Origin of the sequence: Falsiroseomonas sp. HW251 (assembly GCF_050563545.1) — a bacterium.
Taxonomy (GTDB): domain Bacteria; phylum Pseudomonadota; class Alphaproteobacteria; order Acetobacterales; family Acetobacteraceae; genus Falsiroseomonas.
This window is the reverse complement of record NZ_JBNXUM010000004.1, coordinates 54,057-271,664: the sequence shown is the minus strand read 5'-3', so window position 1 is coordinate 271,664 and position 217,608 is coordinate 54,057. Positions and strand designations below refer to the sequence as shown.

Sequence of the window (217,608 nt, the reverse complement as noted above, 5' to 3'; positions counted from 1 at the left end):
AGGGGCCGAGCCACAGGTGTTGCAGGCTGTTTGCCGTGGTGAAGACCTCTTCCTCCATGCGGAAGGGTTCTCCGGGCGGCGGCTCGTAGGATGCCTTCGGCACCTCGGTCGGAATGCCATCCACCACGCCCGGCAGCGTGCCGTCCGTGCTGCCGCCCCAAGCGTCGCGGAAGATGCGGATCTGTGCTGCCATGTCGCGCCTCCGTCCGTGTCGGATGGAGCGCGGCGCCTTGGCCAGCGGTGCCGCGCCTCTCCCGCCGGCGATTCATCCGATCAGCGTGTCGCCCGCACCAGCCGTCGCCGACAGACCGGTCACGCCGGGCAGCCAGACCAGCTCCGCAGGGGCGTCGAGGAAGCGCACGGCGGTGCCGGCGGCGCTTTCCTCCAGTGTCACGCGATCCGGCGCGATGCCCTGCAGCACAAGCTGGTCCTGGCCTGGCGTGAAGCGCTCGATCGTGTCGACGCCGTCGCCCGGCGCGTGGATGAAGCGGTCGGGCCCGGCGCCGGCGCGCAGCACGTCGCCGCCGAGCACGCCGTAGCCCTCGCCCTTCAGCACCAGGCGGATGCCGTCGAGCAGCATGTCGTTGGAATCCGTGGATGCCTTGTCCGGCTGGAAGCCGATGATGCGGATCTCGTCGAAGGACGCGATGCCGAGCGCGGCGGCGTCGAGCGTGACATGCCCGGTGCCGGGGTTGATCGGCGCGGCGAAGAAGGGGAATTGCGCCGCCGCGCCGGTATCCTCATCCGCCGTGAAGTCGCGGCGCAGCAGGCGGTGCCCGTGGTCGTAGACCGCGATACGCACGACCTCGCCGAGGCCCGGGCCGCGCTCGTCGCTGAAGAAGGCGGAGAGGTCGATGCGCGCGGCGATCACCTCCGCGCCGAAGCGGACCGCCAGTACGTCGTGGCCGTGCACCAGGCCGGTCTCCGGCGTCCAGAGCTGGTACTCGCCGATCTCGCGGTTGCGGATGTCGCGGCTGTAGGTGATCGACGGCCCCGGCGTCTGCACGACGCCAAGCCCGTTGTACCACTGGGTCGCGTAGAAGAGGTTGATGCCGAGCAGCGGCTCGGGGAAGGGATCGCGCGGCGCACCGGCGGCGTCGCCAGAGAAGAACTGCGCGGTCGCGATGTCGTCCGGGCTGTCCACCACCGAGGATTGCGCGGCCCTGGTGCCGGCGCCGACCGTCGCCTTCAGCCGGAAGCCGTCCAGGCCGGCGGCGGCGGCATCGTCCAGCCAATCCGCCAGCAGGGCGGCCGTGCTGGCGACGGGCGTGGTGGGATCGTAGAGCCGCGCGAAGACCGGCCCGTCGCCGTAGCCGAGCGAGACGACCCGCGTGCCGGCGTAGAAGCGCCCGGCATCGGGGCCGCCCGCCACCTCGGTCGCGGCCAGGCTCGTCCCGGCGTCGAAGACGTCGTCGCCGGCGCCGAGATCGGCGGTGACCAGCGTGCCGGCGCCGTCGGTCGAGAGCGGCAGCGCGGCGTTCGTCCCGGGCGACAGCACCACGCGGTCCGCCTGCGCCGAGCCGAGCACGGCGAAGCTCGTCTGGCCCGCGCCATCGCTGGCCTGGGCCAGGTGGACATCCACGCCGCGGAAGCTGTCGCGCGCGTCCACCTCGCCGGACTCCACGTTGTCGAGATAGAGCCGGAGCGGCGCGACGATGCCCTGCGCCGCGGGACCGGCGTCGAGCCTGATCCGCAGGTCGGGGATGTTGCCGAGCAGCAGCGCGTATTCCTCAATCCCCAGATCGAGCCGCAGCTCGAGCGAGGCGAGGGCGCCCCAGTCGGCGTCGGGCAGATGCAGGTCGTAGAGATGCGACGCGTCCTCCATGCCGCCGGTGCCCGGGAAGATCGGGATGCGGGCGAGCAGGTCCGACCGGCCGCCGAGCAGCGGCAGTTCGATCGACAGCAGAGGGTTGTCGGGGCCGGGCGGCCCGGCGAGCACGACGAAGCCGCCGGTGCCCAGTGCCGCGATGCCGAGCGGCACGGGCGGTTGGGCCTGGCGCGGGATCAGGCTTTCGATCCAGAGCCGGTCGAGATTCGCGGCTGTGGTGAAGACATCTTCCGCCGTGCGGTAGGGCGTGTCGGACGGTGGCTCGTAGCTGGCCTTCGGCACCTCCGTCGCGATGCCGTCCACCAAGCCTGGCAAGGTCCCGTCCGTGCTGCCGGCCCAAGCGTCGCGGAAGACGCGGATCTGTGCGGTCATGGCGCGCCCCCTCCATCGGTGGGTGAGCGCGAGACGGTTGCGACGGTGGCGGCGCTCCCCGGCTGTTGATCAGCGCGTGGCGAGGATGCCGCGGGCGGCGGCGATGCCGGTCGCGAGGCAGGCCTGCAGGAGATAGCCGCCGGTCGGCGCTTCCCAGTCCAGCATCTCGCCGGCGGCGAAGATTCCGGGGTGGCGGTGCAGCATGAAATGCGCGTCGAGCTCGGACCAGGCGAGGCCGCCGGCCGATGAGATGGCGCGCGACAGGCCGGCCATGGCGCGCGTCGTCAGCGGTAGGGCTGTCACCAGGGTCGCGAGGTCTTCCGTCGCGCCGGCATGGCGGGCTTCCTGGACCAGCGCGATCGCGACGGGCGGCAGGTTCAGCGCCTTGCGGAGCGTGGTGGAGACGGTCTCGCCGCGGCCGCGCTGCGCGAGCCTTGCGCGGACGGCATCGGGCGTCATGTCGGGGCGCAGGTCGAGGGTCAGGTGCGCCGCCCCGTCGCGCGCGATGGCGTCGCGCACAGCGCTCGACAGCGCATAGATGGCGCCGCCCTCGAGGCCGGTGGCGGTGAGCATCGCCTCGCCGCGGATCGTGACGCCGGCGTGGCTGATCGCGATGCGCTTGAGCGGCGTGCCGGCATGAGCGGCGAGGTGTGGCGTCCACGGGATGAGGATGCCGGCATTCGACGGGGCGAAGGGCGTGACGGCGAGGTCGGGCAGCAGCCCTGTCCAGGCGCCGTCCGAGCCGAGCCGCGGCCAGGAGGCGCCGCCGCAGGCGAGAAGCAGGGCAGGGGCTTCGACGGCCTGCTTGCCGGTCGGCGTCGCGAGGACGAGGCGGCGCTCCTGCCCGTGCAGGTAAAGAAGCTGGTGCCGCGTCCTGATCTCGACGCCGAGCGATGCCAGGCGAGCCAGCCAGGCGCGCAGCAGCGGGGAGGCCTTCAGGGATCTAGGGAAGACGCGGCCCGACGAGCCCACGAAGGTCTCGATGCCGAGGCCCTCGCACCAGGCGATCAGCGCCTCGGGCGGGAAGGCGCGGATGGCGTCGAGCAGGCGCGGCTCGTTCGGGCGGTAGCGCGACAGGAAGGCGTCCAGCGGCTCGGCATGCGTGAGGTTCAGCCCGCCGCGGCCGGCCATCAGGAATTTCCGCCCGACCGAGGGCATGGCGTCGAAGACGGTCACGGGGCGGCCGGCGCGCGCCAGGGTCTCGGCGGCGGCAAGGCCGGCGGGGCCGGCGCCGATGATGGCGATGCGGGACATCGGCGGCTTCCTGCACCGGCACGCGCGCGATATCCAGGGCGGATGGACGCGATCCTCGTCACCGGCGGCGCCGGCTTCGTCGGCCTCAACGTCACGGAGGCGCTGCTGGCCCGCGGCGAGCACGTCGTGGTCTTTGGCCAGGAGGCCGCGCTGCCAGATCCCGCGCCGGCGCTCTTCGCACGGCTGCCGGGCAGGCTGACGGTGATCCAGGGCGACGTGACGGACGCCGCGACGCTGCGCGAGGTCTTCCGCGCGCAGCGCATCCGCGGCGTCCTTCCCTTCGCCGCCATCACCGCCGGGCCGGAGCGCGAGGCGCGCGACGCCCAGCGCATCCTGGACGTGAACCTCAAGGGCGTGCTGGCCACGCTGGAAGCCGCGCGCGATGCCGGGACGGTGCGGCGCGTCGTCCTGCCCTCCTCCGCGGCGGTCTATGGCGAGAGCGCCTATGCGCATCCGGTGCTCGATGAGGCGACGACGCCGCCGGTGCCAATGAGCCTCTATGGCGTCACGAAATACGCGGTGGAGCGGGCGGGGCTGCGGCTGGCGGGGCTGTGGGGGCTGGATGCGGTCGCGGCGCGGATCGGCGCGACCTTCGGCCCGTGGGAGCGGGATACCGGGCTGCGGGACACGCTCAGCCTGTTCCTCGGCATCGCGGAGGCCGCGCGCCGCGGCGAAACCGCGGTGATCCCGCCGGCGCCGCTGCCCTCCTATGACTGGGTCTATGTGCGGGACCTCGCGGCGGGGCTGCTGGCGCTGCTGGATGCGGAGGCGCCGCCGCACCGGGTCGTGAACCTCGCCAGCGGGATGGACTGGGCGCCGCATTACGGAGCGTGCCTGGACGCCTTCGCCGCAGCCTTCCCGGGTTTCGCCTGGCGCCACGCCGGGGCGGGGGAAACCCCGACAATCCGCTGGAACGAGAGCCGGTCGCGGGGCGTGATGGCGGTGGCGCGGGCCGCGGATTTCGGCTGGCGGCCGCGATTCGGCCCGGTCGAGGCGGCGGCCGACCACGCCGCCTGGCTCAAGGCGTAGGGGTTGGGGGGCGGCGCTCCTCTCCACGCGCGCCTTCCGCGATGCGGACGTCACGCGCGACAGCGCTGATCTCGGCTGGTCGCTGCTGCATCTCGAGCATCGCGTGACGCCGGGCGGCCGGGAGGGCGCGCCGATCGCCTTCCCCCGGACGTGCTGATCGTCCACCGGCGCGAAAGCCGCATGTGGCAGGAGATCGACGGCCGCGCCGCGATGGTGACCTTCCGGCCCGGCGATGCCGTGCTGGTGCCGCGCGGGGCGCCGGTGCGCTGGCGCTGGTCGGGTCCGGCCGAGACCGTGGTGCTCTGCCTCGACCCGGCCGGGCGGGCGCCGCAACCGCACCTCACGGACTGGCACCTCGCTGCCGCCGCCGGCCGACTGCTGGCGGAGGCCGCGCCGGGCGCGCGGCCGCTGCTGGCGGACGGGGTGGCGCTGCGGGTGCTGGAACGGCTGGCGGGCGCGCCGCCTGCCGCCGGCCGCGACCGCCCGCTCGACGAGCGGCGGCTGCGCGTCGTCACCGCGATCATGGCCGACGCCCCGACCGGCCTGGGCGTGGCGGACCTCTCCGCCGCCATCGGGCTCAGCCCCGCGCATTTTCGCCCGCGCCTTCCGCGCCCGCACCGGCGTGCCGCCGCATGGCTGGGCGGCGTCGCTGCGCCTGGCGCGCGCGCTCGATGCGCTGCGGCAGCCGGGCCGCAGCCTGGCGGAGATCGCGCTCGAGGTCGGCTTCGCCTACCAGGCGCACATGACGCGGGAGGTGCGCCGCGCCACCGGGCTCACGCCCGGCGCGCTGCGGCGCTGATCCGCCGCAGGATCGTTCAAGAAGCCGGCCGCGGGGGAGGCCAGATCGGGGCCTCCGACCCCTGGAGAAGCTGCATGAGCGACACCCCGCCTTCCCTCGTCGTCCTGGACGGGACGGCGCCCGAGGTCCCCTTCGCGATCCCCGGCGCGACGCCGGGCGGCATCACCGCGACGCTGATCAACGTGGACGCCGCGCGGGGGCTGGTCACGACCATCATCCGCATCGCGCCGGGCGCGCGCATCCCCGCCCATTTCCACCGCGACGGCGCCGAGGCGCATTACGTGCTGGAAGGCGACTTCATCAATGCCGGCGTCGTGCTCGGGCCGGGCTCCTTCGTGACCCATCCCGTGGGGACGGTGCACGGCCCGCATGAGAGCCGCGGCGGCTGCGCGGTGCTGACGCTGCAGACGGCCTTCGTGGATCCGGCCGCGCCCGACTTCCACATTGCGGAGCCCGCGCCCTGACCGGCCCCGGCATCCCCCGCGCCCCTGCCTCGGCCCGGACCGGAAGCCTGGGCCGGGATCACCCGCGCCAGTCGCGGAATGAGGCGGGGTGGTTGGCAAAGCGGGAGGGGCGACTAGGGTATAGGGGTTCCGACAAGGCCCCCTCCCCAGCCCTCCCCCGCAACCGCGGGGGAGGGGGAAGTCCAGGACGACGCAATGCCCGACACCAACCTGCCCTTCGATCCCACGCGCCTGAAGTTCGGCGTCGGCCAGCCCGTGCCGCGCAGCGAGGACCCGATCCTGCTGACCGGCCGCGGCCGCTACACCGACGACATCTCCCTGCCCGGCCAGGTCTGGGCCGTGATGGTGCGCAGCCCCTATGCGCACGGCATCATCAGGGGCATCGGCACGGAGGCCGCGAAGGCGATGCCCGGCGTGCTCGGCGTCTATACCGCGGCCGACCTGCCGGATTTCGAGCCGATGACCTGTGGCCTGCCGCTGAAGAACGCGGACGGCTCGCCCCTGGTCACGACCAGGCGCCTGCCGCTCGCCCATGACAAGGTCCGCCATGTCGGCGACCCCGTCGCCTTCGTCGTCGCCGAGACCCGCGACCAGGCGAAGGACGCGGCCGAGGCCGTCGAGCTCGATATCGAGCCGCTGGACGCCGTGCTGGACGCGCCGGCGGCCGCGGCGCCGGGCGCGCCGCTTCTCTACGACTACATCCCGGGCAACGTCGTGCTGGACTTCGCCGCGGGCGACGGCGCGAAGGTGGCGGAGGCCTTCGCCAGGGCCGCGCATGTCACGAAGCTCAGCCTGACGAACAATCGCATCGTCGTGGCCGCGATGGAGCCGCGCAGCGCGATCGGCACGATCGAGGACGGGCGCTACGTGCTGCGCGTGGGCTGCCAGGGCGTGCACGGCCTGCGCCATGCGCTGGCGACGCATCTGAAGGTGGATGCGAAGGATGTGCGCATCCTGACCGGCAATGTCGGCGGCAGCTTCGGCATGAAGGCCGGGCTCTATCCCGAATATGGCTGCGTGCTGCACGCCGCGAAGGCGCTCGGCCGACCCGTGAAATGGACCGACGAGCGCAGCGGATCCTTCCTGTCCGACGCGCATGGCCGCGACCACGAGGTCGAGGCGGAACTGGCGCTGGACGCCGACGGTCGCTTCCTCGCGGTGCGGCTGACGAGCTACGCGAATGTGGGGGCCTGGCTGTCGGCGGTGTCGCCGATGATGGGCACGGCGAATTTCTTCAAGAACGTGCAGTCGAACTACGCGACCCCCGCGATCGAGGTGCGGACGAAGACGCTGGTGACCAACACCGTGCCGATCTCCGCCTATCGCGGCGCGGGACGACCCGAGGGCAACTACTTCATGGAGCGGCTGATCGAGCAGGCCGCGGCCGAGATGGGCAAGGACCCCGTCGCGCTGCGCAAGCTCAACCATATCCGCCCCGATGCCTTCCCGTTCAATGCGGCCTCGGGCAGCGTCTATGACAGCGGCGATTTCGCGGCGCTGATCGAGGAAACCATCGAGTTTTCCGATCCCGGCGGCTATGCCGCGCGCGTCGCGGCGAGCAAGGCGAAGGGCCTGCTGCGGGGCCGGGGGATCGGCAACTTCCTGGAGGTGACGGCACCGCCGACCAAGGAACAGGGCGGCATCCGCTTCGAGGCGGACGGGACGGTGACGATCATCACCGGCACGCTGGACTACGGGCAGGGCCACTGGAGCCCCTTCGCCCAGGTGCTGCACCAGTCGCTCGGCGTGCCGTTCGAGAAGGTGCGGCTGCTGCAGGGCGATTCCGACGAGCTCGTCGCCGGCGGCGGGACCGGCGGGTCGAAGTCCATCATGGCCTCGGGTGCTGCGATCGTCGAAGCCAGCGAGAAGGTGATCGAGAAGGGCCGTCTCGCCGCGGCCTGGGCGCTGGAGGCCGCCGTCGGCGACATCGAGTTCGACGCGCATGGCGGCGACGCCTTCACCGGGCGCTTCGTCATCGCCGGCACCGACCGCGGCATCGGCATCATGGAGCTCGCGGCGAAGCTGCGAAGCGCGCCGGACAGGCCGGCCGACGTGCCGGCGACGCTCGACGTGACGCATGTCTTCGACCAGGCGCCGTCCGCCTATCCCAATGGCTGCCATGTCTGCGAGGTCGAGGTGGACCCCGAGACCGGCATCACGCGCGTGGACCGCTATTGGGCCGTCAACGATTTCGGTGTGCAGGTGAACCCGCTGATGGTGGCGGGCCAGGCGCATGGCGGTATCGCGCAGGGGGTAGGCCAGGCGCTGCTGGAGCGCGTGGTGTTCAGCGAGGACGGGCAGCTGCTGTCCGGCAGCTACATGGACTACGCCCTGCCGCGCGCCGGCGACCTGCCGGACATCGAGACCGGCAGCCATTCCGTGCCCTGCACGACCAACCCGCTCGGCGCCAAGGGCTGCGGCGAGGCGGGCTGCGCGGGGTCGCTGCCGGCGGTGATGAATGCCGTGGTGGACGCGCTGAAGCCGCTCGGCATCCAGCACATCGACATGCCCGCGACGCCGGAGCGGGTGTGGATGGCGATCCAGGCGGCGAAGCGGTGAGGGGACCAAAGGGCCCTCTCCCCCCTGCGGGTGGAGAGGGCTTTTTCTTCGCCGCGCCGCGCCTATAGCCAGCCCAGCCGGCGGAACTTCACGTAGAGCGTGCCGCAGGCCGCGATGATGACGCCGAGCACCAGGAAATAGCCCTGGGCCCAGCGCAGCTCCGGCATGTTGTCGAAGTTCATGCCGTAGATGCCCGCGATCGCCGTCGGCACGGCGAGGATCGCGGCCCAGGCCGCCAGCCGCCGCGTCGTCACGGTCTGCTCGGCCTGGCCGATCAGCAGGCTCGCCTCGAAGGCGAAGGCCAGCACCTCCCGCAGGGAGGTGATGTCCTCCTGCACCCGCCGGACATGGTCGGTCACGTCGCGGAACAGCAGGCGCATCGCCTCGTCCACCTCCAGCACCTCGGGGTGCTCGAGTCGGCGGCAGACCTCGACCAGCGGCACCACGGCGTTGCGGAGCTTCAGCAGGTCGCGGCGCAGCTCGTACAGCCGCTCGATGTCCGCGCGCATCAGGCCGGCGGCGAGCACCTTGTCCTCGATCGCCTCCACCTCCTCATGGATGCGGGCGATGACGGGCATGTAGTTGTCCACGATGAAGTCGAGCACGCCATGCAGGACATAGGTCTCGCCGCGGGCGAGCTGGGTCGGGCAGGATTCGTAGCGCAGCCGGACCGGCGTGTAGGAAGCCGAGGCGCCGTGGCGGACCGAGACGAGGAAGCCGCGGCCGATGAAGAGATGCGTCTCGCCGAAGGCGATGTGGCCGTCCACGATCTGCGCGGTGCGCGCGACGATGAAGAGCGTCTCGCCGTAGCGTTCGAGCTTGGGCTGCTGGTGCGCCTTGCCGGCATCCTCGATCGCCAGCGGATGGAGGTCGAACTGGCGGCGGACCTCCTCGAGATCGGAAGGGTCGGGCGCGTGCAGGCCGATCCAGACGAAATGGCCGCTCCGGTGCGCCCAGTCTCCGGCCTCGTCCAGCGCGATGTCCTTGATGCGCTGCCCGCCGGCATAGGCCGCGGAGGCGACGATGCCTCGCCGTTCACCCGGCTCGGCAGCTGCCCGCGTTGCGACCGATCCTTCCATCATCCTGTCGCCGGCAAGGCGCGTGCCGGCGCCTCCCTCCATCGGTTGGCGACAGGATAGGAGCCCGGGGCGGGACGCGCCACCGCAACCGTGGCTGCTCCCTGGTTCGGTGACGGAAGCGGGGCGCTCAGGCCGCCCGGCGTGTGTCCGCCCGGGTGGCGTCGCGCAGGTTGGCCGCCCAGCGCGGGGCGGCGGCGAGGAAGGCATCAAGCTCGGCCGGCGCGAGGTGCTCGACATGCTCGGCGGCGGTCAATGCTGCCGGATCCCAGGCGCGCGCGACGCGCAGCACCGGGGCCGCGGAGGCGCCGGTCGCGGCTTCGCGCGGCGCCACGCCCAGCAGGCGCCGGGCCGTCACGACCACCCGCGCCGCGGCGTCCAGCCGCATCCGCTCGGCCAGGCCGCCATCGGCGAATTCCGCCGCCGCCGCCAGCACGCGTTCCCGCTCGTCACCCCGCTGCGCCACGCTATCCGGCATTCCATGACCTCCCTATCCGATCGCCCTTCCGAGACGCTGGCCGGCCGCCAGTGCACGAGGCCGCGAGACCCGCACCCCCGGTACGGATGGGGACGCTGGAGGAGGGATACAAGTCGCGGGTTAACCGATTTTCAATAATCCCGCCATTTTATTTGGGATCAGCGCATCGTCTCCCAGAGGCCCGTCTCCTCGTTGAGACGAGCGTGCTGCTGGGCCCGGAAATCCCCGCGCGAGACCACGCCCACGACCAGCCCGTCCCGCAACAGGGGGACATGGCGGAAGCCGCCATCCTGCATCAGGCGCAGCGCTTCCAGCGCGCCGGCTTCCGGCGCCAGGGTATGGGGGTGGCGGGTCATCACGGCCGACAGGTGCGTCTTCGCGGGGTCGAGGCATTCGGCGCCGATCCGCTCCACCGCGTCGCGCCCGGTGAAGATGCCGACCAAGCGTTCATGGTGGTCCACCACCAGCACGCAGCCGACGCGGTGCCGGCACATCAGCCGGCAGGCGTCCTGCACGCTCGCCTCGGGCGGCAGGGTGACGGGGTCGCGGTGGTGGAGGAGTTCGGCGATCGGGTGGTCGTGCATGCCTGCCTCCTGAGTCTCGGGGGAGGGTGTCGCGCGGCGGTGCCGTTGCGCAACCCAGAAGCGCGCGAGCGCGGCGGCTGCGGCGGTTGACGCTGCGCCGGCCGCGTCCCAGCCTTTCCGCCGCTGGAGGGATGCTCTGACATGCAGGACCGGGAGGCCGCGGCGATCCATGCGGCGACGCTGACCCTCGACACCCATGTGGACATCCCCTGGCCCAACACGCCCAACCCCGAGGGCGAGACGCAGCGCCGCGTGGACTTCCAGAAGATGCGCCGCGGCGGGCTGAACGCGGTGATCTTCATCGCCTATCTCCCGCAGGGGCCGCTGAACGAGGCGGGCCATGCCGAGGCCGCGGCGCGGGCCGAAGCGATGCTGCGCCACATCCGCGGCACCGCCGGCGGCGATCGCGACTTCTGCGCCGACGCGGCGTCGCTCGAGGCGGCGAAGGCGAAGGGCCATCTCGGCGTGGTCTGCGCGGTGGAGAACGGCTACGCCATGGGCGAGGACCTGTCGCGCCTGGCGCTGTGGAAGTCGCTCGGCGCGACCTATGTCACGCTGACGCATAACGGGCACAACCTGCTGGCGGACAGCGCGATCCCGAGGCAGGACCTCGGCGACGCGGAGATGCGGCATGGCGGGCTGTCCGCGCTGGGCCGCGCGGCGATTGCGGAGATGAACCGGGTCGGGCTGCTGGTGGATGTCTCCCACGCGTCGCGCGACGCGATGCTGCAGGCGGCCGCGGCTTCCCGCACGCCGGTCGTGGCGACGCATGCGTGCTGCCGGGCGCTCTGCGACCATCCGCGCAACCTCGACGACGAACAGCTCGACGCGATCAAGGACGTGGCGGGGCTGGTGCAGATCACCGCGGTCTCGGGCTTCCTGAAGAAGGGGAGGGAGGGGGTGAACAACCCGCCGGCCTCCGTCGCGGACTACATGGACCATGTGGACCACGCCGTGCGGCGGATCGGCATCGAGCATGTCGGGATGTCGTCGGATTTCGACGGCGGGGGCTGGCTGTCGGACTGGCCCGACGCCGCGCGCAGCAAGGCGCTGACGGCGGAGCTTCTGCGCCGCGGCTACAGCGCGCGCGAGATCGGGCTGCTCTGGAGCGGGAATTTCCTGCGGCTGATGCGCAACGCCGCGCTGGCGGCGCGGGCTTGAACGCCGACGAGGTCGCGGGATGATCGTCTTCCATGGCTGGGCCACGCCCAACTCGCAGCGCGTCTCCATCATGCTGGAGGAGCTGGGCCTGGCGTATCACGCGCATGGCGTGAACATCCGCGCCGGCGAGCAGTTCGCGCCGGAGATCCTGGCGCTCAATCCCTATGGCAAGGTCCCGATCCTGCAGCTCGACGAGCTCGTGCTGTTCGAGAGCGGGGCGATCCTGCTGCACCTGGCCGAGGCGCATCACCGCTTCCTGCCGCGCGACCCGGCGGCGCGGGCCGAGGTGCTGGCCTGGTTCATGGTGGCGATGACCTCGCTCGGCCCCTTCACGGGCCAGGCGCATCACTGGACGGAGCTCGCGCCGGAGAAGCCGGAAGCGGCGCGGGCGCACAGCGTCGCGCTGGTCGCGCGGGTGTACCGTCTGCTGGACGGGCGGCTGAAGGACCGCCGCCACCTCGCGGGCGACTATTCCATCGCGGATATCGCGGCATACCCCTGGGTCGCGAAGCATGGCTGGGCGGCGATGTCGCTCGACGACCATCCGCATCTCGCGCGATGGTTCGCCGAGGTGGGTGGGCGTCCGGCGGTGCAGCGCGGCATGGCCGTGCCGGCGGGCGCGAAGCTGGAATAACCGGGAGAGAACAGATGAACAGGATCGCGACCCTCGTCGCCGCGCTGGCGCTCGGCGCGGGAAGCGCGATGGCGCAGGTGCCGGAGAGCCGCATCCTTCGCGTCGTGCCGAACGCCGACCTGCAGACGCTCGATCCCATCAACACCACCGCGGGGGTCGTGCAGTCCCACGCCCACATGGTCTACGACCAGCTCTTCGGCCGCGACGCGCAGCAGCGCCCGCAGCCCCAGATGGTCGAGGGCTTCTCGACCTCGCCCGACGGCCTGGTCTGGCGCTTCACGCTGCGCGAGGGGCTCGCCTTCCACGACGGCGCGCCGGTGACGGGCGAGGATGTCGTGGCGTCGCTGCGGCGCTGGGCCGCGCGCGACCCGCACGGGCGGCAGATCGCGGGGATCACGGTCTCGCTCGAGCCCGACGGGCGCAACGTGACCTGGACGCTGCGCCGGCCCTACGCGCTGATGCTCGACGCGCTGTCCAAGCCCGCGGGCAACATGCCGGCGATCATGCCGGCGCGCATCGCCGCGACCGATCCCTTCCAGAACATCCAGGACGCCACGGGCAGCGGGCCCTTCGTCTTCGACCGCGCAGGCTGGATCCCCGGCAGCCGCGTGGCCTATCGCCGGAACGAGGCGTATCGCCCGCGCGGCGAGCCGGCCTCCGGCACCGCGGGCGGCAAGCGCGTGCTGGTGGACCGGGTGGAGTGGCTGAACATCGCCAATGCGCAGACCGCGGCGCTGGCGCTGATGCAGGGCGAGGTGGACTTCGTGGAGACGCCGGGCGTGGATTTCCTGCCGCAGCTCCGCCGGCGGGGCATCCGGATCGAGCGGATCAACACGCTGGGCTTCCAGGGCATGATCCGCATGAATCACCTGCACCCGCCCTTCAGCGATCCCCGCGCGCGCCAGGCGCTGATCTACCTCGCCGACCAGAACGACTACCTGCAGGCCATGTTCCCCGACCCCGACCTTTACCGCGTCTGCCACGCCTTCTTCGTCTGCGGCTCCCCGCAGGAGACGAATGCCGGCGTGCCGGAGGGGATCGGCCGCAACATGGACCGCGCGCGCCAGCTGATCCGCGAGAGCGGCTATGACGGCCGCCCCATCGTCATCATGGACCCCACCGACAATCCCTTCATGCATGCCGCGACGCTGGTGCTGGCGCAGCAGCTGCAGCAGGCCGGGATGCGCGTGGACGTGCAGGCCATGGATTTCGCGACCATGGGCACGCGCCGCGCGAACCGCCGTCCGCCGGCCGAAGGCGGCTGGGATTTCGGGCTGACCTTCTGGAACGGCCTCGGCGCGTCGGATCCCGTGGGCAACGTGCCGATGCAGGCAAGCTGCGACCGCGCCTGGCCGGGCTGGCCCTGCGACGAGCGCCACCAGGCGCTGATCGACGCCTTCCCTTATGCCGCCAGCGCGGAGGAGCGCACGCGCATCCTGACGGAGCTGCACGAGAGCGCCTATCGCGTCGTGCCCTACCTGCCCTTCGGCCAGTGGTTCCTGCCGGTGGCCTACAGCCCGCGGTTGCAGGGCGTGCTGGGGATGCCGGGGATCATCGTGATGTGGAACATCGAGAAGTCCGCGCGACCGTAGGCCGCAGGCCGAAGGTCGTCGCGTCGCCGCGACCGTAGGTCCGCCGCGACCGCAGGTCGTCGGCCCTCCTCGACCGTAAGGTCGTCGGCCCGCCGCGACCGTAGGTCCGCCGCGACCGTAGGTCGTCGTCCCGCCGCGACCGTAAGGTCGTCGGCCCGCCGCGACCGCAGGCTGTCACGCCCGGAGCGAAGCCGCGCGCCTCACGTCAAAGCGCGCCGATCACGCGAACGGGAACTGGCCGGTGATGCAACCCTTACGCGATGAGGCTAATCTGCGGGTCTCGCGGGGATGCCTGACTTCGATGCACATGCCGCCGCGCGGCACGATCGGCGTCAGGTTCGGCGCCGCCTCGCCGCGCCCCACCTACCGCGTGCCGACGGACCGGTTCTGGCCGCTCGTGCTCGGCGCGCTGGTCGCGCTGCCGCTGCTGCTGATGGCGGCCGGCGCCGTCTCGGCCTGGCGGCAGGCCTGGCGGGCGGCGATCGTGGATCTCGAGCACGTCGCCGACGCCGCCGCCGAATACGGCGAGCGCGTGCTGAGCGCGCATGCGGTTGCCGCCGGCCGCGTGGACGCGATCCTCCGCGGCCTGTCGGACGACGAGATCCGCGCCCGCGGGGAAGATCTGCATGCCGAGCTGCGTGCCCTGGTCGGGGAACTGCCTCAGGCCGAGGCGTCCTTCGTCATCGACCGCCGCGGCCGCCCGCTGCTGAGCGCCAACATCCACCCCGTGCCGTCGGACACCCCGGTCGTCGCCGATCGCGACTTCTTCCTGGCGCTGCGGGCCGGCGACGCACTGCCGGTGCATGTCAGCACCGTGAGCGTCGGCCGGCTCGACAATGCGCTGTTCTTCGCGGTCAGCCGGCGGCGCACGCGGACCGGCAACACCGACGTCGCCCCCGGCGAGTTCGACGGGCTGGTCAACCTCTCGGTCTATCCCAACCGCATCGCGGAGGGGCTGCGCCGGCTCGCGGCGCGGGAAGGCGACGTGCTCGCGCTGGTGCGCAACGACGGGGAGCTGCTGGCCCGCAGCCTCGGCCAGACCGGTCCGATGCGCCTGCCCGCGGATTCCACCTTCGTCACCGCCGCGGCCGAGGGCGTGACGCGCAAGGTGTTCGAATTCGCCTCGCGGGCCGACGGCGTGCGGCGCATCACCGTGATGCGCCGGCTCGAGGGCTGGCCGGCCTATGCGCAGGCCGGCCGCGCGCGCGATACGATCATCGCGGACTGGCTGAAGGCGGTGATGGCGCAGCTCGCCATCGGCGTGCCGGCGACGCTTGCGCTGCTTGGCCTGGCGATGGTGGTGCGCCGCGACCAGAAGGCGCTGGCCGAGGCGAACGAGCGGCTCGAGGTGCGGGTGGCGGAGCGTACCGCGGCGCTGGCGGACAGCGAGGTGCGGCTGCGGCTCGCGACCTCCGGCGCGCAGGTCGGGATCTGGGAGCTCGACCTCATCACCGGCCGCGGCAGGCTCTCGCCGGAGGCGCGGCAGCTCTTCGGCACCACGGCCGATCCCACCGTCACCGACTGGCAGGCGCTGCTGCATCCCGCCGACCGCGTCCGGGTGGAGGCGGCCTTCCGGCGCTCGCTGGCCGCCGATGAGCCCTACGAGGCGGAATTCCGCACCCGCGTCCCGGCCGCGGATGGGACGGAGCGGTGGCTCGCCGCGCGCGGCCGGGCCGAACGCGACGCGGCGGGCGAACCCGCGCGGGCGGCCGGTGTGGTCTTCGACGTCTCCTCCCGCCGCAACGCGGAGGAGCGGCTGCGGCTGCTGGCGCGCGAGGTGGACCACCGCGCGAAGAACGCGCTCGCCGTGGTACAGGCGGCGGTGCGGCTCGCGCCGCGCGACGACCCCGCGGCCTTCGCGCGCGCAGTGGAAGGCCGCGTCGCGGCTCTGGCGCGGGCGCAGGTGCTGCTGTCGGATGCCGCCTGGACCGGGGCTGAACTGCGCGATCTCGCGGAGGGCGCGCTGGCCGCCTTCACGCCCGACGGCGCCGCGCGCGAGGGCCATCCGCGCGCGGAGATCGGCGGCCCGGCGCTGCGCATCGCGGCGCCCGCGGTACAGCCGCTCTCGCTCGCGCTGCATGAGCTCGCGACCAATGCGGCGAAGTACGGCGCGCTGTCGGTGCCGGAGGGCCGGTTGTCGCTGACCTGGGAACGCGACCCCGAGGCGGGAATGCTGCGGCTGCGCTGGGCGGAGCAGGGCGGCCCGGCGCCGGACGGCCCGCCGCGCCGGCGCGGCTTCGGGTCGCGGGTGATCGAGGCGACGATCCGCGACCAGCTCGGCGGCCGCGTCACGCGCCGCTGGGAACCCGACGGGCTGGTGTGCGAGATGGCGGTGCCGCTCGCGAGAGTGGTGACGGGGTAGCGCTGGTGGCCGTCGGGAGGGGCGCTGCCCCTCCCGGACCCTCCCCGGGCCGCCGACGCTACCCCCGCACCCCCGCGATCAGCGCCTTCATCCGGCGCACCGCGCCCGGCAGGCCCTCGAAGATCGCCTGGCCGACCAGGAAGTGGCCGATCGAGACTTCCGAGATTGGTCCGATGCGCGCGACGTCCTCGATCGTGTCGTAGCCGAGCCCGTGGCCGGCGTGGCAGGCGAGGCCGGCGGCGGCCGCGGCCTCCGCGCCGGCGCGCAGCTTCGCCAGATGGGCAGGGCGGTCGGCGGGCGCGGCGTCGGCATAGGCGCCGGTGTGCAGCTCGATCGCCTGCGCGCCGAGCCGCGCGGCGGCCTCGATCTGGGCGGGATCGGCCTCGACGAAGATGGAGACGCGGATGCCGGCGCCGGCCAGGCGCTTCACCGCCTCGGGCAGGAAGGGATCGGCGCGCAGCAGGTCGAGGCCGCCTTCGGTTGTGAGTTCCGCGCGCTTCTCCGGCACGATGCAGCAATCCGCGGGGCGCAGGCGCTCGGCGATCGCGACCATCTCCTCGGTCGCGGCCATCTCGAAGTTGAGCGGCGCGGCGATCGTGGCGCGCACGCGCTCGACGTCGCTGTCGCGGACGTGCCGGCGGTCCTCGCGCAGGTGCATGGTGATGCCGTCGGCGCCGGCCTCCAGCACCGCGAGGGCGGCGGCGAGGGGATCGGGATGCGTGCCGCCCCGCGCGTTCCGGATCGTCGCGACGTGGTCGATGTTGACAGACAGCCTCATCACATGCGGTCCTTCGCGCGCGCCTTCGCCATCTCGCCGGCCATGCGCAGCGCCGCGATCAGGCTGCCCGGGTCTGCGAGCCCCTTGCCCGCGATGTCGAGCGCGGTGCCGTGGTCGGGGCTGGTGCGGATGATGGAAAGCCCGAGCGTCACGTTCACGCCGCCATCCATGTCGAGCGTCTTCACGGGGATCAGCGCCTGGTCGTGATACATGCAGAGCGCGCAGTCATAGCCGGCGCGCGCGCGCGGCGTGAACAGGGTGTCGGCGGGCAGCGGGCCGCGGACGGCGAGGCCCTCGGCGCGCAAGGCGGCCACGGCCGGCGCCACGACCTCGATGTCCTCGCGGCCCATCGTGCCGTCCTCGCCGGCATGCGGGTTGAGCCCGGCGACGACCAGGCGCGGCGCGGCGATCCCGAAGTCGCGCCTCAGCGCGGCGGCGACGACGCGGCCCTGGGTGACGATGGCCTCGGTCGTGAGATCGGCCGCGGCGCGCCTGAGGGACATGTGGATCGTCACGGGCACCACGCGCAGCCCGGGGCAGGCCAGCATCATGACGGGCAGCACGCCGGCGCCGGCCAGTTCGCCGAGGAACTCGGTGTGGCCGGGATGCGGGAACCCCGCGGCGGTGAGCACGGATTTCTGGATGGGGTTCGTGACGACGGCGGCGGCGCGGCCCGCCTTCGCCAGCGCGACGGCGCGCTCGATCGCGGCGATCACAGGCTGCGCGTTGCGGGGATCGGGCCGGCCCGGGACGGCAGGCACGGCCAGCGGCAGCGGCAGGACCGGCAGCGCGTCGGGGAACGCCGCGGCCGCCTGCTCCGGGACGTCGATGACAGCGAGCGGCGCGCCGGGCAGCAGCGACGGGTCGGCGATCAGGAAAAAGGCGGGGCCGGCGGCGCGAACGGCGCGCCAGGCGGCGAGCGTGATTTCCGGGCCGATGCCGGCGGGCTCGCCCATGGTGAGGGCGAGGGGAGGGGGGGTCATGGGGACCACATGCCCCCTCCCCACCCTCCGCCGCAACTGCGGGGGAGGGCAAAAGGGGGGCGGGGTCGGGCTAAAGCGCCATGCCCCTGATGCGCTCGAGCAGCGCGTCCACCTCCTCCGCGGTGTGGTAGATGCCGAAACCGAAGCGGAGCCGCGTCCCGCGGTGATCGGTCACGATGGCGGCGCGCGCGAGCCGCTCCTGCCAGGCGCCGGCGTCGGGCAGCTCGAAGGTCAGGAAGTTGCCGCGGCGCGGCTCCTCCAGCGGCACGACCAGCGACGACGCATCGAGCCCCGTGCCGTCGACCCCCGAAGCACTATCCGCGCCGAGTCCGGCGACGAAGCGCGCCTGCAGCGCATGGGCGTGGTCGCGCACCATCGCAGTGGTCAGGCCCCGGCCCTCGAACCAGCCGAGCGCGGCGTCCAGCCGGTAGAGGCCCGAGGGATCGAAGGTCGCGCCCATGAAGCGCCAGCCATCGGCGGCGTAGCCGACCTCGTCCTGCCGTCCCGCCAGCGCGCCGAAGGCGGCGTACCAGCCGGTGCTGCGCGGGCGGCCGATCCAGCCAGGCGGGCAATGCAGGAAGCAGCAGCCCTCGCCGCCCATCGCGTATTTGTAGCCGCCCGCGACATAGAAGGCGCGCGCCGCGACGGCGGACAGGTCCACCGGCCGCGCCATGAAGGCGTGGTAGCCGTCGATCACCAGCACGGCCTCGCCCGCCGCCTCGGCCAGCGTCTCCAGGCGGTCCAGCGCGAAGCCCGAGGAGAAGAAGACCTCACTGGCCCAGACCAGGTCGAAGCCGCCGCGCGCGGCCTCGGCCAGGCGGTCGAGGCAGGTGCGATGCGGCTGCGTCGGCACGCGGACGACCTGGACCAGCCCTTCCTCCTCGAGCCGGGCGAGCTGGCGCGTCAGGGAGTGGAACTCGGCATCCGTGGTCAGCACGCGCGGCGGGCGATGCGCGGGCAGGGCGGACAGGATGCGCAGCACGAATTCATGCGTGTTGGGCGCGAAGACCAGCGTGGACGGGTCGGGCAGGCAGAGCTGCCGCGCGACCTTCGCGCGCAGCCCCTGCAGCACCGGGCCGAGCACCGTGCCCCACTTGCCGTCCTGCAGCCGCGCCGCGTCCTCCCAGGCGCGCAGCTGCGCGTCGCGGGTCGCGTCCGGCCAGGGGTGATGGCTGTGCGCGGCGAGATGCAGCCGGGACGGCTCGGCGCCGAGGAAGCGGGAGAAATGCGGGCGGAGGTCCAGCATGGCCGCGATATGGGCGGAAGCGTGCCGGCCGCCTAGATAGGCAGAAGGCGCAGGAGGCTTCGCGATGGCCGAGGAACGGACGCAGGAGGACAGGCCCGCTGGCGCGGACGACGTCGTCACCGACTTCTCGCGGCGCATGAGCTACGGCGACTACCTCGGCCTCGACGCGCTGCTCTCGGCGCAGAAGCCGCTGTCGGGGCAGCATGACGAGCTGCTCTTCATCACCATCCACCAGGTGCAGGAGCTCTGGATGAAGCTCATCCTGCAGGAGCTGGACTTCGCGATGGGGCGCATCCGCGCCGACGAGCTCGGCCCCGCCTTCAAGGCGACGGCGCGCGTCAGCCGCATCCAGAAGCAGATGGTCGAGGCGTGGGAGGTGCTGACCACCATGACGCCGCACGACTACCTCGCCTTCCGCGATTCGCTCGGCAGTTCCTCGGGCTTCCAGTCCTGGCAGTACCGGCTGCTGGAGATCCGGATGGGCGCGCGGGAGGCGCTCTATCTCAAGCCGCACCGCCACCGGCCGGAGATCCACGGGGTGCTGGAGGCGGCGTTTCGCTCGCCCTCGATCTATGACGAGGCGCTGCGGCTGCTGGCGAAGCGCGGGCTGCCGGTGCCGGCCTCGGTGCTGACGCGCGACCTGACGCAGCCCTATGCGCCCGACCCTGGCGTTGAGGCCGCCTGGGCCGAGGTCTATCGCGACGCCGGGCGCTGGTTCGACCTCTACGAGCTCGCGGAGGAGCTGGTGGACCTCGAGGACGCCTTCCAGACCTGGCGGTTCCGGCACCTGTCCACGGTGGAGCGGGTGATCGGCGGGCGGGTCGGGACGGGCGGCAGTGCTGGCGTGTCCTATCTCCGCGGCGTGCTGGACAAGCGCTTCTTCCCCGAACTCTGGAGCGTGCGGGGGAAGCTGTAGGGCTGACTGGCCGGCGGCGGCGTCGCGCGCCGCCGGCGCTCAGCGCGGCTGGTGGAGGGCGTAGAGGTCCACGGGGCGGAGCTCTACCTGGGCCAGGCCGCCATTCATGCCGATCTCGCGCGCGGCGCGCGGCGAGAGGTCGAGGATGCGGCCCGGGGTGAAGGGCCCGCGGTCGGAGATGGTGACCCGCGTGGTCTGGCCGGTGCGCAGGTTGGTCACGTCGGCCATGGTGCCAAGCGGCAGGGTGCGGTGGGCCGCGACCGGGTGCTCGGGGTGGAAGGGGACGCCGTTGGCCATGCGCCGCCCGGTGAAGCGCCTGGCGTCGTAGACCGCGGCGATGCCGCGCTGGTGGTCGGGGGATGCCTCGGCACGGGACTGCGTCACGCAGGCCAGCGCCAGGACGGCGGGCAGGAGCCCGCGTCTGGTAAGGGTCGCCGTCATGGTCCGCAACAAAACGTGAGAAAGCCGGCTTGGCAACCCCTTATTTTCGTAAGGTGCCGCAAGCAAAACCAGGCGAAGTATCGGTCGTTCCAGCCTGCTGCGACTTGCTGCGACAACTGCAATTCAAGGTCGTTGCACTGGATTGTCGATGTATTTGGTAGCGTTCGGAACTGTTCTGCGAAGAACTCGGCCGGCGCGTTTCTCGTATTGCGGCGAGAATATGGCGACTCTCGATGACTGTCGGCCGGTCCCTCCGGCTAGCCCGCGATCGGCCTGGGCGTGCTCACCGAAGGTGGGCACGCCCAGGCCGTGAATCGCCGGGCCAAGGAAAGCTGGACCCGTATCGGGCTGACAGTCGCCCGATACGGGTCCAGCCCGTGCCGGGGTCAGGCCGCCGAGGGCAGCAGCCCGTCGATCTGCGCCACCAGCGCCTCGCAGGCCGCGGGCTTGTGCAGCAGCGAGGCGGGGCCGCCCGCCTGGCAGCCGCGCAGCAGCGTCTCATCGCTGCCGGTCTCGCCGGTCAGCAGCACCGCGGGCAGGCCCGGCCGCTGCCGCCGCGCGGCGGCGATCAGCGCGACGCCGTCCAGCCCCGGCATGCCGAGGTCGGTGACCAGCGCATCCACCGCGTCCGCCTCCGCCAGAAGGACGAGCGCCGCGGCGGCGTCGCCGGCCTCGATCACCTCGATGCCGCGTTCGCGAAGCTGCTCCGCCATGGTCTCGCGCAGCAGCGGGTCGTCCTCCACCAGCAGCAGCCGCGTGCCCGTGCGGGGGTCGGCGCCCAGCGCGCGGAAGGGGCCAGCGATGGCGGCCCTGCCGGCCTCGGCCTCCGGCAGCCACAGCGAGACGGTGGTGCCGCGCCCGGGCGCGCTGTCAATCGAGAGGCCGCCGCCCGCGCCTTCCGCCATGCTCTTGGCCATGGACAGGCCGAGGCCGGTGCCCTTGCCCAGCGGCTTGGTGGTGAAGAAGGGCTCGGTCACCCGCGCCAGCGTCGCCTCGTCCATCCCCGTCCCGGTGTCGGCGACCGAGACGCGGATGTAGCGCCCGGGCCGGAGGGCGGCGGGGCCGCCGCCCGCGGGAAGCGCCTCGGCCGTCGCGGAGAGCGTCAGCCGCCCGCCCGTCGGCATGGCGTCGCGCGCATTGGTGGCGAGGTTGATCAGCGCGGTCTGCAGCTGCGCGGGATCGCCGAGCAGGGCGGGCAGGCCGGGCGCGGCCTCCACCGCGACCGGGATCCGCGCGCCGAGCGCCGGCGCCAGGATCTCCGCTGCGCCCTGCAGCAGCGCGCCGGGATCGAGCGGCTCGACCTTCGGCGCGTCGCGGCGGGCGAAGGCGAGCAGGCGGTGGGTGATCGCCGCGCCGCGCGCCACCGCGCCCCCCAGCGCCTGCATGCGCCGACGGACCGCTTCGGGGTCGGCGGCGTCGCGCTCGGCCAGCGTCGCGGTGCCGGAGACCGCCTGGAGGATGTTGTTGAAGTCGTGCGCGATGCCGCCGGCGAGCTCGCCGAGCGCCTGCATCTTCTGCGCCTGTCGCAGCTCCGCCTCCAGCCGGCGGTTCGCCGTCACGTCGCGGATGACGCCGACGACGCGGCGCGGCCGGCCCGTCACGGGGTCCGGATCCTGGGCGGCGCCGTGGTGCCAGTCCCAGCGCCAGCCGCAGGCGGGGTCGGCGCGCCGCGTCTCGAGCGACCAATGCGCGGCGCGGCCCTCCACCACCGCCTTCCACGCGGCCTCGAAGGCGGCGCGGTCGTCGGGGTGGATCGCGGCATCCAGCCGCGCCCGGTGCGGCCCGTAGAGGGGCAGCCACGTCTCGGCGGGCAGGCCGGCGCTGGCCGCGGCCTGGACGTCGAACCAGGCGCGGGCATGCACCAGGTCGATCTCGTAGGTGCCGATGCCCGCACCCTCGGTGGCGGCGCGCAGGCGCAGCTCGATCTCGCGCTTCGCCCGCGCGGCGGTCAGCTCCGCCGTGACGTCGCGGGTCAGGCCCTTGAGCCGCGCCCGCTGCCGGTCGCGCGAGAACTCGGCGCGGCCGATCGCTTCCAGCCAGAGCTCGCCGTGGCCGCCGCGGAAGCGGAAGACGACGTCGTAGTCCGGCTCCTCCGGCGTCAGCGCGCCCAGCGCGCGAAAGAGGTGCCGGGCGTCGTCGGGGTGGATGCGGGCGCGGAAGGCCTTTCCGCCCAGCCATCCCGCCGCGGCCTCGGGCAGGCCGAGGATGCCGGCCGCGCTGGCGGAGACGGTGACGAGGTCCCGCGCGGCGTCGTAGTCCGTCGCGAAGACCCGGCCCGCCTCCAGCGCGCCGTTCAGCATCGCCTCGTTCTCGGCCAGCGCGGCGGCGTGGAGCGAGACGTCGGCCTCGAGCCCGCGATTGGCGGCGAGCATCGCGGTTTCGCGGTGGCGCACCGCGCCGGCCAGCAGCAGCAGCGCGGCCGTGGCGGGCAGGCCGATGGCGAGCTGGCTGACGGTCCGACGCCGCCACGCCGCCGCGATCGCCGAGCGCGGGCGGCCGACCACGGCATAGACCGGCCAGCCCTCGATCCGGTGCACGGCAAGCAGGTGCTCCTCGCCATCCTGCGCCGCGATGGCGCGAAAGACCGCGCGCGGCGGCGTTCCGGCGATGGCCTGGAGGAAGCCGGACGCAGCGGCCGGCGCCTCCGCCGGGCCCTGGCTCTGCGCCAGGATCCCGCCGTCCAGCTGCCATAGCCCTGCGGTGTCGGCCGGGCCGGGGACGAGGCGGGCCAGGCCCTGGGCCGCCCGCGCCGGCTCGACGGAGAGGCTGACCGGCCTGCCGGAGGCGCCCGGCGGCCGATGCGCATTGCCGGTGGCGGTGGGGGGCGGGCCGAGCGGCAATGACGGTCCGGCGTCCGGCCGCGCGGCGTGCGGCCCGCCGACCCCGGCGCGCGGTTCCGCCGTGCCGGCGAGGGTGACGGAATCCTCGCGGTCGGCCGATGGCGTGTCCGCCGCGTCGCGCCCGCGCGCCTTGTGCCATTCGGCCTGGGCGGCGCGGATCTCGGCATCCCGGGCATCGAGCATGCGCTGCCCGTATTCCGCCACCGCTTCGGCGGAGCGGGCGACCTGCTGCTCCGCCTCCTGCCAGGCATCCCGCCAGCCCACCCAGGCGACGCCGGCAAGGCCGAGGGGCAGGACGATGCAGGCCGCGAGCAGCCGGTTGGCTAGCCGGTGGCGCGGCGTCGCGGCGTCGCGGCGCCACTCATCGGCCAGATCGAAGGGCGCAGTCGTCGGCGGCGTGGTCCACATCGCAGCCTCTGTCTCTCCGGGGGGCGGCCAGTCCGGCAACGGGCTGCCACGCAGGCCGCTCATGGCGGCCGCTTCGTTGCAACATGACGGATTGCATCACGGATCGCATCAGCGTGTGTCGCCACGCGCGGATTTTTGATAGGGATTTTGGATCGGGGCGATCGGCTCATCCGATCACCGGATTGCGAGGTCGGTTCGATCCGCTGGCGCCCCGACCTGATCCACCGCTCGGCTTGATCCACCGCAAGGACGCGCGGCGCTTCCGATGCTGTAAAGGCTGCATGCTGGCGGACTGCCTGAAGGACCTCGACGCGATCGGACCGGGCGGCGTGCCGGCGGTCGCGCTCGCGCTGTTCCTGGCGGGGCTGGCCGGCGGCGTCACGCATTGCGCGGGGATGTGCGCGCCCTTCGTGCTGGCACAGGCCGGGGCGCGGGCCGATCGGAGCGCCGCGGGGGGGGTGCTGGCGCGGCTCTCCGGCGCGGCGCTGGCCGAGTACCACCTCGGCCGGATGCTGGGCTACGGGCTGCTCGGCGCCCTGGCCGGCGGGACGGCGGGGCTGGTGACGCAGGTGACGGGGCTGCGCTGGCTGCTGGCGGTGCTGCTGGCCATGGCCGCGCTGCTGATGGCGGCGCAGGCCTCGGCCAGGCTGCCGGCGCGCTGGCGGCCTCCTCTGCCGCCGCTGCCGGGGCCGGGGGCCGGGCTGACGCGGGCGATCGGCGGGCTGCTGGACGCGCCGACGGGCTGGCGGGGCGTCGCGCTCGGCCTGGCGCTGTCGGCGCTGCCCTGCGGGCTGCTCTACGCCGCACTGGCCGGCGCGGCGGCGACGGGATCGGCGCTGGCGGGAGCGATCGCCATGGTCTCCTTCGTGGCGGGAACGGTGCCGGCCATGGTCGGCGTCGCGCTGCTCGGTCGGCTCTTCCTGCGCCGGGCGGGGCAGGGGCTGCGGCTTGCCGGCGCCGCGCTCTTCGCGCTGAACGCGGCGGTGCTGGCGGGGATGGCCTGGCGGCTGGTGGCCTGAGGCATCGCGCCTCCGAGCGATCCGGCTTCGCGGCGAACTGCCTTAACTCCCCGGCAAGCCGCGGCGGGGTAGCATGGGACCTCCGTCCTCCTCGGCCAGGGTCGCATGTCCGTCACGGTCTCCGGGACCGTCCCGGCCAGCATCGCAGAGAACACGAGCCCGGCTGACTGGTCGGGCACGCTGGCCTTCTCGGGCGGCGTGCTGGAGGTGGTGCTCACCGGGCCCGATGCCGGCCGCTTCGAGGCGAGCTTCGACCGCGCGCGGCAGAGCCTCGCGATCCGGCCGGCCGCCAGCCTCGACTCCGAGGCCTTCCCGCCCGGCCAGGTCCTCGCCTTCGGGCTGTCCCTGCGCACTGCGGCGGGGTGGCAGTCGCCGGCCACGATCTGGCAGGTCGCGCTGACCGGCCTCGACGACACCGCGCCCTCGGGGATCCGCTTCCTGTCGGGCGGGGTGGTGCTGGAGAACGACGTCGGCGGGGTGATCGGCGCGCTGGCCGCCGACGACCCCGACACCGCGGGGCCGCTCGCCTTCGACGTCGCCTGGCCCGACGCCGCCTTCTTCGAGGTCGTAGACGGCGTGCTGAAGCTGCGCGAGGGCGTGGACCTGGTCGGGCTCGCGGGCACGACGCGGGAGGTGCTGGTCACCGCGTCGGACGGCACCAACCCCGTGGCGGCGGGGATCGTGACCTTCGCGATCCTCGCCCCCGGCACGGCGCCGGCGCTGCAGGAGGGGACGGCCGCGGCGGAGACCCTGACCGGCGGCGCCGGGGCGGATTTCCTGCTGGGCCAGGGCGGCAACGACCGCCTGGTCGGCAATGGCGGCGACGACATCCTGGAAGGGGGTGATGGCGCGGACACGGTGGATGGCGGCAACGGCAACGACAAGGCGAACGGGGGCGCGGGCGCCGACAGCCTGTCCGGCGGCGCCGCCAACGACCTGCTGAACGGCGGCGACGGCGCCGATACGCTCCGCGGCGGAGACGGCGCTGACACGCTGCGGGGCGGGGCGGCGAGGGACATCCTGTTCGGCGCGAACAATGCCGATTTCCTCGATGGCGGAGAGGATGCTGACAGCCTCTCGGGCGGGGCGGCGGAGGACACGCTGTTCGGCGGCGAGGGCAACGATACTCTGGATGGTGGAACGGAGAACGACCTGCTCGACGGCTATCTCGGCAGCGATTCGCTGCTGGGGGGGGTCGGCGACGACACGCTGCTGGGCGGGGAGGGCGCGGACACGCTGGATGGCGGCGGGGGCGCCGATTCCCTGGCCGGCGGGGCGGGCGACGATACCTATCTGCTGGACGACCTGACCTCGGTCGTCCTGGAACTTGCAGGCGAGGGCTTCGACACGGTCCTTGTCAGCCTCGCCATGGTGATCCCGCTGAATGTCGAGGTGCTGCGCATCCGGTCGGGAACGGGTGACCTCGCGGCATTCGGGGCGGGCTTCGACGACATCCTGTTCGGCAACGAGGGCGGCAATTCGCTGACCGGCGCGGCGGGCGCGGACACGCTGGATGGCGGCGCGGGGGCGGATACGCTCGACGGCGGGGACGGGTCGGACAGCCTGTCCGGCAATGCCGGCGATGACCTGCTGCGCGGCGGCGACGCCATTGACGCGCTGTCGGGCGGCGACGGCAACGACCTCCTGTTGGGCGAGGCCGGGGCGGACAGCCTGGATGGCGGCAACGGCAATGACAGCCTGGATGGCGGGGAAGGCAACGACAGCCTGGCGGGCGGGGCGGGGGCGGACAGCCTGGTCGGCGAGCTGGGCAACGACAGCCTCGATGGCGGCATTGATGCGGACACGCTGCGCGGGGCCGAGGGAAGCGACACGCTGGCGGGCGGCGACGGCAATGACCTGCTGCTCGGCGAGGCCGGCAACGACCTGCTGCTGGGCGGCGCGAGCCTCGACACCTTATCGGGCGGCGATGGCGACGATTCGCTCGATGGCGGGACGGGCGAGGACAGCCTTGGCGGCGGCGCGGGGGCCGATTCGCTGTCCGGCGGCGACGACGCGGACACGCTGGACGGCGGTGACGGGCCTGACACGCTGGATGGCGGCGCGGGGCCGGACAGCCTCTCGGGCGCGGCGGGGGACGACTGGCTGCGCGGCGGGGCGGGCGCCGACACGCTGCTCGGCGGGGCAGGGCGGGACCTGCTGGCCGGGGAGGACGCCGAGGACAGCCTGGCCGGCGGCGAGGGCGACGACCTGCTGGCGGGCGGCGCGGGGGCGGACACGCTGGATGGCGGGGCGGCGTCCGACCTCCTGCTGGGCGGCGCGGGGGACGACCTGCTGCGGGATGGGGACGGCAACGACACGCTGGCAGGCGGCGAGGGGAACGACACGCTGGAGGCGGGCGCGGGGCGCGACCTGCTGGATGGCGGGGCCGGCAACGACCTGCTGCGCGCCGTCGCGGGCGGGGCGGAACTGCGCGGCGGGGAGGGGGCGGACACGCTGGACGGACCCGGGCTGGCCGTGGCCACGCTGCTGGCCGGAGGTCTCGGCGACGATGTCTACGTCCTGCGCGGCGGCGACCGCATCGTCGAGGCGCCGGGCGGCGGGCGCGACACCGTGCTCGTCAACGCCGGCGGCACCTTCACCCTGGCCGAGGGGCTGGAGAACGCAGTGCTGACGGCCGGCAATGGCGGGGTCATCGGCAGCGCCGCGGCGAACGCGCTGACCGGGTCGGACCTGCCGAACCTGCTGTTCGGCGCGGCGGGGCCGGACACGCTGGACGGGCGCGGCGGCAATGACACGCTGATGGGCGGGGAGGGACAGGACATCTTCGTGCAGCGCGCGGCGTCGGGCTTCGACGTGGTGCGGGACTTCGAGCCCGGCGTGGACGTGCTGATGCTGGTGGGCAGCGGCCTGGCCGAGCCCGAGGCCGCGCTCTGGTCATTGCAGTTCACGTCAAGCGGGGCCGTGATCACGATTCCGGGAGGCGGTGTCCTGCTGGAGGGGGTAGGGTCGGGAGTGTTGCGTGCCAACGATTTAGTCGTGATATGAGGCGTCTCGCTTGGCGGTCTGCTGGTCACAGTCTGACGTACGATCGCGCGAATGTGTTGACGATCCGTTAACGATGTCCCAATGTCCGTTCGTCGTCCCGTGGTTGTGCTGTCGCGCCGCCACAACCCCGGCGTGCCACGCACGCCGGGTTGGGACGCGGTTGACTGGGCCAGACTTGAACAGGAAGGGGATCAGCATGACCGACAAGGGGAAGGCGCTGCTGCGGCGCGCCAGGGAACTCGGCCTGAAGCTCGCGGGCGACCGCAAGGGCGTGACGGCGGTGGAGTATGGCGTGATCGCCGCGCTCATCATCGTGGTCTGCATCGTGGCCATCACCACGGTGGGCACGAACCTGAACTCCACCTTCACGGCGGTCGGGAACAACCTGACGCGCTGATACCGCGTGCGGCGGGCCACGCCCGCTGCCAGGGGCCGGCGCCCGGGGCAGGCGCCGGCCGCTCCTGTTCCGAGCCTCCGGTTACCTCACGAGATCGCGGTAGGCGTGCCAGGTGGCATGCCCGACCAGCGGCAGCACCAGCGCCAGGCCCAGGAAGAACGGCACCAGCGCCATCGCGGTGAAGACCACGATCAGGCCCGCCCAGAAGGCCATCGCCCGCCAGTTGTCGAGCGTGGCCTTGATGGACACCACGACCGCCTCGATCGCCGAGACGTCGCGGTCCACCAGCATCGGGATCGAGACCGCCGACACGGCGAAGGCGAGGCAGGCCAGCACGAAGCCGGCGCCTGTCCCGATGATCAGGAAGGGCAGGAGCTGGTCGGAGCGCAGCATGGCCAGCGGGATGTCCTCGATCGAGGCGCCGAAGTTCAGGCCGAAGAAGGCCATGAAGATCAGCGCGGCCATGCGCACCCAGAACAGGTTGATCAGCAGCAGCAGCGCCCCGATGAGCGCGAGCTGCTGGCCGTTGCGGCGGAAGGCGCGCAGGGCCGTGGCGAAGGACACCGCCTCTCCCTTCTCGAGCCGGCGGGAGGTGTCGTAGAGCCCGGCGCCGATGATCGGCGCGACGAGGAAGAAGCCCGCGACGGCGGGCAGCACCGCCCAGAGCGCGCCGAGCGCGATCAGCAGCAGGACCAGCGCCCAGCCCGCGGCGACGACGGCGCCGCCGTAGAAGAAGCCGATATGCGGCGTGGCCATCAGGTCGCGCCAGCCCGCTTCCAGCCAGGCCCAGGGCCGGTCGCTGGCGACGACCATGATACGGATATTCGTGCCCGCGACCGTGCCGCCTGCCTGCTCGCTCATCGGACGCCCGCTCCTCCCCGCCTCGCCGGCCTTTCGGCATGGCCTGCCGACCATAGGACGTCTTTGGCGCGGCCGAACTTGATCCTGATCAAGGACGGTTCCCCGCTGGGAGGGTTTCCTCGCGAGCACGTGCCCGGTCGGTTCGCGACCTCTGGCGCGCGGAGGGGAGATCCGACCTCATGTCAGCAACGGGCTATGCCGATGGGCTGGCCGCACCCGCGACGGGCACGCCGTCTGCGGTTCGCTCCGCAGGCTATGTGGAGGCGCCGATCCGCGCCTTCGCGATCGCCACGGTCTTCTGGGGCGTGGTCGGGTTCCTGGTGGGCGTCGTCATCGCCTCCCAGCTCGCCTGGCCGCTCCTGAACCTCGACCTGGAATGGACGACCTTCGGTCGGCTCCGCCCGGTCCACACCAGCGCGGTGATCTTCGCCTTCGGCGGGAATGCGATGTTCACGACGTCGCTCTATGTCGTGCAGCGCACCTGCCGCGCGCGGCTCTTCGGCGGCGAGCCGATGGGCTGGTTCCTGTTCTGGGGCTACCAGTTCGTCATCGTCATGGCCGCGCTAGGCTACGTGCTCGGCGTGACGCAAGGCAAGGAATACGCCGAGCCCGAATGGTACGTGGACCTCTGGCTGACGGTCGTCTGGGTGCACTACCTCGTCGCATTCGGCGGCACCATCCTCCGGCGCGAGGAGCCGCACATCTACGTCGCGAACTGGTTCTACCTGGCCTTCATCATCACCGTCGCGATGCTGCACATCGGCAACAACCTGGCGCTTCCCGTGACCTGGGGCAGCGCGAAGAGCTACGGCGCGGCGTCGGGCGTGCAGGACGCGATGATCCAGTGGTGGTACGGCCACAACGCCGTCGGCTTCTTCCTGACCGCGGGCTTCCTCGGGATGATGTACTACTTCATCCCCAAGCAGGCCGAGCGGCCGATCTACTCCTACCGGCTGTCGATCGTTCATTTCTGGTCGCTGATCTTCCTCTATATCTGGGCGGGTCCGCACCACCTCCACTACACCGCGCTGCCGGACTGGGCGCAGACGCTCGGGATGGTGTTCAGCGTCATGCTGTGGATGCCGTCCTGGGGCGGCATGATCAACGGCGTCATGACGCTGTCGGGTGCGTGGGACAAGCTGCGCACCAACCCGGCGCTGCGCTTCTCCGTCACCTCGCTCGGCTTCTACGGCATGTCCACCTTCGAGGGGCCGGTGATGTCGATCAAGGCGGTGAACAGCCTGTCGCACTACACCGACTGGACGATCGGCCACGTCCATAGCGGCGCGATGGGCTGGGTCGGCTTCGTGACCTTCGGCGCGCTCTACTGGCTGTTCCCGCGGCTGTGGAACAAGCAGGCGCTCTGGTCGGAGAAGCTGGTTTCCTGGCACTTCTGGATCGCGACGCTGGGCATCGTCCTCTACATCACCGCGATGTGGGTGTCGGGCATCCTGCAGGGCCTGATGTGGCGCGCCTACGACGAGAACGGCTTCCTGCAGTACAGCTTCATCGAGACCGTCGCCGCGATGCACCCGTACTACGTCATCCGCGTGATGGGCGGCGTGCTGTATCTCAGCGGCGCGCTGATCATGGTCTACAACCTCTGGATGACCGTCACCCGCGGCGAGACCACGGAGGCGGTCGCCGCCCCCGTGGCCGCCGGCGCCGTGCCGGCCGCCGCCGCGTGAAGGAGGGCGGTGCCATGAAGTGGTTCAACCACGCCAGGATCGAGACCAACCTGATCCTGATGGGCGTGCTCACGCTCATCACCGTCTCGATCGGCGGCCTGGTGCAGATCGTCCCCCTCTTCACCGTCAGCACGACGATCGAGCGGGTGGTGGGCGTCCGCCCCTACACCCCGCTCGAGCTGATGGGCCGGAACATCTACGTCCGGGAGGGCTGCTACCTCTGCCACAGCCAGATGATCCGCCCCTTCCGCGACGAGCTCGAGCGCTACGGCCACTACAGCCTGGCGGCGGAGAGCATGTACGACCATCCCTTCCAGTGGGGCTCGAAGCGCACGGGGCCCGACCTCGCGCGCGTCGGCGGGCGCTATTCCGACGACTGGCAGGCCGCGCATCTGCGCAGCCCGCGCGGCGTGGTGCCGGAGAGCATCATGCCGCCCTACGCCTTCCTCGACCGGCCGCTGGACTACCACGACATTGCCGATCACCTGCGGACGCAGCGCGCCGTCGGCGTGCCCTATTCCGACGAGATGATCGCCAATGCCCGCGCCGACCTCGAGGCGCAGGCGATCCCCGATCGCGACGCCGGCGCCTTCCAGGGACGATACGCCCGTGCCCGCCAGGCCGCCTTCGACGGCAATCCCGCGGGGGTGACGGAGATGGATGCGCTGGTCGCCTACCTGCAGATGCTCGGCACGCTCGTGCAGTTCCGCGACGTGACGCCCGAACAGCTCAGGCAGCAGTGAGGAGGAGCGGACAATGAGCGAGCTCTACGCCGCCCTGCAGCCGATCCTGCCGACGATCTGGGTCGTCTGGTTCTTCATCCTGTTCACGGGGATCATCCTCCATGTGATGGCCCCCTGGCGGAAGCGGTCCTACGAGCGGATGGGCGACATCCCGCTGCGTGACGACCCGCCTTCGCGGTTGCGCTGAGGAGGCGCGCGCATGCCGACGAAGATCGAGAAGGATGCCGTCACCGGCACCATGACGACCGGCCACGAATGGGACGGGCTGAAGGAGCTGAACACGCCGCTGCCGAAGTGGTGGCTCTACCTGTTCTACGTCACCATCGCCTTCGCGGTGGTGTGGATGGTGCTCTATCCCTCGCTGCCGATCCGTGGCGCCACCGGCGTCACCGGCTGGGTCGCGCGGGAGGCGGTCGGCGTCGAAGTCGCGGCGGCGAATGCCCGCATGGCGCCGATGATGAACCGCCTGCGCGAGGCGACGCCCGCCGAGATCGCGGCGAACCCCGAGATGCGCGCCTTCGCCATGGCGGGCGGGCGCATCGCCTTCGCCAACAACTGCGCTTCCTGCCACGGCGCGGGCGGCCAGGGCCAGGCCGGCGGCTATCCCTCGCTGGCCGATGACGACTGGATCTGGGGCGGCGGCTTCGACGCCATCCACCGGACCATCGCCAACGGCATCCGCGCCGGCGAGAGCGACGAGGAGCGGATCAGCATGATGCCGCGCTTCGGTGCCGACGGCGTGCTGACCACCGCGCAGATCGCTGATGTCACGCAGTTCGTGCTGTCCCTGTCGGGCCGTTCGACCGACGCGGCGGCGGCCGACCGCGGCAAGCCTCTCTATGCCGACAACTGCGCGGCCTGCCACGGCGACGGCGGCGAGGGGAACCGCGATGTCGGCGCGCTCCGGCTGAACGACCGGGTCTGGCTGCACGCCAACCCGTCCGACGCGGCTTCGGTCGCGCGCTACATCGCCAATCCGCGGATGGGCGTGATGCCGGCCTGGGGCAGACGGTTGGACCCTGCGACCGTCAACATGCTGACCGTCTATGTGCACGCGCTGGGCGGGGGCGAGAACTGAGCACGGCGTGACGTGACTTCCCCCTCCCCCGCAGTCGCGGGGGAGGGAGCAGAGTGGCGGGGTCAGGAGCCGGATCTTCATGAACGACGTGACGGCGAAGGCGAGGCTGAGGAACGCGGGGCCCGTGGCCGCCGGACAGCCGCTCTACGCCGATCGCCAGAAGGTCTATCCGCGCGCGGTCTCCGGCCCGGTGCGGCGCGCCAAATGGGCGGTGCTGATCGCCTGCCTCTTCCTCTACTACACCGTGCCGCTGATCCGCTGGGACCGAGGGCCGAACGCGCCGGACCAGGCGGTGCTGGTCGATATCGGCAACGGGCGGCTCTACTTCTTCATGGTCGAGATCTGGCCGCAGGAGGTTTACTACCTCACCGGCCTGCTGGTGCTCGGCGCCATCGCGCTCTTCGCCGCGACGTCTCTCTTCGGCCGCGTCTGGTGCGGCTTCGCCTGCCCGCAGACCGTCTGGACCGACCTCTTCATGTGGGTCGAGCGCCTGATCCAGGGCGACCGGAACGAGCGGATGAAGCTCGACCGCGCGCCCTGGACCGCGGCGAAGTGGCGCAAGAAGATCATGACCCACGCCGCCTGGCTCGCGATCGCCGCGGCCACTGGCGGCGCCTGGATCATGTACTTCAACGATGCGCCGACCATGACGGTGCAGCTGCTGACGCTGCAGGCGTCGAAGGAGGTCTACTTCTTCTTCGGCCTCTTCACCGCCACGACCTACCTGCTGGCGGGCTGGGCGCGGGAGCAGGTCTGCACCTACATGTGCCCCTGGCCACGCTTCCAGGCCGCGATGCTGGACGAGAACTCCCTCGTCGTCTCCTACCGCGCCTGGCGCGGCGAGCCCCGCGGCAAGCTGAAGGAGGAAGGCCACGGCGACTGCGTGGACTGCAATGCCTGCGTCAATGTCTGCCCCACGGGGATCGACATCCGCGACGGGCAGCAGATGGAATGCATCGGCTGCGGGCTCTGCATCGATGCCTGCGACGACGTCATGGCCAGGCTCGACAGGCCCAGGGGGCTGATCGCCTTCGAGACGCTGAAGAACATCGCGGCCTCCGACGCCGCGGCGCGCGGCATCCCGCCTTCGCCGGCGCGGACCGAGGTCGGCATGGCGGCGCGCCACGTCCCGAACTTCATCCGCGCGCGCACCGTGATCTACGCCGCGGTCATCGCGACGGTGCTGGCGGTGATGACGGGCGCCTGGCTGCTGCGGCAGGAGGTGACGCTGGCGGTGCTGCGCGACCGCGCGCCGCTCTTCGTCAGCCTGTCCGACGGCGGCATCCGCAACGCCTATACACTGAAGATCGCGAACAAGTCGCGCCAGGCCGGCGAGCTGACGCTGGTGATGGACAGCCGCGCGCCGCTGCGCCTGACGGTCCAGGAAGCGCAGGAGGTCGGGCCGAACCGCTTCACCGTGGCGACCCGCGGCGACGGCATCACGCAGTGGCGCGCGCTGATCACGCTGCCGCATGATGTGCCCACCCGCGAATCCACCGAAGTGACCTTCCGCCTGCTCGACGCTCGCGGCCGGACGGTCGTGCGCACCGACAGCGTCTTCCTCGGCCCGCATGGGCAGGAGAACCACCGATGAGCGACGCCGCCACGCGGCCCGGCCTGGACTACGATCCCCGCCGCAGCCGCTGGATCCCCTGGGCCTTCGTCGGCGCCTTCGGCGTGATCATCGCGGTGAACGCCACCCTGGTTTACGCCGCGCTGTCCACCTTCACCGGCGTCACGACGGAGCACAGCTACGACCGCGGTCGCGCCTACAACGCGGTGATCGCCGAGGCCGCGCGGCAGGACGCGCTGGGCTGGAAGCCGGCGCTGTCGCTCGCCGACGGCGTGCTGACCGTGACGGTGACGGACCGCGAGGACCGGCCCGTCGGCGGGCGCCTGGAAGGCGTGCTGCAGCGACCGATCGAGGGTGCGGCGCTGACCCTCGACTTCGCCGCGGCCGGCCCCGGCCGCTTCATCGCCTTCGCCCCGCTGCCCGGCCAGGGCCAGTGGGAGGTGCGGCTGACGCTGACGGGCGAACGCGGCGAGCGCCGCGACATCCGCGAGCGGGTCTTCGTGCGATGACAATCTCCGCCGCCCTGCCGGAAGGCTTGGCGCCGGGCCAGGCCGGCTTCTCCCGCGCGGCCTGCGCGCATTGCGGCGCGCCGCTCGCGCCGGGGCAGGGCGAGTTCTGCTGCACGGGCTGCGCGGGCGCGCATGCGCTCGTGCGCGGCCTCGGCCTCGACGCCTTCTACCGCCGGCAGGAGACCGCGGCCGGCACGCTGCGTCCGCCGGAGGCGCTGACCACGGATTTCGCGCCGCATGCGCGCGACGCCGGGAAGGGCGTGCATGAGCTGGAGCTGATGGTCAGCGGGCTCACCTGCGGTGCCTGCGTCTGGCTGGTGGAGCAGGCGCTGGCGGCCGAGCCCGACGTGATCAAGGCGCGCGCGAGCCTGACGGCGCGGCGGCTGACGATCGCCTGGCGCGGCGACGCCGATCGCGCGCGCGACCTCGCCGCACTCGTCGCGCGGCTCGGCTTCAAGGTCGCGCCCTGGTCGCCGGCCTGCCTGCGCGCGACCGAGGACGCGGAAGGCCGCGCGCTGGTCCGCGCGCTGGGGATCGCGGCCTTCGGCTCGATGAACGTGATGCTGGTCTCCGTCGCGGTCTGGGTCGGCACGGACATGGAGCCCGCGACCCGCCAGGCCATGCACTGGCTCGCCGCGCTGATCGGGCTGCCGGTCGTGCTGGTGGCGGGGATGCCCTTCTACCGATCCGCCTGGGACGCGGTCCGGGCGGGGCGCGTGAACATGGACCTCGCGGTATCCATCGGCGTGCTGGCGACGACGCTGATGTCGATCAGCGAGACCCTGCGCAATGGCGACTACACCTGGTTCGACGGCGCGACCTCGCTGCTCGCGCTGCTGCTGGCCGGGCGCGTGCTGGACCGCGGCATGCGCCGCCGCGCGCGGCAGGCCGTGGCGGAGCTGCTGGCGCTGCAGGAAGGCACGGTCGCGCTGCATCTCGCGGACGGCACGACGCGCGCCGTCCCGGCCGAGGCCGTGCAGGCCGGCGACCGCGTGCTGGTCGCCGCCGGCGACCGGCTGCGGCTGGACGGCACGGCGGGGGAGGAGGTGCTGCTCGACACCGCCGCCACCACGGGCGAATCCGTGCCGCGGCGCCTCGCGCGCGGCGAGGCGATCCCGGCCGGCGCGGTCAACATGGGCCAGCCCTTCCTGCTGACGGTGAGCGCGGCGGCGAAGGACGGCTCGCTCGCGCAGCTCGGGCGCCTGCTGGAGCGCGCGGAGCAGGGGCGCGGGCGGTTCGTCTCCGTCGCGGACAAGGCGGCGCGGCTCTACGTGCCGGTCGTGCATGTCGTCGCACTCTGCACCTTCCTGGGCTGGTGGCTGGGGGTCGGGGTCGCCTGGCAGGCGGCGCTGGTGCCGGCGGTCGCGGCGCTGATCGTGACCTGCCCCTGCGGCCTGGCGATCGCGGTGCCCGCGGTGCAGGTCGCGGCCGTCGGCGCGCTGTTCCGCCGCGGCGTGCTGGTGGCCTCGCCGACCGCGCTCGAACGGCTGGCCACCGCCGACCACGCCGTGCTCGACAAGACCGGGACGCTGACCGAGGGCCATCCCGTGCTGGTCGAGGAGGAGGGCGTGGATCCCGCGGTGCTCCGTGCCGCCGCCTCCATGGCCCGCGCCTCGCGCCATCCGCTGGCGCAGGCGCTGGTCCGCGCCCGCCACGACGCGCCGGCGCTGGAAGGCGTGCGGGAGATGCCGGGGCGGGGCCTGGTGCGCGGCAGCGCGCGGCTCGGCAGCCCGGCCTTCTGCGGGCTGGAGGACGACCACGGCTCCGGCATGACCCTGGCCTATGTCGTGGCGGGGCAGGTGCCCGTGGTGTTCCGCTTCGCCGACCGGCTGCGCGCCGACGCCGGCCGAGCGGTCGCGGAACTGCACGGCCTCGGGCTCGAGACCGAATTGCTGTCCGGGGACGGGCCGGGCGCGGTGGAGGCCGCGGCGGCCGCGATCGGGATCGGCCCCTGGGAGGCGCGTGCCACGCCCGCCGGCAAGGCGCACCGGATCGAGACGCTGAAGAAGGCGGGCAAGCATCCGCTGATGGTCGGCGACGGCATCAACGACGCCGGCGCGCTGGCGCTGGCGCATGTCTCGGTCAGCCCCGGCACGGGCACCGATCTCGCGCAGGCCGCATCCGACATCGTGCTGCGGTCGGAGGGGCTGACGGCGCTGCCGGCGGCGATCCGCGTCGCGCGCAAGGCGCAGTGCCTGGCGAAGCAGAACATCGCCTTCAGCCTGGCCTACAACCTGGTCGCGGTGCCGATGGCGGTGCTGGGCCATGTCACGCCGCTGATCGCGGCGCTGGTGATGGCGAGTTCCTCCATCATCGTGATCCTGAACGCGCTGCGCGCGGGGAAGGAGGCTGGAGCATGACAGCGATCATCGGGAGCTGGCGGCCTGCCGCGCGCCCGGCGTCTGAGGGCATGAAACAATGAACGCTCTGGTGTTCCTGGTGCCGGCGGCCCTGGCGCTCGGCCTGCTCGGCCTGGCCGGCTTTCTCTGGGCGCTGAAGGCGCGCCAGTACGACGACCTCGACGGCGCGGCGTCCCGCATCCTGTTCGACGACCTGCCCCGCAAGGAGAAGACGTGATGTACTACTTCATGGCTGTCGGCGCGCTTCTCGCGATCATCGGCCTCGCCGCGATCTCGGCCGCGCAGGACCTCGGCATGACGATCTTCGGTTACAGCCTCTTCGTCTTCGGCGTGCTCTTCGCCCTGTTCCTGCTGAAGCGGCATTTCGACCACGCGGACGGCTCGGCGAGGCACTGAACGTGCCGGCCCGCATGACGGCCGCCGCGCTGCTGGCGCTTCTGGCCAGCGGCTGCGCGCGGCCCGACCCAGCCTGCGCCCCGGCCTTCGCCGCCTTCGAACGGCAATGGCCAGGCATGACCGCCGGGCCGGGGATGATGCTGACCGGGCCAGGGCAGGCGCTGGCCGCGGATGCCTCGGGCTTTGCGCAGCAATCGGTGGCCGGCCTGCCGCCGGCCGACCGTGCGAGCTGCTACGACCTGCTGATGCGCAGCCGCGGCTTCGCGGATTTCCCGCCTTATCCGGGGTGACGGGGTGCCGTTGCGCGGGCGGGCGGGCCGGGCGAGACTTGCCGGCATACCGCAACGTCAACAGGGGATCGCCGCATGAGGATCGCCGTTCGCCTGCTGGGCGCGATCATGCTTCTGCCCGGCCTCGCCTTCGCGCAATCCGACCCGCCGCCGGCCGTCGTCTCGACCAGCGTGGAGCGGATCGCGGTGGTCGAGAGCGTGAACCTCTCCGAGCGCACGGTCCTGCTGCGCGGGGAGTCCGGCGCGCAGACCGGCGCGTTGGCGACGGTGCGCGTCGGGCCGCAGGTGCGCAACCTCAACCTGGTGAAGCCGGGCGACCGCGTGGTGATCACCGTCACGGAAGCCATCGCCGCGAGCGTCGCGCGCCCGGAGGACGGCGCCTCGCCGACCGCCAGCGTGGAGCAGGCCTTGCGCGCCGCACCCGGGGAGCGGCCGGCGGCCAGCCTGAACGAAGGCCGGCGCATCCGCGTGCGGGTGGATGCCGTGGACACCCTGCAGAACACCGTCAGCTTCACCGAGCCCGACGGCGACAGGCGCACGGTGCGGGTGCAGAACCCGCGCATGCAGCAGTTCATCCGCGGGCTGCAGCCCGGCGAGGAGGTGGACGTGGTCTACCTCGAGAATGTCAGCCTGCGCGTGGTGCCGGCGGGCGGCTGACGCGCGTCATTCCGGCACCGGCGACAGCTCGTGCTTCAGGCAGCGCAGCGCGAAGCTGGTCCGCGTGTGACGGATGCCGGGCAGGCGGTACAGCCGGTCCCTCAACAGGCGCTCGTAGCCCTGCGTGCCGCCCACCGCGGCCTTGATGACATAGTCGTATTCGCCTGTGACAAGGTGACATTCCAGCACCTCCGGCATGCCCATCACCGCGTCCTCGAAGCGCTTCAGCTGCGCCTCGTCGTGGCGCTCCATCATCACCTCGATGAAGACCGTGTCGGGCAGGCCGAGCGCGGCCTGGTCCAGCAGCGCGGCATAGCCCTTGATGACGCCCGCCTGCTCCAGCCGCTTCACGCGCGTCCAGCAGGGGGAGGCCGAGAGGCCGACTTCCTCGGCCAGCTCGGCATTGGTCAGCCGGCCCTGGCGCGATAGCGCCCGAAGGATCTTCTTGTCGATTGCGTCCATGCCAGAAGCCTATTCCGTTCTTTTGGCGGCGCACAACGAAATACGGAAACTACCTCTTCGCAATCCGGTTCATCCTTTCCATAGTCCAGGAATGAACGGAGCCGCGCCCATGGGCAGCCTGCAGCGCCCCGAAGTGAGCCTCGAAGACCGCTGGAACGCCGCCGGCGAACCCGTGGTGATGACCGGCATCCAGGCGCTGGTGCGCCTGCCGCTGCTGCGCCGGCACCTCGATGCCGCCGAAGGCTGGAACACCGCGGGCTATATCAGCGGCTATCGCGGCTCGCCGCTCGGCGGCTACGACCAACTGCTGGTCAAGGAGGCGGGCCGCCTGGCCGAGGCCAAGGTCGTCTTCAACCCCGGCCTGAACGAGGACCTCGCCGCCACCGCGGTCTGGGGCACGCAGCAGCTGCATCTGTCGCCAGGCGCGCGGCACGAGGGCGTCTTCGGCATCTGGTACGGCAAGGGGCCGGGGACCGACCGCTGCGGCGACGTGATGCGCCATGCCAACATGGCCGGCACGGCCGCGAAGGGCGGCGTGCTCGCGCTGTCGGGCGATGACCCCGCGGCGAAGTCCTCCACCGTCACCTCGGGCTGCGAGTTCACCTTCCAGGACCTCGAGATGCCGGTGCTGGACCCCGCGGAGGTCGCGGAGGTGCTGGAATTCGGCGTGAAGGGTCTGGCGCTGAGCCGCTACGCCGGCACCTGGGTCGGGCTGAAATGCGTCGCCGAGACCATGGACGCCGCCCAGACGCTCCGCGTGGATCCCGCTTCCTATGTGACGAACGCGCCGCGCTTCGACCTGCCGCCGGACGGCGTGCATCTGCGCATTCCCGACACCGCCATCGCGATGGAGAAGCGGCTCCGCACGGTGAAGATCCCGGCCGCATCCGCCTTCGCCCGCGCCAACGGTTTCGACCGCATGGTGGTGGACAGCCCGAATGCGCGCTTCGGCATCGTCGTGCGCGGCAAGGCCTTCGCGACGCTTCGCCAGGTGCTGGCCGATGCCGGCATTTCGCCGGACTTCGCGCGGCAGCAGGGCCTGCGCATCTGGAAGGTCGGCCTGGCCTGGCCGCTGGACGCGGAGGGGGCGCGCGCCTTCGCGGAGGGCCTGGAGGAAGTGCTGGTCATCGAGGACCGCCGCGCCTTCCTCGAGCCGCAGCTGCGCGACGCGCTCTATCCGCTTGACCGGCGCCCGCGGATCGTCGGCAAGAAGGACGAGCGCGGTGCGCCGCTGCTGTCGGAGCTGACGGAGCTCGACGCCGGCCAGGTGCTGCGCGCCCTGGCGATGCGCCTGCCCGAGGCGCTGCGCACGCCGCAATTGTCCGAGCGCCTGCGCGCGCTGGAGGAGCTCGATCGCGGCGCGGCGGAGCCGCTGGTCTCGCGCGATCCATTCTTCTGCCCGGGCTGCCCGCACAACACCTCGACGGCGCTCCCCGAGGGGTCGCGGGGCCTGGCCGGCATCGGCTGCCACTGGCTGGTCACCAAGATGCCGGAACGGCAGACCGTGGCCTACACGCATATGGGCGGCGAGGGGGTGCCCTGGCTCGGCATCGCGCCCTTCACGGACGAGAAGCACATCTTCGCCAATGTCGGCGACGGCACCTGGATGCATTCGGGCTCGCTCGCGCTGCGCGCGGCCGTCGCGGCGGGGCAGAACATCACCTTCAAGCTGCTGGTCAACTCCGCCGTCGCGATGACCGGCGGGCAGCCGGTGGAGGGACACCCGACGGTGCCGCGCATCGCGGCCCAGGTGCGGGCGGAGGGCGTGCAGCGCATCGCCATCGTCTCCGACGATCCCGAGCGGCATGAGGACGACCCCGAGATGCCGCGCGGCGTCACCTTCCATCACCGCAGCGCGCTCGATGCCGTGCAGCAGGAGCTCCGCGGGTTCCCCGGCGTGACGGCGCTGATCTACGACCAGGAATGCGCGACGGAGCGCCGGCGCAAGCGCAAGCGCGGCAAGGCCGCGCAGGCCGAACGCCGCGCGGTGATCAATCCCCGCGTCTGCGAGGATTGCGGGGAATGCTCGCGCGTCTCCAACTGCATCGCGGTGGAGCCGCTGGCAACCGAGTTCGGCCGCAAGCGCCGCATCGACCAATCCGCCTGCAACCAGGACCTGTCCTGCGTGACGGCCTTCTGCCCGTCCTTCGTGACGCTGGTCGGCGCCGAGCCCGCCAGGCCCGGCGCGGTCGCGATGCCGGAGGGCGTGCTGCCCGACCCCGTGCTGCCGGAGCCCGTGGATGGCCGCGCCTGGAACGTGATGATCGCGGGCGTCGGCGGGCAGGGCGTCACGGCGCTCGGCCAGATCCTGGCGATGGCGGCGCATATCGACGGGCGGCCGAGCCGGTCCGTGGACACGCTGGGCTTCGCGCAGAAGGGCGGCGGCGTCCATGTGCAGCTTCGCCTCGGCCGGCCCGGCGCGACGGAGGAGAGCATCCCCTCGCCGCGCATCGGCGCGGGCCAGGCGGATGTGCTGATCGCCTCCGACATGGTGGTGGCGCATGGCCGCAACGCGCGGCCGATGCTGGGGCCCGACCGCACGGCCGCGATCGTCAACGCCGACCTGCAGCCGACCGCGGCCTTCGTGCGCGACACCTCCACGCGCTACGACGGCGAGGCGATGCTGGCCAGCCTCCGCGCCGCGACGAAGAAAGTGCATCCGCTGCACGCGGCGGCCGAGGTCGTGGAACGGCTCGGCGATGCGATCTACCTCAACATCTGGCTGCTGGGCGGGGCGTATCAGCGCGGCCTGGTGCCGGTCTCGTGCGCCGCGATCGAGCAGGCGATCCGGCTGAACGGCGCACAGGTCGAGCGCAACCTCGCGGCCTTCGCGCTGGGCCGGCGGGCGGCGATCGAGGGAAGCGAGGCCGCGGCGCCGAAGGCCGAGACGCTGGACGAGCTGGTGGCGCGTCGCGTGGCTGATCTCACGGCGTACCAGAACGGGGCCTATGCACGCCGCTATGCCGATTTCGTCGCCAAGGTCCGCGCGGCGGAAGCGGCGATGGGCAGCGAACGGCTGTCGCGTGCCGTCGCGGCGCAGCTCCATCGGCTGATGGCCTACAAGGACGAGTACGAGGTGGCGCGGCTGCATTCCCTGCCGGAATGGCGCGCGCAGCTCGCGCACGACTTCGCGGGGAGCCCGCGGATCGAGTTCAACCTCGCGCCGCCGATGATCTCGAAGCAGGATCCGAACACGGGCATGCCGGCGAAGCGGCGCTTCGGGCCGTGGATGGCGACCGCGATGGGCCTGCTGCGCCACGGCAAGATGCTGCGCGGCACGCCGCTCGATCCCTTCGGCCGCACCGAGGAGCGGCGGATGGAGCGCGCGCTGATCGCGGAGTTCACGGGCGCGATCGAGGCGATGCTTGGGAAGCTGACGCCGGCGACGCACGCCGCTGCCTGCGAATGGGCGGAAGCCGCTGCGGGCATCAAGGGCTTCGGGCCGGTGAAGGTGCGGAACCTGGAGAAGACGCGGGCGCGCTGGCGGGAGATCGAGGCGCGGCTATAGTCGAGGGCACGCAGCCCCCACCCCGGCCCTCCCTCGCAAGCGGGGGAGGGGGAAGAGGCAGGACCCGCCCATGCCCCTCGACGACGCCGTCTTCGACCTGCCCGAGGCCACGAAGGAACTCCGCGAGACCGCGCTCGCCTTCGCGCGCGACCGCCTGGCGCCGAATGCGCAGCGCTGGGACGAGGAGAAGCACTTCCCCGTCGAAGTCATGCGGGAAGCCGCCGGGCTCGGCATGGCCGCGCTCTATGTCCGCGAGGAATCCGGCGGCGCGGGGCTGACGCGGCTCGACGCCGCGGTGGTGTTCGAGGCGCTGGCGACGGGCTGCCCGACGGTCTCGGCCTTCCTGTCCATCCACAACATGGTGGCCTGGATGATCGACCGCTTCGGCAGCGACGCGCAGCGCGCGACCTGGCTGCCGCAGCTGATCGGCATGGACAAGGTCGCGTCCTACTGCCTGACGGAACCCGGCGCCGGCAGCGACGCAGCCGCACTGTCCACGCGCGCGACGCGCGACAACCAGGGCTATGTGCTGAACGGCGTGAAGCAGTTCATCAGCGGCGCGGGCGCGTCGGACCTCTATCTCACGATGGTCCGCACGGGCGGCGCGGGCGCCAACGGCGTCTCGGCGCTGCTGATCCCGAAGGAAACGCCGGGCCTGTCCTTCGGCGCGAACGAGCGAAAGATGGGCTGGAACGCCCAGCCCACGCGCCAGGTGATCTTCGAGGCGGCGCGCGTGCCGGCCGATGCGCTGCTGGGCGAGGAAGGCCAGGGCTTCCGCTTCGCCATGGCGGGGCTGGACGGCGGGCGGCTCAACATCGGCGCCTGCAGCCTCGGCGGCGCGCAGCGCGCGCTCGCCATCGCGCTGGCCTATGTGCAGGAACGCAAGGCCTTCGGGCAGGAGGTCTCGCGCTTCCAGGCGACGCAGTTCCGGCTCGCCGACATGGCCACCGAGCTCGAGGCCGCGCGCACGCTGCTCTGGCGCGCCTGCGCGAAGCTCGATGCCAAGGCGGCGGACGCCACCGCCTTCTGCGCCATGGCCAAGCGCTTCGCCACCGACACCGGCTTCCGCGTGGCGGACGAGGCGCTGCAACTGCTCGGCGGTTACGGCTACCTCTCGGACTACGGGATCGAGAAGATCGTGCGCGACCTGCGCGTGCACCGCATCCTGGAGGGCACCAACGAGATCATGCGGCTGATCATCGCGCGCAGCCTGCTCGGGCGATAGCGCCGTGCAGCAGCAGATGTCGGTCGTGACGCTCGGCGTCGCGGACCTCGCGCGATCGCGGCGCTTCTATGCCGAGGGCTTCGGCTGGGTGCCGGTCTTCGAGAACGAGGAGATCGTCTTCTACCAGATGAACGGCTTCGTCCTCGGCACCTGGTTGCGCGATCGCCTGGAAGAGGACATGCGCCGCCCCGCAGCGGCACCGGGCTCTGTCGCGCTGGCGCACAACGTCGCGACGGCGGCCGAGGTCGCGCCGGTGATGGACAGGCTGGTCGCGGCGGGCGGGACCGTCCTGCGCCCTGCCGACGCGCCGCCGCATGGCGGGATGCGCGGCTATGTCGCGGACCCCGACGGCCATGCCTGGGAGATCGCCTGGAACCCCGCCTGGCCGATCGACGCCGAGAGGCACGTCCGCTTCGCCACCTGACCCGCGGGTCTGGACCCCGCGCGCGGGCGGAGGCAGCCTGCGCCGAGCCAGTCCCGAGGACACGACTCATGCCCAGCCGCGACGGCGCGATCTCCCGCGCGCTCTCCTTCTTCGACGATGGCGGCTATGCCGCGCTGCTCTCGCGGCTCGTCGCGATCCCCTCGACGTCGCAGGACCCGGACTACGCGCCGGCACTGACGCGCTACCTCGAGGAAGGGCTGAAGCCCTGGGTGGAAAGCCTCGGCTTCGTCACGCGGATCAGCCCCAACCCGAAGCCCGGCTTCGGCCCGATCCTCACGGCCGAACGCGTCGAGGACCCGTCGCTGCCGACCGTCCTGCTCTACGGCCATGGCGACACCGTGCGAGGCCTCGACGACCAGTGGCATGACGGTCTCAAGCCCTGGGAGGTCAAGGACGCGGGCGACCGCTGGTACGGCCGCGGCACCGCCGACAACAAGGGCCAGCACGCCATCGACATCGCCGCCCTTGAAGCGGTGATCGCGGAGCGCGGCAGGCTCGGATTCAACGTGAAGCTCGTCATCGAGACCTGCGAGGAGCGCGGCTCCACGGGCCTCAAGGACTTCGTCGCGGCGAACGCGAAGGAGCTGGCGGCGGACGTGCTGATCGCCTCCGACGGGCCGCGCGTGGAGCCCGAGTTGCCGACCATCACCACCGGCACGCGCGGCACGTGGCATTGCGACCTGGTGATCCGCTTGCGGCCAGGCGGCGTGCATTCCGGCCATTGGGGCGGGCTGACGCGCGATCCCGCGGTGCTGCTCGCGCATGCCATTACGACCATCATGGACCGCGACGGGAAGATCCTGGTGCGGGACTGGCTGCCGCCCATGCCGAATTCAGTGCGCGAGCTGCTGAAGGGCTGCCCGATCGGCGGCGGTGGGGAGGCCGCGAGCGTCGATCCCGGCTGGGGCGAGCCCGGCCTGACACCGGCCGAGAAGATCTATGGCTGGCAGAGCTTCATCGTTCTCGCGATGGTCTCCGGCCGGCCGGAGAACCCCGTGAACGCGGTCGCCCCCGACGCGCGCGCGCATTGCCAGATCCGCTACACCGTGGACGCCGACACCACGCGCTTCGAGCCCGCGCTGCGCGCGCATCTCGACGCCAACGGCTTCGACTTCGTCGCGATCGAGAACGCCTATATCCGCATGCCGGCGAGCCGCACCGATCCCGGCAATCCCTGGGTCGGCTGGACGCGATCCAGCATGGAGCGGACGCTGGGCAAGCGCGTGCAGGTCATCCCCAATTCCTCGGGCGGGCTGCCCGGGGACGTCTTCGTGGACCATCTGAACGTCCCGCTCGTCTGGATCCCGCACAGCTATTCCGGCTGCAAGCAGCACGGGCCGGACGAGCACCTGCTGAAGTCCACGGCGCGCGAGGGCATCGCGGCCTTCGCCGGCATCTGGTGGGACCTGGGCGAAGGCGGCGCGCCGGCGCGCTGAGCTCGCCCCTGGCAGCCGGATTCGAGCATCTTCGTGACACGCCTGTCATGCTTTCGCCGTGCTGTGTGACAGGTCGCGTTACGTTTCCTCACCGGCAGAGACGCGCGCCGCAATGCGCGCGTTGCATCGCGACCCCATCCTCTGACCGTCGGGCAACACCGCCGACAGAAGGAGCAACCGATGAAGACCTCCCGCCTCGCCCTCCTCGCCGGCAGCGCGCTGCTGGCCGGCGGACTGGCCCTGCCGGCGCTGGCACAGCCCGCGCCGCCCCCCGCTCCGCCCGGCCCACCGCCGGCCGGCCGCCCCGCCGCGCCCGGCTTCGCGCTTGGTGAGGCTTTCGCCCGCGCGGACACCAACAACGACGGCCGCGTCAGCCGCGACGAGGGCTGGGCCTGGGTCTCGGCCCGCTTCGCCGAGATCGACACCAACCGCGACGGCGGCGTGTCTTTCGAGGAGATGCAGGCCTATGTCACCGCGCGCATGGGGGGCCGCCAGCCGCCGCCGGAGCGCCGCGCCGAGGCCGAGCAGCGCGGCCGCGCGATGTTCCGCGCGCTCGACGTCAACGGCGACGGCAGGGTGACGCTCGAGGAGATCCGGCCCTTTGCCGAGGCGATGTTCCGCGCGCGTGACCTGGACAATGACGGCGCGCTGTCGCGCGAGGAGGTGATGCCCCGCCGCATGGCGATGGGCCCGCATCACCGTGGTCCGGGCTGGGGTCCCGGCGGCGACCGCCGCGGTCCGCCGCCGGCCGCGGCCCCGCAGGCCGAGCCGCCGAAGTCGAACTGATCCCGGTTTCAATCGAGGGGGCGCGGCAAAGGCCGCGCCCTTCCTATTTCAGCGCCGCGAGCCCTGCGCAGCCCGGCGCCTCATCCAGGCGATAGACGCGCGTCGCCGTGCCCGCGAAGAGCGCGCCGCGCTCCGCCTCCGACGCGCCCTCCGCCAGGCGCTTGAAGGCGTTCCACAGCACGGCGTAGCCGGCCATGCCCTTGTCCACGGGGTAGTTGCTCTCGAACATGCAGCGCCTGGCGCCGAAGGCCTCGACCAGCGGCGCGACATAGGGGCGCCAGCAATCCGCCATCGCCGCCGATGACGGCGGTGAGGACAGCAGGTGGAAGTCGAAGCCCGCCACTTGCATCGCCAGGCCGCCGAGCTTCACCACGACATTCGGCAGCGTCGCGAGGTCCTGCATCGCCGCGCGCCACGGCGCATAGCCCTCGTCGCGCTTGCCGGCGAAGGGCCCGACGCCGAGCGGCCCGCCGCAATGGTTCACCACCACCGTCAGGTCCGGCACCGCGCGCGCGAGCGCCGCGACATGGCCGAGCTGCGTCTGGTAGGCCCAGACGTCGAGCACCAGCCCGCGCGACGCGAGCTGCCGCGCGCCGTCCACGAAGCGCGGATCCTCGAGCGGACCCGGCGGCGGCGTGATCAGGTTCGACCGCACCTCCGGCGAGGGGTGCCAGGCCGTCCGGTTGCGCACGCCGCGGAAGCGCGCGCCGGCGGCAGCGTAATGCGCGTCGAGCACCGGCCCGACGCGATCGCCGAGCGTCAGGTCCGCGAAGCCCACGATGCCCGCGCAGGCCCGCGTCGCGCCGTAGCGGCTGCCGGCGGCCATCGCGCCGATGCCGTTGACGAACTCCGTCTCGCCGAGCGGGCGCAACGCCTCCGGCCCGTCGCTGCGGTAGAACGCCGCGCATTGCACGAAGACGGTCGCGCGGATGTCGTGGCCGCTGCCTGCGTCGCGCAGCAGCTCCTCCAGGAGGTAGCGCTCGCCGTCGCGGTCCCAGAGGTGATGGTGCGGATCGACGATGGGCAGGCCGGGCAGCAGGATCTCCTCCCGCGTCAGGGCCAGCCACGCCTCTCGCACCGCGACCTGGCCGGCGGTGGTCAGGCTGGGCGGGGGGATCGCCGCCACCTCAGAACGCCTTCAGTACCTGGTGGGTGTGCTCGACCTCCGGCGGGCCGGCGAAGCAATGGCCGACCAGGCTGCGCCATTCCTGGAAATCGGCGGAGTTGCGGAAATCCACCATATGGTTCTCGACCGTCTCCCAGGTCACGACCAGGCGGTAACGGCTGGGGAACTCGACGCTGCGCTGCAGCTCCATCGCGTGGCAGCCCTTGGCGCGTTTGAAGAGAGGGGCGGCCTTGGCGACGCCGGCCTCGAATTCGGCCTCGCTGCCGGGCTTCACCTCGATCTCGGCGATTTCCAGGAACATGGCGGTCTCCTCCTGCCGGTCCTCTCCATCCTCTCCACCCGCAGGGGGGAGAGGGCAGGATGAGGGGGCGTGCCCGAGCACGAGCGTCGTGAATATCCTGCGCGTCCCCCTCACCCAACCCTCTCCCCCCATAAGAAGTGGGGGAGAGGGCTTTTCGGCCATAAGAAGTGGGGGAGAGGGCTTTTCGGTGCGATCGCGCCTATGCCCCGCATTCCGGCGCGCGCCGGAGCAGCGCGGCGTCGAGCTCGGCGCGGCGCTCCCACAGGCTCCGGTACCAGGCGGTCCGCGCCGGCACCTGATGCGCCATCATCCGGTTCTCCCGCACCCAGCCCCGCGCTGCCTCGCCCATCGCCAGCGCACCGGCGGGATCGGCGAGCAGGGCGCGAAGCGCGGCGGCGAACTCCTCGGCGGTGCGGACGATGCGGCCGTTCGCGCCGTCCCGGATCGTGCCGGCATAGACGACGGGGCTCGCCAGGCAGGCCAGGCGATGCGCGCCGGCCTCCACGAATTTCAGGTCGGACTTGAAGCTGTTGAACCGCGTGTCGGCGAGCGGGAGGAAGGCGATCTCGCAGCGCGCCATGAGCTCGCGGTAGCGGAGATAGGGCAGCAGCGGGTGGAAGCGCTTGTGGGGCGTGGCCAGCGCGTCGAAGGTGCCGCGGTCGAAGATCACCTCCACCGCCAGGCGAGGGCCGGCCTCGGCCAGCACCGCGTTCAGCGCGGGGATGAAGGGGGCCATGTCCTCCTCCCGCCGCAGCGCGCCGAGGAAGAGCGTCAGGCGGGAGGGATCGGCAAAGTTCACGGGCAGCGGCAGTTCGGCGACCGTGTTGGGGAAGACGGCGATCTCCTCGTTGAAGGTCCTGAACAGGCTCTCCAGCCGGGCGGTGGTGGTCTGCACGCCGTGCACGCCGCGGAAGGCGAAGTGGTCGGACTGGCCGATCACCGGCCAATGCGCGGGATCGTCGTCGAATTCCTGCACGATCACCCAGCCCGCACGGCGGAAATGGTTGATGAATTGCGGCGAATCCGGCGTGGCGAGCAGGCGCCGGTGCAGCACCAGGATGCGCGGCGTGCCGGGTGGCAGCTGCGGCGTCTCCGGCCGCTCCGCCAGGCGCAGCGCGACGCCGGGATGGGTCGCCTGCTGGCCGAGCGGCAGGTCCATCCGCACGTCGTTCACCCCGCCCACGGGCTTCAGCACATGCGCGAGCAGAACCAGCGGTGCCGGCCGGCGCCGTGCCGCGCGCAGCAGCCAGCGCGGCGCCGCGGCGCGGCGGAGCCAGGCCTCGGTGTCGCCGATCGCGCCGGCGACCTTGTCCGCGAAGGCGCGCGCGGCCGCGAGGTCCGGCACCTCGGGCGGCACGTCCAACGCCTCCAGCCCGGCCTCGCGGATCGCGCCGAGCAGCCCGTCCCGCGTCATCGCGTGGGGCGGCAGCGGGACCGGGCGGGCGCCGCCGGCGAGCATCGCCTCGGCCAGGCGCCAATGCTCGGCGTTCGGGACCTCGACCAGAAGCGTGCCCTCGGGCGCGAGCAGCGCGGCGGCGGCGCGGATTGCCGCGACGGGGTCGGCGGGGGCGCCGCGCAGGATCACCAGGTCCGCGCTGCCCGGCGGGACCGGCGCGCCGGCCTCCGGCGGGGAGACCTGGACCCTTTCGTAATGCGGCGCGGCGCGCGCGGCGGCGTCCGGGTCGGCCTCCGTCGCAATGCGTCGCCCGAGCGGCTCCCGCCGCGCCAGCCAGGCGCCGAGCGCGCCGTCGCCGCAGCCGATCTCCACGACCAGGCCGAGCCCCGCCGGCACGCGCCGGCAGAGCTGCGGGTCCGGGGGCGGCGGCAGGGGATCGGCGTCGGCCATCCCGCCTGTCTAGCCCGGCAGCGTTTCGTTTCAACCGTTTCGCGAGAGCCCCGGCGCGCTTGTCGCTGCGCGCGAGAGCGTGATAGGCCCATCGGGCAACCGTTACGCCGTGCCGCGCAGCATCGCCTCCTGCGTGGCCGGTGCAGACCGCCGGAGCACCATGCCGCCGCTACCTGCCGCCCGGGCCGCCGCGGCCCCGCGCCCCGCCACCGCCGAGGATCTCGAGCGGCTCGAAGCCGCGCTGCGCGAGCGCCTCGCCGCCCAGCCCGCGAACGGCATGGCCTGGCAGCAGCTCGCGACCATCCTGTCCCAGGGCCGCCGCCCCGCCGAGGCCGCGGAGGCCTTCGCCAAGGCGGCCGAGCATGGTGTGTCCGCGGCTGCGATCGCGATCCCCTGGGCGATCGCGCTGTCCGCCACCGGCCGCCATGCCCAGGCGGTGGAGGTGCTCGCCCCGGTGCAGGCGCGGAAGCCCAAGGATTTCGCGCTCGCCAACACGCTCGGCGTCATGCTGAAGCGCGCGGGGCGGCTCGACGAGGCGGTGGCGCCGCTGCAGCTGGCGCGGCGGCTGGAACCGCGCAACGCCTCGCCCTGCCAGAACCTCGGCAACGTGCTGGAGCTGAAGGGCGATTATGCCGGCGCGGCCGAGGCGTTCGGCACCGGCACCAGGCTCGACCCCCGCAACGCGGAGCTGTGGCGGCTGCTCGGGCGCATGCAGAAGGCGCTGGGCGAGGAGGAGACGGCGATCGCGAGCTTCGAGAAGGCGCAGTCGCTCGATGCCCGCAACAAGGACGTTGCGGTCATCCTGAACGCGATCATGGTGGATCGCAGCGACTACGATCGGGCGATGGCGGTATCGGCCCGCGTCCGCGCGGCGCTGCCCGAGGACCCGCTGCCCGACGTGATGGATGGGCGCATCCTCCTCCGCCGCGGCAAGGCGGAGGCGGCGATCGAGCTGCTGGACAAGGTGGTCGCGCGGCATCCCGGCGACCGCAACGCCAACATGCTGCTCGCCCGCATCCATGGCGACGGCGACCGCCGCCGCGCCAACGAGGCGCTGGAACGCGCGCTGGCCGCCGAGCCGAACAATCCCGACGTGCTGGACGCGCTGATCGAGAGCCTGTCGCGCAGCCGCTACGACAACGAGGTCGCGCATCTCGAGCGCGCCTATGTGCTGGCGAAGCGGATGATCGACACGCTTCCTGACCGCGTGAAGCGCTATGCGCGGTCGCTGCGCACGGTCTTCCAGCGCGTGATGGACGTGGACCTGCTGGCGCGGACCGGCACGCTGGCCGAGCTCGGCCCGATGTGGATCGCGGAGAACCGCGTCTCCGCGCTGCATTACGAGCTCGGCCAGGTGGACAGCCTGGAGGACCGGCTGCAGATCGTCGAATGGCACCGGCAATGGGGACGGCGCGAGCAGGCCGGCATCAAGCCTGTGTCGCTGCCGAATCGCCCGGCGGTGCACAGCGAGCGCAAGCTGAAGGTCGGCTTCATGTCGTCCGACCTGCGCAACCACCCCGTCACCTATTTCGCGCTGCCGCTGCTGGAGAGCTACGACCACGACCGGCTGCAGGTCTTCTGCTATTCCTTCTACGAAGGCGAGCGCGACCAGGTGCAGCAGCACATTGAGTCCAAGGTGGACGCCTTCCGCTGGTGGCCGCGCAAGCCGTCGCAGCAGGTCGCCGAGGAGATCGCGCAGGACGAGCTCGACATCCTTTTCGAGCTCGGCGGCTCCACCGCGATGAACAAGCTCGACGTCATGGCGTACCGGCCCGCGCGGCTCGGCGCGAGCTGGCTCGGCTATCCGCATTCCGCGGGGCTCGAGCGCATCGACTACATCCTGACCGACAAGTACATCCGCCCCGAGGATCCGCGGCTGCTGATCGAGAAGCAGTTCGAGATGCCGGACACCTGGGTGACGCTGGGGCGGCTCGGCTTCAGCCCGCAGCTCGTGATCGAGGACGGCACGCCCGAGGACCGCCGCGGCTTCGTGACCTTCGGCACGATGAACAACCCCTACAAGTACACGGACAAGTGCCTGGATGCCTGGGCCGCGGTGCTGCGCGCCGTGCCAGGCAGCCGCTTCCTCTTCGTGAGGCCGGAGGCATCGGGCGAGAGCTTCGTGACCAATGCCAGGGCGGTGTTCGCGCGGCGCGACGTGGATCCCGACCGGATCGAGTTCGTCGGCGTGCGCGGCAAGCACATGCCCTTCTACAATCAGATGGACATCGCGCTCGACAGCTTCCCGCATGTCGGCGGCACCACGACCTGCGAGACGCTGTGGATGGGCGTGCCGACGGTGACCAAGGTCGGCATGGGCTTCCCCGAGCGGCTGTCCTATTCGAACCTGTCGAATGCGGGACTCGGCGATCTCTGCGCCTTCACGACGGAGGAGTTCGTGCAGATCGCGGTCGGGCTGGCCGCGGACAGGGAACGCCGCCGGCACCTCCGGAAGAACCTGCGGCATATGATCGCGACAAACCCGCTGGGCAACACGCGGGAATTCGTGAACAGCTTCTACGCCACCGCGGCACGGGTGTGCCGGCAATGAAGGCGGTCATCCTGGCGGGCGGGCGCGGCACGCGGCTGGCGGAGGAGACGTCGCTCCGCCCCAAGCCGATGGTGGAGATCGGCGGACGGCCGATCCTCTGGCACATCATGAAGATCTACGCGGCGCACGGCGTGAACGACTTCGTGGTCTGCCTGGGCTACAAGGGCTGGCAGATCAAGGAATACTTCCTGAACTACCGGCTGCATTCGTCGGATTTGCGCATCGAGCTCGGCACCGGCGCGGTGGAGGTGCTTCGCCCCGCCGCCGAGCCCTGGCGCATCACGCTGGTGGACACCGGCGAGGACAGCATGACGGGCGGGCGGCTGAAGCGCGTCGCGGAGCATCTGCGCGACGAGGACGCGTTCTGCATGACCTATGGCGACGGCGTCGGCGACGTTGATATCGCTGCGCTGATCGCCTTCCACCGGTCCCACGGCCGCCAGGCCACCGTCACCGCGGTGACGCCGCCCGGCCGCTTCGGCGCCCTGCAGCGCGAGGGCAGCCGCGTGGACGCCTTCATGGAGAAGCCGCCGGGCGACGGCGGCACCATCAACGGCGGCTTCTTCGTCCTCTCCCCCCGCGTGATCGAGCGCATCGAGGGCGACGAAACGGTGTGGGAGCAGGAGCCGCTGATCGGCCTGGCGCGCGACGGTGAGCTCGCGGCCTTCGACCATCGCGGCTTCTGGCAGCCCATGGACACGCTGCGCGACCGCGAGCAGCTGGAGCGGATGTGGGCCGAGGGCCGCGCGCCCTGGAGAGTGTGGTGAGGCAGCCCGATCCGGGCTTCTGGCGCGGGCGTCGGGTTCTCGTCACCGGGCACACCGGCTTCAAGGGAAGCTGGCTGGCGCGGATGCTCGCCGCGATGGGCGCGGAGGTGACAGGCATCGCGCTCGACCCGCCGCCGGGGCCGTCGGGCTTCGAGGCGATGCGCGTGCGGGAGGTGCTGGCCGCGGACCATCGCGCGGACATCAGGGATGCGAGGTCGGTGCAACGGGTGGTGGACGGGGCGCGGCCGGAGGTGGTGCTGCACCTCGCGGCACAGGCGCTGGTCGGCGCGAGCTACCGCGATCCCGCCGGGACCTTCGCGTCCAATGTGGACGGCACGATCAACGTGATGCAGGCGCTGCGCGGGAAGGGCGCGATCGCGGCCGTGATGGTCACCTCGGACAAGGTCTACCGCAACGAGGGCACGGGCCGTCCCTTCGTGGAAGGCGACGCGCTGGGCGGCGAGGATCCCTATTCCGCGTCCAAGGCGGCGGCCGAGATCGCGGTCGCGTCCTGGCGCGCGAGCTTTGCGCGGGAGATGCCGCCGACCGCGACCGCGCGCGCGGGCAACGTGATCGGTGGCGGCGACTTTTCGGAAGCGCGGATCATCCCGGACCTGGTGCGCGCGCAGATGACGAACCAGGGGCTGGTGGTGCGGCGCCCCGATGCGACGCGGCCCTTCCAGCATGTGCTGGACGTCCTGCGGGGCTACCTGCTGCTGGCCGAGGCGCTGGCCGCCGGCCGCGCCATCCCCGCGCTGAACTTCGGCCCGCGCGACGGGGAGATCCGGGTGCGGGAACTGCTGCGGCTCTGGGGTGATGTCGCCTGGGAACAGGCGCAGGGCGAGGTGATGGACGAGGCCCGAAGGCTCGCGCTGGATTCCTCGCTGGCGGAGCGCGAGCTTGGCTGGGCGCCGCTGCTGGACACGCCGGGCGCCATCGCCGCGACGGCCGACTGGTACGCCGCCTGGCGCCGCGGTGAGGACATGGCGCGCGCGACGGATGCCGAGATTGCGGCCGCGCTGGCGCCGGAGACCGCGGCATGAGTAGCTCGGCGAAACCCGTCATGGCGTGCCGCGTCTGCGGCGGCGCCTTCGGCGCGGTGTTCTGCGACCTCGGCGTGCAGCCCGTCGCCAATTCCTATGTGCCGCCCGACCGCGCCGAGGCGCCGGAGCCGCGCTTCCCGCTGCGTTGCGTCGTCTGCAAGGAATGCCGCCTGGTGCAGCTCGACACCGTGGTGGATGCCGAGGGGATCTTCTCGGACTACGCCTATTTTTCCTCGGCCTCCGCATCCTGGCTGGATCACGCGGCGCGATTCTCGCGCGAGATGATCGGGCGCCTCGGCCTCGGTCCGTCCTCCTTCGTCGTCGAGGTCGCATCGAATGACGGCTATCTCCTGCGAAACTTCGTCGCCGCCGGCATCCCCTGCCTCGGTGTCGAGCCCGCCGCGAATGTCGCGGAGGTCGCGCGGCGCAACGGCGTGCCGACCGAGACCTTCTTCCTGGGCGAGGCGACGGCGAAGAACCTGGTGGCGCGCCGCGGCCACGCCGACCTCGTCGCCGCGAACAACGTCTTCGCGCATGTGCCGGGGATCAACGACTTCACGGCGGGGCTGGCCGCGCTGGCCGGGCCGCGCGGCGTCGTTTCCATCGAGCAGCCGCACCTGGTGCGCATGGTCGATGGCGTGCAGTTCGACACGATCTACCACGAGCACTACGCCTACTGGTCGCTGCTGGCGATGGAGGTGGTCCTCGCCCGGCACGGGCTCAGGGTTTTCGACGTGGAGCGGCTGCCGACCCACGGCGGGTCAGTCCGCGTGCTGTCCAGCGCCGCCGACCGCGGCGCCAGCCCGGCGCTGGCCGAGTTGCGCGCCGAGGAGGCCGCGCGCGGGCTTGCGGGCGATGCCTTCTACGAAGGCTTCGACGCGCGGGTGCGCGACACGCTGTCGGGCTTCCGCGACTGGCTGGGCGCGGCGCGCAAGGCGGGGCGGCGGATCGGCGCCTATGGCGCGGCGGCGAAGGGCAACACCTTCCTCAACGCGGCCGGCGTAACGGCGGCGGATATCGTCGCAGTGGCGGACCGCAGCCCCGCCAAGCAGGGTCGGCTGCTGCCGGGCAGCCACATTCCCGTGGTGACGCCCGACGCCTTGCTGGCCATGCCGCTCGACGACGTGCTGATCCTGCCCTGGAACATTGCCGACGAGGTCGCGGCGCAGCTGCGCGCCGGCGGCTTCCGGGGACGCATCCTGATCGCGGTGCCCGCGATGAAGGAGATCGCGTGATCTTCCGGCCCACGCCGATCGCCGGCGTGCTGGAGATCCTGGCCGAGCGCGCACGCGACAGCCGCGGCGCCTTCTTCCGCAGCTTCTGCGTCGAGGAGTTCGCCCGCAACGGAATCGACTTTCACCCGGTGCAGGCCAGCTTCTCCGAGAACCTCGGGCGCCATACGCTGCGCGGCATGCACTGGCAGGCCGCGCCGCATGAGGAGGTCAAGCTGATCCGCTGCGTGCGCGGGGCGGTGCATGACGTGGCGCTCGACATCCGCGCGGGTTCCGCGACCTTCGGCCGGCATGTCGCGGTGGAGCTCTCGGCGGAAGCCGGCAACGCCATCCTGATCCCGGCGGGCGTCGCGCATGGCTTCCTCACGCTCACCGACGACGCGGTGCTGGAATACATGATGGACGTGCCCTTCGCCCCGGGCTTCGGGCGCGGGCTGCGCTGGAACGACCCGGCCTTCGGCATCGCCTGGCCGGCGGAGCCCGCAGTGATCTCGGACCGCGATGCGACGTGGCCTCCCTTCGGGCCCGATCATGCCTGAACGCGTGCTGCTGACCGGCGCCACGGGCTTCGTCGGGCGCGCGGTCGTCGCGCCGCTGCGCGCGGCGGGGGTCGAGCTGCACGCGGTGTCGTCCAGGGATGCCGATTTGCTGGACGAGGGCGCGGCGCGCGCGCTGCTGCGCGAGGTGAAGCCGGCGATCGTTCTCCACTGCGCCTGGTATGTCGCGCATGGGACGTTCTGGACGGCGCCGGAGAACGACACCTGGCTGGAAGCGTCCACGGCCTTCGCGCGTGCTTTCGCCGAACAGGGCGGGCGGCGCTTCGTCGGTGTCGGGACCTGCGCGGAATACGCGGATCGCGATGCCGACGACGACGCGCCGTGGAAGGAAACGCGCGCCATCGCGCCGGCGACGCCCTATGGCCGCGCGAAGGCGGCGCTGGCCGCGCGGCTGGCGGCGATGCCGGTCGCAACGGCCTGGGCGCGGCTGTTCCACATGTTCGGCGAGGGCGAGAACCCGGGGAGACTGGTCCCCTCGGTGGCGCTCGCGCTGCTGCGAGGCGAGGAGGCGCGCTGCGCCTCCGGCCGGCCGGTGCGCGACTTCGCTTCCACGCGCTTCATCGGGGAGGCGCTCGCCGCACTCGCGCTGTCCGGCGTGACAGGCGCGGCGAACATCGGATCGGGCGAGGGGCGTGCGATCGCCGATGTCGTGCGTTTCCTTGGGCAGGCCAGCGGCCGGCCGGATCTGATCCGGCTCGGCGCGCTGCCGGACCGGCCGAACGAGGTGCCGCACATGGTCGCCGACGTCTCGCGCCTCCGCCACCAGGTCGGCTTCGCCCGGCCGCCGCGCGTGGAGGCCGATCTGCGCGCGCTGCTCGCGGCGTTGCGATGATCCTCACCGCCGATCTCGGCGGGTCGAGCCTGCGCGTCGCGCTGCTCGGGCGCGACGGTGCGATCGCCGCGATGCATGCGGTGCCGCATGTGCTAGGCGCCGAGGCCGATCCCGAGGATTGGTGGCGCGGCTTCGTCGCGGGGGTGGAGGCGCTGCCGGCTGCCGATGTCGCGCGCGCCGAAGCGGTCGCCGTCACGGCCTTCACGCGCAGCCTGGTCCTGCTGGACGACGCCGGCGCGGTGCTGCGGCCGGCGATGCTGTGGACGGATGCGCGGGCCGAGAGCGTCGTGGAAGAGGTCCGCGCGATGCTGCCCGCGCATGCCGAGGCGGCGCAGGTCAACGCCTTCCACCCGCTGGCGCGGCTGTGCTGGCTGGCGCGCGCGGAACCCCTCGTCGTTGCTCGTGCCGCGGTCGCGCTGGAGCCGAAGGACGAGATCAACCGGCGGCTGACCGGCGTCGCCGTATCCGATGTCGTGTCGTCCGCGCGGCTCGCGGCGTCGCAGGATCTCTTCGCGCCGCTCGGGCTGCCGGACCTGCTGCCGCCGCTGCGGCGGCCGGGCGCGGTGATGGGCCTGGTGCGCGAGGGGCTGCCGGGGGCGCTGGCGGCGCTGGCGGGCCGGCCCGTGCTGGCGATGGCGAACGACACCTGGGCCGCGACGACCGGGCTCGGCGCGATGCGGTCGGGTATGGCGTACTGCATCTCGGGCACGACGGAGGTGCTGGGTCTGCTGCACGACGCGCCGGCGCGCGCCGAGGGGCTGCTGACGGTGGACTGGGACGGGCTGTGGCAGCTGGGCGGCCCGAGCATGCATGGCGCGGATGCGGTGGCGTGGGTGCAGGGAGTGGTCGCAAGTGAGGCACCCCCACCCTCTCCCTCCCCCGCTTGCGGGGGAGGGAACGTCTCAGCGGAGGAGGGTGGTGCAGGTGACCCTCTCCCGCTGCTCTTCCTCCCCACCCTCGCCGGCGAGCGCGTGCCGCATTGGGATCCTTCGCTGCGTGGCGCGTTCCTGGGGCTTCGGCGCGACCACACATTTGCCAACCTGGTTCGCGCCGTCATGCAGGGGGTCGCCTTGAACAACGCGACGGTGCTGTGGCGCGCGGAAGCAGCGGCGGGTCGCGTTGCGACCGAACTCCGCCTCGGGGGCGGCGGCGCGACGCCGGATTGGGCGCAGCTACGCGCCGATGTGCTCGGCCGCGACGTCGTGCTGACGGACGCGCCGGAACCGGGCCTGCTGGGCTGCGCGATTACCGCCATCGCCGCGCTGGACCGAAGGCCGCTGGCCGAAATCCAGTTCGGGCTCGCCCGCCCCACGCGCCGCTTCGCGCCCGATCCCGCGCGCCACGCCGCCTATCGCGAGCTGCACGCCATCTTCGCCCGGGCCGAGGCGGCCGTCGCGCCGATCTCCCGCGCGCTTGCTGCCCTGGGTTGAAGCGCGCGCGCGGGGCGGCGAGGATGCGGCCATGCGGGGGATCGTCGCGCGCTACGGAACGGCATTGGCGGGACTCGCGCTCTTCGCGGGCTTCGCGCTGACGGCGCCGGTCTTCCTGACCGCCGAGAACATCGCGCTGATCCTGAAGGAGACGGCGTTCCTCGGCATCCTCGCGATCGGCTTCACGCTCGCGCTGGTGACCGCCGAGATCGACCTGTCGGTGGCCGAGGTGGCGTCCCTGGCGGCCGTGGTGACCGGTGCGCTGGTGCATGGCGGCACGGCGCCCTGGATCGCGGTCTGCGCGGGGCTCGGCACCGGCATCGTCGCCGGCGCCGCGAACGGGATCGCAGTGACGGTGCTGAAGGTGCCCTCGCTGATCGCGACGCTCGGCGTCGCCGCGATCGCCAAGGGGCTCGGCTTCATGATGACGCAGGGCGTCGCCTTCGTCGGGCGCTGGCCGGTGTCCTTCACGGGCATTGCGCGCGGAACGACCTTCGGCCTGCCGAACCTGGTGCTGTGGCTGGCCGGCACGGCCTTCGCGGCCTGGCTGCTGGTGAAGTGGACCAGGCTCGGCGCGCACCTCGTCGCGACGGGCGAGGCGGACGAGGCGGCGCGGCTCGCCGGCATCCCGACTCTGCGGATGAAGCGCATCGCGCTGACGCTGGCCGGCGCCTGTGCGGGGCTGACGGCGGTGCTGCTGGCGGCATCGCTGTCATCCGCCGCGCCGGGGATGGCGAACGACCATTTCCTCTATGCGATCGCGGCCGTGCTGCTCGGGATGAGCATGTTCGAGCCGGGGCGGCCCAACATCCCGGGCACGCTCTTCGCGGCCTTCACGCTCAAGGTGCTGGGCAACGGACTGGTGCTGCTCGGTGCGGAATACTACTGGCAGGACATCGTGCTGGGCGCGATCATCCTGGCCTCGGTCGCGGTCTCCGCCACGGGGACAGGCCGCGCGCCCTTCGTGAAGAAGCTGAATTTCCGCAGGTGAGGAGTACAAGGATGATCACCCGACGCAACACGGTGCTGGCCGGCGCGGCACTGGCCGCGGTGGCCACGCCGGCCCTGGCGCAACCCGTCGAGATCGCGATCGTCGGCTTCCAGATGAGCAGCGAGACGCATGCGCGCGCCGCCAACGCCGCCGCCGCCGCCGCGCGCCAGCGCGGCTGGACGGCGAACGTGCTGAACAGCGACGGGTCCCTCCCGCGCCATGCCGAGCAGCTCGACGCGCTGGTCCAGCGGCGTCCGCGCGCCATCATCGCCTGCATGTCGCGCCCGGTGGAGGCGGAAGCGCAGTACCAGCGCGCCAAGGCCGCGGGCATTCCCGTGGTCACCATCATGTCGGGCGCGTCCACCCACAACCTCTTCGACATCCAGGTCAACGAATACAAGGTCGGCGCGGATGCCGCGCTGTGGCTGCTCGGCGAGCTCGGCTACCAGGGCAACATCCTGACCCAGCGCTTCGAGGGCAATGTCGGAACGCGCATCCGCGGCAAGGTGCTGGACGTCGTGCTCAGCGAGAACACCGGCGTGCGCGTTCTCGGCACCCACACCATGGCGCGCACCCAGTCCTGGCGCGACGACGTCCGTCAGGGCTTCCAGGCGCTGCTGCTGCGCCACGCCGCGCAGACGCAGGGCATCTGGGCGAGCTTCGACGGCCAGGCCTTCGTCATCGACGACCTCCTGAAGGCGCGCGGTGTGCGTAAGGGGCAGATCAAGTTCGTCTCGATCGACGGCGGTGCCGAGACCTATGCCCGCATCGCCGACCCCGACAGCACGCTGATGGCGACCGTCACCATCCCCTTCGAGGAGATGGGCGTGAAGGCGGTGGATGCGGTGGACCAGATCGTGCTGAAGGGCGTGCCGAAGGAGACGATCACGACCGGGCCGTATCTCTTCATGGATGCGATGCTGGTGGATGGGAACAACGTCAGGCGGTTCATGTGACGAAGCGGCCCCCTGCCAACCCTCCCGCGCAACTGCCGGGGAGGGCTCCTGCACGCTCCCCCGCAGTTGCGGGGGAGGGATGGGGAGGGGGCAAGGCGGTGCTGCGGCTGCGGGGCGTCGCCATGGCCTACGGCGCCGTGCAGGCGCTGCGGGGCGTGGATGTGGACGTCAACGCCGGCGAGGTGCTCGCGCTCTGCGGCGACAACGGGGCGGGGAAGTCGTCGCTGGTGAAGATCCTGGCCGGCGCGCAGATGCCGACCTCCGGCACGATCGAACTGGATGGCGCGCCCGTCGCCTTCCGCAGCCCGCAGGACGCGCTGCGGCGCGGGGTCGCGACGATCTACCAGGACCTCGCCGTCGCGCCGCGGCTGTCGATCTGGCAGAACGTGTTCCTCGGTTCCGAACTCACCACGCGGCTCGGGCTGCTGGACAAGCACGCGATGGCGGAAGCCAGCCGCGCATTCCTCGCGCGGCTCGCGGTCTCGATCGCGGACATGGACACCCCGGTGGAATCGCTTTCCGGCGGGCAGCGCCAAGCCGTCGCGATCTGCCGCGCGCTGCGCTGGGATGCGCGCATCATCATCATGGACGAGCCGACCGCCGCGCTCGGCGTAAAGGAGACGGCGCAGGTGCTGGACCTGATCCGCCGCCTGCATGGCGAAGGGCGCACGGTGATCCTGGTCAGCCACGCCATGCAGGACGTCGTCGCGGTGGCCGATCGCGTCGTCATCCTGAAGGCCGGCCGCAAGGTTCACGACCGGCCCCTTGCCGGCCTCTCGCCCGGCGATCTCGCGGCGCTGATCATGCGGGAGGCCGCCTGATCACTGGCCTGCGTGGTCCGTCTCGACCGCACCGCGGCGCTGCAGCCAACGCGCGACCAGCCAGCATCCCAGCGCCCAGGCCGCGCCGAGGCACCAGCCCGCCAGCACGTCGGTCGGCCAATGCACGCCGAGATAGACGCGGCTGACCCCGACCAGCAGCGTCAGGAAGACCGCGCAGGACAGGATGAAGGCCTTGTCGCGCCGTCGCGGCTCCACCCGCGCGAGCAGCACGCCGAGCGTCAGGTAGACCACCGCCGACATCATGGCGTGCCCGCTCGGGAAGCTCGCCGTCATCACGATGGAGCCATGCGGCACCAGGTCGGGCCGCGCGCGGTCGAAGGCGGCCTTCAGCAGGTTGCTCGCCACCATGCCGCCCAGCACCGAGGCCAGCAGCAACCCCGCCGCGCCCCACAGGGCGCGTAGCGCCATGAAGGCCAGCACGCCGATGGTCAGCAGCGTCAGCACCGCGATGCCGCCCAACGCCGTCATGTCGCGCCCGACCTCCCGCAGCCAGGACGGGCCAAGCGGATCGGCGGGGTTCGCGGGGTCGCGCAGCGCCAGCAGCAGGGCGCGGTCGAAGGCGAGCGTCTCGCCCTCCATCACCTCGCCCGCCAGCGCGACGAAGCCCCAGAGCGCGCCGGCGACGAGCAGCACGGCCAGCACGACGCGCAGTTCCAGCCGCTCGCCGGCGCGGGCGATCGCTTCGCGGGCCGAGATCATGGCAGCCACATGGGGAACCCGGGGATGGTGGGCGCGGTAGGGATTGAACCTACGACCCCCGCCGTGTGAAGGCGATGCTCTCCCGCTGAGCTACGCGCCCATCCCTCGGGACGCGCTGGATAGGGGGGGCGGCGGGCGGGTGTCAAGCCGGGCTTGCCCCCGCGCAAGCGGCGCCGATATGGGGGGGATGCGCGCCCTGATCGCCGCCCTGCTGCTGCTGCCTGGCCCGGCCCTGGCCGAGGCCATGCGCGCGACCTACGAGGTCCAGGCCGCGGGCATGGTGGTGATGGAGCTCGAGGCCGAGATCGAGACCAGCGGGGACCGCTACCGCGTCGAGACGCGGCTGCGCACGCGCGGCCTGGCGACGCTGGTCGCCTCGGGCGAGCAGGTCACGCGCGCCGACGGTGCCTTCGCCGGCGGCGCGGCGCGGCCGAGCGGCTTCACCTCGGAAGGCGTCTGGCGCGGGCGCATGCGGCGCATCGCGCTGGCATGGCAGGGGTTGGTGCCCCGCGTCGTGGAGCTGACGCCACCCGAGACCGATGAGCGCGAGCCGATCCCGGAGCCGCTGCGGCACGGGACGATGGACGTCCTGTCCTTCGCCCTGACGGTTGGCCGCCAGGCCGCGCAGGGCGGCTGCGGGACGGAGGCGTCGGTCTATGACGGGCGACGGCTGACGGCCTACCGGGCCAGCGGCACCAGCCGCGACCGCATTCCGCCCTGGGGCGGCGCCTGGCAGGGCGAGGCGATGCGTTGCGAGGTGGTCGGCCGCATCGTCGGCGGCTTCCGCCACGACATGGACCGCGTCCGCGCGGCGGAGCCGCAGCGCGCGACCGCCTGGATGGCCGCGCCCTATGCTGGGGCGCCGGTCGTGCCGGTGCGGATGGACATCCCGACGCGCTGGTTCGGGACCGCCAATGCCGTGCTGCTGAAGGCCGAGCCGGTGCTGCCCCGGCGCGCGGAATCAGGACAGCCGGTCGAGCGCCGCACCGAGCTCCGCCGCTAGGCCGGCCGGCGTCGCCACCACGGGCGCGCCCTCGGCCATGTGCAGCGGGCCGTAGCCCCAGCCCACGAAGACGCAGGGAATGCCGGCGCCGCGGGCCGCCATGACGTCGTTGCGGTGGTCGCCGACCATGACCGAGCCCTGCGGCATGGCGCCGGCGGCGGCGATGGTTTCCAGCAGATGGCGCGGATCGGGCTTGCGGACGGGGAAGCTGTCGCCGCCGCCGAGTGCGGCCAGGCCGTCCAGCAGGCCGAGCGCGCCGAGGAGCTCCCGCGCCGCCGCCTCGGGCTTGTTGGTGCAGACGGCGAGGCGCCAGCCCTGGCCGCGCAGCGCGTCCAGCGCCTGGCCGATGCCGTCGAAGAGTCGGGTGAGGGTGGCGGCGTTCGCCGTGTAGTCCGCGGTGAAGGCGTCGAGGGCGGCGGGATCGAAGGCCTGGCCGCGGGCGGCCAGAGCCCGTTCGACCAGCGCCCTCACCCCGTCGCCGATCATGCCGATGACCTCGGCGCGGCCGAAGGGCGCCAAGCCGCGGGCAGCGGCCAGGCGGTCGAGCGCGGCATGGATGTCCGGCGCGCTGTCCACCAGCGTCCCGTCGAGGTCGAAGACGGCAAGCCTTGTCATGACGCAGGCGTTAGGACGGCCCCGATCGCGAGGCAATCCTTCCGGCTTGCGGGGCTGGGGCGCGCGGATTACGCGTCGAGGGATGAACGCCGCCGCCATTCTCCTCGCAGCCGGGCAGGGGACGCGCATGCGCTCCGCCCTGCCCAAGACGATGCACCCGATCGCGGGGCGGCCGATGATCCGCCACCTTCTGTCGAGCGTGGAGCAGGTGTTCGAGCGCGCGGTGGTCGTGGTCGGCCCGGGCATGACGATGCTCGAGAAGGCGGCCGCGCCGCATCCGACGGTGGTGCAGGAACGGCGGCTCGGCACCGGGCACGCCGCGCTGCAGGCCGAGCCGGCGCTCGCGGGCCATGCGGGTGACGTGGCGGTGCTCTATGCCGACAATCCGCTGATCTCGGCGGAGACGCTGCGGCGGCTGCGGGCCGCCCGTGCGCGCGCCGGGCTGGTGCTGCTGGCGATGCGGCCCGCCGATCCCGCGCAATACGGGCGGGTGATCACGGATCGCCGGGGATTGGTGCAGCGCATCGTGGAGTTCGCCGACGCGACCGAGGCGGAGCGCGCGGTCGGGTTGTGCAATGCCGGCGTCGTCTGCGCCGCGGCCGACGACCTGTTCCGCTGGCTGAAGGCCGTCCGGAACGACAACCGCCAGGGCGAATACTACCTGACGGACGTCGTCGCGCTCGCCGCCGCCGAGGGTGCGCGCGTCGAAGCGGTGGAAGCGCCGGAGGCGGAGCTGCGCGGCATCAATTCCCGCGCCGAGCTCGCCGAGGCCGAGGCCGAGGTGCAGCGCCGCCTGCGCCGCGCGGCGATGGACAATGGTGCCACGCTGATCCAGCCGGAGAGCGTGATCCTCAGTCACGACACCGCGCTCGGCCGCGACGTGACGGTCGGCCCCAATGTCGTCTTCGCGCCCGGCGTGACGGTGGAGGACGAGGTCGAGATCCGCGCCTTCAGCCATCTGGAAGGCTGCGTGGTGAAGCGCGGCGCGATCATAGGCCCCTTCGCGCGGCTGCGGCCGGGCACGGTGATCGAGCGCAACGCCCATGTCGGCAATTTCGTGGAGCTGAAGGCCGCCGTGCTGGGCGAGGGCGCGAAGGCGAACCACCTGACCTATCTCGGCGATGCCGAGATCGGCGCGGGGGCGAACATCGGCGCCGGGACGATCACCTGCAACTACGACGGGGTGAACAAGCACCGCACCGTGATCGGGGAAGGCGCCTTCATCGGGTCGGACACGGCGCTGGTGGCACCGGTGAAGGTCGGCGCGCGCGCGATCACCGGCGCGGGCAGCGTGATCACGGCGGAGGTGCCGGACGATGCGCTGGCGATCGCGCGCGGGCGGCAGGTGAACCTGGCGGGGCGGGGGTTCAAGGGGAAGTAGCGCTCACCCCCACCCGCCTCGCTGCGCTCGGCACCCTCCCCCGCAAGCGGGAGAGGGCTGGGGTGGGGGGCCGCGCTCTCTCGCTATTCCGGCTGCACCCCCAAGTCCCGCAGCACCTTCCCCGTCGCCTCGTATTCGTCGTTCAGCCGGCGCTGCAGCTCCGCGCGCCCGCGAAAATCCGGGACCACGCCCCAGTTGTCGGCGACCCGGCGAAAGCTCTCGGTCTGCATGGCGGTGCGGCAGGCCGCCTCCAGCCGATCCAGCACGGCATCCGGCGTGCCGCGCGTGGCGAAGAGCGCGGCGTAGCTCGGCTGCAGCGCGTCGATGCCCTGCTCGCGCGCGGTCGGCACGTCGGGGAAGGCGGGATGGCGCGTGTCGGAGAAGACGCCGACCAGACGCATCTGTCCCGCGCGCGCCATCGGCACGCCGGAGGCCACCACGATCGCGGAGAAGTCGAGCCGCCCGGCCAGCGTCTCCGTCAGGCTCGCGGCGTCGCCGCGGAACGGGATATGCGTGTACTCTCCGCCCGCGGCGACCTGCATGCGGTGCACGCCGAGGAAGGGCGCGGAGTTCGGGCCGGGTGAACCGTAGGACAGGTTCCGCCGCTTCGCCTCCGCCACCAGGTCGTTCAGCGTGCGGATCGGGCTGTCCGCGCGCACCATCACGCCGAGGATGTTCTGCGTGACATTGCAGACCGGCGCGACGGCATCGGGCCCGAGCTCGGTGTTGCGCTGCAGATGCGGCATGAAGGCGAGCGGCACCAGCGGCGAATAGGCCAGCGTGTGGCCATCCGGCGCCGCGGCCGTCAGCGCGCGCATCCCCACGGTGCCGGACGCGCCATCGCGGCTGGTGACGACGACGGGCTGGCCGAGCTCGGCCTGGAAGGCCTCGGCCAGCGCGCGGGCGCCGGCATCGGTGGAACTGCCGGTCGCATAGGGGTTGATGATGGTGAGGGGCCTGTCGGGCCAGGCGAAAGCAGGCGCCGCGATCAGGCTCAGCGCGGCGGCGAGGGCGACACGGCGGATCATCCGCATCACTCCTCGATGATCGCGACGGCGCGCGTCCAGCCCGCGGAGCCGCGATGCACCTTCACGGGGAAGCAGGCCACCATGAAGCCGTCGGCGGGCAGGGATTCCAGGTTAGACAGTTTCTCCAGGTGGCAGTAGCCGATCTCGCGCCCCGCGCGATGGCCTTCCCAGATCAGCGAGGCGTCGCCGCCCTGCTCGATCCGGCGCTTCGTGTGGCTGAAGGGGGCGTCCCAGGACCAGCCATCGGTGCCGGTCAGCCGCACGCCGCGTTCCAGCAGCCAGAGCGTCGCGGCCTTGCCCATGCCGCAGCCGGCGTCGATGAAGTCGGCCTCGCCGTAGCGGCTGGCCGCGCGGGTGTTCACCAGCACGATCTCGAGCGGCTTGAGCTCATGCCCGATGCGCTTCAGCTCGGCTTCCACATCAGGGGGCTGGACGATGTAGCCGTCCTCGAAATGGCGGAAGTCGAGCTTCACGGCGGGCTGGAAGCACCAATCGAGCGGCACCTCGTCGATGCGCCAGGACGGCTCCCCGCCTGGGACGGTGCGTTCGTTCATGCGGGAGAAGAAGTGATACGGCGCGTCGAGATGCGTGCCGTTGTGCGTGCTGATGCGTACGTTCTCGACCGCCGCGTATTCGCCTTCCGGCAGCTGGTCCAGGCTGACGCCGAAATAGGCGGCGACCGACGGCGCGGATTGCTTGTGCGTGACGTAGTCGATCTGCGGCAGCATGTGCGGCGGGTCGGAGGCGATGCCGGCCTTCAGCGCCACGCTGATATCGACGATGCGACGCGCCATGGCCGCTTCCTTTCCCGAATGTTGCGCGGGACGCTAGGCAGCGTGCCCGGACGGGTCAATCGGCGAGGCTGACATGGGCACCCCGCGCGCCTATCTTCCGGCCCAACCCAAGGGAAGGAAGCCTGCCATGCTCGACGCCACGGCCAAGCTGCCGCTGAAGGACCCCGACCTGTTCCGCCAGGCCAACCTGGTCGGCGGCAAGTGGATCAATGCCGCGAGCGGCAAGACGCTGACGGTGAAGAACCCCGCGACCGGCGAGGCGGTGGGCACGGTGCCCTCGCTCTCGGCCGCCGAGACCCGCGCCGCGATCGAGGCCGCGCATGCCGCGCAACCCGCCTGGCGCGCCATGCTGGCGAAGGAACGCAGCGCGCTGATCCGCAAGCTGAACGACCTGATGCTGGCCAATGCCGACGACCTCGCCGTCATCATGACGGCCGAGCAGGGCAAGCCGCTGGCGGAGAGCAAGGGCGAGATCGTCTATGCCGCGAGCTTCCTCGAATGGTTCGCGGAAGAGGGCAAGCGCGTCTATGGCGACACCATCCCGCAGAACATCAAGGGCCGCCGGATCCTGGTGACGAAGGAGCCGGTCGGCGTCTTCACCGCCATCACGCCCTGGAACTTCCCTGCCGCGATGATCACGCGGAAGCTCGGGCCGGGCTGGGCCGCGGGCTGCACCGGCGTGGTGCGGCCGGCGTCGCAGACGCCCTTCTCGGCGCTGGCGATCGGCGTGCTGGCGGAACGCGCGGGCTTCCCGGCCGGCGTCTGCAACGTCGTCACCGGCGCCTCGGGCGAGATGAGCGACGAGCTCACGCAGAACCCGCTCGTGCGCAAGGTGACCTTCACGGGGTCCACGGAAGTCGGTCGCATCCTGATGCAGAAGGCGGCCGGCACGATCAAGCGGACGAGCATGGAGCTCGGCGGCAACGCGCCCTTCATCGTCTTCGACGACGCAGACCTCGATGCGGCGGTGCAGGGCGCGATGGCGTCGAAGTACCGCAATGCCGGCCAGACCTGCGTCTGCGCGAACCGCATCCTGGTGCATGAAGGCGTCTACGACGCGTTCAGCGTGAAGTTGAAGGCGGCGGTGGAGGCGATGAAGGTCGGCAACGGCATGGAGCCCGGCGTCGTCATCGGGCCGCTGATCAACCCCGACGGCGTGAAGAAGGCCGAGGAGCATGTCGCGGACGCGCTGGCCAAGGGTGCCAAGGTCCTGACCGGCGGCAAGCGTCACGAGAGGGGCGGCAATTTCTTCACGCCGACGATCCTCGTCGACGTCCCGCGCGAGGCGATCATCTTCAACGAGGAGACCTTCGCGCCCGTCGCGCCTCTGTTCAAGTTCCGGACCGAGGAGGAGGCGGTGAAGCTCGCCAACGACACACCGTTTGGGCTGGCCGCGTATTTCTACACGAAGGACCTCGGCCGCGCGTTCCGCGTCAGCGAGGCGCTGGAATACGGCATGGTCGGCGTGAACGAGGGGCTGATCTCGACCGAGGTCGCGCCCTTCGGCGGCATGAAGCAGTCCGGCGTCGGGCGCGAGGGTTCGTACTACGGCATCGAGGAGTATCTCGAGGTGAAGTACGTGGCGGTCGGCGGCATCGGGACGTGACGATCTGGCTCGATGACCTGACCCCGGGCCGGCGCTTCACCGCCGGCCCGGTGGAGGTGACGGAAGACGCGATCAGGCGCTTCGCCGCCGAGTACGACCCGCAGCCCTTCCACCTCGATGCGGCGGCGGCGGAGGCGCATCCGATCTTCCAGGGCCTGGCGGCGAGTGGCTGGCAGACCGCGGCGCTGACCATGAAGCTCGTCGTGCAGGCCATGGGCGAGCTCGGCTGGGGCGTGATCGGCACGCAGGGCGACCTGCAATGGCCGCGCCCGACACGGCCGGGCGACCTGCTGACGCTGGTCTCGGAGGTGCTGGAGGTCACGCCAAGCAAGAGCCGGCCGGACCGCGGGATGGTGCTGTTCCGCAACGCGACGCTGAACCAGCGCGGCGAGGAGGTGCAGGTCTTCACGGTGCGCGTGCTGGTGCCGCGGAAGATGGAGTAGGGGCGCCGATTGAACCCTCTCCACCCGCAGGGGGGAGAGGGCAGGGTGAGGGGGGCATGCAAGATCAGGAGCGGCTTCACCGCTTTGCGCGTCCCCCTCACCCACCGTCCGCAGCCTTTGACGTGGAACGCCCCATGAGTGGGGGAGAAGGCTTCAGGGCACGCCGTTCGCGCAGTGCTCCCGGAATCCGGGTCGGTCCTGCATCCGCGCCATCCACGCCTCCACCGCCGGCAGCGCGGCATGCGCGATCGGCGTCATGCGCCAGCGGTTTGCGGACAGGCCCAGCACGATGTCGGCGAGCGTGAAGCCGTCTCCCGCGACGAACGCCCCCGTCGCCGCCAGGCGGGCGTCCAACACCCGCATCCGCGCGTTCCACTCCGCCTCGCTCGCCGCGAACACGGCAGGATCGACCGGCTGCTTCCGCACCAGCCCCGTGAAGGCGCCGCGCCAGGCGGCGTTGAGCTCCGTCGCCTGCCAGTCCATCCAGCGCTCGACCTCCGCCCGAGCGCGCGGCGCGGTGGGCAGCAGGTCCGTCCGCCCGTGCTTCGCCGCGAGATAGCGGCAGATCGTGTTGGATTCCGTCAGCGCGCCATGCTCGTCCACGATCACCGGGACCAGCGCGTTGGGGTTCAGCGCCAGGAAGGCCGGGTCGTCCAGCGCGCGGAACCCGCTGCCCCAATCCTCGCGCGCGTAGGGCACCCCGGTCTCGGCGCAGGTCCAGAGCACCTTGCGCACATTGATCGAAGAGGCCTTGCCGAGGACGCGCAACATCGTCATCTGGACTCCCGTTTCGGGGCGCGCAGTCTCCACGCCTCCAGCGCCAGAGGGAAGCATGGCCTACGATTTCGACCTCTTCGTCATCGGCGGCGGGTCCGCCGGCGTGCGCTGCGCGCGCATCGCGGCGGGCCATGGCGCGCGCGTCGGCGTGGCGGAGGAGCGCTTCTGGGGCGGCACCTGCGTCAATGTGGGCTGCGTGCCCAAGAAGATCATGGTCAACGCCGCGGAGTACGGGCTCTGGGCCGGCGACGCCGCCGCCTTCGGCTGGGACATCGAGAATCGCGGGCATGACTGGGCGAAGCTGGCGGCCGCGCGGGACGCGGAGGTCGCGCGGCTCTCGGGCATCTACGACAAGCTGCTGAAGGGCGCGGGGGCCACCAGCTTCAACGCGCGCGCCACCTTCATCGACGCGCATACGCTGCAGGTCGGCGACCAGCGCGTGACGGCGGAGCGGATCGTCATCGCGACCGGCGGCACGGCGCAGCGGCTGGACATCCCGGGTGCCGAGCTCGGCTGCATCTCGGACGACCTCTTCACCATGAAGGCGTTGCCGAAGCGGGTCGCGGTGCTGGGCTCGGGCTACATCGCGGTCGAGTTCGCCTGCCTGCTGCGCGGCCTGGGCGCGGAGGTCGACCTGGTCTATCGCGCGCCCATGCCGCTGCGGGGCTTCGACGAGGACATCCGGACGGCGCTGACGGAGGCGCTGACCGCGCAGGGCATCCGGCTCAATCCCGATGTCTCGCCGACGCGCATCACACGCGCCGATGACGAACTGCTGCTCGGCCTGTCCACCAATTTCGTGCGGGAGGTGGACGCGGTCTTCTTCTGCACGGGCCGGCTGCCGAACACGCAGGGGCTGAACCTCGATGCCGCTGATGTGGCGACGAAGCCGAACGGTGCGGTCGTGGTGGACGAGCACCACGCCACCAGCCAGCCCCACATCTTCGCCATCGGCGACGTCATCGACCGCGTGAACCTGACGCCGATGGCGACCGCGGTCGGGCATGCGCTGGCGGACACGCTGTTCGGCGGCAGGCCCCGCCAGGCGAGCTACGAGAACGTGCCCACCGCCGTCTTCACCTCGCCCCCGATCGGCACGGTCGGGCTGACCGAGGCCGAGGCCGCGAAGCGCGGCAAGGTGGACATCTACCTCACGCGCTTCACGCCGATGCGCCACACCATCAGCAAGCGCGAGGGGCGGAAGACCGTGATGAAGCTGGTGGTGGACCAGGCGAGCCAGAAGATCGTCGGCGCCCACATGCTGGGCGAGGACGCCGCGGAGATCATGCAGGGCATCGGGATCGCGGTGGTGATGGGCGCGACGAAGCAGGATTTCGACCGGACCATCGGGATCCACCCGACGGCGGCGGAGGAGTTTGTGACGCTGAGGACAAGGGCGAGGGAGGCGGGGTAGGGCGCCCCTCCACGTCAGGACTGCCCTTCCCCGCACCTGAATCTCCGTCCCCCGCTCTTCCATTTCCCTCCCCCGCAAGCGGGGGAGGGTCAGGGTGGGGGTGCTTCGTTCAGCGCAGCCTTGATCCTCGGCACCCCCGAGATCCTCGGCACCCCCGACCCCATCCCTCCCCGCTTGCGTGGGAGGGAGCGTCTGCAGCGGGGGAGGGCGATCCACAGACCAGGACACCCCAACCCCGCGGTTTGCCTTCGCTCACCGCCCCGCTATGGTGCCCCTCCTTGACTTGGAGAGTGAGGAAATGCTTGCGCGCGCGTGGAGCCCGGAGTCCTGGCGGGCCATGCCGATCCGTCAGGTGCCCGACTATCCCGACCAGGCCCGGCTGCGGGCCATGGAAGAGAAGGTCGGCCGATTTCCTCCCTTGGTTTTTGCAGGTGAGGCGGATCGGCTGAAGGCGCATCTCGCCAAGGCCGGGGACGGCGGCACCTTCGTGCTGCAAGGCGGCGATTGCGCGGAGAGCTTCGCCGAATTCCACGCCAACACCATCCGCGACACCTACCGCGTCCTGCTGCAGATGGCCGTCGTGCTCACCTTCGGCGCGTCCATGCCCGTGGTGAAGCTCGGCCGCATGGCCGGCCAGTTCGCCAAGCCCCGCAGCAGCGACACCGAGACGCTGGACGGCGTCACGCTGCCCTCCTACCGCGGCGACATCATCAACGGCCCCGACTTCACTGCCGACGCCCGCATCCCCGATCCCTCGCGGATGGAGTTCGCCTATCTCCAATCCGCGGCCACGCTGAACCTGCTGCGCGCCTTCTCGACGGGCGGCTATGCCGACCTGCACGAGGTGCATCGCTGGAACCTCGACTTCGCCGCGCGCAGCCCGCTGGCTGGCCGCTACGAGGACCTGGCCCAGCGCATCGACGAGACGCTGCGCTTCATGGGCGCCTGCGGGATGGCCGAGGCGCCGCAGGTCAGGGAGACCGAGTTCTACACCTCCCACGAGAGCCTGCTGCTGCCCTTCGAGGAGGCGATGACCCGCCAGCCCTCGACGCATCCCGGCAGGCACTATGCGTGCTCGGCGCATTTCCTCTGGATCGGCGACCGCACCCGCCAGCCCGAGGGCGCGCATGTCGAGTTCATGCGCGGCATTGCCAACCCCATCGGCATGAAGGTCGGCCCCAGCATGGAGCCGGACGAGCTGGTGAAGCTGACCGAGATCCTGAACCCGTCCAACGAGAAGGGGCGCCTGACCCTGATCTCGCGCATGGGGGCGGAGAAGGTCGCGGCGAAGCTGCCGCCGCTGCTGCGTGCGGTGAAGGCGGCGGGCCGCAACGTGGTCTGGATCTGCGACCCCATGCATGGCAACGGCGTCAAGGCCGGCGCCTACAAGACCCGCAGCTTCGACGCGATCCTCGGCGAGGTCCGCGGCTTCTTCGACGCCCACGCCGCCGAGGGCACCATTCCCGCCGGCGTGCATGTCGAGATGACCGGGCAGAACGTCACGGAATGCCTCGGCGGCGCGCATCGCCTGGCGGAAGCCGACCTCGCGCGGAACTACGCGACGTTCTGCGACCCCCGGCTGAACGCCGAGCAGTCGCTCGAGCTCGCCTTCCTCATCGCCGAGGAGCTGAAGGCGCGCCGCCCCGGCGCGATGGTGCCGGCGCAGGCCGCGCAATGAGCGGAGAGACCGTGCGCACGGCGGTGGACGACGCGTCCATCGCCGCGCGCACGGACAGCTACTTCAACCGCACCAAGGCCGTCGTGCAGCGCTTCGGCGACTGCCGCGTGACCTATGCGGTGTTCCTCCGGCGCCCCGTGATCTCGACCCCGCGGCTTGCGGTGGACTGGCTGCGCGCCGTCGCCGCCGAGCGCGGCACGACCTTCGACATCGACCTTATGCACGAGGAAGGCGACTGGGTCGGCGCGGGCGATCCGCTTTTCTACGTCTCCGGCAGCTTCATGCGGCTCGTCGATCTGGAGACGATCATGCTGCAGAAGCTGGGTGCTGCCTGCGTCGCCGCGCATAACGCCTACCAGATGTGCTGCGAGCTGCCGAACGTCTCCTTCCTGGCAATGGAGGCGCGCCACTGCGCCGGCCAGGAGATGCAGGAGATGATGGCCTATGCGGCGTCCGTCGGCAGCGCGGCGGCGCGGCGCGAGGGTGCGAAGGGCTTCATCGGCAACGCCAATGACGAAACCGCGCATTGGTTCGGGCCCCCGGGGTCCAAGATGCGCGGGCGCGGCACCATGCCGCATGCGCTGATCGGCTATGCCGGATCGACCGTCCGCGCGGCCGAGATGTTCCACGAGGTCTTTCCCGATGCCGACCTGACTGTCCTCACCGACTACTTCGGTCAGGAGGTCACGGACGGCCTGGAAGTCTGCCGTCGCTTCCCCGACCTCGCCGCCGCGGGGCGGATGGCCGTGCGCCTCGACACCCACGGCGGCCGCTTCCTGGAAGGGCTCGATCCCGCCGAGAGCTACGCCGTGCTGGAACGCCACGCGCCCAACGCCGTGCGCCGCTATCGCAGCGAGACGGAGTTGCGCCACCTCGTCGGCACCGGCGTCTCCGCCGCCGCGATCTGGCGCATGCGCGAAGCCCTGGACGAGGCCGGCTTCCCGAAGGTGCGGATCGTCGCGTCCTCGGGCTTCGGCGTCGGCAAGTGCCGGGTGATGGCGGAGGCGAAGGCGCCGATCGACGTCGTCGGCACCGGCAGCTTCATCCCCGACGCCTGGTCCGAGACCTACGCCACGGCCGACATCGTGGATTACGACGGCCAGGCCCGGGTGAAGGTCGGCCGCGAATTCCTGCTCCGGCACAACGACGATCGCAAGCGCAACGGGCAGGCGGGCTGACGGGACGCCTGGACTATTCGACGCGCACGCCCTGCTGGCCGCGTGCGATCGCCTCGGCCTGGAGCTTGCGCTCCTGCTGCACGCCCTCGGCGTCGGTGAAGAAGGTAAAGACGGCGAAGCGCCTGCCCCGGGTCACCGGCAGCGCCTCGTGCAGCAGGTCGCAGCAGAAGACCGCCGCGCCGCCGGCCATGGGCTCGTAGAGTTCCGGCCCGAACTCCGCGAATCGCAGCTGCCCGCCCTCGTAGTCGCCGGTGTTCAGGTTCAGGCTCATCGCGAAGCGGCGATGCGCGGTGAAGGGCGTGCGGTTGTCGCGATGCGCGCCGAAGGCGCCGGCGACGGCGCCGTCGTAGCAGCCGATGCGCGGCGCCTCGAAACTCGCAGCGCGGAAGCGCCAGGCGCGCCACATCTCCGGCACCACGCGCCGTTCCACCCGCAGGCGGAAGCCTTCGTAGAGCGCGCGGTCGGTCAGCGGCACGTCGGCGCGCCGCTTGAGGGATTTCGTCGCATCCATCCCGGCGGCCGAGGACGCCACGCGGTCCATCATTTTCTCCCCGGCGTTCCAATGCGCGACCAGGGCGGCGATGAAGTCGGGCTCGAGGATGTCGGGCACCATCAGCACCGGCGCGCCGCCGCGGATCACGGGCGGGTCCTCGGCGGGCCCGGGCAGCGTGGCGACCGCGGCCTGCATCGCGCCGTCGCCGGCCTGCGCGAAGGCCAGCCGGCCGCGCGGCGAAATGACCGCCACCCCACCATCGGGAAGGCCGAAGGCGGCGAACAACCGGCGCTCCGGGTCGAAGAGGCGGGTCGGCCCTTCCTTCCGGACGGCGCCGTCGGCCTTCTGCGGCAGCACCAGCAGCACCAGGGCGCCGCGCGCCTCGGCTTCGGCCATCGCGGCGGCAGGCGCGGCGCGGCCGAGCATGAGGATGCGCGGCCGGGCCGCGATGCCCTGCTGCATCACGTCGTAGATCGCGCCCGCGGCATCGGGCAGGGCGATCGGGGGCAGGAGGTCGCTGGGCCGGAAGCTGCTGTCGGACATGGCGGCCATCCTCCCACGGCGATGGCCGGGGGGGAAACAGCGTGGTCAACTCGGCGGTGATGCAGGTCGCCCGCACCCCGGATCAGCGCGAACGCCGGCTCGGCTATGCCTGCGCGATCGCAACGCTCTGCATCTGGGTGGGCTTCCTGCTGTCGGCGCGGCTGTCGCAGAAGCAGGATTTCACGCCCTGGGACATCGCGGGGCTGCGCTATGCCGGCGCCTTCCTCGGCGCGCTCGTGCTCGCCGCTTTCCTGGGTTGGCCGCGGCTGCCGGCGGGCCGGCAGCTCGCAATCGTGCTGACCGCGGGCCTCGGCTTTCCGCTCTTCGCCTATAACGGCTTCGCGCATGCGCCGGCGGCGCATGGGGCGGTGCTGAACGCGGGCATGCTGCCCTTCTACACCGCGGGGCTCGGCCTGCTGCTGCTGGGGGAGCGCTGGACGCGGGCGCGCGGCATCTCGCTCGGCATCGTCGCGGCCGGGATCGTGCTGCTGGCCTTCGACACCTTCGGCGACCATCCCGGCGCCTGGCGCGGCGACCTGATGTTCGCCGCGGGCGGGTTGTGCTGGGCGCTCTACACCGTGCTGGTGCGGCGCTGGCAGGTGCCGGCCATCCCAGCGACGCTGGGGGCGGCGATCTGGGCCGGCCCGCCCTTCCTGCTGGCCTGGTGGCTCTTCCTGCCGTCGAACCTCGGCGCGCTGCCGCTGGGGCCGGTGGTCTTCCAGTTCCTCTACCAGGGCTTCGTCGCGGTGCTGGCGGCGGGGCTGCTCTACACCCAGGCCGTCATGCTGCTGGGGCCCCAGCGCACGACGGCGGTGACCGCCTTCCTGCCGGTGATCGCGGCGCTCGCGGCCTGGCCGCTGCTGGACGAGCCGCTCGGGCTGGCCGGCCTGGCCGGGGTGGCGATCGTCTCGGCGGGGCTGCTGTTGAGCGTGATGCTGCCCGCGCGTTGACCCCGGGCCGGTGCGGGACCAGCTTCCGCCGATGAGCGACGACGCGGACGACCCCATCTTCTCCGAGGCGATCTCGGCCCCGACGGGGCTGGCCGTGCGCATCCTGGACCTGTCGGGGGCCAACGGCTCGGACCCGCTCGAGGTCGTGCGTGGCTTCGTCTCGGTCGAGCACGCCAACGCCTTCGCCCGCCGCTATGTCCGCGACAGCGTCGAGCGCTGCCGCACGGCGGGCATGGCGCCGGACCAGGTGCTGGAGGCCTGGTTCGCCTATGGCGAGGATGCGGAGGTCGCCGGGGCCGGCGACGACGCCTGGAAGAGCGCGACCGAGCTCCACGCCTTCGCTGAGACCCGTCCCGCCGACCCCGAGGACCGCAACTGGCGCGTCCTCGATCCCCGGCGGGAGGAGGACGACGAGGAGGAGGAGTAGCCTAGCCCGCGATCGCTCTGAGTGCGCACGCCGCAGGCGGGCATACGAAGAGCGCGAATCGCCGGGCCGGAGCAAGCTGGACCCGTATTGCCCTGACCACAGTCAGGGCAATACGGGTTTAGCGCGGCACCCAGACCGGCGGGGGTGCCGGCGGCTGGTACCAGTAGCCCCGCGGCGGCGGGGGCGGCGGCGCGTAGTAGTAGGGCTGCGGCGGCGGCGCATAGACAACCGGCGGGGGCGCATAGACCACGGGCGGCGGTGGCGCGTAGTAGCGGGGCTGCGCGACGGCCGAGCCGATCACCAACCCGGCCCCGAGCCCTGCGATGGTGCCGAGCGCCACCCCGGCGCCCGGCGCGTAGTAGCGCGGGGCGGGGCCGTAATAGCCGCGGTTGTACCATTGCGCCTGCGCCGGCAGGGCGGACGCCCCGGCCAGCAGGGCGCCGGCGAGCAGGGCGGTGGCGGTCTTCCTCAAGGGGCCTCTCCTGTATCGGGCCTGACTTGTATCCATACCATCAGACGACCGGATTGCGCCGAGATGATGGCATGCCGGACCGGTGCGCCTTGCGTTCCCCTGCCATCTGGCGTTCCTGTCGCCGGGATGAAGGTCCGTTTCGCCCCCTCGCCCACGGGATTGCTGCATGTGGGCAATGCACGGATTGCACTCGCCAATTGGTGCCTGGCGCGGGCCCGGGGCGGGCGCTTCCTGCTGCGCCTGGACGACACGGACACCGAGCGGTCGAAGCCGGAATATGCGGAAGGGATCGAGGAGGATCTCCGCTGGCTCGGCCTGGATTGGGACGAGTTCCGACGCCAGACCGACCACCTCGCCGACTATGCCGCGGCGGCGGAGCGGCTGAAGGCGTCCGGCCGGCTCTACCCCTGCCTCGAGACCGAGGAAGAGCTCGCCTACAAGCGGGAGCAGCGGATCAGGCAGGGCAAGCCGCCGCTCTATGACCGCGCGGCGCTGAAGATGACGAAGGAGCAGCTCGACCGCGCGATCGCCAACGGCAAGACGCCGCATTGGCGCTTCCTGCTGTCGGGCGGGTCGGTGGAGTGGCACGACGGCGTGCTGGGGCGGCGCAGCGTGAAGCTGACCAGCCTGTCGGATCCGGTGCTGGTGCGCGGGGATGGCAGCTTCCTCTATACCTTCACCTCCGTCGTGGACGACCTCGAGACCGGCATCACCGACGTGGTGCGGGGCGAGGACCACGTGACCAACACGGGCATCCAGCTCGATATCCTGGGGGCGCTGGGCGGGAAGCCGGGTTCGATCCGCTTCGCCCACCTGCCGCTGCTGACGGATGCCGAGGGCGGGGCGCTATCCAAGCGCCTCGGCAGCATGGGGTTGCGCCAGCTGCGCCGCGACGGGATCGAGCCGGCGGCGCTGGCGGGCTACCTGGTGGCGCTGGGGTCGAGTGCCGATCCCGTGCCCGGGATGCCGGCCGAGCTCGCGAAGGGCTACGACCTCGGACGCATCAGCAAATCCGCCGCGCGCTTCGACACGAAGCAGCTTCTCGCGCTGAACCGGAGATACCTGCACGGCGTGCCCTTCGCCGCGGTGAAGGACCGGCTGCCGGAGGGTGCGGGGGAGGCGTTCTGGAACGCGGTGCGCGGCAACCTTGATCTCTTCCGCGAGGTTCGGGATTGGTGGGACGTCGTGTCCTCCGATATCCTGATCACGGCAGATCCCGCCGATGCCGACATCCTGCGCGCCGCGGCGGAGACGCTGCCCGAGGAGCCCTGGGATGAGGCGACCTGGCCGGCCTGGACGGCGGCACTTGCGGAGCGCACCGGCCGCAAGGGGAAGGCGCTGTACCTGCCGCTGCGCCGGGCGCTGACCGGCGAGGACCACGGGCCCGACCTCAAGGCCTTCCTTCCCCTGATCGGCCGCGCGCGGGCACTGAGGCGTCTGACGCAAGCGGCGGGCTGAGACACCGATGGAACTGCAGATCCACAACAGCGCGTCGCGCCGCAAGGAGCGCTTCGTCCCGCTCGATCCCGCGGATGTGCGGATGTATGTCTGCGGGCCGACGGTCTACGACCTCGCGCATCTCGGCAACGCGCGGCCCGTCGTCGTCTTCGACGTGCTGTTCCGGCTGCTGAGCCGGCTTTTTCCGCGCGTCACCTACGCCCGCAACATCACCGATGTGGACGACAAGATCATCGACCGCTCGCGCGAGAGCGGGGAGTCGATCGCGTCGGTGACCGCCCGCACCACCGCCGACTACCACCGCGACATGGCGGCCCTCGGCGCACTGCCACCCACGGTCGAGCCGCGCGCGACGGGGACCATTCCGGAGATGGTGGCGCTGATCGGGCGGCTCATCGAGCTCGGCCATGCCTATGCCGCCGAGGGGCATGTGCTGTTCTCGGTCGCGAGCTTCGCCGATTACGGCAAGCTGTCCGGCCGTTCGACAGATGAGCTGGTCGCCGGCGCGCGGGTCGAGGTCGCGCCCTACAAGCGCGACCCCGGCGACTTCGTGCTGTGGAAGCCGAGCACGCCGGACCAGCCGGGCTGGGACAGCCCCTGGGGTCGCGGCCGGCCTGGCTGGCACATCGAATGCTCCGCCATGGCGCACAAGCATCTCGGCCCCGATTTCGACATCCATGGCGGCGGCGCTGACCTGATGTTCCCGCACCACGAGAACGAGGTCGCGCAATCCGTCTGCGGTTTCCCCGGGCATCACTTCGCGCGCTACTGGATGCATAACGGGATGCTGCTGGTGGACGGCGAGAAGATGTCGAAGTCCCTCGGCAATTTCCGCACCGTGCAGGATATCCTGACGCTCGGCCCCTGGGCCGGCGAGGCGTTCCGCCTGCTGCTGCTGAAGACGCATTACCGGATGCCGCTGGACTACACCGAGGCCGGGCTGAACGAAGCGCGGAAGGAGCTGGATCGCTTCTACCGCGCGCTGTCGAAGATGGCGGCGGTCGAGGCAGGGGACGGCGATGTGCCGCACCCCGCGGAGCACCCGGCGGTGGAGGCGGCGCTGGCGGACGACCTGAACACGCCGCTTGCGCTGGCGTCCCTGCATCACCTGGTCTCGACCGCGAACACCGCGCTCGAGGAAGGCGACGATGCCGCGCTGCCGCATCTGAAGGCGCGCATCCTGTCGGCGGGCGCGCTGCTCGGCATCCTGCAGGCCGATCCCGATGCGTGGTTCCGTGGCGACGCGGCGGTGGACGAGACGGCGATCGCCGCGGCCATCGAGGCGCGTCTTGCAGCCCGAAAGGCGAAGGACTGGCCGGAGGCGGACAGGATCCGGAAGGAACTCGCGGAGAAGGGCATCCTGCTGGAGGACGGGCCGCAGGGGACGACCTGGCGGCGGGCGTGACACCGCAGGACGGCGACTCTCCCTCCCCCGCAAGCGGGGGAGGGTCGGGGAGGGGGCCAGGGCCGGTCCTGAAGGACCCGATGCTGCGCGATGCCGCCCGGCGGCTGCGACGCGATTCCACACACGCAGAACGTGTGCTGTGGCGTGCGCTGCGGGTGAACGCGCTCGGTGTGCCGTTCCGTCTTCAGCATCCGATCGCGAACTACGTCGCGGACTTCGCGGCGCCCAGCATCATGCTGGTCGTCGAGGTGGATGGTGGCCAGCACGGCGGAGACGACGACGTCCCGCGTGATGCGAAGCTGGCGTCGCTGGGCTGGCGCGTGCTGCGCTTCTGGAACAATGAGGTTATGGAGAATCGCGAAGGCGTTCTTGCACGCATACAGGATGTGGTGAGCGATGCGCTGAATGCGGGCAGTTCCGCAAACCCTCTCCCCGGCCCTCCCCCGCTTGCGGGGGAGGGATCGTCGTGACCGACCCTTGCCTTCCCACGACCGCAACCCCCCACCTCACGTCCGGACCCACGCCCGGAGCCTCCGCATGACCCGCCTTCTCCTCCTCGCCCTCGTCCTCTCGACGCCCGCTCTTGCCCAGCACGCTGGCCACGCTACCGCGTCCGCGCGCACCGACGCGCCCGCGACCCGCGAATTCCGTGCCGCCAACGACCGCATGCATCGCGACATGGCGATCCGCTACACCGGCAACCCCGACCTTGACTTCGCGGCTTCCATGATCCCGCACCACCAGGGCGCGATCGAGATGGCGCGCGTGCAGCTGCGATACGGCACCGACCCCGAGATGCGCCGCATCGCGGAGGAGATCATCCGCGCCCAGGAAGCCGAGATCGCCGAGCTTCGCGCCTTCCTCGCGCGCACCGCGCCACCTCGATGACCGGCGGGCGCGGGGAAGGCGGCGCGCCCCTCACGCCGCCGCCGGGCGAAAGCCCGATCGTCGTGCTGGTGCGGCCTCAGATGGCGGCGAATATCGGCATGACGGCGCGCGCGATGGCCAATGGCGGGCTCTTCCATCTGCGGATCGTCGCGCCCCGCGACCACTGGCCGCAGCCCAATGCCTGGGCGGCGGCCTCCGGCGCCGACGCGATCCTCGACGCCGCGCAGCTCTTTCCCGACATCCGCAGCGCGGTCGCCGACTGCCACCGCGTCTTCGGCACCTGCCCGCGCCCGCGTCACGTCGTCATCCCCATGCGCGACGCCCGCGCAGCCGCCGAGGATTTTCGGGAGATCAACGCCCGCGGGCTCCGTCTGGCCGTCCTGTTCGGACCGGAACGCGCGGGGCTCGAGGCGGACGACCTCGCGCAATGCGACACGCTGGTGCGCTATCCCCTGAACCCGCAGCACAACTCGCTGAACCTGGCGCAGGCTGTGATGATCCTGGCCTATGAGTGGTGGATGCAGGCGGAGACCACGCCGCCGCGCGAACTGCAGACGCATGAGACGCGCCCCGCGACGAAGCAGGAGCTCGACAATTTCCTCGATCGCCTGGTTGCGGAGCTCGACGCCGCCGGCTTCCTGCACAACGCGCCGAAGCGGCCGGGCATGGTGCGCAACCTCCGCCACTGGTTCGAACGCGGGGAGGTCACGGAGCAGGAGCTACGCACGCTGCACGGCGTGGTGACGGAGCTCTCGCGCGGCCGCATGGTGCGCGGCCGCTTCGCCGGCGAGGTGCCCGGCCTGCCCTGGGAAGAGACGCCATGAACCACCCCGACGGCACGACGGTCCCGCCGCTGCCCGACCTCCGCTTCGTGGAAGTCGATGCGGCAAACCTCGGCCTGGAAGGGCCGCGCATGTCCTTCATGGAAGCGGGGCAGGGTCCGGCGACGATCCTCTGCCTGCACGGCATCGGCGCCAATTCCATGGGCTGGCGCTTCACGCTGGACGCGCTGTCGAAGGATGCCCGTGTCATCGCCTGGAACGCGCCGGGCTACATGCTGACCGACAATTTCCGCGCCGTTTCGCCGAGGCCCGAGGACTACGTCGCCGTCGCGATCGCGCTGCTTGACGCGCTGCGTGTCGACGGGCCGGTCTTCGTCGCCGGGTCCTCCTTCGGCTCGATGCTGGGCGCCTGCATCGCGGCGACCCGTCCCGACCGCGTGGCGAAGCTCGCGCTGCTGGGAACGTCGCGCGGCCAGCGCTGGAAGGGGCCGGAGGGACGCGCGCAGATGCTCGCGCTGCGCGCGGCCTCGGTCGCCGAGGGCGGCGTCGCGCTGGCGCGCACGCGGTCGAACAAGCTGGTCTCGCCCTCCGCGCCGCCGCAGGTGCTGGCGATGGTCCAGGGCGTCGTCGCGGCCACGAACCCGCGCGGGCTCGTGCAGGCCGCGCGCTGCACCGATATCGCCGACGTCGTCCAGGACTACGCGCCGCGCATTGCCTGCCCCGTGCTCGCCGTCACCGGCGCCGACGACCAGGTGAACCCGCCCGACACGGTCGGCCGCTCGATCGCGGAGGCGATCCGCGGCGCGCGCTTCCTCTCGCCGCCCGGCATCGGCCACCTCCCGGAGATCGAGGCGCCGGCGCAGACCACCGCGCTCCTGCGCGACTTCTTCCTCGGAGCCTGACCATGCGCCTGCCCCGCCGCGCGCTGCTCGCGACGCTTGCCTTCCCCGCCATCGCCCGCGCGCAGGATGCCTTTCCCGGGCGCCAAGTGCGCATCGTCGTGCCCTTCCCGCCGGGCGGCGGGCTGGATGCGCTGGCGCGCGGTCTGGCGGACCGTTTGCAGCCGGTGTGGCGGCAGGCGGTCGTCGTGGACAACCGGCCCGGCGGCTCGACCGTGCCGGGGACGGACATCGTCGCCAAGGCGCCGCCGGACGGCCACACGCTGCTGGTGACGGCGGACAACTCGATCACCTCCAACCCGCACCTGATCCGGTCGATGCCGCACGACCCGATGCGCGACCTCGCGCCGGTCACGGTGCTGGTCGAGGTGCATCAGATGATCCTGGTGAACCCCTCGGTCGGCGCGGACACGATGGCCGGGCTTGTCGCCACGGCACGCGCGCAGCCCGGGAAGCTTAACTTCGGGAGCTACGGCACGGCGTCGCAGCCGCATCTCGCCTTCGCCGCGCTCGCCGCGCAGGAAAGGCTCGAGTTCGTGCACGTCCCCTATCGCGGCCTGACGCCGGCGGTGCTGGCGACGCTGTCGGGCGAGGTGCAGATGACGCTGGCCGGCATCGCCTCGGCGCAGGAGCATCTGCGCGCGGGCACGCTGAAGGCGCTTGCGGTCGGCAAGCCGGCTCGGCTGGATGCCTTTCCGCAGGTCCCGACCCTGGCCGAGACGGGCCACGGCGCGATCGACCCGCGCACCTGGTTCGGCGCCTTCGCGCCCGCCGGCACGCTGCCGGCGCTGGTGCAGCGGATCTCGCGCGACATCGCGGCCGCCATGGCCGAACCCGCGCTGCGCGACCGGCAGCTCACCCCGAACGGCTACACCGTGCATGCCTCGACGCCGGAGGCCGCGGCCGCCTTCGTGCGGGAGGATTTCGAGTACAAGCGGCGGCTGATCGCGCTGGCGGGGATGACGCCGGACTGAGTGGGCGCGCTGCCCGGCACCAGCCCCCGCGCGACCCTAGAAAATTCACTTCATCATCATATCGGGTCGTGCTGCGCTGCCAGCGATGCAGGAGGCCGGCACATGGCGAGATCCCTCAAGATCGGCACCTTCAACGTCCAGAACCTGTTCTTCCGCTACGAGATGCTCGACAAGACCAGGAACGGCATGAAGGTCGTCCCGGTCGATCCCGACAGGCTCACCATCAACGACTTCCGGCGCATCCTGGAACGCTCGGGCCCGATCGGCGAGGCCGAGCGGCTCGCCACCGCGCAGGTGATCCTCGCCAACGACCCCGATGTCGTCGCTCTGCAGGAGGTCGAGAACATCGAGATACTCGACGCCTTCAACAGGCAATACCTGAAGCGACGCTACCCCTACTCGATGGTGGTGGACGGCAACGATCCCCGGCAGATCGACGTCGGCATCCTGTCGCGGCACGACATCGTTGCCGTGCGGTCGCGTCGGTGGGAGCCGAAGGGCAGCGCCCCGACGAAGCGGATCTTCAGCCGCGACTGCCTCGCGGCGACGGTGGATGCCGGCGGCTTCCGCCTGACGATGTACGTCAATCACTTCAAGTCGAAACTGCCGACGCGCTACCCAGACGGCACGATCGATGACGGCCGCGCCAAGCGCAAACGGCAGGCCGACCGAGTCGCGGCCATCCTGGCGGAGGACTTCCCGGATGGCCGTGGCCACTACGTGGTGGCCGGCGACCTCAATGCCGGCCCCACAGAGTCGGCGCTGCGCCAGCTCGTGACCCAGGCCGGGCTTGAGAACGTGGTCGATCGCCTGCCCGCCGCGGCGCGCTGGACGCACTACTACGCCCGGGAGAAGGTCGGACCGAAGCAGAAGCAGATCGACTACCTGCTCCTCTCGCCCGATCTCTCGGCGCGGACCCAGGGCATCCTGCCGGTGATCGAACGGCGCGGGCTTGACCCGAAGATCGTGCGCAAGGTCAACACCGCCCCGAAAGCCTTTGGCGGCCCGATCGATCCGTTCGAGGGCGTCGGCACCGGCGCTTCCGACCATTGCGGCGTCTTCCTGTCCATCCCGCTGGACTGAACGGCGTCCGAACCGGCGGATCGCGGCAGGCTACCGTCGGCTCCGGAGCACCTTCTGCCGCTTGCCCATCGCCGCTTCGCCGCGCGCGCGCCGCGCTTCCATCTCGGCGGTGGAGAAATCGATGCGGCGATCGCGGCGGGGCGCCCGCATCCAGAACCAGGCGCCCGGCCCGCCGAGCAGCAGCGCGAGCAGGCCAAGCGAAGCCGGCCCCGCCCAGCCCTCGAACAGGCCGGGCAGGCCGGCCCGCTCGCCGGCCTGCAGCACCGGCACCGTCACGCCGGCGGGGTAGGCGACCAGGCCGCTGCCGAGCACCCGCCGCTCCGCCCCGCCGATGCGATAGGCGATGATCGGGCGGAGCCGGACGAAGGGGCCGAAGGGCTCGCGCAGCACGCCGGCGGCGCGGCCCTCGACGCGCTGGCCCGACCAGGCGAGACGCACGGGCTCCGCCGCGAGCCACCCCGCGGCGCCGAGCGTCGCCAGGGCCAGCACCAGCAGCGCCGCCCCGGCCCGCCGCATCGCCTCAGGCCAGCTTCTTCGCGAGCTTGCGCGCCAGCAGCCAGCCCAGCCCGCCCGAGACCGGCGCCCCGGGCAGCGCGATCAGCCAGCCGATATGGGCGCCGTTGACCACTAGGCCCATCCCGATGCCGAACATCAGCCCGCCGACCAGGCTGCCCACCACGCCGGCCGTTAGCCCCAGCACCAGGATGTCTTCGCGCGTCACCATGGGCGCGGAGTAGGGGAGGGGCCGGTCGTTTGACAAGCGGGCCGGGGGGCGCCTAGAAGCCGCCCACTTCCGGGAACGCGGACGGCGGGTGATCCGCCGCGCCCGCCCTTGGGCCAAGGCCCTCTGGGACTACCGGGACAAACCAGGACGCTTCAGCGTCCGCCATGAAGAAGGACCGGTGCCGAGAGGCCCGGCAGGTGCAGCGCATGACCAAGCGCGCGGAATCCAAGTACAAGATCAATCGCCGCCTCGGCGTGAACCTCTGGGGCCGTGCCAAGTCCCCTGTCGCCAAGCGCGAATACGGCCCCGGCCAGCACGGCCAGCGCCGCAAGCAGAAGCCGACCGACTTCGGCGTGCAGCTGATGGCGAAGCAGAAGCTCAAGGGCTACTACGGCAACATTGGCGAGAAGCAGTTCCGCAAGTACTACGAGGAAGCGGTGCGCCGGAAGGGCGACACCTCCGAGAACCTGATCGAGCTGCTCGAGCGGCGGCTCGACACCGTGATCTACCGCATGAAGCTGGCCGTGACCCCCTTCGCGGCGCGCCAGTTCGTCAACCACGGCCATGTCACGGTGAACGGCAAGCGTCTCAACGTCCCGTCCTACATCGTCAAGGACACCGACGTGATCGAGGTGAAGGAGAAGTCGAAGCAGATGACCGCGCTGCTCGACGCCGTGCAGAGCGGCGAGCGGGACGTGCCGGAGTACATCGAGGTGGACCACCGCGCGATGCGCGGCCGCATCGTCCGTGCGCCGAAGCTCTCCGACGTGCCCTACCCCGTGCAGATGGAGCCGAACCTGGTCGTCGAGTTCTACTCGCGGTAATCAGCGGGTTCTACTCGCGCTGGCCTGACGTTACTCGACGAGCCTCCCGAGGCGCCGATTCCGAATGGGATCGGCGCCTTTGCTTTGTGCGAAGCGCGCGTCGACGCGAGATTTCAGACCGGATTTCAACGCCCTGGTTTTCAACCGACAGTTTATGACGCCATAGTATTTGGCACGCCAGAGATGTATAACGTATACGTGCGGTCACGGCGCCGCGAGCGCGCGCCCGACCCCGACAGCACGGAGCCCTCATGTCTGGCACATCCAGCAGCCTCGCCGCGTCTTCCCTCTCAACCGCCAATGCAGCCGGTATTCCGGGCTATTCGACTTCCTGGACGGAGACCTTCGACGGTGGCCTCGGGCAGATCGGCCATACCTGGGGCCATGTCTGGGTGCATGACGGCATGGCGACCGTCAGCTCCTGGGCCGGGGAGGGCTGGCAGTCCTCCGGCATGATGCAGTTCCCGGGCGGCGCGACGGCGGCCCAGGGCTTCGGCCTCTACAGCGTGACCATGCAGATCAACTCGAGCGCGCCTGGCGCCTTCGCCTGCCTCTGGCCTTCGACGGACCGGTGGCCCGGGCCGGAGCTCGACTTCGTCGAGCTCGACGGAAACGGCAACCCGTACTCCACCATCCACTGGAAGGGCGCCGACGGCTCGGACCAGAGCCAGGGCTATGCGCTGACCGGCTTCGACCCGCGCGGCGTCCACACGTATTCGCTGGAATGGGCGTCCGACCACCTCTCGATGTATGTGGACGGCGCGCTGAAGTGGACGACGACCGAGCACGTCCCGCAGGACGCCGCGCATGGCGGCGAGAACGGCGCCTTCGGCGTGGGCGAGCAGCCCGCCTGGGCCGCGGCCTGGCAGAACGGCGACAACAGCGTGGACGTCTTCGAGATGTCCTACGCCGCGCCCAGCGGGGGCGCCCCGACCACGCCGCCGCCGCCCGTCGTCACGCCCCCGCCGGTCGTGACCACGCCCCCGCCGGTCGTGACCACCCCGCCGCCGGTCGTGACCACGCCGCCGCCGGTCGTGACCACGCCGCCGCCCGTCACGCCGCCGCCGTCGGCCGAAACCGGCATGCCGGCGGGCACCACGGCCTCCGACCAGGTCTGGCTTGGCACGCACGCCTATGCCGGCACGGACTACGCCACCTTCGGCGTCATGCCGGCCTGGGGCACGGTCGTCACCGCGACGGGCAGCGGCGCGGCGCCCGCGCATCTCGCCTACGACAACTTCGTCGCCGGCAGCTTCGATTTCCGCACGTCCGGCGCGCTCGACCTGATGCTGGTCAGCCTGCGCGAGGGCTCGGCCAGGACCGGCTCGGGCAACGACCACGTCACCTGGGTCGCGCACAGCGACGACGCCGCGGCGAGCAACACGATGCGCATTGACACCGGCGCCGGCGACGATGCCGTGCACGTCACGGCGGCCGGCCTCTCCTCGCTCGCCGACACCGACCGCTGGAACAACGGGCCCCTGTACAACGGCAGCTATGACGGGGGCTGGTCGGGCGCGATGGTCACGCTCGGCGCGGGGCACGACACGCTGGTGGCGGATGCCGGCCACACCGCCGTCGCCGACTTCCATGCCGGCGAGGACGTGCTGCGGATCGGCCACGCCGCGGACCAGGTCGCCCAGCGGCAGACCGCCGAGGGCCTGCTCTTCACCTGGGACCATGGCAGCGTGCTGCTCTCCGGCGTGACCGCGTTGGCGGCGCAGGACCTGGTCTTCGGCTGACGTTACACTTGCTGACGGGCGGGCGGCGGGGGCGGCGTGCTCTCCTCCGCTTCCCACACCGAGGCGAGGTCGCCCATGCCCCTGCCCGGCGACGACCTGCCCGGCGAGGATGACAGCTTCGTCTTCGGTCCTGGGGCGCCGGCCGAACCGGAGGATGCGCCACAGGACGCCGATCTCTGGTCCAGCCTCATGGCGCGCTGGATCGCCCTGATCGGACCGGAAGAGGACCGGGCGGCGCCGCCTGCCGACGATCTCTGGGTCGGCTGACCGGGGGCGCTCAGACCCTCATCGCCGCGATGTCGTCGAGCGTCGCGCCGAGGCCGAAGCCTGGCGCGTCGCTCGGCACCAGCCGCCCGTCCACGGGCACGGCCATGCCGGGGAACAGCCGCGTCTCCTCGAGCGGGATGCCGGGCGCGGAGCCCAGGAAATACTCGCCCCAGCGGCTGCAGGGCGCGGCGAGGCCGAAATGCTGGCCATAGGGCGTGTTCATGCCGGCATGCGGGATGACCTCGATCCCCGCGGCGTCGGCGATCGCCGCGACGCGCAGGCACGCCGTCAGCCCGCCGACCCAGCCGATGTCGGGCTGCAGCACGTCCACCAGCCGCCGCGATGCAGCGGTCGCGAAGGGCTGCGGCATGTACCAGTGCTCGCCGGACGCCAGCCCCATCCAGGGCAGGCGGGCGCGCAAGCTCGCCAGGCCCTCCATGTCCTCCGGCATCAGGCAATCCTCGATCCAGCGGAGGCGATAGGGGCGCAGGCGATCGGCCAGGCGCACGGCGTATTCGACGTCGAAGGCCATCCAGCAATCCAGCATGATCTCGGAATGCGGGCCTGCGGTCTCCCGCATCCGCGCCACCGCGGCCTCGTTCGCCTCGAGCCCGGCGATGCCGTCGGCGGGGCCGTGCGGGCAGGGATACTTCGTCGCGCGGAAGCCGAGCTCCATGTGCCAGTCGGTGTCGCCGCCGGTGGCGTAGCACTCGATATGCGGACGGGACGGGCCGCCGATGATCTCGTAGACCGGCCGGCTGAGGAGCTTGCCCTTGAGGTCCCACAACGCAAGGTCGATCGCACTGATGGCGTAGGCGCCGAGGCCCGGAGCGCCATACGGAGACGCCATGCGGACCATCATGTCCCACAGCTTCTCGGTGGCCATGGCGGGCTCGTCCACCAGCAGCGGGCCGAGATGGCCGTTGATGGTCTCGATCACCGGCGCGCCGTAGCGGCTGACGCCGAAGCCCCAGCTGCCGTCGCTCGCGGTGGCCAGGCAGCCCACCGCAGGCCAGCTCGGCCGCCAGGCCGCGCGCAGCTTCTTGTAGCGGGGATAGCCCGACATCGGACCCGCGACCTCGGCATCCGCCGTCCAGGGCGGTCGGCGCGCGGGCGTGCGCGGCGTGCCGCCGACGAGATCGGAGCGGATCGCGAAGGCCTGGACCTTGGCAATGGTGACGGTCATGGGCGCGGCCGGGCTGCGTGCTGCATCGCCTAGCGGTAACGCGCGGCCCGCGCGCCGGGAAGGGGCGGCTACGGACGGAGCGCCAGCACCGCCTCGCGCGCGGCCGCGGTCAGCGCGGCGCGGCCGGCGGCGTTGGCCGGGAGGTCGCCGAAGCGCAGCGGCTTCCCGATGGAGAGCGAGAGCTTGCCCGGACGCGGCCATTTCCGGTCCGGCGGCCAGGCGGCATGCGCGCCATCGAGCCAGCAGGGCACGACGGGGACGTCGCTGCCGAGGACGAGCGTCGCGAGGCCCGGCTTGAACTCGCCTGGTTCGCCGCTGCGGCTGCGCGTGCCCTCGGGGAACAGGATGTAGACCAGGCGGTCCTCGACCAGGCGCGACCGCAGCGTCTCGATCTCGCCGCGCGTGGTGCGGCCGCGCCGGACGGGCAGCGCGTTGATGGCATAGGCCGCGAAGGCGGCGGTCGCGTCGGAGCCGAAGAAGACCTCCTCCGCGGCCAGCGCGTGGGCCGCGCGCGCGGCGTCGCCGCGGAGCGCCGCGGCGAAGGTCAGTGCGTCGAGGTGGCTGGTGTGGTTGCCGATCATGCAGAAGGGCGGCGCCGGCAGGTTCTCCCGCCCCGTCACCTCCAGCCGGTGCGCGACGGCGAGGTAGAGCCGCAGCACGCGGCGCCACAGCCCGTTGGCCGCAAGCTCGAACAGGCCGCGCTCCCGCGCCAGGCTGCGCCAGCGGTCGGACGGCGCCAGGGCCAGGTCGCGGGCGGGGCTGAACTTCCACTCCGTCATCCCGTGATCACCCGCACGGGCTGCCCGCCGCCGATGCCGACGAGGTAGTGGACGAGGTGGAAGACCGCCGGCGAGACCAGCAGCAGCGAGTTGAAGCGATCCAGGATGCCGCCATGGCCCGGCAGCACCGCGCCCATGTCCTTGATCCCGATGTCGCGCTTGATCGAGGACAGCATGAGGTCGCCCATCTGCCCCGCGACGCTGACCAGCACGCCGAGCAGGATCAGCCAGTACCAGCGGTCCATCGGCGTGCCGTCGAAGATCGCGGAGGCCAGCAGCGCGACGACGGTGGCCGTGACGCAGACCGCGCCGAGCGCGCCGGAGATCGTCTTGTTCGGGCTCGTCGCTGGCAGCAGCTTCGGCCCGCCGATCAGCTTGCCGCAGGTGAAGGCCGCGCAGTCGTTCAGCGCGACGGCGGTCATCAGCAGCAGCACCAGCGGGCGGTAGTTCGCGTCGTTCGCCATGAAGCCGAGATGCGCGAAGCCCGCGCCGAACAGCATGAAGCCCAGCACCGCGAGCCCGACGCGCTGGATGTAGCCCGCGGGCCGGTCGAGCGGGATGGTCGCGACCGCCAGCACGCTGACCGACAGCGTCCAGAGTGCCACGAAGAAGCCGTACCAGTTGTCGAGCGCGGCGAGGTTCACCATCAGGATGCCGGCCGCGACGAAGGCCGAGAGCACGCGTTCGCGGAACAGCCCCGTGGCGCGGGCGTATTCGCGGTAGCAGAGCAGGCCGAGCACGGTCACGAGCAGGATGGTCGGCACGCGCCCGATCAGCACCGGGACGATCATCAGGGGCAGCAGCACGCACCAGGATCCGAATCGCAGCCAGAGCTCGCGCCGGAAGTCGGGCCTCGCGCGTCCGGTGACGGAGAGAAAGAAGATCGCGCCCGCGGCGCCGGCCAGCACCAGCGCGGTCGCGCTGACGATCCAGACGGTGACGGGATGGGCGAAGGCGGTGCTCATCGGCGCGCTTTCAGGAAGACCCAGGCGCCCGACAGGCGCCGCCAGGTCGTGTAGAGTGAGCCCAGCGTGATCGCCCAGAGTGCGATCATCGGCAAGGCAGCCGTCCAGGCGAAGGGCAGGATGGCGCAGATCACGGCGAGGCCGGTGACCAGCGCCATGCGGTGCTGTTTGGCCATCGGCCCGCGGAAATCGCTCGGCGCGCCGGCGGCCTTGCCGACCGCGCGGACATAGGCCGTCGCCATCGCCGCCAGCGCCGCGGCCAGGCCCAGCGCGACATTCCCGCAGGCCACGCCGAGACCGATGAAGACCGCGGTGTCGGACACGCGGTCCGGCACCTCGTTGAAGAGCTCCCCGGCCGGCGAGGCGATGCCGCGCCCGATCGCCACCATCCCGTCCAGCAGGTTCGCCAGGAGCCGCAACTGCACGAAGAGCGCGCCCGCGAGCCAGAGCGGCCGCGCCGCGCCCGGCCACCAGGCCGTGCCGGCCAACGCCAGCCCGGCGATGATCCCTGCGCCCATGCCGGCGAGCGAGATCCCGTCGGCCGAGGCGCCGCGCGCCACCAGCCAGGCAGCGGTCTTCTGGGTTACGCCGAGTTCGCGCGCCGCGATGGGCCGCCTGTCGCCGGACTGCATCCTGTCCTCGCTTTCGCCGGCAAGGATGGCACGGATCGCCGCAGGGCGTGTTTCGCCGGGGTTGCGCGCGTGTTTCGGCTATTGCGCGTAGCGCCGGAACGGGCCGTGCAGCCCGCCCGGGATCAGCGGCAGCAGATGCGCGGCCGCGAGGAGCAGGCCGCGCTTCGCGCCGGGCGCGGCAGCGAAGGCGCGTCGCAGCGTGGCGAGGCCCTCGTCGCGCGCGCCGTGGCGGAGGAGTTCCTTGCCCACGACCCAGCCGTTCTCGGCCTCGGCGCGCGCCTTGATCGCAGCGAATCGCGGGCCGAGCCGCACCCTCACCGCGGGGTTCCGCCAGATCGCGTCCATCGCCGGCGCGAAGGCCGCGGGATCGCGCGCCATGCGGCGATAGGCGCTGCCGGCGCGTTCTCGGACGAAGAGCAGGGGCGCCGTGCCGCCCACGCGGGCGAAGGGGCCCTGCAGCGCCAAGCGTATCCAGCACTCCCAGTCCTCGCCGTAGCGGATCGCGGGATCGAAGCCGCCGGCGGTGTCGAAGGCGCCGCGGCGGATCAGCGCGTGCCCGCCATTGACCAGCAGGTTGCGGATGAGCAGGCGCGGCAGGATGTCGCCGGCGGGAAACGGGCCGGTCTTCACGCGAAGCGGCGAATCGCCGGGATGGGCGGACTCGGCCATGGCGGCCCAGGGGCCATAGGCCGCGACGGCATCGCCCGTCAGCGCCGCGACAAGGCGCGAGACGGCATCCGGCGCCAGCCAGTCATCGGCGTCGAGGAAGAGCAGCGTGTCCCCGGTCGCAGCCGCGATGCCCGCGTTGCGCGCGGCGGAGACGCCGGCATTGGCCTGGCGGAGGATGCGGATGCGCGGGTCGTCCTCGGCGGCGGTCTCGGCCGCGCGGGCTGTGCCGTCGCGCGAGCCGTCATCGACGAGGATGAGTTCGAGGGAGGCGTGCGACTGCGCGCGCACCGAGCGGATCGCGTCGGCGACGAAAGGGGCGACGTCGAAGGCAGGGGTGACGATGGAGACGCGCACGCCCCTGGTGTGGGGCGGGCGGGGCGCGAGGCTAAATCAAGGTTACGCGGGTGCAGCACCCCCACCCGCCCTCGCTCCGCTCGGGCACCCTCCCCCGCGAGCGGGAGAGGGAAACCGAAAGGGGGAGAGTGTTACGCCCCCGCCTTCGCGGTAACGCCCTTCTCCTCGAGCAGGCCCTGCAGCTCGCCCGCCTGGAACATCTCGGTGACGATGTCGCAGCCGCCGACGAACTCGCCCTTCACATAGAGCTGCGGGATGGTCGGCCAGTTCGAGAAGGACTTGATGCCCTCGCGCAGCTCCATGTCCTCCAGCACGTTTACGCCCTTGAAGGGCACGCCGACATGGCTGAGGATCTGCACGACGCGGGCGCTGAAGCCGCATTGCGGGAAGACCGGCGTGCCCTTCATGAAGAGCACCACCGGGTTGTCGGTGATCTCGGCCTGGATGCGGTCGTGGACCTGGTCAGCCATCTCTCTCATTCCCCTCGGGATAAGCGGTTCACTCGGGCGCCTGGGTCTGCAGGGCGAGGGCATGCAGCGCGCCCCCCATCCGGCCCTGCAGCGCGGCATAGACGATCTGGTGCTGCTTGACGCGGGGCAGCCCCTTGAAGGCGGCCGAGACGACCTTGGCGGCGTAATGGTCGCCGTCGCCGGCGAGGTCCTCGATCGTGACGACGGCGTCGGGCAGGGCCGACTTGATCAGCGCCTCGATCTCGGCCGCATTCATAGCCATCAGCCAACAGCCTCCATCAGCCGGGGCAGCGTGCCCTCATGGGCGGCCCGCAACTCTGCCAGGGATATGGAGGAGCCGGGGGCGAGAACCAAGTCCCCGCCGCCCGTGCGGCCCAGCCGCGCCGCGGGCACGCCGGCGGCCTTCGCCGCGGCCAGCAGCGCCGCGCCGTCGGAAACCGCCAGGACGTAGCGGCCCTGGTCCTCGCCGAACCAGAAGGCGTGGGCGGGAAGGCCGGCCGGGGCGTCCAGCGTCGCGCCAACGCCGCCACCCATGGCCATCTCCGCGACCGCGACCAGCAGCCCGCCATCCGCGGCGTCGTGGCACGCGGCGACCTGTCCCGCCAGGATCCGCGCGCGGACGAAGTCGCCGTTGCGGCGCTCGGCCGCCAGCTCCACCGGTGGGGGGGCGCCGTCCTCTCGCCCCGCGATCTCGCGCAGCCAGAGCGACTGGCCGAGCCAGCCCGTCGTCTCCCCGATCACGACGAGGTCCAGGCCCGGCTTCAGCGCGAGCCCGACCGAGGCCGCCGCATCCTCCAGCACGCCGACGCCGCCGATCGCGGGGGTCGGCAGGATGCCCTTGCCGTTGGTCTCGTTGTAGAGCGAGACGTTGCCGCTCACGACGGGGAAGTCGAGCGCCGTGCAGGCGGCGGCCATGCCGCGCACGGCACTCGCAAACTGGCCCATGATCTCGGGCTTCTCGGGGTTGCCGAAGTTCATGTTGTCGGTGATGGCGAGCGGCGTCGCGCCGACGGCGGTCAGGTTGCGCCAGGCCTCGGCGACGGCCTGCTTGCCGCCTTCCTCCGGGTCGGCCAGGCAGTAGCGCGGCGTGCAATCCGTGGTCATGGCCAGCGCACGCTTCAGGCCCTCGAGCTTCACCACCGCCGCATCGGCGCCGCCCGGGCGCTGCACGGTCTGGCCGCCGACGGTGCTGTCGTACTGGTCCCAGATCCAGCGGCGCGAGCAGAGGTCGAGCGATCCCACGAGCTTCGCCAGCGCAGCCGGCACGCCCACGGGATCGGCGACCGAGGCCGGATCCAGCACTGGCTGCTTCGGGGTTTCCGTCGTCGGGCGGCGATACAGCGGCGCCTCGGATTCCAGCGGCGCGAGCGGGATCTCCGCCTCGACAGCGCCCTTGTGCCGGATGACGATCCGCCCGGTGTCGGTGAGGTGCCCGATCACCGCGAAATCCAGCTCCCACTTCCGGAAGATCGCCTCGGCCTCGGCCTCGCGGCCGGGCTTGAGGATCATCAGCATCCGCTCCTGGGATTCCGACAGCATCATCTCATAGGCCGTCATGCCGGTCTCGCGCTGCGGCACGTTGTCCAGCACGAGCTCGATCCCGACGCCGCCCTTGCCCGCCATTTCCACCGACGACGAGGTGAGCCCCGCCGCGCCCATGTCCTGGATCGCGACGATCATGTCGGTCGCCATGAGCTCGAGGCAGGCCTCGATGAGCAGCTTCTCCACGAAGGGGTCGCCGATCTGCACCGTCGGGCGCTTCTCCTCGGCGTCGGCGGAGAACTCCGCGCTCGCCATGGTCGCGCCGTGGATGCCGTCGCGGCCGGTCTTGGATCCGACATAGACCACGGGGTTGCCGATGCCGGCGGCCGCGCTCAGGAAGATCCGGTCCTTCGGCGCGATGCCGACCGTCATGGCGTTGACCAGCGGGTTGCCGTTGTAGGCCGCGTGGAAGTTCACCTCGCCGCCGACCGTCGGCACGCCGACGCAGTTGCCGTAGCCCCCGATGCCGCGCACCACGCCGTCGATGATGCGCGTCATCCGCGGCGCGTCGGGCATGCCGAAGCGCAGCGCGTTGAGGTTCGCGATCGGCCGCGCGCCCATGGTGAAGACGTCTCGTAAAATCCCGCCGACGCCGGTCGCCGCGCCCTGGTAGGGCTCGATGAAGCTGGGATGGTTGTGGCTCTCCATCTTGAAGATGGCGGCGAGCCCGTCGCCGATGTCGATGACGCCGGCATTCTCGCCGGGGCCATGGATCACCCAGGGCGCCTTGGTCGGCAACGTCCTCAGCCAGACCCGGCTCGACTTGTAGGAGCAGTGCTCGGACCACATGACGGAGAACAGGCCAAGCTCCGTCAGCGTCGGCACCCGGCCGAGGATCGCCAGCACCCGGTCGTATTCGTCCGCCTTCAGGCCGAACTCGGCCGAGAGCTGCTTCGCGCGCTCGGGCGCCAGCGGAGGAACGCGGGGGGTTTCGGCCATGGCGCGTTGATGGCGAAACCGCGAGGCCAAGGCAAGGACCGCCGGCGCGGGTCTGGCGCGCCGCGACGGCAACCGTCCGGCCCCGGCGCCGTTCTGCCTGCGCAAGATCGGGAGAAAGCGGATGCGCGGGCGCGTGATGCTCGGATTGGTGCTTACGCTGGCAGCGGCGCCGGCGCTGGCCCAGGCGCCGGCGCCGCTGGCCTTCGTCCAGCCGCTTTCGCCGGCGGCGACACAGGCCGTGCAGGAGAGGCTGCGGGAGGCCGGGGTCTACATGCGCGCTCCTGATGGGGTCTGGGGGCCGGAAAGCCAGGCGGCGCTGGATCGGTTCCAGCAGGCGCGCGGTCTGGCGGCGACGGGCTCGCTGAACCTGGCGACGGCCCAGGCGCTCGGCATCGCGCTGCCGCAGGTGCTGTCGGTGCCGGAGCAGGCGGCCGGCCCGGCGGCGGGCCTGTCGCCGCGTGCGGTGCGCAACGTGCAGCAAAGGCTGCGCGCGCTCGGCTTCTACCAGGGCGGGGCGGACGGCGTCTGGGGGGCGGGCACCCAGGCGGCGCTGGAGCGCTTCCAGCGCGGCCGGGGCCTGGAGGCGACGGGCCAGATCAATCCCATGACGGCGCAGGCGCTCGGCCTGAACCCAGGCAACCTGGACGCGCCGCTGCGCTGACGCCGCCGGCCTGCGCTATGCTCCGCCCCATCCCAGGCGGAGCAAGCGGCCGGTGCCGACGGAAACACCCGATCCCGGCGTTCTCGTCACCGGCGGCCGCCGCCGCGAGCCCGCGGCGTATCTCGGCCTCGGCCTGGTCGCGCTCGTCGCCGGCATCATGACCGTCGTGCTGTGGGGCTTCGCGGGGCAGGGGCCCTGGCCGGTGCCCATCGTCTGGGGCGTCGCAACCCTGATCGCGCTCAGGCTGCTGGCAACGCGGGAGGTGCGGATCGCGCCCGACGGCATCCTGCTCACCCGGCACCTCTTCCGCTGGCACTGGACCCGCCGGCTTTCCACGCAATCCGTCACCGCGGTCCGCGTCCAGGGCGATCACGTCCCGCTGAAGAACCAGCGCGGCGACGGCACGCCGGAAGGCGAGGCGCGGATGATGCTGTTCACCGTCGCGCTGCGCGGCGGCCCGCGCCTGACGCTCGGCTTCTCGCGCGACGCCGCCGCGATGGAGCGCCTGGCCGGGCAGGCCGCGCGACTTCTCGGCGTGCCAGCGGTCCGGTGCGGCTATCGCCTGCGCGGCGACGGCCTTCCGCTGCGGGAGAAGGGCGCGGAATCGCCGATCGCGTGACCGCGCCATGCGTGGCAAGCTGCCCCGGCCGGTCTGCTCGGGGGTTGTTGACGCGATGCGCTTTCCGCTGCTGATGCTTTGCCTGCTGCCTGGCCTGGCGCTGGCGCAGAAGGTCGACAAGCCCGCCGACACGCCGCAGCCACCGGCCGCCGCCGCGCCGCCCGTCGCCGGCCCGCCGCAGGCCTGCCCGGCCGATGCGACCGGGCTGGCCGCGGGGGCGGCGCTGGCCTGCGTCTGTCCGCAAACCGGCGGTGCCGGCCAGGCGGTCTGGGGCAGCGGGCCCTATACCTCGGACAGTTCCATCTGCACCGCCGCGCTGCACGCCGGCGCGGTCTCGCGACGCGGCGGCACGGTGACCCTGCGCATGCTGCCGGGCCAGCAGCGCTATGTCGGCAGCACGCGCAACGGCGTGCAGAGCATCAACTACGGCGCCTATCACGCCAGCTTCCAGTTCGACGGGGTGCAGACCGCCACGGGGCCCCAGCCCTGCCCCGACGACATGACCGCCTATGCCGGCAGCGACGAGAAGCTGACGTGCACCTGTCCGGCGGTCAGCAACCCGCGCGGCTCCGTCTGGGGCACCGACACCTACACCGCGGACAGCGCGGTCTGCGCCGCGGCGCTGCATGCCGGCGCGGTGTCGCGCCGCGGCGGCGAGGTGACGCTGCGCATGCTGCCAGGCCGCCCGCGCTACCCCGGCACGACGCGCAACGGCGTGCAGAGCATCGACTACCCCGACTACGGCGCGAGCTACGCCTTCCAGAACGTCTCGGCCGGGCCGCAGATCTGCCCCGACACCATGCTGTCCTATGCCAACACGGACGAGACGCTGACCTGCGTCTGCAGCGGAGAGGCGGTGGCCCGCGGCACGGCGATCTGGGGCAGCGGGCCCTACACCGGCGATTCGCATGTCTGCCGCGCTGCCCGCCATGCCGGGGTGGTGCCGGTGACCGGCGGCAGCGTCACGGTCCGCATGCTGCCCGGCCAGCCGCGCTACGCCGCCAGCACCCGCAACGGCGTGACGTCTACGGCATACGGCGATTACGGGTCGAGCTACCGCTTCGACGGCGCGCAGAACGTCGCCGCCGCGGCGCCGGTGCAGGCGCCGGTGGCGGATTCGTTGCGGCGGACCGGCCGCGTGTCGCTCTACGTCACCTTCCGCACCAACTCCGCCGACCTCGACATCGGCGCCGCGCCGGTGCTGCAGCAGGTGCGCGATGCCATGCAGGAGGATCCGTCGCTGCGCCTCCGCCTGATCGGCCACACCGACAACCAGGGCGGGCCGTCGGTCAACGTGCCGCTGAGCCAGCGCCGGGCCCAGTCCGTGCGGGACTGGCTGGTCCAGAACGGCATTGGGGCCGACCGGCTGCTGGCCGAGGGCCGCGGCCAGAACGAGCCGATCGCCGACAACGCCAGCGAACCCGGACGCGCGCTGAACCGACGCGTAGAGGCGGTGCGGGTGGAGTAACGCCGCTCGGCCTTCAGGCCACGGCAAGGCTCTCCACCAGCGAGGTGAACATTGGCAGCCCGTCGGTGCCGCCCATCAGCGGGTCCACCAGGTCCTCGGGGTGCGGCATGAGCCCGAGCACGCGCAGGTTGGGCGACAGGATGCCCGCGATGTAGTCGCGCGCGCCGTTGCGATTGGCCGCGTCCGTCGTCTCGCCGTCGGGCGTGCAGTAGCGGAAGGCCACGAGGTCCTCGCCCTTCAGCCGCGCCAGCGTCTCGTCATCGCCGAACCAGTTGCCGTCGCCATGGGCCATCGGCGCGCGGAACACCGCGCCCTTCTGCCAATGCGCGGTGTAGGGCGTGCCGGCGCGCTCGACGCGCATGTGGCAGTCCATGGACAGGAAGCGCAGCGACGCGTTGCGCAGCAGCGCGCCCGGCAGGAGCTGCGCCTCGCACAGGATCTGGAAGCCGTTGCACACGCCGAGGACGTGGCCGCCGCGCGCGGCGAAGGCCGAGACCTCGCGCATGATGGGCGACTGCGCGGCCATCGCGCCGCAGCGGAGGTAGTCGCCATAGCTGAAGCCCCCGGGCAGCACGACGAGGTCGGTACGCGCGGGCAGCGCGGTCTCGCGGTGGAACAGCATCGCGGGCCTGCGCCCGGTCGCGCGTTCCAGCGCGATCGCCATGTCGCGCTCGCGGTTGGTACCGGGGAAGACGACGACGACGGCCTTCATGTCGTGCTCCTGCGCATCCGATTCAGACCTCCGGTGCTCACGCGCTTCGCTGGCTGCGCCCTGCGGTCATCGGATGCGTCAGCCTCCGTTCCAGACGCGCAGCCAGTTCAGGCCACCTAGCACGACCAGCGTCACCACCACGGCCAGAGCCGCCGCGGTCACCCACCGGTCAAGCCCCTTCTTGCCGCGCGTCAGCAGGTCGAGCCGGCTCTTCTGCGCGACCTGCGGCATGCGCTTGTCGCGCCAGCGCATCCCCATGGCGATCAGCACCGTGAGGAACGCGACGATGAAGAGCGACGCCTTGACCATGCGGGGTCAGGCGACCTCGACGCGGAAGCTCTCGATGACGGTGTTCGCCAACAGGCGGCGCGCCATGTCCTCGGCCTGCGCCTTGGCCCTGGCGGGATCGGTCTCGCTGAGCTCGAGCTCGATGACCTTGCCCGCGCGCACCTCGCCGATCCCGGCAAAGCCGAGGCCTTCCAGCGCGTGGCCGATGGCCTTGCCCTGCGGGTCCAGCACGCCCGCCTTCGGCATCACATACACCCTGGCCTTCACTGAACTGTCTCCGGCCCCTTCATGTCGCGCACGCCGGCCTCCGGCAGGATGCCCAACCGACGCGCCACTTCCTGGTAGCCCTCCTCGACCTTGCCGAGGTCGCGGCGGAAGCGGTCCTTGTCCATCTTCTCCCCGGTGCGGGAATCCCAGAGGCGGCAATTGTCCGGGCTGATCTCGTCCGCCAGGACGATGCGCATCTCCTCGTTCTCCCACAGCCGGCCGAATTCCAGCTTGAAGTCCACCAGCGTGATGCCGACGCCGAGGAAGAGGCCGGAGAGGAAGTCGTTCACCCGCAGCGTGAGTGCCACGATGTCGTCGATGTCCTGCGTGGAGGCCCAGCCGAAGCAGGTGATGTGCTCCTCGCTGACCATGGGGTCGCCGAGCTGGTCGTTCTTGTAGTAGAACTCGATGATCGAGCGCGGCAGCCGCGTGCCTTCCTGGATGCCGAGCCGCGTGGACAGCGACCCCGCCGCGACGTTGCGCACGACCACTTCCAGCGGGATGATCTCGACCTCGCGGATCAGCTGCTCGCGCATGTTGAGGCGGCGGATGAAGTGGTTGGGCACGCCGATCTCGCTCAGCCGCGTCATCAGGTATTCGCTGATGCGGTTGTTCAGCACGCCCTTGCCGGTGATGGTGCCCTTCTTCGCGCCGTTGCCGGCGGTGGCGTCGTCCTTGAAGTACTGCACGAGGGTGCCGGGCTCGGGACCCTCGAAGAGGACCTTCGCCTTGCCCTCATAGACCTGACGGCGGCGCGCCATGGCGGTGAAAACTCCTGGATCTGGGCGGCCGGTCTGGCCGGCGCCGCGCGGCCACGCGGCGGGGCCGGCGGCGGCGGGGTGGCTATAGCAGTGCAGGCCCCGAACCGCCACGCCCGGCGCGTGGGGCTGCCCCGCCCCGGGCGATCGCGTGGCGGCCGGCCCGGCGTGCGTGACGACCGCTGCGCGGTCGCCCGGGCGTCAGCGCCCGAAGGCGTTGGACAGGATGGCCGCCACCACCCCGGTGGTCACCGCGACCAGCACCAGGCTCGTGCCGACGACGGCGTATTCGTAGCCGGGATAGCGTGGCAGGCCGACGAGCAGGCCGGGCGGCACGGTGCGGCGGGCGATGCCTGGCGGCAGCGGCTTGCCCTGTGCCAGGCGGTTGTACATGCCGGGCGGCAGAGGCTGGGCGACGAAGCCGGGATTGGCGCCGAGCCAGATCTGGACGGAGTTCAGCTCCGGCGTGCCGAGGCTCGGCCCGCGGCCGCGATTGCCGCCTCCTCCGTGGTTGCCTCCCCCATGGTTGCCTCCGCCCTGGTTGCCGCCCCCGTTGCCGCGACCCTGGCCGCCGCCATTGCCGTGCCCCTGGCCCTGGGCGAGGGCCGGCACCGGCAGCAGGGCGAGGCCGGCCAGCAGCAGGCGGCGTGTCAGGGTCATGTCTCCTCCAGCGTCAGGGTCGCGAATCCGCCGGGCTTCGGCGGGGTGGGGCTGAAGCGCCAGATTCTGGCGCCCCCGGCGCCGAACGCAACCAGGGATGCGCAGACCGTGCCGAAACCTTGAACCGGAGGGACGTTCAGCGCTGTCGCGATGCCCTCCTCGCCGAGGCGCGAATCCGACAGCAGCGCCTCCCAACCCCGCCAGTCGCCGGACGCCGGGTCGGGCGGCGCGGCGGCGCGGAAACGGGGGAGGTGCCGGCGCGTGCGGGGGCTGGCGAGGTCGTTGGGGTCGTGCGCCGTCACCATGGAGATCCCGGCCGGCAGGGCCTCGGCCCCGGGCGCGCCCTCGCCGAGGCTGCGGATGAAGAAGGCGTCGCGGGCATCGGCGACGACCATGTTGAAGGGCCGCCAGCACGAGCCGTCCAGCGCCGCGATCTCTGCCGCGGCACCGGCAGCGTCCTCGGCATCCAGCGCCATCAGCGGAAGCTCGCCGCGGGACCGCTTGCCCGGCGCGGGCCCGAGGCTGCCCGGGCGGTTCAGCACCGCCGCGACAACGCCGCCGCGCATCGCCATCCAGGTGCCGCCGCCGGTGCGGTCGCGCCCGCCGACCACGCCCGGCCGGTCCGTCCAATGCGCCGCCGGCGGATCCCAGGCCCGGTCCAGCCGCTCGTCGCGGTTGGCCGCGAGCAGCAGGGGCCAGGCATGACCGGGCCGGCGGAGCAGGATGACGGTGCACACCGCCCGATCCTGCCACCACCGTGCGGCCGCGCCATCCCGCGGACGATGGCGGCGGTGCCGATCGCGGCGCATGATGCCGCCAACCCCGCCAGACGGGGATCGGAGGAACGGCATGATCACGCGACGCAGCCTGGCCGCTTGCCTCGGCCTGGCCGCGCTTCCCGGCGGGGCCGGGGCGCAGAACTACCCCTCGCGGCCGGTGCGGGTGATCGTGCCCTTCGCCCCGGGGGCGGCGACGGACATCCTCTCGCGCCTCATGGCGCAGCAATACTCGGACGCGCTCGGCCAGCCCTTCGTCGCGGAGAACCGCACCGGCGCCAATGGCGGCATCGCGGCGGAGCTGGTCGCCAAGGGGCCGAAGGACGGCTCGATGATCCTGACCGGCACCTTCTCCACCCACGCCTCGAACCCGCACATCTATGCCCGCACGCCCTACGACGCCGTCGCCGATTTCGCGCCCGTCACGCTGATCGCGACGGTGCCGCAACTGCTCGTGGTGAACCCCGCGACGGGGATTGCTTCGGTCGCCGCGCTGCGTGCCGCTGCGGCCGCACGGCCGGGCAGCATCACGGCGGCGACCGGCGGACTCGGCTCGTCGCAGCATCTCTCGGCCGTGCTGTTCGAGCGCGCGGCGGGCGTGCGCTTCGACACCATCCACTACGCCCGCGGCTTCGCCACCGTGGTGCCGGACCTGCTGGAGAACCGGGTGAACCTCACCTTCGGCGATCCCCTGGCCCTGCTGCCGATGGTGCGGGAGGGCAAGCTGCGGCCGCTCGCGGTGACGTCGGAAAGCCGCAGCCACCTGCTGCCTGACGTGCCGACGCTGGCCGAGCTCGGCCTGCCTGGCGCGACATCCTTGACCTGGTACGGGCTGTTCGTCGCGGCGGGAACCGATCCCGCGATCGTCGCGCGGCTCGGCGACGCCGCGCAGGGCGCGATCCGCCGGCCGGAGGTCGCGTCGCGCATCCGCGAGCTCGGCGCCAATCCCGTCGGCAATTCGCCCGCCGAGTTCGGCGCCTTCCAGCGCGCGGAGTTCCAGCGCTGGGGCGAGGTGATCCGAGCCGAGGGGATCCGCGCGGAATGAGTGTTGGCACCGGCGGCAGCGCGATCGCGAAGGTCGAGCTGCACGAATTCACCTATCTCGCGCCGGGCTTCGCGCGGGATGCGCATGGCGCGCTCTGCCCGCATCCCACCGCGACGCAGAAGGTCGGCGCCTTCTGCCTGGTGATCGAGACCGCGGACGGCCATCGCGGCGAGTACATCCCGATGCACAGCGGCAAGAACCCGGCGATCGTCTCGCAGGTCGCGGCACTGGCACCGCGGCTGGTCGGCATGGACGCCTTCGCGCGGGAGGGGATCTGGAACGCGCTGCGCTGGTCGCAGCGGCATCTCGGCGCGGTCGGGCTCTGCGCGATCGATGTCTGCCTGTGGGACCTCGCGGGGAAGGCCGTGGGGCAGCCGATCGCGCGGCTGCTGGGCGGCTTCCGCGACCGGCTGCCGACCTATGCCAGCACCACCCACGCGGACCGCAACGGCGTGCTGTCGTCGAAGGAGGCCTTCGGCGAGTTCGCGCAGCACTGCAAGGCGCTGGGCTACAGGGGCTTCAAGATCCATGGCTGGGGCGAGGGCGATCCGGAGGCGGAATCCGCCAACCTGATCCATGTCCGCCAAGCCGTCGGCGACGGCATGGCGCTGATGATCGATCCCGCCTGCACGCTGCGCACCTTCGCCGATGCGCTGCGCGTCGGCCGCGCCTGCGACGAGGCGAACTACTACTGGCTCGAGGATCCCTTCGCCGACATGGGCACCGCGCCGGCGGCGCATCGCCGCCTGAAGGAACTGATCCGCACGCCGCTGCTGCTGACCGAGCATGTCCGCACCCTGGAAGCGAAGGTGCCCTGGATCACCGAAGGTGCCACGGATTTCCTGCGCACCGATCCCGAATACGACGGCGGCATCACTGGTGCGATGAAGACCGCGCATCTCGCCGAGGCCTTCGGCCTGGATGTCGAGATCCACGGCGCCGGCCCCGCCCAGCGCCACGTCATGGCGGCCGTCCGCAACAGCAACTTCTATGAATTGTCGCTCGTGGCGCCGGGCCGCCGGAACCCGATCCCCGAGGTCTTCGCCTGCGGCTACCGCGACGAGCTGGACTCGGTCGGCCCCGACGGCTGCTTCCCCGTGCCGGCAAGGCCCGGGCTCGGCGTGACCTATGACTGGGACCGCATCCGGCGGGACACGGTCCAGGTCAGGCGGTGGCCGGGTCAGGGCCCGTTAGACAATGCCCGCGGCTGAGGGCCGGCGAGGGATTTTCCGGCCTGGGCAGGAAGGCGGCGCAGCCGATGGTTGTTCCATCGGCAAGCCGGCTGACGAACCCAGGGCGGAAAAGACCCGCCGGACCGACCCGCGCGGCGTTGTCTAACGGGCCCTAGCGCCGGCCGTCAGAAGTTGAAGTAGAGCCCGACGCCCGGCGGCGGAGGCGGCCGGTAATAGCGGGGCTGCGGGTAGTAGTAGACCGGCGGCGGCGGCGCATAGACCACCGGCGGCGGGCCCCAATAGGGCGGCGGCGCCCGGCGCCAATGGCCCGGCGGCGGGCCATGCCAGCGCGGCGGCGGCGGGCGATAGCCATAGCCGGGCGGACCCTGGCGGTAGCCCCAGTCCACCGGGATGGCCTGAGGCTGCGCCTGCGCGACCGCCGGCAGGGCCAGCGCGGCGCCCAGCGCAACCAGGGCGGAAAGCTTCGACAGGAGCCTCATCGGACCCGACCTCCTCATCGGGTCTCGTATATAGTCGGCAGACGTGGCGGGATCCGGGCGCTTCGCGGCGGGATGATGGCGCCCCGATCACGCTTCCCCGAGAACCCGCGCGAAGATCGCATCCACCGCCCCGAAATCGCGCGCGGGGTCCATGACCTTGGCCAGTGAGCCCGCGTCGAACGTCGCCGCGACCGCGGGATCGGCCAGCAGGTTTGCCGCGAAATCCTTGGCACTTGGCGTGCCGAGCGCCTGCCAGGTCGCCATCGCCGCGCGCTGGACGGTCGCGTAGGCCTCCTCGCGGCTCATGCCCGCCTGGGTCAGCGCCAGCAGCACCTTCTGGCTGTGCACGACGCCGCCGAGCGATTCCAAATTCTGCCGCATCCGCTCGGGATGGACGGTCAGCTTCGCCATCATCCCCGCCGCGCGCACCAGCGCGAAGTCCAGCGTCACCGTCGCGTCGGGGCCGATCATGCGCTCCACGCTGGAATGGCTGATGTCGCGCTCGTGCCAGAGCGCGACGTTCTCCAGCGCCGGCACCACATAGCCCCGCACGATGCGCGCGAGCCCCGTGAGGTTCTCGCTCAGCACGGGATTTCGCTTGTGGGGCATCGCCGAGCTGCCCTTCTGGCCGGGGTGGAAGAACTCCTCGGCCTCTCGCACCTCGCTGCGCTGGAGGTGGCGCACTTCCACCGCCAGGCGCTCCAGGCCCGACGCCACCACGCCAAGCGCCGCGAAGAAGGCGGCGTGGCGGTCGCGCGGGATGACCTGCGTCGAGACCGGCTCGATGGCCAGGCCAAGCTTCTGCGCCACGAACGCCTCGACGCGGGGATCGACGCTCGCGAAGGTGCCGACCGGGCCGCTGATCGCGCAGGTCGCGACCTCGGCACGGGCCGCGACCAGCCTTGCGCGGTGGCGCACGAACTCCGCGTAGTGGTTGAGCATCTTGAGCCCGAAGGTCGTGGGCTCGGCATGGATGCCGTGGCTGCGGCCGATGGTCGGTGTCCGCTTGAACTCGATCGCACGCGCCTTCAGCGCATCCAGCAGCAGGTCCACATCCGCGATCAGCAGGTCGGCCGCGCGCGTCATCTGCACGGACAGGCAGGTGTCGAGCACGTCGGAGCTCGTCATGCCCTGGTGCATGAAGCGCGCCGCCGGCCCGATCCCCTCGCCGAGCCAGGTCAGGAAGGCGATCACGTCATGGCGCGTCTCGCGCTCGATCGCGTCGATCCGGTCCAGGTCGGCCTGGCTGATCGCGGCGACGCGCAGCGCGCCCTTTTCGCGGATCTCCTTCGCCGCGTCGGCGGGAATCGTACCGAGCTCCGCCATCGCCTCGGCGGCCGTTGCCTCGATCTCGAACCAGATGCGGAAGCGGGTCTCCGGCGACCAGATGGAGGCCATCTCCGGACGGCTGTAGCGCGGGATCATCGTGGGCGCCCTGTCATGTCGGCACCCTCTTCGCCCCCGACCCCGGCAGTTGACAAGCCCGCCCCTGGCGGAGAGACAGCGCCCAACCGACCGGGAAGGTAACCTGCCGATGGATTTCTCGTCATTCGGGCCGCAGCTTGAGGCGCTGCTCGCCGTCCTCTTCATCGACGTCGTGCTGGCCGGCGACAACGCCATCGTGGTGGGCATGGCCGCGGCGGGCCTGCCGGCCGACCAGCGCAAGAAGGCGATCTTCTGGGGCATCGTCGCGGCGACGGTGATGCGCATCGGCTTCGCCTCGGTCACGGTGCAGCTGCTGCAGGTCGTCGGCATCACCCTTGCGGGCGGCCTCCTGCTGCTCTGGGTCTGCTGGAAGATGTTCCGGGAGCTGCGCGACGGCGGCAGCCACGAGGTGCCCGAGGGCACCGAAGCCGGCGTCGGCGAGGACGGCGCGCCCAGGAAGACGCTGCGCCAGGCGATCACGCAGATCCTGGTGGCCGACATCTCGATGTCCCTCGACAACGTGCTCGCGGTGGCGGGCGCGGCGAAGGACCATCCCTACATCCTGATCATCGGGCTCGCGGTCAGCGTCGTGCTGATGGGCGTCGCCGCGACCTTCATCGCCAGGCTGCTCGACCGGCACCGCTGGATCGCCTGGCTCGGCCTGCTGATCATCCTCTATGTCGCGGGCAACATGATCTGGGAAGGCACGCACCAGGTTGCCGACGAGGTGCCCTACGCCTATGGCTACCTCTTCCTGCCGCTGGGCTGGATGGCCCTGCCGATGGGGACCTTCCCCGTGGGCCTCTGGGTCTTCGCCACGATCATGCAGGTCGTGGTCCTGACGGCTGTCGCGACGGTGGTGATGGACATGATGCACCAGATCATCAGGAAGAACCGCTAGATGCACCGGATCCTGGCGCTCGGCGCGGCTGCGCTGCTGGCCGGCTGCGCGCCGGGTGGCGGCTTCGGCAGCGCGCCGACGCTCGAAGCCGCGGCCGCCCGGCTGCCGCCGGAGGTCGCGGGCTTCAGCCGCGGCAGCGCCGTCTGGCACGAGCGCGAGCGGCCCGGCCAGGGCGTCAGCGTCGAATATGCCGGGCCGCAGCGCGCGGCGGTCGCGACGGTCAGCCTGTATGACCGCGCGCAGGCGCCGGTCGGGGCCAGCGATCCGCGGCTGGGCGCGGAGTTCTCCTCGGCCGTCGCCGAGGTCGTGTCGCTGGCCGGCACGCGCACCAGCCAGCAGATGGCCGAGGGGGCGCGGGCCGAGGTGCCGGTGCCCGGCGGCGCGCCGCTGTCCTGCGCCAGGCTCGACGGGACCTATGGGCGCCAGCCCGTGCAGACGCTGGTCTGCCTGGGCTCGGCGGCGGGGCGGTACCTGAAGATCCAGGTGACGAGCCCGCAGCGCCAGGTGCGTCCGGTGGATCCGATGCCCTTCGTGGTCGGTATCACACAGGCTGCGCGGGGGGCCTGAGAACCGGCGGGCCGCTGAAAGTCGGTCCGGCTGCCCGTCCGTGCCGTGACCGGCCGGCCCTGCGGCCCCTGGCGTCGATTGCGATCGGGATTGCCCGGGGCATGCGGCGCAGGCTGCTCCAGGCGGTGACCATCGATCGGTTGCCGATCCCGGGCAGTCACGCTCATTTCCCTGGTTTCGCTTATGTCGCGCCACATGACGACGGTTACCGTGCGGAGCCGGAACGGTGCCCGCGGACCTCTGCAGTCTCACGTGAAAGACCACGGCGTCTCAAGCCGATCCGAAAGCTCGTCACGGCCTGACCTGTCATTGATAGGCGGCCGGCAAGCGATGGTCGCTTGTCAACAAAGAGGAGCCTTCGATGTTCAATATCTCGCAGTACGCCGCCCTTCGGACCAACCCGAACTTCCGCCTCGCGAGCCGTGCGGCGGCGTTCGTCTTCGCGGGCCTGCTGGCCTTGAGTGCCGTGGCCTGCGCACCGGTGACGGTCGCCGGCAGCGGGGCCGTGCCGGGCGCCGGGTCCTACAACACCGAGAGCGGCAACGGCTGAGCCCAACAGCGGCCTGGCCGGAAGAGGGGCGCCCCGCCAGGGGCGCCCCTGTTCGCGTCAGGCGTCCACCGCCTCCTCGTCCAGCTTCGCCGCATTCTCTTGGATGAACCTGAACCGCAGCTCCGGCTTGCGGCCCATCAGCGCCTCGATCAGGTCCGATGTCCGCGCGCGTTCCTCCACGGGCAGCACGACCTTCAGCAGCGTGCGCTTCCGGGGATCCATCGTCGTCTCCTTCAGCGACGCCGGCGGCATCTCGCCGAGGCCCTTGAAGCGGGAGACGTCCACCTTCTGGTTCGCCTTGAACTCCCGCCTGATCAGCCGGTCCTTGTCGGCATCGTCGCGCGCATAGACCGTCTTGCCGCCGGCCTGCAGGCGATAGAGCGGAGGTTGGGCCAGGTGGATCCGGCCCTGGCGGACCAGCTCCGGCAGCTCCTTGTAGAAGAAGGTCATCAGCAGCGCCGCGATATGCGCGCCGTCCACGTCGGCATCCGTCATGATCACGACGCGGCCATAGCGCAGGCGCCCGATGTCGAAGCGCTCGCCGACCCCGCAGCCCAGGGCCTCGATCAGGTCCTTCAGCTCCTGGTTGGCGCGCAGCTTGTCGGCGGACGCGCTGGCGACGTTCAGGATCTTGCCGCGCAGCGGCAGCACGGCCTGGGTCTCGCGGTCGCGCGCCTGCTTGGCCGACCCGCCGGCGCTGTCGCCCTCGACCAGGAAGAGCTCCGTCCCCTCCGCGCTCTCCCGCGAGCAATCCGCGAGCTTGCCGGGCAGCCGCAGCTTGCGCGTCGCGGTCTTGCGCGGCGTGTCCTTCTGCTCGCGCCGGCGGATGCGCTCCTCCGCGCGCTCCACCGCCCAGGCCAGGAGGTTGTCGGCGGTGGTGGGATCGCCGGCGAGCCAATGGTCGAAATGGTCGCGCAACGCGGCCTCCACCAAGCGCGCGGCCTCGGGCGAGGTCAGCTTGTCCTTGGTCTGGCCCTGGAATTGCGGGTCGCGGATGAAGACCGAGAGCATCCCCGCCATGCCGCCGAGCAGGTCGTCGGCGGTGACGTTCGCCGCGCGCTTGTCGCGCTTCAACTCGCCATAGGCGCGCAGGCCCTTGGTCAGCGCGGCGCGCAGCCCCGCCTCGTGCGTGCCGCCCTGCGGCGTCGGGATGGTATTGGCGTAGGTGTTGAGGAAGCCCTCGCCCTGCTCGAGCCAGGTGAGCGCCAGCTCGCACCGTCCGGCCTTGTCCGGGAAGTCGAGCGTGCCCTCGAAGGGGACGGGCACGACCGTCGTCCGGCCCTCGATCGCCGAGGCCAGGAAGTCCACCAGGCCGCGCTCGAAATGCAGCACGGCGTCGGCCGGGGTCTCGGTGCCCTGCACCAGCGCGGCGTCGCAGCGCCAGCGGATCTCGACGCCCTTGAAGAGGTAGGCCTTGGACCGGCAAAGCCGGTAGAGCCGCGCCGGCGAGAAGACCTGCTTCCCGAAGATCTCGGGGTCTGGCCTGAAGCGGACGGTGGTCCCCCGCCGGTTGTGGACCTCGCCGAGGTTCTTCAGCTTCTGGACGGGCTTGCCGCGTTCGAAGGCGTGGGCGAAGCGCGTGCGGTCGCGGCAGACCTCGACCTCCATCCGCTCGGACAGGGCGTTGACCACCGACGACCCCACACCGTGCAGGCCGCCCGAGGTGTCATAGGCCTTGCCGCCGAACTTGCCGCCGGAATGGAGGGTGGTGAGGATCACCTCCAGCGCCGAGAGTTTCGGGAACTTGGGATGCGGGTCCACCGGGATGCCGCGCCCGTTGTCGCGCACGGTCAGGAAGTTGCCGGCCTCCAGCGAGACCTCGATGAAGTCGGCATGGCCGGCCACCGCCTCGTCCATGGCGTTGTCGAGGATCTCGGCGGCGAGGTGGTGCAGCGCGTTCTCGTCGGTGCCGCCGATATACATCCCTGGCCGGCGCCGGACCGGCTCCAGCCCCTCCAGCACCTCGATGTCCTTGGCGGAATAGCCGGAATCGAGCGGCAAGGCGGCCGGCGCCGGCTTGGCGGCGGGCTTGCGGGTGGATGTGGACGACATCGCGGGCCCCTTTCGGGCGCCCCCGGCACCGAAGAGATCGTTCATGCTGTGTTCTCGCGTTCCCGGCCACCATAGCCACCGGGTCGGGGGGACACAACCAAGGCGCGGCGAGTCGCGGGAAGCGCGCAGGCAGGGAGGGCGGGCGAGGCGCCGCCTTCCGTTACAGCCGATTTGACCTCGGAACTTCCGGGGTCAGGCGGTGCGCCGGTGCTCCGAGACCCAGACCAGCAGGATGCCGAAGAGCAGGGCGCAGACCGCCGCCGCGGCGCCCCAGCCGCTCCAGGCCGCCATCGGCAGGAGCTCCAGGTGCAGCGCCGAGAAGAGTGCGCAGCCCACGGCCAGGATCAGCATGTAGAGGACCAGCCGGTCCGAGACATGCTCGGCGCGCTGCGTGCGCTTGGCCTGGCGTTCCTGTTCGCGCGTGTCGCCCATGGCCCTCCCCTCCTTCCGCATATTACCGCTGCACGCGGGACGCTTGGCGGGGCGACGGGTTCCACGCGGCAGTGTAGAAGGGCGTATGCCCGGGACACACAGGTTGCGCCGCCGATTCCTGCTCGCCGGCATAGCGGCGGGCGCTGCCGGTCCTGCCCGGGCCCAGGTCGGTGCGGCCCTGCCGGCCGCGCCGCCCGCGCCCGCGCCCCTGCCGCCCGGGCCGCTCCCGCTCGAATCCTACGACTTCCTCGTGGAGCGGCGCGCGCGACCGACCCGGCTGATCCGCCCCCGCGCCTCGCCCCAGCCCTGGACACGCGAGCCGGTGCCCGCCGGCGCGGAGCGAATCGCCTACCGCGCTGCGGGCCGGACGCTCTGGGGGCTGCTTGGCCTGCCGGCCCGCGCGCCGGGCGCGCGGGCCGCACCCGCCCTGGTCTACGCCCATGGCGGCTTCGCCTTCGCCAATTCGGACTTCGAGTGGCTGCGCTTCCTCATCGAACGCGGCTGGGCGGTCTTTACCCCGACCTGGCGCGGCGAGAACGGCAATCCTGGCTTCTTCGAATTCATGTTCGGAGAGGTGGACGACCTGGCCAGCGCGGTGCGCCGCCTGACCGAGGAGCCGGCGGTGGACCGCAACCGCATCCATGTCTTCGGCCACAGCGTCGGCGGCGGGCTGTGCGACCTGCTGGCGCTGTTCAACGACCTGCCGATCCGCGCCAGCGGCAGCGCCGGCGGGCTGTATTTCCCCGACGACATCACGGCCGATCCCCGCAACCCGCTCTTCCCGCCGGACGACATCTGGGAGAGGCGGCTGCGCACCATGGTGCCGAGCGCGCGGCAGCTCGTCCGCCGCCATCTGGCCGTCCTGGGCAGCGAGGAGCGGCTGGCCCCGCAGGTCGAAGCGATGAACGACCAGGCCAGGGCAGCGGCGTCGCGGCTGACGGTGGCCGTGGTGCCGGGCGATCATCAGACGGCGCTGCGACCGGCGCTCGACTTCTTCCTCGCGCGGGTCGAGGCCGGCGACGTCTAGGGCCTTGCGCCCGGGCTGTGCCCGCGCGCAGCGTGCGCTTCGCAGGGAGATCGTCATGGCAAAGGCCTATTGGGTCGCGACCTACCGCTCCGTCAGCAACCCCGAGGCGCTCGCCGCCTATGCCGCGCTCGGCGGGCCGGCGCTGGTCGCCGCCGGCGGGCGCATCCTGGCGCGCGGCCTGCCTGCGCTGACCTTCGAGGGCGGGCTGATGCAACGGACCGTGCTCATCGAGTTCGACAGCGTCGAGCAGGCCCGCGCCGCCCATGACAGCCCGGCCTATCAGGCGGCGCTCGCGAAGCTTGGCGACGGCGCGGTGCGCGACATCCGCATCGTGGAGGGCGCGTAGCGCCGGAGGCTATCGCCTCGGCGCCGCCATCCTCCTCAGGATCGTCCCCGCCGGCCGCTCGGCCGGTGATGGCGGGCTTTCGTTTGGTCGACGAAGTCCGTTTAGCGCGCGCGTGAGGTTCGCGACGGGATCGCGAAGCGCGCTGTTACGTCCTTAGAAAACTCGCGCCTCCCATGGAAGCCTGGCTGCGATGCGCGGCGTCTCGCCGGGCTGTGATCGTTGGCGCCGCATCATTCTCGGCTTCGGGAACGTTCGGGCACACGGAAAAGACCGAGGGAGTACCGATATGGCCAACATCCGCGCCGGCGCGTCGGGTACCGTCAATGGCACGGGCGACAGCGACCAGTTCATCGCAGGCTTCGGCGACCACAACTTCGTGGGCAACGGTGGCTACGACATCGTGGCCTACTGGGAATCGATCGGACCGGTCGGCGTCGACCTCAACACCGGGCGGACGCTCACCGGCTACAACGGCTTTGGCGGCACCGACACCTTCCAGAACATCAGCGGTGTCTTCGGCTCCGCCTTCGACGACTACCTCACCGGCAATTCCTTCGGTTTCACGACCTTCGCGGGTCTCGACGGCAACGACGTCATCACGGGCTTCGGCAGCGGCAACACCGTTGGCTATTCGGGCAACCGCGCGGACTACAGCGTGACGGAAGTCGGCGGCGGCAACTTCATCATTCAGGACAACCGGGGCTCGCGCCCCGACCACAGCACGGACGGCCGCGATACCGTGACGGGCATTGAGCTCTTCCAGTTCGCCGACGGGACCTACACCGCGGGCAATCTCGTGAGCGGCGCGCCCAACAACCCGCCGCCGCCGCCCCAGGCCCCCAAATTCTCGGTGTTCACGGACGGGTCGGTGCAGCAGGTCGATGCCACAGCCTATTCGGGCCCGGTCGCGGGGCTTCAATGGCAGTTCCTCGGCAGTTCGAAGGGCGAGGTGGTCGGCGCGTCGGACGGCAACGACTTCCTGAACCTGCTCGGCGGCGACGACGCCGCGGATGGGCGCGGCGGCAACGACGTGCTCGATGGTGGCCTCGGCTCCAACTTCCTCACCGGCGGCGGCGGGCGGGATGTCTTCTTCCTCGACGGCCGTGCGCCCGGGACGACGACCTGGTCGACCATCACGGATTGGGAGCAGGGCGAGCAGTTGAGCCTTTTTGGCTGGCGGCCCGGTGTGAGCACGCTGAGCTGGATCGCCCGCGATGGGACGCCGGGCTTCCAGGGCGTCACGCTGCACACCGATCTCGACGGCAACGGAAGCATCGATGCGAGCGTGACCTGGGCCGGGAAGTCCCAGGCCGACCTGCCGACGCCGCTGCAGTTCGACGGGCTGCTCTGGTTCACCTGATCGGCACGGCGACGAGCCGTCCGTCCGGTTCTACCGGAAGGGCGGCTCGTCGAAGCTGCGCAGTTTCCTCGAATGCAGCGCGGCGAGTTCGCCGCGCAGGATCTCGATCGCCTCGAGCCCGATCATCAGGTGCTGCGCCACCGCCCGGCCGTAGAAGGCGCTGGCGGCGCCCGGCAGCTTGATCTCGCCGTGCAGCGGGCGGTCGGAGACGCATAGCAGCGTCCCGTAGGGCACGCGGAAGCGGTAGCCCTGCGCGGCGAGCGTGCCGGATTCCATGTCCACCGCGATCGCGCGGGAGAGGTTGATGGCACGGCGCTCGCGCGACCAGCGCAGCTCCCAGTTGCGGTCGTCATAGGTCACCACGGTGCCGGTGCGCAGCCGCCGCTTCAACGCCTCGCCGCGCTCGCCCGTGACGCGCGCCGCCGCTTCCTGCAGCGCGACCTGCACCTCGGCGAGTGCCGGGATGGGGATGTCGGGCGGCACCAGCGCGTCGAGGATGCGGTCGCGGCGGAGATAGCCATGCGCGAGCACGTAGTCGCCGATCGCCTGGCTGCCGCGCAGCCCCGCGCAGTGGCCGACCATCAGCCAGCAATGCGGGCGGAGCACCGCTAGGTGGTCGGTGATGTTCTTCGCATTCGAAGGACCGACCCCGATGTTGACCAGCGTCACCCCGCCCGCGCCGTCCGCGCGCGTCAGGTGGTAGGCCGGCATCTGGTAGCGGTGCCACGGCGACGACGCGGCCAGCGCATCGGCGCGGTCGGTCTCGCCGCGGCCGATCATCACGTTCCCCGGCAGCACCATGCCCGACCAGGGCGAGCCCTCCCGCGACAGCTGCGACACGCCCCACTGGATGAACTGGTCGACATAGCGGTGGTAGTTGGTCAGGAGGATGAAGGGCTGCACCGCGCGCCAGTCCGTGCCGGTGTAATGCACGAGACGGCGCAGCGAATAGTCCACGCGCAACCCGTCGAAGAGCGAGAGCGGCAGCGGCTCCCCGGGCATGGCGCGCCATTCGTTGTCCGCGACCTCGTCGCCGACCTCGGTCAGCAGCGGCGTCGGGAAGTGGCGCGCGAGCATCTGCGCGGTGCCGTCGCCGGCCTCCGGCGCATGGTCCAGCACATAGGGGTACGGGATCTCCTGCTGGCCGGTGCCGACCTCGACCGTCGCGCCGAATTCCGTCATTAGCGGGCGCAGCTGTTCCAGCAGATACGGACGGAAGGCGGCGGGCTGCGTGATGGTGCCGGCATAGCTTCCCGGCGCCTGGAACTTCGCCCAGGCGCGGCGCGTGCGCGGCCAGCCCGCATCGGGCATGGCGTAGTGCAGCCGCAGGAGCGGGTAGCGGAACAGCGCGCGTTCCGCCGCATCGGGCGGCGGGCCGCCGGCCAGCACGCGATCCAGCGCGCCGCGCAGCGCGGCGGTGGCCGCGTCGTGCAGCGCCTCGAGCCGGTCCACGGCGTCCTCTGGCGTGGCGCAGGGCTGCATGGTCGTGTCCCTCCCTGCGGGATGAGGTAGGCCAGGCCGGCGGCGATGTCATTCCCGCTTCCCGCCCGGGCCGGAAGGACGGCAGCATGGCGGGACGGAGGAACGACCATGACACGCCCTGCCATCGCGCGCCGCGCGCTGCTCGCTTTGCCGCTCGCGGCACCCGGACTGGCGCCGCTGGCGGCGCCCGCGCTGGCGCAGGACCGCCCGCTGCGCGTCGTGATCCCCTTCCCGCCGGGCGGGACCTCCGATCTGGTGGCGCGGCTGGTGCAGCCCGAGGTGCAGCGCCTGCTCGGCCAGGCGATGGTGGTGGACAATCGCGGAGGGGCCGCGGGGAACCTCGGGGCCGACAATGTCGCGAAGTCGCCGCCGGACGGCACGACGCTGCTGCTGACCGACCCCGGCATCCTGACGACGAGCCCGAGCCTGTTCTCCCGCCTGACCTACGACCCCGCGCGCGACCTCGATCCCGTGACGATGCTGATCTACGCGCCCTACATCCTGGCGGTGCACCCGTCCGTGCCGGCGCGGAACGGCGCGGAACTGGCCGCCTACGTGAAAGCCAATCCGGGGAAGGTGAACTTCGCGCATTCCGGCGTTGGCGCGCTCAACCACCTGACCGCGCTGGTCGTGGTGCAGCACTGGGGCGGCGAGGTGACGGAGGTGTTCTATCGCGGCGGCATGCTGGGCATCCAGGCGGCGGTCGCGAATGAGAGCCAGATGGTGGTGAACGGCGCGACGGCGACGCTGCCCTTCGTGAAGGAAGGCCAGCTGCGCGCCATCGCCGTGACGGGACCGCGGCGCCTGGCGGACCTGCCCGATGTGCCGACCTTCGCGGAGCTCGGCTGGCCGGCGGCGGAGGCCGGGATCTGGCAGGGCCTGCTCGCGCCCGCGCGCACCGCGCCGGCGACGGTCGAGCGCCAGTACCGGGCCTTCGAGGCCGCGCTGGGGGCCATACGCGGGCGCCTGGCGGAGCTCGGGGCGGAGGTGCGCGCCGAGGGGCCGGACAGCTTCCGCCGCTGGCTGGCGGCGGAGACGGCATCCTGGGGCGCGGTGATCCGGGCGCGGGGCATCAGGCTGGATTGACTTGCCCCCGCTGCCGCGCCCGGCCAGGCGCGTCGCGCGTCAGAGGAACCAGCTGCCGGTCTGGGCGAAGTTGGCCTGGACCACCGCGGCGATCGTGTTCCAATCCACCGGGGCCGCGCCATCATCGAGCGATGCGCCGACCCATTGCCCGCGGATCTCGCCGGCGGGGAAGGTGGTGGTGTGCGTGTTGAAGTAGAGCGGCAGGTCGTCGCCCGACGCCGCCGCATTCAGCGCATCGGCAAAGGCGGTGATGGACTTGCCCGCGGGATCGGCGGGGTCCCATGCGCCGCTGATAATCCAGGCGCCGTCGGGGCCCTGGGTGACATCCATCGTCTCGAGCCGGACGACGCTGAGGTCGTCATTGTCCTGCGCGGGCGTGATCTGCCCGAAGATGACCGGGCCCGCGACGCCGCGCGCGGCCTCGTGGACGTGCATGTTGGTGACGTCGTCGGCCGTAATCGCGGTGTCCGCGGGCAGGCCGCGCACCGGCCCGAAATCGAGGCCGCGGACGACGATCTCGTAGCTTGCGGTGCTGGTTTCAGGATCCCAGTGAACGATGCCGGCGCCGCTCGCCGGGCTGCCGTTCGGGGGCGTCTCCTGACTGCCCGTCATCGCGATGGTGAAGAGGGTGGCCATGGCTTGTCCTCCGCGGCCGCGGCGGGCGCGGCGCGCGGCACGCAACCACCTCCGCGTCGCGGAAGACAAGCAGCGAGGTTTGTTGAACCCTCAACAGGATGCGCGTCGCGCGCGGGAGAGGAAGACGCCGGCGTCTTTATCCCTGCGCGGTGGAGAGCGCTGCGCGGAGCCTCAGCGGTCGCCCTGCAGATGCGCCTCCAGCATCCACAGCGCCTTGTCCGTGTTCTTGCTGACCCCGGTCAGGATGTCGGCGGTGTCCGCATCCCCCGCCTCGTCCGTCGCGTCGATGCCCTCGCGCAGCGCCTTCGCGACCGTGGCGTAGCGGTCCGCCAGCTCCTTCACATGCCCCATGCCGTCCTTCAGCGCCGTCGGATAGGGCGCGAGCCGCGTGCCCTGCGCGACCGTCTGGCTGGTGCCGTTCGCGGTGCCGCCGAGCTGGACGATGCGCTCGGCCAGCAGGTCGATGTCCTCGGCGAGCGTTGTGTAGAATCCCTCGAACAGCAGGTGCAGCGAACCGAAGCTCGGCCCCTTCACGTTCCAGTGCGCCTGACGGGTCGCATTGTAGAGATCCACCCCGTCCGTCAGGCAGCCCTGCAGCACGCCGATCGAGGTCTTCTTCGCGTTGTCCGCGAGGTCGTTGCGCGTGGCCATCCCGTCCGCTCCTGCAAGGCTCCGGCCGCGAACGTCGGCGGCCGGGATGCGTTGCAGCGCATCAACGCAACATGTCCGGCATGACGTTGAGGTAGCGCACGGCCTCCGGCGGGCCTTCGGCGCGATGCAGCGAGGCGGCGCGCGCGAGGATCAAGCGGTCGAATTCCGTCAGCCGCTCCGCCTCGCGCAGATGCTCGGTCCAGCTCTCGACCAGCCAGAGCTCCACCCAGCGCTCGGGATGCGCGACGTCCTCGTACAGCCGCCAGCCCTGCGCGCCGCTGCGCTGGCGCACGCGCCGGCATTCCGCCATCGCGCGCAGGAAGGCCTCTCGGTCCTCCGGCGCGACGTGGTAGCGCACGACTTCCAGCACGCGATGATCGTCGGCAGCGAGCAGCGAGGCGAGCGAGGGATCCGCGGGCTCCGGCTTCGTCTCCGCGGCGGGCGTGGCGGGCGCGGCCGGCGCGGCGCCGGCGTCGATCCGGAGCGAGCGCGTCGCGACGCCGCCGACCGCGCAGGCCAGGCCCGCCAGCGAGAGGGCGAGCGGCAGTCCCAGCGCGTCGCCCGCCCAGCCGCCCAGCGCCGATCCTCCGGCGAGCCCCCCGAAGGTCGCGAGCTGGTAGATCCCGATCGAGCGCGCCCGCACCCAGGCCGGCGAGGCCAGCTGCGCCGAGGCCTGCAGCGTGGAGGCCCCCGACAGCCAGGCCACGCCATAGGCGAGCATCGCGAGCAGCGCCATCGACCAGTGCTTCGCGTTGCCGAGCGCGACCAGCGCCACGCCGCCCAGCAGGCAGGCCGCGGTGACGGTGGCGTTGCGGTCCAGCCGGCCGCGCAGCTGCGGCAGCACGAAGCCCGCGCCGACCGCGCCCACCCCCATCGCGCCGAGCAGCAGCCCGAACCATTCGGGCCCGAGGCGCAACTGTTCGCGCACCAGCAGCGGCAGCAGGCCCCAGATCGCCGCGCCGAAGCCGAAGAAGACGATGCCGCGCACCAGGCAGGCCCGCAGCACCGGCGAGGCGCGGACGAAGCCGACGCCCGCGCGCATCGCCGACAGGAAATGCTCCTTCGGGAGGCTGCGCGGCGGCTCGGTCCGCCTCCACGCGACCAGCGCGAAGATCGCGACGATGAAGGCGACCGCGTTCAGCGCGAAATTCACCTGCGGGCCGAGCGCGGCGACGACGAAGCCGCCCAGTGCCGGGCCGATCGCGCGGGTGATGTTGAAGCCGATGCCGTTCAGCACGATGGCCTGGGTCAGGTCGGCGCGCGGCACCGTCTCCGGCGTCGTCGCGGCCCAGGCCGGGGAGTTGATCGCGGTGCCCGCGCCGATCGCAAAGGTCAGCACCAGCAGTCCCCAGGGCCCGATCGCGCCCGTGAAGGTGAGCACCGCGAGCAGCGCGCCCGCGGCCGCGATCCAGGCCTGGCCCGCGATGAGATAGAGCCGCCGGTCCACGATGTCGGCGATCGCGCCCGCCGGCAGCGCCAGCAGGAAGACCGGCAGCAGCGCGGCCACCTGCACCATCGAGACCATCAGCGGCGAGGGCGCAAGTGAGGTCATCAGCCAACCCGCCCCGGTGTTCTGCATCCACATCCCCGTATTGGCGACGAGATTGGCGAACCAGAGCAGCCGGAATGCCGGGTGGCGCAGCGGCAGCAGGGCAGAGGGGAGGCGCATCGCCCCGGACGATGCGGGCTTCCCACGCCGGGCGAAAGCACAAAGCTTCGCTGGCGGGAACGCTCCGGACAGAGTTACAATCCGGCCATGGCCTCCCGATCCACGGGCTTCGCGAGCTATGGGGAGTTCTGGCCGCACTACCTGCGCCAGCATGCAAACCCGATGACCCGGCGCGTGCATGCCGTGGGCACGGTGACGGGGCTGCTGATCGCGGCCTTCGCGCTGCTGTTCGGCGATCCCGCCTGGCTGCTGCTCGCGCTCCTCGTCGGCTACGGCCTGGCCTGGGCGTCGCACCTGCTGGTGGAAGGCAACCGCCCCGCCACCTTCGGCCACCCCCTGTGGTCGCTGGCGTCGGACCTCCGGATGGCCTGGCTGATGCTCACCGGGCGGCTCGGGCCGGAGCTGGAGCGCGCCGGGCTGCGCTGACGCAACCGGTCAGCCGCGCGGCTCGACCACGTCGCGGTAGTCGGGATGGCGCTTCACATACGCATTGACGAAGCTGCATTCGGACGCGGCGCGCCGGCCCTGCGCCCGCAGCAGATCGAGCACGCCGCGCGCGAGGCGCGACCCGACGCCCTGCCCATTGAGCGCCTCCGGCACCTCGGTGTGCGTCAGCACGAGCGTGGCGCCGTCGCGGCGGTATTCGACGAAGGCGACTTCGTCGCCGACCGGCATCTCGAAGCGGTGGCCGGTGGCGTTGTCGGTCACGGCGTGGGCGCCGTCGATGGCTTGCATGCCGGCGAGAGCGAGCAAGGCGGCGCCGCGGTTCCGGTGGCGTCGCGCGATGGTGAGCCCGGCGCCGGTGCTTGCCTTGCCCCGCCCGGCCGCTTCACATCGCCCGGATGCGGGAGAGCATGCATGGCCTGGGCGATGCTGGTGGTGGCGGGGCTGCTCGAGATCGGCTGGGCGATCGGGCTGAAGCTCTCCGGCGGCTTCTCGAAGCTCTGGCCGAGCGTTGCCACGATCTCGGTCATGGCCGGCAGCATCTTCCTGCTGGGCCTGGCGCTGAAGACGCTGCCGGTCGGCACGGCCTATGCGGTCTGGACCGGGATCGGCGCGCTCGGCACGGCCGCGGTCGGCATGGCCTTCCTCGGCGAGCCCGTGACGGCCGGTCGGATCGCGGGGATCGCCCTGATCGCGGGCGGAATAGCGGTGCTGAAATCCGCGGGATGATCGGCTACAAGCGCACGATGCGACGCCTGGTCCTGGCCCTCGCTGCGGTCCTGATGCCTGGCATCGCCCAGGCCGCGCCCGATCCGCTGGAGGGCGTGAACCGTCGCGTCCACGCCTTCAATACCCTGGCGCAGGGCTACGCGCTCGGCCCGCTCGCGGAGTTCTGGCGCGCGCAGGTGCCGGAGCCCGCGCGGCAGGGCATCGGCAACGCCGTCGGCAATCTCGGAGAGCCGCTGACCGCGGCCTCGGCGCTCGTCGCCGGCGACACCGACCTTGCCTGGCGCGCCGTGCGGCGCTTCGGCATCAACACGACGCTGGGCTGGGCGGGCTGGCGCGACGCGGCGGCCGAACGCGGGCTCGAGCCCCAGGCGATGACGCCCGGCGAGGCGGCCTGCGTGCTCGGCGTACCGCCAGGTCCCTACCTGGTGCTGCCGCTGCTCGGGCCCACCACGCTGCGCGACGCGCTGGCAGGGTTCGCGACGAGCGCCCTGATCGCGCAGGGCCTCGGCGCGACGCCGGTCGCGGCCTGGCAGGGCGGCGACGCCTTCGTCGCCTATGACCGGCTGCATGACGAGCTGACGCGCCTGCAGGCCCGCTCGCTCGATCCCTATGCGGTGATCCGCAGCGCGCAGGGGCAGCGCCGCGCACAGCGCTGCCCCGCCGACCGCGTCGCGGAGGAAGAGGAGGAGTAGCCCTCGGCCGTCAATCCGCCGTGTCGGCCGCCATCGCGCCTTGCGGTGCCTGGCGGTCCTTGCGGACGATCATGGCGTCCAGGCTGATCGGCCCGGGCCCGGCGAAGAAGACCATCAGGAAGACGAAGCAGTAGGCGATCACCACGCTGCCGCCATTGACATAGGGCATGGCGTCGCGCGGAAAGTTCCAGAACCAGTAGATGACCGCGAGCTGCCCGGCGCAGATGAAGGCGGCGGGCCGGCTCAGCAGGCCGAGCACCAACAGGATCCCGCCGGTGAGCTCGATGCAGCCGGCGAACCAGGGTGGGCTCCATGGCTCCGGCATGCCGCCGCGGCTGACGGGAAAGCCGAGCAGCTTGGACGTGCCGTGCTGGAGGTAGAGCAGCCCCACCACGATGCGCATCAGGCTGAGCATGATGCGCTCGCCGGCGAGCGGCGCATCGGCAAGGAGCTTCGCCATGCCGGTCACTCCGCCGCGGCCGGTTGCGCATCCATCCCATCCTTCCGTCCGAAGATCAGGCGGTCGAGGCTGATCGGACCCGGGCCCATGAAGAACAGCAGCAGGAAGGTGAAGCAGTACACCACCACGAGCGTGCCGCCATTCACCGCGGGATAGATGCCGCGCGGCCAGTGCGCGATCCAGAAGGCGCAGGCGACCTCGCCGGCGGCGATGAAGGCGGCCGGGCGCGCGAGCAGCCCGAGCACCAGCAGGATGCCGCAGGTCATCTCGATCGTGCCGGCGAACCAGTACAGGCTGAGGAACTCGGGCGGACGCGCGGTGGTCGGCGGGAACTGGAAGTGCTTCTGCATCCCGTGCTGGAGGTAGCAGAGCCCGACGACGATGCGCGTGATGCTGAGCATGTAGTCGCGGCCCGGCAGCGGCCGCAGCAGCGGATGATCCATGGTGTCCTTCCCCTCCGCGCGGCGCGCCGGCTTGGCCGGTCGTCATCCGCCCTGGCAAGCTTCCCCGCGGCCGTGCCGGGCGACAAGGCGCGGAACGCGGTTGTTGCAATCCGTCACGGAACCGCCGGACAGGCGCGGCGGAGGCGTCGTCAGCCGAGCCCGGCGCGGGCGCGGCGCAGCAGGGCGATCAGCGTCGCCGCGTCCTCCGGCGCAAGGCCGCGCGTGGCCTCGGCGATCACCGCGCGGGCTTGCGGCAGCAGCGTCTCGCGCAGCGCGCGGCCGGCCGGCGTCAGGCTGACATGGACCTTGCGCCGGTCGGTCGCGCTGCGGGTGCGGGTGATCCAGCCCGCTTCCTCCATGCCGCGCAGCGCGATCACCGCGGTCGGTTCCTGCATGCCGATCCGCGCGGCGAGCTCGCGCTGGGTCAGCCCGTCCTCCTCCCACAGCACGCGCAGGAAGTACCAGGCGCCGGGGGCGACGCCATGCGGCGCGAGCCGCGCAGCCAGGGCGCGCTGCATCAGCCGGTTCAGGTCGCGGACCTGGAAGCCGAGCGATTCCTCGAGCGGAAGCGGCGGCGTGCGCCTCATCTGCGACCGGGCACCCGATTCAGACCTCCGGTGCTTGCGGCGTGCCGCCGCTGCCCCCTTCGGTCATCGACTGCCGTGGCCGGTTCGCCGCCGCGGCGACCGTCGCGACGAAATCCTGCTCCGCCGCAGCGGCCGAGGCGTAGCGCGGCGCCGTCGTGACATAGGGCTGCTCGGCCTCGGCCGGCATGTGGATCGCGAGGTAGAAGAGCCCGGTGGCGGCATCGCGGCGCGCCTCGATGCGGAGGGTCGGCATCGGTCAGTCCCTGAACCCGGCCTGGTGGTGCAGCGCGACCTCGCGCCCGCTGCGCGTGGATTCCAGCAGGGCGAGGCAGGCCTCGAGCGTGGCCATCGCCCAGGCCCCGTCATGGCGCGGCGGGACGCCCTGCAGCGCGGCGTCGCAGAGCTCGTCCAGTACCTCGCCACGCGGCACGGCCGGCAGCGGGGTGCGTTCCAGCCGCAGCCCGGTGTCGTCGTGGATCTCGACGCCGTCCGGCGTCAGGCGGAGATCCGCGTGCTCGCACTGGATGAGCACGAAGCCGAAGTGATGGTGATGGTCCGGTGGCTCGGCGCGCGGCAGGCCGGGCGGCTGGCCGGCGCCGCCGTAGCCGCGCGCGACGCGCGCCGCGATCTCCTCGGCCGGCGTCATGCTGGCAAGCCGGCCGCGCGCCGCACCCGGCCAGGACGGCGGCTTGTTCTGTCCGGTTTCGCCGATCCAGTCCATCAGCGCGTCGGAATCGTAGCGGCCATGGCCGGAATAGGTGGCGGTCGCGGCCGCGCCGTCGGCGAAGGTGGCGACCGCGGTGTAGGCGCCAGGCGTCGGCCGCGCCGCATCCAGCGCGAAGGCCTGCCCGCGGATGGCGGCCAGCAGCCCGCCGCCGAGCACGCGGATCACGTCGAGCTGGTGCGTCGCCTGGATGTGCACGACGCCGCCGCCGAGAGCGGGGTCGAACTCCTCCGGCCGGCGCGGGCGCCAGAGGAAGTCGGTGAAGTTGAGCGCATGGATCAGCCGCGGCGCGCCGAACAGGCCGCGCGCGATCAGCCGCCGTGCATGCCGCACTGGCCCGTCCTGGCCGTGGCTGTGGCCGACCATCAGCACCGTCCCGGCGCGCCGCGCGGCCTCGATCATCGCCTCGCATTCCGCGAGCGTGACGGCCATCGGCTTCTCGACCATGACGTGCCTTGCCGCGCGCGCGGCAAGGATCGCCTGCGCGGCATGGAACTGCTGCGGCGTGGCGAGATAGATCGCCTCGGCCTCGGGGTCGTCGCAGAGCGCCTCGACGCTGTCGTAGGCGCGGCTGCCCGGGAAGTCGTTGAGGAATTGCTTGCGCGCCTCTGGCCTGGGATCGGCGCAGGCGACGAGCTCGACGCGCGGATGATGCGCGAGCGTCGGCAGCATCAGCATGAAGCCGCGGCCGAGGCCGGCCACGCCGAGACGGAGGCGACGCGTCATGGATCGAGCACCAGTTCCCCACATCCCGCGGCGGCGCGGGACACGCAGGGCATGATGAAGCCTGCCTTCTCGTGCTCCATCAGCACGAGATCGCGATGCTCCGCGACTCCCGAAACGAGCGGGGTGCGGCAGGTGCCGCAGGTGCCGGTCTCGCAGGAGGAGGCGATGGCGTGGCCGGCTGCGCGCAGCGCGTCCAGGATGGTGGTGCCGGCCGGCACCTCCAGGATCTCGCCGGACCGGGCGAGCCTGACGCGGAACGCCGCGTCTTCGGCCCGCGGCTTCGCGGCCGAGCCGAAATCCTCGAAATGAACGGCCGAGCCCGGCCAGTGCCCCGTCATGTCGCGCACCGCCTGCATCAGCCCGCGCGGCCCGCAGCAATGCACATGGCGGCCCTTCGGCTGCTCCAGCACGGGCCAGAGGTCGAAGGCCTGGTCGGGATCGCCGCCGTCATGGTGGATCACGACCTTCGATCCGAAGGCGCGCAGCTCCTCGCGGAACGCCGTGTGGCCGGGCGACTGCGTGAGGTACCAGAGCTTCCAGGGCGCCCCGCCCATGCCCTCGATCTCGGCGATCATCGCCATGATGGGCGTGATGCCGATGCCGCCGGCGATGAAGACGCGCGAGACCGGGCTGCCCTTCAGCGCGAAGTCGTTGCGCGGCTCGGTGCAGGGCAGGGTATCGCCTTCCTTCACGGTGTCGCAGAGCGCCACCGATCCCCCGGCGCCGCCGGCTTCGCGCTTCACGGCGATGGAGTAAGCGCCGGTATCCAGCGGGTCCGAGCAGAGGGAGTAGCGCCGCACCAGGCCGTTCGGCGTCCTGACCTTGAGGTGCGCGCCGCCGGTGAACTCCGGCAGCGCCGCGCCGTCCGGCGAGACGAGGTCGAAGCGGTGGATGTCGGTCGCGATGCGCGCGGCACGCGCGACGCGCAGCGGCGTGAAGATGTCCTCGGCCAAGACGCCTCCCGAACCCTTGCCAAGCCATTGGGCGGCGGCATACTTAGGCTCCTAAGTATTTCCCCGCAAGCGCCGGGAGGATCCCCGTCCATGCTCACCCAGGCCGAGAACGAGCTGCTCTGCCGCGTCGAGGGCGACGCGCCGATGGGCCGCTTCATGCGCGCGCATTGGCTCCCCGTGTGCCTGTCGGAGGAAGTGGAGGAGCCCGAGGGCAAGCCGGTGCGCGTGCGCATCCTGGGCGAGGACCTCGTGGCCTACCGCGACGCCGAGGGCCGCGTCGGCCTGGTCGGCGAATTCTGCCCGCATCGCAAGGCGAGCCTGGTTTACGGCCGCAATGAGGAAGGCGGGCTGCGCTGCCTCTATCACGGCTGGAAGGTGGACGCGGACGGCAACGTCCTGGAGATGCCGTCCGAGCCGCCCGAGGCCTGCGCGGCGGCCAGGTTCCGCCACCCCGCTTATCCCACCGCCGAGGCCGGCGGCTTCGTCTGGGCCTGGATGGGCGACCGCACCGCGATGCCGGACTTCGAGCCGCCACCCTTCGCGCCGACGCCGCAGACGCGCGTCTCGATCGGCACCGCGCGGGTGGAGTGCAACTGGGCGCAGGTCGTGGAAGGCCAGATCGACAGCGCGCATTCCTCGTCGCTGCATTCGTCCGACATGGTGCCGGCCCGCGTCGGGCGGGCGAGTGCGAATGCCAAGACCTGGACGCGGCCTTCCACCGACAAGGCGCCGCGGCTGCAGGCGCAGCTGACGAGCTACGGCTTCCGCTATGCCGCGATCCGCCGTCCGATCCAGAACGCCGCGACGCATGACTACATCCGCATCACGACTTTCGTCGCGCCGCTGATCAGCCTGATCCCGCCCAATGCCAGCTACAACGTCGCGCAGGTCACGATCCCGATCGACGACACCGCCTGCATGTTCCACTTCATCGCCTGGGGCGACGGGCCGGACGTGCCGTCCACGGAGACCTGGCGGAAGTTCCTCGCGCTGGTGCCCGGCGTCGACGTGGATCCCGGGCGCGGCTGGCGGCGGCTGCGGACGCGCGACAACGACTACCTGCAGGACCGCGCGCTGATGAAGGCCGGCAACTTCACCGGCATCAGGGGCATCCCCGCGCAGGACATGGCGATGTGGGAGAGCATGGGGAAGATCGCCGACCGCACCGGCGAGCGGCTCGGCGCGTCCGACGTCGCAATCGTGCAGTGGCGCCGCCTGATGATCGAGGCGGCGAAGGCGCATGCGGAGGGTGCGGGCACGCTCGGCCGCGGGGAGCGGCGCGTGCCGCTGAAGGATATCGCGAGCTTCGAGGGCGTGGTGCCGAAGACGTTCGACTGGCGGACGCTGGGGACGACGGAGCTGGAGCGGAGCCTCTTCGTCGGCGCGCCGCCCGCGCAGGCCGCGGAGTAGGCATGTCGGACCTCTCCCTCTCCATCGCCATCGGCCCCTATGACCGCATGATGCCGCTCGTCCGCGGCGAGGTGCGGATGGACGCGGTGGACCCGCACTTCATGCTGCTGGAGCCGGAGGAGATCTTTTTCCGCGCCATGCGGCACGAGGCCTTCGACATCTGCGAACTCTCGCTCTCTTCCTACGCGCTGCGCGTCGCGCGCGGCGACAGCCCCTATGTCGCGATCCCCGTCTTCCCCTCGCGCGCCTTCCGCCACACCTGCATCGTGGTGCGCGACGACCGCGGCATCCGCACGCCGGCGGATCTGCGGGGCAAGCGGATCGGCATGCCGGAGTACCAGCTCACCGCGAATGTCTGGGCGCGCGCGATCCTCGAGGAGGAATACGGCGTCCAGCAGCGCGACATCATCTGGGTCCGCGGCGGCTACGAGACGCCGGGCCGGATCGAGAAGCTGCCGGTCACCCTGCCGGATGGCGTGCGCGTCGAGAACGCGCCGGAGGGCAGGACCATCTCCGGCATGCTGGCCGCGGGCGAGCTCGACGGCGTTATGGGCCCGCGCGCGCCCTCCTGCTTCGAGCGCGGCGATCCCGCGATACGCTGGCTCTTCGACGATCCGACGGCGGAGGCGCAGGCCTGGTTCCGCAAGACCCGCATCTTCCCCGTGATGCACGTCCTCGGCATCCGCAAGAGCCTGGTGGAACAGCATCCCTGGCTCGCGATGGCGGTCATGAAGGCCTTCGAGAGGTCGAAGGCGATCGCGCTCGATCGCCTGACCGACACCTCCGCCACCAAGGTCACGCTGCCCTTCGTCGAGGAGAGCCTGCGCCGCGCCCGGCAGCTGATGGGCGAGGATTTCTTCAGCTACGGCTTGGCGCCGAACCGCCACGTCTTCGAGTATTTCCTGCGCCACCACCATGCGCAGGGGCTGTCGGACCGCGTCCTCGCGCCCGAGGCGCTGTTCCACGCCTCGACGCTCGAGAGCCACAAGGTCTGACGCGCCGCCCCGCGGGGCGACGCCAGGTCAGGACGGCCGGCGATTGGTCGGCGCGGCGGCGGTCCGGTGCGGCGGCGCGGCGGTCACGGCCGGACGATTCGGCGCGCGCTGCGGGCGCGCGGCAGCTTGGCGGTTCGCCTGGCGGCTGGTCTGTTGCGGGGCACGGCGATCCCGCGCCGGCGCGGCAGAAGCCACGCGCGCGCCGGAGCGCGCCGTGGACGTCTCGGTGCGGCCGACCGCGGTCGCCACCGCCGCGTCTGCCGCGGCCGCCGCGGGGATTTCGGCGACGGGCGCCGGTGCGGCCGGCCCCGGGCTTGGCGCGGCTTCGGCAATCTGCACGACCGGCGCGGGAGCCTGGACGTCCGGTCCGGGCAAGGCCGGCGGCGCGGCGGCCAGCAGGGCCGGCGGCGCGGCGGGCGGCGCGAGAAGGCGCTCGACCAGTAGCGAGGTGGCAGCCGCACGGCCCATCCGGACCTGCTCGTCGACGGCGACCCAGGCGACCTGGCCCGGCTGGGCCGGCATCGCGGCGGAGGCGGTCACCATCCGCGCGCCACCCTCGAACACCGACAGGCGCACCGGGTGCGCCATGTCGCCGGCCTCGATGAGGTAACGTCCGGGCTGCACGATCTCCGCCACGCCACGAATGGTGGCGACCTGCATCATGGCCCCGGCCTCGTCCAGGATCACGGCCATGGTCCCGCGACCGAGGATCATCCGGGTCGCTCCCTCGGCGCTGATGAGGTCGAGGTTGCTGCCGGGGTCCAGGGCGAGGGCGGCGCCGGGGAGGGTCGCGGTCGCGCGTCCATCCGCGCCGGTCCGCACCGCGCTTCCGGCTGCCAGTGTCGAGCCTGGCTCCGCGGCGATCCAGATCTGCGACACGCGCGAATGGACGCTGCCTTCGACCGACTGCAACCGGACCGCAAGCGATTCCTGGGCCTGTGCCGCCGATACGCCGGCGAGAAGCAAAAGCGGCATCAAGCGCTTGGCCAGCATGTCTGATCCCCCGATCCAACTGCTGGGGGCGATTCAACACACGTAACCGTGATTGTCCACAATTTTCTTGATTTATCGGGTTGTGTCCTCTGGTGGATTCGCGTGCAGGCCGTGTGCCGCACCACCGCGTCACGACCACCTGCCGTTGCAACGGTCCAGTCAGCCAGCCCAGCTTGCCTGATGTCGCTGTGTTCGTTGAAATACAAGGAACTGCGACGTGTTCTTGCAGTGGTCGGCGGCCGTCCTCAGCGCCCGGTGATCCCGCCGCCACCGCCCCGCGACGGCAACACCGTCATCAGTGCCGGCGGGAAGTGCGGGCCCTGCGAAGGATGGGCCGGTGGCGGCGCCGGCCGGGCCGGCGGCACCGGTGGCAGGTGCGGTCGCACCGGCCGCCCCGCCCAACCGCCCAGGACAGGGTAGGCATAGGAGTAGGGCACCGTTTCCTCGATCACCACGACCGTCGGCGGGGCGGGGGGCGGCACGGGGGCGGGCGCGGGCAGGGGGATCGCCGTCTGGGGCGGCGCCGTGGCCTGGCGCGGCGTCTCGCCGGCGACCCAGGCCAGCAACGCCGGCACGCCCTCGGCCGGCGCCATCCGCGCCAGGCCCTGCGGCGGCACGAAGCCGGCCTGGCCGGGCTCGAGCGGCAGCGTCCCGGCCTCGGTCGCCAGCCGCGCCTTGCCGGCGACCACCACCAGGCGCGTGGGCTGGCCGGCATCGCCGGCTTCCAGCAGGAACCGGCCCGGGCCGTCGAATTCCGCGATGCCGCGGGGCGTCGCCGCGGCCAGCGGGCCGGCCCCGCGCAGCAGCGCCGCCATCGTCCCGCGCGCGAGCGCCAGCGGGGGACCGCCTGGCGGGCCGTCGGGTGGCAGGATCGCGACCTCGCTCTCCTCCTCCAGCGCGAGCAGCGCGCCGCCAAGGACCAGGACCGCGCGCGCTCCGGCGCCGGTGCGCAGCGTGCTGCCCGGCACAAGGGCGCTGCCGGACGCGGCCGGCGCGAAGCGGCCCTCCGCCGGCGCGAGCAAGGTGACGCCGCCGAAGGCTGCGGCGAGCCTCGCCGCGGGCTGCGCCAGCGCCGGGTTCGCCAGCAGCAGCGCCAGCAGGATCAGTCCCGTCGCGCGCATCGGTGCCTCCTCCGCGGTGGCGCCGCGGAGCATAGCACGGAAGCGCGGCGCTTCAGCTTCGCAGGGCGGCGAGCGCCCGCTCATTCGGCGGCGGGAGGAAGTCGCGGCTGAACACCTCGGACGGCGCCGGGCTGCGCGAGAGCTGGAAGACCTCCGCGACCTGCGCGATGGCGCGCGTCAGCCTGTTGTCCTCGAGGTCGCCGGCGCCGAGGCGCTGGCTTTCCTCGGTCGAGATGATCGTGCGGTGGGCGAAATCGATCCGCCGCGCCTCGAGGTCGAGATTGAAGGTCGGGTCCACCCGCTGCATCGCCTGCACGCCGGCCTGCGGCGTGCGCAGGCATTCCATCATGGCGCGGTTGATCGCGCCGACCAGGCCGCGGACCTGCTGCGGCCGGTCTCGCACCAGCCGCTGGGAGACCATCACGCCGTTGGAGTAGATGTCGATCCCATGGTCGGCGAAGAGGAAGAAGCGGTAGTCGCGGTCCGGATTCTCGTTGAGCGCGAGGAGGTTGATGTAGGCGGTCACGGTGAAGACGGCGCCGATCTCGAACTGGTTGCGGATGAGCATCGGCTCCTGCATGGCCGGCGCGATGTTCATCACCTCGTTCTGCGCGAGGTTGAGGTTGTTCAGCCGCGCGAAGATCGGGATGAGGCGCAGCGCGGGCGAGCCCGGCGAGCCGCCGATCCGCCGATCCGCCTGCCCTGGAGGTCGGCGATGCTGCGGATGCCGGTCGAGTTCTTCACCAGCAGCGCGAAGGGCGCCTTGTTGTAGATCTGGTAGACCATCACGGGCTGCTCGCCTGGCCGGCCGGCTGCCTGCTGTATGATCGCATTCATGTCGCCGAAGCCCGCGTCATAGGCATTGCCCATGATGCGCGTGATGGTGTTGGCCGAGCCGTCGCCCTGGTCGATGGTGACGTCGAGCCCGGCGTCGCGGAACCAGCCGCGTTCGCGCGCCAGGTAGTACCAGGCGTGGATGCCCTGGAAGCGCCAGTCCAGGGTGAAGCGGATCGGCGTCAGCGCCTGGGCGATCGCAGGCGCGGCGAGGAGGCTGGCGGGGGCTGTGGCGAGCAGCGCGCGACGTGAGATCGGCATGTCGAGGCCCCGTGCTTGGCGCCAAGCGGTCGCGGCATGCGGCTTGCGGCGCCCGTCCGGGAGCCTTGCAATGAGCATGCCGAGTTATTGCCGATCCTTCATGCATTGGCCGCGATGACCCCGGGCATCGGCCACAATGGCGGTCCGCCGCTGGAAGAGGATGACGACCCCGCGGGCGGGCGGCTCTTTCTCTGGAAGCGGGCGCACAAGCGCGCCTGGAAGACGCCACCGCGGGAGATCGCGCTCAGCCGGCTCAAGCGGGCCGAGGAACTCGGGATGACCTACAAGGAGTACACGCTCGAGATCCTGGAGCGGGGCAAGTATCTGTGACCCCCGCGATGCGTTACGCTTCACCCATAACGGGAGACGCCGCATGGACCAGGATGCCCTGACCGCCTGGGCGCTGTCCCAGGGATGGCAGATGATCGGTGGTCACCCCAGCCTGACGAAGCCCTCGGCGCCGAAGGAGGCGATCGTGCGGCTCGTGCTGAAGGCGACGGTCGCCAACCTCGAGGTCAGGAAGCCCGCGGGCAAGTGGGAGAAGGTGGCCGGCGCCGCCTATGCCGAGGTCGAGGCCGATCCCGAAGGCGGCTTCCCGCGCGGGCTCGGCTTCGAGAAGGTGCCGAGCCTCGGCATGCTGATGCAGGACAACCGCGACCGGCAGGTCTTCGCGCGGATGACGGGCAAAGCGTAGATCGCGGTCACGCCGGCCTGGCGCCGCGCGCCTCGCCGGGCTGGTTGTCGTTGTCGGCCGGCACGGCGTCGCGGCGGCCGAGGTCGCGCAGCGGGATGCGGTATGTCTCGCGCGCGGTGAAGGCGGCGATGGCAGCGACGGCCGTGATGCCGAAGGTCAGCGCGCCGATGGTCAGCGGGATGTTCGCCGAGCCCGGCGGCGCGACCGCGGCAAACAGCGCGGGCAGCAGCGCGGTGATGGTCGTGCCGACATTCTGCGCGATCGCCATGGCCGAGACGCGGCTGCGGGTCGGGAAGAGCTCGGGGTAGAAGCTCGGGAAGACCGCGTTGTAGCCCTGGTAGACCACGCCCCACATCAGCAGCGAGACGCCGATCGCGAGAGCGACGTTGTGCGTGCTGATGGCGTAGAGATAGAAGAAGGACAGCAGTCCCGAAGCCAGCGCGCCGACGATGATCGGCGGGCGACGCCCGATCCGGTCGGACAGCTTGCCGACGAAGGGGATCACCAGCACGGCCAGTATATTCCCGAGGATCGGGATCCAGAGATAGACGTCGGCGTGGAAGCCGACGCCGTATGCCGCCTGCACCGCATAGGCTGCGCCGAAGATCGAGGTCACGACGGGGATGACGTTCATCAGCGCCATGCAGACCACGCGCAGCATGTCGTCCCAGGAAAGCCGGAAGGCCTCGGCGATGGGGGAGCGTGCGATGGCGCCCTGCGCGCCTTCCTCGGCGAAGGCGGGCGTCTCCTCGACCTCGCGGCGGATGATCCAGCCCGCGACGATGACGACGACGCTGAGCAGGAAGGGGATGCGCCAGCCCCAGCTCATGAAGGCGTCGTGCGGCATGTAGTGCGCGAGCGGCAGGAACACCGCGGCGGCCAGGATCTGCCCGGCCTGCACGCCCTGCAGCGTGAAGCTCGCGAAGTAGCCGCGCTCGCCGAAGGGCGCGTGCTCGAGGATCATCGAACTCGCACCGGAGATCTCGCCGGCGACGGCGAAGCCCTGGATGAGGCGCAGCACGACCAGCAGGATCGGCGCGAGGATCCCGACCTGGTCATAGGTCGGCAGCAGCCCGACCGCCATGGTCGATATGCCCATCAGGAACATGCAGAGCAGCAGGACATTCTTGCGCCCATGCGTGTCGCCCCAATGGCCGAGCACGAAGGCGCCTACGGGTCGCGCGACATAGCCGACGCCATAGGTCGCCAGCGAGGCGACGATTGCGACCGTCGGGTTCGAGGAGGGGAAGAAGATCTGCGGGAAGATCAGCGACGCCGCCGTCGCGTAGATGAAGAAGTCGTAGTACTCGAGCGCCGATCCGATCCATCCGCTCGCCGCGGCCTTGCGCGACTGGTGACTGGCCGCTTTTGGGGCCGTGGCGTGGGACATGCGCGCTTCCTCCGGCGCGCGAGTCTCGGCCTGCCGCGCCAGCCGCTCAAGCGGCAAGGCGAAGCGTCACGGCATGGTGTCAGGTCGCCTTGAGCTTCGGCGCCCCGGTCAGCGTGGGCAAGGTCGGCGCCAGGCGGCCGCTGACCTCGGCCAGCAGCGACCAGACCTTGTGTGGATCCATCTGCACTTCGGGGTCGTTCAGCAGGCGGTCGAGTTCTGCCAGCTTGGCCTCGATGTCGCGCTCGGTCATGGCAGGTCCCGCTTGGAGGGCCGGGCAGCCTCCCAGGCGGGGCGGCTGCTCCGGTATCTACGCGGTGGAAACGTAAGGAAGTCGTGGCGGTTTCGTGCCACGCGCGGGGTCAATTCGAGGAGAGTATGGCGGGCGCCAGCGCCGGCGACTTCGCCGCGGCATGGCCGGGGTTGCGGAAGCGCAGCTCGCCTTCCGGCGCCGCGTCGGGCGGCGCCAGGCCGAGCAGCTCCATCCGGCTCGTGCAGGACACCGCGACGACGCGGCGGGCCGAGGCCTCGGTCATCCACCGGCGCGTCGCGCCCTCGATCTCCATGCGCTCCCGGAGCGACCGCCATTCCGTGCGGTCGATGTCGTCGAGGAAGACCGCGAGGATGCCAGGCGCCGTGCCGGACAGGCGGTTCGCGGCGGCGTCCGCCATGCGGCGGCAGAGCGCCTCGGCGATCGCGTTCTCCTGCCCCGCGCGGGCGGCCATCACGAAGACCGATCCGCTGTCGGGCGAAGCGGTGACGGCGAGATGCGCTTCCTCCCCGAACTGGGCGCGGAGCTGGCCGGTCAGCCGCGTCGCGGCCTGCGCGCCGGCCAGCACAAGCGGGTCGAGCTTCAGCACGGCGTCGGCACCGGCATCCTGGCGCCGTTGCTCGGCCAGCAGGGTGGAGATGCGGCGATGCAGGCCGGCGACCTGGTCGTCACGGACCATGCCTTCCGGAAGGGTCATCTTGAGGAGGTAGCGGCCGGGATGGGCGGCAAGCCAGGTCTGCAGCTCGGGGTTGATGCGGTCCACCAGCGCGCACCAGTCGCCGCGATGGACGCGGCGGCCTTCCTCGGCCGAGACGGTCTCGCAGACGACCTCGGCGGTATCGCCCTCGCGCGTGATGGTGAGGTCCCAGGGAGTCTCCTCCGCGAGGCCGGTGAAGGCGACCTCGAAGCCGCGGGCGCGATGCAGCGCGGCGGTGCGCAGCAGGTGGAAGAGGGGAACGAGGGTTGCCTCGCCGGAGAGGCCGGCCTCGATGCGCTCGCGCAGGCGCTTGCGGGGGCCGGCGGGGAGCGTTCCCGCCAGGGCGACGGCCTCGCCGGCATAGGACAGCACGCGACGCTCGGCCGGCGTGGCCTTGGCCAGCGCGTCGGGCGTCGCGAGGCGGGCCAGCGCGAGTTCCAGAGCGTGGCGCTGCTGCGCGGCGCGGCCGGCCAGCGAGGCTGCGGAGGCACGGCGCGCGATCTCCGCCAGGCGCGCCGTCCAGCGACGGTCGCCGCAGAGCGCGCGGAACCGCGCGAGGTGAGCCGTGTCCGGCCGATGGTCGGCGAGGTTCATGCGACGACCCGTTCATTGAACAATTGGCGACCTACCTACTCGGGAATATGGGCCGCTGACAAGCTGCCTTGACGTCGTTGGCAAGAAGGCAACGGCCTCGCGGCGGCGCGAGCGGCCGCGACATGCCGCGTCGGCAGGCAGGCGGGCGGCGGACTGCGCCGCCAGCGGGCAGGAAGCTCAGTCCAGCGTCGCGCCGGAGGCCTCCACCAGGGCGCGCCAGACCTGTTCCTGTGCCCGGAAATAGTCGGCAAAGGAGGCCGGGCTTTCGTCCGAGACCGGCGCGAAGCCCAGCGGCTCCATCCGCGCGCGGAAGGCGTCGGATTGCGCGACCTGCCGCAGCGCGCCGTGCAGCCGCGCGACACGGTCGGCCGGCGTGCCGGCGGGCGCCATCACGGCGTACCAGGATTGCGAGTCGATGCCGGAGCCCGGCAGCAGCTCCGCCATGCCGGGCACGTCGCGCAGTTCCGGCACGAAGGTCACGCGCTGTGCACTGCCGACGGCCAGAGGACGCACGCGGCCTTCCCGCACATGCGGCATCAGCGCGGGGATGACGTCGAACATCATGTCAATCTGGCCGGACAGCAGGTCCGCGATGGCCTGCGCGCCGCCGCGATAGGGCACATGCGTGATCTCGATCCCCGCGGCGCGGTTCAGCGCGGCGAGCGTGAGGTGGCTGATCGAGCCGTTGCCGGAGGATCCCATCGAGATCCGTCCCGGCGCCGCCTTCGCCGCGGCAACCAGGTCCGCGAAGCTCCGCCAGGGGCGGTTCGCGTTCACCACCAGCAGCACTGTGCCCGTCGCGACGCGGGTGACGGGGGCGAGCTCCGTCATGGGGTCGAAGGGCATGGAGCGGCGGAAGAGGAACTTGTTGGCCGCCAGGATCGTCGCCGTGCCGAGCAGCAGCGTGTAGCCGTCCTTTGGCGCCTTCGCGACGGCGTCGCCGCCGATATTGCCGCCGGCGCCGCCGCGGTTCTCGATCACGATAGACTGGCCGTTGAGCAGCGGCGGCAGCATCTCCGCCAGGACGCGCCCGGTCAGGTCCACCGCGCCGCCCGGCGTGAAGGGGACGACCAGGCGGACCGGCCGGTCGGGGAAGGCTTCCTGCGCGAGCAGCGGCGCCGGCGCGGCGAGCGCGAGCGGCGCGGCGAGCAGGCTGCGGCGTCGTGTCATGCGCGAAGTCTCCCTGCGGCCCGCATTGCATCGAGGCCCGCCCGCCACAATGCTGCGGCCATGGAACAGCGACAAGGCCGCCCGGCATGACGCGGATCGCGATCGCGCGCCTCTGGCACGAGGGCAATTCCTTCAGCCCGGTGCCCACGGGGATCGAGGCCTTCGAGGCCTCGGAATGGGTGGCGGGCGAGGCCGCGCGCGACGTCTATCGCGGCACGCGGACGGAGATCGGTGGCGCGCTGGATTTCCTGGACGATCATCCGGACTGGGAGGCGACGTTCCTGCGCCTCGCCGGCGCCATGCCCGGCGGGCCAGTAACGCGCGCGCTGTTCGAACAGGTCTCGGCGGAGATCCTGGAGCGTCTGGCGCGCGGCAGCTTCGACGCGGTTTGGCTGTCGCTGCATGGCGCGATGGTGGTGGAGGACCTGCCGCTCGCGGATCTCGAACTGGTGCGGCGGGTGCGCGCGGCGATCGGGCCCGGGGTGAAGCTCGCGGCCAGCTTCGACCTGCATGCGAACATGCACGCTGACCTGGCGCCGCTGCTGGATATCGGCACGGGCTACCGGACGCATCCGCATGTGGACATGCACGAGACCGGGCGCCGCGCGCTGGAACTGCTGCGCGATGCGCTGCCGGGCCGCACGCGGCCGGTGGGCGCCATCGCGAAGCTCGGTGCGATCCTGCCCAGCATCAACATGCGCACCGCCGACGGCCCGATGGCGGAGATGGAGGCACTGGCGCGCGAGGCAGAGGCGCGCCCGGGCGTGCTGGATGTCAGCGTCTTCGGCGGCTTCTCCTATGGCGACACGCCGGCGGCGGGCGGGGCGGTGATGGTCTTCGCCGATGGCGACCGCGCGCTGGCGGAAACCGAGGCTGCGCGGCTGGTCGCGGAATACGAAGCCCGCCGCGACCGCTTCTTCATCGCGCTGCCGACCGTGGCGCAGGGGTTGGACCAGGCGCTGGCCGGCGGCGCCTTCCCGGCGGCGATCATCGATGCCGGCGACAACCCCTATTCCGGCGGGATCGGCGACACGCCGGAACTGCTGCGCGCCGTGCTGGCGCGCGCGCCGGCGGTGCCGACGGTGGTCGCCTTCTACAGCGACGCCGACACGGTGCAGCGCGCGGTGCAGGCGGGTGTGGGCGGCGTCGTCTCCGGCACGCTCGGCGCGCGGCTGACGCGCGACTACGGCGATCCCGTGCCCTTCGCCGGCCGCGTCTCGCTGCTGACGGATGGGCGCTTCCGCAACCGCGGCCCGGTGCTGGGCGGCATGGCGGTGGAACTCGGCCCGACGGCGGTGGTGGATATCGGGACGGTGCGGGTGATCGTGACCTCGCGCTGCGTCTCGCCGAGCGATCCCGGCTTCTTCGACCTGCACGGCATCGACGTGACGCTGGCCGGGCTGCTCTGCGTGAAGGCGAAGAACCACTTCCGCGCGGCCTTCGGCACGACGATGGCGCGGATGATCGACGTGGACGCGCCGGGGCCCGCGGCGCTCGACATCGCGTCCTTCCGCTTCCGCCACGCGCCGGCGGGGATCTACCCGCTGGGCGCCTGAGGCGTCAGGCGGGGCCGCCGTAGAACAGGGCCACGGTGTGCGTGGCCTCGGCAAACATCAACCAGCGCTCGACCAGCATGGCGGCGATGGCGAGTGCGGCGGCGGGGACCAGCGCCAGTGCCGACAGCGCGCCGGGGACCGGCAGCGCCAGCACCGCGAGCGCGGTCGAGAGCGCGAAGCCCGCGATGGTCAGGCGCCGCAGCTTCGCTCGATGGGCGCGGGCGACGCGGAAGGCCATCTCGCGCGTCAGCCAGGTCTGCTCGGTATGCGGGGGATCGAGCGGGCGGGTGGGCCCGATGCGGCCGAGGCCGGTGGCGGATTCGATGGTCGGCGTGCCGGCCGGCGGCGGGGCGTCGATCGCGTCCCAGTAGGCTCGCTTCATCGCAATGGCGGTGCCACCGGCGATGGCGGCCAGCATGGCCACGAAGCGTGCCTGGCCGTGCAGGGCGGCAAGCGCGGCAAGGATTGTCGCGCCGCAGAAGGCCGCGAAGACCAGGTAGCCCCAGGGCACCATCGGCAGGTGCCATTGCCGCACCGTGCGGAGGCAGGCGTAGATCATCCCGGTGCACCAGACCGTCGCGACCGCGCCCGCCGCGGCGAGCAGGCCCATGGCGGTGGCAAGCGGCTGGTTGCCGTCGAGCAGCGCCAGGCCAAGCAGCAGGGCAGGGACGTAGGTCGCGACTGCCGCGACGCCTTCGCGCGACAGCCAGGACGAGCGCCATTGCGACAGCGCGCGCCAGGCGCGGTCGGGGCGGCCGAGATGCTTCAGGGAGGAGAGCAGGCCGGCGGTGATCAGCAGCAGCGCGAGCACAAGGGCGGTCAGTCCGAAGGCCGGGGATACCGGCACGAGCCCCGCCGCGCGCAGCACGCCGAGCCAGAAGAGCACGCCATAACCGGCGCCGGAGAGGGTGGTGAAGACGACGATGGAAGGGGCGGGGTTCATCGGTGGGCGTCGCGCGCGGAAGCCCCCTCCCCATCCCTCCCCCGCAACTGCGGGGGAGGGGGAAGAGAGGTAGCGGGGGAGGGTTGCGGGGGGGCAAGTTGAAGCTTCACCGGCTCAACGCCCGGTCCAGCCAGCGCAGCAGCGGGTTGCCGATATCCATCGGCGTCGGCGCGCTCTCCTCCAGCGAGGCCGCCTTCACCGTCGCCTTCTCGCGCGGCGGCAGGTAGCGGTTCACGGGCTGGTAGCCCATCTCCGGCATCAGCTCATATCCCCCGCGTTCGGCCACCAGCTGCGACACCCGGCTCGCGGGATCGCCGAGGTCGCCGAAATGCCGCGCGCCGACGGGGCAGGTGATCACGCAGGCGGGCTGGCGCTGCGGCTCCGGGATCGTCTCGTTGTAGATGCGGTCCACGCAGAGGGTGCATTTCTTCATCACCCCCTCATCCTCGTCGAGCTCGCGCGCGCCGTAGGGACACGCCCAGGCACACAACCCGCAGCCGATGCAGGTGTCGGTGTTGACCAGGACGATCCCGTCCTCGGCCCGCTTGTACGACGCGCCGGTCGGGCAGACCGTGACGCAGTCCGGCGTCTCGCAATGCAGGCAGGAGCGCGGGAAGTGGACGGTGCGCCCCGCCTCGCCCTCGCCGGCCTCGTAGGAATGGACGCGGTTGAACCACACGCCCTCCGCTCCGGCGGAATAGGCGTTGATGTCGGTCAGCGGGCCGAGATGGCCGCCGGTGTTCCATTCCTTGCAGTTGGTCGCGCAGGCCTGGCAGCCGACGCAGGTGTCGAGGTCGATGACGAGCCCGAGCTTTCGCGCGCCGGGCGGCGGTACTTCTGTCATGCGCCGGGCTCCCGGACGATCGAGGGCGCGGGCGACAGGCCCGCGGGACGCGGCAGCGCTGAGGGATGCGGGTCCGTCTGCGCGATCTCGTCGGCCGCGCATTTCGTCACGCGCACGCGCAGGTCGTACCAGGCGGCCTGGCCGGTGACGGGATCGCTGTTGGCGAAGCGCTGCGCCGCCTTCTCCGTTTCCATCTGGGCCGGCAGCCACTCCGAGATGACGTGGTTCAGCAGGAAGCCGCGCGTCGCCTCCGGGCTGTCGGGCGAGAGGTTCCAGGCGCCGGCGCGCTTGCCGATGGCGTTCCAGGTCCAGACGGTGTCGGGGTTCACGCCATCCATCAGCGTGACCTGGCCCTTCACGCGGCCGTTGCGCGATTCCACCCACACCCAGTCGTCCTGCGCGATGCCGAGCCTGTCGGCGGTGCGCCGGTGCATGTAGAGCCGGTTCGCGGCCTTGATCTGCCGCAGCCACGCATTCTGCGAGCCCCAGGAATGATAGTGCTCCATCGGCCGCTGCGTGATGGCGGAGAGTGGGAAGCCCGACACGTCATGCTGCTGCTGCTCGAGCGGCGCGTACCAGATCGGCAGCGGATCGCAGTAGGTCTCGATGCGCGCGCGCGTCGCTTCGTCGGGCGGCTGCTTCGCGCCATGGCCCTGCGCGGCCAGGCGGAACTTCTGCAGCGGCTCGGAATAGATCTGCAGCACGATCTGGTCGGCCTTGCCGATCAGCCCCATCGCCTTGCTGTCGTCGAGATAGGCTTTGTTCGCGTGCTTGAAATACAGCTGCTCGGGCGGGAGGTGGTGGCGCCAGAAGCAGCCATTCTCGATGTAGCGCTGCAGCTGGTTCTGGTTGGGCTCGCCGACGCCCCTCTTCGTCCCGTCCTCGCCGCGGAAGCCGGCGAGCGGGCCGACGCCGGGCATGCGCTGGTGGTTGATGATGTAGTCCGGGTAGTCCCTGTAGCGCGGGCTGCCGTCCTCCCTGACAAAGGCCGGAAGGCCGAGCCGCGCGCCGAGCTCGATCAGGACTTCCTGGAAGCCGCGGACGTCGCGGTCGGGCTGGACGACGGGCTGGCGGATCCCATCGCCTGGGCCGTGCGCGCTGCCGATCGGGCGATCCAGCAGGCTGATGCAGTCCCAGCGTTCGAGATAGGTCGTGTCGGGCAGGATCAGGTCGGCGTAGGGGACCGTCTCGCTGAAATAGGCATCGGAGTAGATGACGTGGGGGATGCGGTAGCTGCCATCCTCCTTCGTCTCGGTCAGGATGCGGACGGCCTCGCCGGGGTTCATCGCGCTGTTCCAGGCCATGTTCGCCATGAACATGAACAGCGTGTCGATCTCATACGGGTCGGCGGCGCCGGCGTTGCCGATCACCATGTGCATCATCCCGTGCAGCGCCAGCGGCGCGTCCCAGGAGAACGCCTTGTCGATTCGGATCGGGCTGCCGTCGTCGTGGACGAGCAGGTCGTCCGGCCCATGCGGGAAGGCCAGGATGTTGCCGGCGAGCGGCGTGTTCGGCTTCGCACCCTTGCCCGCCGGCCCGGGGCCCGGGGGGATCGGCCGCGGGAACGGCGACTTGTAGCGCCACGACCCCGGCACATCGATCGCGCCGAGGATCATCTGCAGCAGATGCAAGGCGCGGCAGGTATGGAAGCCGTTGCTATGCGCGGAGATGCCGCGCATCGCGTGGAAGGACACGGGCCGCCCGACCATCGTCTCGTGCCGCCGGCCCAGCGTGTCGGTCCAGGGCTGCTCGATCGTGATGGTCTGGTTGAAGGCGACGTCCGCGATCTCGGCGGCCAGGCGGCGGATGCGGTCCGCGCCGACGCCGCAGGTGGCGGCGACCCGGTCGGGCGCGTAGTCCGGCGAGAGATAGCGCTCCGCCATCAGCTGGAAGACCGGCACGGCCTTGCGGCCATCGGGCAGCCCATAATCGCCGACGATCTGCGGCGAGAGGTCGGCCGCGCCCGCATCCATCGCGCCACGCGCGCGATCCCAGGCCAGCGGCCTGCCATCCGCGTCGCGCGCGATCAACCCATCATCCGCGCCGCCGGGGTTCCGCACCACCAGCCAATGCGCGTTGGTGTAGCGGACGAGGAAATCGAGATCGACGCGGTCCGTGCGGAGCAGCTCGTGGATCAGCGCCAGCACCAGCAGCCCGTCGGTGCCCGGGCGAATGCCGACCCATTCGTCGGCGATGGCGGAATAGCCGGTGCGCACGGGGTTCACGCTGACGAACTTCGCGCCGCGCGCCTTGAGCTTTCCGAGCCCGATCTTGATCGGGTTGGAATCGTGGTCCTCGGCCACGCCGAACATCACGAAGTACCTGGTGTTCTCCCAGTCCGGCTCGCCGAATTCCCAGAAGCTGCCGCCGATGGTGTAGAGCCCGGCGGCGGCCATGTTCACGCTGCAGAAGCCGCCATGGGCGGCGAAGTTGGGCGTGCCGAACTGCGCGGCCCAGAAGCCCGTCAGGGACTGCGACTGGTCGCGGCCGGTGAAGAAGGCGAGCCTGCGCGGATCGGTGGCGCGCACATCGCGCAGCCAGCCCGTCGCGATCTCCATCGCCTCGTTCCAGGAAATCTCCGCGAACTCGCCCGAGCCCCGCGGCCCCACGCGCTTCAACGGCGCGCGCAGGCGCGACGGCGCGTATTGCGTCATGATCCCCGCGCTGCCCTTGCCGCAGAGCACGCCGCGGTTCACGGGATGGTCGGGATTGCCCTCGATGTAGCGGACGCGGCCGTCCTTCAGATGCACGCGGATGCCGCAGCGGCAGGCGCACATGTAGCAGGTCGTGGTCTTCACGTCGTCGCCGATGGGCGCCGAGGTCTCGATGACCTCGCCGTTGCCGGTCATGCGGCTGGGAAGATTGGTATCCGGCATCGTCACCCCCGCTTGGGAGTATCGGGGGCGGTCCGTGCCGCGAAAAGCCCTTGACGGGAAAAAGAACCGTCGCGCCGGGGCGGCGAGGGGAAAGGATTGCGCCGCGCCTGCAGGGCGGCGCGCCCGGTCAGGCCAGCGTGCCCTCGCGCGCGGCGATGCCGCCAGCCTTCAGCTGCTGCTCGCGGAAGACGCGTTCGATGCCGTCCTTCGTGCCGCGCGCGCGATAGGTGCGGTCGAGGTCGTCGCCCGGCAGGGCGCGGGTGATGGTGTAGAGGCCGCGCGGGACGTTGGCGTCCCAGGGGCCGGGGTTGAACTCAACGTCCTGGCCAACGGCGAACTTGTGCGGCGCCATGCGGTCGTTCCTCCCGGAAAAAATGAAGGACGCGATCCCCAAGGGATCGCGCCCCCGTTCAGCCGAGCCTTGTCAGGCGCGCTGCAGCCGGACCGCGGAGCTCTTGCCCTGCTGGCCGGGCTGGACCTCGTAGTCCAGCTTCTCGCCTTCCTGCAGGCCGGTCATGCCGGCGCGCTGCACCTCGGAGATGTGGACGAAGACGTCCTTGGATCCGTCGTCGGGCTGGATGAAGCCGTAGCCCTTGGTGCCGTTGAACCACTTGACGGTGCCGATAGCCATGATGGTGGTGTTCTTTCGATAAGCACGAAGGCCGTCGCGCGGGTTCGCGCAACGGATCAGACCGGCCGGAAGAGAGCGGACACCGGGCTCGGCGTTCCCATCGGGACGAACCCGGTGAAGGGAACAAGGAGGACAGGCCGAACCAGTCGGATAGCTGACCCGGACTAAATGGGCCCTTTATCCGCGATTTGCCAGAACAATCGGCGTGACAGGGGCGTGAGGCTCAGTTCCGCGGCAGCCTGGCGCTGCCGGGCGCATCGGGGTTCTGGGCGCGATGGCGCAGCAGGTGGTCGGCCAGCACCAGGGCCAGCATCGCTTCCCCCACCGGCACCGCGCGGATCCCGACGCAGGGGTCGTGGCGGCCCTTCGTCAGCACGTCCACCTCCTGGCCGAAGCGGTCCACGCCCTTGCGGGGCGTCAGGATTGAGCTCGTCGGCTTCACCGCGAAGCGCGCGACGATGGGCTGGCCCGTGCTGATCCCACCGAGGACGCCGCCGGCGTGGTTCGACCCGAACAGCACCTCGCCATGCCGGCCCATGCGCATCTCGTCGGCATTCTCCTCCCCGCGGAAGGACGCCGCGGCGAAGCCGGCACCGATCTCGACGCCCTTGACCGCATTGATGCCCATCAGCGCGGCCGCGATGTCGGCGTCGAGCTTGCCGTAGATCGGCGCGCCGAGGCCGGGGGGAACGCCTTCCGCCACCACCTCGATCACCGCGCCGAGGCTGCTGCCGGCCTTGCGCGCGGCGGACAGCGTCTCCTCCCACCGGGCGGCAGCATCGGCGTCGGGGCAGAAGAACGGGTTCCGGTCGCGCTCCTCCCAGTCCCACTTCGCCCTGTCCACGGCGTCCCCGCCGATCGCGACCAGGGCGCCGCGGATGGTCACCCCGTCCAGCACCTTGCGCGCGACGGCGCCGGCGGCGACGCGCATCGCGGTCTCCCGCGCGCTGGACCGGCCGCCGCCGCGATGGTCGCGGATGCCGTATTTGAGCTCGTAGGTCAGGTCGGCGTGGCCTGGGCGGAAGCTGTCCTTGATCTCGCCATAGTCCTTCGACCGCTGGTCCTGGTTCTCGATCAGCAGCGAGATCGGGGTGCCGGTCGTCACCCCCTCGAAGGTGCCGGACAGGATGCGGACCTGGTCAGGCTCCTGCCGCTGGGTCACGAATTTCGACTGGCCGGGGCGTCGCCTGTCGAGCCAGGGCTGGATGTCGGCCTCGGTCAGCGCCAGGCGGGGCGGGCAGCCATCCACCACGCAGCCGATCGCCGGGCCGTGGCTCTCGCCCCAGGTGGTCACGCGAAAGAGATGCCCGAAGCTGTTGTGCGACATGCAATCCGACAGCCCTTGCCCTTGAACGAAACGGTCGCGCCATCGTATCCGAGTAGCTTGTCCTGGACGACCCGGCGGGGAGGAGGGCGCGCATGGATTTCGAAAAGATGGAGACGTCCTTCGCCCTGATCGTGGTGGGCGTGGTCATCTGGATCCTCTGCATGATCTTCGCCGTGCTGCGCAAGATGTTCGGCGAGGCCGTGGTCATCGGCATCATCATCGGCTCGTTCTGCCTGGCCCTGCCGGTCGGCGTGGCCTCGGTCTATGTCGTGGGCGGCAGCTGGAGCCAGTCGGAGTTCTTCTTCTGGACGGGCTTCTGGTGGCTGTTCCTCGGCGTGATCATGACGACGGTGCCGCTGTGGAAGTGGTTCCGGCGGGAAGTGTTCTGATTTTCCCGGCGTCGGTCGCGGCCAGCCCGCGTCAGACTGTCGCGATGTCGGGCGCGTCCGGGTTCTTCATGCCCACGACGTGGTAGCCGCAATCCACGTGGTGCACCTCGCCCGTGACGCCGGACGCCAGGTCGGACAGGAAATACAGCCCCGCCCCGCCGACATCCTCGATCGTCACGTTGCGCTCCAGCGGCGCGTTGTACTGGTTCCACTTCAGGATGTAGCGGAAGTCGCCGATCCCGCTGGCCGCCAGGGTCTTGATCGGGCCCGCGCTGATCGCGTTCACCCGGATCCCGGACCGCCCGAGGTCGGCCGCCATGTAGCGCACGGAGGCCTCCAGCGCGGCCTTGGCGACACCCATGACGTTGTAGTGCGGCGTCACGCGCTCGGCGCCGAGGTAGCTCATCGTCAGCAGCGATCCGCCCGGCTTCATCAGCGGCACCGCGCGCTGCGCGACGGAGACGAAGGAAAAGACCGAGATGTCCATCGCCTGCAGGAAGGCCGGCCGGGGCGTATCCATGTAGCGGCCGCGCAAGAACTGCTTGTCCGCGAAGCCGATGGCGTGCACCACAAAATCGAGCCCGCCCCAGGCTTCCTTCACCGCGGCGAAGACCGCGTCCACGCTGGCATCGTCGGTGACGTCGCAGGGCAGCACCAGCGGCGCCTTCGCCTCCTCGGCCAGCGGGCGGACGCGCTTCTCCAGCGCCTCGCCCTGGTAGGTGAAGCAGAGCTCCGCGCCTTGCGCCGCGACGGCGCGCGCGATGCCCCAGGCGATGGAGCGGTCATTCGCCACGCCCATCACCACGCCGCGCTTGCCCGCCATCAGCGTGCCCGTGGGCACAGGCTGGGGTTCTGGCGTCTCGGGCTGGGGCATGTGGGGGAGGACCGGGCGTCTGGTTGCGGAGGCCCGGGCGGGATGGCACATGCCCCCTGCCGGGGCAAGCCACCCCCGGCCATGCCAGGAGAGCGCCCTTGGACCAGCCCGCGCGTGCGCCGGCGGCAGACGACCCGATCGCCCTGTTCGAGGCCTGGATGGCCGAGGCCGCGGCATCCGAGCCGAACGACCCCAACGCGGTCTGCCTGGCGACCGCGACGCCGGATGGCCGGCCCTCGGCGCGCATGGTCCTGCTGAAGGGCGTGGACCGCGACCGGCCCGGCGGGGGGTTCGTCTTCTACACCAACCTCGAAAGCCGCAAGGGCGGGGAGCTGCTGGCCAATCCCGTCGCCGCGATGTGCTTCCACTGGAAGACGCTCCAGCGCAGCGTGCGGGTGGAAGGGCCGGTCGAGCCGGTCTCGCCGGAGGAGGCGGATGCCTACTACGCCTCCCGCGCGCGGGGCAGCCGCATCGGCGCCTGGGCGTCGCGCCAGTCCCGCCCGCTGGAGGGCCGCTTCGCGCTAGAGAAGGCCGTCGCGGAGTACACCGTGAAGTTCGGCATCGGGGAGATCCCGCGCCCGCCGCACTGGTCGGGCTTCCGCCTTCTGCCGCGACGCATCGAGCTCTGGCGCGACATGCCCTTCCGCCTGCATGAGCGCCGCGTCTTCCACCGGACAGCGTCGGGGTGGGAGACTGAGATGCTGTATCCGTGATCCCGTCGGGGCAGGGCGAAGTTGCGGCGCTGCTGTCCCGCCTGACTGCCGCTACGCCGATCGAGACGCACATCTCCGCCGTCTTCGTCGGCCCCGACGACGCCTTCAAGCTGAAGAAGGCGGTCACGCTGCCCTTCGTGGACCAGGGCAGCCTGGCGCGGCGCGAGGCGTTCTGCCGGCGCGAACTCGAGCTCAACCGCCCCAACGCCCCGGGGATCTACCGCGACGTCGTTCCCGTCACCCGCGGCCCGGCCGGGCTGCGCCTGGGCGGCGAGGGCGAGGCGGTGGAATGGGTGCTGCGCATGGCGCCCGTGCCGGAGGCCGATTTCCTGGACGCCGTCGCGGCGCGCGGCGGGCTGGACGGGCGGATGCTCGACGGGCTGGCGGATGCGGTGGCGGCGCTGTTGGCCGCCGCGCCGGTCGCCGAGGGTGTGAATGCCGTCGCGCGGATGGAGACGGTCCTGGAAGGCAACCTCCAGGGCTGCCTGGCCGTGGGGCTGGACCGCGCGCGGGTGGACGCCGTCGCGGCTTCCATGCGCGCGCGGCTTGCCGCCCTTGCGCCGCTGCTGCGGGAGCGTGCGGCGGCGGGCTTCGTGCGGCGCTGCCATGGCGACCTCCACCTCGGCAATCTCTGTCTCTGGGAAGGCCGGCCCGTCGCCTTCGACGCGCTGGAATTCGACGAGGCGCTGGCGCGGGTGGATGTCGGCTACGAACTCGCGTTCCTGCTCATGGATCTCGACGTCAAGCTCGACAGGGCCGCCGCCAACCGGGTCATGAACCGCGTCCTCGCCCGCAACGCCGATGTCGCAATGCTGCCTGCGCTACCCTTCTGGATGGCGCAGCGCGCGCTGGTCCGGGCGAAGCTCGAGCCCGCGCGCGGCCGGCCCGGCCTGCCCTACCTCGACGCCGCCGAGCGCTACCTCGCCCCAGCCGCGCCGCGCCTGGTCGCGATCGGCGGCGTGCAGGGCACCGGCAAGACCTTCGCCGCCCGCGCCGTCGCGCCGCTGCTCGGCGCGGCGCCCGGTGCGCTGCACCTCCGCTCCGACGAGATCCGCAAGCGCCTGGCCGGAGTCGCGCCGGAGGACCGGCTGCCCCAGGCCGCCTACTCCGCCGAGGCCAGCGCCGCCGTGCACGCCGCCATGATGGACGCCGCCCGCGCCGCGCTGGCGGCCGGGCATTCCGTGGTGCTCGACGCCACCTTCCTCGATCCCGCGGTGCGGGCGATGGCGCAGGCGGCAGCCGGCACGGCGCGCTTCGACGGCGTCTTCCTCTCGGCGCCCGTCGAGGTGCTGCGCGACCGCGTCGCCGGACGACGCGACGACGCCTCCGACGCCACGGTCGAGGTGATGGAGCGTGCGGCGGCGGCCGATCCCGGGCCGCTTGGAAGCTGGACGCGGTTGGATGCTTCCGGCGATCCCCGGGCACGACTGCTCGATCTGCTGGCCTTGACCTCGGCAACCCGGGCATAAACATTTCAGCGACAACGCTTTAACGAAGGGAGGCTGCGCGATGGCCTATCGCCGCCTGCTGCTGCCGCTGACCGGGACCGCCGCCGGGGAAGCCGCGCTTGCCACCGCGCTCGACGTCGCGCGGGTGTGGAACGCGCATCTGCACTGCCTGCATGTACGCGTGGATGCGCGCGACGTCGCGCCGCTGGCCGGCGAGGGCCTGTCGGGCGCGATGATCGAGGAGATGATGGCCGCGACCGAGCGCGAATCCGGCGAGCGCGCGGGCCGCGTCCGCGCGCTCTTCGACCGCTTCGCCGCGACACATGGCGACCTGACGCTCGCCTCCGACCCCAACACCGCGCTGAAGACGCCGGGCGTCACCATCAGCTTCGAGACGATCGCCGGGCGCGAGGAGGACATCGTCGCGCAGCAGTCCCGGCTCTTCGACATGGCGGTCGTCCCTCACCCCGAGGCCGACGAGGATGTCAGCAGCTCCGACGCGCTGCATGCCGTGCTGTTCGACAGCGGCCGTCCCGTGCTGATCGCGCCGCGCCAGGCGCCCGCGACCATCGGCACCCGCGTCGCCATCGCCTGGAACGGCAGCGCCGAAAGCGCCGCGGCCGTCGCCGCCGCGCTGCCCTGGCTGCACCGCGCCCAGGCCGTGCGCATCCTTTGCTCCGACGACTACCAGCGCCGAGGCCCGCAGGCCGAGGGCATCCGCGCCTATCTCCGCTGGCACGAGATCGACGCCGAGCTCGTGCCCTTCAAGCCGGCGACGCGCGAGGTCGGCGCCGGCCTGCTCGGCGCCGCGCGCGACTTCGGCGCCGACCTGATGTGCCAGGGCGCCTACAGCCATTCGCGGCTGCGCCAGCTGATCCTGGGCGGCGTGACGCGCCACGTGCTGGAGAATGCAGACCTGCCGGTCCTGATGTGCCGCTGAGCTGATCGGCGGGGCCCCGCGCCCCGCGCTGGGGCCATTGACGCCGTGAATGCCCGCAATCGGTTGCAGCCCGTCGCGGAAATGGCGGCCGGCGCCTATCTACGCGCCCGACACAGCAAGCCCCGGCCAGCCCGGGGCGATGGGAGCACAGCATCATGATCGACGTCCGGCCCTTCGCCAGCCTCGGCGGCGCCAACCACGGATGGCTCAAGGCGAAGCACCACTTCTCCTTCGCGAACTACCACGACCCCGCGCGGATGAACTGGGGCCGCCTGCGCGTCTGGAACGACGACGAGATCGCGCCGGGCACCGGCTTCGACCCGCACCCGCACCGCGACATGGAGATCATCACCTATGTCCGCGACGGCGCCATCACCCACCGCGACAACCTGGGCAACGAGGGCCGCACCGAAGCGGGCGACGTGCAGATCATGAGCGCGGGCACCGGCGTCGTGCATTCCGAATACAACCTCGAGCCCGGGACGACCCGGATCTTCCAGATCTGGATCATGCCGGACCGCCGCGGCACCAAGCCGAACTGGGGCGCGAAGCAGTTCCCGAAGGCCCTGCGCGAGGCGGGGTTCGAGGTCCTGGCCTCCGGCCGCCCGGGGGATGCCGGCAACGGGGCGCTGCCGCTCAATGTCAACGGCGCCGTCATGGCCGCGACGCTGAAGGCCGGGCAGACGCTGACCACCGCGCTCGGACCGGACCGCGCCGCCTATCTCGTGCCGGCGAAGGGCGCGGTGACGGTGAACGGCGTCGCGCTGAACGCGCGCGACGGCGCGGGCATCGTGGACGAGCCCAAGCTCGCGATCACCGCGACCGAGGATTCCGAGCTGGTCCTGGTCGAGGTCGCGAAGGAGTAGCCGGAAGAGAGGGGAGGGGCCGCCGGCCCCTCCCGTTGTTCCGGGGTCGCTCTCCATGTCCGGATCGTAACGCCGACACGACCTATTGAGCCTGCGCGGCGAATCGCGGTGGTAGGACTCGCCCAATGCGGGAATTCGGACGCGCGAGGTTGAGCCGGCGGCGGCATTCAGGAATGTTGCCGCTCGTGTTACGCCCGCTTGTCTTTCGGGATCGTCCAGTCCTGCCGGAGGAAAACGCCATCCGTCGCCTCGCCGATGCGGGCCTTGTCGCCCCGCACCGACGCCGCGCCGGCGAGGATTGAAGGGGAAGCGGTGGATGGCATTGCGCCTCGCCCCACTCGATGAGGTGATGCGCCCGGCCTTCGAGCGGTTGCTTGCGGAGGCCTGGGGCGAGAACTGGGGCGCGGCCCGCGCGGCGGAACTGGTGGCGTGGCGCTACTACGAGCGCGCCACGCCGGGCGACACCTGGGTCGCGACAGACGGGACGGCCTGCGTCGCGATGCTCGATTCCTATGTCCGGCCCTATCTCCTCGACGGTCGCGAGGTCGCGGTGCGCGAGGCCTGCGACTGGTACTGCCTGCCGCGCTACCGACCGCTCGGCGTCGGCGTCCACCTGATGCGGCGCATGATGGCCTATCCCGAGCCGGTCCTGTCGATCGGCGGGACCGAGGCGACCCAGGCCATCCTGCCGCGGCTGCGCTGGTCGCCGCTGCCGTCGGTGACGAAGATGATCCTGCCGCTGCGCGCGCGTGATCTCGTCGCGAACCTGCTTCGGCTCTGGCGGCCGGCGCATGAACGCTGGGCGCGCGCCGTCCCGCGGGTGCTGCCGTTTCGCCGCCCGGCCCAGGCCGATCCGCCCCATGGCAGGGCGCGCGTGGTGGAATGGCGGTCGGGCATGGCGCTGCCCAAGCCGGCGGGCGCCGGTCTGGTGGCGCTGGCCGGGCCCGCCGAGCTCGAGCATCTCTCGCGCATCCCGCCCTGGCTGGCGCATCCGTTCGGCCTCGTCTTCCTGCGCGGCGACGAGCCCGTCGGGTTCTCCCTCTCGCAGCTTGAGCCGTCGCTCGGCGGCCTCGAGGCGTGCCTCGTGCATCTGCAGCTCGCGGAAACCTCGGCTACGCTGGCAGGCTGGGTGGTGGCGGAGACCGCGTCGCGGCTCGCCTCGCTCGGCGTCGGCATGATCCGCTGCCTGGCCTCGACGCCCGCCAAGGTGGCGGCGCTGGAACAGGCGGGCTTCGTCAGGACGCGGCCGAGGCCGGCCTATTGGTGGCAGAAGAACGGGCCGCCGCCGCCCGCCCTGATCGATGCCGGCTATCTCCGCGCCGACGACGCCATGCCCTTTGCGACGCTGCGCGCGCGCCGCCTGGCGCAGGAAGCCGGCGGCAGGCTCGGCGTGCCCGTGCTCGGGACGCAGTCGTGACCGCTGTGCGGGAGGCCCGGTGACGGCGATGGCGCCTGGCAACGTGTACGAGCGGGTGCGCGACGTCATCGCCTCGGTCAAAGCCGAGGTGGCGCCGGTGCGGCCCGAGCAGATCGGCCCGGCATCCCGGCTGGACGCGATGCCGCTCGCGATGGATTCCGTGGACCTGGTCAAGATGATCGTCGGGCTCGAGGAAGCCTTCGACCTGGTCGTCGAGCCCGGCGAGATGCTCGACGCGCCGATGGAGACCGTCGCCGACGTCGTCCGCTCGGTCGAGCGGCTGCTGGGCCACGCGGCGTGACGGAGCCGCGCGGCGGCCTGGTGCAGCTCGCGCGCGGCTGGCTCGGCCGCGACGAGCCCGCCCTCGCTGCCGATCGCACGCAGTTCGGCTGGGCGGAGCTTCTCGCGCGCGCGGCCGAGGCCGAGGCGGAGCTCGCGCCCTTCGTTCAGGCCGGCGACGCCGTCGGTCTCTGTGCCGCCTCGGGCGTGGGCTTCGTCGTGCTGCTGCTCGCGCTGAACGCGCTGCAGGCCAGCGTCTTCCCCGTGCATGACGGGGCGACCGACGCGGAGCTCGCGCGTATCGCCGCGCATGAGGGCGCGCGTGCCGTGCTGCACGACAGGGAGCGGCCCGGCCTGCCCTGGCGCGACGGCGCGACGCTGTCGGTTGCGGGCCAGCCGATCGCGCTGCGCCTGGTTGGCCCGCATGCCGCCGCGCCGGGCGGGCCGGGGCTGCACCTCTACACCTCCGGCACCGAAGGAAAGCTCAAGGGCGTGGTGCGAGCGGAAGCCGCGCTGCTGGCCGAGGCCCGCAGCATCGTCGGCATGCTCGGCCTGCGCCCGGGCGTGCGCGTGCTGGCCGCAGTGCCGCTGAGCCACGCCTACGGCCTCGGCATGGGACTGCTCGGGCCGCTCGCGGGCGGCGCGACGATGGTGATCGAGCAGCCGCAGACGCCGCGCGCCTTCGCACGCTGCCTGGAGGCGCACCGGCCCGACATCGTGATCGGCGTGCCCGCGCTCTATGACCTCTGGTCGCGCGGCACGGGCGTGGCGCCAGCGGGCGTCGCGCGGCTCTGCATCAGCTCCGGCGCGCCGCTGCCGCCCTCCATCGCGGCCGCCTTCACGCGCGCCTGGGGCCGGCCGGTCGCTCGGCAATACGGCATGTCGGAATGCGGACCCGTCGCGATAGACCTGGAGGACCGGCCCGAACCCGGCTGCGCCGGCCGTGCCTATCCCGGCGTTGCCATCGCGGTCGAGGCCGAGGAGATCGTGGTGCGCACGCCCTCCGCCGCGAGCGGCCTGGTCGGTGGCGCGCTGGAGCCGCCGGGATCGCGCGTGCTGCGCACCGGCGACCGCGGCTGGATCGACGGGGAAGGCCGCCTGTTCCTCGCGGCGCGGCGGGCGCTGCAGATCAACGTGCATGGCAGGAAGCTCGACCCCGCCGAGGTGGAGGAGGCGATCCGCGCCGGTGTCGCGGTGCGCGACGTCGCGGTGATCGGCATCCCGACGCCGGCCGGCGACGACCGCGTCGCGGCGCTGGTCGCCGGAGACGGCGTCAGCGTCGAGGATGTTGAGGAAGCCTGCCGGGCGAGGCTCGCGGCGTGGAAGCTGCCGCGCCAGGTGGTGATCGCCGCCGCGGTGCCGCGCACGGCGGCCGGCAAGCCGGATCGCCCGCGGATCCTCGCCGCGTTGGGGTCTATTTAACCGCGCCCTTCAGGGCGCGCGGTCGAGAAGCGCCGCGATCTCCCGCCGCAGCAGTCCGATGGGATCGCGCCCCGGCGCGGCTGCGACGAGCGCGCGGTGGCCGCCCGGCAGCACCGCATGCCGCGCGCCCGGCAGGACGGTGGAGGCGACCGGCACCAGGCCGTCGTTCGGCCCGGCGCCGATCTTCCGCATCCAGCGGGAGAGCGGCACATAGGCGTGCTCGACCAGGCTGGTCTGGTCCGTCACGTCGCTCGCCAGCGAGGTGACCGGCACGCGCGACGCGAGATCGGCGATCGCGCCATCGCGTTCCGCCATCCAGGGTCCGCGCACCGCGACAGTGAGGTCGCGCAGCCCCTCGCCGTCGCCGATCTTCGCCAGCGCGACCAGCCGTTCCGACATCTCGCGCAGCGGCCCGATGCCGAGGGCGAGGTCGGCGACGGGCGAGCCCCGGAAAGGCGATTGCAGCGCGAGGAAGCCGCGGCAGCGTGCCGCGACATCGGGGATGAGCAGCGCCGACAGCGCCTCGAGGCCGCCCTTGCTGTGCGCGACCACGAGCACGCCGCCCGGCGCGCCGAGCACGGCGTCCGCGATCACCGCGGCGTTGCGCGCGACGGGCGCGGCGGAGGGCAACTTCACGCGCGTCGCATCCACGCCGATGCGGCGCAGCCAGTCGAGTTGGCTCGCCATGTAGTCCACGCCGATCGGGCGCAGCCCCGCCATCACCTCGCCGAACAGGCCGAAGCAGAGCAGCACTCGGGCGCCGTCGAGCCGCGCGGCAAGCGCGGCGTCCGCGGCCTCAGTCAAGGGCGACGACCAGCTTGCCGAAATTGCGCCCTTCCAGCAGGCCGATGAAGGCGGCGGGCGCGTTCGCCAGGCCCTGAACGACGTCCTCGCGCCAGGTCAGCCGGCCGGCCGCGATGTGGCCGAGCATCTCCGCGCGGAACTGCGCGTAGCGCGCCCAGCCGGTGTCGCTGACGATGAAGCCCTGGATGCGCAGGCGCTTGCGCACGACGGGGCCGAGATTGGGCCCGGGCGGCGGCGCGCCGTTGTACTGCGCGATCATGCCGCACATCACCATGCGCCCGAAGTCGCGCAGGCGCGGGAAGACGGCGGCCTGCACCGCGCCGCCGACATTCTCCCAGTAGATGTCCACGCCGTCCGGGCAGGCCGCGTCGAGCGGCGCCTCGAGCGGCTGCCGATGATCGAGCGCGGCGTCGAAGCCGAGCTCGTCCTTGACGAAGGCGCATTTCGCCGGGCCGCCGGCGATGCCGACGACGCGGCAGCCCGCGATCTTCCCGAGCTGCCCCACGACCTGGCCGACGGCGCCTGACGCCGCCGAGACGACCAGCGTCTCACCCTGCTTCGGCTCGCCAATGTCCTTCAGCCCGACCCAGGCGGTCAGCCCCGGCATGCCGAGCACGCCGAGCGAGGTCGACGGCGGTGCTTCCTTCGGGTCGATCGGGATCAGCGCCTTGCCCGGCCGCGCCGAGAAGGCCTGCCAGCCGAAGCCGCCCAGCACCCAGTCGCCTTCCCGGAAGCGGCCGTCGCGCGAGGCCGCGACCTCGCCCACCGCCTGGCATTCCATCACGCCGCCGATCGCGACGGGCTTCGCGTAGGATTTCGCGTCGTCCATGCGGCCGCGCTGGTAGGGGTCGAGCGAGAGGAAGCGGTGGCGCACCAGCACCTCGCCATCAGCGAGATCGGGCAGCGGCGCCTGGTCGAAGCGGAAGTCCTCGGGGACCGGCGCGCCGGAAGGACGGCGGGCGAGGAGGATGCGGGGGTTCATGTCGGGCATGCCGTCTATTCGCTCGCCTTCTTCGCGCGCTCGGCTTCGCGCAGCCAGTCCTCGCTCGTCTTCGTCACCGGCCGCGGCGCGCCGGCGTAGGGATCGACGCCGCCATCCGTGGCCGCGAAGACGCGGCAATCCTCGCAGAGGCGCAGCACCGCGAGCCGCGCGGGATCCCTGAACATCCAGTGCTGCGAGGCCGTCAGCTTCGACGTCACGCGATCGATCTGCGACTTCACGCCGAAGGGCCGGGCGCAGCGCTCGCAGCAGAAGGGCTCCTCCTCCTTCACCACGCGGATCTGCGCGGCGGCGGGATCGAGGTTGAGGCGCGGCACCAGCGTGATCACCTCCTCCGGGCAGGTCGCGGCGCAAAGTCCGCACTGCACGCAGGCATCCTCGAGGAAGCGCAGCTGCGGCGTCTCGGGGTTCGCCGACAGCGCGCCGGTCGGGCAGACGCTGGTGCAGGCCACGCAGAGCGTGCAGCCCGAGACCTCCACCCGCGCCTCGCCGAAGGGCGCGAGGGCGGGCATGGCGATCTCGCCCGTCCGCTTCTCCGCGCCCTCGGCCAGCGCGCGCGCGGCCTGGCGCAGGATTTCCCGCGACGCGCCCAACGCGAGATGCGCGGACGGCGGGAAGGGCAGGCCGCGGCGCGGGATCGCGCGCAGTGCCTCGCCGAGGGTGAAGGGATCATCGGTCTCGATCGCCGCGGCGCGCGGCGCGCCGTGGTCGGGGATGCCGAGGCCGTCCAGCACGCGCTGCACGTAATCGAGGTTTCGGAACACGCCCTCGGTGCCGTGCGCGCGCCGGCCCTTCGTCAGCAGCCGCAACTGCGCCGCGCCCCAGGCGAAGGCAGAGAGCAGGAAGCCGAGGTCGAGCGAGGAGACCTCGTTCACCCGCAGCGGCAGGACGCGGGCGGGCAGGCCCTCGCCCTGGCGGGCCAGCGCCTCGATCATGGCCTCGCCGGCCTCGTCGTGGACCAGCAGCAGCGGATATTCGCCGCCGGCCTCTCGATAGGTCAGCAGCAGCGTGCGCAGGCGCCGCAGCATCGCCTCGGCGGTCGGCAGCGCGTAGGCCGCCGCCCCGGTCGGGCAGACCGCGGCGCAGGCGCCGCATCCCGCGCAGATCTCGGCGCTGATCTGCACGCTGTCGCTGCCCCGCGAGCCTCCCGGCGCGACCCCCGGCGTGATCGCGCCGGTCGGGCAGAGGTCCAGGCACCGCGAGCATCCCGTCCGCCGGTTGCGGCTGTGCGCGCAGAGCCCGGCGTCGAAGGTCACGAAGCGCGGCTTGTCGAACTCGCCGACGAGGTCGCGCGCCGCGGCGACCGCGCGCTCCAGCGCCGCGGCATCGGCGGGATCGGCGCGGAGATAGCCCTGACGCACCTCATGCGCGGGGAAGAGCGGCGCGCCGCCCGAGAGGTCCACCACGATGTCGCAGCGGCTGACCGCGCCGTCCTTCGTCGGCCCCCAGTGGTAGGCGGCGCGCGAGGACGGCCGCGGCATGGCGTAGCCGTCCACCGTCACCTCGAAATCGCCGAGCCAGCCCGTCGCGCCGCGGGCGCGGCCGCGGGCGACAGGGAATTCCGCCTCGCGCAGCGGCTGCACTTCCTCGGCGCCGGCCAGCAGCACCGTCACGTCCAGCGTATCGGCCAGCTTGCGCGCGGCCTCCAGCGCCGTCGCGTCGCGGCCGAGGACGAGCGTCACGCCCTCGCTCCGCATCGGCACCAGCGGCACCGCTGGCATCGGCGCGGCGGCGGCAGCGATCAGCGCGGCCATCTTGGGGCCGGCGGCGCGCGCCTCGTCCGACCAGCCCGCGGTCTCGCGGATGTTCACGAAGGAGAGCGGCGCGGCGAAGCCGGCCTCCTCGGCCTCCTGCCGGAACAGCGGGGCCTGGGCGGTGCAGGCGACGGTAACGGGGTTGCCTTCCGCCAAGGCCGCGGTGAAGCGGTCGAGCTGCGCGAGGCAGAGCTGCTCCGCGGTGCGGAGCTCTCCCTTGCAGCCGCGCGCAATGACGCGGCCGTCCAGCGGCATCGTGTCCTCGCAGGTGCAGACGAAAGTGGTGGTCATGCGCGGGGGCCGGCGTTCCCTTGTCCCCCGACCACTAGGCTCGGGGATTGCGGGCGCATATATCCCCGGCGCCGCGCCGTTGCGAGGGAGGGAGGACGTCTTTCCGGCCGTGTCCGCCGTGCTGCCCGAACTGCCTTCCGTCTTCACCCCCGTCGTGCCGCTGCGCGAGGCCGGGGATGCGATGGCGCGCGCCGTCGCGCTGGCCCCCCAGCACGGCGCCGGGAGCCTTGCCTGGGTGCGCAGCGCCGCCCGGATCGAGGCCGCGGTGGTGCTGGAGCCCGAGATGACGCTGGCCGCCGCCCGCGCCGCGCTGCTGGCCGGCGCCTCCGCGCTCGGCGACGCGCTGGCCGCGTTCGGCCCGCCGGAGGTGCCGCTGACCTTCCGCTGGCCGGACCGCGTCGTGGTGAACGGCGGCGAGATTGGCCGCGTCCGGATCGCCTGGCCGGATGCTTGTGCGGAAGACGCCATTCCCGACTGGATCGTGGTGGGCGCCGAGGCGCGGTTGATGTTCCCCCAGGGGTGGGAGCCCGGCCACGGTCTCGGCCAGACCGCGCTGCAGGAGGAAGGCTGGGACCTGGCCGAGGCGACGGCGGAGGAACTCACCGCGGCCTGGGCGCGGCACCTGATGGCAGGCCTCGCGGAATGGCAGCGCACCGACCCCGCCGGCGGCTTCCGGCGGCTCGCGGAACGCTATCTCGCCCGTCTCGAGAAGGTCGAAGCCCTGGACGGCAAGCGCGGCCTTGATCCCGCCACCGGCGACCTGATGGTGGATCGCGACGGCGCGCGGACGCGCTTCCCGCTGACGGAGGCGCTGGCGTGAAGCTGCCGCGCACCATCCGTCTCGATCCTTCCGACACGCTGATCTTCGACCGTGCGGCCGAGCCCGGCGAATGGGCGGTCCCCGGCGGCTTCGCCTTCTGGGACGAGGATCCCGCCTCTATGTCCGGTCGCCGGCGCCAGGAATTCCGTGGCGGCTTCCTCGGCCTCGGCTCCTTCGGCTGGTCCACGCTGGTCGAGGTCGCGGAGATCACGTCGGAGCAGCGCGACGCCGCCGTCGCGGCGCTGGCGGCCCATATCCGCGCCGCGCATGGCGCGCCCGACGACGCGGCCGCGCGCGCCGCCGCCGAGGACGAGATCGGCTTCGCGCAATCGCTCTGCGACCACCCGCCCGGCACGGTGCTGGCGCTGTCGCGCAGCATGGAGGACGGCGCGCAGCGCGAGCGCTTCCGCACGCTGCACCGGCGCGACACGCCGCATCGCGACTTCGGCGGGCTGCCGGTCTTCGGCATCGAGATCGTCGAGGAGGACGCGGCGGAGACGCCTGACCTCACGCGCCTCGGGGGCGGCGGATGAGCCATCACCATCACCGCCATCCCGCTCTCGCCCCTGGCGATTTCTGGGTCGCCAGCGGCCATCACCTCTGCGACCGCGACGTCGAGGGGCGGATCCACGCGACGCCGGACCTCTGGCGCGCCTTCTGCGCCCGGCCGGAACTGATCCCGCCGGAGGAGGCCTGCGACGCCGAGCGCGCGCTGCATGCTTCGCTGCTCGCCGACCCGCTGCGCGCCGTCGCGCCGGCGGAGATCGCTCAGATGGCCGATCCGGATGCGCGGGAGAACTGGCAGGTCTTCCTGTCTTTCCGCGACCGCGTCGCCGCCGCGCCCAACCTGGAAGCGGCGTGGGTCCGGCTCTATGCCGATGGGGTGGCGGGCATCCCGCCGCTGTTCCTCCAGATGCTGACGCATCTCGTCGTCCGCTCCGCCATGGAAGGCACCGGCGATCCCTTCGTGCTGCGCGCCGCGGAATGCCTGTTCCGCCCGCAGCGGGCGGGCATCCACCAGGGCTCCACCCTGCTCGCCGACGAAGAGGTGCTGGAGGCGGCGTCGCGCGACGGCGATTTCGGCGCGCTCGGCCAGCTGCTGGTGGAGGCCGGCATGCCCCCGCGCGAGGTCGAGTTGGATGTCCTGACGGAGGCCAACGCGCCCGGCTATTTCGCGCGCTCCGACGCGCATGACCTCGCCCTCGACATCGTCCAGGGCAGCCTCGGGCAGCAGGCGCTCGGGACCGCCATCGCCGTCTTTATCCGCCACATGCTGGGCGAGGCGGTGACGATCCGCCCCGTGCCGGTGATCGAGGACCGGGACTGGACCTGGCATGTCGGGCTGGACGCCGAGGCGACGGCGATCGCCAACGACCTCTGGCACGGCAAGACCGTGGCACAGGCCAGGCTGGCGCGGATCCTCTGGCTCGGCGTGCTGGAGTTCGGGGATGCTTCGCGCGTGCTGCCGCGCGTCGCGGGCAAGCCGGTCTACCTGGCGCTGGCGATGGACGCCGCGCAGAAGGTCCGGCTGAAGCCGCAGAACCTGCTGGCGGGGCTGCCGCTGCTGGGGAAGGAGGCCGCGGCGTGAACCCCAAGTCGCTCCGCATCCCGGTCGCGGTGATCGCCGAACGCCGCCCCGGCACGACGAAATGGTCGGACGAGGTCTGGCGCGTGGTGGAGGTGCTGGAAGCCGCGCTGCCGGTCGAGCCCTGGACCAGGCTCCGCGAGGAAGCCGGCCGCACGCTGTTCTTCGCCGGGGAGAGCGAGGTCATGCTCCACCCCACCGACACCAGCAACTACAAGCACAACCTCGAGGCCGCGCAGCCCCTGGTCTGGGTCGTGCTGCGCCATGCCGGGACGGCGGCCGGCATCGCGCTGCACACGGTCACGGTGGACCCCGGCGAGGCGCATCTGCACGCCGATGCCGGCAACGACCTGCTGGAGGCGCTGCCCATGCCGCCCGGCCTGCGCGAGGCGACCGCCGATTTCGTCGCCCGCCACCACGTCGAGCGCGCCTTCCACAAGCGCAAGCGCGACCGGGCTGACCCCGAGGCGCTCGCCCGCCGCACGCGGGACGAGGAGGAATGAGCGCCGAGGCGCCGGAGGAAGAGGGCTTCCTGTCCCGCTGGTCGCGCCGCAAGCGCGCCGCCGCGGACGCACTGCCCGAACCGCCCGCCGAGGCGGCGCCCGAGGCGCCGGCCCTGCCCGAGGCGCCGGCGCGCGCGGCCTGCCCGATCCCGAAGCTGCCGCCGGTGGACCTCGATGCCCTGCCGAGCATCGAGGAGCTGACGGCGCAGTCAGACTTCTCGCTCTTCCTGCGCCCCGGCGTTCCGCAGGTCCTGCGCAACGCCGCGCTGCGGCGGATGTGGAGCCTCGATCCCGCGATCCGCGATTACATCGGGCCGGTGGAGTACCAGTGGGACTTCAACACGCCGGGCGGCCTTCCCGCGGGCTTCGCCAGCGAACTCGGCGGCGATGTCGCGAAGCTGCTGGCCCAGGCGATCGGGAAGGTCGAGGAACTCGCCGGGCCGGAACCGGAGGCGCCGCTGGCCGAGGCGACCCCGCGGGAAGCCCGCCTGGCCGGATCGCCCCTGCCGGGGATCGAGGCACCGGTGCCGGAGGCGCTGACGGCCCCGACGGCGGAGGCGCTGGCGCCCCCCGCGCCGGAGGCGCTGACGGCCCCGATGCCGGACGTCATGCCGATCCAGCCGTCGCCCCCCGACACGCCCGCGCCGCCGTCCCGGCGGCGGCATGGCGGCGCGCTGCCCGCCTGACAGCCTCTCCACGCGCACCGCCCCAACCAATAGTAGTTACATGTCCAATCCGTCAGGTGGGTCTTGCATCCGCCGGCGTTTCGGTCGCATACGGCATCGGCTTGGCAACTTGAACTATCGTGCCATCTGGGCTGCAAGCCGCGGGAGATGCCGCGGTGGCGTCCGGAAGGTGGGCGAGGAATGACGGGGACGGAAACGCAGGAACAGCTCGACGCCGAACGCGCGCGGCTCTTCGCGCTTCTCGGTCGTCTGATGGGCGGCGCGCCGGACGCCCCGCTGCTCGCCCGGCTGCGCCTCCTCCGCCCGGCTGGCGGCGAGCTCGGCGAGGCCTATGGCGCCCTCGCCGCTGCGGCCTCGGTGACGCCGGACGCGGCGGAGCGCGAATATTTCAATCTCTTCATCGGCGTCGGGCGCGGCGAGCTGCTGCCCTTTGCGTCCTACTACCTCACGGGCTTCCTGCACGAGCGGCCGCTGGCCGAGCTGCGCGGCGACCTCGCCGAGATCGGCATCGCGCGGGCCGAGGGCGTGGCCGAGCCCGAGGACCACATCGCCTTCCTCTGCGAGACCTATGCAGGGCTGATCGCCGGGGCCTTCCCCGGCGGCGCCGAGGAAGCCGGGCCCTTCTTCGCCCATCACCTCCGTCCCTGGGCAGGCCGGCTCTTCGCCGACCTCGAGAAGGCGGAAGCGGCGGGCTTCTACCGCGCGGTGGGGCGCCTCGGGCGCATCGCCATGGACATCGAATCGGCGGCAGCGGACCTGCCGGCGTGACCTGAACCACCACCAAGAAGGAAAGACGACGATGGCGAGGGGGGATCGTGCATCGCTGCGACGGGGGTTCCTGAAGGCGCTGGGCATCGGCACCGCAGCGGCGGCCGCCGCGCCGGCGATCGCGCAGCGCGCCGACAGCGTGCCCGCGCGCGACGCGCGGAAGGAGAACGAGGGCCAGCGCATCGCCGCGCGCTACCGCGCCGACGCCGCGGACGTGCAGGCCTTCTACCGCACCAACCGCTACGAAACCTGAAGCGGGGGCAGGGACCATGCTGATCAAGCGCTCCGAGGGTCGCGCCGCGCGGCAGCGCCTCGCTTCGGCCTATGCGGGCCTTTCCTCCGGCGGGCTCGACCGCCGCGGCTTCCTCCGCCAGGCCGGCCTGGCCGGCGCGGGGCTCGCCGCCCTCGGTGCGATCGCGCCGACACGGGCGATGGCGGCGGGTGCCGCGACCGGCGTGCAGGACCACCGCCGGCCCGTCACGCGCATCAAGAACCTCTGCACGCACTGCTCGGTCGGCTGCACCGTCACCGCCGAGGTGCAGAACGGCGTCTGGGTCGGGCAGGAACCGACCTGGGAAAGCCCGATCAACCGCGGCACGCATTGCGCCAAGGGTGCCGCGGTGCGCGAGCTCGTCCATGGCGACCGGCGGCTGAAGTTCCCGATGAAGCTGGTGGACGGCCAGTGGCAGCGGACGACCTGGGACACCGCGCTGGCCGAGATCGCGGAGAAGCTGATGGAGGTCCGCGCGGCCTCCGGCCCCGACAGCGTGTTCTGGCTGGGCAGCGCCAAGTTCACCAACGAGGGCGCCTATCTCTTCCGCAAGCTCGCCGCCTTCTGGGGCACCAACAACGTCGATCACCAGGCGCGCATCTGCCACTCCACGACGGTCGCCGGCGTCGCGAATACCTGGGGCTACGGCGCGCAGACCAACAGCTACAACGACATCCGCAACGCCAAGACCATGATCATCATGGGCGGCAACCCCGCGGAGGCGCATCCGGTCAGCCTGCAGCACGTGCTGTCGGGCAAGGAGAGGAACCGCGCGAACCTCATCGTCATCGACCCGCGCTTCACCCGCACCGCGGCCCACGCGACGGAGCATGTGCGCATCCGCCCGGGCACCGACATCCCCGTGATCTGGGGCATGCTCTGGCACATCTTCCAGAATGGCTGGGAGGACAAGGAGTTCATCGCCCAGCGTGTCTACGGCATGGAGGAGATCCGCGCCGAGGTCGCGAAGTGGACGCCGGCCGAGGTCGAGCGCGTCTCCGGCGTGCCGGGCGACCAGCTCCGCAAGGTCGCGGAGCTGTTCGCGACGCAGAAGCCGGCAACGCTGATCTGGTGCATGGGCGCCACGCAGAAGACCGTCGGCACGGCCAACGTCCGCGCCTATTCGATCCTGCTGCTGGCCACCGGCAATGTCGGCGCGCCGGGCACGGGGGCCAACATCTTCCGCGGCCACACCAACGTGCAGGGCGCGACCGACTTCGGCCTCGATGTCGGCACGCTGCCCGGCTACTACGGCCTCGACGAGGGCGCCTGGCGCCATTGGGCGCGCGTCTGGGGCGTGCCCTACGAGAACCTCCGCGCCCGCTTCGACAGCGCGGAGATGATGGCCGCACCCGGCATCCCGACCACGCGCTACTTCGATGCGGTCACCCTGCCGAAGGACCAGATCCAGCAGCGCGACCGGCTGAAGGCCATGATGGTCTTCGGCCATGGCGGCAACACAGTTACCCGCATGCCCGAAGCCGTGAAGGGGCTGGAAGCGCTGGAGCTGCTGGTCGTCGCCGACCCGCATCCCACCACCTTCTCCGTGCTGTCGGGCCGGCGCAATGGCACCTACCTCCTGCCGATCTGCACGTCGTTCGAGGCGGATGGCAGCCGCACCGCGTCCAACCGCTCGGTGCAGTGGGGGGCGAAGATCGTCGATCCGATCTTCGAATCGAAGAACGACTACGAGGCGATGTACCGCCTGGTGACCGCCATGGACCGCGCGGCGGCGCGGCGGAACATGCCGATCCGCTTCCGCGACGACATGTTCAAGGACATGGAGATCAGGAACGACGCGCCGACCGCCGAGAGCATCCTGCGCGAGATCAACCGCGGCTCGCTCTCCACCGGCTACACCGGCCAGTCGCCGGAGCGCCTCAAGCTCCACATGGAGCACCAGGACAAGTTCGACATCGTGACCCTGCGCGGCCGCGAGGGCACGCCGGTCGCCGGCGACTTCTACGGCATGCCCTGGCCCTGCTGGGGCAAGGCGGAGTGGCGGCACCCCGGCAGCCACGTCCTCTACAACACGCGGCTGCACGTGAAGCAGGGCGGCGGCACCTTCCGCCCGCGCTTCGGCGTGGAGCGCAACGGCCAGACGCTGCTCGCCGAGGGCTCCTGGTCCGAGGGTTCGGAGATCCGCGACGGCTATCCCGAATTCACCACGGCCGTGCTGCGCCGCCTCGGCTGGTACGACGACCTGACCGCCGAGGAGAAGGGCTGGATCGAGGCGAACGGGGGCAACTTCTCCTGGGCGACCGACCTGTCGATGGGCATCATCCGGGTCGCCATGGAGCATGGCTGCGTGCCCTACGGGAACGGCAAGGCGCGCGCCGTCGCGTGGAACCTGCCGGACCCCGTGCCGGTGCATCGCGAGCCCATCTACACGCCGCGCCTGGATCTGCTCGCGCAGTTCCCGACGCTGCCCGACCGGCGCGGCTTCCGCCTGCCGCATCTCGGCGTCACCGTGCAGAACCGCTCGCGGGAGGTCGCGCGCGACTTCCCGATCATCCTCACCTCCGGCCGCCTGGTGGAATACGAGGGCGGCGGCGAGGAGACGCGGTCCAACAAGTGGCTGGCCGAGCTCCAGCAGGACATGTTCGTCGAGATCAATCCGCGCGACGCCGCCGCGCGCGGCATCCGCGACGGGCAGTGGGTCTGGGTCACCGGCCCCGAAAGCAACAGCAAGGCCCGCGTGAAGGCGCTGGTGACCGAACGCGTCGGGCCGGGCGTCGCCTTCATGCCCTTCCACTTCGCCGGCTGGTTCCAGGGCGTGGACCAGCGGGCGAAGTATCCGCAGGGCACCGACCCGATCGTGCTCGGCGAGAGCGTCAACACCGTGACCACCTACGGCTACGATCCCGTGACCTTCATGCAGGAAACGAAGGTCACGCTCTGCCAGATCAGGAGCGCCTGACCATGGCCCGCATGAAGTTCCTGTGCGACAGCGACCGCTGCATCGAGTGCAACGCCTGCGTCACCGCGTGCAAGAACGAGCACGAGGTTCCCTGGGGCATCAACCGCCGCCGCGTCGTGACCATCAACGACGGCAAGCCCGGCGAGCGCTCGATCTCCATGGCCTGCATGCACTGCACCGATGCGCCCTGCGCGGCGGTGTGCCCGACGTCCTGCTTCTACACGACCGCCGATGCGGTGGTGCTGCACGACAAGGACACCTGCATCGGCTGTGGCTACTGCTTCTACGCCTGCCCGTTCGGCGCGCCGCAGTATCCGCGCGTCGGCAACTTCGGCAGCCGCGGCAAGATGGACAAGTGCACCTACTGCGCCGGCGGCCCGCAGGACGACCAGTCCAGCGCGGAATACGTGCAGTACGGCGCGAACCGGCTCGCCGACGGCAAGCTGCCGCTCTGCGCGGAGATGTGCTCGACCAAGGCGCTGCTGGCGGGCGACGGCGACATCATCGCCGAGATCTACCGCACCCGCGTCCAGACCCGCGGCTATGGCTCGGGCGCCTGGGGCTGGCGGACCGCCTACAAGACCTCGGACAGCGTGTGAGGATGATCGCGATGATCGCACGCCTCCTCCCCGCACTGGCGCTGGCGCTCGGCCTGGTCGCCGCGCTGCCGGCGGCCGCGCAGTTCGGCGGGCCCGTCAGCGGCACGCCGACCAACCCGGTGCCGGCCACCGCGACCGCGGATGAGCTCGAGCTGCAGAAGGCGTTGACCGGCGGGCGCATCGCCGGGCGGATCTCCATCCCCGACGAGCGCGCGGCGAGCCTGATCCAGCCTGAGGGCCGCGAGTGGCGCGAGTTCCGCACCACCGTGCTGTCCTGGGTGGGCGGCATCGCCGTGCTCGGCATGCTCGGCATCGTCACGCTCTTCTACCTCGGCAAGGGCCGCATCCCAATCGATGGTGGCAAGGCCGGCCACAGCATCCAGCGCTTCAACGTGCTGGAACGCGGCGCGCATTGGATGACGGCGGGGAGCTTCGTCGTGCTGGCCCTGAGCGGCCTGAACCTGACCTTCGGTCGCTTCCTGATCCTGCCGCTGATCGGGCCGGAGTCCTTCGCGGCGCTCTCGCTGTGGGGGAAGTTCGCCCACAACTTCCTCGCCTTCCCCTTTGCCCTCGGCGTGGTGCTGCTGTTCCTGCTCTGGGTGAAGGACAACATCCCGAACAGGCTCGACATCGCCTGGTTCAAGGCCGGCGGCGGGCTCGTCGGCCACGGCCACCCCGAGGCCGGGCGCTTCAACGGCGGCCAGAAGATGGTGTTCTGGATCACCGTCCTCGGCGGCGCGCTGGTCGCGGCGTCGGGCTTCGTGCTGCTGTTTCCCTTCTGGTTCACCGACATCGCGGGCATGCAGGTCGCCTACATCGTGCATGCGCTGCTGGCCGTGCTGATGATCGCCGCGATGATCGGCCACATCTATATCGGCTCCGCGGGGATGGAGGGCGCCTTCGACGCGATGGGCTCCGGCCAGGTGGACCTGAACTGGGCGAAGCAGCACCACGGCCGCTGGGTCGAGGAGGAGACGCGCAAGGCGCGCGGCGCCGCCGCCCCGCGTGGCGCCCGGGCGCAGGGGGCGGACTAGCTTCGGCGCGGGGTGGCCCGGGGAGGGCGCTGCCCTCCCCGATACCCCACCCGCCAGGGGCCGGCGGGCCCCTGGACCGCGATCAGTTCAACGCCGGAGAGGGAGGGGGCCGTAGTGCCTCCTCCCTCTCCGGCGTTAAAGCGAATGGGTTCCAAGGGTCCACTGACCCTTGGTGGGGTGGGTTCGGGAGGGGCAACGCCCCTCCCGAGGCACCAGCAACGAAGTGAGGTCTAACCCTTTGCGGCTGATCGGACTCGCGGGCTGGAGCGGCGCCGGCAAGACCACGCTGATGACGCGGCTGATCCCCGAGCTCGCCGCGCGCGGGATCGCGGTCTCGACGCTGAAGCACGCGCATCACGCCTTCGACATCGACCGCCCCGGCAAGGACAGCTACGCCCACCGCTCCGCCGGCGCGCGCCAGGTGCTGGTGGCCAGCGCGAACCGCTGGGCGCTGATGAGCGAGCTGCGCGGCGCGCCGGAGCCGGGGCTGGCGGCGCTGCTGCGAAGGCTCGATCCCGTTGATCTCGTGATCGTGGAGGGCTTCAAGCGGGATTCCCACCCGAAGCTCGAGGTCCATCGCGGCGCCAACGGCAAGCCCTGGATCCATCCCGAGGATCCCTTCGTGCTGGCGATCGCCTCCGACGTCGCGCCGCCGCCCGGTCCGCTGCCGCGCGCGCATCTCGACGACATCGCCGCCATCGCCGATCTCGTGCTGGCCAGGGCGATGCCGCTGGAAGCCTTCCTGGCAGCGGGGTAGCGACCGATGGCCCAGCTCAGCGACGACTGCTTCGCCTTCGGCGGCCCGCTCCTCGCCGTCGAACAGGCCCTCGCGCTGATCGCGGAGCGCGTGCCGCCGCTGCCGGGCGCCGAGCCCGTCGCGCTGCGTGACGCCGCGGGCCGCGTGCTGGCGGAGGATCTGCGCGCGCCGATCCCGCTGCCGCCTTTCTTCAACGCTGCCGTGGACGGCTACGCCTTCCGCCATGCCGACCTATCGCCGGCCGGCGAGACCCGCCTGGCGATCGCGGGCCGCGTGCAGGCCGGCGCCGCGGCATCGGGCATCACGCCGGGCACCGCGATCCGCATCTTCACCGGGGCGCCGATGCCCGACGGCGCCGACACCGTGATGATGCAGGAGGACGCCAAGGAGGAAGCCGGCGCCGTCATCCTGCCGCCTGGGCTGAAGCGCGGCGCGAATTGCCGCCCCTCGGGCGAGGACGTCGCCCTCGGGGAGGTCGCGCTGGAGGAGGGCAGGCGGCTCGGCCCGGCGGAGATCGGGCTCACCGCGGCGCTCGGCCTCGCCTCGGTCGGCGTGCGGCCGCGTGTGCGCGTCGGCGTGTTCAGCACGGGCGACGAGCTGGCCGAGCCAGGCGCCGCGCTCGGCGTCGCGCGCACCTATGATTCCAACCGCTTCACGCTGATGGCGCTGCTGCGCGGCCTGCCGGCGGCGGTCACCGACCTCGGCATCCTGCCCGACGACCCCAACGCCACCGCGCGCGCGCTGCGCGAGGCCGCCGCCGCGCATGACCTGCTGCTCACCTCTGGCGGCGTCTCGACCGGCGAGGCCGACCATGTGAAGGCCGCGATCGAGGCCGGCGGGAAACTCGTGTTCTGGCGCCTCGCGGTGAAGCCGGGCCGGCCGGCGGCGATGGGCGTGGTCCGCCCGGCCGGCGGCGGGGAGGGGTTCGGGACGCCGGTGATCGGCCTGCCCGGCAATCCCGTGGCCGCCGTCGTCACCTTCCTCCACCTCGCGCGGCCGATGGTGCTGCGGCTCGCCGGCGCGGGGGAGGAGACGCTGCCGCGCTTCGCCGCGACAGCGGATTTCGCCTACCGCAAGAAGGCCGGGCGGCGCGAATACCTGCGGGTGTCGCTGGCCTTCGGCGACGACCTGCCCGTCGCGCGCAAATACCCGCGGGAGGGCGCGGGGCTGCTGACCTCGCTGACGGAATCCGACGCCTTCGCCGAACTGCCGGAGGCGGTGACGCAGGTCGCCCCCGGCGACCGCGTGCGCGTGCTGCCCTTCCGCGCGGTGTTCTGACGCCCCCTGGCTGGCGGGCGACTTCTGGGCTTTCCTGCCGCGAGATCGAGCGGAGGAAGCGCATGCCCGGCAGGCCCAGCGTCTGGTTGCACGAACTCTCCTGGAACGAGGTCGCGGACCAGCTCTCGCGCGACGACGTCGTGCTGGTGCCGATCGGCGCGACGGAACAGCACGGGCATTTCGCGCCGCTGCTGCTCGACACGGGATGGGCAATCCAGGTCGCGGAGGACGCGGCGAAGCGCGCGGGCTGCCTGGTCGCGCCGCCGCTGCATTACGGCTGGTCGCATGGCCACATGGCCTATCCCGGCTGCATCGGGCTGAAGGCGGAGACGCTGACGGCCGTCGCCGTGGATATCGGGGAATCGCTGCTGCACCAGGGCTTCCGACGCATCGTGCTGGTGAACGGCAACCGCTCCGCCAACCTGGCGCCGATGGAGATCGCGGCGGTGAAGTTGCGGCTTTCGACGGGCGCGCTGGTCGCGGTCGCGGATTGCGGGCAGATCGCCAGGGATGCGGTGGCCGCGCTCAGCGACGGGCCGGTCAACACCAACGGGCATGCCGGCGAGAGCGAGATCTCGATGGTGCTGGCCTACTATCCGCATCTGACCGACTTGGCGAAGGCGCCGGGCGGCTTCGTCCCCGGCCATCTCCCGCGAGAGACCGGCAGGCCGCGGCGCGGCCATTCCGGGGTGGACCCGCGCCAGGACGGCGACAGCGTCTACCTGCCCGCGCTGCCCGAGGAGTTCCGCGCGCGGACCGAGGCGCGGCAGGGCGTGGACGGCGATCCCACCACCGCCACGGCCGCGAAGGGCCGCGCGATGGTGGAGGCGATCGGCGCGAATCTCGCCGACTTCGTGGCGGAGCTGCGCGGGATGCCGGTGCGGGTGAAGCCGCCGCCGGCGGTGGGGTGATGCCGTCGGGCCGTAATGCGGTTTCGGTTGTCGCGTGGACCCCCACCCGCCCTCGCTCCGCTCGGGCACCAGCCTACGCGTTGTTGGCTGAAGCCAACCGCTCCGGCGCCGACGCGGTGCGTCGGCCCCCGCAAGCCGGAGAGGGTTCAGTGGCGCCGAGCGCTCCCTCTCCCGCAAAGCGGGGGAGGGTCGGGGTGGGGGTAATGGATCCTACTGCCGCTCGATGCCGGCCTGCTCGATGACGCGGCGATAGGTCGCGATCTCCTCGACCAGGCGCGACTGCAGCGCCTGCGGTGTGCCGGGCTGCGGCACCAGGCCGAGCGCCAGCAGCCTGTCCCGGATGTCGGGCTGCGCCAAAATGCGGTTGAGCTCGCGGTTGATCCGCTCGACCACGGCCGGCGGCGTGCGGGCCGGCGCCTGGATGCCGTTCCAGGATTCCGCGACATAGCCGGGCAGGCCGGCCTCGATCGCGGTGGGCACGTCGAGCAGGCCCGGGAAGCGCTGCGGCGAGGAGATCGACAGCGCCTTGATCCGCCCGCCCGGCCCGATCTGGCCGATCACCGGCGGCAGCGTCTCGAAGGCCAGGTGCACGTCGCCGGCCGCGACCGCGTTCACCAGGTCGGGCGTCGAGCGATAGGTCACGACCTCCGCCTGGATCCCCGCCATCACCCGGAACAGCTCGGCCGAGAGGTGCTGCGCCGTGCCGACCGCGATGGAGCCGAGGTTGATGGATCCCGGCCGCGCCTTCGCCGCCGCGATCACCTCCGTCAGGTTTCGCCAGGGCGCGTTCGGCGCGACCAACTGCACGTGGCCGAAGGTCGAGATCATGCCGACCGGCGCGAAGTCGCGCTCCGTGTCGAAGGGCAGCGACTTGTAGAAGGCGGCCGCGGTGGGTGAGGTGCTGGTGACCAGCAGCAGTATCGTCCCGTCGGGCTCGCCGCGCGCCACGGCCTCGGCGGCGACGATGCCGCCGGCGCTCGGCCGGTTCTCGATCAGCACGGGCTGGCCCAACGCGTCCTGCAGCTTCGGGGCGAGCAGGCGCGCCGTGATGTCGCCCGCGCCGCCGGGGGCGAAGCCCAGGATCCAGCGGATGGGGCGCCCAGATGCAGGCTGCGCGCCGGCGCCGCGCGGCGCGGCCAGGGCGACGGCCGGCAGGGCGGCCAGCAGGGCACGACGGCGCAGCGCCGCGGGGCGGACGCGATGTGTCACGGGTGTTTCCTCCAAGGGTGCGGCGCGCGACGCGGCCGCCGGCGCGGAGGATGCGCGGGGAGAAGAAGCCCGGCAAGCGCGGGTCAGGAGGTGGCGCGCTCCGCGGCGGCCTGCGCCTTGTCGTTCGCCGCGGCCTCCGCGACGTCGGCGACGCTGCGTAGCACCTTCGCCCGCGCCTCGCAGCGCTTGCGGATCTCGTCGAGTTCTTCCTCGGTCAGGCGCTCGATGCCGATATAGGCGTTCTGCGCGGCGCTGGTGCGGATGAGCTCGTCGAGCTTGGCCTGGATCGCCGCGGCGTCGCGGTTCTGGGTGTTCTGGATCAGGAACACCATGAGGAAGGTGATGACGCTGGTGCCGGTGTTGATGACCAGCTGCCAGGTGTCGGACCAGCGGAAGAGCGGGCCGGTGATCGCCCAGACTACCAGCACCGAGAGGGATAGCAGGAAGGCCCAGGGCCGCCCCACCGCATGCGCGGCGCCGGAGGCCCAGGCTGCGAAGCGGGCGGCGACGCTGCGGCGGGGATCGGTATGGCCGTTCACGCTGCTGTAACGACCGGCGGGGCCCGCCGTTCCGCCGGCGGGATGCGACGGCTTGCCGTCACGCCGTCAGAGGCGCACGCCCTCGGTGGTGAAGCGCTCCTCCGCCGTGACTTGCATGCTGGTGTCGAGCACCGCGAAGGCGCAGGCGGCGATGATCAGGGCCGCTATCGCGCCGAGCAGGATGGATTTCATGGCTTGCTGGCCTCCCCGAGGTCGTTGCCTCGTCAGGTAGAGGGGGCGGTGGCCAGGCGCAAGATGCGCTCCGCCTCGGCCAGGTCCTCCGGGGCGTTGGCGTTGAAGAAGGGGTCGAAGGGCTCGGCGGGCCAGTCGGCATGGGCGCAGCCATGCCGCGCGGTCCAGCGGTCTATCTTGCGCTCGCCTTCCAGCAGCGCGGCGCGCAGCGCGCCCCGCAGCGCGACGGGCCAGAGCCCGATCGGCGGATGCGCCTGGCCGGCCGACCGCGCGCAGGCCAGCGGGACCGCCTCGGCGGCGCGGGACGCGTGCAGGCGCGCGACGAGGTCGGAGGGGATGAAGGGCGCATCCCCGGTGACGGAGACGACCCAGGGCAGGGCGGGATGCGCCGCCGCGGCATGGTCGAGCGCGGCCAGGATGCCGGCCAGCGGCCCGGGATGGCCGGGCAGGGTATCGGCGATCACCTCCAGGCCATAGGCCGCGAAGCGCGCGGGATCGCCATTGGCGTTGATGACGATCGCCGCTGCCTGCGGCCGCAGCCGGTCGAGCAGGTGGTCGAGAAGCGACCGCCCGCCCACCGTCCGGAGCGGCTTGTCGCCGCCGCCCATCCGCCGCGCCAGCCCGCCGGCGAGGACGACGGCGAGGGTTCCGCCCGCCTGCGGCGCTACCGTGTCAGCCCTCATCGGCCGACAGCGCCTCCGCGCTGTTCTTGCGCCAGTGCTTCGCACTCTCCTCCGGCACATGGTCGAGCTCGGCGTCGAGGATCAGCCGCTCCTCCCCGGCCAGCGCGACGAAGCGCTTGCCCTTGCAGCGCCCGATCAGGGTGAGGTTCGCCTCTCGCGCGAGCTCGACGCCCCAGGCCGTGAAGCCGGAGCGGCTCAGCAGGATCGGGATGCCCATCCGCACGGTCTTGATCACCATCTCCGAGGTCAGGCGGCCGGTCGTGTAGAAGACCTTGTCCTCGGGCCGCACGGCCTCCCGGAACATCCAGCCCGCGATCTTGTCCACGGCGTTGTGGCGCCCGACGTCCTCCATGTAGGCGACCGGCTGGTCCTGGAAGCAAAGCGCGCAGCCATGGATCGCCCCAGCCTCGAGGTAGAGGCTCGGCAGGGTGTTGATGCGGTGCAGCAGGCGATAGAGCCAGCTTGTGCGCAGCCTGGCCTCCGGCGCCAGCCGCACCGTCGCGAAATCCTCCATGAGATCGCCGAAGGCGGTGCCCTGCGCGCAGCCCGAGGTGAGCGTCTTCTTCTTCAGCTTCGCCTCGAAATCGGTCTGGCTCTCCGTCCTGACGACGACGACGCCGAGATCCTCGTCGTAGTCCACGCCCGTCACGCCGTCCTCGCGCCGCAGCATGCCCTGGTTCAGCAGGTAGCCCAGCGCCAGGTCCTCCGGCCGGTCGAGGATCGTCATCATGGTCACGATCTCCTGGCCGTTGAGATAGAGCGTCAGCGGGCGCTCCACCGTCACTGCGGTCTCGATGCGGGCGCCGGTGTGATCGAGCCCCGCGACGCGGCGGGTCAGGCGGGGATCGGACGGGTCCGGCTTCACCCGGAGAAGGGGCATGTCCATGTCGGCAAGGGTGGGGATGCGCCGGCGCGGCGGCAAGGCGGCGCAGACCGGCTGCCGGCGCAAGGCCGAGCCGGTGCTGCCGTTCAGCGATCGCGGGTTAGAAGATCGCGGTGCCCTGGGCGCTGTGCAGGTCGTTGCGCAGCGACATGCGCAGCGCGTCGGTGAACAGCATCATCACGCCCGTCAGATAGCCCCAGGCCGCATTCACCATGATCTGCGCGCCGAGCGCGCCCGAATTCACCAGGCTGAAGCGGAAGGACTGGCCGACGGTCGAATCGATCACCACGGAATAGCCGATCGCGGTGCACACGACGGCGGCGAAGAGGAAGCCGGTCATGCGGTGCGGCATGCGGCCGGAATAGACCAGCAGCCCGATGGCCGCCCCCCAGAAGGCGCCGGACAGCATGCGGTCGAGAAACAGCGGGGCGCCGACCCGCACCCATGGCTCGAGCGGGAACACCGCGAAGTTCTGCCGCAGGAAGACCCCCTGCCGCGCCGCGGTTTCCTCGAACGCCAGTGCCACGCCGTGGAGCACGAGGGCCACCGCCGCGCCGCAGCTGAGTCCGGTGAGAATGCCCTTGAACATGCTTTCGTTCGTCCTGGGGCGAAACTAAGCGCTAACGGGCCCTCGCTGCAAATCCATCCCGCTGGGCTAACGGATTGTTCGCGATTCCGTGATCAACGGCTGGCCTGTCAGGGTGTGACCGCCCGCGCCATCGCATCCTGCGGTCGTGCCAGGCCCTGCGTTCCGGCGACGGGGTTGTTCAGGTAGAACTCGTCGCGCGGAAAGACATCGGTCAGCGACGCCGCTGCGCGCGGGCTGCCGGGCTGCCAGACCAGGGCCGGGCGCGCGAAGAGCGAGGCGTAGTCGCCGAATCCGGCATTCCCGCGCGCGAGGTGCGCCGCGACCGAAGGGTCAGCGAAGCGCCGCGCCAGGGCCTCGGCGTCAAAGGGGATCGGGCTGTCCGATCCGATCAGCACCGATCCCGGCATCAGCAGCATCGCGTGCGGGAAGACCGCCGCGAAGGTCTCGACCGTCCGCCGCGTCGGGCCCCACTGCACGTAGATCCCGCCCGGTGCGAGCCGCCGGCGGACGGATTGGAGGAATTCCTCGGAATAGAGCAGGCCGGAATGCGAGCCCTCCGGCAGGATCGCGTCGGCCTGAATGACGTCGTAGAGCTCCTCGCCCCTCGACAGGGCGCGCCGCCCGTCGCCGTATTCCAGGCGCCAGCGGGGGTTGCGGAACATCTCGGCGATCGGCCCCTCGGGATGGCGGCGGCCGAGCTCCTCCAGCGCGGTCAGCACCGGCCCGACCAGTTCGATCGCGCGGACCTCCCGCGTCGCGGCGGAGACGCCGGCGGCCCAGGGCGTGCCGCCGGAGCCGATGCCGATGCACAGCACGCGCTGCGGATCGGGATGGATCAGCGGCCCGACCGCGCCCAGGAACTGGTGGATCGGCAGGAAGGGGATGCGGCCCTGGCTGAAGCCCTGGATGAAGAAGGGCCCGTGCGGATCGCCCGAGGCGAAATCGTCGCGGAAGAAGGCGACGCCGGACCGGTCCTCGGCCCAGGCGACGCGCTGTCCGGGCTGCTCGGCATGCAGCCGCGCCCACAGCGCGGCATTGCCGGGGAGCGCGACGAAGGCGGCGGCGCAGGCGGCGGCGAGCGCCAGCTCCGGCCAGCGGCGCCAGCCGCCCTTCCACAGCCAGAACAGCATCAGCAGCACCGACAGCGCGGCCAGCAGCTTCAGCGTCCCCGCCGTGCCGAGCAGGTGGAAGGTCACGATCCCCGTGCCGATGGACCCCGCCGCATTGCCCAGGATGTTCGCCAGCTGCACCCAGCCGACGCGCGCCCCGACCGAGGCGAGGTCCTGCTGCACGGCCCGCTGCACGAAGGGAAAGGTCATGCCGATCAGGAAGCTCGGCGGGCCCACCACCAGCGCGGTCAGCAGCACCGTCGTCAGCAGCCCCTCGCCGCGGATGCGCTGCACGTCGGCCGAGACCGAGGGGTTGATGGGCCAATAGGGAAGCGCCCAGAACATCGCCACGATCAGCGCCGCGCCGAGCGCGAAGCCGCCGGCCTGCGTCATGAAGAAGGCCGGCCGCGGGTCGGCCATGCGCCGGACCATCCGCGCGGCCAGCGCCATGCCGAGACCGTCCGCCAGCAGGAAGACGCCGAGCACGGTCGGGAAGAGATAGGCGTGGTACTGCCCGACCTGGCCCATCAGCCGGACCCAGACGATCTCCAGCGCCACGATGACGTAGCCCGAGAGGAACACCAGCACGCACCAAAGGCGGAGGCTGCCGAAGGGCTCGGCCGCGCCGGCGGCCGCAACGCGGGACGGCGTGGGAGCAGCGGTGCCCCTGAGCTGCGGCAGCAGCGTCAGCGCCAGCAGCGCCGCCAGCAGGTCGAGCCCCGCCGCCAGCACCAGCGCGCCGACGAAGCCGAGATTGCCGACCAGCAGCCAGCCGCCGAGCAGCGCGCCGAGGCCGGCGCCCAGCGTGTTGAGGCCATAGAGCGTGCCGATCCGCTCGGCCACCGTGTCCAGGCTGGTGGCGATCGCGCGCGCCAGCAGCGGCAGCGACGCGCCCATCAAGGTCGTCGGCAGCACCAGCCCCGCGAAGCAGAGCGCGAAGATCGTCACGGAGTCGTCCACCACGCCCGCGAGGTCGGTCGCGAGGAAGTCGTAGAGGAAGAACTTCGACACCAGCGCGAAGCCCGCCACCCCGGCCTCGGCGACCGCGAATCCGATCATGGCGCGATAAGGGGAGAGCCGGTCCGCCACCTTGGCCCCGATGATGGAGCCGAGCCCGAGGCCCGCGAGGAAGGCGCCCACCACCAGCGCGGCCGAGACCGTGTCGGAGCCCGCGAAGATCCCGAGCATGCGTTGCCATACGATCTGGCAGAGCAGCGCGCCGAAGCCCGAGCAGAAGAATGCGACCGCCAGTCGTTGCATGGATCCGCCCCCCGGCAAGCCCACCGCCCTTCCGGCATGCAGGCACGGTCCTCTCGCCTAGCCTCGCGGCAAGATTGCGGCAAGATGACGCAAATGAAAGCTTCAGGCGAGAGACAGACGCGGCGCCCAGCCGCCGTCGCGCGTGCCGCACCGGATTGCTACATCCGACATGCGCCGGGACTGCTTCCACATTCATCCCGAAAACGAGCCTGGCCGCTGGCAAATCACGCCAAATATCCCTCTTTTGATATGCGGCAAGCCTGCATTGCTGTATTTGATGTCTGGCGACGGGAACTCGTCTGCACGGTGTATTCGTCACGGTCGCGAACACCGTTTATCGCGCCCGATATTGTTGCGTGTCGCAGGGAATCCCCACGAATTGGCATCCGTCCCGTCGAGCCTCCTGAACTGGCCCGAGGTTGACCTGCGCGCGGCAATCGCCGCTGCCGGCGTCGGCCTCTGGTCGTGGAACGTCGAGACCGACGAGATCGCCATGGACCCGCGCGCCTACGGCCTGTGGGACGTGCAGGAGAGTGCTGCCGCGACTTTCGCCGCGCTCTCCGCGAAGATCCATCCGAAGGATCTCGACCGCGTGCGCGCCGCCTTCGCCGCGACGAGAGCCATCGTCGGTCCCTACGAGATCGACTTCCGCATCCTGTCCGGCGACGACATCCGGTGGGTGTCGGCGCGCGGCCAGGGCAGCGACGCGGACATCCGGCACCAGGTCATGCGCGGCATCTTCCTCGACGTGACCGGGCGGAAGCAGGCCGAGGAAGCCAATCAGCTGCTGGCCGGCGAGATGAGCCACCGGGTCAAGAACCTGCTGCTCGTCGCCACCCAGCTGGCCCGAATCACCTCGCGCTCGGCGGCGACGACCGTGGAGATGGCACAGGATCTCACGCAGCGACTGACGGCCCTGGGGCGCGCCCATGATCTCGTGCGGCCGCGGGGCGGCCGCCCGATCGTGGCGGCGCTGCTCGGCGATCTGCTGACGGTGCTGCTTGAACCCTATGACGACGCCGATGGCTGCTCGGGACGCATCCGCGTCTCGGTGCCGCGGATGGACATCGGCGAGGCCGCCGCCACGACGCTCGCCCTCGTGGTGCACGAACTCGCGACCAACTCGCTGAAATACGGCGCGCTTTCGGTGGAGCGGGGCACGCTCGACGTCGCCTGCGACGCCCCCGGCGACGATGTCGTCGTCGTCTGGACGGAACGCGGCGGCCCACCCGTCGAGGAGCCTTCGACGGTCGCCGGCTTCGGCAGCGAACTGGTCCGGCGAAGCATGGCCCGCCAGCTCGACGGCGGCATCGCCTTCGACTGGTCGGCGGAGGGGCTGATCGTCACCCTGACGATGCGGCGGAGCCGGCTGTCGGCCTGACGCGCCCGCGCCCCGACGCGACGCGGCACGCGGGGGAGGGATCGCCCGGAACGCCCCCCTCTTGTCGTGCCGCCCCGCCCCGCGCAGGGTCGCAGTACCATGGCAGATCGGGAGAGGTCCGGGGTGAACGGCGCAGAAAGTCTTGTCCACACGCTGCTGGGGTCGGGCGTGGATGTCTGCTTCGCCAACCCCGGCACCAGCGAGATGCATTTCGTCGCTGCGCTGGACCGCATCCCCGGGATGCGCTGCGTCCTCGGCCTGCAGGAAAACGTCGTGACCGGCATGGCCGACGGCTATTTCCGCATGGCCCGCAAGCCCGCCGCGACCCTGCTGCATTGCGGCCCGGGCCTGGCGAACGGCCTGTCCAACATCCACAACGCGCGCCGCGCGCGATCCGGCATGGTGAACTGCGTCGGCGACCAGGCGACCTATCACCGCCCCTTCGACGCGCCCCTGACCGCGGACACAGAGGGCTTCGCCCGCGGCGTCTCCGCCTGGACGCGCACGGTCCGCCGCGCCGACGATGTCGGCCGCGACGCGGCGGTCGCGGTGCAGGCGGCGCGGACCTCGCCCGGCCAGGTCGCCACCCTGATCCTGCCGTCGGACACCTGCTGGGACGAGGCTGCGGCCGGGCCCGCCGCCGCCCTGCCGGTGCCCGCCGCGCCGCAGGCCGATCCCATGGCCATCCGCAACGCCGCGCGCGCGCTGCGCGAGCGGAAGAACGTGCTGATCCTGCTCGGCGGGCTGGCGCTGACGGCCGAGGCGCAGGAACTCGCCTTCCGCATCGCCGCCCATACCGGCGCCGCGCTGCTGGGCGAGGGATCCAACGGCCGGATCGAGCGCGGCCGCGGCTGCCCGCAGCTGGAGCGCGTGCCCTATCCCGCCGATGTCGCGATCGAGGCGCTGAAGCCCTTCACCACCATCGTGCTGGTCAACAGCCGCATGCCCGTCGGCTTCTTCGCCTATCCCGGCAAGCCGTCCCTGCATTGCCGCGAGGACGCCGAGGCCGTGCTGCTGACGCGCTACGACGCCGATCCCGTCCAGGCGCTGACCGCGCTGGCCGAGGCGCTCGGCGCGCCGAAGGCCGCCATCCCCGATCCCGGCCCTCGCCCCGACATCGCGCGCGGCGCGCCGACACCCGAGGGCCTGGCGCGCACGCTGGCGGCGCTGATGCCGGACGATGCCGTCGTCGCCGACGAGTCCGTCTCCTTCGGCCGCGGCTTCTTCAGGGAGACGCATGCCGCGCCGCGCCACGACTGGCTGCAGATCACCGGCGGTGCGATCGGCTGCGGCGTGCCTCTGGCGACCGGCGCGGCGATCGGGGCAGGGGGAAGGCGGGTGATCAACCTGCAGGCCGACGGCTCCGCGATGTACACGCTGCAGGGGCTCTGGACCCAGGCGCGGGAGAAGCTGCCGGTGACGACGGTGATCCTGTCGAACCGGAAATACGCGATCCTGCTCGGCGAGTATCAGGGCGTCGGCGCCAATCCCGGGCGGACGGCGATGGACATGATGGACCTCGGCAATCCCGACCTGGACTGGGTGAAGATCGCGAACGGCATGGGCGTCGAGGCCGCGAAGACCGCGACGCTGGAAGGCTGCGGCGACCTGATGAAGCAGAGCTTCGCCAAGGACGGGCCCTTCCTGATCGAGCTGGAGATCTGAGCTACCCCGGGAGCGACTCCCTCCCCCGCCCTTCTGTTTCCCTCCCCCGCAAGCGGGGGAGGGTCAGGGTGGGGGTTCGAGGATGAGCGCACCCTGTTCCTCGGTACCCCCAAATCCCTCCCCCCGCTTGCGGGGGAGGGAGCCTCTACGGAGACAAACACATGGACCTCGCCCTCACCGGCAAGCGCGTTCTCGTCACCGGCGGCTCGAAGGGCATCGGCCTCGCCTGCGCCGAAGCCTTCGCCGAGGCCGGCTGCGACATCATCCTGGTCTCGCGCGACGCCGCGACGCTCGCCGCCGCGGCCGACACCATCCGCAGCAAGGCACAGGTCAACGTGACCACCTTCGCCGCCGACCTCTCCAGCGACGAGGAGCGCGCGCGCCTGCACGCCGCGCATCCCGATCCCGACATCCTGGTGAACAACGCCGGCGCCATCCCCGGCGGACGGCTGGCTGATATCACCATGGACCGCTGGCGCGCGGCCTGGGACCTGAAGCTGCTGGGCTATGTCCATCTGTGCCAGCTCTTCCTGCCCACGATGGAGGCGCGCAAATCCGGCGTGATCTGCAACATCATCGGCATGGCCGGCCGCACGCCGCGCGCGGGCTACATCGCGGGCTGCACGGCGAACGCCGCGCTGATCGCCTTCACCTCGGCGCTCGGCGGCGCGGCGGCGGCCTCCGGCGTGCGGGTCTTCGGCATCAACCCCGCGAGCACGCGCACCGACCGCATGATGACGCTCGCGCGCACCAATGCGCAGCAGCAGTTCGGCGATCCCGAGCGCTGGGCCGAGACGCTGACCGGCCTGCCCTTCGGCCGCGCCATCGAGCCGCGGGAGATCGCCGACCTCGCGGCCTTCCTCGCCTCGCCGCGCGGCGCCTATGTCAACGGGACCGTGGTGGACGTGGACGGCGGCGCGATGTTCCGATGAGGCGTGCCGCGGCTCTCGGCACCGCGGCGCTGGCGTCGGTGCTGGCGGCGTGCAGCGGGCTGCTCGTGCCCGCGCAGCTCGTCGGCACGAGCTGGCAGCTGACCGAGCTCCGCGACGACGGCCGGGTCACGCGGGTCGAGGACCCCACGCGCTACACCATGGCCTTCAACCAATATCACGAGCTGGCGCTGCGCCTGGACTGCAACCGCGGCAGCGGCCGCGCCACCGTGACGCCGCGCGTGACCGCCGGCGAGATCGCCTTCGACCCCATCGCGACGACGCGCGCGGCCTGCCCGCCGGGATCGCTGGACACCCGCGTCGCGCAGGCGCTGCAGGCCACGCGCGCCTATGCCGTGCGCGACGGCGTGCTGACGATGAGCGCGCCGGGCGGGACGCAGACGGTCTGGCGGCGGGCGGCGGTCACGCCTCCAGCGTGAAGAGCTTGCCGACCGCGGCGGGCACGACGCGCTCGCCAAAGGCGCGCTCCAGCGCATTCACCGCGCGCCAGCCCGTGCAATGCGCGGGGATCAGCAGCGGCAGGTCGAAGCGCGCGAGGTCGGCGACGGTCTCGGGGATGACGTCCTCGTTCTCGCCGGAGAGGTGGAAGCCGCCGATCGCGACGAAGAGCGGGATGTCGGGAAAGGCCTCCCGCGCGGCATGCAGCACGTTGACGATGCCGGCATGCGAGCAGGCGCTGAAGACGACCAGGCCCCGGCCGCGGACATGCACGGCGCAGAAGCGCTCGTCCATCAGCAACTCGTCGCTCTCCCAGGGGTCGCTCTCCGTCGCGCGGGCGACCTGGCCGGGCAGGCCGCGCTCATAGGGCGTGCGGCGCGGGATCTCGCCGCTCATGAAGAGCGTGCCGTCGAACAGCGAGAGGGGCTGCGTGGTCACGACCGGCGCGGCGCCCATCGCGTGCCAGGCCACGGGATCGGGCACCCTGTCCATCGGGAAGACGCCGCCATCGGGCTGGCGGCTGCCGCGCTCGCGGAACATGCCGGGATGCAGGTACAGCGGGACCGGACGCCCGCCATTGGCGGCGCGGATCATCGCGAGCGCCGCCGGGATGCCGCCCGCATGGTCCCAATGCCCGTGGCTGAGCATCGCGGCCTCGATCGCGCCGAAATCCACGCCGAGCCGCGGGCCGTTCCGCTCGACCGCTTGGGGATCGGGGCCGCCGTCGAACAGGAAACTGCGCGAGCGGCCGCCGCGATGCAGCGTCAGCACCAGCGACAGCCCGTGATTGGCGCAGCAGAGCGACCCGCCGGCGAGCCGCTTCATCCCGACCTGGCGCAGCCGGTTCCATTCGCGCGTGACGAAGGGCGGCGTGCGCGAGAGGCTGTCCGTGACGTTGTCCACCAGCACCTGGATGTCCAGGCGGTCCACCGGGTCGGGCATCGCGCATCGCTCCTCGCGCAACGGAGCATGTGCGCGCCGCCGGGTGCAGGCAAGCGATCCGCACGGCGGCGATCAGTCCGCGACGCGCTCGATGTCGGCGCCGACCCCGGCGAGCTTGCGCTCCACCGCCTCGTAGCCGCGGTCGAGGTGGTAGACGCGGTTGACGATGGTCTCGCCTTGCGCGGCGAGGCCGGCCAGCACCAGCGAGACGGAGGCCCGCAGGTCGGTCGCCATCACCGGCGCGCCCGACAGCCTCGGCACGCCGCGCACGATCGCGCTCTGGCCGTGATACTTGATGCGCGCGCCCATGCGCATGAGCTCGGGCACATGCATGAAGCGGTTCTCGAAGATCGTCTCGGTGATCATGGAGGCGCCGTCGGCGACGCACATCAGCGCCATGAACTGCGCCTGCATGTCGGTCGCGAAGCCCGGGAAGGGCTCCGTCATGACGTCGGTGCCGTGCAGGCCGTTCAGGCGGCTGACCTGCAGCCCGTCGTTCCGCTCCGCGACATCCACGCCGGCGTCCCGCAGCACGCGGGCGACGGCGCCGAGGTCGGTCAGCCGCGCGCCTTCCAGCATCACCTGGCCGCCGGTGATCGCCGCGGCGCAGGCGAAGGTGCCGGCCTCGATGCGGTCGGGGATGATGGGATGGGTGGCGGGGCCCAGCGACTTCACGCCTTCCACCATCAGCTTCGCCGTGCCGATGCCCTCGATCCTGGCACCCATGCGCATCAGGCACATCGCGAGGTCGCCGATCTCGGGCTCCTGCGCAGCGTTCACCAGTTCCGTGACGCCATCCGCCAGGCACGCCGCCATCAGCAGGTTCTCGGTCGCGCCGACGCTGACCTGGGGGAAGATGATCTTGGCCCCGCGCAGCCCGCCCGGCGGCGCCTTCGCCTCGATATAGCCGCTGTCGAGCGAGATGGTCGCGCCCATCTGCTCGAGGCCCTTGAGGTGCAGGTCCACCGGCCGCGTGCCGATCGCGCAGCCGCCGGGCAGCGAGACCTTCGCCTCCCCGAAGCGCGCGACGAGCGGGCCGAGGACGAGGACCGAGGCGCGCATCTTGCGCACGATGTCGTAGGGCGCCTCGAGGTTCGTCGCGGCGCCGGAGAGAGTGAGGCTGCGCGCGCGCCGGTCGTGCTCGATCACCAGGCCATGCTGCGACAACAGCGCGTGCATCGTCGCGATATCGGCGAGATCCGGCGCGTTCTGGAGCGTCAGCGGCCCGTCCGACAGCAGCGCCGCCGCCATCAGCGGCAGCGTCGCGTTCTTCGCGCCGCTGATCGGGATGATGCCATGCAGCGGCCGGCCGCCGCGAATGCGGATGCGGTCCATCTCAGCGGCGCTCCCTGACCCGCGCCGGCGTGTCCCTCCCCCGCAAGCGGGGGAGGGATGGGGTGGGGGGGCGAGGATGAGGGGCGCGCTGAACGAAGCACCCCCACCCTGACCCTCCCCCGCAAGCGGGGGAGGGAATTGTGCCGACAGCGGCGAGACGGCGAATCATCGTCACAGCTTCGGCAGCGCGACGCCGCGCTGGCCCATGTATTTGCCCTTCCGATCCGCGTAGCTGACCTCCGGCGCGCCCTCGCCCTTCAGGAACAGGAACTGGCAGATCCCCTCGTTCGCGTAGATGCGCGCGGGCAGCGGCGTGGTGTTGCTGATCTCGATCGTCACCTGGCCTTCCCACTCCGGCTCCAGCGGCGTGACGTTCACGATCAGCCCGCAGCGGGCATAGGTGGATTTGCCGAGGCAGATCACCAGCACGTCGCGCGGGATGCGGAAATACTCGACCGTGTGACACAGCAGGAAGGAATTGGGCGGGATGATGCAGGTCTCGCCCTTGCGCGTCACGAAGCCCTGCTCGTTGAAGACCTTCGGGTCGACGATCGCGTTGTCGACGTTGGTGAAGATCTTGAACTCGTCCGCCAGGCGCGCGTCGTAGCCATAGGAGGACAGGCCGAAGGAGATCACGCCCTTCCGCCGCTGGCTCTCGACGAAGGGCTCGATCATGCCGTGCTCGGTCGCCATGCGGCGGATCCAGGTGTCGGGCATGATGGGCATGGGGCAGGTAACCTCGTGGGTTTCGCGGTCCGGTTAGCCCATGCCGCCGGGGTCGTCCATTCAGCCCTTGGCCGGCTTCTCGTCCGGCTTTGTCGCGGCGTCCCGGGCGCGCGCTTGCACCTTGCGTTTCCTCAGGTTTTCGCGAAGCGCGGCGGCCAGCCTGGCCTCGCGCTCGGCAGCCGAGGCCGGGGCGGGGCGCGGCTTGGGCTTCGAATCCTCGGCCATGGCCGCCGTCTAGCGCGGCGGACCGCCCCGCGCCAGGATCGCCGGCGGAGGAACCGCCATGACCCCGACCCGCCGCGGCCTGCTCGGCGCTGCCGCCGCGTCCATGTCTGCCCCATTGGCCGCCCCCGCGCGGGGCCAGGGTGCCGACCGGCTCGGCGTGATCGGCCATGCCGTGCACCGCGCCTCCGTCAGCACCGGGCCGGGCGGGGACATCCTGGGCGAGGTCGCCGCCGCCGCGGGCTGGCGGGCGGAATGGGTCACGCTCGGCGTGCCGGAGATCCACGACCGGCTCTTCCGCGAGGCCAGCCTGCAGCAGGGCGCCTTCGACCTGGCCTTCCTGCTGAACCGCTACGTCTCGCCGCGCATCGCGGAGCTCTTCCTGCCGCTGGACGGCCCCGAGGGCGTGCTGGAGGGGATGGCGCTAGACGACATCCCGCCGGGCATGAGGCGGCCCTTCACCTTCAACGGCCGGCTCTACGGCCTGCCCTTCCGCCAGGCGACCTCGGGCCTGTTCCTGAACCAGGCGCTGCTGGAGGAGCGGGGGATGCCGACCGCGCCGCCCGCGACGCCCGAGGCCTTCATCGCGGCGGTGCGCGCCGCGACGTCCCGGCGGGACGGCCCGCCGGTGAACGGCCTCGTGCTGGACGGGCCGGGGCCGTCGCAGATGATCGACCTCGCCCGCATGTGGGACGGCGACTTCCTGACCGAGGATCTGCGGCTCCGCGTCGAGGATCCGGCGATGGTCAATGCGCTCGCTCTGCTGAAGGCGCTGTTCGAGGAAGGCGTGCTGCCGCGCACCTTCCCGCGCTTCACGACGGAGCAGGTGACGACCGCGATGCAGCAGGGCCGCGCGGTCTTCGCGATCTCGCCCATCAGCCGCTTCACCGTGCTGAACAACCCCGGCGCGAGCCGCTATCCCGGAAAGATCGCGGTCGCGCCTGTGCCCTCGGCGCCGGAGATCGCCGCGCGCTTCCCGGTCGCGCCGGTGAAGAGCGAGATCTGGGCGCTGACGATCCCGCGCAACGCGCGGAGCCGCGCCAACGGCGTCCGCGCGCTGCGGGGCATCGGCGATGCCCAGGCGTCGCTGCGCGCGGCGCTGAACGGCAACGGCCCCGTACGGCTCTCCACGCTGGACGACCCGCGCTACGCCGCCGCGGTGCCCTGGGCGGCGGTCGAGGCCGCGGCGCTGCGCGACGCGCGCCCGCCCTTGCCCGGCTTCGACAACGCTGCCCGCGCCGAGGACATCTTCCGCGACGAGGTCGAGGCGATGCTGGTCCGCGGCACCGCGCCGAACGAGACGGCGGCCGCGATCGCGCGACGCGTCAGGCCGCTGCTGGGATAGCCGTCAGACGATCCCGCGCGGCGCCGTCAGCGCGGCCTCGGCCTCGGCGACCACGCGGCGCACGATCTCGCCCGCCGGCGGCAGGTCGTGGATCAGGGCGGCGGCCTCGCCCGCGATCACCGCGGCGACGTCGAAATCGCCGCGCTCACGGGCCGCGAGGTAGTCGCGGTTGACCTGCTCCGCCGCCAACTGAAGCTCGTCCTCGCGGCCGAGCCAGCGCTCGGCATGCGCGTTGCGCAGCACGCGGCCGGTGTAGCCGCCTGGCCAGACATTGCGGCGCGTGATGTCGAAGACGATGGAGCGCATGGTCTCGCCCGCGCCGGCCGCGAGGATGCGGCGCTTCGCCTCGGGGTGCGCCGCCGCTTCCTCCGTCGCGTAGAAGCGCGTGCCCATCAGCACGCCCTCGGCGCCGAACATCATCGCGGCCGCCAGGCCGCGGCCATCCGCGACGCCGCCGGCCGCGGCGACGGGGATCTGCGGGCAGGCCTCGACGACCAGCGGCAGCAGCGTGTTGAGCGGGATGCCGAGGCCGTGGCCGCCGGCTTCCGTGCCCTGCGCGACGAGGACGTCGGCGCCGGCCGCCGCGGCCTCCCGCGCCTGGGCCACGGTCTGCACCTGGCAGATCAGCCGGGAACCCGCGGCGCGGATCGCCGGCGCGAAGGGCGCGGGATCGCCGAAGGAGAGCATGATGGCGGCCGGGCGGTGCGCCAGCGCTTGGTCGAGAAGCGCCGGCTGCTTCGCCAGGCTCCAGGTGATGAAGCCGCAGCCGATCCGGGCGTTGCCCGCGGCGTGGCGTTCCGATGCCAGCCAGTCGGCCCGGCCATAGCCGCCGCCGAGCAGGCCGAGGCCGCCGGCGTTGCTGACCGCCGCGGCGAGGCGGCCGCAGGCCACGTCGTCCATCGGCGCGAGGAGCACGGGATGCTCGATGCCGAGCACCTCGGTCAGGCGGTTGCTGATCGTCATCGCAAGGCATTCTCCCTCGGCAGGCGCGGCGCCGTCACGCCATGTAGAGGCCGCCATTCACGTCGAGCGACACGCCGGTCAGGTACGCAGCCTGGTCGGACGCCAGGAACACGATCGCGTTCGCGATGTCGTCCGCCGTGCCGGTCCGCCCAAGCGGGATCTGGGAGATCGCGCTGGCGCGGACCTCGGCCGGCGCGGCGGCGTGCTTGCTGCCCCAGTCCACCCAGCCCGGGCAGACCGCGTTCACCGTGATGCCGAACCCGCCGACCTCGCGCGCAAGGCCCCTGACATAGCCGATCAGCGCGGCCTTGGCGCCGGCATAGGTGGGCGAGGGCGACATGAAGGCCTTGCCCGACCGCCCAACGATGGAGCTGACCGCGATGATCCGCCCCGCGCGGGCCTCGCGCATTGCGGGCAGGGCGGCGCGGGACAGCGCCACGAAGCCCTTCACGTTGATGTCGAAGACGCGGCGGTATTCGTCGTCGGTGATCTCGTGCATCGGCACGCGCGTGCCCGCGCCGGCATTGCTGACGACGATGTCGAGCCGCCCGAATTCGCGCTGCGCCGCGGCGACCATCGCGGTGACCGCCGCGCTGTCCGCGACGTCGCCCTGCAGCACCAGCGCACGGCGTCCCTCGGCGCGCACGGCGTCGGCGACGCGCTGCGCCTCGGCCTCGCTGGCCTTGTAGTTGATCGCGACATCGGCGCCGGCCTTGGCCAGCGCCACGCAGGCGGCGGCCCCGATGCCGCGCGATCCCGCGGTGACGATGGCCGCGCGGCCCGTCAGGTCGAGGGCGAACATGTCAGGACTTCGCGCGGTCGATGTAGTCGTTGGTCCAGAGCGCAGTCCAGTCCGGCACCGCCGCGATGCCGCTGCCGCGGATCCCCGCATCGGCCTGCTGCCAGAGCGCCGGCACGTTGCGCAGGTAGTTCGCCTCGCCCTGCGCCATCCAGAGGTCCTTGATCGAGACCTGGATGAGGTCCACCAGCGGATCGAGGTTGCGGATGCCCGGGATCTCGAAGTCGCGGCCGGCGCGGGTGAAGATCGCGCGGAGGTCGCCGGTCCGCATCTCGTCCGTGCTCGCCTTCAGCGCGCGGAGGAAGCGCACCACGACCTCGGGGTTGCGGGCGATGATCTCGCGCGTCGTCATGTAGCACTGGCCGGGCATGGGCGCGTAGCGGTCGGTGTTCCAGGCCTCGATCGGCTCGTTCGCGCGCTGCAGCGTCACCAGCACGCCGATATCGGCGATGAAGGCGTCCACGCGGCCCTGGCGGACCATCTGCAGCGCGCCGGGGTTGTTTCCCGTGACCTCGCGCCTGACCTCCTCCTTCGGGATGTTCGCGGCCTTCAGTATGATGTCGAGCAGCAGTTCGGTGGAGCCGCCGACCGAGACGATGCCGATAGTCTTGCCGCGCAGCGCCGCGGCGTCCGGGACCGGCTTGTCGCGCGTGCTGATCACGTTGAAGGCGCCGGCCTGGTACAACGTCGCGACCGAGACCAGCGGCGCGTTGCCGCGGCTGACGGCGAGGAACTGGTCGATGGACGTCGCGCGGATGAAGGACACCTGGCCCGCCAGCAATTGCTGCACCGCCGGCGCCGTGCCCTGCGCGCCCACCAGGCGCGGCGCGAAGCCCTGGCGCTGCAGATGCCCGCCCGAAACCATGTTCATCATCTCGAGGAAGGCCGGGATGAAGCCGAAGGGGGTGGCAAAGGCCAGCGGCTCGCCCTGCTGCGCCCGCGCGACGGCGGGCATGGCGAGGCCGGCGGCGAGGAGGGCGCGGCGCGCGATCATGGTCGTTCTCCCGTTATCCCTGCGTTCCGGCGCTGGCATGCCAGGGGATCAGCAGCCGGCGCGTCAGCCCTATCGCGGCATAGAAGACGAAGCCGAGCAAGGTCATGTGGATCATGACGGCGAAGAGCCCGTCGGTCTCGTAGGCGTTCATCCGCGCGATCAGCAGGTAGCCGAGGCCCGACGACCCCCCGAGATACTCGCCGACGATCGCCCCGATCAGCGCCAGCACGATGCCCACTTCCATCCCCGTCACGATGTAGGGGAGCGAGGACGGCAGCTCGAGCCGGCGGAAGACCTGCCAGCGCGTCGCGTTGATCGACAGCATGACGTCGCGGTGCCCGGCCTCGATCGATTTCACGCCGAGCGCGGTGTTGGTCAGGATCGGGAAGACCGCGAGGATCGCCGCGACCAGCACCTTCGCTGTCAGCCCGAAGCCGAACCACACGACGAAGAGCGGCACCAGCGCGACCTTCGGCAGCACCTGCGTTGCCACGATGAAGGGGTTAAGGGTCAGTTCCAGCCAGCGGAGGCGGCCGATCGCGACGCCGAGCGCGACGCCGGCGACCAGCGCCCAGGCGAAGCCCGCCAGCGTCGCATAGACAGTCATCCAGGTGTGCTGCCAGACCCGTGGCGTGACCAGCATCTCCATCCAGGCGTCCCACACCGCTCTGGGTGCCGGCAGGATGAAGGCGGAGACGCCGGACCATGTGACGTAGAGATGCCAGACGACCACCAGCACCGCCGTCAGTGCGGGCGTCGTGACCCACGGCAGCCAGGCCCGGCTCTTCGGGTTCAGCCCCGTCGGAACGGCCACGTCGCTCATGCGATGGCGCTCAGCCTCTCGCGCAGCATCGCCGCGATCGACTGGAACTCGGCGCTCGCCTGCACCGCCGGCGCGCGCGGGCGCGCAAAGGGCACGGCGACCTCCCTATCCACCTTCCCCGGCCGCGGCGAGAGCAGCAGGATCCGGTCGGCCAGGAACACCGCCTCGCTGATGGAATGCGTGACCAGCACCACGGTCTTTCCGGTCTCCATCCAGATGCGCTGCAGCTCGAGGTTCATCGCCTCGCGCGTCATCGCGTCCAGCGCGCCGAAGGGCTCGTCCATCAGCAGGATGTCGGGGCCATAGGACAGCGCGCGCGCGATCGCCGCACGCTGGCGCATCCCGCCGGATAGCTCGCGCGGCCAGCGCCGCTCGAAGCCGCTCAGGCCGACCAGGCGCATCAGCTCCCGCGCCTTCTCGCGGCGCTGGCCGCGGCCCAACCCGCGAAGCTGCAGCGGCAGCGCGATGTTGTCCTCGATGCTCAGCCACGGGAACAGGTTCGCGTCCTGGAAGACCATGCCGAGCTCGCTCAGCGCCGCGTCGTTGCGCCGCCCGTCGCGCCAGAGCGGCTGGCCCATGACGGCGAGGCTGCCGGACGTCGGCGGCAGCAGGCCCCCGATCATGCGCAGCAGCGTCGTCTTGCCGCAGCCCGACGGCCCCAGCAGCACCAGGAACTCGCCCTCGGCGATCGCCAGGTCGGTCTCCGCGAGCGCATGGACCGGCGCGTCGCGCGTGCCGTACCACTTGGCGAGCTTCTCCGCCGTGACGGCGTCAGTCCGCACGGATGCCCGCCGCCTGCACCACCGCCGCCCAGCGCCGCACCTCCGACGCGATGAAGGCGCTGTATTCGGCCGCGCTCAGCGGCCGCGGCACGGCGCCGGTCTCGACGAGCCGCGCATGGATCTCGGGCAGGGCGAGGGCGGCCAGCACCTCCCGGTTCAGGCCGTTCACGAGGCCCTCGTTCATTCCCGCGGGACCCGACAGGCCGAACCAGGTGGTCGCGATCAGGTCGGGATGGCCGAGCTCGGCGAAGGTCGGCAGGTCGGGCCAGCCCTCCATCCGCTGCGCCGAGGTCACGGCGAGCAGCCGGTAGCGGTCGTTGCGCCCGGCCTCCACCAGCGTCGTGATCATCGCATCGACGGCGCCCGAGGCCAGGTCGTTCATCATCGGCGCGCTGCCGCGATAGGGAACGTGGATGGTGTCGATCCCCGCGGATCGCTTCAGGATCTCCTGCTTCGCGTGGCTCGACGTGCCGTTGCCCGGCGAGGCCACCGTGACCTGCCCGGGCCGCGCCTTTGCCGCGGCGATGAAATCGGCGAGCGTCCGGATCGGGCTGTTGACGTTCACCGCGAGGACGGAGGGGATCTCCGCCATGACAGCGATATGGCTGAAGTCGCGCACGCTGTCATAGGGCATGGTGCGGTAGACGCTCGGCCCCACGCCGAAGCTCGCGATGTTGGAGATCACCAGCGCGTAGCCGTCGGGCGGCGACTTCGCGACAACGTCCGATCCCGTCGTGCCGCCGGCGCCGGCGCGGTTCTCGATCACGAAGGTCTGGCCGAGGACGGTGGTGAGCCGCTGCGTGACCAGCCGCGCGATGAAGTCGGTGGTGCCGCCCGGCGGGAAAGGCACGATCACGCGCACCGTCCGCGCCGGCCAGCCGCCGGGCAATGCACCTTGCGCCCGTGCCGCGAAGGGCAGCGCAAGCGAGGGCAAGGCGAGCAGGGCGCGGCGGGCGATCATTCGGTCATCCCAGTGTTCCGGACGGTTGAGACCATCCTAGCACCGGCCGTGCCGGGGCGTGAAACAGCGGCGGCACACGTGAAACCTGGCGCGACATCGGCCTGAAACGCGCTGGTCCTACTCCCTCCGCCGCGCCCGAACCGGGGCCAAGGAGGACACGATGCCGATCCACACCGACGAAGCGGGATGGCCGATCAAGACCCGCGAGATCCGCAACCACCACATGGACAGCCGGATCTGGAACGACCTGGCCTTCCGCGACGGCGACGTCGTGATCGGCACCTACGGCAAGTCAGGCACGACCTGGGTCCAGCAGATCGTGGGCCAGCTGATTTTCCAAGGCGACCCGGAGATCCCCGTCGCCGACATGTCCCCCTGGCTCGATCTGCGGGTCCCGCCGGCTTCGGTGAAGCTGCCGGCGGTGGAGGCGCAGCAGCATCGCCGCTTCCTCAAGACGCATCTGCCGGTGGACGCGCTGGTCTGGTCGCCCAAGGCCAAATACCTCTACATCGGCCGCGACGGTCGCGACGTGATGTGGTCGCTGCACAACCACTTCTTCAACGGCAACGAGCTTCTCTACCAGCTGCTGAACGACACGCCGGACCGCGTCGGCCCGCCCATCGAGCGTCCCGGCCCCGATCCCCGCGAGTGGTTCCTGCATTGGCTGGAAAATGACGGCGCCCCCTTCTGGCCGTTCTGGGAGAACATCCGGAGCTGGTGGGACGTGCGCGGCCTGCCCAACCTGATGCTGCTGCACTTCGCGGAGCTGAAGCGCGACCTGCCCGGCAGCATCCGCCGCATCGCGGATTTCCTGGAGATCGGGATCGACGAGGCGCGCTTCCCCGCCATCGTCGAGCATTGCAGCTTCGCCTGGATGAAGGCGAACGGGTCGAAGGCAGTGCCGCTCGGCGGCGCGCTGTGGGATGGCGGCGCCGAGACCTTCGTCCATCGCGGCGTGAATGGTCGCTGGCGCGACAGCCTCAACGCGGCGGAGTGCCGGAGTTATGAGTCGCTGGCGCGCGAGAAGCTGGGCGAGGCCTGCGCGCATTGGCTCGCAACCGGCGAGATGGAGATGCCGGAGGCGATGCCGGTCGAGGTTCCGCTGCCGCGGGCGGCGTAGCTGCATGGCGACGGCGGGTCCTAGCCCGCCGCCGCCAACGCCCGCCCCAGCGCCTCATCGATTGCCTCCGGCGCCTCGTACATCGTCCAGTGCCCGGCGCGCGGAACGATCTCGACCCGCGCATCCGGCCGAACCTCCCGCACCGCCGCCGCGCGCTGCTCGATGTGCCCGACCGCGATCTGGTCCCGCTCCCCCCAGATCGCCGTCACCGGCACCCGCGTCCGCGCCAGCGCGTCCTTCAGCATCGTCGCATTCGCGAAGCCGCGGCTGCGGAAGCGCGCATGAACCGTGTTCCATTCCTGGATCGCGACAGCCAGGTCGTCGATCGCGGCGGGATCCGCGATCATGAGCGACTTCAGATTGAACCGATGCGCGGCGATCCGCGCCTCGCCCTGCTTGTCCCTGATCTTCTCGAGCGGCACGGGATTGCGCGGCACGCCCAGCGAGCCCGCGCCCACCACCGTCAGCGTCCGCACGGCCTCCCCAACTTCCGCCGCCACCGACCCCGACAGGATCGCGCCGAAGCTGAAGGCCACGATGTCGCAACGCCGGCCGTCCAGCACGCGCCGCAGCCCCTCCGCCACGATGCGCGCCGAATGGGGCGGCTCATGCGGCTCCGGCGGCGTCGCGCTTTCGCCGAGGCCCGGCAGGTCCGGCGCGACCAGGCAGCGCGTCGCGCGATGACGCTCGATCTGCCGCACCCAGTGCCGCCACGACCCGTTGCCGCCGTGAAGCATCACCAGCGGCACCTCGCCGTCGTTCCAGATGCGCCACACCATGGCGCCGTCGCCGCAAGGCGTCTTCACGCGTGCCGCTTCACGGTCCAGCTCGTCCAGTATCCGCATGGGCCTCGGCAGGGTTGGGCAGGACGCGCGACCGTGCCAGTCTCGCCGCCCGATGGAAACCCGCTCTCCGCTGCTCAATCCCGCCCTGTTCCGCATTCCGCGGGGCAGCGTCCATGTCTGCGCGGGCGGCGAGACGCCGGTGCTGCGCAGCATCACCGCCGCGCTCGAGCGCTACCTCGACGACAAGTCCTGCGGCCCCGCCAGCCGCCCGCTGGTTGACCAGGAAGCCGACCGGCTGCGCGCCCGCCTCGCCGCCTTCTGGTCGGTCCCGACCGAGGATATCGGCCTGGTCGCCTCGGTCGCCGAGGGCATGTCCATCCTGGTCGAGAGCCTGGATTGGCGCGCGGGCGACGTCGTGGTCTGCGCGGCCGATGAATACCCCTCCGTCGTCGCGCCGCTGTCGCTGAGCGGCGTGGAACTCCGCTTCGCCGACATGCTGGACCCTGCCGACGTCGCGCGCGCGGCCGGCGGCCGGGCGCGGATGATCGCGGTCAGCGCCGTTTCCATGGTGGACGGGCGCCGGCACGACCTGGCGGCCCTGCGCCGCGTGGCGGATGCGGCCGGCGCGATGCTCGTCGTGGACTTCACCCAGGCCAGCGGCTGGCTGCCGATCGAGGCGGCGATCGCCGACTTCGCCTTCTCCTCCTGCTACAAATGGATGCTCGGCCTGACCGGCACCGCGGTCGCCTACTGGAACCGCGCGCGGCAGCCCGGCTGGTCGCCGGCGACGGCGGGCTGGTACTCCATCGCCGCCGAGGGCCGGCCGGACTACGCGCGACCGCTCGCGCTGGTCCCCGATGCCCGCCGCTTCACGCGCGGCAATCCTGCGCATGCTGCGGCCTATGCGCTGCACGCCGCGATGGATGTGCATGAATCGCTGCCCTGCGGCGCGCTCGCCGCGCATGTCACCGCGCTGACCGCCGCGCTGCTCGACCGCCTAGCCACTGCCGGCATCGCCAGCACCACCCCACGCGATCCCGCCCGCCACGGCGCGAATGTCTGCATCGCCCATCCCCGCGCCGCCGCAATGGTGGCGGCGATGGCGCGCCGGGGCGTGCTCGCCTGGAATGGCCGCGGCCGCATCCGCTTCAGCTTCCACGGCTACAACGACCTGGCCCAGCTCGACCGCATCATGGATGCGCTGACGGCCGCCCTGAAGGACGACTGACCAATGCTGCAACGCCCGCCCGCCGAACCCGGCATGCGAGAGGAGGAGGTGGACACCCCCGCGCTGCTCCTCGACCTCGACGCCTTCGAGCACAACCTCGATCTCATGGCGGGCCTCCTCGCGCCCACCCGCACGAAGCTCCGCGCCCACGCCAAGACCCACAAGTCGTCGATCGTCGCGCTCCAGCAGATGAAGCGAGGCGCGATCGGCCAGTGCGTGCAGAAGGTCGCGGAAGCCGAGGCGCTGGCCTGGGGCGGTGTGCCCGACATCCTCGTCAGCAACGAGGTGATCGCGCCGCGCAAGCTCGCCCGCCTGGCCGCGCTCTCCGCCATCGCCAGGGTCGCGGTCTGCGCCGACGACGAGCGCGGCATCGCGCTGATCGAACAGGCCGCCGAGGCCGCCGGCCTGCGCATGACCGTCCTCGTCGAGATCGACGTCGGCGCCGGCCGCTGCGGCGTGGAGCCCGGCCCGCAGGCCGTCGCGCTGGCCGAGCGCATCGCCGCCAGCCCGCACCTGATCTTCGGCGGCCTGCAGGCCTATCACGGCAGCGCCCAGCACCGCCGCACGCCGGAGGAGCGCCAGGCCGCCATCGCCTTCGCCGCCGAGGGCACCCGTCGGACCGTCGAGCAGTGCCGGCAGCGCGGCCTCGATTGCGCCATCGTCGGCGGCGCCGGCACCGGCACCTTCGCCCTCGAGGCCGCCTCCGGCGTCTGGACCGAGATCCAGGCCGGCTCCTACGCCTTCATGGACGCGGACTACGCGCGCAACCAAGACCCGCCGCCCTTCCGCCAGGCTCTCTTCGTCCTCAGCCAGGTGATGTCCGCGCCGCGGCCCGGCACCGTCGTGCTCGACGCCGGGCACAAGGCGATGCCGACCGACAGCGGCTTCCCGCTGGTGCACGGCTACCCCGGCGTCAGCTACACCTCCGCCGCCGACGAACACGGCACGGTGAAGGGCGAAGCGCTGCCCCGGTTGGAAGAGAAGGTCCGCCTGGTTCCCGGCCACTGCGACCCCACCGTGGACCGCTACGACTGGTACGTCGGCACCCGCGCCGGCCGCGTCGAATGCGTCTGGCCGATCGCGGCCCGGGGCGGCATGGCGTAGGGCGGGGCTGATGGCCCGGGGAGGGCGCTGCCCTCCCCGTACCCCACCCGCAAAGGGCCAGTGGGCCCTTTGAACCCATGAATTGACCGACGAAGCGGGAGGGGGCTTTGGCCCCCTCCCGCTTCGTCGTTGAACTGATCGCGGTCCAGGGGCCCGCGGGCCCCTGGCAGGGAGGGTTCGGGAGGGACAGCGTCCCTCCCGAGGGGCAACCTGCGCGGTCCTACCGCAACGACGCCGTGCGCAGCGTCGGCGAGGTGCTTCGCGCCGGCGCCGGCTGGCTGGCCTGGCGGGTGGCCGCGGTGCGTGGCGCTGCCTGCGGGGTGCGGGGCGGCTGCACGGCGGCGGCGCTCCGCGTCGTCGGCACGCTGGTCGTCCGGCTCGACGAGGCGCTGCGCGTAGCCGGCGCCGGGGCGGCGGCGGCCTGGGCGCGGGCGGCGGTGTTCAGCGTGCCGGCCTGCGCGGTGCGCAGGACGCCCGGGTTGTTGCGCGCGACGTTGACGCCGAGCTGGGAGAAGCCCTGGTCCAGCAGGCTTGCCATGTGGGCGTCGCGCTCGACCCAGCTCATCCCGCCGAAGACGGCGCCGATCAGGCGCTGCCCGCCGCGGCTGGCGGAGGTCACGATGTTGAAGCCGCTGTCGCGGATGTAGCCGGTCTTGATGCCGTCCACGCCTTCATACGTCTCGAGCATCCGGTTGTGGTTGCGGATGCGCATGCCGCCGAACTGCGCGGTGGCGACGGAGAAGTAGTGCCAGCGGTCCGGGAAGTCCGCGAAGAGCCGGCGGCCGAGCGTCGTCATGTCGCGCGCCGTGGTCACCTGGTCAGGGTCGGGCAGGCCGGAGGCGTTGCGGAAGGTGGTGCGGCTCATCCCGATAGAGCGGGCGCGCATGGTCATCATCTGGCCGAAGCGTGCCTCCGACCCGCCGAGCCGCTCGCCCACCGCGGCCGCGACGTCGTTGGCCGAGCGCGTGACCAGCGCCAGGATCGCCTGCTCGACGGTGATGGAGTTCCCGGGCGCGATGCCGAGCTTGGACGGCGGGCGCGACGCCGCTTCCTCGGAGAAGGTGATGCGGCTGTCGAGGGACACGCGGCCTTCCCGGATCGCCTCGAACAGCATGTAGAGGGTCATCATCTTGGTGAGCGAGGCCGGGTGACGCTGCTCGTCGGCGTTGGCGGAAACCAGGATGGCCCCGCTGCGCTGGTCCACCACCATGGCGCTGTAGCGGTCGCTGCCGATCTGGGCCCTGGCGGGCGCAGCGAGGCTGGCCAACGCGGCACAGGCCAGCGCGAGCCGAATCAGCGCGCCCGGCCGGAGCGCCTGCATGAGGCGCGGTCCCAGAGCCATCGAAATGTCTTCCCCCCGTCGCCGCACCCCCCGTGCTGCGACCGGCAAGACAACCTATTGAATCGCAGGGTCTTCTGTCCAGTGTCCGTATGGGGAACAGAATGTCTCCGCAGGGGCTTACGGGCGGTGCCTGTCCCGTGCCCTGAACCACCCGACCGCTCGCAACCTGGCCTTGCTGCGTACAATTTGCGCAGACATGGATTATTCTCCACTTTGCTGCACTGCAAAAAAATCTGCTTGCATCCGATCGGGCCACAGGGTTAGAAGGTCGCTGTGCTGCACCGCAGCAAAGACCCAGGAGCCGGGTAGCCAGGCTCCCGGCGGGCCAGACCGGCCCGCCGCCAGTCGAATGGAGCAGAGCGATGGCCTCGAAGCCGACGGAAAGCAAGAAGGCGATCGCCCTGGTCGCCTCGACGGCGGCGCAGGCGGCAGCGCCGGCGCAGAAGTTCATGGAAGACGGCGCCCAGACGGCGCGCAAGGCAATGGAGAGTGGCATGGAACAGGTGACGAAGCAGACCGAGACCTTCATGAAGGCGGCGGAAGAGGCCGCGGAGTTCGGCCGCGGCAATGTCGAGGCGGTGACGAAGTCGGCGCAGCTCTTCGCCGTCGGCTTCCAGGACATCGGCAAGCAGGTCTTCGCGGTGACGCAGGCCCTGACCGACCACGCGCTGGAGAGCGCCAAGGCGCTCGCCGCCGTGAAGTCCCTCAAGGAGGCCGCCGACATCCAGGCCGCCTTCGCCAAGGCCTCGCTGGAGCGCTCGATGAGCGAGGCGGCGAAGCTGCAGGAGGCGACCTTCAAGCTCGCCGAGACGGTCTCCGCCCCGATCACTGCGCGCTACACCCTCGCGGTCGAGAAGTTCGCCAAGCCGCTCGCGGCCTGACGCCTCACCCCGGCTCTGCCCGGGGATGCCGAACAGGGCCCGGCCGGCCGCTCCTTGACGGGGTGGCTGGCCGGGCCTTCTGTTTTTCCGGCAGGTCCACGGGAAAGCTCGCGGTCACCTTCCGTGTGGAAGATCGCGTCAAGGCCTTCACTCGGGGCCCGGCGCTCCGATATCCTGCGTCATGGCCCCTCGGGGGGCGATCATCTTCCGGCCCGGCCGCCAGCGGCCGACAACCGGGCAAGGGCGACCAGCGGGGCGCAGCCAGGCGGGCATGAGCGACACCGACAAGCGTAACGGGACGGGCGGCGGGGGCGAGAACCCCAACACCGGCGTCGTGGTCAAGGCGAGGCCGAAGACCCGCAAGCCGTCCATGTACAAGGTCCTGATGCTGAACGACGACTACACGCCCATGGAGTTCGTCGTTCACGTGCTGGAGCGCTTCTTCGCGAAGACCCGCGAGGAAGCCACCCGCATCATGCTGCATGTGCACCGCCGGGGCGTCGGGGTCTGCGGAGTCTACACCTATGAGGTCGCCGAGCATAAGGTGACCCAGGTCATGGACCTGGCGCGGCAGAACCAGCACCCGCTCCAGTGCACCATCGAGAAGGAGTGACGCGCGGAAGGTTCAACCCGCGCGGTCCACGACTTGCTAGGATATCAGCGACTCGCCGTCTGGGCGTGCACGGGGCGAATGCCACGAATGATGGCAGGCCCCCTGTCGCAGGGGGGAGGGAGAGACCACATGAGGGCAACCCCGGTCGGGGCGGTCCGTTGACCGCCCCGGCCATCCGTTAGGGAGCGTCTACCCATGCTGTCCCGCAATCTCGAGCAGACGCTCCACCGCGCCCTCGGCCTCGCCAACGAGCGCCGGCACGAATACGCGACGCTCGAGCATCTTCTCCTTGCCCTCGCCGACGACACCGACGCCGCCACGGTCCTCAGGGCCTGCGGCGTGGATGCCGAGAAGCTGAAGCGCGATCTCTCCGAATTCCTCGACAAGGACCTGGCCGGCCTGGTCAGCGACCGCGCGGGCGACGCCAAGCCCACCGCGGGCTTCCAGCGCGTCGTCCAGCGCGCCGCGATCCATGTCCAGTCCTCCGGCCGCGACGAGGTGACGGGCGCCAACGTCCTCGTCGCCCTGTTCTCCGAGCGCGAGAGCCACGCCGTCTATTTCCTGCAGCTCCAGGACATGACCAGGCTCGACGCCGTCAACTTCATCTCCCACGGCATCGCCAAGGCGCCGGGCCGTAGCACCACGCGCCCCGTGCAGGGCACGCCGACCTCCAGCCAGGAGGAGAGCCAGGAAAAGGAAGAGAAGCCCCAGCGCGGCGGCCGCGGCCAGGACGCGCTGTCCAACTATTGTGTCAACCTCAACAAGAAGGCGCAGCAGGGCAAGATCGATCCGCTCATCGGCCGCGACAGCGAGATCGAGCGGACCATCCAGATCCTCTGCCGCCGCACCAAGAACAACCCGCTCTATGTCGGCGATCCCGGCGTCGGCAAGACCGCGATCGCCGAGGGCCTGGCCAAGCGCATCGTCGAGGGCGACGTCCCCGAGGTGCTGCTGAAATCCACGATCTATGCCCTCGACATGGGCAGCCTGCTCGCCGGCACCCGCTACCGCGGCGACTTCGAGGAGCGGCTGAAGGCCGTGGTGAACGAGCTGGAGAACCAGCCGGGCTCCGTGCTCTTCATCGACGAGATCCACACCGTGATCGGCGCCGGCGCGACCTCGGGCGGCGCGATGGATGCGTCGAACCTGCTGAAGCCCGCGCTCGCCCAGGGCACGCTGCGCTGCATCGGCAGCACCACCTACAAGGAATACCGCAACTACTTCGAGAAGGACCGTGCCCTGGTCCGCCGCTTCCAGAAGATCGACGTCAACGAGCCGACGGTCGAGGATGCGGTGAAGATCCTGCAGGGCCTCAAGACCAACTACGAGAAGCACCACAAGGTCCGCTACACGCCGGAGGCCATCAAGGCCGCTGTCGAGCTCAGCGCGAAGTACATCCACGACCGGAAGCTGCCGGACAAGGCGATCGACGTGATCGACGAGGTCGGCGCGTCGCGGATGCTTCTGCCGGAGAACAAGCGCCGGAAGACCGTCACGCTGAAGGACGTCGAGGAGATCGTCGCGAAGATCGCGCGCATCCCACCGAAGTCGGTCAGCGCCGACGACAAGGAGACGCTCAAGAACCTCGAGCGCGACCTCAAGGCGATGGTCTTCGGCCAGGACAAGGCGATCGAGGCGCTGTCCGCCGCGATCAAGCTCTCCCGCGCCGGCCTGCGCGACCCCGAGAAGCCGATCGGCAACTACCTCTTCGCCGGGCCCACCGGCGTCGGCAAGACCGAAGTCGCGAAGCAGCTCTCCAAGACGCTCGGCATCGAGCTGATCCGCTTCGACATGTCGGAATACATGGAGCGGCACAGCGTCAGCCGACTGATCGGCGCGCCGCCGGGCTATGTCGGCTTCGACCAGGGCGGCCTTCTGACCGACAGCATCGACCAGCATCCGCATTGCGTGCTGCTGCTCGATGAGATCGAGAAGGCGCACCAGGATCTCTACAACATCCTGCTGCAGGTGATGGACCACGGGAAGCTGACGGACCACAACGGCAAGACCGTCGATTTCCGCAACGTCATCCTGATCATGACGACCAATGCGGGCGCGGCGGACCTCGCCAAGCCCACCATCGGCTTCGGGCGGGAGACGCGCGTGGGCGAGGACCAGGAGGCGATCCAGCGCCTGTTCACGCCGGAATTCCGCAACCGGCTCGACGCCGTCATCTCCTTCGCCGGCCTCGGCCCGGAGATCGTGGCGCGCGTCGTGGACAAGTTCGTCATGCAACTCGAGGCGCAGCTCGCCGACCGCAACGTGACGATCGAGCTGTCCAGCGCAGCGCGCGAATGGCTTGCCGAGAAGGGCTACGACCCGCTCTACGGCGCGCGCCCGCTGGCCCGCGTCATCCAGGAGCACATCAAGAAGCCGCTCGCGGAGGAACTGCTCTTCGGCAAGCTCACCAAGGGCGGCGCGGTGAAGGTCGGGCTGAAGGACGGCGCGCTGACCTTCGACTACATCGAGACGCCGCCCCCGGCGCTGCCGAAGCCCGAGGAGGGCGAGGGCGACGCACCGGAACGCGAGCCCGAGACGGCGGAGTAACCCCGCGGCGCCTGCCGCGAAGACCTGGAAGGCGCGGCTCCCGCGGGGGCCGCGCCTTCTTCATGAAGGGGACCGGGATGACGACCGACACGCGGATCGAGGACTGGGACAACTACAACGCCGGCCTGCGTGCGCGTGGCAAGGAGCTCTCCGCGCTGCACCCCGAGCTGATGAAGGGCTACGGCGCGCTGGCCCGCGGCGCGGCGACCACGAAGCATCTGGATGCGAAGACGCGGGAGCTGATCGCGCTGGCGGTCGCGATCACCACGCGCTGCGAAGGCTGCATCGACGCCCACACGCGCAAGGCGAAGGCCGCGGGCGCCACGAAGGAGGAGATCGCCGAGGCGCTCGGCGTCGCCATCGCGCTGAATGCCGGCGCGGCGCTGACCTATTCGCTGCACGTGCTGGATGCGGTGGACGGGACGGGGCAGGGCTGACCGGGCGCGCATGCCGGTGCCGCGGAGGCTCCCGGCACCGCCTTGCCGGGCCCGGCAACCGATGACGCGCCTCGCCGCCGCGAGTGGTCGATAGGGACCGGCTGACGGCTCCCGCGAGCGAAGCGACGGAAGGGCGGAGCCGCATGGCGTGTGGGAATTTCCGAACGCCGGTTTTCGCCGTTCCTTCGCAAGATCGCGGTTGAAACCGTATACAATCGAGGCGTAGCGTCCCGCCCGCCGAAGTTGTGCCGATGCCGGAAGCACAGCTTTCGCGAGTGCAGAGGAGAATGCGGATGAGCACGACCTATGCGCGTGAACGTATTGAATTCGAAACGGATCAGGAAGCCGCGGACACCACGGCGCCTGAAGCGGCCGCCGATTTCGGCACCTCCGAAACCGGCGACGAGAGCGCTGCCTCGGAAGCGGATGACCGCGTCGGCCATGAGCGCATGAGCAATGCCGGCACGACCGGCGGATCCCCCGCGCAAGGCAACGAGGGTGGCCTCGATTCCGAATCCGCCGCCCTGGAGGCCGGCGAGGAATCGGAGTTCGAGACCGACACCGAATGGAGCCCCGAAAGCCGCTTCCCCGGCACGGAGAACGAGTCCGCCGAGGCCGTGGTGGACGCCTTCTTCGCCGAGGCGGCGTCCAATCCCGAGGAAGCGCAGGAATTCCTCCCGATCCTCGCCGCCCTCGCCCCGGTCATCGCCTCGGCCGTGCCGGCCCTGATCGGCGCCTTCGGCAACAAGGGCGCGCCGGCACCTCGCCCGCCCGGCGCGCCGCGGCCGCCCATGGCCGGCAAGCCGCCCCAGGCGCTGGCGCAACTCAGCCAGGCCGCGCGGCTCCTGCTGAACGCGCCGGGCCTGCCGCCGGCGCTCAAGCCGCTGCTCCAGCAGATCCTCGCACGGCGCGAGGTGAGCGAGGCGGAGGCGATGGGCGGTGCGGACGAGACCGATCCCGTCGATGCGCTCCAGCGTGCCGCGCAGGTCGCCGAGGTCGTGATCGGCGTGGACGACCGCCGCCGCGTCACGCCCACCACCTCGACACCCTGGAACCGCGTCGCCCATCTGCGCATCCGCGCGTCCAACGGGCAGCTCTTCCTCGGTACCGGCTTCTTCATCAACAAGCGCACCATCGCCACGGCCGGACACTGCGTCTTCATGCCGAGCCAGGGCGGATGGGCGAAGGAGATCACGGTGACGCAGGGCCGGGATGCCGCCGCGACCCCCTACGGGACGGTCACCGCCAACAGCTTCCGCACGGTGCGCGGCTGGGCTGTCGGGCGCAGGCGGGAATACGACTATGGCGCGATCATCCTGCCGCGCAGCTACACCCAGCGCGCCAGCAGCTTCGGCTTTGCCGCCTTTGGCGATTCCGAGCTGCGGGGGCGCAAGCTCAACCTTGCGGGCTATCCCGGTGACAAGCCCTCGGGGACCTTGTGGTACCATGGCCGCGTGGCGACGAAGGTCTCGGACCGCGTGATCACCTACGACATCGACACCGCCGGCGGGCAGTCCGGCTCGCCGGTCTGGGTACGTTCGGGCAGCGCGCGGACGGTGGTGGGCATCCACACCAACGGCGCGGTGTCGGGCAACTCCGCCACGCGGATCACCCGGCCCGTCTTCGGCAACCTCATGGCCTGGCGCCAGGAAGGGGAGTGAGCCGCGGTGGCCGACACGCGTCGCGGCATGGCGGGCGCGCAGCGGCCTGACCCGTCGCGCCGCGGGCCGCCGGCGAACGATCCGCGGCCGTCGCCGGGCCGCGGGCGCCTGCTCGGCCGTGTCATCGAGGAGGCCGGCCGGCCGGTGGCCGGGGCGCAGGTTATCATCGCCTCCGGCCCCGTTCATGCCGACCTCGGCATGGAGACCGGCGACGATGGGCGCTTCGACTACGGCGCGCTCGAGGCCGGTCGCTACCTGCTGACGGTGCATGCGCCGGGCTTCCAGCCGAGCCGCGCGGACATCCGGGTGATGCCGGACCTCCGGGCGGAGACGGTGATCGTGCTGCGTCGGGCCGGCCTGCCGAAGGGCCGCGGGCCGGCTCCGCAGCCGGAGCCGCCGCGCGACGGCGGGCGCGGCGCCCCGGGCGGCGGCCGGTGGGTGGCGCCGGAGGCGCCGCCCGACCCGGACGATGGCTGGGAGAGTGCCTGAACGGGGGCCCGCGCGTCCGCCAGGCGCGCGGGCTTCACCCCCGACGCAGGAAGTCCAGCGCGGCGTGCCAGGCAGCCCCCGCGCCAGGGCCGAAGTGCCGCGCCGGCGCCGCAAAGGACAGCATCGGCGCGATATGCCCCGCGCCCGGCACCATCACCAGCCGAACCTCCCGCCCCGCGCGCGCCATCGCGGCGGCGAGCCTTTCGCTGTGGAATGGCCCGACCACCGTGTCCGCGGTCCCATGCACCAGCAGCAGCGGCGGCGCGCCCGCCAGCATCGCGGGATCGGGCATCGCCTGGATCATGCCACCCGGCGCCGCGGCGAAGATGCTGCGCACCGGCTCGTCATCCGGCTGCCAGGCGATCGGCGCCGAGACCAGCACGCCGCCCGCCAGCACATCGCGCGCGCACCCCGCCGCCGCCAGCCAGCGCGGATCGAGCGCGACCGCCGCCGCGATGAAGCCGCCGGCCGAATGCCCCATGACGAAAAGCGGCCCCTGCGGCACGCCCGCATCGCGCGCGGCCTCGCCCCGCAGCCAGGCGATCGCGGCGGCGCCGTCGTGCAGGAAATCCGGCCAGCGCCCCTGCGGCCAGAGGCGGTAGTCCGGCAGCGCGACCGCCACTCCCTCCTGCGCCAGCGACCGCGCGAGGAAGCCGTAGTGCCGGCGCGATCCCACCTGCCACGACCCGCCGTGGAAGAAGACGACCAGCGGCGTCGCCGGCGTCGCGCGCTTCGGCAGCACAAGGTCGAGCTTCGCCCGGCCATGCCCGGCATAGCGCAGCCCCCGCAACTCGCGCCCCGCGCGCGGCGTCGCCAGGCCGGCCAGCCGCATCGGCAGGCCGGAGGCCAGCAGGCGCCCGAAAAGGCTCAAGCCAGGAGCTTCTCCTTCGCCTCCACCAGCCCGCGGCGGTCGGCGTCGCTGAGCTCGGGGTAGGACAGGTTCAGCCCCTCCATCGCGCGCGCGATGGCCGCGGCGACGACGAGCCGCGTGAACCACTTGCGGTCGGCGGGTACCACGTACCACGGCGCATGCGGCGCGGCGGTGGCGCGGATCGCCTCCTGGTAGGCCTTCTGGTACTCGTCCCAATGCTCGCGTTCCTGCACGTCCGCGGCGCTGAACTTCCAGTTCTTCTCGGGCTCCTCGATGCGGGCGAGGAAGCGCTTGCGCTGCTCCTCCGGCGAGACGTGGAGGAAGAACTTCAGGACGACCACGCCCTGCCGCGCGAGGTAGCGCTCATAGGCCGCGATGTCCTCCAGCCGCTCGTCGAAGATGCGCTTGGTGACCAGCGAGGGCGGCAGCTTCTGCTTCGCCAGGATGGTGGGATGCACGCGCACCACCAGCACCTCCTCGTACCAGGACCGGTTGTGGATACCGATCTGGCCGCGCTGGGGCAGCCATTGCTGGTGCCGCCAGAGGAAATCGTGGTCGAGCTCCGTCGAGTTCGGCGCCTTGAAGCTCGCGACGTGGCAGCCCTGCGGGTTCACGCCGGAGAAGACGTGCTTGATCGCGCTGTCCTTGCCCGCCGCGTCCATCGCCTGGAACAGGCACAGCACCGACCAGCGGTCCTGGGCATAGAGCTTGTCCTGCATGTCAGCCAGGTACTGGACGCCCTTGGCCAGCATCTCGGCCGCGCCGTCCTTCTCGAGCTCGATCCCGCCGGTGTCCCCGGGCTTGTGGTCCTTCAGCCGGAAGCCCTTGCCGTGCTCCACGCGGTAGCGCGCGAGCAGCTTCTCCGTCGCCTTGTCCATCAGCGCCTCACCTGCCGTTCCGGGTCCGGGCGCAGCATCCAGGCGACGGTTCCCGCCTGCAAGGCCAGCGTGAGCGCGAGCGCCCATCCGTAGCCCGCGCTGGCCCAGCCGCCTGCCGCTGCGCGGGGCCAGAGATCCAGGATCCAGCCGATCGCGTTCTGCAGCAGGACGACCATGGCCAGCATCGCGACGTTGATCGCGGTCGCGACACGCCCCGCGAGTTCCGGCCCGAAGCGCTGGCCGATCACGGCATAGCCGGTCGGCCCCGCCGAGCCGAACAGCGCAAAGGCGAACCACAGCGCGCAGAGCGTCGCCCCGCCATGCGAGGGATCGAGGATCAGCAGCGCCTGGACCGTCATCATCCCCGCGATCGCGACGGCGGGCATCGCCATGGGCGGCCAGCCCCGCCGCTGCAGGATGGACGACGCCTGGCCGAACCCCGCGCTGCCCGCCATCAGCCCGAGCGCGTAGAAGAACAGCGTCGTGGCGCGCCCCGGCTCGTCCAGCCCGCCGACGTCGCGCAGCCAGGGCCCGGCCCAGAGCCCCTGGTAGGTGAAGTTCATCGCGGACAGCAGGGCGATCGCCGGCGCCAGCCTCAGGAAGGCGCGGTGGCGGAAGATGCGCCCGAACTCCAGCGCCTCCTGCGACAGGCGGCGCGGCGCCGGGCGCGGCCCCGGCCCGCGATCCGGCACCGAGACCCAGATCCACAGCGCGACGCAGGCCGCCAGCGCCGCCAGCAGCACGAAGACGCCGCGCCAGCCGATCGCGGGGATCAGGAAGGCAGCGGGGATCGTCGCGGCGAGCGAGCCGAAGGACCCGCAGAACACGCCCCATCCCGTCACCCCGGCGACGCGGTCCCTGGGGTACCACTGCGAGTTCACCTTCAGCATCGCGATCAGCCCCGCCGCGACGCCGACGCCCGTAACGACGCGCCCCGCTGCCAGCATCAGCGGCCCCGTCGCAGCGGCGCAGAGCAGGAAGCCCGCCGCGGCAACGAGGGAGAGCGTCGCCTGCACGCGCCGCGCGCCCCAGACATCAACCGCCACGCCGACCGGCAGCTGCGCCGCCGCATAGGCCGCGAAGAACATCGCGGCGAGCAGCCCGAGCCCGCTGGCCGACAGCGCGAACTCGATCGCGAGCAGCGGCCCGATCGTCGCGACGAGCGTGCGCGAGGCCTGGTTGACGAAGTTCTGGCCCGAAAGAGGGAGCGTGAGGCGTGCGAAGGACGGCGTCGTCACGGAATCCGCAGCCGCACGCTGGTCGGGCAGTGGTCCGACAGCCGGTCGCGCCAGGCCCGTTCGCGCTCGGCATAGACCAGCACCGAGAGGCTGCCCGGCACCAGCCACTCCCGCGCCGCGCCGCCCAGCAGGACGTGGTCGATGAAGGCCCGGCCGCCGCGCGCATCGGACCAGCAGGGTGTGGAGAAGCCCGCGGTCGGACGTGCGATCGGGGCGGCGTCCTCGACCACGCGAAGGAAGTCGTCGCCCGGCGCCATGCGGCGGTTGAAGTCGCCGAGGATCGCGAAGGCCATGCCCTCGCGCCGCCGCGCCTCGGCCCAGCGCGCGATGATCTCGGCCTGGCGCCGCAGCCCCTGGCATTCCGGGGGACCGCGATCCAGCGCATCCTCGCGGCAGCCCGCATTCAGGTGCACCGACAGCAGCCGCAGCCGCGCGCCGCCCGGCAGCTCCACCGTGATGTCGGCGCCGCGTCGGAGGCTCCGCCGCGCGCCGGCGCGGATGTCGAGCTCCGCCAGGTCGGGGTTCGCGGTGAAGCGCAGCGCGCGCCGCACGGCGAAGCCCGGGCGCTGGACGTCATCCTCGTCGGTCAGGTGGAAGGCATAGGCGTTTGCGTCGAAGATGCGCGCGGCCGCGCGCTCCCCGTCGATCTCCTGGATCGCGACGACATCGGCGTCCAGCCGCCGCGCATAGCCCTGCAGCAGCCGCCAATCCCCGGGGGATCGAGCGCGGAACTCGCGCGGCAGGTCGGGATCGCCGGTCGGGCGCAGCGTCGCCCAGGCGATGTTCCAGGTCGCGAGCTTGATCTCGGCCGCCGCCGGCCAGGCCAGCAGCAGGCAGAGCATCAGCGGCAGCAATCGGATCGGAGGCACCCCGGCTTTCTCGTCTTCCCCGGCCGGCTTGGCAATGCGAGGCTGCGCCGCGAAGGGGGATCCCGCCATGCGCGCTGTTCTCGTCGCGGTTCTGCTGGCGCTCGGCCTGCCGGCCCTGGCACAGGGCACGAAGGACGCGCCCCCGGGGCAGGCAGCGCCGCCGTCCCAGCCCCAGGCCCAGGCACCGGCGCCGGCGCCGGGCCAGCGCACGCCGATGGCCATCGTCACGGCCCTTCCGCAGGAGATCCTGGGCTTCCGGCGCGATGGCGATCCCGTGGACTACGAAAGCCGCTCGCCGGGCCTCGGCGCATCGGTGAACTACCGCAGGATCGGCGGGGCGGGGCTGGTCACGGTCTATGTCTATGACGGCTACACCCCGCCGCGGCGCCTGGCCGATGGCGTGCGGGCCGAGGAGGTGGCGGCGCATCTGCGCAGTGCCGGCAACGAGATCGTGCAGGCCGCGCAGCAGCGCGGCACGAAGCTGACGGGACCGGTGGAGGTCGCTGCCGCGCCGGGCCCGACCGGCCAGCCCGCGATGCGCTGCCAGCGCTGGGGCATGCTGCTCGACAACGGCGAGACCGCGGAGAGCCATCTCTGCCTCGGCGTGCTGCAGGGGCGGCTTCTGAAGCTGCGGGTGACGCAGCCGCCGGTGCCCGCGACGCGCGACGCGGAGGTCGCGGCCTTCGGCGCGGCGGTGGTGCGGGCGTTGGTGGGGGCTCCGGGCGGGAAGTAGGCGTCAGAGCAGCGCAGGGGCCTCGGCCGCGACGGGCTCCTGGGTGTCCTCGACAGACCTTGCACCGGCGGCCAGCAGCAGGTCGGCGATCTCATCGAACGCGGCGGCGTCGCGCGTCGGGTCATGGAAGGAATCCCCGGCGCGGCTGCCGCGCGGCACCCAGATCACGGTCTCGTAGCGCGCCCGGGTCAGCAGCACGCGATAGGTATTCAGGATGTGGCGCCGCTCCTCCGCGTTGCGGACAGTCTGCCAGGCCGTGCCCGCGAAGCGCCGCTGCTCCCAGCCCTGCCGCCACAGCATGTCGCCGCCCCAGGCCAACCCGACCACGTCGAGCTCCAGCCCCTGGCAGTCATACTCCGTCGCGAAGGTCTCCAGCGCCTCGGAGGACCGCACGTCGTCCGGCCATCGCCGCAGGAACCAGTCGGCAACATCCTCCGCCTGCACGCCGAGGCCGTCGGCACGCAGGCGCTTGGCGCCCGCGGAGGCGACCAGCCCCGAACGGCGGCGGCCCCGCGCCAGGCGACGCAATGCGCGTCGCAGCGCATCGAGCTCGCGCGTGACCAGGAAGGGCAGGGCGGGCGCGGCGTCCGCGATGGCGCGCGCCTCCGCGACCTCGCCGCGCAGCAGCGCGTCCACCCAGGCTGCGCCGGCGGCGTCGCGCACGCTGCGCACCGGCACGGTCAGGTCGAGGTCGTCGTCGCGGTCGAGGCACTCCGGCCAGCCCTCGGCGAGGCGCTGCACGGGATCTGCCGCGCCCACCGCGCGGGGCGGTGCGACCGCGCGCCAGTTGCCGTTCGACGCCGCGACGCAGTCGCCCCATTCGCGCAAGCCCGCCTCGCCGGTGTTGATCTCCTGGCCGTTCCCGATCAGGGCGACGACCACTGCCCAGCCCTCGTGCCGCGCCATGATCTCCAGCGTGTGCGCGGGCTCGCTCATCGTCAGGCGCGACGGCTTGTTGCGCGTGCCGAGCCGCGCCTTCGCCTGATCCCAGGCGCGCTGCGCCTCGTCGAAGACGATCAGCCGGTCCGGCGGCGCGCGGTGCTGCGGGTCCGTCGCGCAATCCTCGAGGAAGCGGTGCACGTTCTGAAGCCGCGTCCTGGCGCGCCGCACGGCTTCGTCGCGCCTGCATTCCCTGCGCTCGACGGCGTCGTTGACCAGGGCGGCGCGCAGCACCTCGACCAGCGGGACATTTCCCGTGAGGAACGCGCTGTCGGCCTGGCCGAAGACTGCGTTCAGCCCGCACAGCGTCTTGCCTGCGCCGGGGATGCCGGTCACGACCACCAGGCGCTTGTCGCGGGCGGCCTGCGCGGCGCGCACCGAGCGGCGGATCGCCTCGGTGGTGCGCGTCAGGTTCACCGTGTCGGCACGCGCCTGCGCGATCTCCGCCACGCCGTTGCGGACATAGAGCATCGTCGCGGCCTCGATGATCGTCGGCACCGGGCGATAGTCGGCCGCGAGCCACGCCGCGCCGTCCAGCGGCCTTGCCGCAGCTGGCAGCTCGGCCTGGATCCAGCGGAACAGCGCGGCCAGCGACGCGTGGCCGCAGGCCAACGTCTCCGTCGGGTTCGGCGGCAGCAGCCAGGGCTGCACGGGCGGCACGAAGGGCGTATCGCCCGCGACCAGCACCGGCACGATGACATGCCGGCGGCTGCCGGCATGGAAGTCGCGGAGGTCGAGCGCGTAGTCCTCGGCCTCGGCCTTCATCGCGTTGGTCGGGTCGCCCGTCTTGAACTCGATCGCGAGGATCGCGCGGTCGGTCAGCACCACCGCGTCGATGCGCTTCTCAAGCCGCAGCAGGTCGTATTCCAGCGCGACGGTCCAGGCGTCGCCGCCCGCCGTCGCTATTGCGTCGCGGAGCGCGGAGACCTGGCGATCCCAGGCGAATTGCTGGTCGGCCGCGCCGGGCAGTCCTTTGGCCTGCTGCGCCCCGGCGAGCCGCCCGACCGTATCGGCGACCTCGCGCCGGATCAGATCGGCGCCGCTGCAGTGAAACCAGGCGCGCAACTCAGGTGGACAGGCACGCCGCGTTCAGCAGCCCCACGCTCACTGCCACCGCCGCGCGCAGCGTCGCACCCGCCATGTGGCCTTCCTCCAGCGCCTCGCGCTGGTTGCCGCCGAGCAGCTTGCCCATCGCGAAGAAGCAGGCCAGCTGCACCGCCAGCGCGACGACGCCCCACACCACCGCGTCCACGATGTTGATCGAATGCGAGAGCGCCGAGGCGATCGGTAAGCAGAAGCCCAGCATCGCGCCGCCGAAGGTGACCGCCGCCGCCGTGTTCCCCGCGCGGATCAGCGACAGCTCGTCATGCGGCGTGATGCGCATGAAGATCCACATCGACGCGACCAGCATCGCGATCCCCGCGACGAAATAAGCCAGGAATCCCGGCAGGGTGGCGAGGCTCGTCATGTCGGTCCGGTCCCCCAGATGGAAGCGAGATCGCTATTCGAAGTAGTGCGGCACGAAGCGGCTGGTGTCGCGCGTGATCGGCGTCGCGTCCTCGCGGATGCCGATGCCCGCGGCCTGGCCCGCGATCACCCAGCTCCCCACCACGGGATAGCGCCCGTCGAATTTCGGCAGCTCGGCATAGGCCTGCCAGACGCGCGGCTGATCGGCATAGGGCCCGTCCGTTTCCGCCATCCCCGGCGCGAGCACGTTCGAACCCTCCCGGCCCCAGATCGGCTTCGAGACCTCCGGCCGCCCCGTCTTGCCCGGCTCCAGGAAGGCCGGCAGGAGGTTCGGGTGGTCCGGGAACAGGTGCCACAGCAGCGACAGGAAGGCCTTGGACGACGGCACCAGCCGCCAGGCCGGCTCGATCCAGCGCGTGCGTGCCTTCGGGATGTTGGCGCCGAACTGCTCGCGCAGCAGCCAGTCCCAGGGATAGAGCTTGAAGATCGCCGCGATCTCGACCTCGTCCAGGTCGCGGAAGCTCGTGCCGTTCCAGCCGATCTCGTCCATGTAGAGGAAGCGCGCGTCGATCCCCGCCTGCATCGCGGTGTCGCGGAGGTAGTCCACCGTGCCCTTGTCCTCGTCGCTGCCGCGCGCGCAGCAGAAATGCACGGGGTTCGGCAGCTCCATGGTCGGCCAGGCCGCGATCAGCTTCTCATGGATGGAGTTGAACTGGTCGGCCTGCGGCCCGCCGGTGGCGATGCGGCTTTCCAGCCATTCCCACTGCACCACCGCGGCCTCGAACAGCGCGGTCGGCGTGTCGGCGTTGTATTCCAGCAGCTTCGGGGGACCGACGCCGTCCCAGCGCAGGTCGAAGCGGCCGTAGATCGAGGGCTCGCCGCGCCCCCAGCTCGCCTTCACCAGCGCCCAGGCGCCGCTGGGAATGCCGAGCGGGCCGTTCAGGTCCTTCTCGATGGCATGCGCAGCCGCCTGCAGGCAGAGCCGCTCCAGCTCCTCCGTCGCGGCTTCCAGCCGATCCACCTGCTCGGCGGTGAAGACGTAGCAGGCCGTCTCGTCCCAATAGGGCTCGCCCGCGATCTCGGCGTAGGAGAAGCCGAGACGCCGCGCATGCTCGCGCTGGTCCGGCCGGGGATCGAGACGCAGGCGGCGCATGGATCAGGAGCCCGAGGAGGAGCCGTGCGACGAGGCCGTGGCGCCGAAGCCGCCGCGGCTGCTGCTCGACGAGCTCGACGAGCTGCTCGATCCGCTGTCCGATGACGAACGGCCGGAGAACCAGCTGCCGGTATAGGCGCTGCCGCTGCTGCCGTAGCTCCGCCCGAAGAACCAGGGGAACCAGCCGCCGCCGCCGGAGTGGTAGGTCCGGCCACTGCTGGACGACGTAGAGGACGACGACGACGTCCCCACCTGCGAGCAGAGCTCCATCGCATTCGGAAGGTTCTGCTGCTTCGCCTGTTCGCAGGCGAATCGCCGCGTCTGGTCGTTGACCTGCGGCGGGGGCGCGGATTCTCCGCAGGCCGTCATGGCGACGAGCCCGCCGCCGAGCAGCACGAGACGCAGGACACGGGTGCGCTTCATGGACGGTAGCGTAACATGCCGGCCATGCGACTTCGATAGCCCACTGTGTTGCGCGTGTTGCGGCCCGCCATGGTGACGTCGAGATTTCGCGCTTCCTTCTCGCAACCCTCGGCCCCTCCGCGCCCTTATTGTGCAGTGCGGCATAGATGGCGGACGGCCCTTCGGGCCGGCGTCTCCGCACCGGCCCCGGACCTGCTGCGGTCCCGGCCATCATTTGAGTCAGCACAAGGGGACAGCAATGTCGGAATTCATCACGCCGCGCGAAGCGCGGGCGCTGGGCGGAGCCATGGGTCGTGCGGCGGGCAGCTTCGGCCGGGCCACGGAACGTGCCGAGGGCGTCGCGCAACAGGCGACCCAGCGCGCCATGGGTACCGCGATCGACACCGCGATGGCCACCAGCCGTGCCTGGTTCGACCTGATGCTGCGCATGCAGCGCGCCTCGCTCGCCTCGCTCTCGGTCTACAGCCCGCACCACGACGTCAGCATCTCGACGCCCGAGCTGCATGAAGGGCAGGAGGCGAACGTGCTGCAGCTCGGCGAGGAGAGGCTGAATGTCGGCACGCGCACCGTGCCCGGCAACGTCACGCGCATCCGCCGCCGCGTCGTCGCCGCGCCGGTCGAGCAGGAAGTCACGCTGCGCGACGAGCATGTCGTGGTGGAACGCCGCCCGGCCGGCCAGGCCGGCGCGCCGGAAGGCGTGCTGACGGAGACCATCGTCGAGATGCGCGACAGCACCCAGGTCGCTGAGGCCTGGAAGAGCGTGCATGTCGCCGAGGAGGTCGTGCTCCGCCGCGAGGTGACGGAGCGCAGGCAGCGCGTGCGCGAGACGCTGAAGCGCGACGTGCTCGAGGTCGAGCAGGACAACCGCGATCAGCACCGCGCCGAGGCCGCCGTGGGGCGTGCGATCGAAGGCAGCGTCGCCGAGGCCGCGCGCCGGGCCGAGACCGAGGCGCGTGCCGAGCAGTCCAGGGAGTCCGAGGACGAGCGGCGCCGCCGCGAGGCGCCGAAGGACCACGGCCCGCAGGGCGGCCCTGGCCGCAAGGGCTGACGGGGCAGGGCGGGCCTCAGGGCCCGCCCCGCTTCCGCGTCGGCCAGGTCGCCAGGAGCAGGCTGCCCGTCAGCAGGACGAAGCCCGCGGCGTGCACGCTGGTGAAAGGCTCGTTCAGCACGAAGACCGCGACGGCAGCGGCGGTCGCCGGCAGGAAGGCCGTGAAGACGCCGGCGATCCCCGCCGGCACGCGCTTCATCGCGGCATACCACAGCAGCAGGCAGAGCACGCTGCTCGTCAGGCTGTGGAAGACCAGCAGCGCGGCGACGGGGAAGGACGCCAGCGCGCCGACCGCGCCCAATCCCGGTAGCGCCAGCGGCAGCAGCATCACGAGGGAGAAAAGCTGCATCCAGAAGCTCGCGGTGACGACCGGCACCTCGCCCGCGATGCGGCGCGCGAGCAGGACATACATCGCCTCGCCGCAGACGCCGGCGAAGACCAGCAGGTTGCCGAGCGCGCTGCCGTGCCCGTCGGCCGCCACGCGCGCCAGGACCAGCGCCCCCATGCCGAAGGCCGCCAGCGCGACGGCCGCCCATTGCCGTGCCGGCAGCCTCTCCCGCAGCCAGGCCGCGCCGCCGACCGCGACGACGGCGGGCAGCGTCGCCAGGATCAGCCCGGCCTCCAGCGCCGTGGTCAGGCGCAGCCCCGCGAGCAGCGCGAGGTTGTAGAGCAGCGTGCCGAACAGCGCCTGCAGCGCCAGGTTCCAGAGGCCCCGCGGCGCGGCGCGCAGCCCGCCTTCCATCGCGCGCGCCAGCGGCAGCAGCACGATCACGGCGAGGGCGCAGCGCAGCGCCAGGATCAGCGCGACCGGCAGGCTGTCGGCGAGCAGCTTGGCGACGGCGACATTGGCGCCGACCAGCGCCATGGACAGCGCGAGCTGTGAATAGGCGAGGAGCATGGGGTGCAGTCTATTCCGGCGGGATGCCGGCGCGGCGCAGCACCTCGGCCCAGCGCGCGTAATCCTCCGCCATGACGCGCGCGAAGCCGTCGGGCCCGGCCTCGCGCATACCGAAGCCGGCCGCCGCCAGCCGCGTCCGCAGCGCGGGATCGCGGAAGGCCGTGGCGAGGTCGCCCGCGAGCTGGGCAACGAGGTCGGGCGCCATGCGCGGTGGTGCCTGGATGCCGAACCAGCTGCCGGCCTCGTAGCCGGGATAGCCCTGCTCGGCGATGGTCGGGACATCGGACAGTTCCGGCCAGCGCCCCGAGCCGGTGGTGCCGAGGGCGATCTCGCGCCCATCCGCGATGGCGGGCTTCGCCAGCAGCATGGACTGGAAGGCCGCGCGCACCTCGCCGTTCAGCACCGCGGCCTGGGCCAGCGCGGCGCCGGTGTACTGGACATGGGTGAATTCGATCCCCGCCATCTGCGCCAGCAGCAGGGCCGCGAGATGCGGCGTGTTGCCGATGCCCGACGAGGCCATGGTGACGTCGCCGGGATGCGCGCGCGCGTAGTCCACGAAGGCGGCCAGGCTGCGCGCGGGCATCGAGGGTGTCACCACAAGCACGACGGGATACTCCGCCATCAGCAGCAGCGGCGTGAAGTCGCGCAGCGGATGGTAGGGCAGGCGCGCGAAGAGCCCCGCCGACTGCACCTGCGCGGAGGTGCCGAGCAGCAGCACAAGCCCGTCCGGCGCGGCCCGCGCGACGTATTCCGCCGCGATGTTGCCGCCCGCGCCGGGCCGGTTCTCCACCGCGACGGGCTGCCGCCAGAGCAGCGACAGCCGCTCCGCCATCAGCCGCGCCAGCACGTCCGTTGCCCCACCCGGCGCGAAACCCGAGACGATGCGCACAGGCCGCGACGGAAAGCGCGGCTGCGCCTGCGCGACGGCCGGCAGGGCCAGCGCGACCAGGCTGCGGCGAAGCAGGGACGGGGGCGTGCTCACGACAGGCCGGACCCTACCCCGGAAGCTGCCCCCGCCAGAAGACGCTGGCCTCGCATGCCGGACGGGCCGATTCAGACCTCCGGGCCTCGTGGCCCTGCGGTCATCGGGCCGTCTCAGCCCTGCCCGAGGAAGTCCAGCATCAGCCGGTTGAGCTCGTCCGCATGCGTCGCCGCGAAGCCGTGCGGCGCGCCCGCGATCACCTCGAGCCGCGCGTTGCGCAGCATCCTGGCCGCGCGCCTCGCGGAACCGTCGATCGGCACGATCTTGTCGGCGTCGCCATGCGCGACCAGGACGGGGATGTCGATCCTTGCGAGGTCGGCCGAGAAATCGGTCTCGCCGAAGGCGGTGACGCAGCGCTCGGTCGCGAGTGGCGAGGCCGCCCAGGCGATCCACTTGCTGAAATGCACGAGCTCCCCGCCGCCGAGCCATTGGCCGTAGAAGGAGGGGAAGAAGCTGTCGAGGAAGGCGAGCCGGTCCTCCCGCAGCTTGGCCTTCATCTGGTCGAGCACGGCGCGGTCGACGCCATCGGGGTTGTCGGCCGACTTCACCACCGAGGGCGTCACCGCGCCGAGCAGCATCGCCTGGCGCACGCGATGGCTGCCGTAGCGGCCGAGATAGCGCGCGACCTCGCCGCCACCCATCGAGAAGCCCACCAGCGCGGCGTCGCGCAGGTCGAGCGTTTCCATGAGCACCTGCAAGTCGTCGGCGAAGCTGTCGTAGTCGTAGCCGCCGCCGGGCTTGCCCGACTGGCCGAAGCCGCGGCGGTCATAGGCGATGACGCGGTAGCCCGCCTCGACCAGCGGGCTGAACTGCTTCTCCCACATGCGGTGACTGAGCGGCCAGCCATGGATCAGGACGACGGGGCGGCCCACTCCCATCTCTTCATAGTGGATCTCGGTGGCGTGGGGGGGGTCGGTGGTGACTCGGGGCATGGAGGGGTCCTTCGCGGCGGAATAGCCGCGCCCCCCGAAAGCGTGGGAACCGGAAGGGTTGCCGGCCTATTCCTCAGCGCCACGTTTGAAGGGCGACAGCTCCGACAATTCGGCGATGTTGCGCAGCATCGCCGGCCGCTCGCGCGCCAGGAAATCGGCCACCGCGTTCGACAGCCCGCGATGCGCGATCCAGTGCGCGGAATAGGTCGGCACGGGAAGATAGCCGCGCTGGATCTTGTGCTCGCCCTGCGCGCCGGCCTCGACACGGGGCAGGCGGTGCTCGATCGCGAAGTCGATTGCGCGGTAGTAGCAGAGCTCGAAATGCAGAAAGGGCGCGTCCACCACCGCCCCCCAGTTCCGGCCGTACAGCGCCTCGTCGCCCAGCAGGTTCAGCGCGCCGGCCACGGGCTCTCCGTCCTGCTCGGCCACCATCAGCACGACGCGGTCGCCGAGCGCCTGGCCCAGCAGCGGCCAGAAGCGCGGCGTCAGATACGCGCTGCGGCCCCATTTCTTGTCGGTGGTCGCCTTGTAGAAGCGGTGGAAGGCCTTCCAGTGCCGCTCCGTGATCTCGTGTCCGCGCAGCGTCTTCAGGACATAGCCGCCGGTCTCGGCATCGCGGCGCTCGCGCCTGATCTGCTTGCGCTTGCGCGACGCGAGCGCGCCGAGGAAGTCGTCGAAGGTGCCGTAGTTGTCGTTCGACCAGTGGAACTGCGTGCCGATGCGCTGCAGCCAGCCGGCTTCGCCGAGCGCCGTCCATTCGTATTCCGTGCAGAAGGTCGCGTGGACCGAGGAAAGGTCGAGCTGCCTGCAAGCCTGCACCAGCCCCTGCGCCAGCGCGTCCACGCGCAGCCCCGACGCCGGATGCACCAGCAGCCGCGGCCCCGGCACCGGGCTGAAAGGCGCGCAGACCTGGAGCTTGGGGTAGTAGCTGCCGCCCGCGCGCTCATACGCGTCGGCCCAGCCATGATCGAAGACGTACTCGCCCTGACTGTGCGACTTCGCATACATCGGCGCGCAGGCCAGCAGCGCACCCTTCGCGTCGCGCAGCGCGGCGTGCTGCGGCAGCCATCCGCTGCGCCCGCCGACCGATCCGGATTCCTCGAGCGCCGCGAGGAAAGCGTGGCTGACGAAAGGATTTCCCGAGTCGGCGCAGGCATCCCAGTCAGCGGCCGGGATCTCCGCCACCGACCGGTGCAGCGTCAGGCTGAGCTCAGGGCCGCTGTCGGGCATGGGCGTCAGGTTGGGCCGTCCGCCCCCGGCACAAGGCTCACTCGATCTCGAACATGCCCTCGACCTCGACGGCGGAATCCATGGGAAGAGACGGGCAGCCCACTGCGGCACGCGCATGCTTGCCCTTCTCCCCGAACACCGCGACGGCCAGGTCCGACGCCCCGTTGATGACGGCGGGATGCTGCGTGAAGTCCGGCGTGCAGGCCACGAAGCCGCCGAGCCGCACTACGCGCTTCACCTTGTCGAGCTCCCCGACGGCCGCCTTCACCTGCGCCATGAGGTTGATGAAGCAGAGCCTCGCCGCGCGCTGTCCGTCCTCGATGGACACCCCGGCGCCGAGCTTCCCGGTGACCGCGACCTTGCCGCCCTCGAGCGGGATCTGGCCGGAGACGACGACGAGCTTCCCCACGACGTTGAACCCGATGTAGTTCGCGACGGGCGCGGCCGGCGTCGGCAGCGTGATCCCGAGTTCAACCAGCTTCGCCTCGATCGCGCCGGCCATGGCAATTCCCCTTGCTTCCGAAGTGCCGAGACTGCCGCCTGGCGCGGCTCAGCGCCAGTCCGGGCGGTAGACCTCGGCCGCGTCCGGCCGGCGCGGCAGGGGGAGCGTGTCGGTAAGTAGCGCGCAGGCCGCCGCGACGCGGGCGGGATCCACGCGGCCGAGGCCGAGGCGCGCGGCATCGGGATGCGCCATCTCCGCCGCGATGGTGCGCTGCCAGCGTCGCGTCTCCGCGGTCAGGTGGATCGGCGCGCACGCGGCGACGGCGGCCACGCCGCGCACGGGATCGGCGACCGCCGACGCGAAGCCGCGCGCGACCGCGCGCAGCAAGCGATCCACCACGCCCGCCTCCGCCGCCAGTGCGCGGGAGACGATGAGCGCATTGCCCATGAGCTCCGGGCAGGTCTCGGCATAGCGCAGGAAGCGCAGCCGCGGCGCGATGTGGTCGAGCCCGCTCGCCTCGAGGCTCGCGAGGATGGTGTTGACGAAGCCGAAGACGCCCTCGGCCGCGCCGTCCTCCACCATCGCGCGCGCCTGTTCGGCGAGCGTCGCCGCCGAGGGCAGGAAGGCGACCGAGGCCGTATCGATCCCGCCGCGGCGGGCGAAGGCGGGGAAGGCGACAAGCGCGGCGTCGCGCGCATGCCCGCTGACCCGGCGCTCCGCGAGGTCGGCGGCGCGGTGCACCGGCCCGTCGGCGGCGACCGCGATGGTGAGCGGCGTCTCGCCGAAGGGCACGAAGGCCGCGACGGGGCCGATGCCCGGCGCCTCGTGGCCGAGGCGCGCGATCAGCGCGGCCATGTCGCCATAGGCGGCGTCGCAGCCCTGCATGTCCTCGACGACCGCCGCCGCGCCGCGACCGGGGCGCCACTCCACGGCGAGGCCTTCCGCGGCCAGCTGGCCATCGGCCTCGGCCAGGAAGAAGCCGGCATGCGGGCCGGCGAAGCCGGAATTCAGCAGGACGGAAAGCCGCCTCATCGCGGCGCCGCGCGATGCGGCGGCAGGAAGGCGTCGGTGAACAGCGCGGCGGGATCGGGCGGCGCCAAGCCGAGGCTCGTCGCATGCAGGGCGACGCCGCGGGTGAAGCGCGCGGGATCTACAGCGCCGAAGCCTTCGCCGCGCCCCATCTCGACGGCGAGCGTCGCATCCCAGCGCAGCCGCTCGACCCTTGCATCGGCACCGGGCGCGAAGCGCAGCACCACCTCGATCGCTGCGTCGGGATCGGCCAGCGCCTCCTCCAGCCCGCGGTCGAAGGCGGTGAGCAGCGCGCGCAGCGCCGCGGGGTGGTCGCGCACCAACGCGCGGGACGCCATGACCGCGCTGCCATGCAGGTCGGGCACGAGATCGGCGTAGCGGAACTGCCGGAACTCCGCCTCGGCGTCGCGCCCCTGCGCCGCAAGCGCGGCCGCGAGCGTGCTGGCATAGCAGAACAGGCCCTCCGCCTCGCCGGCCAGCACGCGGTCGGCGAGCGCGGCCATCGCGCCCTCGGCCGGCAGCACCGCGACGGCGTCGCGCGCCAGGCCGGTCGCCGCGCAGAAGGCGCCGAAGGTCCGCAGCGCGACGTCGGAGGCGTGCCCGATCATCCGCGCGCCGGCGAGGTCGCGCGGCGCTGCGATGGCGCTGCCGCGCGGCAGCGCGATGCAGGACGGCGAGGCATCGAAGGTCGCATAGACGCCGATCGGCGCGTCGCGGTCGCGCGCTGCAACCTCGACGAGCGCGTGGATGTCGCCATAGGCCAGGTCATAGCCGCCCGCCGCCAGCCCCGGCGCCGCGTTGAACGCGCCGCTGCCCGGCGTGAGGTCGAGCTCGACGCCCGCCGCATCGACATGCCCGCGCGCGATTGCCAGCAGCAGCCAGCATTGCGGCCCGCTGAACCCGGTGTTGAGCAGCATCCGCAAGCGCATCCCGCGATGAAAAGGCATTTGTCGCGATGCTGCAATGCGGCATGATCGTCCGAGCCAAGGAGAGACGGATGATCCGACGTCGCGCCACCCTGCTGGCGGGCGCAGCGCTGGCGCTGCCCTCGATCGCGCAGGCCCAGTCGCCCTGGCCCTCGCGCCCCGTGCGCATCCTGATCTCCTTCCCGCCGGGCGGGTCGAGCGACTACGTCGCCCGCGTCATCGCGCCGGCGATGAGCGAGATGTTCGGCCAGCAGTTCATCGTGGAGAACAAGCCCGGCGCCGGCGGCATGCTGGCGGCCGAGCAGCTGAAGCGCGAGCCCGCGGACGGGCACGTCTTCCTGCTGTCGAACAACGCGCCCTTCACCATCGCGCCGACGATGTTCCCGCGCATCACCTACGACGTGATGCGCGACTTCACGCACATCGCCTATCTCGGCGCGACCTATGGCGGCTTCGTCACGCATCCCTCGACGGGCGTGCGGACAGTGGCCGAGGCGGTGGCGAAGGCCAAGGCGCAGCCGGGGAAGCTCACCTTCGGCTCCTCCGGCGTCGGCTCGATCGGGCACATCACGGGCAACACCTTCGCCGGGCTCGCGGGGATCGAGATCCTGCACGTGCCCTATCGCGGCGCGGGGCCGCTGCGCGTGGATCTCTCGGCCGGCACGGTCGGCATGGCCTTCGAGGGGCTGGTGACGAACCTGCCCGCGATCCGCGCCGGCGCGCTGAACGGGCTGGCGGTGACGGCGGAACAGCGGCTGAGCCTGGCGCCCGACGTTCCGACCTTCCGCGAGCTCGGCTACGACATCGTCGTGAAGAACTGGCACGGGCTGTCCGGCCCGCCAAGCGTACCGGCGCCGATCGTGGGGCGGCTGCAGCAGGGTTTGGCGGAGATCTGCGTCCGTCGCGCCATCACCGATCAGTTCATGACGATCGGCAACTTCTTCACGCCGATGACGACGGCGGAGTTCAACGCCTTCGTCGCGGCGGAGATCGCGCTGTGGCGGCCGATGATCCTGGCCGCCGACGCCGTGGACAAGGGATAGGGCCCGTCAGACAACGCCGCGCGGGTCGGTCTGGCGGGTCTTTTCCGCCCTGGGTTCGTCAGCCGGCTTGCCGATGGAACAACCATCGGCTGCGCCGTCTTCCTGCCCAGGCCGGAAAATCCCTCGCCAGCCCTCAGCCGCGGGCGTTTTCTGACGGGCCCGTCGATCAACTCGCCAGCCTGATCTGCCGCCGCCGTCCGCGCGGCGAGAGGGATTCCGGCAAATCCATCGGCAGGAGGGTCAGCTGCTCCGTCGCGCGGCCGACCGTGTCGGGGGCGCAATCCGCCTCCGTGGGATCGTGCAGGTCCGTGCGGCCGAGATACTCACGCGCCAGCTTGCGGAAGGCCCAGTCGAGGACGGAGGTCGCCCGCCGGATCGCGGGATCGCCCTCTACCGCCCCGGCGGGGCCGAAGCGGGTATAGGCATAGGCCTCGACGTAGCTCGCCAGCGGCACGCCGGCGCCGAGCCCGATCGAGACCGCCTGCATCATCGCCTCCATCAGGCTGCGATAGGCCGCGCCCTCCTTCGTCAGCGCGATGGCGAGTTCGGTCGGCTGGCCGTTCGCGTCCTCCGTCGTGCGCAGCACGACGCGGTGCCCGCCGACCATCGCCTTCCACACCGCCCCCGTCGGCCGGCCGAGCGGCAGGGCCGGGCCGCGCACGGGCGTCGCGGCGGGGCGCGCCGGCGCGGCCTCGGCCGCCGGCATCGGGGGGGCGGCATGCAGGAAGGGCGAGACGGCCTGGGCCATCGCGACCCAGGCCTCGTGCGGCACCGGGGCGAGCAGCGCCCCGGCGCGCGGCCCGGCGCGCAGTGCGGCGCGGGTCGGCTGGTCGGTCACCCAGCCCTCGCGGTCGAAGGTCAGGCGGGACGGGCCCGCGGCCGGTGCGAAGCCGCCGCTCTCGGCGCCCA

Annotated in this window: 222 protein-coding genes, 1 tRNA gene and 1 pseudogene (2 of these 224 running past the window's edge); 116 read left to right on the top strand and 108 right to left on the bottom strand. The window is 71.8% G+C overall.

Going from position 1 to position 217,608, the window contains the following annotated elements; translation table 11 throughout:
- The 3 genes from ACLF3M_RS06735 to ACLF3M_RS06725 form a co-directional block, all read right to left on the bottom strand.
- Nucleotides 1–193 carry the 5' end (the start) of a hypothetical protein gene (locus ACLF3M_RS06735; protein WP_430656100.1) on the bottom strand. 1,724 nt of this gene lie to the left of the window's left edge, so 193 of the gene's 1,917 nt are visible here — the first part of the coding sequence; its start codon is at nt 191–193; the stop codon falls past the left edge of the window.
- Between the two features lie 72 nt (nt 194–265).
- The gene (locus ACLF3M_RS06730) at nt 266–2,200 is read right to left on the bottom strand and encodes a hypothetical protein (protein WP_430656099.1); all 1,935 of its coding nucleotides are present in this window, start codon (nt 2,198–2,200) and stop codon (nt 266–268) included.
- A 69-nt stretch (nt 2,201–2,269) separates the two neighbouring features.
- A complete protein-coding gene (locus tag ACLF3M_RS06725) occupies nt 2,270–3,454 on the bottom strand; it encodes a TIGR03862 family flavoprotein (protein WP_430656098.1) in 1,185 nt (394 codons plus the stop codon).
- A 42-nt stretch (nt 3,455–3,496) separates the two neighbouring features.
- On the opposite strand from ACLF3M_RS06725, the gene ACLF3M_RS06720 reads away from it, so the two are divergent.
- The 4 genes from ACLF3M_RS06720 to ACLF3M_RS06705 all read left to right on the top strand — a co-directional run bounded on the left by ACLF3M_RS06720 (nt 3,497) and on the right by ACLF3M_RS06705 (nt 8,305).
- Nucleotides 3,497–4,483 (top strand): NAD-dependent epimerase/dehydratase family protein, encoded by a 987-nt coding sequence (locus tag ACLF3M_RS06720; protein ID WP_430656097.1) that lies wholly within the window; start codon nt 3,497–3,499, stop codon nt 4,481–4,483.
- 232 nt (nt 4,484–4,715) lie between these two features.
- Complete coding sequence (locus ACLF3M_RS06715) at nt 4,716–5,282, top strand: helix-turn-helix domain-containing protein (protein WP_430656096.1); 567 nt, start codon at nt 4,716–4,718, stop codon at nt 5,280–5,282.
- A gap of 74 nt (nt 5,283–5,356) precedes the next feature.
- A complete protein-coding gene (locus tag ACLF3M_RS06710) occupies nt 5,357–5,746 on the top strand; it encodes a cupin domain-containing protein (RefSeq protein WP_430656095.1) in 390 nt (129 codons plus the stop codon).
- 195 nt (nt 5,747–5,941) lie between these two features.
- Nucleotides 5,942–8,305 carry a xanthine dehydrogenase family protein molybdopterin-binding subunit gene (locus ACLF3M_RS06705; RefSeq protein WP_430656094.1) on the top strand — a complete coding sequence of 788 codons (2,364 nt, stop codon included), beginning with the start codon at nt 5,942–5,944 and terminating at the stop codon, nt 8,303–8,305.
- Between the two features lie 62 nt (nt 8,306–8,367).
- On the opposite strand, the gene ACLF3M_RS06700 is transcribed toward ACLF3M_RS06705, so the two are convergent.
- The 3 genes from ACLF3M_RS06700 to ACLF3M_RS06690 all read right to left on the bottom strand — a co-directional run bounded on the left by ACLF3M_RS06700 (nt 8,368) and on the right by ACLF3M_RS06690 (nt 10,443).
- Nucleotides 8,368–9,426 (bottom strand): magnesium and cobalt transport protein CorA, encoded by a 1,059-nt coding sequence (locus ACLF3M_RS06700; protein ID WP_430656093.1) that lies wholly within the window; start codon nt 9,424–9,426, stop codon nt 8,368–8,370.
- 85 nt (nt 9,427–9,511) lie between these two features.
- Entirely contained in the window at nt 9,512–9,859 is a 348-nt protein-coding gene (locus ACLF3M_RS06695; protein ID WP_430656092.1) for a hypothetical protein, read from the bottom strand.
- 158 nt (nt 9,860–10,017) lie between these two features.
- Nucleotides 10,018–10,443 carry a CBS domain-containing protein gene (locus tag ACLF3M_RS06690; protein ID WP_430656091.1) on the bottom strand — a complete coding sequence of 142 codons (426 nt, stop codon included), beginning with the start codon at nt 10,441–10,443 and terminating at the stop codon, nt 10,018–10,020.
- Nucleotides 10,444–10,584: 141 nt separating this feature from the next.
- Between ACLF3M_RS06690 and ACLF3M_RS06685 the strand changes: the two genes are divergently transcribed.
- The 4 genes from ACLF3M_RS06685 to ACLF3M_RS06670 all read left to right on the top strand — a co-directional run bounded on the left by ACLF3M_RS06685 (nt 10,585) and on the right by ACLF3M_RS06670 (nt 16,192).
- Nucleotides 10,585–11,604, top strand: coding sequence for a dipeptidase (locus ACLF3M_RS06685; protein WP_430656090.1), 1,020 nt, complete (start codon nt 10,585–10,587; stop codon nt 11,602–11,604).
- A 19-nt stretch (nt 11,605–11,623) separates the two neighbouring features.
- Nucleotides 11,624–12,238, top strand: coding sequence for a glutathione S-transferase family protein (locus ACLF3M_RS06680; RefSeq protein WP_430656089.1), 615 nt, complete (start codon nt 11,624–11,626; stop codon nt 12,236–12,238).
- Between the two features lie 14 nt (nt 12,239–12,252).
- Nucleotides 12,253–13,830, top strand: a complete 1,578-nt coding sequence (locus tag ACLF3M_RS06675; RefSeq protein WP_430656088.1) for an ABC transporter substrate-binding protein — start codon at nt 12,253–12,255, stop codon at nt 13,828–13,830.
- Between the two features lie 301 nt (nt 13,831–14,131).
- On the top strand, nt 14,132–16,192 hold the full coding sequence (locus tag ACLF3M_RS06670; protein ID WP_430656087.1) for an HWE histidine kinase domain-containing protein: 2,061 nt from the start codon (nt 14,132–14,134) through the stop codon (nt 16,190–16,192).
- Nucleotides 16,193–16,250: 58 nt separating this feature from the next.
- On the opposite strand, the gene ACLF3M_RS06665 is transcribed toward ACLF3M_RS06670, so the two are convergent.
- The 3 genes from ACLF3M_RS06665 to ACLF3M_RS06655 form a co-directional block, all read right to left on the bottom strand.
- Nucleotides 16,251–16,970 carry a pyridoxine 5'-phosphate synthase gene (locus ACLF3M_RS06665; protein ID WP_430656086.1) on the bottom strand — a complete coding sequence of 240 codons (720 nt, stop codon included), beginning with the start codon at nt 16,968–16,970 and terminating at the stop codon, nt 16,251–16,253.
- Entirely contained in the window at nt 16,970–17,953 is a 984-nt protein-coding gene (gene pdxA, locus ACLF3M_RS06660) for a 4-hydroxythreonine-4-phosphate dehydrogenase PdxA (protein WP_430656085.1), read from the bottom strand. Before pdxA ends, ACLF3M_RS06665 begins: the two co-directional genes overlap by 1 nt.
- Nucleotides 17,954–18,023: 70 nt before the next feature.
- Nucleotides 18,024–19,199 carry an aminotransferase class V-fold PLP-dependent enzyme gene (locus ACLF3M_RS06655; protein ID WP_430656084.1) on the bottom strand — a complete coding sequence of 392 codons (1,176 nt, stop codon included), beginning with the start codon at nt 19,197–19,199 and terminating at the stop codon, nt 18,024–18,026.
- 64 nt (nt 19,200–19,263) lie between these two features.
- On the opposite strand from ACLF3M_RS06655, the gene ACLF3M_RS06650 reads away from it, so the two are divergent.
- Entirely contained in the window at nt 19,264–20,115 is an 852-nt protein-coding gene (locus ACLF3M_RS06650; RefSeq protein ID WP_430656083.1) for a tryptophan 2,3-dioxygenase, read from the top strand.
- A 39-nt stretch (nt 20,116–20,154) separates the two neighbouring features.
- On the opposite strand, the gene ACLF3M_RS06645 is transcribed toward ACLF3M_RS06650, so the two are convergent.
- On the bottom strand, nt 20,155–20,556 hold the full coding sequence (locus tag ACLF3M_RS06645; protein ID WP_430656082.1) for a septal ring lytic transglycosylase RlpA family protein: 402 nt from the start codon (nt 20,554–20,556) through the stop codon (nt 20,155–20,157).
- Between the two features lie 386 nt (nt 20,557–20,942).
- Entirely contained in the window at nt 20,943–23,867 is a 2,925-nt protein-coding gene (locus tag ACLF3M_RS06640) for an ATP-binding protein (protein ID WP_430656081.1), read from the bottom strand.
- Nucleotides 23,868–24,085: 218 nt separating this feature from the next.
- On the opposite strand from ACLF3M_RS06640, the gene ACLF3M_RS06635 reads away from it, so the two are divergent.
- From ACLF3M_RS06635 to ACLF3M_RS06625, 3 genes are all read left to right on the top strand, one after another.
- Nucleotides 24,086–24,823 carry a sulfite exporter TauE/SafE family protein gene (locus tag ACLF3M_RS06635; protein ID WP_430656080.1) on the top strand — a complete coding sequence of 246 codons (738 nt, stop codon included), beginning with the start codon at nt 24,086–24,088 and terminating at the stop codon, nt 24,821–24,823.
- Nucleotides 24,824–24,928: 105 nt separating this feature from the next.
- Entirely contained in the window at nt 24,929–27,829 is a 2,901-nt protein-coding gene (locus tag ACLF3M_RS06630; protein WP_430656079.1) for a calcium-binding protein, read from the top strand.
- A 196-nt stretch (nt 27,830–28,025) separates the two neighbouring features.
- The gene (locus ACLF3M_RS06625) at nt 28,026–28,226 is read left to right on the top strand and encodes a Flp family type IVb pilin (RefSeq protein WP_430656078.1); all 201 of its coding nucleotides are present in this window, start codon (nt 28,026–28,028) and stop codon (nt 28,224–28,226) included.
- An 81-nt stretch (nt 28,227–28,307) separates the two neighbouring features.
- Here ACLF3M_RS06625 and ACLF3M_RS06620 read toward each other — a convergent pair whose 3' ends face one another.
- The gene (locus tag ACLF3M_RS06620; RefSeq protein ID WP_430656077.1) at nt 28,308–29,087 is read right to left on the bottom strand and encodes a DUF2189 domain-containing protein; all 780 of its coding nucleotides are present in this window, start codon (nt 29,085–29,087) and stop codon (nt 28,308–28,310) included.
- A 179-nt stretch (nt 29,088–29,266) separates the two neighbouring features.
- Between ACLF3M_RS06620 and ccoN the strand changes: the two genes are divergently transcribed.
- The 11 genes from ccoN (at nt 29,267) to ACLF3M_RS06565 (ending at nt 38,381) form a co-directional block, all read left to right on the top strand.
- The gene (gene ccoN, locus ACLF3M_RS06615) at nt 29,267–30,775 is read left to right on the top strand and encodes a cytochrome-c oxidase, cbb3-type subunit I (protein ID WP_430656076.1); all 1,509 of its coding nucleotides are present in this window, start codon (nt 29,267–29,269) and stop codon (nt 30,773–30,775) included.
- A gap of 14 nt (nt 30,776–30,789) precedes the next feature.
- Nucleotides 30,790–31,518, top strand: a complete 729-nt coding sequence (gene ccoO / locus ACLF3M_RS06610; RefSeq protein WP_430656075.1) for a cytochrome-c oxidase, cbb3-type subunit II — start codon at nt 30,790–30,792, stop codon at nt 31,516–31,518.
- Nucleotides 31,519–31,531: 13 nt separating this feature from the next.
- Nucleotides 31,532–31,705 carry a cbb3-type cytochrome oxidase subunit 3 gene (locus tag ACLF3M_RS06605; RefSeq protein WP_430656074.1) on the top strand — a complete coding sequence of 58 codons (174 nt, stop codon included), beginning with the start codon at nt 31,532–31,534 and terminating at the stop codon, nt 31,703–31,705.
- A gap of 12 nt (nt 31,706–31,717) precedes the next feature.
- Nucleotides 31,718–32,596, top strand: coding sequence for a cytochrome-c oxidase, cbb3-type subunit III (gene ccoP, locus ACLF3M_RS06600; protein ID WP_430656072.1), 879 nt, complete (start codon nt 31,718–31,720; stop codon nt 32,594–32,596).
- Nucleotides 32,597–32,675: 79 nt separating this feature from the next.
- Entirely contained in the window at nt 32,676–34,190 is a 1,515-nt protein-coding gene (gene ccoG / locus ACLF3M_RS06595; RefSeq protein ID WP_430656071.1) for a cytochrome c oxidase accessory protein CcoG, read from the top strand.
- Nucleotides 34,187–34,678: a FixH family protein gene (locus ACLF3M_RS06590; protein WP_430656070.1), complete on the top strand. Its 492-nt coding sequence runs from the start codon at nt 34,187–34,189 to the stop codon at nt 34,676–34,678. The genes ccoG and ACLF3M_RS06590 overlap by 4 nt, the downstream gene beginning before the upstream one ends.
- Nucleotides 34,675–37,038, top strand: a complete 2,364-nt coding sequence (locus ACLF3M_RS06585; RefSeq protein ID WP_430656069.1) for a heavy metal translocating P-type ATPase — start codon at nt 34,675–34,677, stop codon at nt 37,036–37,038. The genes ACLF3M_RS06590 and ACLF3M_RS06585 overlap by 4 nt, the downstream gene beginning before the upstream one ends.
- 58 nt (nt 37,039–37,096) lie before the next feature.
- Nucleotides 37,097–37,255 carry a cbb3-type cytochrome oxidase assembly protein CcoS gene (gene ccoS / locus ACLF3M_RS06580; RefSeq protein ID WP_430656068.1) on the top strand — a complete coding sequence of 53 codons (159 nt, stop codon included), beginning with the start codon at nt 37,097–37,099 and terminating at the stop codon, nt 37,253–37,255.
- On the top strand, nt 37,255–37,434 hold the full coding sequence (locus ACLF3M_RS06575; protein ID WP_430656067.1) for a hypothetical protein: 180 nt from the start codon (nt 37,255–37,257) through the stop codon (nt 37,432–37,434). Before ccoS ends, ACLF3M_RS06575 begins: the two co-directional genes overlap by 1 nt.
- Before the next feature lie 14 nt (nt 37,435–37,448).
- On the top strand, nt 37,449–37,724 hold the full coding sequence (locus tag ACLF3M_RS06570) for a hypothetical protein (RefSeq protein WP_430656066.1): 276 nt from the start codon (nt 37,449–37,451) through the stop codon (nt 37,722–37,724).
- A gap of 75 nt (nt 37,725–37,799) precedes the next feature.
- Nucleotides 37,800–38,381: a hypothetical protein gene (locus tag ACLF3M_RS06565; RefSeq protein ID WP_430656065.1), complete on the top strand. Its 582-nt coding sequence runs from the start codon at nt 37,800–37,802 to the stop codon at nt 38,379–38,381.
- 6 nt (nt 38,382–38,387) lie between these two features.
- Here the strand turns inward: ACLF3M_RS06565 and ACLF3M_RS06560 are convergent, their stop codons facing one another.
- Entirely contained in the window at nt 38,388–38,843 is a 456-nt protein-coding gene (locus ACLF3M_RS06560; protein ID WP_430656064.1) for an Lrp/AsnC family transcriptional regulator, read from the bottom strand.
- 91 nt (nt 38,844–38,934) lie between these two features.
- On the opposite strand from ACLF3M_RS06560, the gene ACLF3M_RS06555 reads away from it, so the two are divergent.
- The 5 genes from ACLF3M_RS06555 (at nt 38,935) to ACLF3M_RS06535 (ending at nt 46,243) form a co-directional block, all read left to right on the top strand.
- Nucleotides 38,935–42,351 (top strand): indolepyruvate ferredoxin oxidoreductase family protein, encoded by a 3,417-nt coding sequence (locus tag ACLF3M_RS06555; RefSeq protein WP_430656063.1) that lies wholly within the window; start codon nt 38,935–38,937, stop codon nt 42,349–42,351.
- A gap of 70 nt (nt 42,352–42,421) precedes the next feature.
- A complete protein-coding gene (locus ACLF3M_RS06550) occupies nt 42,422–43,576 on the top strand; it encodes an acyl-CoA dehydrogenase family protein (protein WP_430656062.1) in 1,155 nt (384 codons plus the stop codon).
- 4 nt (nt 43,577–43,580) lie between these two features.
- Nucleotides 43,581–44,000 (top strand): VOC family protein, encoded by a 420-nt coding sequence (locus ACLF3M_RS06545; RefSeq protein WP_430656061.1) that lies wholly within the window; start codon nt 43,581–43,583, stop codon nt 43,998–44,000.
- A gap of 68 nt (nt 44,001–44,068) precedes the next feature.
- Nucleotides 44,069–45,457 (top strand): M20/M25/M40 family metallo-hydrolase, encoded by a 1,389-nt coding sequence (locus ACLF3M_RS06540; protein WP_430656060.1) that lies wholly within the window; start codon nt 44,069–44,071, stop codon nt 45,455–45,457.
- Between the two features lie 180 nt (nt 45,458–45,637).
- On the top strand, nt 45,638–46,243 hold the full coding sequence (locus tag ACLF3M_RS06535; protein ID WP_430656059.1) for an EF-hand domain-containing protein: 606 nt from the start codon (nt 45,638–45,640) through the stop codon (nt 46,241–46,243).
- A gap of 43 nt (nt 46,244–46,286) precedes the next feature.
- On the opposite strand, the gene ACLF3M_RS06530 is transcribed toward ACLF3M_RS06535, so the two are convergent.
- The 3 genes from ACLF3M_RS06530 to ACLF3M_RS06520 all read right to left on the bottom strand — a co-directional run bounded on the left by ACLF3M_RS06530 (nt 46,287) and on the right by ACLF3M_RS06520 (nt 49,516).
- Entirely contained in the window at nt 46,287–47,369 is a 1,083-nt protein-coding gene (locus tag ACLF3M_RS06530; protein ID WP_430656058.1) for an amidohydrolase family protein, read from the bottom strand.
- A 1-nt stretch (nt 47,370) separates the two neighbouring features.
- Nucleotides 47,371–47,670, bottom strand: coding sequence for an antibiotic biosynthesis monooxygenase family protein (locus ACLF3M_RS06525; protein WP_430656057.1), 300 nt, complete (start codon nt 47,668–47,670; stop codon nt 47,371–47,373).
- 199 nt (nt 47,671–47,869) lie between these two features.
- Nucleotides 47,870–49,516 (bottom strand): methyltransferase domain-containing protein, encoded by a 1,647-nt coding sequence (locus tag ACLF3M_RS06520; RefSeq protein ID WP_430656056.1) that lies wholly within the window; start codon nt 49,514–49,516, stop codon nt 47,870–47,872.
- A gap of 160 nt (nt 49,517–49,676) precedes the next feature.
- Here ACLF3M_RS06520 and ACLF3M_RS06515 point away from each other — a divergent pair, with 160 nt between their 5' ends.
- The 10 genes from ACLF3M_RS06515 to ACLF3M_RS06470 all read left to right on the top strand — a co-directional run bounded on the left by ACLF3M_RS06515 (nt 49,677) and on the right by ACLF3M_RS06470 (nt 60,696).
- The gene (locus ACLF3M_RS06515) at nt 49,677–52,067 is read left to right on the top strand and encodes a TPR domain-containing protein (protein WP_430656055.1); all 2,391 of its coding nucleotides are present in this window, start codon (nt 49,677–49,679) and stop codon (nt 52,065–52,067) included.
- On the top strand, nt 52,064–52,834 hold the full coding sequence (gene rfbF / locus ACLF3M_RS06510; protein WP_430656054.1) for a glucose-1-phosphate cytidylyltransferase: 771 nt from the start codon (nt 52,064–52,066) through the stop codon (nt 52,832–52,834). The genes ACLF3M_RS06515 and rfbF overlap by 4 nt, the downstream gene beginning before the upstream one ends.
- Complete coding sequence (gene rfbG / locus ACLF3M_RS06505; RefSeq protein WP_430656053.1) at nt 52,831–53,877, top strand: CDP-glucose 4,6-dehydratase; 1,047 nt, start codon at nt 52,831–52,833, stop codon at nt 53,875–53,877. The genes rfbF and rfbG overlap by 4 nt, the downstream gene beginning before the upstream one ends.
- Nucleotides 53,874–55,112, top strand: coding sequence for a methyltransferase domain-containing protein (locus ACLF3M_RS06500; RefSeq protein ID WP_430656052.1), 1,239 nt, complete (start codon nt 53,874–53,876; stop codon nt 55,110–55,112). Before rfbG ends, ACLF3M_RS06500 begins: the two co-directional genes overlap by 4 nt.
- Nucleotides 55,109–55,648 (top strand): dTDP-4-dehydrorhamnose 3,5-epimerase family protein, encoded by a 540-nt coding sequence (locus ACLF3M_RS06495; protein ID WP_430656051.1) that lies wholly within the window; start codon nt 55,109–55,111, stop codon nt 55,646–55,648. Before ACLF3M_RS06500 ends, ACLF3M_RS06495 begins: the two co-directional genes overlap by 4 nt.
- Nucleotides 55,641–56,498 carry an NAD-dependent epimerase/dehydratase family protein gene (locus ACLF3M_RS06490; protein ID WP_430656050.1) on the top strand — a complete coding sequence of 286 codons (858 nt, stop codon included), beginning with the start codon at nt 55,641–55,643 and terminating at the stop codon, nt 56,496–56,498. The genes ACLF3M_RS06495 and ACLF3M_RS06490 overlap by 8 nt, the downstream gene beginning before the upstream one ends.
- Nucleotides 56,495–57,928: a xylulokinase gene (locus ACLF3M_RS06485; RefSeq protein WP_430656049.1), complete on the top strand. Its 1,434-nt coding sequence runs from the start codon at nt 56,495–56,497 to the stop codon at nt 57,926–57,928. Before ACLF3M_RS06490 ends, ACLF3M_RS06485 begins: the two co-directional genes overlap by 4 nt.
- Nucleotides 57,929–57,959: 31 nt before the next feature.
- A complete protein-coding gene (locus ACLF3M_RS06480) occupies nt 57,960–58,919 on the top strand; it encodes an ABC transporter permease (RefSeq protein WP_430656048.1) in 960 nt (319 codons plus the stop codon).
- 11 nt (nt 58,920–58,930) lie between these two features.
- The gene (locus ACLF3M_RS06475; RefSeq protein ID WP_430656047.1) at nt 58,931–59,875 is read left to right on the top strand and encodes a sugar ABC transporter substrate-binding protein; all 945 of its coding nucleotides are present in this window, start codon (nt 58,931–58,933) and stop codon (nt 59,873–59,875) included.
- Between the two features lie 98 nt (nt 59,876–59,973).
- A complete protein-coding gene (locus tag ACLF3M_RS06470; protein WP_430656046.1) occupies nt 59,974–60,696 on the top strand; it encodes an ATP-binding cassette domain-containing protein in 723 nt (240 codons plus the stop codon).
- Here the strand turns inward: ACLF3M_RS06470 and ACLF3M_RS06465 are convergent, their stop codons facing one another.
- Both ACLF3M_RS06465 and ACLF3M_RS06460 read right to left on the bottom strand, forming a co-directional pair.
- Nucleotides 60,697–61,416, bottom strand: coding sequence for a phosphatase PAP2 family protein (locus ACLF3M_RS06465; RefSeq protein WP_430656045.1), 720 nt, complete (start codon nt 61,414–61,416; stop codon nt 60,697–60,699).
- A gap of 25 nt (nt 61,417–61,441) precedes the next feature.
- A tRNA-Val gene (locus ACLF3M_RS06460) sits at nt 61,442–61,516 on the bottom strand.
- 87 nt (nt 61,517–61,603) lie between these two features.
- Between ACLF3M_RS06460 and ACLF3M_RS06455 the strand changes: the two genes are divergently transcribed.
- Complete coding sequence (locus ACLF3M_RS06455; RefSeq protein WP_430656044.1) at nt 61,604–62,419, top strand: DUF3108 domain-containing protein; 816 nt, start codon at nt 61,604–61,606, stop codon at nt 62,417–62,419.
- Here the strand turns inward: ACLF3M_RS06455 and gph are convergent.
- Nucleotides 62,378–63,034, bottom strand: a complete 657-nt coding sequence (gene gph, locus ACLF3M_RS06450; RefSeq protein ID WP_430656043.1) for a phosphoglycolate phosphatase — start codon at nt 63,032–63,034, stop codon at nt 62,378–62,380. The genes ACLF3M_RS06455 and gph overlap by 42 nt on opposite strands.
- Nucleotides 63,035–63,116: 82 nt before the next feature.
- On the opposite strand from gph, the gene glmU reads away from it, so the two are divergent.
- The gene (glmU, locus tag ACLF3M_RS06445; RefSeq protein ID WP_430656042.1) at nt 63,117–64,415 is read left to right on the top strand and encodes a bifunctional UDP-N-acetylglucosamine diphosphorylase/glucosamine-1-phosphate N-acetyltransferase GlmU; all 1,299 of its coding nucleotides are present in this window, start codon (nt 63,117–63,119) and stop codon (nt 64,413–64,415) included.
- Nucleotides 64,416–64,498: 83 nt separating this feature from the next.
- On the opposite strand, the gene ACLF3M_RS06440 is transcribed toward glmU, so the two are convergent.
- Together ACLF3M_RS06440 and ACLF3M_RS06435 are read right to left on the bottom strand one after the other, a co-directional pair.
- Nucleotides 64,499–65,443: a tripartite tricarboxylate transporter substrate binding protein gene (locus tag ACLF3M_RS06440; protein WP_430656041.1), complete on the bottom strand. Its 945-nt coding sequence runs from the start codon at nt 65,441–65,443 to the stop codon at nt 64,499–64,501.
- Between the two features lie 5 nt (nt 65,444–65,448).
- Nucleotides 65,449–66,237 (bottom strand): cyclase family protein, encoded by a 789-nt coding sequence (locus ACLF3M_RS06435; RefSeq protein WP_430656040.1) that lies wholly within the window; start codon nt 66,235–66,237, stop codon nt 65,449–65,451.
- Between the two features lie 127 nt (nt 66,238–66,364).
- Here ACLF3M_RS06435 and ACLF3M_RS06430 point away from each other — a divergent pair, with 127 nt between their 5' ends.
- Both ACLF3M_RS06430 and ACLF3M_RS06425 read left to right on the top strand, forming a co-directional pair.
- On the top strand, nt 66,365–67,843 hold the full coding sequence (locus ACLF3M_RS06430; protein ID WP_430656039.1) for an NAD-dependent succinate-semialdehyde dehydrogenase: 1,479 nt from the start codon (nt 66,365–66,367) through the stop codon (nt 67,841–67,843).
- On the top strand, nt 67,840–68,286 hold the full coding sequence (locus ACLF3M_RS06425) for a MaoC family dehydratase (protein ID WP_430656038.1): 447 nt from the start codon (nt 67,840–67,842) through the stop codon (nt 68,284–68,286). The genes ACLF3M_RS06430 and ACLF3M_RS06425 overlap by 4 nt, the downstream gene beginning before the upstream one ends.
- Nucleotides 68,287–68,439: 153 nt before the next feature.
- Here the strand turns inward: ACLF3M_RS06425 and ACLF3M_RS06420 are convergent, their stop codons facing one another.
- Nucleotides 68,440–69,063, bottom strand: coding sequence for a glutathione S-transferase family protein (locus ACLF3M_RS06420; RefSeq protein WP_430656037.1), 624 nt, complete (start codon nt 69,061–69,063; stop codon nt 68,440–68,442).
- 55 nt (nt 69,064–69,118) lie between these two features.
- On the opposite strand from ACLF3M_RS06420, the gene gorA reads away from it, so the two are divergent.
- The 3 genes from gorA to ACLF3M_RS06405 all read left to right on the top strand — a co-directional run bounded on the left by gorA (nt 69,119) and on the right by ACLF3M_RS06405 (nt 73,333).
- A complete protein-coding gene (gene gorA, locus ACLF3M_RS06415; protein WP_430656036.1) occupies nt 69,119–70,477 on the top strand; it encodes a glutathione-disulfide reductase in 1,359 nt (452 codons plus the stop codon).
- Nucleotides 70,478–70,775: 298 nt separating this feature from the next.
- Complete coding sequence (locus tag ACLF3M_RS06410) at nt 70,776–72,155, top strand: class II 3-deoxy-7-phosphoheptulonate synthase (RefSeq protein WP_430656035.1); 1,380 nt, start codon at nt 70,776–70,778, stop codon at nt 72,153–72,155.
- Nucleotides 72,152–73,333, top strand: coding sequence for a nicotinate phosphoribosyltransferase (locus ACLF3M_RS06405; RefSeq protein WP_430656034.1), 1,182 nt, complete (start codon nt 72,152–72,154; stop codon nt 73,331–73,333). Before ACLF3M_RS06410 ends, ACLF3M_RS06405 begins: the two co-directional genes overlap by 4 nt.
- 13 nt (nt 73,334–73,346) lie before the next feature.
- Here the strand turns inward: ACLF3M_RS06405 and ACLF3M_RS06400 are convergent, their stop codons facing one another.
- Nucleotides 73,347–74,369, bottom strand: coding sequence for a 2OG-Fe(II) oxygenase family protein (locus ACLF3M_RS06400; protein ID WP_430656033.1), 1,023 nt, complete (start codon nt 74,367–74,369; stop codon nt 73,347–73,349).
- 41 nt (nt 74,370–74,410) lie between these two features.
- Here ACLF3M_RS06400 and ACLF3M_RS06395 point away from each other — a divergent pair, with 41 nt between their 5' ends.
- Together ACLF3M_RS06395 and ACLF3M_RS06390 are read left to right on the top strand one after the other, a co-directional pair.
- Entirely contained in the window at nt 74,411–75,319 is a 909-nt protein-coding gene (locus tag ACLF3M_RS06395; RefSeq protein ID WP_430656032.1) for a DMT family transporter, read from the top strand.
- Nucleotides 75,320–75,350: 31 nt separating this feature from the next.
- Entirely contained in the window at nt 75,351–75,746 is a 396-nt protein-coding gene (locus ACLF3M_RS06390) for a hypothetical protein (protein ID WP_430656031.1), read from the top strand.
- A gap of 118 nt (nt 75,747–75,864) precedes the next feature.
- Here ACLF3M_RS06390 and ACLF3M_RS06385 read toward each other — a convergent pair whose 3' ends face one another.
- Nucleotides 75,865–76,218: a hypothetical protein gene (locus ACLF3M_RS06385; protein WP_430656030.1), complete on the bottom strand. Its 354-nt coding sequence runs from the start codon at nt 76,216–76,218 to the stop codon at nt 75,865–75,867.
- 126 nt (nt 76,219–76,344) lie between these two features.
- Here ACLF3M_RS06385 and gltX point away from each other — a divergent pair, with 126 nt between their 5' ends.
- The 8 genes from gltX to ACLF3M_RS06345 all read left to right on the top strand — a co-directional run bounded on the left by gltX (nt 76,345) and on the right by ACLF3M_RS06345 (nt 83,707).
- Complete coding sequence (gene gltX, locus ACLF3M_RS06380) at nt 76,345–77,676, top strand: glutamate--tRNA ligase (protein WP_430656029.1); 1,332 nt, start codon at nt 76,345–76,347, stop codon at nt 77,674–77,676.
- 7 nt (nt 77,677–77,683) lie between these two features.
- Entirely contained in the window at nt 77,684–79,081 is a 1,398-nt protein-coding gene (gene cysS / locus ACLF3M_RS06375; RefSeq protein WP_430656028.1) for a cysteine--tRNA ligase, read from the top strand.
- Between the two features lie 80 nt (nt 79,082–79,161).
- The gene (locus ACLF3M_RS06370; RefSeq protein ID WP_430656027.1) at nt 79,162–79,551 is read left to right on the top strand and encodes an endonuclease domain-containing protein; all 390 of its coding nucleotides are present in this window, start codon (nt 79,162–79,164) and stop codon (nt 79,549–79,551) included.
- A gap of 67 nt (nt 79,552–79,618) precedes the next feature.
- Entirely contained in the window at nt 79,619–79,969 is a 351-nt protein-coding gene (gene copM, locus ACLF3M_RS06365) for a CopM family metallochaperone (protein ID WP_430656026.1), read from the top strand.
- Nucleotides 79,966–80,793 (top strand): RNA methyltransferase, encoded by an 828-nt coding sequence (locus ACLF3M_RS06360; protein WP_430656025.1) that lies wholly within the window; start codon nt 79,966–79,968, stop codon nt 80,791–80,793. The genes copM and ACLF3M_RS06360 overlap by 4 nt, the downstream gene beginning before the upstream one ends.
- Nucleotides 80,790–81,653: an alpha/beta fold hydrolase gene (locus ACLF3M_RS06355; RefSeq protein ID WP_430656024.1), complete on the top strand. Its 864-nt coding sequence runs from the start codon at nt 80,790–80,792 to the stop codon at nt 81,651–81,653. Before ACLF3M_RS06360 ends, ACLF3M_RS06355 begins: the two co-directional genes overlap by 4 nt.
- Before the next feature lie 2 nt (nt 81,654–81,655).
- Entirely contained in the window at nt 81,656–82,624 is a 969-nt protein-coding gene (locus ACLF3M_RS06350) for a Bug family tripartite tricarboxylate transporter substrate binding protein (RefSeq protein ID WP_430656023.1), read from the top strand.
- A gap of 102 nt (nt 82,625–82,726) precedes the next feature.
- Nucleotides 82,727–83,707 (top strand): endonuclease/exonuclease/phosphatase family protein, encoded by a 981-nt coding sequence (locus ACLF3M_RS06345; protein WP_430656022.1) that lies wholly within the window; start codon nt 82,727–82,729, stop codon nt 83,705–83,707.
- A 30-nt stretch (nt 83,708–83,737) separates the two neighbouring features.
- On the opposite strand, the gene ACLF3M_RS06340 is transcribed toward ACLF3M_RS06345, so the two are convergent.
- Both ACLF3M_RS06340 and ACLF3M_RS06335 read right to left on the bottom strand, forming a co-directional pair.
- Complete coding sequence (locus ACLF3M_RS06340; protein WP_430656021.1) at nt 83,738–84,223, bottom strand: hypothetical protein; 486 nt, start codon at nt 84,221–84,223, stop codon at nt 83,738–83,740.
- 4 nt (nt 84,224–84,227) lie between these two features.
- Nucleotides 84,228–84,431, bottom strand: coding sequence for a hypothetical protein (locus ACLF3M_RS06335; RefSeq protein ID WP_430656020.1), 204 nt, complete (start codon nt 84,429–84,431; stop codon nt 84,228–84,230).
- A gap of 206 nt (nt 84,432–84,637) precedes the next feature.
- Here ACLF3M_RS06335 and rpsD point away from each other — a divergent pair, with 206 nt between their 5' ends.
- From rpsD to ACLF3M_RS06320, 3 genes are all read left to right on the top strand, one after another.
- Complete coding sequence (gene rpsD, locus ACLF3M_RS06330; RefSeq protein ID WP_430656019.1) at nt 84,638–85,255, top strand: 30S ribosomal protein S4; 618 nt, start codon at nt 84,638–84,640, stop codon at nt 85,253–85,255.
- A 251-nt stretch (nt 85,256–85,506) separates the two neighbouring features.
- Complete coding sequence (locus ACLF3M_RS06325; RefSeq protein ID WP_430656018.1) at nt 85,507–86,997, top strand: family 16 glycosylhydrolase; 1,491 nt, start codon at nt 85,507–85,509, stop codon at nt 86,995–86,997.
- 75 nt (nt 86,998–87,072) lie between these two features.
- Complete coding sequence (locus ACLF3M_RS06320) at nt 87,073–87,264, top strand: hypothetical protein (protein ID WP_430656017.1); 192 nt, start codon at nt 87,073–87,075, stop codon at nt 87,262–87,264.
- Between the two features lie 10 nt (nt 87,265–87,274).
- On the opposite strand, the gene ACLF3M_RS06315 is transcribed toward ACLF3M_RS06320, so the two are convergent.
- The 8 genes from ACLF3M_RS06315 to purL all read right to left on the bottom strand — a co-directional run bounded on the left by ACLF3M_RS06315 (nt 87,275) and on the right by purL (nt 94,800).
- Nucleotides 87,275–88,450, bottom strand: coding sequence for an enolase C-terminal domain-like protein (locus ACLF3M_RS06315; RefSeq protein WP_430656016.1), 1,176 nt, complete (start codon nt 88,448–88,450; stop codon nt 87,275–87,277).
- A 68-nt stretch (nt 88,451–88,518) separates the two neighbouring features.
- Entirely contained in the window at nt 88,519–89,229 is a 711-nt protein-coding gene (locus tag ACLF3M_RS06310) for a lysophospholipid acyltransferase family protein (RefSeq protein WP_430656015.1), read from the bottom strand.
- Nucleotides 89,226–90,194 carry a phosphatidate cytidylyltransferase gene (locus ACLF3M_RS06305; RefSeq protein ID WP_430656014.1) on the bottom strand — a complete coding sequence of 323 codons (969 nt, stop codon included), beginning with the start codon at nt 90,192–90,194 and terminating at the stop codon, nt 89,226–89,228. The genes ACLF3M_RS06310 and ACLF3M_RS06305 overlap by 4 nt, the downstream gene beginning before the upstream one ends.
- Nucleotides 90,191–90,826: a CDP-alcohol phosphatidyltransferase family protein gene (locus ACLF3M_RS06300; RefSeq protein ID WP_430656013.1), complete on the bottom strand. Its 636-nt coding sequence runs from the start codon at nt 90,824–90,826 to the stop codon at nt 90,191–90,193. Before ACLF3M_RS06300 ends, ACLF3M_RS06305 begins: the two co-directional genes overlap by 4 nt.
- A 78-nt stretch (nt 90,827–90,904) precedes the next feature.
- Nucleotides 90,905–91,849, bottom strand: coding sequence for a glycosyltransferase family 2 protein (locus tag ACLF3M_RS06295; protein WP_430656012.1), 945 nt, complete (start codon nt 91,847–91,849; stop codon nt 90,905–90,907).
- 131 nt (nt 91,850–91,980) lie between these two features.
- Entirely contained in the window at nt 91,981–92,319 is a 339-nt protein-coding gene (gene grxD / locus ACLF3M_RS06290) for a Grx4 family monothiol glutaredoxin (protein ID WP_430656011.1), read from the bottom strand.
- Nucleotides 92,320–92,347: 28 nt separating this feature from the next.
- Nucleotides 92,348–92,581: a BolA family protein gene (locus ACLF3M_RS06285; protein WP_430656010.1), complete on the bottom strand. Its 234-nt coding sequence runs from the start codon at nt 92,579–92,581 to the stop codon at nt 92,348–92,350.
- Nucleotides 92,581–94,800, bottom strand: a complete 2,220-nt coding sequence (gene purL / locus ACLF3M_RS06280) for a phosphoribosylformylglycinamidine synthase subunit PurL (RefSeq protein WP_430656009.1) — start codon at nt 94,798–94,800, stop codon at nt 92,581–92,583. Before purL ends, ACLF3M_RS06285 begins: the two co-directional genes overlap by 1 nt.
- Nucleotides 94,801–94,921: 121 nt before the next feature.
- Here purL and ACLF3M_RS06275 point away from each other — a divergent pair, with 121 nt between their 5' ends.
- Genes ACLF3M_RS06275 through ACLF3M_RS06265 form a run of 3 tightly spaced genes read left to right on the top strand, consistent with a single transcriptional unit; the run spans nt 94,922 to nt 97,548 of the window.
- On the top strand, nt 94,922–95,461 hold the full coding sequence (locus ACLF3M_RS06275; protein WP_430656008.1) for a peptidoglycan-binding domain-containing protein: 540 nt from the start codon (nt 94,922–94,924) through the stop codon (nt 95,459–95,461).
- Nucleotides 95,462–95,513: 52 nt separating this feature from the next.
- Nucleotides 95,514–96,080 (top strand): hypothetical protein, encoded by a 567-nt coding sequence (locus ACLF3M_RS06270; RefSeq protein WP_430656007.1) that lies wholly within the window; start codon nt 95,514–95,516, stop codon nt 96,078–96,080.
- 7 nt (nt 96,081–96,087) lie between these two features.
- Complete coding sequence (locus ACLF3M_RS06265) at nt 96,088–97,548, top strand: LCCL domain-containing protein (protein WP_430656006.1); 1,461 nt, start codon at nt 96,088–96,090, stop codon at nt 97,546–97,548.
- Nucleotides 97,549–97,561: 13 nt separating this feature from the next.
- On the opposite strand, the gene purQ is transcribed toward ACLF3M_RS06265, so the two are convergent.
- The 6 genes from purQ to ACLF3M_RS06235 all read right to left on the bottom strand — a co-directional run bounded on the left by purQ (nt 97,562) and on the right by ACLF3M_RS06235 (nt 100,970).
- Nucleotides 97,562–98,260 (bottom strand): phosphoribosylformylglycinamidine synthase subunit PurQ, encoded by a 699-nt coding sequence (gene purQ, locus ACLF3M_RS06260; protein ID WP_430656005.1) that lies wholly within the window; start codon nt 98,258–98,260, stop codon nt 97,562–97,564.
- A 78-nt stretch (nt 98,261–98,338) separates the two neighbouring features.
- Nucleotides 98,339–98,569: a hypothetical protein gene (locus ACLF3M_RS06255; RefSeq protein ID WP_430656004.1), complete on the bottom strand. Its 231-nt coding sequence runs from the start codon at nt 98,567–98,569 to the stop codon at nt 98,339–98,341.
- A gap of 6 nt (nt 98,570–98,575) precedes the next feature.
- Nucleotides 98,576–98,815 carry a phosphoribosylformylglycinamidine synthase subunit PurS gene (gene purS, locus ACLF3M_RS06250; protein ID WP_430656003.1) on the bottom strand — a complete coding sequence of 80 codons (240 nt, stop codon included), beginning with the start codon at nt 98,813–98,815 and terminating at the stop codon, nt 98,576–98,578.
- The gene (purC, locus tag ACLF3M_RS06245; RefSeq protein ID WP_430656002.1) at nt 98,812–99,576 is read right to left on the bottom strand and encodes a phosphoribosylaminoimidazolesuccinocarboxamide synthase; all 765 of its coding nucleotides are present in this window, start codon (nt 99,574–99,576) and stop codon (nt 98,812–98,814) included. Before purC ends, purS begins: the two co-directional genes overlap by 4 nt.
- Nucleotides 99,577–99,774: 198 nt before the next feature.
- Nucleotides 99,775–100,233 carry an anti-virulence regulator CigR family protein gene (locus ACLF3M_RS06240; RefSeq protein WP_430656001.1) on the bottom strand — a complete coding sequence of 153 codons (459 nt, stop codon included), beginning with the start codon at nt 100,231–100,233 and terminating at the stop codon, nt 99,775–99,777.
- The gene (locus tag ACLF3M_RS06235) at nt 100,230–100,970 is read right to left on the bottom strand and encodes an NRDE family protein (RefSeq protein ID WP_430656000.1); all 741 of its coding nucleotides are present in this window, start codon (nt 100,968–100,970) and stop codon (nt 100,230–100,232) included. The genes ACLF3M_RS06240 and ACLF3M_RS06235 overlap by 4 nt, the downstream gene beginning before the upstream one ends.
- Before the next feature lie 112 nt (nt 100,971–101,082).
- Here ACLF3M_RS06235 and ACLF3M_RS06230 point away from each other — a divergent pair, with 112 nt between their 5' ends.
- Both ACLF3M_RS06230 and ACLF3M_RS06225 read left to right on the top strand, forming a co-directional pair.
- Nucleotides 101,083–102,054, top strand: a complete 972-nt coding sequence (locus ACLF3M_RS06230) for a Bug family tripartite tricarboxylate transporter substrate binding protein (protein ID WP_430655999.1) — start codon at nt 101,083–101,085, stop codon at nt 102,052–102,054.
- Complete coding sequence (locus tag ACLF3M_RS06225) at nt 102,051–103,265, top strand: enolase C-terminal domain-like protein (RefSeq protein WP_430655998.1); 1,215 nt, start codon at nt 102,051–102,053, stop codon at nt 103,263–103,265. Before ACLF3M_RS06230 ends, ACLF3M_RS06225 begins: the two co-directional genes overlap by 4 nt.
- A 146-nt stretch (nt 103,266–103,411) precedes the next feature.
- Here the strand turns inward: ACLF3M_RS06225 and ACLF3M_RS06220 are convergent, their stop codons facing one another.
- The gene (locus tag ACLF3M_RS06220; RefSeq protein WP_430655997.1) at nt 103,412–103,726 is read right to left on the bottom strand and encodes a hypothetical protein; all 315 of its coding nucleotides are present in this window, start codon (nt 103,724–103,726) and stop codon (nt 103,412–103,414) included.
- Nucleotides 103,727–103,813: 87 nt separating this feature from the next.
- Nucleotides 103,814–105,151: an adenylosuccinate lyase gene (gene purB / locus ACLF3M_RS06215; RefSeq protein ID WP_430655996.1), complete on the bottom strand. Its 1,338-nt coding sequence runs from the start codon at nt 105,149–105,151 to the stop codon at nt 103,814–103,816.
- Between the two features lie 109 nt (nt 105,152–105,260).
- On the opposite strand from purB, the pseudogene ACLF3M_RS06210 reads away from it, so the two are divergent.
- The 3 genes and pseudogenes from ACLF3M_RS06210 to ACLF3M_RS06200 form a co-directional block, all read left to right on the top strand.
- Nucleotides 105,261–105,887 (top strand): annotated as a pseudogene (locus ACLF3M_RS06210) (TerC family protein); the annotation flags it as partial.
- Nucleotides 105,888–106,052: 165 nt separating this feature from the next.
- A complete protein-coding gene (locus ACLF3M_RS06205; protein WP_430655995.1) occupies nt 106,053–106,619 on the top strand; it encodes a hypothetical protein in 567 nt (188 codons plus the stop codon).
- A gap of 361 nt (nt 106,620–106,980) precedes the next feature.
- Nucleotides 106,981–107,169, top strand: a complete 189-nt coding sequence (locus tag ACLF3M_RS06200) for a hypothetical protein (RefSeq protein WP_430655994.1) — start codon at nt 106,981–106,983, stop codon at nt 107,167–107,169.
- Between the two features lie 57 nt (nt 107,170–107,226).
- Here the strand turns inward: ACLF3M_RS06200 and parE are convergent, their stop codons facing one another.
- Nucleotides 107,227–109,266, bottom strand: coding sequence for a DNA topoisomerase IV subunit B (gene parE / locus ACLF3M_RS06195; RefSeq protein WP_430655993.1), 2,040 nt, complete (start codon nt 109,264–109,266; stop codon nt 107,227–107,229).
- A gap of 147 nt (nt 109,267–109,413) precedes the next feature.
- Entirely contained in the window at nt 109,414–109,653 is a 240-nt protein-coding gene (locus ACLF3M_RS06190; protein ID WP_430655992.1) for a hypothetical protein, read from the bottom strand.
- 103 nt (nt 109,654–109,756) lie between these two features.
- Between ACLF3M_RS06190 and ACLF3M_RS06185 the strand changes: the two genes are divergently transcribed.
- From ACLF3M_RS06185 to ACLF3M_RS06175, 3 genes are all read left to right on the top strand, one after another.
- Entirely contained in the window at nt 109,757–110,680 is a 924-nt protein-coding gene (locus ACLF3M_RS06185) for an alpha/beta hydrolase family protein (protein WP_430655991.1), read from the top strand.
- Between the two features lie 55 nt (nt 110,681–110,735).
- Nucleotides 110,736–111,026 carry a DUF1330 domain-containing protein gene (locus ACLF3M_RS06180; protein WP_430655990.1) on the top strand — a complete coding sequence of 97 codons (291 nt, stop codon included), beginning with the start codon at nt 110,736–110,738 and terminating at the stop codon, nt 111,024–111,026.
- Nucleotides 111,027–111,216: 190 nt separating this feature from the next.
- On the top strand, nt 111,217–112,386 hold the full coding sequence (locus tag ACLF3M_RS06175) for a calcium-binding protein (RefSeq protein ID WP_430655989.1): 1,170 nt from the start codon (nt 111,217–111,219) through the stop codon (nt 112,384–112,386).
- A 30-nt stretch (nt 112,387–112,416) separates the two neighbouring features.
- Here the strand turns inward: ACLF3M_RS06175 and ACLF3M_RS06170 are convergent, their stop codons facing one another.
- Nucleotides 112,417–113,868 carry an AMP nucleosidase gene (locus ACLF3M_RS06170; RefSeq protein ID WP_430655988.1) on the bottom strand — a complete coding sequence of 484 codons (1,452 nt, stop codon included), beginning with the start codon at nt 113,866–113,868 and terminating at the stop codon, nt 112,417–112,419.
- A gap of 108 nt (nt 113,869–113,976) precedes the next feature.
- Here ACLF3M_RS06170 and ACLF3M_RS06165 point away from each other — a divergent pair, with 108 nt between their 5' ends.
- Entirely contained in the window at nt 113,977–114,954 is a 978-nt protein-coding gene (locus tag ACLF3M_RS06165; protein ID WP_430655987.1) for a Bug family tripartite tricarboxylate transporter substrate binding protein, read from the top strand.
- A gap of 39 nt (nt 114,955–114,993) precedes the next feature.
- On the opposite strand, the gene ACLF3M_RS06160 is transcribed toward ACLF3M_RS06165, so the two are convergent.
- The 3 genes from ACLF3M_RS06160 to ACLF3M_RS06150 all read right to left on the bottom strand — a co-directional run bounded on the left by ACLF3M_RS06160 (nt 114,994) and on the right by ACLF3M_RS06150 (nt 117,910).
- Entirely contained in the window at nt 114,994–115,590 is a 597-nt protein-coding gene (locus ACLF3M_RS06160; protein ID WP_430655986.1) for a CHRD domain-containing protein, read from the bottom strand.
- A gap of 171 nt (nt 115,591–115,761) precedes the next feature.
- Entirely contained in the window at nt 115,762–116,241 is a 480-nt protein-coding gene (gene dps, locus ACLF3M_RS06155) for a DNA starvation/stationary phase protection protein Dps (protein ID WP_430655985.1), read from the bottom strand.
- 61 nt (nt 116,242–116,302) lie between these two features.
- Complete coding sequence (locus ACLF3M_RS06150; protein WP_430655984.1) at nt 116,303–117,910, bottom strand: MFS transporter; 1,608 nt, start codon at nt 117,908–117,910, stop codon at nt 116,303–116,305.
- A gap of 87 nt (nt 117,911–117,997) precedes the next feature.
- Between ACLF3M_RS06150 and ACLF3M_RS06145 the strand changes: the two genes are divergently transcribed.
- The gene (locus ACLF3M_RS06145) at nt 117,998–118,336 is read left to right on the top strand and encodes an Mpo1-like protein (protein ID WP_430655983.1); all 339 of its coding nucleotides are present in this window, start codon (nt 117,998–118,000) and stop codon (nt 118,334–118,336) included.
- A gap of 9 nt (nt 118,337–118,345) precedes the next feature.
- Here ACLF3M_RS06145 and ACLF3M_RS06140 read toward each other — a convergent pair whose 3' ends face one another.
- The gene (locus ACLF3M_RS06140) at nt 118,346–118,645 is read right to left on the bottom strand and encodes a GNAT family N-acetyltransferase (RefSeq protein WP_430655982.1); all 300 of its coding nucleotides are present in this window, start codon (nt 118,643–118,645) and stop codon (nt 118,346–118,348) included.
- 123 nt (nt 118,646–118,768) lie between these two features.
- Here ACLF3M_RS06140 and ACLF3M_RS06135 point away from each other — a divergent pair, with 123 nt between their 5' ends.
- Together ACLF3M_RS06135 and ACLF3M_RS06130 are read left to right on the top strand one after the other, a co-directional pair.
- Nucleotides 118,769–119,083 carry a DMT family transporter gene (locus ACLF3M_RS06135; protein ID WP_430655981.1) on the top strand — a complete coding sequence of 105 codons (315 nt, stop codon included), beginning with the start codon at nt 118,769–118,771 and terminating at the stop codon, nt 119,081–119,083.
- Entirely contained in the window at nt 119,080–119,775 is a 696-nt protein-coding gene (locus tag ACLF3M_RS06130) for an MlaA family lipoprotein (protein WP_430655980.1), read from the top strand. The genes ACLF3M_RS06135 and ACLF3M_RS06130 overlap by 4 nt, the downstream gene beginning before the upstream one ends.
- Nucleotides 119,776–119,785: 10 nt before the next feature.
- Here ACLF3M_RS06130 and ACLF3M_RS06125 read toward each other — a convergent pair whose 3' ends face one another.
- The 6 genes from ACLF3M_RS06125 to ACLF3M_RS06100 form a co-directional block, all read right to left on the bottom strand.
- The gene (locus ACLF3M_RS06125) at nt 119,786–120,235 is read right to left on the bottom strand and encodes a DoxX family protein (RefSeq protein ID WP_430655979.1); all 450 of its coding nucleotides are present in this window, start codon (nt 120,233–120,235) and stop codon (nt 119,786–119,788) included.
- A gap of 5 nt (nt 120,236–120,240) precedes the next feature.
- Nucleotides 120,241–120,678, bottom strand: coding sequence for a DoxX family protein (locus tag ACLF3M_RS06120; protein ID WP_430655977.1), 438 nt, complete (start codon nt 120,676–120,678; stop codon nt 120,241–120,243).
- A 149-nt stretch (nt 120,679–120,827) separates the two neighbouring features.
- Entirely contained in the window at nt 120,828–121,265 is a 438-nt protein-coding gene (locus ACLF3M_RS06115) for a MarR family winged helix-turn-helix transcriptional regulator (protein ID WP_430655976.1), read from the bottom strand.
- A gap of 19 nt (nt 121,266–121,284) precedes the next feature.
- Nucleotides 121,285–121,518: a hypothetical protein gene (locus ACLF3M_RS06110; protein WP_430655975.1), complete on the bottom strand. Its 234-nt coding sequence runs from the start codon at nt 121,516–121,518 to the stop codon at nt 121,285–121,287.
- A 3-nt stretch (nt 121,519–121,521) separates the two neighbouring features.
- On the bottom strand, nt 121,522–122,715 hold the full coding sequence (locus ACLF3M_RS06105) for a Gfo/Idh/MocA family protein (RefSeq protein ID WP_430655974.1): 1,194 nt from the start codon (nt 122,713–122,715) through the stop codon (nt 121,522–121,524).
- A complete protein-coding gene (locus tag ACLF3M_RS06100) occupies nt 122,712–123,668 on the bottom strand; it encodes a PDR/VanB family oxidoreductase (RefSeq protein ID WP_430655973.1) in 957 nt (318 codons plus the stop codon). Before ACLF3M_RS06100 ends, ACLF3M_RS06105 begins: the two co-directional genes overlap by 4 nt.
- A gap of 90 nt (nt 123,669–123,758) precedes the next feature.
- Here ACLF3M_RS06100 and ACLF3M_RS06095 point away from each other — a divergent pair, with 90 nt between their 5' ends.
- The gene (locus ACLF3M_RS06095; protein WP_430655972.1) at nt 123,759–125,078 is read left to right on the top strand and encodes a Rieske 2Fe-2S domain-containing protein; all 1,320 of its coding nucleotides are present in this window, start codon (nt 123,759–123,761) and stop codon (nt 125,076–125,078) included.
- Between the two features lie 2 nt (nt 125,079–125,080).
- Entirely contained in the window at nt 125,081–126,073 is a 993-nt protein-coding gene (locus tag ACLF3M_RS06090) for a PhnD/SsuA/transferrin family substrate-binding protein (protein ID WP_430655971.1), read from the top strand.
- A 27-nt stretch (nt 126,074–126,100) separates the two neighbouring features.
- Here ACLF3M_RS06090 and ACLF3M_RS06085 read toward each other — a convergent pair whose 3' ends face one another.
- From ACLF3M_RS06085 to ACLF3M_RS06070, 4 genes are all read right to left on the bottom strand, one after another.
- The gene (locus ACLF3M_RS06085) at nt 126,101–127,066 is read right to left on the bottom strand and encodes a hypothetical protein (RefSeq protein ID WP_430655970.1); all 966 of its coding nucleotides are present in this window, start codon (nt 127,064–127,066) and stop codon (nt 126,101–126,103) included.
- A 245-nt stretch (nt 127,067–127,311) separates the two neighbouring features.
- Nucleotides 127,312–128,187, bottom strand: a complete 876-nt coding sequence (locus ACLF3M_RS06080) for a hypothetical protein (RefSeq protein ID WP_430655969.1) — start codon at nt 128,185–128,187, stop codon at nt 127,312–127,314.
- A 52-nt stretch (nt 128,188–128,239) separates the two neighbouring features.
- Nucleotides 128,240–128,818, bottom strand: coding sequence for an ABC transporter substrate-binding protein (locus ACLF3M_RS06075; protein WP_430656150.1), 579 nt, complete (start codon nt 128,816–128,818; stop codon nt 128,240–128,242).
- Nucleotides 128,815–129,282 carry an ABC transporter substrate-binding protein gene (locus ACLF3M_RS06070; protein WP_430655968.1) on the bottom strand — a complete coding sequence of 156 codons (468 nt, stop codon included), beginning with the start codon at nt 129,280–129,282 and terminating at the stop codon, nt 128,815–128,817. The genes ACLF3M_RS06075 and ACLF3M_RS06070 overlap by 4 nt, the downstream gene beginning before the upstream one ends.
- A 114-nt stretch (nt 129,283–129,396) precedes the next feature.
- Between ACLF3M_RS06070 and ACLF3M_RS06065 the strand changes: the two genes are divergently transcribed.
- Nucleotides 129,397–129,612: a hypothetical protein gene (locus tag ACLF3M_RS06065; protein WP_430656149.1), complete on the top strand. Its 216-nt coding sequence runs from the start codon at nt 129,397–129,399 to the stop codon at nt 129,610–129,612.
- A gap of 43 nt (nt 129,613–129,655) precedes the next feature.
- Complete coding sequence (locus tag ACLF3M_RS06060; RefSeq protein ID WP_430655967.1) at nt 129,656–129,976, top strand: hypothetical protein; 321 nt, start codon at nt 129,656–129,658, stop codon at nt 129,974–129,976.
- Nucleotides 129,977–129,983: 7 nt separating this feature from the next.
- On the opposite strand, the gene ACLF3M_RS06055 is transcribed toward ACLF3M_RS06060, so the two are convergent.
- From ACLF3M_RS06055 to ACLF3M_RS06040, 4 genes are all read right to left on the bottom strand, one after another.
- On the bottom strand, nt 129,984–131,366 hold the full coding sequence (locus ACLF3M_RS06055; protein ID WP_430655966.1) for an MFS transporter: 1,383 nt from the start codon (nt 131,364–131,366) through the stop codon (nt 129,984–129,986).
- A 79-nt stretch (nt 131,367–131,445) separates the two neighbouring features.
- Nucleotides 131,446–131,616: a peptide chain release factor 1 gene (locus ACLF3M_RS06050; RefSeq protein ID WP_430655965.1), complete on the bottom strand. Its 171-nt coding sequence runs from the start codon at nt 131,614–131,616 to the stop codon at nt 131,446–131,448.
- 109 nt (nt 131,617–131,725) lie between these two features.
- Nucleotides 131,726–132,925: a hypothetical protein gene (locus ACLF3M_RS06045; protein WP_430655964.1), complete on the bottom strand. Its 1,200-nt coding sequence runs from the start codon at nt 132,923–132,925 to the stop codon at nt 131,726–131,728.
- A gap of 177 nt (nt 132,926–133,102) precedes the next feature.
- Entirely contained in the window at nt 133,103–134,095 is a 993-nt protein-coding gene (locus ACLF3M_RS06040; RefSeq protein ID WP_430655963.1) for a Bug family tripartite tricarboxylate transporter substrate binding protein, read from the bottom strand.
- A gap of 86 nt (nt 134,096–134,181) precedes the next feature.
- Here ACLF3M_RS06040 and ACLF3M_RS06035 point away from each other — a divergent pair, with 86 nt between their 5' ends.
- The gene (locus ACLF3M_RS06035) at nt 134,182–135,651 is read left to right on the top strand and encodes a M81 family metallopeptidase (RefSeq protein WP_430655962.1); all 1,470 of its coding nucleotides are present in this window, start codon (nt 134,182–134,184) and stop codon (nt 135,649–135,651) included.
- Nucleotides 135,652–135,655: 4 nt separating this feature from the next.
- Here ACLF3M_RS06035 and ACLF3M_RS06030 read toward each other — a convergent pair whose 3' ends face one another.
- The 6 genes from ACLF3M_RS06030 to aroC all read right to left on the bottom strand — a co-directional run bounded on the left by ACLF3M_RS06030 (nt 135,656) and on the right by aroC (nt 142,272).
- Complete coding sequence (locus ACLF3M_RS06030; protein ID WP_430655961.1) at nt 135,656–136,594, bottom strand: dimethyl sulfoxide reductase anchor subunit family protein; 939 nt, start codon at nt 136,592–136,594, stop codon at nt 135,656–135,658.
- A gap of 106 nt (nt 136,595–136,700) precedes the next feature.
- Nucleotides 136,701–137,438 (bottom strand): 4Fe-4S dicluster domain-containing protein, encoded by a 738-nt coding sequence (locus ACLF3M_RS06025; protein ID WP_430655960.1) that lies wholly within the window; start codon nt 137,436–137,438, stop codon nt 136,701–136,703.
- Entirely contained in the window at nt 137,435–140,287 is a 2,853-nt protein-coding gene (locus tag ACLF3M_RS06020) for a molybdopterin oxidoreductase family protein (RefSeq protein ID WP_430655959.1), read from the bottom strand. Before ACLF3M_RS06020 ends, ACLF3M_RS06025 begins: the two co-directional genes overlap by 4 nt.
- Nucleotides 140,288–140,441: 154 nt before the next feature.
- Nucleotides 140,442–140,666, bottom strand: a complete 225-nt coding sequence (locus tag ACLF3M_RS06015; RefSeq protein ID WP_430655957.1) for a hypothetical protein — start codon at nt 140,664–140,666, stop codon at nt 140,442–140,444.
- A 72-nt stretch (nt 140,667–140,738) separates the two neighbouring features.
- Nucleotides 140,739–140,945, bottom strand: coding sequence for a cold-shock protein (locus ACLF3M_RS06010; protein ID WP_430655956.1), 207 nt, complete (start codon nt 140,943–140,945; stop codon nt 140,739–140,741).
- Between the two features lie 223 nt (nt 140,946–141,168).
- Nucleotides 141,169–142,272, bottom strand: coding sequence for a chorismate synthase (gene aroC / locus ACLF3M_RS06005; RefSeq protein ID WP_430655955.1), 1,104 nt, complete (start codon nt 142,270–142,272; stop codon nt 141,169–141,171).
- A gap of 92 nt (nt 142,273–142,364) precedes the next feature.
- Here aroC and ACLF3M_RS06000 point away from each other — a divergent pair, with 92 nt between their 5' ends.
- The gene (locus tag ACLF3M_RS06000; RefSeq protein ID WP_430655954.1) at nt 142,365–142,661 is read left to right on the top strand and encodes a hypothetical protein; all 297 of its coding nucleotides are present in this window, start codon (nt 142,365–142,367) and stop codon (nt 142,659–142,661) included.
- A 31-nt stretch (nt 142,662–142,692) separates the two neighbouring features.
- On the opposite strand, the gene fabI is transcribed toward ACLF3M_RS06000, so the two are convergent.
- Nucleotides 142,693–143,535 (bottom strand): enoyl-ACP reductase FabI, encoded by an 843-nt coding sequence (fabI, locus tag ACLF3M_RS05995; protein ID WP_430655953.1) that lies wholly within the window; start codon nt 143,533–143,535, stop codon nt 142,693–142,695.
- A gap of 158 nt (nt 143,536–143,693) precedes the next feature.
- Here fabI and pdxH point away from each other — a divergent pair, with 158 nt between their 5' ends.
- The 7 genes from pdxH (at nt 143,694) to ACLF3M_RS05960 (ending at nt 150,620) form a co-directional block, all read left to right on the top strand.
- A complete protein-coding gene (pdxH, locus tag ACLF3M_RS05990; protein WP_430656148.1) occupies nt 143,694–144,248 on the top strand; it encodes a pyridoxamine 5'-phosphate oxidase in 555 nt (184 codons plus the stop codon).
- A complete protein-coding gene (locus ACLF3M_RS05985; RefSeq protein ID WP_430655952.1) occupies nt 144,245–145,717 on the top strand; it encodes an AAA family ATPase in 1,473 nt (490 codons plus the stop codon). Before pdxH ends, ACLF3M_RS05985 begins: the two co-directional genes overlap by 4 nt.
- A 40-nt stretch (nt 145,718–145,757) precedes the next feature.
- Nucleotides 145,758–146,636: a universal stress protein gene (locus tag ACLF3M_RS05980; protein ID WP_430655951.1), complete on the top strand. Its 879-nt coding sequence runs from the start codon at nt 145,758–145,760 to the stop codon at nt 146,634–146,636.
- 155 nt (nt 146,637–146,791) lie between these two features.
- Complete coding sequence (locus ACLF3M_RS05975; RefSeq protein WP_430655950.1) at nt 146,792–147,502, top strand: pirin family protein; 711 nt, start codon at nt 146,792–146,794, stop codon at nt 147,500–147,502.
- A gap of 316 nt (nt 147,503–147,818) precedes the next feature.
- The gene (locus ACLF3M_RS05970; RefSeq protein WP_430655949.1) at nt 147,819–148,919 is read left to right on the top strand and encodes a hypothetical protein; all 1,101 of its coding nucleotides are present in this window, start codon (nt 147,819–147,821) and stop codon (nt 148,917–148,919) included.
- Nucleotides 148,920–148,947: 28 nt separating this feature from the next.
- Nucleotides 148,948–149,220, top strand: a complete 273-nt coding sequence (locus ACLF3M_RS05965) for an acyl carrier protein (RefSeq protein WP_430656147.1) — start codon at nt 148,948–148,950, stop codon at nt 149,218–149,220.
- A complete protein-coding gene (locus ACLF3M_RS05960) occupies nt 149,217–150,620 on the top strand; it encodes a class I adenylate-forming enzyme family protein (protein WP_430655948.1) in 1,404 nt (467 codons plus the stop codon). Before ACLF3M_RS05965 ends, ACLF3M_RS05960 begins: the two co-directional genes overlap by 4 nt.
- A gap of 9 nt (nt 150,621–150,629) precedes the next feature.
- Here ACLF3M_RS05960 and ACLF3M_RS05955 read toward each other — a convergent pair whose 3' ends face one another.
- The 3 genes from ACLF3M_RS05955 to ACLF3M_RS05945 are packed head-to-tail and all read right to left on the bottom strand — an operon-like array spanning nt 150,630 to nt 154,469.
- Nucleotides 150,630–151,424 carry a hypothetical protein gene (locus tag ACLF3M_RS05955; RefSeq protein ID WP_430655947.1) on the bottom strand — a complete coding sequence of 265 codons (795 nt, stop codon included), beginning with the start codon at nt 151,422–151,424 and terminating at the stop codon, nt 150,630–150,632.
- Complete coding sequence (locus ACLF3M_RS05950; RefSeq protein WP_430655946.1) at nt 151,417–152,406, bottom strand: NADP-dependent oxidoreductase; 990 nt, start codon at nt 152,404–152,406, stop codon at nt 151,417–151,419. The genes ACLF3M_RS05955 and ACLF3M_RS05950 overlap by 8 nt, the downstream gene beginning before the upstream one ends.
- 14 nt (nt 152,407–152,420) lie before the next feature.
- Nucleotides 152,421–154,469: a 4Fe-4S dicluster domain-containing protein gene (locus tag ACLF3M_RS05945; RefSeq protein ID WP_430655945.1), complete on the bottom strand. Its 2,049-nt coding sequence runs from the start codon at nt 154,467–154,469 to the stop codon at nt 152,421–152,423.
- Between the two features lie 109 nt (nt 154,470–154,578).
- Between ACLF3M_RS05945 and ACLF3M_RS05940 the strand changes: the two genes are divergently transcribed.
- From ACLF3M_RS05940 to ACLF3M_RS05880, 13 genes are all read left to right on the top strand, one after another.
- The gene (locus ACLF3M_RS05940) at nt 154,579–155,289 is read left to right on the top strand and encodes a biotin/lipoate--protein ligase family protein (protein WP_430655944.1); all 711 of its coding nucleotides are present in this window, start codon (nt 154,579–154,581) and stop codon (nt 155,287–155,289) included.
- Complete coding sequence (locus ACLF3M_RS05935) at nt 155,286–155,822, top strand: DUF6505 family protein (protein ID WP_430655943.1); 537 nt, start codon at nt 155,286–155,288, stop codon at nt 155,820–155,822. Before ACLF3M_RS05940 ends, ACLF3M_RS05935 begins: the two co-directional genes overlap by 4 nt.
- Nucleotides 155,819–156,877 carry a DUF6352 family protein gene (locus tag ACLF3M_RS05930; protein WP_430655942.1) on the top strand — a complete coding sequence of 353 codons (1,059 nt, stop codon included), beginning with the start codon at nt 155,819–155,821 and terminating at the stop codon, nt 156,875–156,877. Before ACLF3M_RS05935 ends, ACLF3M_RS05930 begins: the two co-directional genes overlap by 4 nt.
- Entirely contained in the window at nt 156,874–157,377 is a 504-nt protein-coding gene (locus ACLF3M_RS05925; protein WP_430655941.1) for a DUF3305 domain-containing protein, read from the top strand. Before ACLF3M_RS05930 ends, ACLF3M_RS05925 begins: the two co-directional genes overlap by 4 nt.
- Nucleotides 157,374–158,063 (top strand): DUF3306 domain-containing protein, encoded by a 690-nt coding sequence (locus ACLF3M_RS05920; RefSeq protein ID WP_430655940.1) that lies wholly within the window; start codon nt 157,374–157,376, stop codon nt 158,061–158,063. Before ACLF3M_RS05925 ends, ACLF3M_RS05920 begins: the two co-directional genes overlap by 4 nt.
- Before the next feature lie 180 nt (nt 158,064–158,243).
- Nucleotides 158,244–158,831, top strand: a complete 588-nt coding sequence (locus ACLF3M_RS05915) for a TorD/DmsD family molecular chaperone (RefSeq protein WP_430655939.1) — start codon at nt 158,244–158,246, stop codon at nt 158,829–158,831.
- A 31-nt stretch (nt 158,832–158,862) separates the two neighbouring features.
- Nucleotides 158,863–159,084 (top strand): twin-arginine translocation signal domain-containing protein, encoded by a 222-nt coding sequence (locus ACLF3M_RS05910; RefSeq protein ID WP_430655938.1) that lies wholly within the window; start codon nt 158,863–158,865, stop codon nt 159,082–159,084.
- Nucleotides 159,085–159,100: 16 nt separating this feature from the next.
- A complete protein-coding gene (locus ACLF3M_RS05905) occupies nt 159,101–162,022 on the top strand; it encodes a formate dehydrogenase subunit alpha (protein WP_430655937.1) in 2,922 nt (973 codons plus the stop codon).
- 2 nt (nt 162,023–162,024) lie between these two features.
- Nucleotides 162,025–162,621 carry a formate dehydrogenase FDH3 subunit beta gene (gene fdh3B / locus ACLF3M_RS05900; protein WP_430655936.1) on the top strand — a complete coding sequence of 199 codons (597 nt, stop codon included), beginning with the start codon at nt 162,025–162,027 and terminating at the stop codon, nt 162,619–162,621.
- Between the two features lie 11 nt (nt 162,622–162,632).
- Nucleotides 162,633–163,655, top strand: coding sequence for a formate dehydrogenase subunit gamma (locus ACLF3M_RS05895; RefSeq protein WP_430655935.1), 1,023 nt, complete (start codon nt 162,633–162,635; stop codon nt 163,653–163,655).
- A 238-nt stretch (nt 163,656–163,893) separates the two neighbouring features.
- Entirely contained in the window at nt 163,894–164,412 is a 519-nt protein-coding gene (gene mobB / locus ACLF3M_RS05890) for a molybdopterin-guanine dinucleotide biosynthesis protein B (protein WP_430655934.1), read from the top strand.
- A 6-nt stretch (nt 164,413–164,418) separates the two neighbouring features.
- Nucleotides 164,419–165,690: a molybdopterin molybdotransferase MoeA gene (locus ACLF3M_RS05885; protein ID WP_430655933.1), complete on the top strand. Its 1,272-nt coding sequence runs from the start codon at nt 164,419–164,421 to the stop codon at nt 165,688–165,690.
- A gap of 62 nt (nt 165,691–165,752) precedes the next feature.
- Complete coding sequence (locus ACLF3M_RS05880; RefSeq protein WP_430655932.1) at nt 165,753–166,601, top strand: creatininase family protein; 849 nt, start codon at nt 165,753–165,755, stop codon at nt 166,599–166,601.
- Between the two features lie 210 nt (nt 166,602–166,811).
- Here the strand turns inward: ACLF3M_RS05880 and ACLF3M_RS05875 are convergent, their stop codons facing one another.
- From ACLF3M_RS05875 to ACLF3M_RS05845, 7 genes are all read right to left on the bottom strand, one after another.
- Entirely contained in the window at nt 166,812–167,810 is a 999-nt protein-coding gene (locus ACLF3M_RS05875; protein WP_430655931.1) for a Bug family tripartite tricarboxylate transporter substrate binding protein, read from the bottom strand.
- A gap of 83 nt (nt 167,811–167,893) precedes the next feature.
- Nucleotides 167,894–168,349, bottom strand: coding sequence for a low affinity iron permease family protein (locus tag ACLF3M_RS05870; RefSeq protein ID WP_430655930.1), 456 nt, complete (start codon nt 168,347–168,349; stop codon nt 167,894–167,896).
- 66 nt (nt 168,350–168,415) lie between these two features.
- A complete protein-coding gene (locus ACLF3M_RS05865) occupies nt 168,416–168,541 on the bottom strand; it encodes a hypothetical protein (RefSeq protein ID WP_430655929.1) in 126 nt (41 codons plus the stop codon).
- A 32-nt stretch (nt 168,542–168,573) separates the two neighbouring features.
- Nucleotides 168,574–169,224, bottom strand: a complete 651-nt coding sequence (gene mobA / locus ACLF3M_RS05860; protein ID WP_430655928.1) for a molybdenum cofactor guanylyltransferase MobA — start codon at nt 169,222–169,224, stop codon at nt 168,574–168,576.
- On the bottom strand, nt 169,214–170,110 hold the full coding sequence (gene fdhD, locus ACLF3M_RS05855; protein ID WP_430655927.1) for a formate dehydrogenase accessory sulfurtransferase FdhD: 897 nt from the start codon (nt 170,108–170,110) through the stop codon (nt 169,214–169,216). Before fdhD ends, mobA begins: the two co-directional genes overlap by 11 nt.
- Nucleotides 170,111–170,207: 97 nt before the next feature.
- Nucleotides 170,208–170,696 carry a hypothetical protein gene (locus ACLF3M_RS05850; protein ID WP_430655926.1) on the bottom strand — a complete coding sequence of 163 codons (489 nt, stop codon included), beginning with the start codon at nt 170,694–170,696 and terminating at the stop codon, nt 170,208–170,210.
- Between the two features lie 107 nt (nt 170,697–170,803).
- A complete protein-coding gene (locus tag ACLF3M_RS05845; protein WP_430655925.1) occupies nt 170,804–173,065 on the bottom strand; it encodes a fused MFS/spermidine synthase in 2,262 nt (753 codons plus the stop codon).
- Nucleotides 173,066–173,234: 169 nt separating this feature from the next.
- Here ACLF3M_RS05845 and ACLF3M_RS05840 point away from each other — a divergent pair, with 169 nt between their 5' ends.
- From ACLF3M_RS05840 to ACLF3M_RS05825, 4 genes are all read left to right on the top strand, one after another.
- On the top strand, nt 173,235–174,446 hold the full coding sequence (locus ACLF3M_RS05840; protein WP_430655924.1) for a sensor histidine kinase: 1,212 nt from the start codon (nt 173,235–173,237) through the stop codon (nt 174,444–174,446).
- A gap of 123 nt (nt 174,447–174,569) precedes the next feature.
- Complete coding sequence (locus tag ACLF3M_RS05835) at nt 174,570–176,111, top strand: acetolactate synthase large subunit (protein WP_430655923.1); 1,542 nt, start codon at nt 174,570–174,572, stop codon at nt 176,109–176,111.
- A 161-nt stretch (nt 176,112–176,272) separates the two neighbouring features.
- Nucleotides 176,273–177,043 (top strand): short-chain dehydrogenase/reductase, encoded by a 771-nt coding sequence (locus ACLF3M_RS05830; RefSeq protein WP_430655922.1) that lies wholly within the window; start codon nt 176,273–176,275, stop codon nt 177,041–177,043.
- Nucleotides 177,040–177,480 carry an META domain-containing protein gene (locus ACLF3M_RS05825; RefSeq protein ID WP_430655921.1) on the top strand — a complete coding sequence of 147 codons (441 nt, stop codon included), beginning with the start codon at nt 177,040–177,042 and terminating at the stop codon, nt 177,478–177,480. Before ACLF3M_RS05830 ends, ACLF3M_RS05825 begins: the two co-directional genes overlap by 4 nt.
- On the opposite strand, the gene ACLF3M_RS05820 is transcribed toward ACLF3M_RS05825, so the two are convergent.
- The 4 genes from ACLF3M_RS05820 to ACLF3M_RS05805 form a co-directional block, all read right to left on the bottom strand.
- Nucleotides 177,464–178,441, bottom strand: a complete 978-nt coding sequence (locus ACLF3M_RS05820; protein WP_430655920.1) for an MBL fold metallo-hydrolase — start codon at nt 178,439–178,441, stop codon at nt 177,464–177,466. The genes ACLF3M_RS05825 and ACLF3M_RS05820 overlap by 17 nt on opposite strands.
- Nucleotides 178,442–178,513: 72 nt before the next feature.
- Nucleotides 178,514–179,776 carry a UDP-N-acetylglucosamine 1-carboxyvinyltransferase gene (gene murA / locus ACLF3M_RS05815; RefSeq protein WP_430655919.1) on the bottom strand — a complete coding sequence of 421 codons (1,263 nt, stop codon included), beginning with the start codon at nt 179,774–179,776 and terminating at the stop codon, nt 178,514–178,516.
- A gap of 171 nt (nt 179,777–179,947) precedes the next feature.
- Entirely contained in the window at nt 179,948–180,502 is a 555-nt protein-coding gene (dcd, locus tag ACLF3M_RS05810; RefSeq protein ID WP_430655918.1) for a dCTP deaminase, read from the bottom strand.
- A gap of 60 nt (nt 180,503–180,562) precedes the next feature.
- Nucleotides 180,563–180,727, bottom strand: coding sequence for a hypothetical protein (locus ACLF3M_RS05805; RefSeq protein WP_430655917.1), 165 nt, complete (start codon nt 180,725–180,727; stop codon nt 180,563–180,565).
- Between the two features lie 58 nt (nt 180,728–180,785).
- Here ACLF3M_RS05805 and ACLF3M_RS05800 point away from each other — a divergent pair, with 58 nt between their 5' ends.
- On the top strand, nt 180,786–182,069 hold the full coding sequence (locus ACLF3M_RS05800) for an extracellular solute-binding protein (RefSeq protein ID WP_430655916.1): 1,284 nt from the start codon (nt 180,786–180,788) through the stop codon (nt 182,067–182,069).
- Nucleotides 182,070–182,072: 3 nt separating this feature from the next.
- On the opposite strand, the gene ACLF3M_RS05795 is transcribed toward ACLF3M_RS05800, so the two are convergent.
- From ACLF3M_RS05795 to ACLF3M_RS05770, 6 genes are read right to left on the bottom strand one after another with little or no spacing between them, the layout of a single operon-like run.
- A complete protein-coding gene (locus tag ACLF3M_RS05795; protein ID WP_430655915.1) occupies nt 182,073–183,032 on the bottom strand; it encodes an NAD(P)H-dependent flavin oxidoreductase in 960 nt (319 codons plus the stop codon).
- A 34-nt stretch (nt 183,033–183,066) separates the two neighbouring features.
- Complete coding sequence (locus ACLF3M_RS05790; RefSeq protein ID WP_430655914.1) at nt 183,067–183,834, bottom strand: SDR family NAD(P)-dependent oxidoreductase; 768 nt, start codon at nt 183,832–183,834, stop codon at nt 183,067–183,069.
- Nucleotide 183,835: 1 nt separating this feature from the next.
- Entirely contained in the window at nt 183,836–184,825 is a 990-nt protein-coding gene (locus ACLF3M_RS05785; RefSeq protein WP_430655913.1) for an ABC transporter substrate-binding protein, read from the bottom strand.
- Nucleotides 184,826–184,838: 13 nt separating this feature from the next.
- Nucleotides 184,839–185,648: an ABC transporter permease gene (locus ACLF3M_RS05780; protein ID WP_430655912.1), complete on the bottom strand. Its 810-nt coding sequence runs from the start codon at nt 185,646–185,648 to the stop codon at nt 184,839–184,841.
- Nucleotides 185,645–186,430, bottom strand: coding sequence for an ABC transporter ATP-binding protein (locus ACLF3M_RS05775; RefSeq protein WP_430655911.1), 786 nt, complete (start codon nt 186,428–186,430; stop codon nt 185,645–185,647). Before ACLF3M_RS05775 ends, ACLF3M_RS05780 begins: the two co-directional genes overlap by 4 nt.
- Nucleotides 186,420–187,391, bottom strand: coding sequence for a Bug family tripartite tricarboxylate transporter substrate binding protein (locus ACLF3M_RS05770; protein WP_430655910.1), 972 nt, complete (start codon nt 187,389–187,391; stop codon nt 186,420–186,422). The genes ACLF3M_RS05775 and ACLF3M_RS05770 overlap by 11 nt, the downstream gene beginning before the upstream one ends.
- Nucleotides 187,392–187,551: 160 nt before the next feature.
- Here ACLF3M_RS05770 and ACLF3M_RS05765 point away from each other — a divergent pair, with 160 nt between their 5' ends.
- Nucleotides 187,552–188,511, top strand: a complete 960-nt coding sequence (locus ACLF3M_RS05765) for a sulfotransferase domain-containing protein (protein WP_430655909.1) — start codon at nt 187,552–187,554, stop codon at nt 188,509–188,511.
- A 20-nt stretch (nt 188,512–188,531) separates the two neighbouring features.
- On the opposite strand, the gene ACLF3M_RS05760 is transcribed toward ACLF3M_RS05765, so the two are convergent.
- Complete coding sequence (locus ACLF3M_RS05760; RefSeq protein WP_430655908.1) at nt 188,532–189,356, bottom strand: alpha/beta fold hydrolase; 825 nt, start codon at nt 189,354–189,356, stop codon at nt 188,532–188,534.
- Nucleotides 189,357–189,408: 52 nt separating this feature from the next.
- On the opposite strand from ACLF3M_RS05760, the gene ACLF3M_RS05755 reads away from it, so the two are divergent.
- Both ACLF3M_RS05755 and ACLF3M_RS05750 read left to right on the top strand, forming a co-directional pair.
- Complete coding sequence (locus ACLF3M_RS05755) at nt 189,409–190,524, top strand: aminotransferase class V-fold PLP-dependent enzyme (RefSeq protein ID WP_430655907.1); 1,116 nt, start codon at nt 189,409–189,411, stop codon at nt 190,522–190,524.
- Between the two features lie 3 nt (nt 190,525–190,527).
- On the top strand, nt 190,528–191,628 hold the full coding sequence (locus ACLF3M_RS05750; RefSeq protein WP_430655906.1) for a DSD1 family PLP-dependent enzyme: 1,101 nt from the start codon (nt 190,528–190,530) through the stop codon (nt 191,626–191,628).
- Nucleotides 191,629–191,848: 220 nt separating this feature from the next.
- On the opposite strand, the gene ACLF3M_RS05745 is transcribed toward ACLF3M_RS05750, so the two are convergent.
- Nucleotides 191,849–192,970 (bottom strand): D-alanyl-D-alanine carboxypeptidase family protein, encoded by a 1,122-nt coding sequence (locus tag ACLF3M_RS05745; RefSeq protein ID WP_430655905.1) that lies wholly within the window; start codon nt 192,968–192,970, stop codon nt 191,849–191,851.
- 362 nt (nt 192,971–193,332) lie between these two features.
- Here ACLF3M_RS05745 and ACLF3M_RS05740 point away from each other — a divergent pair, with 362 nt between their 5' ends.
- The 6 genes from ACLF3M_RS05740 to ACLF3M_RS05715 all read left to right on the top strand — a co-directional run bounded on the left by ACLF3M_RS05740 (nt 193,333) and on the right by ACLF3M_RS05715 (nt 199,598).
- Nucleotides 193,333–193,851 carry a phasin family protein gene (locus tag ACLF3M_RS05740; protein ID WP_430655904.1) on the top strand — a complete coding sequence of 173 codons (519 nt, stop codon included), beginning with the start codon at nt 193,333–193,335 and terminating at the stop codon, nt 193,849–193,851.
- 271 nt (nt 193,852–194,122) lie between these two features.
- Nucleotides 194,123–194,464, top strand: coding sequence for an ATP-dependent Clp protease adapter ClpS (gene clpS, locus ACLF3M_RS05735; protein ID WP_430655903.1), 342 nt, complete (start codon nt 194,123–194,125; stop codon nt 194,462–194,464).
- A gap of 195 nt (nt 194,465–194,659) precedes the next feature.
- Nucleotides 194,660–197,011: an ATP-dependent Clp protease ATP-binding subunit ClpA gene (gene clpA / locus ACLF3M_RS05730; RefSeq protein ID WP_430655902.1), complete on the top strand. Its 2,352-nt coding sequence runs from the start codon at nt 194,660–194,662 to the stop codon at nt 197,009–197,011.
- Between the two features lie 95 nt (nt 197,012–197,106).
- The gene (locus tag ACLF3M_RS05725) at nt 197,107–197,448 is read left to right on the top strand and encodes a carboxymuconolactone decarboxylase family protein (RefSeq protein ID WP_430656146.1); all 342 of its coding nucleotides are present in this window, start codon (nt 197,107–197,109) and stop codon (nt 197,446–197,448) included.
- Between the two features lie 293 nt (nt 197,449–197,741).
- Nucleotides 197,742–199,109, top strand: a complete 1,368-nt coding sequence (locus ACLF3M_RS05720; protein ID WP_430655901.1) for a trypsin-like serine peptidase — start codon at nt 197,742–197,744, stop codon at nt 199,107–199,109.
- Nucleotides 199,110–199,115: 6 nt separating this feature from the next.
- Nucleotides 199,116–199,598 (top strand): carboxypeptidase-like regulatory domain-containing protein, encoded by a 483-nt coding sequence (locus ACLF3M_RS05715; protein WP_430655900.1) that lies wholly within the window; start codon nt 199,116–199,118, stop codon nt 199,596–199,598.
- Nucleotides 199,599–199,632: 34 nt separating this feature from the next.
- On the opposite strand, the gene ACLF3M_RS05710 is transcribed toward ACLF3M_RS05715, so the two are convergent.
- From ACLF3M_RS05710 to ACLF3M_RS05695, 4 genes are read right to left on the bottom strand one after another with little or no spacing between them, the layout of a single operon-like run.
- Nucleotides 199,633–200,469: an alpha/beta hydrolase gene (locus tag ACLF3M_RS05710; protein WP_430655899.1), complete on the bottom strand. Its 837-nt coding sequence runs from the start codon at nt 200,467–200,469 to the stop codon at nt 199,633–199,635.
- Nucleotides 200,466–201,347 carry a polyphosphate kinase 2 family protein gene (locus tag ACLF3M_RS05705; RefSeq protein ID WP_430655898.1) on the bottom strand — a complete coding sequence of 294 codons (882 nt, stop codon included), beginning with the start codon at nt 201,345–201,347 and terminating at the stop codon, nt 200,466–200,468. Before ACLF3M_RS05705 ends, ACLF3M_RS05710 begins: the two co-directional genes overlap by 4 nt.
- Entirely contained in the window at nt 201,347–202,585 is a 1,239-nt protein-coding gene (locus tag ACLF3M_RS05700) for an MFS transporter (RefSeq protein WP_430655897.1), read from the bottom strand. Before ACLF3M_RS05700 ends, ACLF3M_RS05705 begins: the two co-directional genes overlap by 1 nt.
- Nucleotides 202,582–203,454, bottom strand: a complete 873-nt coding sequence (locus ACLF3M_RS05695; protein WP_430655896.1) for an endonuclease/exonuclease/phosphatase family protein — start codon at nt 203,452–203,454, stop codon at nt 202,582–202,584. Before ACLF3M_RS05695 ends, ACLF3M_RS05700 begins: the two co-directional genes overlap by 4 nt.
- A 67-nt stretch (nt 203,455–203,521) precedes the next feature.
- On the opposite strand from ACLF3M_RS05695, the gene ACLF3M_RS05690 reads away from it, so the two are divergent.
- Nucleotides 203,522–204,187: a hypothetical protein gene (locus ACLF3M_RS05690; RefSeq protein WP_430655895.1), complete on the top strand. Its 666-nt coding sequence runs from the start codon at nt 203,522–203,524 to the stop codon at nt 204,185–204,187.
- A 3-nt stretch (nt 204,188–204,190) separates the two neighbouring features.
- Here ACLF3M_RS05690 and ACLF3M_RS05685 read toward each other — a convergent pair whose 3' ends face one another.
- Genes ACLF3M_RS05685 through ACLF3M_RS05670 form a run of 4 tightly spaced genes read right to left on the bottom strand, consistent with a single transcriptional unit; the run spans nt 204,191 to nt 208,169 of the window.
- Nucleotides 204,191–206,191 carry a DNA/RNA helicase domain-containing protein gene (locus ACLF3M_RS05685; RefSeq protein ID WP_430655894.1) on the bottom strand — a complete coding sequence of 667 codons (2,001 nt, stop codon included), beginning with the start codon at nt 206,189–206,191 and terminating at the stop codon, nt 204,191–204,193.
- A 1-nt stretch (nt 206,192) separates the two neighbouring features.
- Complete coding sequence (locus ACLF3M_RS05680) at nt 206,193–206,594, bottom strand: DUF350 domain-containing protein (protein ID WP_430655893.1); 402 nt, start codon at nt 206,592–206,594, stop codon at nt 206,193–206,195.
- Nucleotides 206,595–206,627: 33 nt separating this feature from the next.
- Nucleotides 206,628–207,746 carry a glutathionylspermidine synthase family protein gene (locus ACLF3M_RS05675; RefSeq protein ID WP_430655892.1) on the bottom strand — a complete coding sequence of 373 codons (1,119 nt, stop codon included), beginning with the start codon at nt 207,744–207,746 and terminating at the stop codon, nt 206,628–206,630.
- 3 nt (nt 207,747–207,749) lie between these two features.
- Nucleotides 207,750–208,169 carry a hypothetical protein gene (locus ACLF3M_RS05670; RefSeq protein ID WP_430655891.1) on the bottom strand — a complete coding sequence of 140 codons (420 nt, stop codon included), beginning with the start codon at nt 208,167–208,169 and terminating at the stop codon, nt 207,750–207,752.
- A gap of 238 nt (nt 208,170–208,407) precedes the next feature.
- Here ACLF3M_RS05670 and ACLF3M_RS05665 point away from each other — a divergent pair, with 238 nt between their 5' ends.
- Nucleotides 208,408–209,217, top strand: a complete 810-nt coding sequence (locus ACLF3M_RS05665; protein WP_430655890.1) for a YsnF/AvaK domain-containing protein — start codon at nt 208,408–208,410, stop codon at nt 209,215–209,217.
- A gap of 16 nt (nt 209,218–209,233) precedes the next feature.
- On the opposite strand, the gene ACLF3M_RS05660 is transcribed toward ACLF3M_RS05665, so the two are convergent.
- From ACLF3M_RS05660 to ACLF3M_RS05630, 7 genes are all read right to left on the bottom strand, one after another.
- Nucleotides 209,234–210,115: a DMT family transporter gene (locus ACLF3M_RS05660; RefSeq protein ID WP_430655889.1), complete on the bottom strand. Its 882-nt coding sequence runs from the start codon at nt 210,113–210,115 to the stop codon at nt 209,234–209,236.
- Nucleotides 210,116–210,125: 10 nt separating this feature from the next.
- Complete coding sequence (locus tag ACLF3M_RS05655; RefSeq protein ID WP_430655888.1) at nt 210,126–211,097, bottom strand: Bug family tripartite tricarboxylate transporter substrate binding protein; 972 nt, start codon at nt 211,095–211,097, stop codon at nt 210,126–210,128.
- Between the two features lie 113 nt (nt 211,098–211,210).
- On the bottom strand, nt 211,211–212,029 hold the full coding sequence (locus ACLF3M_RS05650; protein WP_430655887.1) for an alpha/beta fold hydrolase: 819 nt from the start codon (nt 212,027–212,029) through the stop codon (nt 211,211–211,213).
- A 66-nt stretch (nt 212,030–212,095) separates the two neighbouring features.
- A complete protein-coding gene (locus tag ACLF3M_RS05645; protein ID WP_430655886.1) occupies nt 212,096–213,259 on the bottom strand; it encodes a GNAT family N-acetyltransferase in 1,164 nt (387 codons plus the stop codon).
- Between the two features lie 37 nt (nt 213,260–213,296).
- Complete coding sequence (locus tag ACLF3M_RS05640; protein WP_430655885.1) at nt 213,297–213,761, bottom strand: RidA family protein; 465 nt, start codon at nt 213,759–213,761, stop codon at nt 213,297–213,299.
- A 48-nt stretch (nt 213,762–213,809) separates the two neighbouring features.
- The gene (locus ACLF3M_RS05635; protein ID WP_430655884.1) at nt 213,810–214,733 is read right to left on the bottom strand and encodes an ABC transporter substrate-binding protein; all 924 of its coding nucleotides are present in this window, start codon (nt 214,731–214,733) and stop codon (nt 213,810–213,812) included.
- The gene (locus ACLF3M_RS05630; protein ID WP_430655883.1) at nt 214,730–215,647 is read right to left on the bottom strand and encodes an ABC transporter substrate-binding protein; all 918 of its coding nucleotides are present in this window, start codon (nt 215,645–215,647) and stop codon (nt 214,730–214,732) included. The genes ACLF3M_RS05635 and ACLF3M_RS05630 overlap by 4 nt, the downstream gene beginning before the upstream one ends.
- Nucleotides 215,648–215,727: 80 nt before the next feature.
- Here ACLF3M_RS05630 and ACLF3M_RS05625 point away from each other — a divergent pair, with 80 nt between their 5' ends.
- On the top strand, nt 215,728–216,699 hold the full coding sequence (locus ACLF3M_RS05625; protein WP_430655882.1) for a Bug family tripartite tricarboxylate transporter substrate binding protein: 972 nt from the start codon (nt 215,728–215,730) through the stop codon (nt 216,697–216,699).
- Between the two features lie 166 nt (nt 216,700–216,865).
- On the opposite strand, the gene ACLF3M_RS05620 is transcribed toward ACLF3M_RS05625, so the two are convergent.
- Nucleotides 216,866–217,608, bottom strand: the 3' portion of a protein-coding gene (locus ACLF3M_RS05620) for a hypothetical protein (protein ID WP_430655881.1). The gene runs 787 nt beyond the window's last position; the window shows 743 of its 1,530 coding nt (coding positions 788–1,530); the start codon falls outside the window, past its right edge; it ends in the stop codon at nt 216,866–216,868.

Excerpts from the sequence above, each read along its gene's own strand:
- ACLF3M_RS06620 (WP_430656077.1), bottom strand. The coding sequence starts at position 29,087 with ATGAGCGAGCAGGCAGGCGGCACGGTCGCGGGCACGAATATCCGTATC.
- ACLF3M_RS05795 (WP_430655915.1), bottom strand. The coding sequence starts at position 183,032 with ATGACGATCAGCAACCGCCTGACCGAGGTGCTCGGCATCGAGCATCCC.
- ACLF3M_RS06345 (WP_430656022.1), top strand. The coding sequence starts at position 82,727 with ATGGCGAGATCCCTCAAGATCGGCACCTTCAACGTCCAGAACCTGTTC.
- ACLF3M_RS05720 (WP_430655901.1), top strand. The coding sequence starts at position 197,742 with ATGAGCACGACCTATGCGCGTGAACGTATTGAATTCGAAACGGATCAG.
- ACLF3M_RS06200 (WP_430655994.1), top strand. The coding sequence starts at position 106,981 with ATGTTCAATATCTCGCAGTACGCCGCCCTTCGGACCAACCCGAACTTC.
- fdhD (WP_430655927.1), bottom strand. The coding sequence starts at position 170,110 with ATGGACATGCCCCTTCTCCGGGTGAAGCCGGACCCGTCCGATCCCCGC.
- ACLF3M_RS05830 (WP_430655922.1), top strand. The coding sequence starts at position 176,273 with ATGGACCTCGCCCTCACCGGCAAGCGCGTTCTCGTCACCGGCGGCTCG.
- ACLF3M_RS05760 (WP_430655908.1), bottom strand. The coding sequence starts at position 189,356 with ATGCGGATACTGGACGAGCTGGACCGTGAAGCGGCACGCGTGAAGACG.
- ACLF3M_RS06630 (WP_430656079.1), top strand. The coding sequence starts at position 24,929 with ATGTCCGTCACGGTCTCCGGGACCGTCCCGGCCAGCATCGCAGAGAAC.
- parE (WP_430655993.1), bottom strand. The coding sequence starts at position 109,266 with ATGAACGATCTCTTCGGTGCCGGGGGCGCCCGAAAGGGGCCCGCGATG.
- ACLF3M_RS06655 (WP_430656084.1), bottom strand. The coding sequence starts at position 19,199 with ATGCTGGACCTCCGCCCGCATTTCTCCCGCTTCCTCGGCGCCGAGCCG.
- ACLF3M_RS06550 (WP_430656062.1), top strand. The coding sequence starts at position 42,422 with ATGCCCCTCGACGACGCCGTCTTCGACCTGCCCGAGGCCACGAAGGAA.
- ACLF3M_RS06040 (WP_430655963.1), bottom strand. The coding sequence starts at position 134,095 with ATGACACGACGCCGCAGCCTGCTCGCCGCGCCGCTCGCGCTCGCCGCG.
- purQ (WP_430656005.1), bottom strand. The coding sequence starts at position 98,260 with ATGAAGGCCGTCGTCGTCGTCTTCCCCGGTACCAACCGCGAGCGCGAC.
- ACLF3M_RS06225 (WP_430655998.1), top strand. The coding sequence starts at position 102,051 with ATGAGTGTTGGCACCGGCGGCAGCGCGATCGCGAAGGTCGAGCTGCAC.
- ACLF3M_RS06165 (WP_430655987.1), top strand. The coding sequence starts at position 113,977 with ATGACACGCCCTGCCATCGCGCGCCGCGCGCTGCTCGCTTTGCCGCTC.
- ACLF3M_RS06605 (WP_430656074.1), top strand. The coding sequence starts at position 31,532 with ATGAGCGAGCTCTACGCCGCCCTGCAGCCGATCCTGCCGACGATCTGG.
- ACLF3M_RS05895 (WP_430655935.1), top strand. The coding sequence starts at position 162,633 with ATGATCGCACGCCTCCTCCCCGCACTGGCGCTGGCGCTCGGCCTGGTC.
- gorA (WP_430656036.1), top strand. The coding sequence starts at position 69,119 with ATGGCCTACGATTTCGACCTCTTCGTCATCGGCGGCGGGTCCGCCGGC.
- ACLF3M_RS05915 (WP_430655939.1), top strand. The coding sequence starts at position 158,244 with ATGACGGGGACGGAAACGCAGGAACAGCTCGACGCCGAACGCGCGCGG.
- ACLF3M_RS06025 (WP_430655960.1), bottom strand. The coding sequence starts at position 137,438 with ATGACAGAAGTACCGCCGCCCGGCGCGCGAAAGCTCGGGCTCGTCATC.
- ACLF3M_RS06230 (WP_430655999.1), top strand. The coding sequence starts at position 101,083 with ATGATCACGCGACGCAGCCTGGCCGCTTGCCTCGGCCTGGCCGCGCTT.
- ACLF3M_RS06105 (WP_430655974.1), bottom strand. The coding sequence starts at position 122,715 with ATGACGCGTCGCCTCCGTCTCGGCGTGGCCGGCCTCGGCCGCGGCTTC.
- ACLF3M_RS06520 (WP_430656056.1), bottom strand. The coding sequence starts at position 49,516 with ATGGCCGACGCCGATCCCCTGCCGCCGCCCCCGGACCCGCAGCTCTGC.
- ACLF3M_RS06135 (WP_430655981.1), top strand. The coding sequence starts at position 118,769 with ATGGCCTGGGCGATGCTGGTGGTGGCGGGGCTGCTCGAGATCGGCTGG.
- ACLF3M_RS06665 (WP_430656086.1), bottom strand. The coding sequence starts at position 16,970 with ATGAGGCTGTCTGTCAACATCGACCACGTCGCGACGATCCGGAACGCG.
- ACLF3M_RS05690 (WP_430655895.1), top strand. The coding sequence starts at position 203,522 with ATGCGCGCTGTTCTCGTCGCGGTTCTGCTGGCGCTCGGCCTGCCGGCC.
- ACLF3M_RS06585 (WP_430656069.1), top strand. The coding sequence starts at position 34,675 with ATGACAATCTCCGCCGCCCTGCCGGAAGGCTTGGCGCCGGGCCAGGCC.
- ACLF3M_RS06565 (WP_430656065.1), top strand. The coding sequence starts at position 37,800 with ATGAGGATCGCCGTTCGCCTGCTGGGCGCGATCATGCTTCTGCCCGGC.
- ACLF3M_RS06645 (WP_430656082.1), bottom strand. The coding sequence starts at position 20,556 with ATGACGGCGACCCTTACCAGACGCGGGCTCCTGCCCGCCGTCCTGGCG.
- ACLF3M_RS06485 (WP_430656049.1), top strand. The coding sequence starts at position 56,495 with ATGATCCTCACCGCCGATCTCGGCGGGTCGAGCCTGCGCGTCGCGCTG.
- gltX (WP_430656029.1), top strand. The coding sequence starts at position 76,345 with ATGAAGGTCCGTTTCGCCCCCTCGCCCACGGGATTGCTGCATGTGGGC.
- ACLF3M_RS06490 (WP_430656050.1), top strand. The coding sequence starts at position 55,641 with ATGCCTGAACGCGTGCTGCTGACCGGCGCCACGGGCTTCGTCGGGCGC.
- ACLF3M_RS06465 (WP_430656045.1), bottom strand. The coding sequence starts at position 61,416 with ATGATCTCGGCCCGCGAAGCGATCGCCCGCGCCGGCGAGCGGCTGGAA.
- ACLF3M_RS06700 (WP_430656093.1), bottom strand. The coding sequence starts at position 9,426 with ATGGAGGGAGGCGCCGGCACGCGCCTTGCCGGCGACAGGATGATGGAA.
- ACLF3M_RS06540 (WP_430656060.1), top strand. The coding sequence starts at position 44,069 with ATGCCCAGCCGCGACGGCGCGATCTCCCGCGCGCTCTCCTTCTTCGAC.
- ACLF3M_RS06000 (WP_430655954.1), top strand. The coding sequence starts at position 142,365 with ATGGATTTCGAAAAGATGGAGACGTCCTTCGCCCTGATCGTGGTGGGC.
- ACLF3M_RS06085 (WP_430655970.1), bottom strand. The coding sequence starts at position 127,066 with ATGCTGGCCAAGCGCTTGATGCCGCTTTTGCTTCTCGCCGGCGTATCG.
- ACLF3M_RS06070 (WP_430655968.1), bottom strand. The coding sequence starts at position 129,282 with ATGCCGATCTCACGTCGCGCGCTGCTCGCCACAGCCCCCGCCAGCCTC.
- copM (WP_430656026.1), top strand. The coding sequence starts at position 79,619 with ATGACCCGCCTTCTCCTCCTCGCCCTCGTCCTCTCGACGCCCGCTCTT.
- ACLF3M_RS06090 (WP_430655971.1), top strand. The coding sequence starts at position 125,081 with ATGTCGGACCTCTCCCTCTCCATCGCCATCGGCCCCTATGACCGCATG.
- ACLF3M_RS05705 (WP_430655898.1), bottom strand. The coding sequence starts at position 201,347 with ATGGACAAGGCGACGGAGAAGCTGCTCGCGCGCTACCGCGTGGAGCAC.
- ACLF3M_RS06430 (WP_430656039.1), top strand. The coding sequence starts at position 66,365 with ATGCTCGACGCCACGGCCAAGCTGCCGCTGAAGGACCCCGACCTGTTC.
- ACLF3M_RS06625 (WP_430656078.1), top strand. The coding sequence starts at position 28,026 with ATGACCGACAAGGGGAAGGCGCTGCTGCGGCGCGCCAGGGAACTCGGC.
- cysS (WP_430656028.1), top strand. The coding sequence starts at position 77,684 with ATGGAACTGCAGATCCACAACAGCGCGTCGCGCCGCAAGGAGCGCTTC.
- ACLF3M_RS06080 (WP_430655969.1), bottom strand. The coding sequence starts at position 128,187 with ATGCGCGCGACGGGACTGATCCTGCTGGCGCTGCTGCTGGCGAACCCG.
- ACLF3M_RS06685 (WP_430656090.1), top strand. The coding sequence starts at position 10,585 with ATGCAGGACCGGGAGGCCGCGGCGATCCATGCGGCGACGCTGACCCTC.
- ACLF3M_RS05945 (WP_430655945.1), bottom strand. The coding sequence starts at position 154,469 with ATGACCACCACTTTCGTCTGCACCTGCGAGGACACGATGCCGCTGGAC.
- ACLF3M_RS06500 (WP_430656052.1), top strand. The coding sequence starts at position 53,874 with ATGAGTAGCTCGGCGAAACCCGTCATGGCGTGCCGCGTCTGCGGCGGC.
- mobA (WP_430655928.1), bottom strand. The coding sequence starts at position 169,224 with ATGAGGGCTGACACGGTAGCGCCGCAGGCGGGCGGAACCCTCGCCGTC.
- ACLF3M_RS06220 (WP_430655997.1), bottom strand. The coding sequence starts at position 103,726 with ATGAGGCTCCTGTCGAAGCTTTCCGCCCTGGTTGCGCTGGGCGCCGCG.
- ACLF3M_RS06050 (WP_430655965.1), bottom strand. The coding sequence starts at position 131,616 with ATGACCGAGCGCGACATCGAGGCCAAGCTGGCAGAACTCGACCGCCTG.
- pdxA (WP_430656085.1), bottom strand. The coding sequence starts at position 17,953 with ATGACCCCCCCTCCCCTCGCCCTCACCATGGGCGAGCCCGCCGGCATC.
- ccoG (WP_430656071.1), top strand. The coding sequence starts at position 32,676 with ATGAACGACGTGACGGCGAAGGCGAGGCTGAGGAACGCGGGGCCCGTG.
- ACLF3M_RS06205 (WP_430655995.1), top strand. The coding sequence starts at position 106,053 with ATGCACCGGATCCTGGCGCTCGGCGCGGCTGCGCTGCTGGCCGGCTGC.
- ACLF3M_RS06710 (WP_430656095.1), top strand. The coding sequence starts at position 5,357 with ATGAGCGACACCCCGCCTTCCCTCGTCGTCCTGGACGGGACGGCGCCC.
- purC (WP_430656002.1), bottom strand. The coding sequence starts at position 99,576 with ATGGCGCGCCGCCGTCAGGTCTATGAGGGCAAGGCGAAGGTCCTCTTC.
- ACLF3M_RS06335 (WP_430656020.1), bottom strand. The coding sequence starts at position 84,431 with ATGGTGACGCGCGAAGACATCCTGGTGCTGGGGCTAACGGCCGGCGTG.
- ACLF3M_RS05755 (WP_430655907.1), top strand. The coding sequence starts at position 189,409 with ATGGAAACCCGCTCTCCGCTGCTCAATCCCGCCCTGTTCCGCATTCCG.
- ACLF3M_RS06715 (WP_430656096.1), top strand. The coding sequence starts at position 4,716 with ATGCCGTGCTGGTGCCGCGCGGGGCGCCGGTGCGCTGGCGCTGGTCGG.
- ACLF3M_RS05780 (WP_430655912.1), bottom strand. The coding sequence starts at position 185,648 with ATGAGCGACGTGGCCGTTCCGACGGGGCTGAACCCGAAGAGCCGGGCC.
- ACLF3M_RS05820 (WP_430655920.1), bottom strand. The coding sequence starts at position 178,441 with ATGCCCGACCCGGTGGACCGCCTGGACATCCAGGTGCTGGTGGACAAC.
- ACLF3M_RS06315 (WP_430656016.1), bottom strand. The coding sequence starts at position 88,450 with ATGACCGTCACCATTGCCAAGGTCCAGGCCTTCGCGATCCGCTCCGAT.
- ACLF3M_RS06285 (WP_430656010.1), bottom strand. The coding sequence starts at position 92,581 with ATGGCTATGAATGCGGCCGAGATCGAGGCGCTGATCAAGTCGGCCCTG.
- ACLF3M_RS05825 (WP_430655921.1), top strand. The coding sequence starts at position 177,040 with ATGAGGCGTGCCGCGGCTCTCGGCACCGCGGCGCTGGCGTCGGTGCTG.
- ACLF3M_RS06320 (WP_430656017.1), top strand. The coding sequence starts at position 87,073 with ATGCCCCTGCCCGGCGACGACCTGCCCGGCGAGGATGACAGCTTCGTC.
- ACLF3M_RS05745 (WP_430655905.1), bottom strand. The coding sequence starts at position 192,970 with ATGGCTCTGGGACCGCGCCTCATGCAGGCGCTCCGGCCGGGCGCGCTG.
- ACLF3M_RS06275 (WP_430656008.1), top strand. The coding sequence starts at position 94,922 with ATGCGCGGGCGCGTGATGCTCGGATTGGTGCTTACGCTGGCAGCGGCG.
- ACLF3M_RS05650 (WP_430655887.1), bottom strand. The coding sequence starts at position 212,029 with ATGCCCCGAGTCACCACCGACCCCCCCCACGCCACCGAGATCCACTAT.
- ACLF3M_RS05970 (WP_430655949.1), top strand. The coding sequence starts at position 147,819 with ATGGCATTGCGCCTCGCCCCACTCGATGAGGTGATGCGCCCGGCCTTC.
- ACLF3M_RS06730 (WP_430656099.1), bottom strand. The coding sequence starts at position 2,200 with ATGACCGCACAGATCCGCGTCTTCCGCGACGCTTGGGCCGGCAGCACG.
- ACLF3M_RS05640 (WP_430655885.1), bottom strand. The coding sequence starts at position 213,761 with ATGGCCGGCGCGATCGAGGCGAAGCTGGTTGAACTCGGGATCACGCTG.
- ACLF3M_RS05790 (WP_430655914.1), bottom strand. The coding sequence starts at position 183,834 with ATGTTCGCCCTCGACCTGACGGGCCGCGCGGCCATCGTCACCGCGGGA.
- ACLF3M_RS06720 (WP_430656097.1), top strand. The coding sequence starts at position 3,497 with ATGGACGCGATCCTCGTCACCGGCGGCGCCGGCTTCGTCGGCCTCAAC.
- ACLF3M_RS05910 (WP_430655938.1), top strand. The coding sequence starts at position 158,863 with ATGGCGAGGGGGGATCGTGCATCGCTGCGACGGGGGTTCCTGAAGGCG.
- ACLF3M_RS05670 (WP_430655891.1), bottom strand. The coding sequence starts at position 208,169 with ATGAAGCGCACCCGTGTCCTGCGTCTCGTGCTGCTCGGCGGCGGGCTC.
- fdh3B (WP_430655936.1), top strand. The coding sequence starts at position 162,025 with ATGGCCCGCATGAAGTTCCTGTGCGACAGCGACCGCTGCATCGAGTGC.
- ACLF3M_RS06650 (WP_430656083.1), top strand. The coding sequence starts at position 19,264 with ATGGCCGAGGAACGGACGCAGGAGGACAGGCCCGCTGGCGCGGACGAC.
- ACLF3M_RS06435 (WP_430656040.1), bottom strand. The coding sequence starts at position 66,237 with ATGGCGCGTCGCATCGTCGATATCAGCGTGGCGCTGAAGGCCGGCATC.
- murA (WP_430655919.1), bottom strand. The coding sequence starts at position 179,776 with ATGGACCGCATCCGCATTCGCGGCGGCCGGCCGCTGCATGGCATCATC.
- rpsD (WP_430656019.1), top strand. The coding sequence starts at position 84,638 with ATGACCAAGCGCGCGGAATCCAAGTACAAGATCAATCGCCGCCTCGGC.
- ACLF3M_RS05800 (WP_430655916.1), top strand. The coding sequence starts at position 180,786 with ATGACCCCGACCCGCCGCGGCCTGCTCGGCGCTGCCGCCGCGTCCATG.
- ACLF3M_RS05845 (WP_430655925.1), bottom strand. The coding sequence starts at position 173,065 with ATGCAACGACTGGCGGTCGCATTCTTCTGCTCGGGCTTCGGCGCGCTG.
- ACLF3M_RS06010 (WP_430655956.1), bottom strand. The coding sequence starts at position 140,945 with ATGGCTATCGGCACCGTCAAGTGGTTCAACGGCACCAAGGGCTACGGC.
- ccoS (WP_430656068.1), top strand. The coding sequence starts at position 37,097 with ATGAACGCTCTGGTGTTCCTGGTGCCGGCGGCCCTGGCGCTCGGCCTG.
- ACLF3M_RS05635 (WP_430655884.1), bottom strand. The coding sequence starts at position 214,733 with ATGAGGCGGCTTTCCGTCCTGCTGAATTCCGGCTTCGCCGGCCCGCAT.
- ACLF3M_RS06150 (WP_430655984.1), bottom strand. The coding sequence starts at position 117,910 with ATGCGCCTCCCCTCTGCCCTGCTGCCGCTGCGCCACCCGGCATTCCGG.
- ccoO (WP_430656075.1), top strand. The coding sequence starts at position 30,790 with ATGAAGTGGTTCAACCACGCCAGGATCGAGACCAACCTGATCCTGATG.
- ACLF3M_RS05740 (WP_430655904.1), top strand. The coding sequence starts at position 193,333 with ATGGCCTCGAAGCCGACGGAAAGCAAGAAGGCGATCGCCCTGGTCGCC.
- ACLF3M_RS06475 (WP_430656047.1), top strand. The coding sequence starts at position 58,931 with ATGATCACCCGACGCAACACGGTGCTGGCCGGCGCGGCACTGGCCGCG.
- ACLF3M_RS06420 (WP_430656037.1), bottom strand. The coding sequence starts at position 69,063 with ATGACGATGTTGCGCGTCCTCGGCAAGGCCTCTTCGATCAATGTGCGC.
- ACLF3M_RS06310 (WP_430656015.1), bottom strand. The coding sequence starts at position 89,229 with ATGACGGAGTGGAAGTTCAGCCCCGCCCGCGACCTGGCCCTGGCGCCG.
- ACLF3M_RS06535 (WP_430656059.1), top strand. The coding sequence starts at position 45,638 with ATGAAGACCTCCCGCCTCGCCCTCCTCGCCGGCAGCGCGCTGCTGGCC.
- ACLF3M_RS05765 (WP_430655909.1), top strand. The coding sequence starts at position 187,552 with ATGCCGATCCACACCGACGAAGCGGGATGGCCGATCAAGACCCGCGAG.
- ACLF3M_RS05930 (WP_430655942.1), top strand. The coding sequence starts at position 155,819 with ATGAGCCATCACCATCACCGCCATCCCGCTCTCGCCCCTGGCGATTTC.
- ACLF3M_RS06680 (WP_430656089.1), top strand. The coding sequence starts at position 11,624 with ATGATCGTCTTCCATGGCTGGGCCACGCCCAACTCGCAGCGCGTCTCC.
- ACLF3M_RS05965 (WP_430656147.1), top strand. The coding sequence starts at position 148,948 with ATGGCGCCTGGCAACGTGTACGAGCGGGTGCGCGACGTCATCGCCTCG.
- ACLF3M_RS05665 (WP_430655890.1), top strand. The coding sequence starts at position 208,408 with ATGTCGGAATTCATCACGCCGCGCGAAGCGCGGGCGCTGGGCGGAGCC.
- glmU (WP_430656042.1), top strand. The coding sequence starts at position 63,117 with ATGAACGCCGCCGCCATTCTCCTCGCAGCCGGGCAGGGGACGCGCATG.
- ACLF3M_RS05975 (WP_430655950.1), top strand. The coding sequence starts at position 146,792 with ATGATCGACGTCCGGCCCTTCGCCAGCCTCGGCGGCGCCAACCACGGA.
- ACLF3M_RS06725 (WP_430656098.1), bottom strand. The coding sequence starts at position 3,454 with ATGTCCCGCATCGCCATCATCGGCGCCGGCCCCGCCGGCCTTGCCGCC.
- ACLF3M_RS05675 (WP_430655892.1), bottom strand. The coding sequence starts at position 207,746 with ATGCGCCGCCTGCGTCTCGATCCCCGGCCGGACCAGCGCGAGCATGCG.
- ACLF3M_RS06060 (WP_430655967.1), top strand. The coding sequence starts at position 129,656 with ATGGACCAGGATGCCCTGACCGCCTGGGCGCTGTCCCAGGGATGGCAG.
- ACLF3M_RS06145 (WP_430655983.1), top strand. The coding sequence starts at position 117,998 with ATGGCCTCCCGATCCACGGGCTTCGCGAGCTATGGGGAGTTCTGGCCG.
- ACLF3M_RS06695 (WP_430656092.1), bottom strand. The coding sequence starts at position 9,859 with ATGCCGGATAGCGTGGCGCAGCGGGGTGACGAGCGGGAACGCGTGCTG.
- ACLF3M_RS05920 (WP_430655940.1), top strand. The coding sequence starts at position 157,374 with ATGAGCGCCGAGGCGCCGGAGGAAGAGGGCTTCCTGTCCCGCTGGTCG.
- ACLF3M_RS06355 (WP_430656024.1), top strand. The coding sequence starts at position 80,790 with ATGAACCACCCCGACGGCACGACGGTCCCGCCGCTGCCCGACCTCCGC.
- dps (WP_430655985.1), bottom strand. The coding sequence starts at position 116,241 with ATGGCCACGCGCAACGACCTCGCGGACAACGCGAAGAAGACCTCGATC.
- ACLF3M_RS06170 (WP_430655988.1), bottom strand. The coding sequence starts at position 113,868 with ATGCAGCCCTGCGCCACGCCAGAGGACGCCGTGGACCGGCTCGAGGCG.
- ACLF3M_RS06265 (WP_430656006.1), top strand. The coding sequence starts at position 96,088 with ATGCGTGGCAAGCTGCCCCGGCCGGTCTGCTCGGGGGTTGTTGACGCG.
- ACLF3M_RS06405 (WP_430656034.1), top strand. The coding sequence starts at position 72,152 with ATGAGCGGAGAGACCGTGCGCACGGCGGTGGACGACGCGTCCATCGCC.
- ACLF3M_RS06690 (WP_430656091.1), bottom strand. The coding sequence starts at position 10,443 with ATGCACGACCACCCGATCGCCGAACTCCTCCACCACCGCGACCCCGTC.
- ACLF3M_RS05880 (WP_430655932.1), top strand. The coding sequence starts at position 165,753 with ATGCCCGGCAGGCCCAGCGTCTGGTTGCACGAACTCTCCTGGAACGAG.
- ACLF3M_RS06670 (WP_430656087.1), top strand. The coding sequence starts at position 14,132 with ATGCACATGCCGCCGCGCGGCACGATCGGCGTCAGGTTCGGCGCCGCC.
- ccoP (WP_430656072.1), top strand. The coding sequence starts at position 31,718 with ATGCCGACGAAGATCGAGAAGGATGCCGTCACCGGCACCATGACGACC.
- ACLF3M_RS06480 (WP_430656048.1), top strand. The coding sequence starts at position 57,960 with ATGCGGGGGATCGTCGCGCGCTACGGAACGGCATTGGCGGGACTCGCG.
- ACLF3M_RS05850 (WP_430655926.1), bottom strand. The coding sequence starts at position 170,696 with ATGTTCAAGGGCATTCTCACCGGACTCAGCTGCGGCGCGGCGGTGGCC.
- ACLF3M_RS06095 (WP_430655972.1), top strand. The coding sequence starts at position 123,759 with ATGCTCACCCAGGCCGAGAACGAGCTGCTCTGCCGCGTCGAGGGCGAC.
- ACLF3M_RS06240 (WP_430656001.1), bottom strand. The coding sequence starts at position 100,233 with ATGACCCTGACACGCCGCCTGCTGCTGGCCGGCCTCGCCCTGCTGCCG.
- ACLF3M_RS06180 (WP_430655990.1), top strand. The coding sequence starts at position 110,736 with ATGGCAAAGGCCTATTGGGTCGCGACCTACCGCTCCGTCAGCAACCCC.
- ACLF3M_RS06300 (WP_430656013.1), bottom strand. The coding sequence starts at position 90,826 with ATGCAGTCCGGCGACAGGCGGCCCATCGCGGCGCGCGAACTCGGCGTA.
- ACLF3M_RS06570 (WP_430656066.1), top strand. The coding sequence starts at position 37,449 with ATGACGGCCGCCGCGCTGCTGGCGCTTCTGGCCAGCGGCTGCGCGCGG.
- ACLF3M_RS05645 (WP_430655886.1), bottom strand. The coding sequence starts at position 213,259 with ATGCCCGACAGCGGCCCTGAGCTCAGCCTGACGCTGCACCGGTCGGTG.
- ACLF3M_RS05905 (WP_430655937.1), top strand. The coding sequence starts at position 159,101 with ATGCTGATCAAGCGCTCCGAGGGTCGCGCCGCGCGGCAGCGCCTCGCT.
- ACLF3M_RS06515 (WP_430656055.1), top strand. The coding sequence starts at position 49,677 with ATGCCGCCGCTACCTGCCGCCCGGGCCGCCGCGGCCCCGCGCCCCGCC.
- ACLF3M_RS05750 (WP_430655906.1), top strand. The coding sequence starts at position 190,528 with ATGCTGCAACGCCCGCCCGCCGAACCCGGCATGCGAGAGGAGGAGGTG.
- ACLF3M_RS06305 (WP_430656014.1), bottom strand. The coding sequence starts at position 90,194 with ATGAGCACCGCCTTCGCCCATCCCGTCACCGTCTGGATCGTCAGCGCG.
- ACLF3M_RS06020 (WP_430655959.1), bottom strand. The coding sequence starts at position 140,287 with ATGACCGGCAACGGCGAGGTCATCGAGACCTCGGCGCCCATCGGCGAC.
- purL (WP_430656009.1), bottom strand. The coding sequence starts at position 94,800 with ATGGCCGAAACCCCCCGCGTTCCTCCGCTGGCGCCCGAGCGCGCGAAG.
- ACLF3M_RS05805 (WP_430655917.1), bottom strand. The coding sequence starts at position 180,727 with ATGGCCGAGGATTCGAAGCCCAAGCCGCGCCCCGCCCCGGCCTCGGCT.
- ACLF3M_RS06675 (WP_430656088.1), top strand. The coding sequence starts at position 12,253 with ATGAACAGGATCGCGACCCTCGTCGCCGCGCTGGCGCTCGGCGCGGGA.
- ACLF3M_RS05950 (WP_430655946.1), bottom strand. The coding sequence starts at position 152,406 with ATGAACCCCCGCATCCTCCTCGCCCGCCGTCCTTCCGGCGCGCCGGTC.
- ACLF3M_RS06705 (WP_430656094.1), top strand. The coding sequence starts at position 5,942 with ATGCCCGACACCAACCTGCCCTTCGATCCCACGCGCCTGAAGTTCGGC.
- fabI (WP_430655953.1), bottom strand. The coding sequence starts at position 143,535 with ATGCCCCAGCCCGAGACGCCAGAACCCCAGCCTGTGCCCACGGGCACG.
- gph (WP_430656043.1), bottom strand. The coding sequence starts at position 63,034 with ATGACAAGGCTTGCCGTCTTCGACCTCGACGGGACGCTGGTGGACAGC.
- ACLF3M_RS06045 (WP_430655964.1), bottom strand. The coding sequence starts at position 132,925 with ATGAACCTCGCCGACCATCGGCCGGACACGGCTCACCTCGCGCGGTTC.
- ACLF3M_RS06640 (WP_430656081.1), bottom strand. The coding sequence starts at position 23,867 with ATGAGCGGCCTGCGTGGCAGCCCGTTGCCGGACTGGCCGCCCCCCGGA.
- clpA (WP_430655902.1), top strand. The coding sequence starts at position 194,660 with ATGCTGTCCCGCAATCTCGAGCAGACGCTCCACCGCGCCCTCGGCCTC.
- ACLF3M_RS06110 (WP_430655975.1), bottom strand. The coding sequence starts at position 121,518 with ATGCCGACCCTCCGCATCGAGGCGCGCCGCGATGCCGCCACCGGGCTC.
- ACLF3M_RS06015 (WP_430655957.1), bottom strand. The coding sequence starts at position 140,666 with ATGGCGCCGCACAAGTTCGCCGTTGGCCAGGACGTTGAGTTCAACCCC.
- ACLF3M_RS05770 (WP_430655910.1), bottom strand. The coding sequence starts at position 187,391 with ATGATCGCCCGCCGCGCCCTGCTCGCCTTGCCCTCGCTTGCGCTGCCC.
- ACLF3M_RS05660 (WP_430655889.1), bottom strand. The coding sequence starts at position 210,115 with ATGCTCCTCGCCTATTCACAGCTCGCGCTGTCCATGGCGCTGGTCGGC.
- ACLF3M_RS06065 (WP_430656149.1), top strand. The coding sequence starts at position 129,397 with ATGACCCCGGGCATCGGCCACAATGGCGGTCCGCCGCTGGAAGAGGAT.
- ACLF3M_RS06560 (WP_430656064.1), bottom strand. The coding sequence starts at position 38,843 with ATGGACGCAATCGACAAGAAGATCCTTCGGGCGCTATCGCGCCAGGGC.
- ACLF3M_RS06340 (WP_430656021.1), bottom strand. The coding sequence starts at position 84,223 with ATGCGGCGGGCCGGGGCGGCGCTGCTGGTGCTGGCCCTGGCGACGCTC.
- ACLF3M_RS05630 (WP_430655883.1), bottom strand. The coding sequence starts at position 215,647 with ATGCTGCTCAACACCGGGTTCAGCGGGCCGCAATGCTGGCTGCTGCTG.
- ACLF3M_RS06410 (WP_430656035.1), top strand. The coding sequence starts at position 70,776 with ATGCTTGCGCGCGCGTGGAGCCCGGAGTCCTGGCGGGCCATGCCGATC.
- ACLF3M_RS05980 (WP_430655951.1), top strand. The coding sequence starts at position 145,758 with ATGGCCTATCGCCGCCTGCTGCTGCCGCTGACCGGGACCGCCGCCGGG.
- ACLF3M_RS06360 (WP_430656025.1), top strand. The coding sequence starts at position 79,966 with ATGACCGGCGGGCGCGGGGAAGGCGGCGCGCCCCTCACGCCGCCGCCG.
- ACLF3M_RS06140 (WP_430655982.1), bottom strand. The coding sequence starts at position 118,645 with ATGCAAGCCATCGACGGCGCCCACGCCGTGACCGACAACGCCACCGGC.
- ACLF3M_RS05865 (WP_430655929.1), bottom strand. The coding sequence starts at position 168,541 with ATGAAATCCATCCTGCTCGGCGCGATAGCGGCCCTGATCATCGCCGCC.
- ACLF3M_RS05885 (WP_430655933.1), top strand. The coding sequence starts at position 164,419 with ATGGCCCAGCTCAGCGACGACTGCTTCGCCTTCGGCGGCCCGCTCCTC.
- ACLF3M_RS05785 (WP_430655913.1), bottom strand. The coding sequence starts at position 184,825 with ATGATCGCGCGCCGCGCCCTCCTCGCCGCCGGCCTCGCCATGCCCGCC.
- ACLF3M_RS06175 (WP_430655989.1), top strand. The coding sequence starts at position 111,217 with ATGCGCGGCGTCTCGCCGGGCTGTGATCGTTGGCGCCGCATCATTCTC.
- grxD (WP_430656011.1), bottom strand. The coding sequence starts at position 92,319 with ATGGCTGACCAGGTCCACGACCGCATCCAGGCCGAGATCACCGACAAC.
- ACLF3M_RS06120 (WP_430655977.1), bottom strand. The coding sequence starts at position 120,678 with ATGGATCATCCGCTGCTGCGGCCGCTGCCGGGCCGCGACTACATGCTC.
- ACLF3M_RS06190 (WP_430655992.1), bottom strand. The coding sequence starts at position 109,653 with ATGGGCGACACGCGCGAACAGGAACGCCAGGCCAAGCGCACGCAGCGC.
- pdxH (WP_430656148.1), top strand. The coding sequence starts at position 143,694 with ATGGCCGAGGCCGCGGCATCCGAGCCGAACGACCCCAACGCGGTCTGC.
- ACLF3M_RS06055 (WP_430655966.1), bottom strand. The coding sequence starts at position 131,366 with ATGTCCCACGCCACGGCCCCAAAAGCGGCCAGTCACCAGTCGCGCAAG.
- ACLF3M_RS06125 (WP_430655979.1), bottom strand. The coding sequence starts at position 120,235 with ATGGCGAAGCTCCTTGCCGATGCGCCGCTCGCCGGCGAGCGCATCATG.
- ACLF3M_RS06400 (WP_430656033.1), bottom strand. The coding sequence starts at position 74,369 with ATGTCCGACAGCAGCTTCCGGCCCAGCGACCTCCTGCCCCCGATCGCC.
- clpS (WP_430655903.1), top strand. The coding sequence starts at position 194,123 with ATGAGCGACACCGACAAGCGTAACGGGACGGGCGGCGGGGGCGAGAAC.
- ACLF3M_RS06635 (WP_430656080.1), top strand. The coding sequence starts at position 24,086 with ATGCTGGCGGACTGCCTGAAGGACCTCGACGCGATCGGACCGGGCGGC.
- ACLF3M_RS06115 (WP_430655976.1), bottom strand. The coding sequence starts at position 121,265 with ATGAGGCGCACGCCGCCGCTTCCGCTCGAGGAATCGCTCGGCTTCCAG.
- purB (WP_430655996.1), bottom strand. The coding sequence starts at position 105,151 with ATGATCCCGCGCTACAGCCGTCCGGAGATGGCCTCCATCTGGTCGCCG.
- ACLF3M_RS06440 (WP_430656041.1), bottom strand. The coding sequence starts at position 65,443 with ATGATCCGCCGTGTCGCCCTCGCCGCCGCGCTGAGCCTGATCGCGGCG.
- ACLF3M_RS06525 (WP_430656057.1), bottom strand. The coding sequence starts at position 47,670 with ATGTTCCTGGAAATCGCCGAGATCGAGGTGAAGCCCGGCAGCGAGGCC.
- ACLF3M_RS06030 (WP_430655961.1), bottom strand. The coding sequence starts at position 136,594 with ATGAACCCCGCCCCTTCCATCGTCGTCTTCACCACCCTCTCCGGCGCC.
- ACLF3M_RS06390 (WP_430656031.1), top strand. The coding sequence starts at position 75,351 with ATGAGCGACGACGCGGACGACCCCATCTTCTCCGAGGCGATCTCGGCC.
- dcd (WP_430655918.1), bottom strand. The coding sequence starts at position 180,502 with ATGCCCATCATGCCCGACACCTGGATCCGCCGCATGGCGACCGAGCAC.
- ACLF3M_RS06455 (WP_430656044.1), top strand. The coding sequence starts at position 61,604 with ATGCGCGCCCTGATCGCCGCCCTGCTGCTGCTGCCTGGCCCGGCCCTG.
- ACLF3M_RS06255 (WP_430656004.1), bottom strand. The coding sequence starts at position 98,569 with ATGGTCAAGGCGTCGCTCTTCATCGTCGCGTTCCTCACGGTGCTGATC.
- ACLF3M_RS06590 (WP_430656070.1), top strand. The coding sequence starts at position 34,187 with ATGAGCGACGCCGCCACGCGGCCCGGCCTGGACTACGATCCCCGCCGC.
- ACLF3M_RS05840 (WP_430655924.1), top strand. The coding sequence starts at position 173,235 with ATGCGCCGGGACTGCTTCCACATTCATCCCGAAAACGAGCCTGGCCGC.
- ccoN (WP_430656076.1), top strand. The coding sequence starts at position 29,267 with ATGTCAGCAACGGGCTATGCCGATGGGCTGGCCGCACCCGCGACGGGC.
- ACLF3M_RS06575 (WP_430656067.1), top strand. The coding sequence starts at position 37,255 with ATGTACTACTTCATGGCTGTCGGCGCGCTTCTCGCGATCATCGGCCTC.
- ACLF3M_RS05680 (WP_430655893.1), bottom strand. The coding sequence starts at position 206,594 with ATGACGAGCCTCGCCACCCTGCCGGGATTCCTGGCTTATTTCGTCGCG.
- ACLF3M_RS06325 (WP_430656018.1), top strand. The coding sequence starts at position 85,507 with ATGTCTGGCACATCCAGCAGCCTCGCCGCGTCTTCCCTCTCAACCGCC.
- ACLF3M_RS06555 (WP_430656063.1), top strand. The coding sequence starts at position 38,935 with ATGAACGGAGCCGCGCCCATGGGCAGCCTGCAGCGCCCCGAAGTGAGC.
- aroC (WP_430655955.1), bottom strand. The coding sequence starts at position 142,272 with ATGTCGCACAACAGCTTCGGGCATCTCTTTCGCGTGACCACCTGGGGC.
- ACLF3M_RS06035 (WP_430655962.1), top strand. The coding sequence starts at position 134,182 with ATGACGCGGATCGCGATCGCGCGCCTCTGGCACGAGGGCAATTCCTTC.
- rfbF (WP_430656054.1), top strand. The coding sequence starts at position 52,064 with ATGAAGGCGGTCATCCTGGCGGGCGGGCGCGGCACGCGGCTGGCGGAG.
- ACLF3M_RS06350 (WP_430656023.1), top strand. The coding sequence starts at position 81,656 with ATGCGCCTGCCCCGCCGCGCGCTGCTCGCGACGCTTGCCTTCCCCGCC.
- ACLF3M_RS06370 (WP_430656027.1), top strand. The coding sequence starts at position 79,162 with ATGCTGCGCGATGCCGCCCGGCGGCTGCGACGCGATTCCACACACGCA.
- ACLF3M_RS05625 (WP_430655882.1), top strand. The coding sequence starts at position 215,728 with ATGATCCGACGTCGCGCCACCCTGCTGGCGGGCGCAGCGCTGGCGCTG.
- ACLF3M_RS06130 (WP_430655980.1), top strand. The coding sequence starts at position 119,080 with ATGATCGGCTACAAGCGCACGATGCGACGCCTGGTCCTGGCCCTCGCT.
- ACLF3M_RS06160 (WP_430655986.1), bottom strand. The coding sequence starts at position 115,590 with ATGGCCACCCTCTTCACCATCGCGATGACGGGCAGTCAGGAGACGCCC.